Genomic DNA, 230,686 nt, shown 5'->3' with positions numbered 1-230,686 from the left:
GTACATCGTGGATATGACAGCCATCAACGTTAGCAACAAAATGCACCTTTACTGCGTCTACAGTATGTGGCTTAAGTGCCTCGGTCATAATTTTGGGGCCCAAGAAAGAACCACCAATACCAATAGCAACAATGTGCTTAATCGGCTTGCCCGTATAGCCTTTGTGCTCACCACTGTGAACTGACGCAGTGAACGCTTCTATTTTCTCAAGTGTAGCGCGCACTTCAGGCATAACATCTTTGCCATCCACCATTACCTTGCGGTCAGAGAAGTTACGTAAGGCGGTATGCAGCACAGCGCGACCTTCGGTAGAGTTGATTTGCTCGCCCGCAAACATTGCATCGCGAAGGCCCTCAACGTTACACGCACGTGCCAGGTCGAAAAGACCCTTTAATGCTTCTGAGGAAACGCGGTTTTTGGAATAGTCTAAAAAGATACCGCAGGCCTCTAGCTGCATGCTAGATGCGCGGTTTGGGTCGTTTTCAAACCAGTCACGCATATGAGCTTGCTTTACTGATTCCGCAAGCTCGTTTAGTTTCTCAAACTCTGGAAGTGACGTTAAAACACTCATTGTTTTACCTTTTCCTTAAGCGCTAAGTTTCTCGCGAAGCATTGTTTCAAGCTTATCTTGGTCTGCTGCGAAGTTGCGAATACCTTCAGAAAGCTTCTCAGTTGCCATAGCATCTTGGTTCATATCCCAACGGAACTGACTCTCGGTTAAGCGCGCACCAGGCGTTTTGGTTGCTCCATTGTCTTTAAGCTTCACTTCAAGCTCACCTGACTCGTTGGCTAGCTCTTCAAGCAGGGCAGGGCTAATCGTAAGGCGATCACAACCTGCTAATGCCTGAATTTCGCCGATGTTTCTGAAACTTGCGCCCATAACGACAGTCTTGTAACCGTGCTCTTTGTAGTAGTTGTAAATTTTCGTCACTGATACTACGCCAGGATCTTCCTCAGGTGCATATGACTCAGTGCCTGTGGCCTTTTTGTACCAGTCAAGAATACGACCCACGAAAGGAGAAATAAGGTAGACGCCAGCTTCAGCACACGCTTGTGCTTGAGCAAAGCTAAACAGTAGCGTTAGGTTGCACTGAATGCCTTTCTTTTCTAGCTCTTCAGCAGCTTGAATACCTTCCCACGTAGACGCAATTTTGATAAGAATGCGTGACTTGTCGATACCAGCGTCTTCGTAAAGCTGAACAAGGCGCTCGGCTTTTTCAATGGTTGCAGCTTTGTCGAATGAAAGGCGGGCATCTACTTCTGTCGAAATACGACCAGGGATAGTACCAGAGATTTCTTTACCAATAGCAACCGCAAGCTTGTCTGCCGCGTCGGTAAGCTGCTGGTCAGCGTCATTTGATTGAAGCTTTGCCCATGCAACCGCATCATCAATTAGGCTAGCATACTGCGGTAGGCTAGCTGCTTTTAACAGCAACGATGGGTTAGTAGTGGCATCTACTGGCTGGTATTTTTTAATCGCGTCGATATCGCCCGTGTCTGCAACTACAGTAGTAATATCACGTAATGAAGCTAGCTGATTGCTCATAGTTCTCTCTGTTCTTTATTTCAGTATTCTACATTTTGCTATTTAGAGCAGTGCACTCTAACAGCGTTGGATAGCTCGCTTTTGTAGCAAGCATTAATTGTTGGTTTCGCTAATGCGTTGTAGGGTCTAGCGGTTTGATTGGATCAAACATTCAAGGAATACACTATTTATACCAAACCCACTAAATATATGGAATGGGATTTGGGGAAGATTTGGATAAAATAGCCGCTAATCGGATTTCTCTGTTAAGCCAATTTGAGTCTTTCTTATGCCATTTTACGGTTTCTTGCGTATCAAGTGGTACAATGGCGTTGTAGTTGATTGAAGGAGTTGAAATGTTAGTTGTAGTGTCCCCAGCAAAAAATCTCGATTTTGAAAGCGAAATTCCGGTAAGTACATTTACGCAACCTAGTATGCTTGAAGACACCGAACGTCTAATGAAAGTATGCAGAACCTTGTCGCCGGCCGATTTATCATCGCTGATGAAGATAAGTGACAAGCTTGCCACGCTTAACGCTAATCGATTTGCTGAGTTTTCAACGCCGTTTACCAAAGACAATGCGCGTCAGGCTATGTATGCGTTTAACGGCGATGTTTACACTGGACTTGATGCCTACACCTTAGATAGCGAGACAGTGGAATATGCACAAGATCACTTGCGGATATTATCGGGACTTTACGGACTTTTACGCCCGCTGGATTTAATGCAAGCCTATCGACTTGAAATGGGAACTAAGCTGGCGAATTCAGAAGGAAAAGACCTATATGCATTTTGGGGCGAGCGCATTACTGACGTGCTTAATGAAGCACTTAGTGTACAGGGTGATAATGTCTTAATTAATCTCGCTTCCAATGAATATTTTAAAGCTGTTAAGAAAAAACAGCTAGATGGCATGGTTATTACACCGCATTTCAAAGATTACAAAAACGGTCAGTACAAAATCATTAGCTTTTTCGCTAAAAAAGCACGCGGCTTAATGGCGCGATACATTATGGAAAATCGTGTTGCTGATGTTGAAGGGCTAAAAGCTTTTGATGTCGACGGCTATCAATATAGCGAAGAACAAAGCTCATCGACTGAGTTGGTATTCTTGCGCAATCAAGAAGCATAGGCGCAACGGTAATTCACAGCATAGGAAAAGGTGGCGAACTTACTAGGTTCGCCACCTACGCTCGCTATGTTTTAAACCCTCTGTTCCCATAACGCTTGGCAAATCGCTCAATACTCAATCCGTTGCAGGCCATGTTTTCGATTTTTCCGTCAAATAGTTCTTTTTTCACTTTCTCATATGCTTCACTGGTCGTTTTCAATCAGTGCTAAGTAATCTGTTAAAGTCTTTCCTTTCTCATCGCGAAAACGCTCTGCGGTGACGCTAAATTGAGAAATTCGATCTAAACGAAAGTTTCTAAAGTCTTGGCGAACCTCACACCATCCAGCAAGCAACCAAATAGGGCTAAAAGAGATTAACGCCAGTGGTCTAATCGTGCGCTCAGTTTTTTGCTCTTTAAGATCTAAATAGCAAAACGTGACAAACTGCTTTCGGCGAATGCACTCTCTGACTTCGGTGAAGTTAACTTCCCATGGGATCTTATAGCGACTAGGCGCTGAAAACGTACTTATTTGAGTAAGCTCGTGGATCATCCTTTCAGTGAGCGTCGCTTGTATTTTTTGATAGGCACTTTGGGCTTTTTGCGCAAAGGCATCGTCTGTCCAATTACTTACCATCCCAATGCCTAGTGCAATTGCCTCAATTTCATCGGCATCGAACATAATGGGGGGCAAGTGATATTTTTTGTCAATGAGGTACCCCACACCCGCCTCACCTGAAATGGGAATGCCTGAGTCCACCAAGTCTTGAATATCACGGTAAATCGTGCGTTCACTTACTTCAAATAGGTCCGCGAGTGTTTGGGCGGTAGTCGCGTGATGCATTCGCCTTAGGTGATGCACAATTTCATTGAGTCGCTCTGCTTTTCGCATAACTCATATCCGTTTTGTCGTTAAACCTGATAATAAGAAAACACTACTGACACTTACTGTCAGTAGTCAATGAATATGATGAATTCGTGTTTAAAACAGCAAGGAGATAAAAATGATTGGCTATGTATTAGTAGGCACAAACAACTTGGCGCAGGCTGGCAGCTTTTACGATGCGCTATTAGGCACTATTGGCGCAGAGCGCTTTATGGAGGAAGAGAACTATTTTATCGCTTGGGCGCGTCAGCCGGGTGAAGTTTCTTTTGGGGTTACCATTCCTTTTAACAAGGAAACGGCAACCGTTGGCAATGGTAATATGGCTGCTATTGCCCTTGAAAACCCAGAACAGGTTAATGCGTTTTATGAAAAGGCGCTGGCCCTTGGTGGAACATGTGAGGGGGCACCGGGATTTCGACCAGAAAGCGCCGATAAAGGGTTTTATGCCGGATATTTTCGTGATCTTGACGGCAACAAGCTTAATGCATTTTGTATGGTTTAGCGTAAATCGTCACCTCAACAACTGGCAGAATTGATGAATAATCTGCCATACCAATATAGCAAAGGGTACACGCTCATCGAGTGAAGTACCCTTTTATTATTATAACTATATCACGCCTGATTTTGCTCTTAAGGTTTAAAAATTCTGTTGACTTTAAGGTGTTCTATATATAGAGCGTTCTTTATATGGAACGGTTTGTGTCAGAGCAACTTAGGACTTCCTACATTGAATCAATCGACGTTAAACACCCTAGGCAGGCATTTACAAAAGCTTAGACAAGAAAAAGGCATGTCTTTGTCTCAACTTGCTGCAGGGGCAGGCATTGCTAAGTCAAATTTATCAAGACTAGAGCAAGGAAACGGTAACCCAACACTGGACACAATTTGGCGTTTAGCCAAACAACTAGACGTACCCTTTGGCGAATTGGTTCAACCGTTGAGTACAAGTGTGGGTGAGAAAGGCGTAGAAGTGCGCTTGATAGAGCAGGGGAAAGGGACGCCCGACGTTGACGCTTATTGGATGTCTATTGCACCTAATACTGAGAGAGAGGCCGAAGCTCACGCCACAGGCACGCAAGAAACAATCGTACTGGTGAGTGGGGCATTAGAAGCAGGAAATACAGGGCGTACGCAGCACTTAAAGCCGGGTGACAGTGTAGTTTTCAATGCCGACTTACCCCATGTCTACAAAACACAAGATACATGGGCGACGTGCCTAATAACGATTGTGTATCACAAGGAGGAAAAAGAATGAATGCGCTGACACAGAAAGGAGGATGGCAGCAAGGCGTTTTAGATGGTCTTCCGCTGCTAGGAGGTTATATACCTGTCGCTATTTCTTTTGGTGTTATTGCGGTTCAAGCAGGCTTCTCAACCCTAGAAGCCACCCTGATCTCAGTGTTCATTTACGCTGGGGCTTCACAATTTTTACTCGTCGCTATGGTGGCATCGGGCTCGCCATTGTGGCTAGCTGTTTGTATGACATTGTTGGTCAATGTGCGTCACGTGGTCTATGCGCCTAATTTAGTGCCTTACTTACCACCAAGTCGAGCGTGGCCTTACTTAATGCACGGTTTAACCGACCAGATATTTGCACTCGCCCACACCCGTCTACCTACAATGAAAGACACAGAAAAAGTGGGATGGTTTAAAGGCGTTTCATTAGTAGCGTGGTTAAGTTGGATAGTGGGCACGACGGTTGGAGCAATTGCTGGCGATACACTAACACAAAAATGGCCCGTGCTAGATAGCGTGATGCCGTTTGCGCTACCGGCTTTATTTCTTGTATTACTGGCCCCTAAATTTTCAAATAAACGATGGGGAACTGCGCTGCTTGTGACTATTACCGTGGCGCTAGTTATCGCGCAAAGTACCTTTAAAAATGCTGCAATACCACTAGCCGCAATGGCTGGAGCACTCGCGTTCTATCTTCTTTCAACGTATGCCCAAAGGAACCACACTCATGCAAACTGATATCTGGGTGGCTATTGTTGTGGCGGCGATAGGCACATATGGGTTGCGTGTAGCACCTCTTATCTGGACGCAGCGGCATTTCAATAAACACAAGGCAAACAATACACAAGCGCATTTGCCAATATGGTTAAGTGTTTTGGGGCCGTTGATGATAGCTGCCATGCTAGGCGCATCGTTAATACCGAAAGTGCCCTCTGAAGCAAGTTGGGTCGCAACGGTCGTTGGTACGCTAGTAACCACATTAGTCTGGCGAAAGTTTAAAACGCTAGGTCTCCCTGTTTTTTGTGGTGTACTGGCATTTGGTTTAACCCTTGTATTGCTTACATGACACTTGTGGCAAGTCATGCCATGGAAAAACTCAGTAACATTTCGCGACTAGCACTTTTTACCTATTCAACTTACAGTTAACACTTATCTGTTCATACAAGGGCTGGGCATGTACACACTTTACGGTTATCCCAAGACACGTTCCGTGCGCGTCGCGTGGGCGTTGGAAGAACTCGGGCTTCCTTACGATTATCATCTGATAAACCTGCGACAAGGTGAACATTTCAGTGATAAATTCAAAGCCATTAATGCGGCATCGAAAATTCCGGTACTTGTTACCGATGAGGGCGCAATATCTGAATCTGCTGCAATCGTCACATTCTTGGCCGAGCGCCACGGTTTGCAAGAATTCATTCCTGAAAGTGGTAGCTTTGCTCGAGCAAAGTACGAAGAAATGTTGATGTTTCTAACTAATGAACTAGAGCAACCAATTTGGAATATCGCCAAACATACCTTTGCATTGCCTGCAGAAAAACGAATTGCTGACATGCGAGAAGTGGGGGAATGGGAATTTCAACGCGCATTATCGGTGTTTTCTAGCATGCTAGGCGACAATGAGTTCGTATGTGGCAATATGTTTACCATGGCAGATATTATTGCGGGTCATATTTTATCTTGGGCTAAAGGCAGCAAACTGGCAATACCTCAGGATAATGTAGCCGAGTATATCAAGCGTATTTTGGCCCGTCCCGCCTACGAAAAAGCATGGAAAAATGAAAACTCTCATTTGCCAACGTAGCGCGAATTATCGACACCACACAACGATTATAAAAAACGACAAAGAGCCTTTTAAAGCTCACAAACAAGGAAATACTATGAAAGCATTCAAAACCCTGCTGATAAGTGGCGCCGTAGCACTTGCTTTGGGGACAGTTTCAGTGACAGCCCATGAGCATAATGCGCCCAAGGCGCAAGCGACTGCCAAACAAGAACTAAAAACTGAACACGATAAATTGTTTGCGCTATTTGCAGCTGCTGATGAGCGTGACATTGAGCTAAACCCAATTATGGCGATTTTTCGTGGTGATATGCGCTACGCTGACAAGATAGGTGACTTCTTTACTGACTCGCATGCCTTGGCTGGTAGAACCGCTACACTATTGAATCTTTCTGAACTAAAGCACATTGACAGAAGTCAGCTAAGCGATGTCGATAAGCTAGCTTATGACGTTTTTAAGTATAACGAAGAACGTTCACTTCAAATGTCGAGTGACGAAATAGAAGCTTTAACTGAAGTGCGCCCGGTTAATCATTTCAGTGGTTTTCATACTTTCTACCCGACTTTTGCGAGTGGCAAAGGCGCAGCACCATTCAAAACTGTTGAAGATTACGAGAACAACCTCGCTAGACACGAAGAGTATATCGCAATTTCAGACCGCTCAATCGACAAGTTCCGCGAGGGGATGGAAAGTGGTGTTGTTGAAACCAAGCTGACGATAGACCGCGTGATAAAACAGCTGGATACGCAACTTGCGATACCACTTAAAGAGTCGCAATTCTGGGGACCAATTAACATGTTCCCTGAAAGCTTCTCTAGTGACGAAAAAGCACGCTTAACCGCTGAGTACGAAAAAGCGACGCAAGCTATCTATGATGCAACTGCACGCATGCGTGATTTCCTTCGAGATGAGTATCTGTCTGTCGCCCGTGAAACCATTGGGTTAAGTGACATGAAAGGTGGTGCTAAGTTGTACCAGCTGATGGTGGAAGACTCTACGACATTACCTATGACACCGGATGAGCTTCACAACTTGGGGCTTAAAGAAGTTAAGCGTATTAAAAACGATATGCTTGAAATAAAAGACGAAGTAGGTTTTGAAGGTACGTTGAATGAATTCTTTGACTACGTGCGCACTGATCCTAAGTTCAAACCTGAAAGTCGAGAAGCATTAACACAGAGCTACTATGATATTGGCAAAGAAGTTGACAAAAAAATCGACCAGTACTTTTCTTTACTGCCTAAATCAGAGTTAGAGATTAAACCCTACGACCCTGCTATTGAGCAATTTAGTGCAGGTGGTTCTTATCAGCCTGGTACACCTGATGGTTCGCGACCGGGGACCTTTTACTTCAATGCATACGATCTACCGAGTCGATTAACAACAGGTAACGTTACGCTGTATCTTCACGAGGGCGCACCGGGTCACCATTTCCAAGTTAGTCTTGCACAAGAAAACGAAGCGTTGCCTTCATTTATGCGTTTTAGCTTCTTACCCGCTTTTGGTGAGGGGTGGGCATTGTATTCGGAGACCTTAGGCTACGAAATGGGCTTCTTCGAGGATCCATGGAACCGTTACGGTACGCTTCAGGATGAGCAGCTTCGCGCAATGCGTCTTGTGGTTGACACCGGTATTCATGCCAAGGGGTGGACACGTGAGCAAGCCATTGACTTTATGCTTGAAAACTCAGGTATGACGCGCACCGAAGTGGTTGCTGAAGTAGAGCGTTATATTGCCATACCTTCACAGGCTCTGTCGTATAAAGTTGGGGCTCTCAAAATTCAAGAGCTCCGTGCTCGTGCTGAAAAGGCACTTGGAAGCAAATTTGATATTCGTGAATTCCATGCTCAAGTGTTAAATACTGGTGGTATTCCACTGGCTATTTTAGAGCAAAAAATTGACCGCTGGATTGCCAGCCAGAAAGGGTAAGGCAATTCACTGATACGCAAAAGGCCAGTCGATATGTTTATCACTGGCTTTTTTTATATTTGCGACCAGCCGCAGTGTTTTTGCACGAGGGCTCTATTACATTGAATCTAGAGCATGTGAGTATTTTTTTTTAAATTTCTAATAAGGAGAAAGGTTGTGGAATTGGGTATGTTTTCATTGAGCTTATCGGTAAGCAATATTGAAGAATCTAAAACATTCTATGAAGCTTTGGGATTTGCCGCTATGCCATCGTGTGGTTCGGTGGAAGAGAAATGGCTTATCATGAAAAATGGTCAAACAATGATTGGTCTTTTTGAAGGGATGTTTGAAGACAATATTCTAACGTTCAACCCCAGTGATGTGCGTGCTGTGCAAGACCACTTACTCGATAAGGGTATTTCTATTGATGTACCCGTAAAGGGGAACAGTGGTCCTGGTCATCTTGTGGTGAAAGACCCTGACGGCAACGCAATTATGTTTGACCAGTTTTAATGGTATGAACAGCCTGTGCTTGTGCAGACCTACTGATTCTATTGATTGTTAATATGTCATTCTGGTAACGTTGAGTGAGCGTGTTTTTCAAAAACACATTCGTTAAGTGGTAGGTTGCATGCGTATGGTTGTATGTGAGCCTTAGCAGGCTATTGCCATGAAGGAAGCTGCAATATGAGGGAACGATAGTGAAAATAAGTCAGTCGATGAAAAGGTCGGTAATAGGTGCCGCTGCCATTGCGTTGTTGTCAGCGTGCCAGAGTGCGCCAATGACCGCAAAAGTTGAACAACCGGAAATAGCAGGACCTCAATGGGAAAGTGCAACGTTTAGATATACACCTGTAACACAACCCAGCTCACTATTTTCGCTAAGCCAAGCGCAGCAACAGGAGTTTTTGTCGTACTACTATGCGCCTGAAAACCAAGACACTTCCCCTAACTTCAGACTGGCAGACTACCTTAATAAACTCGTTCAGCATTTTAATTATGTTGGTGAAACATTTACTGCTTCTGAGGCATTAAGTAAGCAATCGGGCAATTGTTTGTCGTTGGCAGTGCTTACAACAGCGTTAGCTAGACTTGTGGGTCTTGACGTATTCTATCAACAAGTTCATACCCCACCGCTTTATCGCAGAATCAATGGTGTACTAACAACCTCTACCCATGTTCGCAGCATAGTGCTTGAGCCCCAACACGAAAAACAAGATGGGGTGATTTTCTTTAGAAGTCGAGCGGTAATTGATTACTTCCCGTCAGCATCGAACGACCTTGGTGAATACATCACGGAAAATGCTTTTATTTCTATGTATTACCAAAATATGGCGGCTGAAGAAGTGGGAAACAAAAACGGTAGCTTGGCCTATAGCTATCTATCTGAGGCAATGAAACTTGACGATACAAACCCAGAAACAATAAATACACTTGCAGTGTTGTATCGAAAACATGGGCTATTTGAAAAAGCCAGAAGCCTCTATGAGTTTGTAATAGAAAACGATAATAAATCCATTCATACACTGACCAATTACGCGGTGTTGTTGGATAGTGTAGGCGACAAACAAGCACTCAATAATTTAGGTGAGTTGTATTTACGCGCTGATGATAGCAATCCTTACCGATGGTACGACTTAGGTAATGATGCATTAAAAAAGGGTAACTACGAGCGCGCAGAAGTATTTTTCAAACGTGCGATAAAAGAGGGGCCGTACTTAGCTGAGGGGTATCTAGGGTTGTCAAAGGCGCACTATTTTAACGGTAATATTGAACAAGCGCTGACAATGATGGAAAAAGCAGTGAGCTTTTCTTATCCATCCGACAATCGCGGGCTCTACGCTGCAAAGCTAGAAGCGTTGCAGCGTAGCCACGAGTAATACTATATTGCTGCGGCGAGTTCGGCGCCTTGTCGAATAGCGCGCTTGGCATCAAGTTCTGCAGCAACATCTGCACCACCAATGATATGCACCGTAAAGCCGGCGTCTTCAAGTGGTTTTTGCAGCGGTTTGAAGGGTTCTTGCCCTGCACATACAATAACATGATCAACGCCAAGCACTTTTGGTTGGTCGTTGATCAGAACATGCAATCCTTCATCATCCACTTTCTCATAGCTTACACCATTGATCATTTGAACATTGTGGTGCTTCAATGACTGACGGTGGATCCAGCCGGTTGTTTTTCCGAGTCCTTTACCCACTTTGGACGTTTTACGTTGTAACAGGTAAACCTCGCGTTCTGAAGGCTCAATGGCTTTTTCCTTAAGTGCACCAGGCGCGCTGTAGCTTTGGTCGATACCCCAGTGAGCAAGCCATTTTTCTTTATCCTTGGCAAGGTGCTCATGCTCTACCAAATATTCAGCAACATCGAAGCCTATACCGCCTGCGCCAATAATAGCGACTTTCTTACCGACAGTTTTATGGTCGCGAAGCACATCTAAATAGCCCATTACTTTAGGATGATCATGCCCTTCAATCGTCAATTTTCGAGGGTTAATTCCTGTTGCGAGTACAACTTCATCAAAGTTTTCTTGTTTCAGAGTTTCTACACTTACTTCAGTGTTCAAATGGATGTTCACGCCATTACGCGCAAGTTGATTTTGGAAGTATCGTAAAGTTTCATAGAATTCTTCTTTGCCTGGCACTTGTTTGGCGTAGTTAAACTGGCCACCAATTTCCGCTGCTTTGTCGAACAAATGAACGTCGTGCCCTCTGTCTGCGGCGTACATTGAAAAGGCAAGACCAGCAGGGCCAGCCCCTACAACAGCTAACTTCTTCTTGTTTGTCGCTGGCGCAAAGGTTAGTTCAGTTTCATAACATGCTTGTGGGTTCACCAAGCAACTCGCGCGCTTTTGCTCAAACGCATGGTCTAAACACGCTTGGTTGCATGCTATGCATGTGTTGATAAGCGCCGATTCATCACGCATGGCTTTGGCCACAAAATGTGCATCCGCCAAAAAAGGTCGCGCCATTGATACCATATCGGCGTGACCTTGCGCTAACACCGACTCAGCTACTTCTGGCGTATTTATGCGGTTGGTCGTAACAAGCGGTAATGAAACCTCTTTTTTCATACGCTCAGTAATCCAGGTAAATGCAGCGCGTGGTACCGAGGTAGAAATTGTCGGAACTCTTGCTTCATGCCAACCAATGCCTGTATTGATGAGTGTTGCGCCTGCTTTTTCTATTTCTTTTGCAAGATAAACTACTTCATCCCATTCGGCACCACCTTCGACTAGATCTAACATCGATAGACGATAAATAATAATGAAGTTAGTACCTACTTTTTCTCTAACACCTTTTACAATCTCTATAGCAAGTCGGGCTCTGTTCTCTAGGCTGCCACCCCACTCATCATTTCTATGGTTAGTTCTTTTGCAGAAAAACTGGTTAATCAGATAACCTTCTGAGCCCATAATTTCCACACCGTCGTAACCCGCTTCAAATGCTAAGCTCGCACACTTAATATAATCTTTTATCGTACTTCTTACGCCACGTGACGACAGCTCTCTAGGCTTAAACGGCGTGATGGGAGACTTCATTGGAGAGGCAGACACCGCAAGAGGATGATAACCATAACGACCGGAATGCAGAATTTGCATACAAATCTTACCGCCTTCGGCGTGCACAGCGTCGGTAATAACGCGGTGCTTTTTCGCATGGCCTTTACGGGTCATTCTGCCTGCAAAAGGGGCTACCCAACCTGAGATGTTTGGGCTGATACCTCCGGTAACAATTAGACCAACGCCACCTTTTGCACGCTCGGCATAAAATGCAGCTAGTTTGTCAAATCCGCCTTTTTCTTCTTCAAGGCCAAGGTGCATAGAACCCATTAGCGTTCTGTTGCGAAGCGTAGTAAAGCCTAAATCCAGTGGTTCAAGTAGGTGAGGGTAAGGTGATGTCATTATTATTAGCACTCATTTGTCAGTTTTACTTGATGCTAACACTAATTAAAAAAGTTGCCAGACCCACGAGATAGTCTGGCAACTGAAAAAGGGAGCCAGGGAACGGTCTCCCTTAACTGGCTCCGTTAGTAAGGTGCAACCTTACCAATGATAATTCTCTTACTGCGCTTAATTAGAGAATAGAATTTGTCAAAACCACGCTTTATTTCTTCTTTTGAGTAATGTTGCGCAAGTGATTTCATGAACTTGACGTCTTCAGCCGTTCTAGAAAACTCGAATTCTTCTCCCGGATTGTTGGTAGGGTAAATCACCATGAAACTATATTCGCCAGTTGTCATAGTATAAAGCGTAGGAACCGCCACGCCGGCTAGCTTAGAGCCTTCAATGAAGTACTTTGCAACTAATTCCTTAAACGTATCTTCTTGTCCAACCTCAACGTCGAAAAAGAACATCATTGAATAGTCAGTAATTTCACTTTTCTCGGGGGCAAGGTTGTCAAGGTACGCTTGCCATTCATCATCAGATACTTTGTTGTCTTTAGTATCTTCCTGAGAATATGAGAGGGTACTAAACGCGTTTAGAAGTAGCGTGATGCAAAATAAAGAAGTCAATTTTTTCATGATTTATTTTCCATATGTGAATTGTTGATGTGTGGAAAAAGTTACGGTGAATTAACAACTTAAAACTGAAAAAAACGTGAAAAAAAGTTGAATTTTGATATTTTTAGCCGTGATACATTGAAGGTGTAAGGGGAGGCTTGGCTCGTTTCGGGTTTTGTTCGAGTCAGCTAGCAAGATACCGCTCTAGAAATTAAAGCGGCACGAAAGCATACAGCTTACTATTTTTACACCCCTTTCTCAGACAATAAATCTTCCAGTAAGGGAAGCGGTAATGCGCCATTTTCTAATACTCGGTCATGGAAATGCTTTAGCGAAAATTTCTCGCCCAGTCTCGCTTTCAATTGCTCACGTAATGACAATATTTTGAGTTGCCCCATTTTGTACATTGGCCCAGAACCAGGTACAACGATAGCTCTATCCACTTCAATTTCGGCTTCGTTTTGACTTAGTGCAACTTCAGTCATCAGATAAGCAACTGCTTTTTCACGGGACCATCGCTTTATATGGATACCTGTATCTATAACCATTCTTGCGCTTCTTAATAGGTCGTAGTGAAGATAGGAAAGCACTTCTTCTGGCGTTTCATAAAAACCAAGCTCATAACCAAGCTGTTCGGCGTACATTGCCCATCCTTCCATATAGGAGCCGAATGGTGTTTGTGAAATGATATAGGGCAGCCCCGCAAGCTCGCTAGTTACAGAAGTTTGGTAATGGTGCCCCGGGATCCCCTCATGAAAGGTTAATACAGGCAAACTACTTTTAGGTAGCGCCCTCATATCACTTAAATTTACCAAAACTGAATTGTTGCTAAATCGGGCTAGAGAGTCATTTTCCTCAGTAAGCAGTGGGCTTCGAATAAACTGTAAATCGGGCACGTCAGGTTGAGAAAACAACTGTGGTAATGCCGCTCTCATTTTTTCGTTTTCAGCGTGCATTTGATCCAATAATGCCTGTCGTCCTTCTTGTGAGTCAGCAAAGTAGAGATCGTCATTTGATAAGAATGAATTCATAGCTTGAGCGAACGTCATTTGCTGGAAACCAAAATCTTTGGCGAGAATATCGAGCATTTGTTCTTGGAGACGGGCAACTTCACTTTCCCCAGTTGTATACACATCATCTGGCGTTGTGTCTAACGTAGTAAAAAACTGTAGGTATGCCTCGTAGGCTTTTTCTCCTTCTGGTAAACGCCAATAACCAACACCTTCTGGCGTTACCTCTAAAAGTGCCTCATACAACGTTATCATTTTGCTGTAGCTGGGATAAACGTAGTTGGAAATAGCCTCTTTTGCTTCTTGATAGAATGCTAGTTTTTCATCGTGCTCTAGCTCGTCTAGCGTAAGCATTTTTGTATTGAGCGTCGTTAACAGCGTGTTCTCTTCAACTGCAGGAGCAACAAATTTTGAAAGTTGCCCCAACACGTTTTCGATAACTATATACGGTGGGACTATGCCTAAGCTTTCTCTCAGACGCACACCCTTAATAACGTTGTCAAAATAACGAGCGCTATCTTTAAGCCGTGCTATATAGCTTTCTATATTACTCTTATTCTCAATAGGGTGATCATTGGTCATAAATTCGGGAAAACGGCTGTGTAACCCACCAAATGTATCAAGGGGATAATTGTGATACTGGTAAGGCTGAAGCGCTTGTAGGCGATCAAGTAAATGAATGACAGCGCCTTGCGTTATTTTTTCTTGACCTGTCAGATCGCGATATTGTGAAACTGTCGATTTAATAGAAGCAAGATCAGGGAGTTTTTCGATAATAGTTAATTTGTCACCGTTATCGAGGGTATAGTTGTGTTTATCAATCCCTAAATGATGCAATCCAAGAGACGTTTTCATTTGAGGGCTTGAAAGCATCAGTTTTAATACTTCTCTATCCACAAGCACCCTCATGGATAACGGCTTATCAGTATGCCATTGGTAAGTTACGAAAATACCCAACCCAACAACAGTCAACGCAAGTAGGCTAGATAACCACAGTATGACTTTTTTCATTTTTTCCTCAGTTTGAAAATGTATAGAAAGCTTGTGAAAGCTTATATAATTCAACACTCTAATAGTTGAAAAAAACTTGAAATATACTTGAATATTGACGTTGCGAGAGTCGTTCTATGAGGTGTCTAAAGCGCGTAATTTCAGAAAATCGAAAGTTTACGAAGAAGAATGATAGGAACAGGGATGTTCACACAGACATAGACTTTTTATACTTTTGTGTAGTTGCCTAACTTTCTCGCCGTTGCTACTTTAGTATTAATTAAACAAGACGCTACGCCTCAAGGATGAATGACCCAAATCGTCAATTTAGTATTGGTGGATTAACAATTGACCCCTTAGCCAATACGCTAAAATTTAACTCTCACATTGAAAAACTCTCACCAAAGGTTATGGAAGTATTCTGTGCCTTGTTTCAAGGCAATGGCAATGTAGTAACCAGAGAGCAGTTGCTGGACTCTGTGTGGGCTGATAGGTTTGGTGGTGATGAATCACTTTCTCGTGCCATCTCAGAGATTCGAAAGTCACTTTCTCGACTGCTGGATACAAACAAGAAGATAATAACAACCGTTCCTAAACGAGGTTATCGGCTTGAGTTATCACTATTGACAGAAATTTGTCAGGTACAAAGCGCTGCTGTAGAAGCACCTCCTGAATTACCGACCACACAATCTGTTCAAGCTCACAGTGTGAAAAAGCGTTCTCCGTTTGTTTATTTGCTCATGCTTGCAACTGTGTTGATAGCAATCGTTACAGTTTTTTTCAGTGGCCTTGAAGACAATTCTCAGAAGGAATATCGAGTACTTGTCATTCCTTTTGACGTGACAGACAGTGATAACAAAGATGAACGTACCTTAGCAAACGGTCTACTTGAGTTATCTCTCACGCATCTGTCACACGTTGATAATTTCAAAGTAGCGAGTCGAACGTCGAGTGCTTATTTTAAAACCAATAAACATAGCCTTAAAGAAATTCAAAGCTTGTTGCCCGTTGACCTTATTCTTGAGGGAGCTGTAAGACGCGATGGAAACAACCATAATGTAACCTATAGACTTGTTGAAGTAGATTCGGGGTTTACTCTTTTTTCTGACAGCAAAACAGTAGAGTCATTGAATATACAGGGGGCAGTTAATGACCTTGTCATGAATACCACTGCACATTTAGGAATTGAGCATAAGCTTATTGCGCCTAGTCCTCAATCTGAAGAAGCTTACCGACTTTATCTGTTAGCAATGGATATTCTTACCCAGAATTACAATCTTGAAGCCCTTCAACAGGCTCAGGACTATCTTATAAGGGCGAATGCTCAGTCGTCTGCTGATCCGCTAATTGTTGAGGCAATTACAAGTAATTATCTTGAGATGATGAACTTAACCTCAGGGGAAGAGCAAAAAAGCGTGATAAGTTCTGCTCAGGACTTTCTGAAGCAAAGTCGAGAGCTTGGCGTTTCGAGTAGCACATTATCTTTTTTTGAAGGTATGCTGTACATGCCGCTTATTAGTGATCCAACAAAAGGTGATATACAAAAAGCGTTAGCTCATTTTTCCGAGGCCAAAAGGTTGGGTGAGAAAAGTTTTAACTTTTACTTCAACTACACGTATTTGCTGACCATCCACCATCAATACAAAGAGGCCCTTGCCATTGCAAAAGAGGGGATTGCGACCCATCCTCTCTCCTATAGGCTTTACGGCGGACTTGCGTTTGTTAACTTACTGCTTGGTGATGAAAAAGCAGCGCATACAGTGTTTACAAAAATGCGTGAAATAGCGCCACAAGACCCCACAACAGCATGGATGGAAGCACTATCGGCCACAATGTCCGGGCAATATCAGCAAACATTAGATTGGACAAGTCAAACACGTGCAGACAGTCCGCCAATAAAAACGCTGATGCTTGATTTGAGTGTGCTAATAACCGCTGACAGAAAAGATTATTTAACGAATATATGGGCGTTATGCGAAGAAAGCTTGGTGTCGCTAGCGTTAACCGAAACTGATTGCTTTCACCTGTCGTTCGCTAAAGCTATTCACGAAAAAGATATTCCTGCATTGCTATCACATTTGAATGGCGTGGAAAATATCCATGTAAGCTCGCCCTATATTAGAGCAATGATTGGACAAGCGTTATATTTGTTGCCTGGCTATTTATTGAGTGATCACAGAGCGCTTTTTGGAGACCTTATTGCTGGTGAGTTAAATGGCGGGGGATTTTCAAATTTGGCGTCGCTAAACTTACTGACCGCAATCCACTTTGCACAATATGACAATGAAATACTTTCAATAGATGAGATAAATACGAAGATTGCCGCTCTTTTTAGCGAAAAAGAGATGCCAATTTCTTTTAACGCGGAGTATTTAGCGCTATTGGGTGAAGTTGACCGTGCTTTGACGTTGTTGCAGTCACTCGTTGATAGCGATGATGTCATACCCATTGGGCGATACTACGCCTATTTTGATAGTCCTGCTTTTCTATTGCTCAATGAAGATGAACGCTTTCTTGAGTTGAAAAAGCGATATCAACGCAAGCTTGATGTACTGAATCGTTCGCTAGAATGGCGACTCTAGTGAACGGTAACAGAGAAAAAATTCATATTAATTTCCTATTTTTTTCCAGATAAAAATTAGGGGGTATTTCATTCTTTTCCTCGAAGTATCGGTTTGATTGGCAACATTATGGCCAGTATTAAAAAGGAAAAGTTATGAAAAACGCGATCATTAAAACGACACTAGTAGGCGTGTTGTTAGCAGGAGCTTTTGAGGCTTCATCGGCTCCACTTTCAACATTGTATGTTGAAGATTATTATGAGTTGCTTAAAAAGCGTTATTACTCCGTTAGTGCGCCGCCGACTAACCCACTTTCTAAAACATACACACCTGAACCTGCACCTGTAAGACCTATATTGCCGGGCCCTATATCACCTAAAAAGCCTGTGGTACCTGAAACACCGCCTCCTGTACAAGAGCCGCCAAAGGTAGATTTTCCTCAAGGAGGACTTACGAATGCTTGGCCTTCTGCCTACAAAGGGACATGGGCTCTTAAAGCACAGCTCTATTCTCAAAACGCAGATGAACTCTTAATGATGCGAGTAATTGATGGCGAGCGGATTGATATCGTTTCTCAAGATGGCGTGATGCAAATTGGTTTACTGAGCAACGTAAACAAGGGTGTTTACACCATTAGTACCGTTTCAATGTGTCAATGCGCTAGCAGCAATGCAGCGTATACGGTGAACTCGTATTCTTTTGCCTTTAACCAATTTGATGAAATAGAGGGCGAGGTTACAGCGTACCACTATACTGCGGACGGAACATTAGTATCTGATGAGTCAGGTGACGTAACGGGAACGCTATTCAACTTTAACGATGGCAGGTAGTTTAGAATGCAGATAAGACATTAATGTCTTATCTGCATGTACTGACGTTAAAACCGATGTATCTACTCGTCAACATACATCTTTTGCTGAAACTTCAGCGTCTGTTTTGTCGTCCCTTTTTTCACATCAATGTTGAAACGAAATGTCTCTTGATCGCGAAATGGCAATACGGCTAAGTAATAAATTGCATCGCCTTCCTCTACCTTTTTAAAGGTTAATTGGCGAGTATTACCGAGTAGATTTTTAGCATTACCTGACACGTCGACACGTTGTGCCTCGCCAGTTACCTTGTCTAGCACTGAAATGTTTACCAGTGCATTAAACTTACTTCTTACGATACCGTAGCTAGAGGCAACTTCAGGCGTTAGAAAGGGTGTGCCCACGACGATATAATGTACATCCCATTCGCCAAGGGTTTCTTTTTGCTCAGCAAACGTATGGGGGCTTAACAGCGCCAGGATAGCGGCAAGAACGGTGAGTATTGTCGATTTTAGGTTATTCATTGGTCTTTACCTATACAACGAAGTTTCAGAAACCCTAATAAAAAGGAAACGTTTCTTGTAGAAGTAACTGCAAAAATTGCAGCGCAATAATGGCAATGAGCACCGATAAATCAAGGCCACCTAAGGGCGGAATGATGCGACGAATAGGGGCCAAAAACGGTTCGGTAAGTTGATGCAACACGTAGTCTACAGGAGAGCGCCCTTGCGAAACCCAACTTAGAATTGCGCGCAATAACAGTACCCAGAACATTAATGACAGCGTTTCTTTAATTACCCCAATGACTGAGAGAATGGCCACGCCCAGTGGATTTAAATTACCGCCAAATATCAGTCCAAGTGTGACGATTTTAAGCGCGCATACAACAACAGCTAACACGAAGGTAGCAGTATCGAAGCGACCAATAGAAGGGATAACACGGCGCAACGGCCCGACGATAGGGTGTGTTGCCTTTACGACAAACTGGCTTAGTGGGTTATAAAAGTCTGCCTGCACCATTTGTAACCATAGGCGCAAGATCACTACCATCAAATAAAGACTAAATAAGGTATCAATCAAAAATACCGTTGCGTTCATGTTTTTCTTTTCCTACAAACGTTATAGCTGTTTGGCCATTTCTTCAGCACGTGCTACAGCTGCACGCATCGACTTACTTACAATATCTTTAAGGCCTTCATTAATGAAGGTGTTTACGGCTTCAGCTGTAGTGCCGCCCTTAGACGTAACTTGGGCGCGAAGTTCGCTTAATTCAAGGTCTGGGTTGTTACAAACCATTTCGGCTGCACCTAACATAGCTTGTTGAACCATTAAGCGTGACTGTGCTTTATCAAAGCCCATATTCATCGCTTCTTCTTGCATGTTTTGCAGGAACAAGAAAAAATAAGCAGGGCTGCTTCCGGCAGCGGCGATAACGCCATTTATGCCATCTTCTTTTTCTACCCATACAGTTTCACCGACACTGTTCATCACATCGTCAACGTATTGTCTGTCCGACTCAGACACTGTGTCATCAGCGTACATACCTGACATCCCTTTACCTAATAGGCTAGGCGTGTTTGGCATTATGCGAACTACCGGGTGTTGGCCACCTAACATTTCTTGCAAGCGGGCGACGGGCAATCCTGCCGCTATGCTTAAGAATAATTTACCTGAAAGGTCATTATTTTCCTGTAACGCGGCACACATATCGCCCATTATTTGCGGCTTAACTGCAAGCACAATGGCATCAGCAAATTGGCATGCTTCATCATTGGACTGGGTGGTGTGAATGCCAAATTCGGCTTTTAAACCCTCTAATTTAGGTGTTGATGGGTTTGCTGCAAGAATATTTTCCTTTGCATAACCTGACTTAATTAGACCACTGATAATGCTGCGGCTCATGTTACCCGCGCCAATAAATGCTAATTTCTTCTGTTGCATGTAAATCCTCTGTGTTGATTTGCGTTCGCTAATGAGTGGTGTTTGCTCACTGGCGTGAGCGAGACTTATCCTTGAGGGTAATCTCGCTTGCCAAAAATAGCAGTACCAATACGTACCATTGTAGACCCGTGTTGTATTGCTTGAGTCATATCACTACTCATTCCTACGGACAGGGTATCAAAATTGCTCAGTGATGTATGGTAATGGTCGAAAATTTCCTTCAACTTAGCGAGAGTTTGCTGTTGTTGTATTTCACTTGGGTTAGCTTTGGGTATAGCCATCAAGCCACGAAGCTGAAGGTGTTCTTGGCTAGTAACAAAGCGAATTAATCCGTCGAGCTCATCAAGTGAAACACCGGACTTGCTCTGCTCATCGTCAATATTGACCTGAATACATACGTTAAGTGGTGGCAAGTGACTTGGACGCTGTTCATTTAAACGACGGGCAATTTTCTCTCTATCAACTGATTGCACCCAATGAAAATGCTCAGCCACGATTTTGGTTTTGTTCGACTGGATAGGGCCAATCATATGCCACTCAATATCAGGTAAGTGAGCAAGTTCCTGAGCTTTTTCAACACCTTCTTGAACGTAGTTTTCACCAAACATACGTTGTCCCGCATCATACGCTTCCATGATATCTGATACGGGTTTTGTTTTGCTAACCGCTAGTAATTTAATGGAATTTGGTGGACGATGTGCACTGGTAGCGGCTTTGTCTATTCCTTTTCGTGCGGAATTTAGTCTTTCTGCTATTGTTTGCATTATTCACCTTGTTTTGGAGAAGTGGTTGTGGATATTACCGAACTTTTGGCTTTCAGTGTTAAGAATAACGCCTCAGATTTACACTTATCAGCAGGCTTACCCCCAATCATTCGTGTCGATGGAGAGATGCGTAAACTGAATGTACCCGCCCTAGATCACAAACAGGTGCATGCGCTCGTTTATGAAATTATGAACGACATGCAGCGTAAAGAATACGAAGAAAACTTAGAAACCGATTTCTCGTTTGAAGTAAACGGCTTGTCGCGTTTTCGTGTTAACGCTTTTGTTCAAAACCGTGGTGCCGCTGCGGTTTTGCGTACCATCCCAAGTAAAGTGCTGACACTTGACGATTTAGGCGCTCCAGAAATTTTCAAAGAAATCATCAACCAGCCTACGGGAATTGTGCTGGTAACCGGCGCTACAGGTTCGGGTAAAAGTACCACGCTTGCTGCCATGGTTGACCATATCAATACGCATAAACGCGAACATATTTTAACCATTGAAGACCCAATCGAATTTGTGCACGACAACAAGCTGAGCTTGATTAATCAGCGTGAAGTACATCGCGACACTCATTCATTTAATAACGCACTTCGTTCAGCATTGCGTGAAGACCCTGATGTCATTCTCGTTGGTGAGCTACGTGATCTTGAAACTATTCGATTGGCTATTTCTGCCGCTGAAACGGGCCACTTGGTATTTGGTACACTTCACACCAACTCTGCACCCAAAACCATAGACCGTATTATCGATGTATTCCCAGCAGAGGAAAAAGCCATGGTTCGCTCTATGCTGTCTGAGTCATTGCGCGCGGTTATCTCGCAAACACTGCTGAAAAAAGTGGGTGGGGGACGCGTGGCGGCACACGAAATTATGGTGGGTATACCGGCTATACGTAACCTTATTCGTGAAGATAAAGTGCCTCAGATGTATTCTGTTATTCAAACTGGGCAAGCCCACGGTATGCAAACCATGGATCAATGCTTACAGCGTTTGGTCGCAATGGGTGTCATTACTAAGCAAGATGCTGCCGAAAAATCTATCGATAAAAAATCGATGAGTGGTCTATAAGGAGCGCCAATGCTAGATACCTTATTACAAAAAATGGTCGACTCGAACGCGTCCGATTTATTTATCACCGCAGGTTTTCCTGTCAGCGCAAAAATTAACGGCAAGCTAACGCCAATCACCGAAGGTGTGTCGTCTGAAGAGGCCTCATTAGCACTGGTTCATGAAGCCATGAGTGAAAAACAGCGTGACGAGTTTCACACGTCGAAAGAGTGTAACTTCGCTATCGTTAGAGAAGGTATTGGCCGTTTCCGCTGCTCTGCTTTTTGGCAACGTGATCAGGCGGGCATGGTGGTCCGTCGTATTGTGACTCAAATCCCAAAAGCAGACGATTTAGGTCTGCCAACTGTCCTGAAAGACATCATTATGGCCAAGCGGGGCTTGGTGCTTTTCGTGGGGGGCACGGGTACGGGTAAATCAACGTCACTCGCGGCACTCATTGGCCATAGAAATGAAAACTCTCACGGTCATATATTAACGATTGAAGACCCGATTGAATTTGTACACGAGCACAAAAATTGTGTTATCACTCAGCGAGAAGTAGGCATAGATACGCAGTCATTTGATGACGCGCTTAAAAGCTCATTACGTCAAGCTCCAGATGTCATCCTCATTGGTGAGATTCGCTCAATGGAGACTATGGAGTACGCCATGTCTTTTGCTGATACTGGACACTTGTGTGTGGCAACACTTCACGCGAATAATGCCAATCAGGCTATCGAGCGCATTATGCACCTTGCGCCAAAAGATCAGCACGACAAACTTCGTTTTGACTTAAGTCTGAATATTCGAGCAATTGTAGCGCAGCAGTTAGTGCCGACACCTGATGGAAAAGGTCGTGTGGCGGCCATTGAGATTTTACTTAACTCGCCATTGGTACGCGACTTAATACAGCGCAATGAAATCGGTGCGCTAAAAGAAGCGATGAAAAAAGGCAAAGAGCAGGGCATGCAGAGTTTTGATATGGCGCTATACGATTTGTATAAAGCGGGCAAAATTGACATGGACCAGGCGCTTCATCATGCCGACTCGCCGAACGATTTACGCCTAATGATTAAGCTTGATACGAAAGACGGTTCAAGCTTGGGCACATTGTCTAATGTCTCAATTGACATGGATGACTAAACTTCATCAATGGATAGGTTGTCGCGTCGTTGAAAAAACTATTTTCTTCACAAAATGCGTTTGAGATTCAGGCAGTGCGAAGTGAACTAGACGCGCTGTCTATCCCTTATTTAGTAAAAAATGAGTTTGCTGGTGGCGCACTAGGGGAACTGCCGTGGCAAGACGCTCAGCCTGAATTATGGTTGGTTGATGACAGTTGGTATGCCAGGGCCAGTAAAGTGATTGATGCCTTGTTTAACGAAACTTCATCTACTATTCCTCAATCTCCTCAAGACTGGGTGTGCACAATCTGTAGCGAGGAAAATGGCGGCGCGTTTGAGGTCTGCTGGCAATGCAATGAAGGGCGAAAGCCAGAGTAAGACATGTTACTCGTATTGGCTTTCGTTCCAACTTGCGAAAATCACGCAGGCTGACACGCTGTCTACCTTGTCTTTGGTGAGCTTCTTATAGCCACCTAGTTCAAACAACATGGCTTTAGCATCTGTAGTGGTGAGCCTTTCGTCGCATTCTTCTACTGCAACTCGAAAGCGCCCGTGCAAGCGGTTAGCGAATTTACGCGCACGCTGCGTCATCTCTTGCTCTGTACCATCCATATTTAGCGGTAAACCAACGACCACAACATGCGGTTGCCATTCGTCGTAAAGTTTTTGAATCAGATCCCAATCGGGAATGCCGTCGCGAGCTTTAAGGGCCGCGAGGGGCGCGGCAGTACCTGTAATTTCTTGTCCTACGGCAACCCCAATACTTTTGGTACCAAAGTCAAAGGCAAGAACGGTGCGACTACCCACCTCAGGCATGTCCTGCTCCCGGTGCCAGTTGCCATACATCTACACCAAGCTTATTAACGGTTGCTTGCCACTTTTTGTGCATGGGCGTGTGAAATAAGATTTCTTCGTCGGCTTCTATGGTTAACCACGCGTTTTCTTGCATTTCTTTTTCTAATTGCCCGGCAGTCCAACCAGCGTAACCTAGGGCAATTAACACTTCGTCAGGACCTTGGTCGTTTCCGATGGCGGTAAGAATATCTTTCGATGTTGTCACCATGATGCCAGGGGCTAGTTTCAAGCTAGAGGCCCACTCTTGTTGAGCTGAATGCAGTACAAAGCCTCTTTCTTGACTTACCGGCCCGCCAGCAAGGACAATTTGTTCTGCTTTTTCATCAGATACTGTCAATTCTTTATTCGTCTGCTCAAGCAATTGCTTAACATTCATTGTTGAGGGCTGATTGACCACAATACCCATTGCGCCATCGGCGTTATGCTCACACACATAGATGAGCGAACGAGAAAAATACGGGTCATCTAAGCTTGGCATGGCGACCAAGAAATGGTTTTGTAAGCTTTTTAATTCCGTCATACTACTTCTCTCGCTCAATGACTTCGACAATATCCAGTTAAAGTGTAGATTATTTGTTCGCCAAGCGCTTTTCGATAGCATCAAATAGCGCGCCCATGATGTCGACATCAAACGCAGCTTCTATCTCTCTTACGCAAGTCGGACTGGTAATATTGATTTCTGTAATCTTATTGCCGATAACATCTAGCCCAACGAACATTATGTTGTTTTCTTTAAGTTTCGGTGCAATGGCTTGAGCAAGTGCACGGTCTGATTCAGAAATAGGCTGTGGGCGACCTGTACCGCCGGCGGCCAAGTTGCCACGTGTTTCACCTTTAGTAGGCAAACGAGCAAGACAGTAGGGCATAACTTCACCGTCAACGATCAAAACACGTTTGTCACCCTCTTTAATTTCAGGAAGGTATTCCTGAACCATCATGTAACGTGTGCCTAACTTTGTGAGTGTTTCGATGATGACACCTAAGTTATTGCCATCTGGCTTAACGCGGAATATAGATGCGCCACCCATACCATCAAGTGGTTTACAAATTATATCCTGATGCTTGGCATGAAATTCACGCACAAGCGCTTGGTTATTGGTTACCAGTGTATTAGGGATATGTTCAGGGAAATACGAGGTGAATAGCTTTTCGTTATAATCGCGTAGCGCCTGAGGGTTGTTTACAACTAAGGCACCAGCATCTTGGGCTAATGAAAGTACTTGTGTTGCGTAAAGAAACTCACTGTCAAACGGTGGGTCTTTGCGCATCAATAGCACATCAATATCACCAAGGTGAACAGTTGCTTCATCTTCTATAGTGTAGAAGTCGGTCGCTTGGTCGGTAACGCTTACCGTTTTGGCAATACCCATGGGCTTACCATTGTCTAAGTACAAGTCCTTAAGTTCAAAGTAAACGACTTTTGCACCGCGGCGCTGTGCTTCAAGCATCATTGCAAAGCTAGTGTCTTTATGCGGTTTAATGCTCGCAATGGGGTCCATGATCACGCCGACGGTATAGTGCATAGTATTCTCACTTTGGATTAAATTGAACGGGCTTAGCTAATGGCAAAAATATTGAATTACCACATTATCCTATAAATTGGGCCATGGGTGATTTCTTCAAGCCTTCATATATAAGAGAAAATGGTAATTACTTATGTCAACTTGGGTACTAAAAGTCACCATGTTGAGCTTGTAATATACTAAGGCTCGTTATGGCTGCGGTTTCAGTGCGTAAGATACGCGGACCTAAACTGACTGATTGGTACCCACTTTCGTTTGCCATGTGTATTTCTGATTCCGACAATCCACCCTCTGGACCGATAAGAAGTCGATAACCTTGAGCATTATAAGGTTGTCTGGCTAAACTTTGCTGAGCACCCGGTGCTAACACGAGTCGAGTGGTGGCTGTCGAGCTGGCCAACCATTGATTAAGCGAAACAGGAGAGTGTAATGTGGGCAGCACATTACGGCCGCTTTGCTCACATGCGCCAACAATGATTTTTTGCCATTGTTGCAGCTTTTTTTCCCAGCGAGCTTCATCAAGTTTTACAGTGCATCGTTCTGTAATAATTGGTGTAATCTCTGTTACACCTAACTCTACGCTTTTTTGTAACACCGTATCCATTCTATCCCCTTTTGACACTCCCTGACCTAGGTGTAGATGTAACGGGGATTCCTTGGCTATGGAAAGACACGCGTCGGCTTCAACAATGACTTTCTTTCGCTGAATACTAATGATAGTGGCGCTGTATTCGTTACCGTCGCCATTGAAAAGCACAATAGGTCTATTGGGTTTGATGCGCAACACGGTTGCAATGTGATGGCCCGCATCATCAGTTAACGTGAATTCTTGTTCTAAAGGAATAGGAGAAGGGTAATAAACTCTTGGAATACGCATATCATTTCAGCACGATTTATATTGCGCTCTATGATACGTGTCAGACTGTATAGGTTGCAATGCTACTGACGATTTCGTGAAAAAAAATCGCGGAATCGTCAGCAGCATGTTTTCTTACAGTGTCTTGATAATGTCTTTCTTTACCTAAGTGGTGAATTACGCCACTGTGGGTGTCGACCGGTTTGCAGACGTCTTCAGCTTTTCGCTTGTGCGAGAAGAGGGCGCTACTGCACGGTCTTGAGCTCTTGCGTATTTGGTATGTTTACCTTTATCGGTGCGCAATGAATAAAGAAACAAGCACAAAACGACCGAAAATAATATTGTGAGAAGCAACATGCGTTAATCCTTTATTTTACATAGTTTGCTAAAGCTTGAATGGTGACATAAATGTCATTGATGCGAATATTTACGAATCAATTCCCTTTCGTCACATCGCGCTCTAGTGTAAAACGTTGTGGTTAAAAAATCATCAAAAAAATACTTTTAAATCTCTGCTACTTCCGAAAAAGAGCGAGTTTTAGTTTTTGAGAAAATCGCATTCCTCTTTAAACTTGTGCTTTAAATATACAGGTTTTGATTTGTAGTAACGTATGTCAGCTAATACGCTGTGATGTACTTTACGAAATCTGAGTGACAACTTGATGACACGCTACATTAAAAAGCGTAGTAACTCTTTTTAATGGGTTGTATTGAACCTTAGATTAATTTTTTGATAGTGCCTGGCAGAATTTTAGTAGACTTTAGAACGAATTTTCATCACAACATTACATACTGTATTGGTATGAAGAGAAATAGCTGATACCGTTATTACGATAAATAATAAATCACCACAAGGAATATACTATGGAAGACAAGCTCACGCTTTTTTCTGCAAGTGATGTTGAACGTTACATAAATGATTACGCTATACCGTGGGGTATTAACATCGCCATGGCAATTGCCATTTATGTGATCGGTAGAATTGTCGTTGGATTTTTGTTGTCTGTATTTAGACGGCTAATGGCCAAGTCAAAATATGACAACATGCTGGTAGACTTTTTAGAGTCTATTTTAAGCGCTATCTTGATGTTGTTCGTGATAGTCGCTTCGCTTGACCAACTTGGTGTAGATACGACATCACTAGTGGCAATATTAGGTGCGGCAGGTCTAGCAATAGGTTTGTCTCTTCAAGATTCACTGAAAAACTTTGCCGCGGGCGTGATGTTACTTGTCTTTAAACCGTTCAAAGCTGGCGATTTTGTTGAAGCAGCGGGAACCGCTGGCTCTATTGTAAAAATTGGTATTTTTACAACCACAATGAACACACCAGACAACAAAGAGATTATCGTACCAAACGGTAATATCTACAGCGGCAATATTACGAATTACTCAGCCAGAGAAACACGTCGCGTTGATATGGTTGTGGGTATTGGTTACGACGCCGACTTGCTTAAAGCTAAGCAAATACTTCAGGAGTTAGTTTCTGAAGATGAGCGCATTTTGGCTGAACCAGAGCCGAAAATTGCGGTTTCAGAACTTGCTGATAGTAGCGTTAACTTTGTAGTTCGACCGTGGGTAAACTCAGCTGATTTCTGGGGCGTAAAGTTTGATTTCACTGAGAAAGTAAAACTGCGTTTTGATGAAGAAGGTATTTCTATTCCATTCCCTCAAATGGATGTACATCTTCACAAAGCAGACAGCGAATAATCATCGCCATAGAGAATAAACGCCGCAATTGCGGCGTTTTTTGTTTTTTAATTACTTACAGCTTGGTCTACTGCGAGTAGCTTGGTAATTCGCATAGGCATTTGGCATGTTTGCCTGCAAGTTTTCAATGCGGGTCTGCGGTGCAGGGTGAGTCGACATAATTTCCATTGGTCTATTACCACCACTTGCGGCATCCATATTTTGCCACAGGTTAACCGATTGTCTCGGGTCGAAGCCTGACTTGGCCATAAGGTCTAAACCGATAACATCAGCCTCTGATTCATGTGTACGACTGTAAGGTAGTTGAACCCCCACTTGAACACCTAATCCAATGGCTGCCATAATGGGTCCAGACTGAGATACTTCATTTGCTTCAAGCACTTGGCCAACGGCCTGTGTGCCTACATTAATAAGCGTAGATTGACTCATACGCTCATTACCGTGTTGTGCAATAACATGCCCAACTTCATGACCGATAACGGCAGCCAGTTGGTGTTGATTTTCAGCCACGTTCAACAAGCCAGTGTAAACACCAATTTTTCCACCCGGCAGGGCAAAAGCATTAACCTGCTCGTCATCAAATACAACGACTTCCCATTGACCATCAAAAACAGAAGCCGGTACTTGTGCGGTAATTGCATTGGCGACACATTCTACGTATGAGTTTTGCACGCGCCTGCTCGAGACTTTAAGCTCTTCTTTCATGCTGGTGAACGCTTGATCACCCATCTGAGCTAGCTGACTTTCTGAATAAAGCAGAACTTGATTACGTCCTGTAGGTGAAGTTGCACAACCTGAAAGTGCCATTGTTGCTGCAACGATTGCCGTAGCGGCGAGTTTCATTTTCATAACTAATCCTTTTCAACCTACCTTTATAACGTTTTGGGAGCGCAAAATGTTCAAAATTAGTAGGGCAAATCAACATGTTCACTGTCGCTATAGTACACGTAAAATGATTGTGGTGAATAGATTGCCGTAGTGATTGACATAAAGATGACAATAAAATGCAATTTGAGCAGATTGAAAAGGCTTTTAAAAAACGGTTTTTCGATGCAGTGTCGTTAAGTTTTGGTTCATTTTACATGGCGTAATGTGATGGATGAAAACTATTTACCGGAACCGCTGCTATGTCGACTAACACTAGGCCACCCCTAAAAACTCGCTTACAGGCTACATCTTCGCTGCTTTTGATTACGTTACTTGGTTGCTTATCAGGATGCACAGTAACGGGAGAAGTTCCAAATAGTGAGCGAAACCAATTTGTCACAATGTTTTACGCTACAGTCGCCGACGTTACGCCAATTCGCTTCGAGTCTTATGCAGAGGAGGCCGCTGCTGTAGGTGCTGTAGAGGGAGCACTCTACAATTTTGGTGATGACGATATGCTATTTTCAGCGCTATTTGGTGCTGTGTTCAGTGGAATGGCAGTTTCCATCATGGAGGGTGACTTGAACGGTCTAGAAGTTGGCCTACAAGCTATTGATGGAGACTACGTTGTGGTTACTACCGAGCAGGATGACATTGAAGTGGGGGACTGCGTTAGTGTGAGAGTTGGGGGAGAAGTACAGCTTTACCATGTTCATCCCGATTACTGTAACCAGGCGTTTTAGATTTTAAATAGTTACATTGTGCGCTAAATGACAATTGTGTGACAGACTTTGCGTTGGCTTAACTTCTTCATTGAATGAGCCGAGGATGAATTGATTTCTACACTTTGCACTACGGGGCTCGCCGTAGCTTTTTATACGTTTTGCCAAATTAATATTTGTGTCATAAACTGGTCCTAATTTATACATAGAAGTTAAATGATTTTTCTGGTGTACTGGTGTTTTAGACAATGATACTCGTTAGTGCTGGTAATGTTGCTGGTATTGACAAGGCTTTTGTTCAAATACAGTAGACGTGCGACACAAATATAAAAAGGAAAGCAAATGGCAGTGCGTAATAAGTTTAAAGTAGGGTTACTCGCATTTTTAGTTTCAGCAGCACTTACAGGTTGTGGCCTAGACGGTGACGACGGTGCACAAGGCGAAACTGGCGCTCAAGGCCCGCAGGGTGAGCAAGGTGAAGCAGGTGCTGATGGTTCGGATGGTACAGACGCCTCTATCGGCATTTCAATGGATATCGTGGGCCGCGCATTTCTTGGTGCCCAAGGTGCAGCTGAAATTGTTCAATACCACGCAGCTACTAATACCATCTACGCTACAAACGGCGCCACCAACACAATCGCGGTGATTCCAGCAGCTAGCGTGTCGACGGCTGTAATGCAGGACCCTATCAATACTACAACACTCACACCGACGACCATTAGCTTACCTGCTGATATCAATGGTGTTGCGCTTGGTGGCCTAACGAGCATTGCAATTAGTGGCGACCTTATGGCGGTTGCAGTGCCTGCAAGCGTTAAGACTGACAACGGTTATGTTTTATTCTACGAAGGGCTTGATAGCTCAGCGCCTGTTTTCCTTGATTCGGTTGAAGTAGGTGCGCTACCTGATATGGTGACCTTTACACCGGACGGTGGCAGAGCCTTAGTGGCTAACGAAGGTGAACCTTCAGATGATTATACCGTTGACCCTGTAGGCTCAGTAACTGTTATTAACATTCTAGCAAGTGGCGAGCCTGAAGAGTCAGGAACTACGGTTGGGTTTACTGCATTTAATGGCATGGAAGCAGACCTAATGGCACAGGGAATGATGTTCCCGAACCCTGCTGGCCAAACGATAAATGGCACAACTATTACTGCATCTGTCGCACAAGATTTAGAGCCTGAATACATTACTGCGACCAACGATGTAGCTTATGTTAGCTTGCAAGAAAATAATGGCTTAGCAGTAATTGACCTTGAAGATTTGACGGTTCAGGTTGTTGGCTTGGGCACGAAATCATGGGCTGGATTGAATATTGATATTCAAGAAGATGATTCGGTAAGCTTTGGACAATACACGGGTTTGTACGGCGTGTATCAGCCTGACACTATTGCCAACTTCACATGGAAAGATGCAACGTTCATCGTTACGGCTAACGAAGGTGACGCTCGCGAATATTTCTTCGCTGCAGCTGATGCAGCGGCATGTACTGCTGCTGGTGGCGTAGATTTCGACGAAGACGATGGCTGTTTAGCATATACCGATGAAGTAAAAGTGGAAGACTTAACCGCTGAAGCCAATTCTGAGTTAGCTATGCTGCAAGCAACGGGTGAAGCGGACGGCCTGCGTGTAACTACTGCCATGGGCGATGCTGATGGTAATGGCGAATACGACGCTGCTTATGCTTACGGCGCACGTTCATTCACTATATGGGATCAGAACGGCTTAGTGGTTTATGATTCTGGCGACGACTTCGAGCGAATTACCGCATCAGTTCACGGTGCACAGTTCAATAACGGTGACGACGAAAACGCGGGCGATTCTCGCTCTGAGAACAAAGGGCCAGAGCCTGAAGCGCTAACAGTAGGCCAAGTTGGCGATCGCACCTATGCCTTTATTGGTACTGAGCGTATGGGTGGCATTTTCGTTTATGACGTGACAAATCCGTATGATGTACAGTTTACAGAATATGTGATTAACCGCGACCTAACAGATGGGCTAACTGCCGACAACGTTATCGGTGACTTGGCGCCAGAAAGCTTAGTGTTTGTAAGTGCTGATAATAGCCCAAGTGGTGTTCCGCTACTTGTTGTTGGTAACGAAGTAAGCGGTACAGTCACGGTTTGGCAAATCAACCAACTGTAGTTGCTAGTCACGTTGGTTTGAGCATGTACCAACGTTGATTTACAAAATACAAACGTAAAAAACGCCTCCAGCGGTCATCGTTCTGACTTCTGGGGGCGTTTTTGTTTGGATCTAATTGGTGCATCTGGTGCGTTGTAATGGTTACAGCGTGCAGTGTTTGAGGTAAGCTATCTAACAAGAGTCTCGAACACACAAGTTCGAAATAGTAAAGGCAACACTGCACAATGGCGTAGACCGTTTTTCCTTAGTGCTTTTGTGAAGGCGTGGTTGCCTCGGTAAATGATTAATAGAGAATGCTTATGTCTCAACAAGTAGTTATTAGTGGTGTGGGTGTTTGGCATCCTGAAGAAAGTATAACTAACGAAGAGTTAGTCGCGAGTTACAATGCTTACGTCGATGCTTTCAACGAAAAGAACAAACAGCAAATTGAAGCTGGCGAAGTCACTGCCATGCCTTATTCTAGTGCAGAATTTATTGAAAAAGCCTCTGGCATAAAAAGTCGATATATTTATCAAAAAGAGGGTGCACTAGATATCGAAAGAATGAAGCCAAAAATCGCACCTCGTGAAGATGGTGAACTGTCTCACCAAGCAGAAATTGCGGTTAAAGCAGCAAAGCTTGCATTGGCCTCTGCAAACGTTCAAGCGCAGGATGTGGATGCCGTCATTGTGTCATGTGCCTATACACAGCGCGCGTACCCCGCTATTGCGATAGAAGTACAAGAAGCGTTAAATATTGAAGGGTTTGGTTTTGATATGTTAGTGGCGTGTTCTGCCGCTACTTTTGGTATGCACCGTGCGTATGAAATGCTTAGTGCGGGTAACGCTAAACGTGTTCTAGTGATTAATCCTGAGTTAGTCTCGCCACAAATTAACTATGCGGACCGTGACAGTCACTTCATTTTCGGTGATGTTGCCACAGCAACGGTTCTAGAATTAGCCGATACAGCGCAAAGCGAGCATGTGTATGATGTGTTAAGCACTAAAGCGTTGACTAAGTTTTCAAACAATATCCGTTCAAACTTTGGCTATATGACACGCGCTGAAGATGTAGATCCTTATGGCCCGGATAAGCTTTTCCATCAAGCTGGACGTAAGGTTTTCAAAGAAGTGTGTCCACTTGCAGCAGCGCATATTGAAGCACATTTAGCGAGTCACAACATTACGCCTGAAGGTGTGAAGCGTTGGTGGTTACACCAAGCTAATATCAATATGAATACCCTCATTTGTAAGCGACTACTAGGCCGTGATGCAACGCGGGAAGAAGCGCCTATCGTACTTGATGAGTTTGCCAATACTGCATCGGCAGGCTCAGTGATCGCATTTGGTCAACATCACGAAGATTTAACATCAGGCGATATTGGTGTTCTATGTTCTTTCGGTGCAGGCTACTCAATAGGCTCTCTTGTCATCAAAAAACGATAGTACCTAGGTTGGCGAGGCTACGCCTCATGGAACATGCTACTTGGATGACACTGAGTAGCCCCCTTTACAATAATGACAACAAGGGTGGAGTTAACGGATGATTTCTGATGTAGGCTATGCGCTTAATAGCCTCGCTTATTTAGCATTATTGTTGCTGCTGTTAACGGTTAAAAAGCCGGGTGTAGCGAAGCATCTTCTGGTTTTGGCTTCAGCCGCAACATTTGTGTGGTCAACGAGTCTGATCACACTTTTGTTTGGGCCTATCTCACTCAGTGCGTTACTGAGTACCGATGTATTTAAACAGATTGCTTGGCTTCTCTTTCTTGCTGGCTGTATTCAGACAGACTTCAAAAGTTTTCTCGACGTTATAAAGCGGCCTGTCACGCTTATTATCATTGCACCTGCAATAGTGGCGCTTTTTGCACCGTATTTATTACCCATTAACCCGTCATGGAGCTTTCTAGCGTTAATCGTACTGTCTTTAGAAGTACTGCTATTGTTGGAAGTGGTTTATCGACAGGCGGGAAAAGAGCAGTGGGCGTTTAAACCACTGATCATTTATTTGGGGGCAACCAACCTTTTTGAGTTTGTCACCTACGCCAATGCCACCATGGTCAACCAAGTTGAAGTGGGCTATATCGCAGCTCGCGGATACATCTACTTCTTACTAATGCCATTGTTGGTTATTTCTATTCGCCGAATACACCATTGGGGAATAGACATATTCATCTCTAGAGATGTAGTGCTTCACAGTTCATTGTTGCTAGTAGCGGGTGGTTACCTGTTTGTTATGGCCATTGTGGGGTACGCGGTTAACTATTGGGGAGGAAGTTGGGGCGCAACAGTTCAGATCATTCTTGTTGTTATGTCTTTCGCTCTGCTCGCAACCGTATTCTTGTCAAACGGCTTTCGCACCAAAATTAAGGTGTTTATCACTAAACACTTCTTTGCAAATCAGTTCGACTATCGCGTTGAGTGGGTAAAGTTAACAAAATGGCTTACCCATGCTGGAGAGCATTCTTCAGATGTGTATTACGCAGGCCTGACAGGGATGCTTAACGCTATCCAGTATGAGTCCGGGCTGCTTTATAAAATGACGAATAGCGGCATTGAATGTATTGCGAAAGCCACAACAGACAACAAAGACGTTTCTAAGGACGCCGAAGTCATACTTAGCACATTGGCTGACTACACTAAACAAAACGGATGGGTTGTAGACACTGAAGCCTACTTGGTAAAGCCTTTTGATTATAACGGACTTAAACTCGACCGCGATGTGTTAAAAAACTGGGATTACCAGTTATTTGTGCCCTTTATGAAAGATGGCGGGCTTTGGGGCTTTGCGGTATTAGCGGCAGGCGATAAAGAAAAGGTTAGCCTTAATTGGGAAGTGAAAGACTATCTCAATGCAGTATCTGAGCAAGTGGGGACTTACATGCAGCACCACGAAGCAGCTCAAGTCGTCGCTGAAAACGCACAGTTTGCTGCCTTCAATCGTATGTCAGCGTTTGTATTACATGATTTAAAAAATGTGCTTGCTCAGGTTGACTTGATTCTCGCCAATGCCCAGCAACATAAACACAATCCAGAATTTATCGAAGATACGTTTGAAACCCTTGAGCATACGAAAGCGAGAATGGAAAAAATGCTCAAACAGTTAACCGACAAAAAAGCCATGGATGAAGGTGTTAATTCTGAGTTTCTACTTTCTGAAATAGCTAACGAGGTTGTCTCAAATCGCTGTTCTGGCCTAAGTCCTATTCCATCAGTGCATATTGCCGCTGAGCAATCCGTCATTGTAGATAGGGAAAAAGTAGCCAATGTGCTTTATCATTTAATAAGCAATGCGCAACAGGCCACACCTGATGATGGGGTTGTGGATGTTATTGTTAGCCTAGACAACGAAAACAATGCTCAACTTGTTATGATAGAAGACAGTGGCACTGGCATGGACAAACAGTTTATTGAAGAGCGCTTATTTAAGCCTTTTGATACCACAAAAGGCAACGCGGGAATGGGCATTGGTGCGTATGATGCAAAAACATATATTGAGTCTATTGGCGGTAAGCTTACGGTGTTAAGCGAGCCGGGGCGCGGAAGTTGTTTTACCCTCTACTTTCCGCTGATTTAAATAGTATGAGCTCGCGTTTAGCATTAGCGCTATACAATGGATGAAGTTAATTAATAGGACAATAAGAAGATGACTGATACCGTTTTGGTAGTTGACGATGATTTAGGTATTCAGAAGCAGTTAAAGTGGAGCCTGACCGATTACAACGTAGTTTTTGCTGATGATCATACTTCTGCTATAGCGCAGTTGCGTCGATTTGAACCTAAGGTTGTTACCCTGGACTTAGGTTTACCTCCTGACCCTGCTAATGCGTCTGAGGGATTGCGAATACTGCAAGATATTATATCGCTAGCACCTCGTACAAAAGTCATTGTGGTGACCGGAAATAACGATAAACAAAACGCGTTAAAAGCAATTGATTTTGGTGCCTACGATTTCTATCAAAAACCTATCGATTCTGACACCATAAAGCTGCTCGTAAATCGCGCATTGAATCTTGCGAAGCTTGAACATGAAAATAATATTCTTGCTCGTACCCGTACGGGCATGTCGCGCATTGTGGGAAATAGCGAAGCAATACAAAAAGTTGTACGTCGCGCTGAGAAAATTGCTAACACCGATATCAGTACGTTATTACAAGGTGAAAGTGGTACAGGTAAAGAAGTGTTTGCACGCAGTATTCACGAGCATAGCCCGAGAAAAGACAAACCTTTTGTGGCGATTAACTGTGCCTCGATACCTGAAAACTTGCTAGAGAGTGAGCTTTTTGGTTACGAGAAGGGCGCGTTTACCGGCGCAAACAAAACAACGTTGGGTAAAATTGAAACTGCGCAGGGCGGTACTCTTTTTCTTGATGAAATTGGTGATATGCCCATTGGGCTTCAAGCGAAAATGTTGCGATTCCTTCAAGAGCGCGTTATCGAACGCGTTGGTGGAAGAAACGAAATTCCTGTAGATATTCGTGTAATATGTGCGACTCACCGCGATTTACAAGCTATGGTCGCAGAAGAAACATTCAGGGAAGATTTGTATTACCGCGTGGGTGAAATGCCGATTATGATCCCACCGTTACGTGAGCGAGACCAAGATATCATCTTGCTTGCACGCACATTCCTAAATATCTATCGCGAAGAGTTTAAGGCAAAAGCTAAAAGCTTTTCTGAGTCAGCGGTGAATGCAATGCTCGCGCACAAGTGGCCAGGTAACATTCGCGAAATGCAAAATAAGCTTAAGTCTGCGGTAATTATGGCTGAGGGCAGTGTGATCCAACCTGATGACTTGGGTCTTATGCCCGTCGATGCACAAGATGACCCTGAGACGCTCAATTTGCGCGAAGTGCGTGAAATTGCAGAAAGTCGAGCGATTCGCAGGGCATATCAAAAGGCCGAGCAAAACATGTCTAAAACTGCAGAGTTACTGGGTGTAACAAGACCTACTTTGTATTCACTGATTGATAAATATCACATGGAAGATATTAAAAGCAGTGATTAAATCAACGCCTTTTGTTATTTAGCGTCACCCGTTGGCGCTAAATAACAAACTGGCGGTGGGGGGCCTGTAATACATCATGTCCGTTAAAGGCGACTTCCACACTGATATTCGCTTTTAAATCTTCAACAAACATCAGTTGCCCGCACACATTGCACACGTGATGAGTTTCACCACTGGCGACATGCAGCTTGGCTAGTGCTGAGGGAGCACAGTCGACTACAAGCCTATCTTTACTTACTTCGAGCTGCAACGCTTGGCAATCGGAGTGTGCGATGCTTTCTTTATCTGCATCATGTTCGTCAAGATGGTCAATTTCAAACTGAACCGCTTGGCAATGACAGCTACCTTTATACATTTTTACTACTCCTCAATGTGTTCTGGCCAAGTGATGCTAGCGACGTTGTTAAACGATGTGGCAATTCTTGAGCTCGAAAAATTGAATTTATGATCAAGTGGTGTCGGGTTTTCTCGCGGTTCTTCATAGGTTTCTATAACGCCAACCCAACCATCTCTACCTGACAGTTTGGTGGCATAGAGTGCGTAATCAATAACCGCAAAAGTGCGTTCCCAAGCGGCATCGAAACTATCCATTTTCTCTGGAGGAAGAATAGAGAAGCCAATGCTGCATGTAATATTAATAGGCGAGGGCCCATCAATATCAAACGGGGTATTCGCCACCATTTCACGGCAGCGCTCGGCGAGAATGGGCAATTCTTCGCGATTAGAATGGCGACAGACCACAAGGAACTCTTCACCGCCCCAACGAATTATTAGGTCTGTTTGACGAAACACTTCTTTTAGTGTGCGAGCAAACGCTGCCAGTACCTTATCGCCGGCAATATGACCATAGTCATCGTTAATCCGCTTGAAGTGATCAATGTCGATCAGTAAGCACAATAGATCTTGTTTTTTAGACTCTGATTCAGTGAGTTGGGTTGCTGAGAATTGGCTGCGCCTTATTTCTCCCGGTAACTGAGACTCTAAATAGTGACGATTATAAAGCCCCGTTAATGGGTCTCGAAGGCTCACCTCTTCAAGTGTTTTGTAGGCTCGTTCTAGCTCGTCATTTTTTTCTTGTAGGGTTAATGTTTGCTGACGGACTTCACGTCTTAAGAAAATGGTTTGTTGGCGCTGCTTGAAGCGACTCCATACTAGAAACATCATCAACAACCCTGCTAACGAAATGCTCCATATCAGCGTTGTTCTCAAATTTTCTCGTTCAGCTTGAGCCAGTGCTAACTGTTTAGACTCGGTAAGTTTCTCAAGCGTTCTTGATTGCCTTACGAGTTCTATCTCAGCTTGTAGGCCTTCTATGGCTGTTTTGTTCTGCGAGTCTAAAAGGGCTTCGCGCAACTGCTGAATAACTGACTGAATATCAAGGGCTTTCTTGAACTCGCCCATCGATACATAGGCACTTAGTTGCAAGGACAAAAAGCTGAGTTGCCCCCTAAGATCTTTGCTCTTTCTAGCGGTCACCGTGCCTGTTCGGGCATGAATTAGGGCGTTTTCGAAATTTTGTTCTTTTAGATAAGCTTGAGCTAAGGCTAGTCGGCCTTCTTTGACTAATTTTGCTTGTCCTGAAGAGTCAGCGAAACTCATGGCCTCTTGAAGTAGTCCTCGACCTTTGGCGATATCACCGACTTCAACAAGCGCTTGCCCCATTACAATTTTCGCTTCCGCTATAGCGCCAACATCATTAACGGCTAAAAGTAAGTCTAAACCACTCGCAATCGAGTTAACGGCGTCGTTGCTAAGGCCGCTTTTTAGTTGAAGAGCGCCAATTCTTGTCTTAGTAATGCCAAGAATACGTTTATCTTGCAACCCTTGGTTGGCAGTATCGTATGCATCTTGATAGTAGGTTTGCGCCATGGATGCTTGGTTTAGCAAGCTGTAAATATCACCTATCCGCAATAAACACACACTCGTTTGCGTTGTGTCGTTGGCCTCGCGAAAATATTGAAGCGCTTCTTTTAATGGCTCAAGTGCAGCTTCTACTTTCCCTTGTTCTTGTTGGATTATGCCTAGCTCTAAGTTGAGTTGTGCTTTAAGTGCGCTATTACGCTCTATTTGTGCAATAGACATAGCGCGGCGAATGTAAGATGTTGCAGATGTATAGTTTGAAAGCTGTCTTTCAGCAGTGGCAAGGTATAAGAGGCTTATTGCCATATTACCCAATTCACCTTGTAGGGTGTATTGGGCTAACGCTGCGTTGAATATGGCCTTTGAAACTTCAAAGCGAGAAGCCTTTTGCATAACCTTACCGAGGTCGAGAATATTTTGCGTTGGAAGGCTATTTTGTTGCAGAGCTTGCTCGAGTATAAGTAACGCTTTGCTATCCGCGTCATCATATCGCTTAGCAGCAATAAGGTTTTCAATCACTGCAGTTTGAGGAGGCGCGCCCTCGAGCGCTAGCGCTTGGGAAGGAATTAGCGATAACGAAGCAACTAAGAGCCCTATAAGTGCAAAACCAGCACTTATTCCTTTACTGCCCATCAGTTCCCATCTCCTTAATGGCGTTTTAGGTCACTAAGACCGCACTGTCGCAATGTTATCAAAGGTTACTCGCATGATAACGATTATCGTTTAATTGTGAAGAGAATTAGGAAGATTGCAGGTATTTTATTTTATACTTTAGTCTAGCGGTTTAGACGCTCTTGAATGATAGGTGAGGGCGCTAGCCCTCACCATAGCGCTATAAAGGAGGACAATGAAACCTCAACGGCGTTTATAGCTTTCTTGGATCCACTGTCTGATAAGTGCAGAGCGAGAGGAGCCTGTCTCATCAGATAGAACGGTTAGTTTATCAATGCACTCCGGCGTTAAAGTAAACGTAGCATGGCGCATGCCTTTGGCCTGCTTTGGCTTACGAAGCGGTACCACACGGTTATCTAACTCGCTTATTTGACTATTAGCGTTATCAGGAACTGCACTGATACTGTCATGCTTACCCTGCGCATAAAGAATGGCGTCGTCTATAAAGGCATCTACGCTACGAAGCGCTGGTTTAGCTAAAGGCTTCGACTTTTTGAGGTTGAGCAAACTCATACGCGTCCTCCTCTTTACCCGCCAGCAGCTCTTCAAATAACGTTCTTATTTCAGCAGCCGCTTTACCTTCCGGTTCGCTTTCAATCACAGATTTACCCGACTCTTCAGAGTCATCGTACATATTTCGGCTGAATGTGACAGCGTTAAGTACAGGAATACCAAACGAGCGACACACTTCTTTTGCTTCTAAAATGCGATTGGCTAAACTGGGTAGCGAAGGGCATTGGGTAATAACAAAAGCGGCGTTCATTTTGGGGTTAACCATCTTACAAGTAGATAGGATATCTTCCATGTGAGGCACTGTTTTGAGATCACGACGCTTAGGACGTAGTGGAATAAGTATGTGGTCGGCAACTGCCATTGAAGATCGCAATGCAAGATTGTCTTGACCACCGCAATCAATTACCACGTAATCATAATATTGGCGAAGGCTGAGCAGCTCATTTCGGATTTTACCGTAAAGCTGCACGCAATTTATTTCAGCTAGACGGGGGTCTGCTTTACGCTCTTGGATCCAATCAGATGTCGTTCGCTGAGGATCACAATCAACCATTAGCACCTTCGCACCTTTTTCTGTGCGTAAATACACGGCAATATTTTGTGCAAGGCAGCTTTTACCACTTCCACCTTTCTCACCACCAACCAAAATAATCATGGCGTAAACCCTCAACGTTACTATCTATACTGATACTACTGACACGATCAAGCGAAACAGATCGAGACGTAGTCTTGTTAATTAAAAATCATAGACAGAGGCGCTTGAGAATACAGCATCAAAATCAATATTAACGAATGTAAGCCAATACCTATTGATTTGTGTATAGGGACAATCTAGTCTTTGAAATTATCACCCTAACCGAACAAGAGGTTGTTATGTCAGAAGCGCGTTTTACTTCTAAAGAAGGTCAGAAAGTCCCTAGTGTTTCGTTTCCATGCCGTGATGACGAAAGCTGGGTTACCAAAACGACAGATGAAATATTCTCAGGCAGAAATGTCGTTGTTTTCTCGCTGCCAGGTGCATTTACACCGACGTGCTCATCTACTCATTTACCTCGTTATAACGCCTTAGCGAAAAAATTCGCAAAGCACGGTATCGACGAAATTGTGTGTGTATCGGTAAACGATACCTTTGTAATGAATGCATGGGCCGCTGATCAGGAAGCCAATAACATCACTGTTATACCTGATGGTAACGGTGAATTTACTGACGGTATGGGTATGTTAGTTGATAAGGCTGAACTTGGTTTTGGCAAGCGCAGCTGGCGTTATTCTATGCTTGTTAGAGATGGCGTGGTTGAAAAAATGTTTATCGAGCCAGATGTGCCAGGTGATCCTTTTGAGGTATCTGATGCAGACACAATGCTGGCCTATATTGCGCCTGAAGAAGAGTCTAAAGCACCTGTTTCTATTATCACCAAACCTGGATGTCCTTTCTGTGCTAAAGCGAAAACGCTTTTAGATGAAAAAGGGTATGAGTATGAAGAAATCGTGCTGGGTAAAGATGCCACGCTAACGAGCTTAACGGCAATTAGTGGTCGTGAAACGGTGCCGCAAGTCTTTATTGGTGGTAAGCATGTTGGTGGCTCTGACGACTTAGAAGCCTATTTTGCCTAGGCTGTTGCCTATCTTCTTAGCAACACCTTAGCTCGAAAATTTGCGGGAGCATGCTATTATGCTCCCGTTTTTTATTTCCGTTCGGAGAATAGTTAGTGACACGTAATTTTGCTGCACAATGCTTATTGGGTTTGGCCTCTGTTTTTATTGCTAGTTCAGTGTTTGCGCAAACGTCAGCGAGTTCGCAAACCAATGCGAGTTTTAAGGCGCTTTATGAAACCGAGTGGGGCAGCACCCAGCCATGCCGAGAAACTGCACTGAATAGATTTAGTGTATGTAGCAACGTGTTACGCAATGAAGGCAATGCACCGTTTATTTTAAATAACCCTACAAGCAACAAAGTTGCTGTACTTGTGCACGGCTTAAGTGATTCTCCGTTTTTTATGCGCGAGATAGCTGAGATTTTATTTAGCGAAGGTTTTAGTGTTGTTGTGCCATTGTTGCCGGGGCATGGAAAACGCGATGCCAATGATGACATGTCAGATTGGGATTTAGCCGAGCGTTGGCAGTCCCATGTCGACGACGTGATGAGTTTAGCTGACAGCATGGGAGATACCTTGCTGGTAGGTGGATTTTCTACGGGAGGCGCGTTGGCGGTAGAGCACTACTTAGATAATGGTCAAAATATTGATGGCTTAATGCTATTTTCAGGCGCGCTGGCATTGTCTGACAACGCTGAAGGCATGTCGCGCATTTGGGGCATTAAATTATTAGCCAAAATTATTGATGGCGATTACGAAACACATGGCCCAAATCCGTATAAGTATCCTAATGTAGCGGGCTTTGCAGGTCTTGAGTTAATGGACCTTATTAATACAATAAGAGACAAATTAGACGACGGGCAGCAAGTAGAAGTACCGCTATTTGCAGCGCATTCGCAAGCAGATGCGACCACGCCAATTCGCGGGGTTGAAAGTTTGATGGAGCTGAGCAAAGGGCCGAATTCATTCTTTGTTATTGATGAGTCCTATGCGCTGTGTCATGCAGATGTTGTGGTAAATGACACGTTATTACGTCAAATGCAATTCAATAAAACGATGGTCAACCAGCAAGAAGCGTGTGCAGTACCTCAAGCAAACCCGCTGTTTTCCACCATGGAATTGATGTTGCGACAGTACATAAAGCAGTTCACGAAATAGAGATGTATTTACTGTGTGCTTGCTTAGCGCTATGCTATTAGCATGAGTATGAATATGAGTCATTGCCGAAGTGGTGACAACGCAAGTCACGGTAACCTGCTAAGAAGACGCGGGTCGCATAAACTCGCGTTGATATTAGCTATGCTTTTGGCGCTGGTGTTGCAAGGTATGTCGCAAGTAAATGCCATGTCTTTTGTTCACAGTCATTCTCAAATGCAATCAGGCAGCGGACAAGCACCAGTTGTTAACATCGCTAAAAATATGTCATCAGAGATGACCAAAATAAAGTGTGCTCATCATCAAACTGACCAAAACCAAGTAGGGATGCAAGAGGCTGTAAAAGAGCCTATACAAGAGCCATCACTCATGATGGAATGCTGTGGTGATGACTGCAAATGCAGCACTGAGCAGTGTTTCAACACCACAGGACTAGCCCTAGTCCATCCGCTTATTCAACCGAGTGTTACTATTGCGCGTACCACCGCACAAGACCAGCTAAAAGGTCTTTGCTCTCGCATATCTTTTAAGCAATACCGCCCACCAAAATCACGCCTAACAGTCTAGATCTGCCTTGTTTTTGTTGTAAGGGGCTGCCCTTGAATGAAAGCAATGTTTATTGGGTTGTTAGAATATAAAGCGCAATTCTTAGAGTGCTAACGAAGCATTTAAGAAGCCGAATGCTCTTTCTACTTACCTTCTGACAATCACATTTAAAAAACGCAAGTCGTTTTAACCACTACGGCTTTTTTGAACAATAGTGATGACATTATGATGTATACCAATTCAATGCATTTGAGCAAAGCGTTGCGCTTGAAGGGCGTGCTTGTCGCTGTGCTGACCGCGACTTTCGTTTCGCAGTCTCAAGGCGTGTTGGCAGCGGCTTTGTCGCTAGAGCAAGCACAGCAGCTTGCTATTTCTGAAGATCCTAACCTTAAAGGCAATAGTTACAGGCAACAAGCCCTTAAAAGTGAACAATACGCATCGGCGTATTGGGCTAATCCGCAGCTTTCAACCTCGATACAAAACCTGCCTACAGACGGTTTTTCGCTTGACCAAGAGCCCATGACACAATTCAAAGTGGGTATTAAACAGCAGTTGCCACGAGGCGATGTTAATGCACTCAACTACCAAAAACTTGCGGTAATGTCTCGGCAAGTAGACACGCAGAGTGCCGCACGACTGGCATCACTGAAAAAAGCGGTTTCACTGATATGGTTGGATTGGTACTACGCTAATGAACGGCTCGCGTTACTTAAGCAAGAAGGTCAGTTACTCACGCAACTAATGGACGTTACCGAGTCTCGCTATAGTCAAGGGTTAGGTAAATCGCAGCAAAGCGATATTTTGCAGGTTCGACTGGCACAGTTAACGCTAGAAGACAAATATACTAAGGCGCATCAGGCACTGCTAGAGGCGCGTGCTGCGTTATCGGAATTCTACGGCGCACCTTTATCCTCGGATATGACGCCGGATAATCTGGCTTTAGGTGCATTGTTGTATGGCTATACGCTTGACTTGAGCGCCTTGTATCGTGTTGTCAGTGACAGTGAACCCTTTTCATTACTGCAACAGCACCCCGAAGCAAGAGGGTTGCAGTTGCAAAGTGATGTGCAAGCCAAGCAAGTTGACATTGCGCGGGAACAAACAAAACCACAATGGAGTGTTGATGCGAGTTATGGCTATCGTCAAGATGCCCAAAACGGCGCAAGTCGCGCGGACTTCGTTTCTCTTGGGGTGCAGGTAGATTTGCCGTACTTTACTAGACCAAAACAAGACGCCGATGTTGCCGCGGCTGTCTCTAGAGTCAATGCCCTAAAGACTGACTTTCGTTTGAAAGTGAATCAATTAGCGTCACAAGCGCAAATGCTTAAAGTGCGCTTGGCTTCTTTGTCAAAGCGCAAAGCACTTTATAAAAATGGGCTAACCAATGAAGTCGAAGGGCTTGCGCAGACGTTGCTCTCTGCCTATACCGCAGATACCGCCAACTTCAGCGAAGTGGTTCAAGCTCACCTTCGCCAAATTCAAGTTCAAGATTCATTACTTGCCATTCATGTTGAAGAGGCCAAAACGTTGGCGTCTTTGATTTATTTATACGCGCCGTCATTGGAAGCCTCAAACCACAACGCTATGGAGTTAAATCATGAATACTAAATCAACCGTTCGCGCGTTGTTTTTGGGCATACTAATAGGTGCAGGTCTTAGCGGTAGCATCTGGTTTACTTTTCTAAAACCTATGGATGAACATAGTAGTGAAGGCGAAGCAGCTAAAGATAGCGATGCGCCTTTGTATTGGGTTGCGCCAATGGATGATAGTTACCGCAGAGATAAGCCCGGCAAATCACCGATGGGAATGGATCTGGTTCCTGTTTACGCCGACGCTAACACTGACAGCGCTACTGAGCGTTCGCCAGGTGTTGTGATGATATCGCCTCAAGTACAGCAAAATATGGGGGTGAAAACTGCGCCAGTCCAGGTTGGACGGCTCGATTCAAGTGTGACTTCAGTGGGGACAGTGGTTTACGATGAAGATGAAATAACACACATTCACCCACGAGTTGAAGGCTGGATAGACACCCTACACATAAAGTCACAGGGCGATGTCGTAAAAGCGGGTCAGCCGTTATATACCTTGTATTCTCCTGAACTCGTGAACGCTCAAGAGGAGTATGTTCTTGCGCTTAAACGCAATGATCGAAGGTTAATTGAAGGCGCAGAACAACGCCTTAGCGCGTTGGCCTTGAATCGCTCTTTCATTGAAACGCTTAAAAAAACGCAACAAATATCGCAATCGGTTACTTTTAACGCACCCCAAAGCGGTGTGGTAGAGGCATTGGCTATTCGGGAAGGTTTCTTTGTTCAGCCAGGCACCACCATGATGAGTATCGCAAAGCTGGAAAGTGTGTGGGTGCTGGCGGATATACCTGAAATGTATGCAAACCTAGTGGGTATAGGCGATAGCGCAGAGATCAATTTAGATTATTTGCCGGGGCAAACCTATTACGGTGAAGTAGACTATATTTACCCGTCGCTGTCAGCAGTAACCCGCACATTGAAGGTGCGCATCGCACTATCAAACCCAGATTCTAGGTTGAAGCCAAATATGTTCGCGAATGTGTTGGTGAAACCTCAACATGAAAACGTTGGATTACTGGTGCCTAAAAGTGCAGTAATTCGAACCGCAGCCAATACGAGAGTTGTCCTTGCTGATGATAACGGCCAATTCAAGTCTATCGCCGTTAAGCTAGGGCAGCACGACTCGCAATTTTACACCGTGACGGAAGGGTTATTGCCTGGAGATAATGTAGTGATTTCTGCACAGTTTTTGATTGATGCAGAATCATCAAAAGACAGTGACTTTATGCGTATGCAAGCGCCAGAACATCAAGCGACGACAACAGGAGAAATAAAAGAAATTGTCGTAAATGATGAGTCAGTATCGTTTATGACTATAGCACGAGGACCCATTGAAAAATGGGGTAGAGGGCCTGCCACTATGTCCTTTGCGTTATCACCGCATATTGACCCAACTTCATTTAGTGAAGGAATGAAAGTCATCTTTACCTTTGTAACGGGTGAGGAATTTGTTGTTATAGATATGCGTCCTATAGAAAACGCCAATACGTCTACTCATCAGCACCATGCGGAAATGAACCATGATTGAATCAGTCATTAGATGGTCAGTCATCAACCGAGTCATGGTGTTGTTATGCGCAGTAATGTTGAGTATTGCAGGCGTATGGGCGGTCAAGCAAACGCCAGTTGATGCAATACCTGACCTTTCGGACGTTCAGGTCATCGTCAAAGTCAGCTATCCGGGGCAATCTCCTCAGGTGGTAGAAGATCAGGTAACGTTCCCTTTAACATCAGCATTAATGTCTGTACCGGGGGCAACTACTGTACGTGGTTATTCGTTCTTCGGTGATGCTTATATTTACGTCATCTTTGATGATGACACCGACATGTACTGGGCGAGAAGTCGCGTGCTCGAATACCTTAGTCAGGCCGCCCCGACTTTGCCTGAAGGCGTTACTCCACAACTTGGTCCTGACGCTACTGGGGTTGGTTGGGTCTATATCTACGCCCTTCAAAATGAAGCCAGTGCCAAAACTCCACTTGATTTAGGAGAGCTTCGTTCGCTGCAAGATTGGTTTTTGAAGTATGAGTTGCAGTCGGTAGAAGGGGTTTCTGAAGTGGCAACGGTTGGCGGTATGGTGAAGCAGTATCAGGTTATTGTGAGTCCTGAAAAACTGCGCGCTTTGAACATTATTCCTTCGGCAATAGAGCAAGCGCTTAAACGGGGAAACCGTGCAACGGGAGCATCGGTTATAGAAATGGCCGAGGCTGAGTACATGGTCACCGCGCAAAACTATATCGGACAAATAAGTGATATAGAAGCCATTCCAACAGGGGTGTTTGAAAATGGAGTGAGTATTAATATTGGCGACGTGGCTAATGTGGTTGAAGCGCCTTTGATGCGTCGTGGCATTGCAGAACTCAATGGTGAAGGAGAGACCGTCGGCGGCATCATTGTGATGCGCTATTCAGAGAATGCAAAAGCCACAATCGACGCAGTTAAAGCGAAACTGGCCAGTTTATCGGCGAGTTTGCCTGAAGGCGTAACGCTTGTGCCGGTTTACGACCGCTCAACGCTTATTGATAATGCGGTAGACACACTCTTTGACAAACTAATAGAAGAGTTAATTGTTGTAGGGTTAGTGTGCCTAGTCTTTTTGTTTCATGTTCGCTCATCGTTGGTGGCGATGATAAGTCTCCCGATTGGGATACTTAGTGCGTTCATTATCATGAAATTACAAGGGCTCAACGCTAATATTATGTCCCTTGGCGGTATTGCTATTGCCATCGGTGCCATGGTTGATGGGGCGATAGTCGTTGTCGAGAATTTACATAAGCACTTACATCAATATGCGTCTTATGAAGAAGCAAAAGGCACAAAATCAGGTTCGCTTTCTGCACAACAGCGCTGGAAAATCGTCATACAATCAACGTCAGAAGTGGGGCCTGCGTTATTCTTTTCACTGCTGATTATCACGGTCTCCTTCGTACCCGTTTTTGCACTAGAAGCGCAGGAGGGGAGGCTCTTTTCACCGTTGGCATATACTAAAACCTATGCCATGGCAGCAGCGGCTGCACTCGCAATCACACTCGTGCCAGTATTAGCTGGATATTTTGTGCGAGGCACCATTAAGTCAGAGCAACAAAACCCTATTAATCGCTTGTTGGTGGGGATGTATAAGCCTGCGCTCAACCTAGTTTTGCGCTTCCCGCGCAGTGCACTCGTGGGGGCGGTGCTGGTTTTACTTTCATCCCTGTGGCCATTAAGTCATCTGGGCAGCGAATTTATGCCCGAACTGGACGAAGGTGACTTAATGTATATGCCCACGACTTATCCTGGTGTATCCATCGGCAAAGCACGTGAGCTGCTTCAACAAACTGATAAGCTGATTGCTACCTTGCCTGAGGTTAAAAGTGTATTTGGTAAAGTAGGGCGAGCGGATACGGCCACAGACCCAGCACCGCTTACTATGATTGAAACGTTCATTCAGCTTAAGCCAAAATCACAATGGCGGGACGGTATGACCACACAAAAGCTGAAGGATGAACTCAATGCACTTGTACAGTTTCCGGGCCTAACGAATGCGTGGGTTATGCCAATTAAAACCCGAATTGATATGTTGGCGACAGGGATCAAAACCCCAGTTGGCATAAAGGTGGCTGGCCCTAAACTGGATGTAATCGAAGAAATAGGGCAACAAATAGAGCAACTATTACCTAATGTTGAGCACACCGCTTCGGTTTACGCAGAACGCGTAGTGGGCGGGCGCTATATTGATGTGCAAGTGCATCGCGATAAGGCCGCAATGTATGGGATGAGTATCGACGATGTGCACAATATTATTGGTAACACTATTGGCGGACGTGCTATTACACAGTCGGTTGAAGGACGCGAACGCTATCCAGTGAGCATGCGTTTTCCTCAACACTATCGCGATACCCCTGAAGCGTTGGCGGCATTACCTTTTTTCACACCAAGCGGTGTTCATACTACCTTAGGAAGTGTGGCAACAATTGACGTTACCAAAGGACCTGCGGGAATTAAGAGTGAAAATGCGCGATTAAATGGCTGGGTATTTATCGACATAAACGACAGTGATTTAGGTGGCTATGTTGAGCGTGCTAAAGCCTATTTGAACGACAACCTCGTTCTACCTGCAGGTTATTCGCTGTCGTGGGCGGGTCAGTTTGAATACTTGGCGCGAGCTAAAGCCAAGCTTTCTGTCGTAATCCCAATAACACTAGCGATTATTTGTCTATTACTTTACATGGCGTTTAATCGCCTAAAAGACGTATTGTTGATTTTAGCGACGCTACCGTTAGCGTTGGTAGGCAGTATTTGGCTACTTTATGGCTTGAATTTCAATTTGTCTGTGGCGGTGGGAGTTGGTTTTATCGCGTTGGCAGGGGTTGCTGTTGAAATAGGCGTGATCATGTTGGTTTATCTTAATCAGCATGTAACAGAAGTCTCTCGTGCTGATGAAGATGATGCGGGTGTTTCAGTTAATTCGCGAATACAAGCGGCTATTGTTCACGCTGCTACCATGCGTTTGCGCCCTGTATTAATGACATCGTTTTCCATCATTATTGGTTTGTTACCCGTGCTATACGCAACGGGTACGGGAAGTGAGGTCATGCAACGCATTGCAGCGCCCATGGTAGGCGGAATGCTCAGTGCGTTAGTGTTAACGTTGTTGGTTTTGCCCGCGGCGTACTATTTACTAGTACGCCAGCGAGATTAGTACGCCAGCGAGCGTAACGTCATATCAGCATTATAATTAGTGAGCAGCAGCGTAGTCTTCTACCTGCTGCCACACGCGTAATAAATTACCGCTGAGTATTTTTTCAATATCTTGGCGCTCATAACCTCTATCAAGCAATCCTTGAACAAGATTTGGAAAACTCGCCACATCCTTAAGACCGATAGGCAGTGAGTCGCCAACACCATCGTAGTCAGAGCCTATACCTACATGGTCAACGCCTACGAGTTTCACCACATGATCAATGTGGTCGAGTACTTCATCTAGCGTTGAATATGGATAGGGCACTTTCTTGCGGTAGTCTTCATCAAAAGTCGCGAGTTTAGGGCTGTCTTCACCCTCTTTTTCAATCAACGCTTTGCGCGCATTCGTTAGCCCAGTGCGCCATTGTCCGGCAGCTTTTGTCACAAAACTCGAGCCAAAGTTGATCATGATTACACCACCGTTTTTGCCAAGCGCTTTAATCATCTCATCATCCATGTTGCGCTCAAAGCCTGGTGTAAAGCGTCGCAATGATGAGTGAGAGGCAATAACGGGCGTCTTCGTTATCTCAATCACTTGATAAAAAGCATCGTCAGAAACGTGAGAGATATCCAACATGATTCCAATGTTATTCATCTCTGTGACGAGGGTTTTACCAAAGGGACTTAAACCTTTCCACTTGCGGCGCAGATCATACGACGAGTCGGAGATATGGTTAGCTTGGCTATGGGCAAGGGTAATGTAGCGAATACCACGCTCATAAAAGTCGTTTAGGTTTGCCAGGTCGCCTTGAATAGGAGATCCATTTTCCATACCCATAGGCAAAGAAATCAGCCCATTTTCAAATTGCATTTTCACCTGTGATGGGCTTTTCGCTATCGCGAATTTATCAGGTGCGCGGGCAACAATGGCTTCAACAGAGTCGATGAGTTCATGGGCAAGTTGTGTTGATTCAGGTGAATTATCTAAGCTCGCCGGTACGTATATGCTCATAAAGGGGGCATTTAGTCCGCCTTCAACTGCACGAGGGTAATCAAAGTCACCACCCTCAGTGGCTTTGGTTACATCAACCCATTTCTCTTTGACGCGATAGGGAACATCGATATGTCCATCAACAATTATCGTTTCTTTAGCAATGTTTTTTGCTTGTTGCGAGGCTGAATACGTTTTGGTTTCTTCAGAAAGCGTGACTGTGCTGAACAATACCGTGATGGCTAAAGCACATGTAGAAAGTGGGAAGCGCCCCTTCATAATTAAATTCCTTGTTTTATTGATTGCTTTGCAGATTTTCATCGCATGTGTCATGTGAAGGACAGTCGAAAGAGTAAATCATAATCACAAACGCCACAATGGGGAGGCGCGGGTTATGACACTGTAGCGAGTAAGCGCACTGTGCAGTGTCCCTCGCGAGTAAGTTTGGTCCCTTTTAAGTTAATTTGGTCTCCTTTAGGTAAGTTTGTCTATTTTTGCAGCACTTGTGCTCATTCACCTAAATTTTACATTGCAATAAAAATTTAAAACTTGTTATGGTGAAGACTGCGTGACTTCATTGCGTTAATGCGTAATACTCCTGAGCGCTCCGCCCAATATCGATATGAATGAATCGATGACAGACTCGACTCTGTGGGGCCAACGTAATTTTAAGTGGTACCCGCCCTCTTTTCATTATTAGCCGGGACCACAGCAAACAAGTATGAGAAATAAATATGGCTATGAATTTTGTACCGCTAGATAAAGAAAAGCATAAAGACCTAAAAATTGCGGTAACGTCTTCTTTCAGCTTCGCTAAGGGTACTCACCTTGCGGCAGCATCAATTCGTGAATTCGCTCAATTGGCATCTACAATGCCATTGGTGTTTATTGAAGACACCAAAGCGAAGCGTCACCACGTTGTGACCATGCTTGGTTTAGAGCAAGGTCAAAACTTGTTCCTAACAGGTGACAACTGGAAAGGTCCACACGTACCAATGAACATCCTTCGCTATCCGTTTGATGTTCGCCCTGACGGCGACAAGCTTGGTGTATTCATCGATGAAAACACAGAGCTAGCGTCTGATGAAGGTCAGCCACTATTTACCGCCGAAGGTGAAGCGTCTGAATTCTTGGCAAATCGTCAGAAATTCTTGTCAGACCTTGCAAACAGTGAAATGCTGACTCAGCGTTTTGTTGACAAAGTGGTTGAGCTGGACCTACTTGATCCAATTCAAATTCGTCTAACTTACCAAGACGGCAAGCAGCGCAATGTAACAGGCATGATGAGCATCAACGAGAAGAAGTTGCTTGAACTGCCTGACGACCAAGTACTAGAGCTACATAAAGCCGGTTTCCTTGGTGCACTTTATGCGGTAATGATGTCAATTGGCCAACTGAACCGTTTGGTTGAGTTGTCAAATGACACAGAAAACCCAATTCGCAGCATGCAGCTTTCTGCAGTGAATGCACAAGCTCAACAAGCTACTGGCGAAGAAGCGCCAAGCGCGTAAATTGCTCGCAAAATTGAATAGAAAAACCCGCGTAAAAGCGGGTTTTTTGTATCTGCTACTTCTGTTCAGATTTCGTCATTTTCCATTCAGAATTCGTTAAGTTTTAATTGTTTATCTTTGTTCCTGTTTCCAACACACTACTTTTTAGGACAAGACATGGATATCAAAACAAACTCATTTAAGACGGCGCTTACTGCACTTTCTATTGCTGCTGCCTCCATTTTCAGTGCTTCAACGTCTTTCGCTGCTACGCAAAATGAAGTACAAATTTTCGCAGCCGATTTTGAAGGTGTTGACGACAACCTGTATGGCGCGTCGTACACGCGATACTTAGGTACAGTAAAAGGAAATTCTGGCGCTTATTTGATTAACCCTTACTTACAACGCGTTTCAAGCGTATCGGGTAGTTATGCCAACGTTGACGGAATCGATTTTTTCTCTTTGGGCTCGACTTACTACTTAAACAAAGAGTGGATGATTGATATCAGTGGTACGCATAGCAGAAACGACATTGGCTCGGTAGATAACGACAATACCAATATTGATTTCCGTGTAGGCTTTAACCTCACGCGGGAATGGCAAATTGGTGCAGGGTTAAATTACACGCACTCAAGTATTGAAGGTCGCTTTGACGATGTAATTGTTGACGACAGTGAAAGCGACACCGCTGCACTGGCCTTTACTCGTTACACCACCGTTGGCAAATCTGGCACCGGCTGGGATTTAATGGCGCAGTATGTGGCAGGTGATGCCGACGTAATAGAAACCAGCGCGCGCTATTTCTTTAGCCCTCAGTTAAGTGTTGGCGGGGCTTATAGTTATGTAAACGCACCAAGTGGTTTCGATGACATTCAAACCGCAAGCGTTGAAGTTGATTACTGGTTCAATGAACAATTCTCAGTTAAGGCCAGTTATGAAACCGATGTAGACAGCGATGTAACCGCAGACGTTGCCTTACTCAGTGCTTCGTATCGTTTCTAAGTCTGTAACTCGATTCCTCTATAAAGGAGCATGTTTAACGTGCTCCTTTTCTTTTTTCACAAGGCTTAATTCTTTATCAGCCCTTTAAGCAACTTTTTTCGCGACTTTTCTACTGTCATTCGTCGATTAATTTCTAACGCATCAAGCTTTCTAGTCTCAACAGCGATTTTTTTTACACGCCTAATCATAGACTTCCTAAAACTACTGTTTATCCAAACAGTATAAAGCCAGTAAATACGCGGCTTACACGGCACTTTTCTACTTGACAGTGGGGATCATTGATACCTAAACTGTATCTCAGTGGGTAAATGTGGCGAATTGTGGATCAAATCATCATCACTTTGCAGATTAGTACTCAAATAATAAGAAAACCAAGAGCAAATAATAAAAGGCTAGGGGAATGTTCCGCGGCGCTAACGCAATCAATCTGGATACAAAAGGCAGACTGGCTATACCGACGAAGTATCGTCAGTCGCTGCTGGATGATTGTCAGGGACAACTAGTCTGCACAGTCGATACACAACAAAGTTGTTTGCTACTTTACCCACTTCCCGAATGGGAAGAGATTGAGCTTAAGCTCATTAAACTTTCAAGCATGATCCCAGCGGAGCGCAGAATGCAGCGCTTGCTACTTGGTCATGCATCAGAAGGTGAAATGGATAAAAGCGGACGTATTCTTATTCCTACTCCACTGCGCGCACACGCGAAACTATCAAAAGAAGTCATGTTGGTTGGTCAGTTAAACAAATTTGAGATTTGGGATGCCGAGGTATGGGCACAACAAATCGAGGTTGATATCGACACCGAACGCAAGGGCGAATTTGAACTTACCGAACGATTACAGGACTTCTCTCTATGACACAGCCAAGCGAATTTAAACATATTTCAGTACTGCTTGACGAATGTATTGACGCTTTGGCGATTAAACCTGATGGCATTTACGTAGACGCTACATTTGGACGCGGTGGTCATTCAGCGCACATCCTTGCTTCACTTGGTGAAAATGGTCAACTGATTGCGTTCGACCGCGATCCTCAGGCAATAATAGCCGCTGAGCGTTTTGCTGACGACGCACGCTTTCGAATTATCCATTCGCCTTTTGGTGATATGGCAGAAGAGATTGAAGCCTTGGGCCTGACAGGCAAAATTGATGGCGTGTTGATGGATTTAGGCGTGTCGTCACCACAATTAGATGATGCAGAGCGAGGCTTTAGTTTTCTTCGAGATGGGCCTTTGGACATGCGCATGGATACCTCTAAAGGACAGAGCGCTGCGCAGTGGTTGGCAAGTGCCGAAGAACAAGACATCGCGCAAGTGATCAAAGAGTTCGGGGAAGAGAAATTTGGTAAGCGTATCGCTCATGCTATTGTAAATACACGAGAAGAAACGCCCATCACACGTACCGCACAGCTAGCGAAAATTATTGATGAAGCTGTACCCGTAAAAGATAAATTTAAGCACCCTGCTACGCGTGCATTTCAAGGCATCCGTATATACATTAATGCAGAGCTTGAGCAGTTGCGTGTGGGTCTAAAGGCGGCAACTCAGGTTCTAGCGAAAGAAGGCCGTTTGGCCGTGATCTCGTTTCATTCCCTTGAAGATCGTTTAGTAAAACGTTTCATTAAAGAGCAAAGCAAAGGCAAAGCTGTACCGCATAATTTACCAATCACGCAGGCCGAAATTGACGCCGATAAAGTGTTAAAAGCGCTGGGCAAAGCAATCAAACCATCAGAGCAGGAGATTGCGAACAACGTTCGCTCTCGCAGTTCCGTATTGCGGGTGGCAGAAAAACTATGACCAAGCAGCGCGCTGATAAATCCAGCACGAACTTTAGCTTACTGCTGATTATTGTTTCAGATTTGACCCGCAACAAGTTGCGGGTTTTGTTGTATTTAATGGTTATTGTAAGTGGCATGGCCGTGATCTTAAGTAGCCATCACAATCGACAGCAAGTGATCGCACTAGAAGACTTGATGCAAGAGAAAGACGAGCTAGATGTAGAGTGGCGTAATCTTGTGTTAGAGCAGCGTGCTCTCACCGAACATAATCGCATTGAAACCTTGGTTGAAAAGCAGCTAGAAATGTATCGCCCGACTGCTGACGATGAAGTTGTAGTGAGGTTGAAATGAGTTTAACTGAATCGGCACAGTCGCTTAATAAGCCTCGCGCATCAAACCGCAGCGGTAATCGCACTAAGCAATCTGGCGCTAAACAAAATGTCACACCTAGCTTAGTGCACTGGCGTTTTATTGTGGTATTGGTGGTCATTATTGCCGTGTTTGGTGTGCTTGCCTCACGCGCTGCTTACATCCAAGTTATCGAACCCGATGAGCTTATTCAGCAAGGCGATAGTCGTACGTTACGTACCCGAAATATGCCCACTTACCGCGGACTTATTACCGACAGAAACGGCGTAGAGTTAGCGGTAAGCGTACCGGTACGCGCTATTTATGCCGACCCGAAAATTATTCACGACAACAACGGGTTTAGTGAGCAACGCCGCTGGGAAGCGCTTGCAGATGTGCTGCGTCAAGACGTTGACGAATTAAAAGAAAAAGTGGCTAATCCCAAGCGCCGCTTTGTGTACTTGCAACGACAAGTGTCGCCCGCAATGGCCGAGTATGTTGATAAGCTCGATATTCCTGGTATTTATCTTCGCAGAGAGAGCCGCCGCTATTACCCCACGGGGGAAGTGTCAGCGCAGCTAATCGGAGTGACCGATGTTGATGATACTGGCGTTGAGGGTCTTGAGCGCATGTATAACGAGTGGCTAACGGGGACGCCAGGCTCCCGTAAAATTCGTCGTGATGCTAAGGGACGCCAAGTCGAAATTCTAGAAATGAAATCTGGCGAAAAAGCAGGTGACCTTCAGCTATCTATCGATCAGCGTATTCAGGCGCTAGCGTATAAAGAAATTAAAGAAGCGATGATTTACTATCAATCAAGCTCGGCGTCAGCCATTGTGATTGATGTTAAAACTGGCGATGTATTGGCTATGGTGAATGCACCATCGTTTAATCCTAATGACAGAAGTGATATTTCGCCCCATCGCATGCGTAATCGCGTGATAACCGATGCCTTTGAGCCGGGTTCGTCGCTCAAACCTCTTGCAGTATTAACTGCATTGGAGTTCGGTGAAGTTGAGCCTGAAGACACTGTCGATACCTATCCTGGTTGGATGCGCTTAGGCGGTAGCCTAGTAAAAGATACCCGCAACTATGGTGAGTTGACGCTAGAAGAAATTATTCAGCATTCATCCAACATGGGAACATCAAAATTGGCGCTATCTGTGCCAAAGCAATTTCTACTTGATACCTATTACAACATGGGACTGATGAGCGACACCGGACTTAACATGGCCGGCGAGAGTAGTGGTATTTTCCACGAGCGCAGTCGCTGGTCCGAATTTGAGCTTGCAACCTTGTCTTTTGGCTATGGCATATCGGTGACCACCGCACAGCTGGGTAGACTTTATGCCACGTTAGCCAACGGTGGTATTAAAACACCGCTCAATATCATTAAATCACCTAAGCAACCGTCATGGCAGGCGCAAGCTGAGCGCGTGATAAGCGAAGAAAACGCCAAAGCGATTGTGCAAATGATGGAAAGTGTTACGCAACGAGGCGGTACCGCAACCAAAGCGGCGGTTCCAGGCTACCGAGTGGCAGGTAAAACAGGTACGAGTAGGAAAGCGGTTGCAGGTGGCTATGGTGAAGAGTACGTCAATATCTTTGCCGGTATTGCCCCCGTTTCTGATCCACGCCTAGTAACCATAGTTCTGATCAATGAACCTGGTGGCGACTTGTATCATGCAGGAGATACCGCTGCACCTGTGTTCTCATCCATTATGGGGGGCGCACTGCATATGCTTAATATAGCGCCCGATGACAAGCAAGTCACCTCAAGTAGCCTATTGAAAGGAGGTCAAAGTGGTAGTTAGTGCCTTTATTCAAAGTACACGTGCATTGCTCGCGAAATTTGGTATCGACGCACCTGATATTCGCATTGAAGGGCTAACGCTCGATAGCCGAGAAGTGAATACGCGCTTAGCGTTTATCGCAATAAAAGGGCACGAACTAGACGGCCGTGATTTCATCCCGCAAGCAATAAGTTTAGGGGCCCGTGTAATATTGGCGCAAACTGAAGACAGTAGTGCCCATGGACAAATGGAAATGCGTGACCATAGCGTCATTATCTATTTGCACGAACTACCTCAAATGCTCTCTGCACTTGCAGCGGCCTTTTATGATTATCCTGCACAAAAAATGACGACGGTAGCGGTAACCGGGACAAACGGAAAAACCTCTACAGTTCAATTGCTTACGCAGTTGAAGGATGCGCTTGGAACACGCAGTGCCAGTATTGGAACGCTTGGCAGCAGTGTGTTTGAAGGCAGTGAAACGCAATGGAAATCGACACCTGCGGCGAATACAACGCCAGATGCCATACGTATGCAGTACTTGTTGGCAGAGTTTGTGCAAAGTGAAGTCCGTCACACGGCCTTTGAAGCAAGCTCTCATGCACTGGTTCAGGGCCGTTTAGGTACGGTAAAAACAGATATAGCGGTGTTTACAAACCTCACGCGTGATCACCTTGATTATCACGGCACCATGGGCGAGTACGGTAGAGCTAAGCGTTTGCTTTTGCAACAACCCGGGTTGTACGCGGTAATACTCAATGCCAATGATGCCGAAAGTGCCAAATGGCATGCGCATGCCGACGATGCAATAACACGGGTATGGACGGGGATTGATGAGGGAAATAGTGAAATCAACGATACTCATAAACAACCTCAGCATCGCCATTGTTTCGCCACAAATGCCACCTATCATTCGTCAGGTTGCGATTTTGATTTGGTAACGTCATGGGGCAACGCAGCGATAACCTTGCCTCTATTCGGTAAATTCAACATCAGTAATGTGTTGAGCGCAATAGGTACATTACTCGCTGAAGGTGAGCGATTTGACGATGTGGTTAACGCGGTCAATGCCATTACGCCTGTACCAGGACGCATGGAAGTATTTGCCGTCAATAATGCCGCCAATATGGTTGTTGATTATGCGCACACCCCAGATGCATTAGAAAAAGTGCTACTGAGCGCCAAATTTCATACGAAAGGCAAAGTGTGGTGTGTATTTGGATGTGGCGGAGACAGAGATAAAGGTAAGCGACCGCTAATGGGGCAGGCTGCCGAGGCTGGCGCAGATGCAATAGTGATAACCACTGACAATAGTAGAAGTGAAGATCCGCAAGCTATTGCCGCTGACATTATCGCCGGGATTAACAATCGTGACTTGGCTGTGTCTATACCGGATAGGGAGCAAGCCATTCGTCATTGCCTGTCACATGCTGATGTTAACGACATCATCATTGTGGCTGGTAAAGGCCACGAAGACTACCAAATTATCGGTGACAAGAAGACTAATTATAATGAACGTGCAGTTGTGGCGCGACTGCAGCAGGAGTACAGCAAATGATAACAACTACGCTGTCATGGATAGCCGAGAAAGTGAATGGAACTCTTTTAGGTGCGTCTGAGGATATTGAAGTATCTGCAATTAGCACCGATACGCGAACGATAGAAAGCGGCGCAGTATATTTAGCGTTAAAAGGCCCTAACTTTAATGGCCATGATTTTATATCGCACGCACAAAACGCCGGCGCGAGTGCCGTGATTGCCAGCGAAGAGGTAAATACCACATTACCTGTTATTCGCGTTGAAGACACCAAGCAGGCATTAGGCATGCTAGGAGCAGCAGTGAAGGCACTGGTTGCACCAAAAACTATAGCGGTTACGGGTAGTAGCGGTAAAACGACAGTAAAAGAAATGTGCGCCTCAATTCTAGAGCGCCGCGGCAATGTGCTGGCGACAAAAGGCAATTTCAATAATGATATTGGGGTTCCACTAACGTTGTTGCGTTTAGAGCCTCACCACGAATTTGCGGTTATGGAGCTTGGCGCCAATCATTTAGGTGAAATCGCCTATACCACCAATTTAGTTAAGCCTGATGTCGCAACCATTGTAAATGCAGCAGCTTCGCACCTTGAAGGTTTTGGCAGCTTGTTGGGCGTGGCACGAGCAAAAAGCGAAATTTTTAAAGGCCTTGGCGACGATGGCGTAGCCATTGTTAATGTAGACAGTCAGTTCGCAGACTTTTGGTTGGGTAAACTAAAACACACCAAAACGCTTACATTCGCCCCAGATCAAAAGAATCCGGCAGATTTTCATGCTGAAGATATCACTATTGGTCTTGATGGCTGTGCGTCATTTCACCTTGTGTGCCCACAAGGTGAAATTGCTATTCAACTTACTATTCCTGGCATTCACAATGTGGGTAATGCGTTGTTATCTGCAGCGCTTACGCTTCAAGTAGGCGCTACGCTGGAAAACGTGCGCGATGGTCTGCTAGCAATGAAACAAGTCAGTGGGCGTTTAAACGTAAAACAGCTGACTGAGCAAGTTCGACTTCTCGATGATACTTATAATGCAAATGTAGCCTCGGTAAACGCGGCAATTGACACACTAAGTAGCTTTTCAGGCATTACAGTGTTGGTGCTTGGCGATATGAAAGAGCTAGGCGAAAAGGCGCGTTATTATCACGAACAAGTAGGAGAGTACGCCAAACAGAAAGGTATCGACTACCTCTACACTATGGGAGTACTAAGTCAGTCAGCAAGCGCTGTGTTCGATGAAAATGGCGGGCATTTTAGCGACGTAGAGAGTTTGTTGGCCGCAATGGAGAGTGATTTGTTAGTGCACCAGCGCGATATTTCAATTTTAGTTAAAGGTTCACGCAGCTCTAAAATGGAGCGCGTGGTAGAGGCGATCGAGGCCTCTACGCTGGGAAAGCTTGATAGCCGTCGGGAGCGTATTGCATGTTAATTTGGCTTGCCGATTGGCTGACTCAATTTGAATCTGGGTTTAACGTATTTTCATACCTTACTTTGCGCGCGATTTTAAGCACGTTGACCGCGCTGCTGATTGCTATTTTGATAGGCCCCAAAATGATCCGCTATCTGCAAACCATGCAGATAGGTCAAACCGTGCGCGATGATGGTCCTCAAAGCCATTTGTCCAAATCGGGAACGCCAACCATGGGCGGGCTACTAATACTCGCGGCTATTGTGGTGAGCGGGCTGTTGTGGGCTGACTTAACTAATCGCTATGTACTTGTTACGTTATTTGTTGTGGTGGCTTATGGGATTATCGGATTCGTAGATGATTACAGAAAAGTCATCCGCAAAGACTCGAAAGGCCTTATTGCTCGCTGGAAGTATTTTTGGCAGTCAGTTGTCGCACTTGGTGTCGCTTTTTTCCTGTACAGTAGCGCGACCTTAAGCGCGGAGACTTCGTTGTTAGTCCCGTTTTTTAAGGAAGTTTTCCCGCAGCTTGGGGCGTTCTTTATCATCATTACCTACTTTGCCATTGTAGGAACTAGCAACGCGGTAAATCTGACGGATGGATTAGACGGGTTGGCCATCGTGCCTACCATTTTAGTGGCGGGTGCATTTGCTATTTTCGCTTATGTTACAGGGAATGCGAATTTCGCCGCTTACCTCAACATTCCGCACATTCCACTTACTAGTGAGCTTGTTATTGTATGTACTGCAATGGTGGGGGCTGGCCTAGGGTTTCTATGGTTTAACACATACCCTGCTCAGGTATTTATGGGCGATGTAGGCTCACTTGCGCTTGGGGGAACCTTGGGTGTACTAGCAGTGTTGGTGCGCCAAGAACTGGTACTTATCATTATGGGTGGTGTTTTTGTAATGGAAACACTGTCGGTTATCTTGCAGGTGGGCTCATATAAGTTACGTGGTCAGCGTATTTTCAGAATGGCGCCTATTCATCATCACTATGAGTTAAAAGGATGGCCAGAACCGCGGGTAATCGTGCGTTTTTGGATCATATCCATCATTTTGGTGCTAGTTGGACTAGCAACGTTGAAACTGAGATAAGGTTATATGTCATATAACGTACGCGAGCATAGTTATGTAGTCGGTGGCCTAGGCGTTACAGGTCAGGCTTGCGTGCGCTTTTTACTGCAACATCAAGCTTCGGTAAAAGCGTTCGATACACGAGAGCAATTGTCATTGCCTGATGATTTAGCCCAGACACTGAAAGATAGCGTAACTACCGCTGAACTGACAAAAAGCTACTTTGACGGTGTCGATACCTTAGTACTGAGCCCTGGACTAGCCGTGGATATCGCGCAAGTACGCCTAGCAAAATCCTGTGGCGTAGAGGTTATAGGCGATGTGGAACTCTTTGCTCGCTTAAATCGCAACCTTCCATCACCGAAAAAAGTGATTGGCATAACTGGATCTAACGGTAAAACCACAGTGACACTACTGACCAATCATTTGCTAAATGCCTGTGGCGTTCGCAGTATTGAGGCGGGTAACGTGGGTCGTCCTGTGCTCGAGGCGCTAGAAAGTGACGCCGACGTCATTGTGATGGAGTTATCAAGCTTTCAACTTGAAACAACCTCATCACTGTTGCTCGAAACTGCGACCGTTTTAAATATTTCTGATGATCATCTCGACAGGCATGGCACGTTAGAGAATTACATTAATGCCAAGCACCGAATATTTGACAATGCAGCGTCAGCCGTAGTGTGGCGCGATGGCGAATTTGTTGCGCCGGATGAAGACGCCGAGCAATCTATGTCACATATTGTTGAGTATGGTTTAGGTGAGTCCGAAACAGGCTTTGCTGTTGCCAGCATCGAGGGCGTTGATACCTTAGTTTACAATTCAACTCCCCTGATTAGACTTGACGCCATACCCCTAGCGGGCACACACAATGTGCTTAATGTAATGGCTTCGCTTGCTATTTGCTGTGAGCTTGGCGTGCAGCCCCAAACGGCAATCGAGCATTTGGCAAGTTTCAAAAGTGCTCCCCATCGCTGTGTAGAAATAGCGAATGAAAACGAAGTCCGCTTCATCGATGATTCTAAGGCAACAAATATAGGTGCAACCGTTGCGGCACTTGAAGGATTAGGGGCATCGACACAAGGTCGTTTGATATTAATTGCCGGTGGCGATGCTAAAGGCGCAGACATGCAAAGTTTGGCGCCCTATCTTGAGAAGTATGTGGCTCACGTTTTTGCTATTGGTAAAGATGCGCCGCAAATAGCTGCGGTCTTCACGCGTACAAGTCAATGCCACTCGATGCAGGACGCAGTGCAAGGTGCCATTGCACTTGCTGAAAAAGGTGATGTGGTATTGTTATCGCCTGCTTGCGCCAGTATAGATATGTTCAAAAACTACATGCATCGCGGTGAAGCGTTTAAGCATGCAGTAGCATCAGCGCTGGCTGTTGATAATGAAGCGCAAAAGGTGGTGTCATGATGACGGCAACCACAAAACTTAGTGAATTATTCTCTGCGCGTCATGACGGAGCGGCACAGCCCAGTGCACCTTATGATGTAACGCTCATACTGATTGCATTAGCACTAATGAGCATCGGCGTTATTATTGTAACGTCCGCATCCATGCCAGTTGCTGACAGGCTACATGACAACCCGTTCTATTTTGCTATACGTCACGGTATTTACATTGTTGCTGCTGTGGTTGCTGCCATGGTGGTGTTACAGCTTCCCATGCAATTTTGGCGTATGACTAACCCGTACTTATTGCTTGCAGCCATAGGGCTTCTGGTCGCGGTTCTTCTTATTGGTAGAACCGTAAATGGTAGTACGCGTTGGTTAGCAATTGGTCCTATTACTGTGCAGGCTGCAGAGCCCGCCAAGCTTTTCTTTTTCGCTTATTTGGCGGGTTACCTTGTGCGTCGGTATGAAGAGGTGACCGAAAACCTAAAAGGGTTCATTAAGCCCCTTGTCGTGTTCTTTGTGCTTGCAATGTTACTTCTGTTACAGCCGGACTTAGGGACTGTTGTTGTGATGTTCGCCACCACAATCGGTCTTTTGTTTTTGGCGGGCGCAAGACTGTGGCAGTTCTTTGCTTTAGTGTTTGTGGGCGTGCTTGCAGTTGTAGCACTCATTGTTTTTGAGGAATATCGTCTTAAGCGTGTTACGTCTTTCTTAGATCCATGGGCCGACCCGTTTGGTGCGGGCTATCAGCTTACTCAATCTCTAATGGCTTACGGTCGAGGCAATTGGTTTGGCCAGGGACTTGGTAATAGTTTACAAAAGCTAGAGTTTTTACCTGAAGCTCACACTGACTTTGTAATGGCAATCCTTGCCGAAGAACTTGGCTTTGTAGGCGTTCTTGCTGTCCTAGGTTTAATACTTTGGATGGTGCTGCGAGCGTTGAATATTGGCAACAAAGCATTGGAAAAAGGCCGTGCTTTTGATGGATATCTGGCTTATAGCATCGGCATTTGGTTTAGCTTTCAGACAGCGGTAAACATTGGTGCGAGTGCAGGTATTCTTCCTACTAAAGGGCTGACCTTACCATTAGTAAGTTACGGTGGCTCATCGCTGATTGTGATGTCCGTCGCGGTGGCCATTTTATTGCGCATTGACTTCGAGCTGCGTGTCGATGGTGTACAAGCACTGGGACGCGGTGATAGTAAGGGTGAGCATAAAAAGACCAGCACTAAAAAACGCAGCAAGAAAACAAAATCAGTGACACCTGTTACTGACAACGAACACAGCTTCGATAGTGCAACAGTTGCCGAAAAGCCAGCCACAAAAGCGCCATCTCCTGAAGACGAGGGCAAAGCGGGCATTAAAGCGATATTGGCGCGTGTTGCTGAGGAGGCTGACAATGGCTAAGCGTTGTTTGATCATGGCGGGTGGCACTGGTGGACATGTTTTCCCCGGACTTGCGGTGGCAAACGCATTGCGTGATGAAGGCTGGGAAATTCATTGGCTTGGCACCGCAGAGCGAATGGAAGCTGATGTCGTACCTAAGCACGGTATTCCTATCCATTTTATTCCTGTTAGGGGACTGCGTGGAAAAGGCCTGTCTGCACGCATTAAAGGGGCCATCGCACTGGTTAAAAGTCTATTTTCGGCAAGACGTATTATCACGCGTATAGCGCCTGACATCGTGGTAGGTTTTGGAGGCTATGCGAGTGGTCCAGGCGGTGTTGCCGCTAAAACACTGGGCATACCCGTTATCATTCATGAGCAAAACGCTGCAGCGGGCATGACCAACAAATTGCTTAGTAAAATAGCCACTCGTGTACTACTTGGTTTTGATGATGCGAAAACACAATTTTCTGGCGCTATTAAAAAAGTGCACACAGTAGGTAATCCAGTTCGAGATGCTATTTTTTCGGTAAAAGCAAAAGTGGCTGAGAATAGAGTGAGTGAAGGAAACGGTTCGCTGAATATGCTTGTTGTTGGCGGTAGTTTAGGGGCGCAGATCTTAAACGAAACTGTGCCAGCAACGTGCGGCGCATTATCCGGTTTATCCATTATGCACCAATGCGGCAAAGGAAATAGCGAAAACGTTAAACAGGCCTATGAAAGCGCAGGCGCAGACATGACAAAAATCAAAGTGAGCGATTTTATTGATGATATGGCTGCGGCATACGAATGGGCTGATTTCGTAGTATGCAGGGCGGGTGCGTTAACCGTTAGTGAGGTTGCCGCAGTAGGCAGAGCAGCCATTTTCGTTCCTCTACCGCATGCAGTAGACGATCATCAAACAAAGAATGCGCAATCATTGGTCAAGCAAAATGCTGCTGTTTTGATTGCACAAAATGTATTAAAAGACAACTTAGGGCAAGCGGTGCGTCAGTGGCTTAAACATCCCGACGACTGCTTGAAAATGGGGGCATTGGCGCGTAAGTGTGCGAGTACCCATGCCACAGAACATGTAGTAAGCCACGTTAAAAGCGTGGTAGGAGTAGGGGACTAATGGTTTTTAAAACCCCATTTGAAAGCCCGCAAATGCGCAGGGTCAAAAATATATTTTTTATTGGTATCGGCGGTGCCGGTATGGGCGGTATCGCAGAGGTATTGCTAAATGAAGGTTATGCGATTGCAGGCTCTGATATTCAAGAAGGGCCTATGACGCAACGCTTAAGTGAACTGGGCGCTGACGTGAAAATTGGCCATCGTTCGGAAAACGTGGAAGGTATGGATGTTATTGTCGTGTCCAGTGCCATAAACGAGCAGAACCCAGAAATCATTGTTGCTCGTGAAAAGCGTATTCCAATTATACGCCGCGCTGAAATGCTCGCCGAACTCATGCGTTTTCGTCATGGCATTGCTGTGGCAGGAACCCATGGTAAAACAACCACTACAAGCTTGATTTCTACTATTTTTGCAGAAGCAGAATACGATCCTACGTTTGTGATTGGCGGGCTGCTTAACAGTGCTGGTACTAATGCAAGACTAGGTAAAAGCCGCTATCTCATAGCAGAAGCTGACGAGAGTGATGCGTCATTTCTCCATCTGCAGCCTATGGTGTCAGTAGTCACCAATATCGAAGCAGACCATATGGATACGTATGGCGGCGACTTTTCAAAGGTCAAAGACACGTTTGTCGACTTCCTATCTAACTTACCATTTTACGGTCAGGCAATTGTGTGTGGGGACGATGCAAATATTCAAGAGATTCGCCCGCGTATTGGTCGCAGTATTCTTACCTATGGTTTTGAAGCACATAACGATTACCGTGCAGAAAACATTCGTCTGTCTTTTGGTAAAGCAAATTTCACTGTTATTCGTCCAGAATTACCCGCGCTTGAAATCACATTAAACCTAACCGGTAATCACAATGTGTTAAACGCACTTGCCGCCATTGCAGTTGCAACTGATGAAGGTATCGAAGATGACGCCATTATTCGTGCACTCGCCAGTTTTGGTGGGATAGGTCGTCGTTTTGAGCAACTAGGTACGTTTACAACGAGCAAGGGTGAGGTGTGCTTAGTAGATGACTATGGGCACCATCCAACAGAAGTTAGAGCGACGATCGCTGCGGCAAGAGCGAATTGGCCAGACAAGCGCCTTGTTATGGTTTATCAACCTCACCGTTACACGCGAACCCGTGATTTGTACGAAGATTTTGTTGAAGTCCTGTCTAGTGTAGATGCGCTATTGCTGTTAGATGTTTACGCAGCAAGTGAGCAACCCATTGAAGGCGCTGACAGTAAATCTCTGTGCCGCTCTATACGTCAAAGAGGGCAAATAGAACCTGTTTATGTGGGCGGCAAAGACGCATTACCAGCGATATTGGCCAATATTATGCTCGATGGAGACATAGTGATGACCCAAGGGGCGGGGAATATTGGACAAATTGCCAAGCTACTTGCAAAGCACCAATTAGAGCCACAACAACTTGCTAAGGAGGGAGAATAAGATGTTTAAACCCTCAGTTAGTACTCACTCTCCATCGGAATATGGCAAAGTTGCTGTTCTGTTAGGTGGCGATTCAGCAGAACGCGAGGTCTCGCTTAATTCAGGTACGGCAGTACTAAACGCGCTGTTACGTCAAGGTGTGGACGCTTTTGCATTCGACCCTGCTGAGCGTCCTTTAACTGATTTACTTACACTCGATGTCGACCGAGCGCTTATTATGTTGCATGGTCGCGGCGGTGAAGATGGTTCCATGCAAGGGGCATTACAGCTACTTAAAATTCCTTATACAGGCAGTCGAGTGTTAGGTTCAGCATTGGCGATGGACAAAATTCACACGAAGCAAGTTTGGCAAAGTTTGGGCTTACCGACAGCAAAATATGAAATTGCTGATAAAAGGCACTTTGAAGCTGGTAAGTGCAGCGCTATAATGGATAAATTGGGGAATGAAGTCATGGTAAAACCGGCCCGAGAAGGGTCGAGTATTGGCATGGCACGAGTGACTAGCGCTAAACAACTCGAAACTGCTATTCAAGACGCCTTTAAATATGATAATCAAGTCTTGTTAGAGCAGTATATTGACGGCCCAGAGTTCACTGTTTCTGTATTACAGGGGCAGGCTTTGCCGTCTATTCGCATGTCTACTCCACATACATTCTACGATTATGCTGCTAAGTATCAGGATAATACTACGGAATATTACTGTCCCAGCGGTTTGTCCGAAGAACAAGAGGTGCAACTAGCAAAGCTTGCTGCACGTGCGTTTGATGCAGTGTCTGGCAGTGGTTGGGGGCGTGTTGATGTCATGCAAGACAACCAAAGGCAGTTTTATTTGCTCGAGGCAAATACAGTGCCGGGAATGACAGAAAAAAGTTTAGTCCCCAAAGCAGCTAAAGTAGCGGGGTTATCGTTTGATGAACTGGTTTTAAGTATTTTATCGACCAGCTTTGATGACAACCCAAAGACGGCGGTTTAACCGCCAGCTTAGAATGTATAAAGACGAATGACTGAACCAAATACTGAGCAAGGTGCCGCTAACTTAGCAGCACCTAAAAAGAGCAAAAGAGCCATGTGGAGCGGCGTCGCCTTCTTGGGCTTGGTGCTGGCAGGTTTAGTCTTTGGTGGCATGAAAGCTAACCAGTATTTGTACGATGAGCAACAAATGCCGGTGCAAGTGATCGATTTTTCTGGTGATTATCAGCATATCGACATTGCAAAGCTCGAGCGATTAATTCGTAAAGCGCAACCCGGAAGTTTTTTTGCGCTTGACGTTAACGAAGTATTTGAACTCGTTGAATCACAGTCTTGGGTTTACCGTGCTTCGGTTCGAAAAAAGTGGCCGAACACACTGAAAATTTATTTGGTTGAACAACAACCTGTTGCCAAGTGGAACGAAGATTTGTTGCTTAACCCCTACGGCGATACGTTTAACGATGAAGGGGTTGAGTTGCAATTACCTAGGTTATATGGCCCGGGCGGCAGCGAAAAAACGGCACTTGAAGGTTACAATGCCATGCATGCGTTGATAACAACAACGGATATGGCCATTGATGAGTTAAGCCTAAGCGAGCGATTTGCTTGGCAAGTGCAGTTAAAGAACGGTATAAAATTGAATTTGGGGCGCCAAGAGTTTATCGATAGATTACAACGCTTTATCGATGTTTATCCGCTGTTGGCGCAGCAAGAGAAGGCGGTGAAATACGTCGACCTTCGCTATGACACGGGTGTTGCCGTTGGTTGGAACGATGACAACACCACAGATGAAGAGAGTTAAGGAAACCATGTCAAAACCTGCTGAACGCAATTTGATTGTAGGACTAGATATCGGCACCAGCCAAGTGAAGGCTGTTGTGGGCGAACTGCTAGAAGATGATCAAATCAGTATCGTTGGCGTGGGCACCCATGCGTCAAAAGGCATGGACAAGGGCGGCGTTAACGATTTGAACTTGGTGGTTAAGTCGGTACAACGTGCAGTGAACGAGATGGAGTTAATGGCAGATTGCCGTGTGTCTTCAGTTTTCATGTCTATCTCGGGACGTCACGTAAAATGCCAAAATGAAAATGGCATGGTGCCAATTAATAACCAAGAAGTAACACAAGAAGATGTAGATAATGTGATTCATGCAGCGCGTAGTGTACCTATAGCTGCTGAGCGACGTTTACTACATGTTTTACCACAGGAATTTACTATTGACGTACAAGAGGGAATTAAAAACCCGATTGGCATGTCAGGCGTAAGAATGGAAGCGGATGCACACATTATTACGTGCGCAGATGATATGGCAAAAAATATGGTTAAGTGCGTTGAGCGTTGTGAGCTTAATGCCGATCAGCTTATTTTCTCAGCCCTAGCATCTAGCTATGCCGTGTTGACTGATGACGAGCGCGAGCTTGGTGTCTGCGTAGTCGACATTGGTGGCGGTACGATGGATATGGTGATTTACACTGATGGTGCAATTCGTCATACGGCCGTAATTCCTGTTGCAGGTAATCAAATTACCAGCGATATTGCTAAGATCTTTAGAACGCCTATCAGCAATGCTGAAGAAATTAAGGTGAATTACGCCTGTGCATTGAAAGATATGGTAAGTATGGAAGACAGCATTGAAGTGCCGAGTGTGGGCGGACGCCCTGCTCGAGTGATGTCTCGTCATACATTGGCTGAGGTCATTGAACCTCGTTACCAAGAGCTTTTTGAACTGGTACACGATGAAATTCGTGCCAGTGGTCTGGAAGAGCAAATTGCTGCGGGCCTCGTGCTCACAGGCGGCACTGCAAAAATGGAAGGTGCTGTAGAATTTGCTGAGGAACTTTTCCAGATGCCCGTGCGCGTGGGCAAACCCATCAACGTAAAAGGCTTGTCTGAATACGTTGATGATGCCGGCTTTGCAACAGTTGTAGGACTGCTGCAATATGGCAAAGTACAATCTGATAATAAGAAATCCAGTACGCAGAAACCCGGTGAAAGCTTATTTCAACGAGTGCAAAGCTGGTTTAAAGGTGAATTTTAATTTTATTTTGGGGGCGCTATAGCTACGGCATTAAGGCTGGCAGGACGCAATTAGCCTAAGGGAATGACCTGGCGTAGTGTTGAAAAGACGTACAACCGGAGAGTAAGTATGTTCGAATTAATGGATAGTCACGGCGAAGAAGCCGTAATCAAAGTCATCGGTGTCGGTGGCGGCGGCGGCAATGCAGTTGAGCACATGGTGTCTCAAAGCATTGAAGGCGTAGAATTTATCGCAGTTAACACCGATGCACAGGTGCTTCGCAGCTCAAGTGCAGACGTAACACTTCAAATTGGTTCAAGTGTTACAAAAGGGTTAGGTGCAGGTGCTGATCCGAATATTGGTCGTGAAGCAGCACAAGAAGACAGAGAAACCATTCGCCAGGCATTAGACGGCGCTGATATGGTTTTCATCACTGCCGGTATGGGCGGTGGTACGGGTACGGGCGCTGCGCCAGAAGTGGCAAAAATTGCACGCGAAATGGGTATTCTTACTGTAGCAGTAGTGACCAAACCGTTCCCATTTGAAGGTAAAAAGCGTACCTCTTTTGCAGAGCAGGGCATTGTTGAACTTGCGAACAACGTAGACTCGCTCATCACCATCCCTAATGAAAAGCTGCTTAAAGTGATGGGCCCAGGCACACCACTACTTCAAGCTTTCAGTGCAGCGAACGATGTACTACGCGGCGCTGTTCAGGGGATTGCAGAGCTTATTACACGTCCTGGTCTTATCAACGTTGACTTTGCTGACGTACGTACTGTTATGTCTGAAATGGGTAAAGCAATGATGGGTAGTGGCGCGGCAAGCGGTCCAGACCGTGCTGAAGAAGCAGCAGAATCAGCCATTGCAAGTCCATTACTTGAAGATATCGATTTGTCAGGTGCGCGCGGTATTCTCGTGAATATCACAGCAGGCCCAGACTTCGCTATTGACGAGTTTGAGACAGTAGGTAACGCGGTTAAAGCTTTTGCTTCTGAAAACGCAACGGTTGTAGTCGGTACGGTTATTGATATGGAAATGACTGACGAACTACGCGTAACAGTTGTGGCAACAGGTATTGGTGCAGAGCGTAAGCCTGATATCTCACTGGTGAGTTCTGAAGGTTCTCGTTTGACTCAAAGCGCCAAAGAGTACGGCAGCACGCAAACAAGCGAGCCGCGTTCTGCAGTGGGTGGCACTGAGGGCAACCAAGCGCTAAAAGCTGATGACAGTGCGCAACCTGACAACGACCTAGAGTATCTTGATATTCCAGCGTTCTTGCGTAAACAGGCAGACTAATTTAGCTGCCTGAAAAGGAAGGGAATTATTTTGCAGAAGTGTTGTCTTACACTATTGAGTGTAAATCAACACAATGTAATGTAACTGCGTGGAAGGTTGAAATAAGCCAAATTGATGCCATTTTGATGGCATATTGGGCAAATTTTGACATGTGAGTAATAACTCACTATAATTCGCGCCCGCTTTTTTAATAGGTAAAAGCTTAAGCAGATGATTAGACAACGTACAATCAAGCATCCAGTACAAGAGACTGGAATTGGGCTTCATAAAGGGGAAAAGGTCACAATGACTCTCCGACCTGCGCCTGCAAACACGGGAATCGTGTTTAGGCGTGTTGACCTTGAACCTCATGTTGATATCCCTTCGCGTGCAAACGCGGTGGGTAATACCATGCTGTGTACGTGTCTAAACAATGAAGACGGTGTAACAATCCAAACCGTTGAACACTTAGCGTCTGCGTTAGCAGGGCTGGGAATCGACAATATCATTGTTGAAGTAGACAGTAACGAGCTGCCAATTATGGACGGAAGTGCAAGCCCGTTCGTATTCTTACTTCAGTCTGCGGGTATTGAAGAGCTTAATGCACCGAAGCAATTTATCCGTATTAAAAAGCCAGTTCGTGTAGAAGATGGCGACAAGTGGGCTGAATTAGTGCCGTATGATGGCTTCCGCGTAGATTTCCAGATAGATTTTGATCATCCGGTGATCAGTCAGACGCGTCAGCATATGACAATGGATTTTGACTCTTGTTCATATGTTAACGAAGTAAGCCGTGCGCGTACGTTTGGGTTCATGAGCGACTTAGAATATATGAACGCGAACAACCTAGCATTAGGCGGTAGCATGGAAAACGCTGTCGCGCTTGATGAGTTCAGAGTGCTAAATCCTGAAGGCTTGCGCTACGACGATGAGTTTTTGAAGCATAAGATCTTAGACGCTATTGGTGATTTATACCTTGGCGGACATAGTTTGATCGGCGAGCTTCGCGCTTATAAAACAGGTCACGGTCTTAATAATAAGTTGTTGAATGCCGTGCTAGAACAAAAAGACTGTTGGGAATATGTGACGTACGATTCGCAAGAAACTGCGCCAATTCGTTACGCTCAGCCAGTACTCGCATAAAAAAATTGTGAAAAGCCGCCTACGGGCGGCTTTTTTTCGTATGGCAATTACTGAAATAAATGATACAGTAGCCGGATAATTATATAAATTTCACCCACGTGACACAAAAACAAACTCTAAATAGAAAGAGTTGAGAATAAAACACGGGCGTGAAACAGCATTTTTCTTCGTGGTATGAAATTAACGATTACATTAGCAGGCAAAAATAAACGCTACCGACACAGTATTAGTGTCCGTACGCTCGTGAGCGCAACCGTGCTCTCGTCTATTTTTATGTTAGTGTCGAGTCGTTCTACCGAATCGGTATCTGAAGATATCGCTCGCGTGCGTTTAGCGCAAACCGAAGTCAACGAAACACAAAAAGACGTTGAAGCGTTAAAACAACAAACCACAATCAAACTTCAAGCGTTGCTTTCTCACATCGCAGAGCTCTCTGCACAAACCCGTTTGTTAGACGAAAAGGGAAAGCAAATTGCAACAGAATTAGGTATGTCAGCGGCTGACCTGGACGCTTTCGTACCGGTATCGATACCGGATAACCTCCAAGATGATCCTTTACTTCACGAGATAGCCAAGCTCGAACAATCGCTCGATTTAAAGTCTCAGCAATTGTCTATGCTTGAAAGTCTGGTTAGGGGTCACCATATATACGAACAGAGCCAATTATCTGGTCGTCCGATAGAGTCGGGGTGGTTGTCTTCTTATTATGGTATGCGTGCCGATCCCTTTACCGGAAAGCCTGCAATGCACAAAGGCTTGGATTTCGCTGGTAAAGCAGGGGAGAACGTTGTAGCGACTGCCGCAGGCATTGTGACTTGGGCGGGTGATCGTTACGGCTACGGCCAATTAGTAGAGATTGATCACGGTGATGGTTTTGTGACCCGATACGGACACAACGATACCCTTACTGTTTCAATAGGTGATGTGGTTACCAAAGGGCAGCCTGTCGCAAAAATGGGCAATACTGGGCGCTCTACGGGTGTGCATGTCCACTACGAAGTAATAAGAAACGGAAAACAAGTCGATCCTCTACCGTACGTATACAAGAAGTAAGCAGGTAGCAGCCAGGTAACAGTGTGCGGTTTTTAAATAAAGACTGCGTGCGCAAACAAATAATTTTGAATATCGCAAAACATGATCAGCCGTGGTTGTGTTTTATTGGTTTAATTTAGCTGTGCACCGTGTGCGGCGTCTCGACAAGTAGTGGAATAATAAAGCTAATGTTTTCAAGCATCCTTCGAAAAGTATTCGGTAGTAGAAACGACCGATTATTAAAAAAATTACGCAAGAACGTAGATGCCATCAATGCACTGGAAGCAGAGTATGAAAAGCTTTCTGATGAGGCGCTAAAAGCGAAGACCGACGAGTTTAAAGCACGCCTAGAGAAAGGTGAGACGTTAGACGATATTTTGAACGACGCCTTTGCAACGGTGCGCGAAGCGAGTAAGCGTGTATATGGTATGCGCCACTTTGACGTGCAAATGCTAGGTGGTCAGGTACTTCACGAAGGTAAAATTTCGGAAATGCGCACCGGTGAGGGTAAAACGTTAACGGCAACGCTCCCCACTTACTTAAACGCGCTATCGGGCAAAGGTGTTCACGTAGTTACTGTGAACGATTATCTTGCGCGCCGAGATGCCGAGTGGAGTAACCAGTTATTCACTTTCCTGGGGATGCGTGTTGGCTGTAACGTACCTGGTATGTCACCTGAACAAAAACGTGATGCGTACCAAGCTGATGTAACGTACGGTACCAATAACGAATTTGGTTTTGACTATCTGCGCGATAACATGGCATTTAGTCCACAAGATCGCGTTCAGCGACCACTTAACTTTGCTGTAGTGGATGAAGTTGACTCTATCTTGATTGATGAGGCGCGTACGCCGCTAATTATCTCTGGTCAAGCCGAGGATAGTTCGGAGCTATACCGTCGAATTAATTTAGTTATTCCTAAATTGGTTCAGCAAGAAAAAGAAGACGAAGAAGGTCAAGAAGGTGATGGCGATTACACAATCGACCTAAAAGCCAAGCAAATTCACTTAACAGAACGTGGCCAAATTCACGTTGAAGAAATTCTTCACCAAGAAGGTATTTTACCTGAAGGCGAGTCTTTGTTTGCCGCCGGCAACATCTCATTGCTTCACCACATTAATGCGGCACTGCGCGCACATAAACTGTTCTCTAAAGATGTGGATTACATCGTTAAAGACGAGCAAATTGTTATTGTCGACGAGCACACTGGTCGTACGATGGAAGGCCGCCGTTGGTCTGAAGGTTTGCACCAAGCGGTAGAAGCGAAAGAAGGCGTTCGCATTCAAAATGAGAACCAGACCTTGGCGTCAATTACGTTCCAAAACTACTTCCGCTTGTACAACAAGCTAGCGGGTATGACAGGTACGGCAGATACAGAAGCGTTTGAGTTTAACCACATTTACGGTCTAGAAACTGTGGTTATTCCAACGAATAAGCCAATGCAGCGTAAAGATATGGCTGACCTTATCTACCTGACGGCAGAAGAAAAGTACGAAGCTATCGTTGAAGACATTAAAGCGTGTGTGAAGCGTGGGCAACCAACGCTTGTAGGTACTGTGTCGATTGAAAACTCAGAGCTTATTTCTCGCATTCTTAAGAAAGAAAAAATTCCGCACAAAGTACTTAATGCTAAGTTCCACGAACAGGAAGCGGACATTGTTGCGCAAGCTGGTAAGCCGGGTGCGGTAACTATTGCTACCAATATGGCCGGTCGTGGTACTGATATCGTACTTGGTGGTAATTGGCAGGCAGAGCTTGAAAAAATTGAAAACCCAACTGAAGCGCAAATTGAAAAAGTAAAAGCAGCATGGAAAGAAAGCCATGATGCAGTACTTGCTTCAGGTGGCTTACACATTATTGGTACTGAACGTCACGAATCTCGTCGTATCGATAACCAGTTACGTGGTCGTTCTGGCCGTCAAGGTGACCCTGGTTCAAGCCGCTTCTATTTATCGCTTGACGATGCACTAATGCGTATCTTTGCCTCTGAAAAAATGGGCAATATGATGAAGCGTTTGGGCATGGAGCGTGGTGAGGCGATTGAGCACCCATGGGTGACTCGTGCTATTGAAAATGCCCAGCGTAAAGTTGAAGGTCGTAACTTTGATATTCGTAAACAACTACTTGAGTACGATGATGTTGCAAACGACCAGCGTAAAGTTATTTACGAACAGCGTAATGAGCTACTCGATGAAGGCGATATCAGCGAAACCATCGCCGCTATTCGCGAAGATGTAATCTCAGGCGTTGTAGATGAGTATATTCCGCCTCAGTCACTAGAAGAAATGTGGGATGTTAAAGGGTTAGAAGAGCGCCTTAAGGCCGATTTTGCCACGGATCTCCCGCTACAATCATGGCTAGAAAACGACGACAAGCTATATGAAGAAAAGCTACGCGAACGTATTCTTGATGAGGTTGTTAATGCATACAAAGCCAAAGAGGCGGTTGTGGGTGCAGACGTGCTTCGTCAGTTTGAAAAAGCGGTTATGCTTCAAAACCTAGACAGCCACTGGAAAGAGCATTTGGCTGCGATGGACCACTTGCGTCAAGGTATTCACTTGCGTGGCTATGCACAGAAAAACCCTAAGCAAGAATACAAGCGCGAGTCGTTTGAGTTATTCTCTCAAATGCTTGAAGCTCTGAAGGTTGAAGTTATTACTATTTTGGCCCGAGTAAAAGTACAAGCGGAAGAAGATGTTCAAAAAGTGGAAGAGCAGCGTCGTCAAGCAGACGATGTGCCTAAGAACTTTGAGCATGAAGAAGCTACTGCAACACCAGAGCAGGCCAGCGATAAAGTTCGTACACAAGTTCGCGAAGGCGCTAAAGTGGGCCGTAACGACCCATGTCCGTGTGGCTCTGGCAAAAAGTACAAGCAGTGTCACGGTAAGCTGAAATAATGAAAGTGGTACATGTTGCCGTGGGTGTTATTGCTCGCGGCGATAATATTTTTATCACGCTTCGTCACGACCATCTTCATCAAGGTGGTAAATGGGAGTTCCCTGGTGGCAAAGTAGAGCAGGGCGAAAGTGTGCAAGAGGCACTCGCGCGCGAGCTACTCGAAGAAATAGGCATTCAAGTACTGAAAAGTGAGCCTGTTATTGTGATTAACCATGACTACGGCGATAAAGTCGTTAAGTTAGATGTACATCGGGTAACTGACTTCTCAGGTGAGCCGCATGGGAAAGAAGGCCAGTCTGCTCGATGGGTTGCCTTGGATGCGCTACAAGCACAAGACTTTCCAGCGGCCAATGTACCCATTATAAAAGCGCTACAAACGTAATATACCTTAAACAAAAACGGCCACTTATAGTGGCCGTTTTTTATTGGTAATAATGATACTGCCTACAATTTACAGGGTAATACGCTGTGCAGTTGCAAAGGCAACGTCTAACTTGAAGTACGCCGCTTCATTAATAAAGTGTGGGTAGGTTTCACTTTCGCCTTCCCACACAATGTCATGTCCATCAAACGTTCTAAACATCGGCATACCCGGCAGTAGTGGCTCGAAATCAGTATCCTGAAGCGCATGATGGATCATGGCCGTGCGTTGACCACTTTCATCTAACGGAAATGATATGTTTTCACCCAAGCGAAATACTTCACAGGCCGGTAATGTGTCACTAGAAATAGTACCTTGGTTGAAGGCAACACAGAACGCAAGAATCACTTCAGCCATAGTTTGAGTGAGTAAGTATACGTCTTCACGTAGCACACCCTGAGGCTGGCCGCCTACTTCTATCATTACCCCGCGTTTACCAGTAGTACATAGGTAGCCGTGCTCAAGGTAAGGCTTTTCATCTTCAAGCAAGATATTTGCTTCAGGCATATGTTGCTTCACATAGCGAGCTAGCTGTATATGAAAGTCATCGGCCTGCAGAATGATGAGCGTAGCGCCCATTTGACTTGTCGTGTTGTGAATGTCTACAACCAAGTCGGTCTTTGACTCACCCTTAGGACCAAATTTTTCATTCAGCACTTGCGCTAATTTTGCTTCTTTAGTCGACTTGTTCTCGCTCAGTGCCGCAAAGGTAAATTGTCTGTTTAAGTCTTCTTCAATAAAGCGGACATTAGCCTCTAGTGCCGCTTGATTAGCAATGTGAAGTGACACATTTAAGGCATCAAAGCGTGAGGGAAGTCCATGTTTTTGCCAGTTTTTAACTAACTGAATACCGCTGGTTTCGTTACCGTGGGTACCACCAACAAACGCGATTGATTGAATCATGGACTTTCCTTTGTGCTGCAGAAAACGACGAGCTAATCGCCATAAGAGAGATTAGCTTGATAGTACAACAGTCTACAACTGCCGAGAATACATTTATTGTACTTCATCGGCGTACTGTTTGCGGTATCGCTTGGTAAGTTTGGCACTGCGCAACTGATCGAGTATCAGCGAAATTATTGGGTTTGTATTTTGAGAAGGCCGTTTTCCGTTTCCAACACGGCGTAGTTGGCGCTTTACTTGTGCCATAGTCGCAAGGCCAGAAAGTGTTTTGTCTTTCCAATCTACAACCGGAATAACACCCAATGTATCTGGCGAAGCTCGCCATTGGTTAGGTAGATCAGGGGTTAATGCCAGTGCAGACGCAATACCAACCATATCTACACCACTTTGAATCACTTGCTGTGCTACTGCGAGTTTACGAATACCTCCTGTAGTCATAATGGGAATGGTCGTGGTACTTGCTATTTGCTCAGCAAAAGTTAAAAAATACGCTTCTCGCGCGAGTGTTCTATCATCAGCTGTTCTTCCTTGCATCGCTGGCGCCTCATAGCTTCCACCGGAAAGCTCAACAAGATCTACATTGTGCTGTGCCAGCATGCCAACAACGTCACGGGCATCATCTACGTCAAACCCGCCACGTTGAAAATCTGCTGAGTTTAACTTTACAGCCACATCAAAGTCTTTGCCGCATTGCTCGCGCACTTGCTGAACAATGGTGAGTAACAGACGAGCACGGTTTTCAAGACTGCCACCCCATTCATCTTTACGTTTGTTTGTCAGAGGAGACAAAAATTGCGCGAGTAAGTATCCGTGTGCTGCATGTATTTGAACGCCGTCATAACCCGCTTGTTTGGCCCGTGAGGCCGTAGTAACAAATCGACTCACCACATCATTAATTTCGGTTTCTGTCATAGCTTTTGGTTGACCGAATAGGTGAGAGTGCTTACCCATATTGAGTGGAATGTCAGAAGGAGAAAGTACCTTACCTCCCATTTTGGCAAAGACCTGTCGACCCGGATGGTTTATCTGCATCCACAAACGCGTATTATTGCGCTTGGCCTCCTTCGCTAACTGCTGAAATGGTGCTAGCGGTGTGTGAGCTTCAAGTGCAAGTCCTCCTGGGCCGGTCATCGCTAAATGATCGACCATCACGTTGCCGGTAATGATAAGGCCGACACCACCTTCAGCCCAGGCGCGATATAACCGAAAAAGTGCGTCGCCTGGCAATTGATTAGCCTGGGCCATATTTTCTTCCATAGCGGCCTTTGCGAGCCGATTTTTAATGGTTTGCCCATTGGGCAAGGTAAACGGGGTAAAAACATTTGATGACATGGTTTGCTCTCTCGTTACTGTGCATTGACGTTACTATAAGCTTTAAGTTAACTTTAAGGTCAAGGTTATTTTTTTAAGCGAATACCATGCGTATTGGACAACTAGCACAAGCCATTGATTTACCGACAAGTACTATTCGATTTTACGAACAAAAAGGGTTATTGCCTCCTGCAGCGCGCACCGCAAAGGGTTATCGACAATACGATACTCACGCAATTGAGCGATTAAAGATGATCAAGTTTGCCACCAGCCTAGGGTTTTCCCTAGACGATCTACCGGGACTATTTGCCAGTGGTGAAGGCTTGGACCACCAGCAAGTTATGGTGCACTTGCGCGAGCGAAAACAAGATATTGATGACCTTATGGCAAAGCTTGAACGTCAAAAGTCACAGATGGTGTATCTAATGCATCGCCTCGAGGAGTTGTGGAAAGCGGGCCATTGTATGACTGCCTGTGAACTTGATGGCTTACTTGAGGGACTTAATATGGACAATGTGCGAGAGGTCTAAAGCACGGCTGACTCTTGATGCGTTAATTGCAACCTCGTCAGAATAAAGACTCAGTACTATTGAACACAGTGGATCAATGCTTGAAAAAGTCTTCTTGTTGCTGTGCAAGCATCGCTTCAATTTCTTCTATATCGATGTGTTTTGGTGTGGCATCTTCGGCAGGCTTCCCAGCAATTTTTCTGTCTTCTGCTGCCCACTCACCTAAATCAATAAGCTGACATTTCTTGCTGCAAAAAGGACGGAACTCACTTTCTGGACCCCAAACAACAGCTTTAGTACAAATAGGGCATTTAACTTCCATTAGAAACTCCGTTGATAACAGTGGACGAGGACTTACGTGGTATATGGGTATTTTAGCAGGCTGCTAATTGAAACTGAACATGGTTCTCGACAGCACTTCCGCCATTTTGATTGGGAGTGAAAAGCATGAAACGCAGTGCATAGCGGTATTTATTACCGCTGAGCGTCGGATAATAGCCTTCATCCACACTACATCTAACACGAATGAGTTCATTCTTATCTTCAGCTGCGCCTTGATAGAAACCATTTTCGGCGGTGACAGCGACAAACTGCCCACGTTCCCGAATAAATGACAAGCTGACAGCAATAGCGTCGTTAAGGAGTGCTAATGTCTCCAGCCAATTGTTTATTTCCGACTGTCTTTGTTCAAGGGGTTGCTGTAGCCAAAAATGTAGATTAGGCAAATCAAAGCTACACGCGCCACCGGGTATCGCAAAGCGTTGTCGAATAGCACTAAGTAACTTATCTTCTTTTAGCGCACTGCCAAAACGGCGATCGCTTTTTAGCTTTTCACGTAACGTTAATACCGTTTTAAGTGCTTGTTCTAATGCAGTACTGTCGATTTTAGGGTGCTTCGACCAATACACGAGGTTTTTCTCGTGTGCTTCAAGGTCTTTGGTCAGATCTGAGCGTAAGTCCAAACGCTCAACAAGGTCGAGCAATTCGAAGAGTTGTTGAAAAAAAACAAGCTGCAAATGTGTATGCTCAGACTTAGCTGAGATTTTAAGTTGCCCAAGCAGCTGCTCAACACGTAAATAGTTACGTACCTTTTCCTTTAGTGGAAATTCGAAAACAGCGTTGCCCATGGATACCCTTAAAACACATATACTTAGAGCTAAAGCCTAATGCATGATTGCGTTTAAGCCAAGTTTACTTGGCCACCAAACTGTTGTTTTGACGTTATTTGGTCAAAAAAGTTTCAAAAAGCGAGTGGGGAGCCGAATTTTGTTGCCTCATACAGCCTTTATCTTCATCAGATGCTTTTTCGTTGCACGGCTACTTTGCAACGAAAACGACAAATATAGTTATTTCATAAAATCGTATCGTAACTAGATTGAAGCTGAACTTTGCTCTAGTAGCGCGCTATGCAGCGTCTCAACTTGTGCAGCAAGATGCGCTAGGCTAGCGCTATTATCAAGAACATAATCTGCTGCGGCTAGTCGGGTTTCGCGCGTGGCTTGTGAAGCCATAATGTTCTTTATTGTTTGCTCTGTGCTTTCATCCCGCTGTACAGCGCGTGCAAGTTGCATTTCTTCAGGGCAATCTACCACAACTACCTTGTTACACATTACGGTTAGATTATTTTCAACCAATAGTGGAACCGATAAAATGCAGTAGGGACTTTTGGATTCTGCGATGAGTGTCATCATTTGATTGCGGATGAGGGGATGAAGTAAACCGTTTAGCCAATGCTTTTCATCGTCATTGTGAAAAACGCGTTCGCGCAGTGCAGCGCGATTAAGGCTACCGTTTTCTAGCAGTACATCGTTGCCGAAATGTTCAACAATTTTAGCAAGACCCTCTGAGCCTATCGCAACCACATCCCGAGCAACTTCATCCGCATCAATAATATCGATATTGTGCTTTTGAAATAATGCAGTTGCAGCTGATTTTCCACTACCAATACCACCTGTAAGGCCCACTACAAATTTATCACTCATTCGCTTCACTCTTTCTCGCTAAAAGGGCAACGGCCTTATGGCCTACAACACCATATTTAAGTAAGCGGTAATGATATCGGTTTTATACAGTAAGGTTAACCATCCAGCTACCGCGAGGTAAGGGCCAAATGGAATGGCCAGAGACTTTCCTTGTTTCTGTACAATCATAATTACAATGCCAACCACCGCACCCACAAAAGACGAAAGCAAGATAATAACGGGCAAGCCTTGCCAGCCCGTAAAAGCCCCTAAAGCGGCTAATAATTTAAAGTCGCCATAGCCCATACCTTCTTTGCCGGTAACAAGTTTAAACAACCAATATACAGACCATAAACTAAGGTAGCCTGCAGCTGCACCAATGATTGCCTCTGTTGGAGTGACGAAAACGTTATGCGTACTGAGTATTAAACCCAACCAAAGCAGTGGAAGCGTGAGTTGATCGGGTAACAGCATTTTGTCTAAATCAATAAACAGTAACGATATAAGTGCATAGGTGAATAGGACCGCCCATAAGGCTTGTGGTGTGGGGCCAAAATGGTACGCAGCAAACGTGCATACCAAAGCCGTGAATAACTCAACTGCCGGATAACGTGGTGAAATTCCGGTTTTGCATTTCGAACACTTCCCTTTCAGGAAAAGGTAACTTATGACAGGAATGTTTTCCCAAGCGCGAATTTTATGTCCACACGACGGACATGTACTGTCTGGTTTTACAAGGTTAAAGGGAGCTTCTTGGCTATCTATTTGGGCCGTTGTGACTCGCTCGTCACCTTGTTCGGCAAAATAGTCATTGTATTCACGCTGCCAACTACGCTCCATCATGATTGGTAACCGGTAGATTACAACATTTAAAAAGCTGCCAACCATCAAGCTAACAATAAAGATAAGTGAATAGAAAAATAGTGGCGCTACCTGGTGTAATGTAACCAAGTGCTGAGCGAATGAAACATCCATGAGCAACGTGTTCTTTTTTTATTGTATTTAAAATGAGGAAGACGTAGTTATACCACGTCGCCCATTTGGAAAATAGGGAGATACATAGCAACGATCAAACCGCCGATAACCACACCTAATACCGCCATGATCATAGGCTCTAGTAAGCTGGTTAAGCCATCTACCATGTCATCGACTTCCGCTTCGTAAATAGTAGCAATTTTACTGAGCATTTCGTCGACTGCGCCTGACTCTTCACCAATAGCTATCATTTGTGTGACCATATCAGGGAATACTTGTGTTGCGCGCATAGCAACATGCATTGGCATACCACCAGCCACTTCCTTTCGCATGTATAAAATAGCCTCTCGATATACTGCATTACCTGAAGCGCCTGCAGCAGATTCTAACGCCCCAATAAGTGGAACACCTGCAGCAAAGGTTGTGGCTAGTGTACGAGTGAAGCGAGCTATACTGGCTTTTTTAAGTATTTCGCCCACTACCGGAATTTTAAGAATGTTTCTATCAACGCTGTCGCGCAATTTTTGGCTGCGCTTATAGGTTCGCATGAACATAAAACCGGCAGCACCTATTCCGATGGCTATAAAGATGCCGTAGTCTTGGACAAATCGCGAAATGCCTAGAACGAATTGTGTAAAAGCAGGTAACTCGGCACCAAAGCTACTAAAGATCTCTTCAAACTGAGGAACAACAAAAATCAGCAGTATGGTGGTAACGATGAAAGCCACGACCAATACCGCGATAGGGTAAAACATCGCTTTCTTAATTTTTGATTTTAACGCTTCTGCTTTTTCTTTATAAGTAGCTATTCTATCGTAGATAGTTTCAAGCGCACCGGACTGCTCACCGGTATACACCAAATCACAATACAAGTCGTCGAAGTAAAGCGGGTGTTTTCTAAGGGCTGAAGATAACGGGTTACCTGATTTTACTTCTTCCGTTATTTCGCCCAGTAACTTTCGCATGCTTTGCTTGGCATGACCTTGCGCTATCATCTCAAGTGATTGAATTAGGGTAACACCGGCGGCCAACATAGTGGCAATTTGGCGAGAAATTACGGATATGTCTGCGGGGGTTATTTTTTGACCACCACCACCAAACAAAGGCGTGGCGAGTTTTTTAACTTTGTTGGCAGAGATGCCCTGGCGGCGAAGCAGGTTCTTTGCTTCAGAAATCGAAACAGCGGATATTTCACCTTTGCGAGATTGACCGTGACGATCTTTACCTTGCCAAGTAAATGTAGTTGCTGCTTTTGCCATTGCGAATTCCGTCTATAAAGTGTCTCTTGAGAGCGAAAAAGCCCAGTATGATACTGGGCTTTTTACATTTATTTCTATATCAGACTATGCGATTAGCACAGTGTTGCTGGGTCGCATACTGCAGACCAGATGATACGGTTGTTATCGATGTTTGGAGTAAGCTCGTAGTCACCAGTACCTGTTAGACCAAGGTCACCGTGTTGAACAGCAGTGATAACACCGTTAGTTGTAGAAACACCTACCACGTCTACTGCTGCACCTGCCGCTGAAGCAGTGATATTAGCTGGGATACCGTTTGTGCCACCGTCACATGCAGTGATATCGTTTGTTGATGCGTAGCAGATTTCAACCGCTGTTTTCGCTGCTGCCGTTGCGTTAGTTACTTCTGTAAACTTCGCTTTTTGCGTGTAGTTTTGGTAAGCAGGAAGTGCGATTGCTGCAAGAATACCGATGATTGCAACAACAATCATTAGTTCGATTAGGGTGAAACCTTTTTGGTTTTTAGCGTTCATGGTCATCATGGTCTTATCTCCGGGACGTGTATAACACGTTAAGTTTAAATCTAATTCAAATTGACGTTTATACCCGAGTCGTTTTTGTACGCCCCTGGTACTTGATTCTCAGTATAGAATTTTTATTGCAGCTGACAAGTATTAGGGAATATACCTATGTGTTACTTTCTCAGTATGACACGTTCAATATGTCTTGTGCAGAGCGTATTTATTGAACTTTGGTATATAACTTAATAGCTTAGCAGCGTATGACTAACTATACAGTGGCAACAGATTAAGCGCAAAGCGCGCGCGTACCTAAGGTAGAATTACGGCTCGAATGTGTGAGTTCAAAAAACAAAAAAAGGCCCACAAAAAGGCCTTTAAATATAATTGATGGTTGCCTTTAAGCTTCGTGCGCGATTACGCCAAATGAATTCGCAACGACAAGTCGATAGCTTGAACGTGCTTGGTTAATGCGCCTGAAGAAATGTAATCTACCCCTAGCTGCGATAGTGACTTAAGTCGCTCATCGGTAATATTGCCAGAGACTTCTAGTTTACATTGGCCTTTATTAAGTGCTACTGCCTGTTGGATCTGTTCGTTGGTAAAATTATCAAGCATGACAATATCAGCGCCAGCCTTCATGGCTTGTTCAAGCTCGTTAAGATTTTCGACTTCAACTTCAACAGGTTTTCCTGGCATCATTGATTTGGCTCGTTCAACCGCTTTATCTATGCCGCCGCATGAGAAAATATGATTTTCTTTTATCAGAAATGCATCAAACAAACCTACACGGTGGTTTTGCCCACCACCACAACGCACGGCGTATTTTTGCGCGTAACGAAGCCCAGGTAACGTTTTGCGTGTGTCGAGAATTTTGGTGTTGCTATCAGCCAGTAAGTTCGCGTAAAACGCGGTAACAGTGGCAGTACCAGATAGGGTTTGTAAGAAATTAAGCGCAGTGCGCTCTGCGGTGAGAATAGCTTTTGCAGACCCTTCTAGCGTAAGCAGTACCGTGTCTGGTGCTACGCTGTCACCGTCTTCAACATGCCATTGCAGTGTCACTGTTTCGTCAATAAGTGCGAACGCTTGATTTACCCAAGCTACTCCACATACCACACACGACTCTCTGGTGATAACCGTCGCTTTCGCTTGAACGTTATCGTCTATAAGGTTCGCTGTTATATCGTTGGAGGCATTTAATTCACCGCCTAGGTCTTCGATAAGTGCCGATGATACTTGCTCTCGTATCGCTTGCATGTCTGGTGATGTCATCTTCATCGCTATCGTCTGTATTAAAGGGTACGCAATATTAACCAATCTCCGCGCTGAGTAAACTCTAATTGGCGAAGAACGCTCATTCCAAGCAAAATATGGTCATCCTGCATGCCGGGATTTAAGTTTGCATCAACATCGTGAAGTACAATATCGCCAATACGCAGGGTATCAATATTCGATTCCGCCACTTTTACCGTGCCGTTTGCTGTGGTGGCCAAACCTTCTCGTCCCGCGCGAAGTTGCAGTTTGTTCGCCAAGTGAGCTGGAACCGCAACATCAGTGGCACCAGTATCAACCAAAAAAATGACTTCTTCATTATTGATGTAGCCCGTAGTGACGTAATGTCCCTGACGGTTTTGTTTAAGTCTTACTTCGGTTTGTGAACCAATACGCTCAGATTGAGGCTCGCTATTTGGGTTTACTTGTTTTTCCAACAAATCTGAAAATACAAACACCAGCAAGCCAAAACCGCAGATCCAAGCCAATGCGACCATCCATTTACCTGCGCTTTGGACAGTGTCATTTTCATTACTCATGCTTTTTCCTTCTCAGTAACGCGTTTTCCTGTTTTTTTAAGTGATAGCATCCAATCCGAATGGCTTGCAATCAAACGCATCGCGATGTCACACTTTAACCTATGTAGATGATTACTCAATAAATCAATTATTATGGTGCTTTACAATCAAGCCACATTTACCCAATCGCCTCATTTCGATGAGCGGCCCTTTGATGCTATTTTGCAGCCTAACAATATCGATTTATTGGTTATCCACAATATATCGTTGCCTCCTTCTCAGTTTGGCACGAGTGGTATCAGAGATTTATTTACAGGTAACCTTGACCCCCAAGCGCACCCGTTTTACAAGGAAATTGCAGGTCTTCGCGTATCTGCCCATTGCGTAATTTACCGCACAGGAGAGATAGAGCAGTTTGTTCCTTTTGAGAAAAGAGCCTGGCATGCGGGTTTATCTTCTTTCCAAGGTCGCCAACGTTGTAACGACTTTTCAATTGGAATTGAACTTGAAGGAACTGACACGCTACCTTTTACCGACGCGCAATACGAATCACTTAAATCATTGAGCGAATTTATAATTAAGCGCTATCCTCGGATCACTTTAGGGCGTATTGTAGGTCATAATGATATTGCACCGGGTAGAAAAACTGATCCCGGCGAGGCTTTTGACTGGCCAAAATATCGAACCAGTTTACGACGCGTGCTTAAACAAGGACATGCCTAATATATGATGTTAATGAGTTTATTGTTGGTGTTAAGCCTAGAGAGACTTATCACTAAAGACAGTCACTGGCATATTGAGACTTATGCCACTAAGTATCGCCAGTTGTTAGTCAACAATAAATGGCTCACTGAAGACAGTTCGTCAGCGTACTTATATATGAGCATGTTGCTCCCGCCCATTATTCTTGGGTTGATTGAATACTGGCTATTAGGCGCGTTTCTAACCTTCATAGAGCAAAGCCTTATCTTATTTATTTGCGTAGGTTGCCCGGCACTGCGTGCAACGTATAAATGTTTTTTAAATGCGGCTGATAGAGGCGACCTGCAAGCGTGCAGTATGTACACTGATCAGCTAGGGCATTGTGGCACGCCAAACGAAAGTGACGGTACCGCCACAACCGAAGGTAAAAGCTTTGGGCAGCACCTGACATGGCTTAATTATCAGCACTATGCTGCGGTTATGTTGTGGTTTATTGCATTTGGCGCACCTGGTGCACTGTTTTATAGCTTAAGTCGCAGTACTACCGAAGCAATGTGCGGTGAAAATCACCCATTAAAGGAAAGCGCAGGGCGTTTGATGTTTGCGCTCGATTACATTCCTGTGCGAATTACGGCGTTCGGAATGTTAATGATGGGACATTTTTCACGGGCTTTGCCCGAGTGGCTCAAACATGCGTTGCAATTTGATATTTCGGCCTATGACGTACTGACTAAAATTTCCTCTAAAGCCGAAATGCTAACACCTGAAGAGCGAGAAGCGCAGGCTAAAAATGCAGCGGTTGAACCCAAAGTACTAGTAAAATTGGCTAAACGTAATGTTATTTTTCTTCTGGTAATTACTTCAGCGCTTACGCTAATTGGCAGTCTCGCATAACCACTATTATTAACATTTAATCACCTTATCTACTAGAGCTACGTTTGGTCTATAAATTATTTGTTTATAGATCAGACGCTTTCGTCTCAATATATACTGCATAGGCCTCATCAGACCAGTTGATGGGCGCTGATTTTTGTTAACAAATTCAATAATAAACCTTAACAGCAAGCAAAGTGCGCAAGCTTTGCTATGCTCTAGAGTATTTACCTCGAAATCGATCTGCCTTAAACTGTATAGGTAAAATGGTATTACCAATTTGATGAATGTTTAAATTTTCTCCGATTATTTTTTACATTCACAATGTTTATATCACCCAGTGTTTAAGAAGAAGGATAGATACTGCGCATGCGTCAGCAGCGAAAAAAACTCTCTGATGTAATTACCGAACAATTAGAGTCGATGATACTCGACGGTACGTTATTGGCTGGTCAAAAGCTGCCGCCAGAGAGAGAGCTTGCGCTTGAATTTGATGTGTCTCGTCCTTCTTTACGTGAAGCTATTGGTAATTTACAGGCGCGGGGTTTAGTTGAGCGAAAACAAGGCGGCGGTACGTTTGTTAATCGAAACCTAAATGCGGCAATGAAAGATCCGTTGATGGACTTGGTGAGTCAGCGTCCAGAAACACAGTTCGACTTGCTTGAGTTCCGTCACGCGCTTGAAGGTATGTCAGCGTATTACGCGGCATTGCGTGGCCAGCCCGAAGATTACAATGCGTTGAAACAAGCATTAAATGATTTGCCAACGCCCAAAGCCGATGAGAGTAAGCGTGCTCAAGCAGAAGCGCTGGGGCAGTTTTATATCATCATGGCACGCGCTTCTCACAACATGGTATTGCTGCATGTAATGAGCACTATGCAAAGTATGTTGGTTGACAATATTGAACGAAATTTAGACATGCTGGCCGCACACCCAGAAGCGGTGGAAGACATTGCCAAGCAGCGTCGCGAAATTGTAGATGCGATAGCCTCGCGTGACCCTGAAGCGGCACGACAAGCGTGTAATACGCATCTGGCGTTTATTGAAAAAACGCTATTGACAATAAATCAGCGCGATACACGTGTTCAACGTGCACTGCGCCGACTGGAAATTTAGTTAAATAACATTGTTGTTTAACTATTCATTCGCAGAGGCCGGTCGGGTTTTTACCTGTGCCACTGCAAAAGCAGGTGAGCCAGATAGGGTCACTGTGAGTACAACGTAATTTAGTTTTCCTTCTTTTAGCGTTCTTTTTAACAAGAACAAGGCTTAAGGAGGATTTTCTATATAAGCAAAAAATAGGATGGCACCATGACTGATATGATGCACCAAGATGTGGATCCACAAGAAACGAAAGAGTGGATTGACGCGCTTGAGTCGGTTTTAGAAGAGGAAGGCGTAGAACGCGCACATTACTTACTCGAAAAGCTTATTGATAAAGCTCGTCGCAGCGGCGCGCATTTGCCTTATGACGCTACTACTGCCTACATCAATACCATTCCTGCGGCGCAAGAGCCAAAAATGCCGGGCGATTTGACCATTGAAGCGCGTATCCGTGCGGCAATTCGTTGGAACGCATTGATGATTGTATTGCGTGCATCGAAAAAAGAACTAGAGCTTGGTGGCCATATTGGTAGCTTCGCGTCATCTGCAATGCTTTACGATGTGGGCTTTAACCATTTCTTCAAAGCGCCAAACGAAAATCAAGGCGGTGACTTTATTTTTGCTCAAGGTCACATTGCACCGGGTATCTACGCGCGCTCGTACATGGAAGGTAACTTAACTGAAGAACAGTTAAACAACTTCCGTCAGGAATGTGCAGGCGACGGTTTGTCTTCTTACCCGCACCCGCATTTGATGAAAGACTACTGGCAGTTCCCAACTGTATCGATGGGTCTTGGTCCACTTCAAGCAATTTACACAGCGCGATTCCTTAAATACCTAACTAACCGTGGTATTAAAGACTGTTCAGATCAGCGCGTTTACTGCTACATGGGTGACGGTGAGTGTGATGAGCCAGAAAGCTTGGGTGCAATTGGTCTTGCGTCTCGCGAAGGCCTGGACAATCTAACGTTTGTTATCAACTGTAACCTTCAGCGCCTAGACGGCCCGGTACGTGGTAACGGCAAAATAATCCAAGAACTTGAAGGTACATTCCGCGGCGCAGGCTGGGAAGTAGTGAAAGTGATTTGGGGTAGCTACTGGGATGAGCTTCTTGCGCGCGACAAATCTGGCAAGCTTATCCAGCTTATGGGTGAAACCGTAGACGGTGAATACCAAAACTGTAAAGCCAAAGGCGGCAAGTACACCCGTGAAAACTTCTTTAACAAGTACCCTGAAACGGCGGCACTTGTAGCGAATATGTCAGACGATGACATCTGGCGCTTGAACCGTGGTGGCCACGACCCTGTTAAAGTATTTGCAGCTTATCAAAAAGCCATTGATACAAAGGGTCGCCCAACGGTAATTCTTGCGAAGACAGTTAAAGGCTTTGGTCTTGGTGCTTCGGGTGAAGCGCAAAACGTAGCGCACAACGTTAAGAAAATGGACGTTGATTCAATTAAAGCGTTCCGCGACCGTTTCAATATTCCGGTAGCAGACGACAAGATTGCTGACCTACCTTACTTCAAGTTCGAAGAAGATAGCGAAGAAATGAAGTACCTTCGTGCCCGCCGTGAAGCGCTAGGTGGTTATCTACCTGCACGTCGTGAGCAAGCCGAAGAGCAGCTTGAAATTCCAGAGTTGAGTGCATTCGACGCTATCTTAAAAGGCTCTGGCGACCGTCAAGTTTCATCAACGATGACATTTGTACGTGTGCTTAACGCATTGTTGAAAGATAAGAAAATTGGTAAGCGCATTGTGCCAATCATTCCTGATGAAGCTCGTACATTCGGTATGGAAGGCTTGTTCCGTCAGGTAGGTATTTACGCCAATGAAGGCCAGAAATACGTACCTCAAGACGCAGACCAAGTCGCTTACTATCGCGAAGATAAGAAAGGTCAGGTACTGCAAGAAGGTATTAACGAACTAGGTGCAATGGCATCGTGGGTAGCGTCAGGTACGTCTTACTCAACGTGTAATGCTACCACTATCCCGTTCTACATTTACTACTCAATGTTTGGTTTCCAACGTGTTGGTGACCTTGCATGGGCAGCAGGTGATAGCCAAGCGCGTGGTTTCTTATTAGGCGCAACAGCAGGAAGAACTACGCTTAACGGTGAAGGTCTACAGCACCAAGACGGTCACTCACACGTTCAAGCGAACCTAATCCCTAACTGTATTACTTACGACCCAACGTACGGCTACGAAGTTGCAGTTATCGTTCAAGACGGTCTGCGTCGCATGTATGGTAACAACGAGAACATCTTCTATTACCTAACGTTGATGAACGAGAACTACCAGCACCCTGAAATGCCTGAAGGTGATGATGTTGCTGAGCAAATCATCAAAGGTATTTATAAACTTGAGCGTGTTGAAAACGATAAGTCTAAGCTTAACGTACAACTAATGGGCTCTGGTACTATCTTGAACGAAGTACGTAAAGCAGCACAAATCCTTTGTGACGATTACAACGTATCTTCTGACGTGTACTCAGTGACCTCGTTCAACGAGCTAGCTCGTGAAGGTCAAGACGTAGCGCGCTGGAACATGCTTAACCCAGAAGCTGAGCAAAAAGTACCTTACATTGGTCAGGTTATTACCAAAGACGCAGGTCCTGCGATTTCAGCCACTGACTATGTTAAGAACTACTCTGACCAAGTACGCGCGTTCATTGACACTGAATATCGCTGTCTAGGTACAGACGGTTTCGGTCGCAGCGACAGCCGTGAAAACTTGCGTACTCACTTTGAAGTTAATGCGTCATACATCGTGGTTGCATCACTTTACGAATTGGCTCAACGCGGTGACGTTGAGAAGAAAGTGGTAGCAGAAGCCATTAAGCGTTTTGATATTAACGCTGAAAAACTTAACCCACTTTACGCGTAAGCCAGATAAGGTATTTAACATATGTCAGATATTCAAAAGATTATCGTACCCGATGTAGGTGGCGACGAAGTTGAAGTTATCGAGCTATGTGTTGCCGTAGGCGACAACATTGAGGCAGATGAAGGCGTTGTTACTGTTGAAAGTGACAAAGCGTCAATGGACATCCCTGCACCGTTTGAAGGTGAGATTGTAAGCTTGTCTGTATCAGTAGGCGATAAAATCAAAGAAGGCGATGTAATTGGTGAAATGAAAGTTGCCAATGGCGATAGCACTGCTGAAGAATCTTCAGACGACGCGTCACAAGATGCGCCTAAGCAAGAAGAAGCACCAAAAGAAGAAAGCAAGTCAGAAGCAGCGCCAGCTGCATCTGGCAGCAGCGAAGTTATTGAAGTTGCCGTACCTGATATCGGTTCTGACGACGAAGTTGACGTTATCGACGTATTGGTTTCAGTAGGCGATACCATCGAAAAAGAAGATGGTCTTATTACCCTTGAAACTGATAAAGCAACAATGGATGTACCTTCAACACACGCAGGTACAGTGAAAGAAGTGTTCATCAGCACTGGCGATAAAGTGAAAGAAGGCACGGTTGTGATCAAGCTTGAAGTTGCAGGCTCTGGTTCATCGTCAGCTGAGTCTTCAGAAGCAAGCGCTCCAGCACAACAAGAAAGTACTGAGCAAGCGTCAGCACCTGCAGCAGCGTCAGCGAGCGAAACCATTGAAGTAGCGGTACCTGATATCGGTGAAGATGGTGAAGTAGACGTTATCGACGTGCTGGTATCGGTAGGCGATACCGTTGAAAAAGAAGACGGTCTAATTACGCTTGAAACTGATAAAGCGACAATGGATGTACCTTCAACGCATGCGGGTACTATCAAAGAAGTATTTATTAAAACCGGTGACAAAGTTAAGCAAGGCACCTTGGTTGTTAAGCTTGAGACCAGCGGTGGTTCGTCTTCAAGTGCAGCTGAAAAGCCTGCTGAAGCGCCTAAGCAAGAAGCACCTAAGAAAGAAGAGACTAAACAAGAGTCACAGCAAGACGCTTCTCAAGGCCGTTCTCCTGTGCCTCCAGCGCCAGCACCGAAAGGTAATGGTAAAGCACATGCGTCGCCTTCGGTTCGCCGTATTGCACGTGAGTTTGGTGTAGATCTAACGTTAGTAAACGGTTCAGGTCCTAAGAACCGTATCTTGAAAGAAGACGTTCAAGCCTATGTGAAAGCTGAGCTTGCTAAGCCTCGTACGTCTCAAGCTTCTGGCAGTGCGTCAGTTGGCGACAATGTGCTTCAAATTGTGCCAGTGAAACCAGTTGATCACAGTAAATTTGGTGAAATTGAAGAACAGCCGTTATCGCGTATTCAGAAGATTTCTGGTCCGTTCCTACACCGTAACTGGGCGACTATTCCGCACGTTACACAGTTCGACGAAGCCGATATCACAGAAGTTGAAGACTTCCGCAAAGAGCAAAACGCTTACCACGCGAAAATTAAGTCTGGTCTTAAGATCACGCCACTTGTATTCGTCATGAAAGCCGTTGCTAAAGCGCTTGAAAAATACGAAGTATTTAATTCTTCATTGTCTGATGACGGTGAAAGCTTGATCATCAAGAAGTTCATCAATATTGGTATCGCGGTAGAAACACCAGGTGGCTTAGTTGTTCCGGTTATTCGCGACGTGAATAAGAAAGGTATTGAGCAGCTATCACGTGAGCTTATCGAGACCTCTCAGAAAGCGCGAGAAGGTAAGCTTAAAGCGGCAGACATGCAAGGTGGTACTTTTACCATCTCTAGCCTAGGCGGTATTGGTGGTACGGCATTTACACCTATTGTAAATGCGCCAGAAGTCGCCATATTAGGTGTATCGAAGTCTGAGATGAAGCCAAAGTGGAATGGTAAAGAATTCGAGCCGCGTTTGATGGTGCCGCTGAGCCTGTCATACGACCACCGAGTAATCGATGGTGCAGTAGGTGCGAGATTCTCTACTGAGGTTGCTGCAAACCTTACTGATTTGCGCAGAATCATACTTTAAATAAAAGGTCGAAAAAGTTTACAATATCAGTAACATTTTCGACGATTTTATAAGCCCATTTGGTGGCATTTAGGTTATGCTATTGCACAAAAGTAATAGCATGACCCTACAAGAACAGGATTGAGGTTCACAATGAGCGAAATTAAAACGCAATTGGTGGTACTGGGCGGCGGCCCTGGCGGTTATTCAGCAGCATTCCGTGCGGCTGACTTAGGTATTGAAACAGTTATCGTTGACTCTCGTGACACACTTGGTGGCGTTTGTCTTAATGTTGGCTGTATCCCTTCAAAAGCCCTTCTTCACGTTGCGAAAGTGATGAAAGAAGCGAAGCACCTTGCAAGCCATGGTGTAACGTTTGGCGAGCCAACCATCGATTTAGACAAAATCCGCGATTACAAAGACAGCGTAGTTAAGCAATTAACTAACGGTCTTGGCGGTATGTCTAAAATGCGTAAAACCAAGCACGTACAAGGCTTTGGTAAATTCACAGGCGCAAACACCCTTGAAGTAAAAAATGGCGACGACGTTACAACCATTACGTTTGAAAAAGCGATTATTGCAGCGGGTTCTGAGCCAGTAAGCCTACCGTTCATCCCAGAAGACGAGCGTGTAATCGACTCAACTGGCGCACTGGAAATGAAAGACATTCCAGAGAAAATGCTAGTACTAGGCGGTGGTATCATCGGTCTAGAAATGGGTACAGTATACGAAGCGCTTGGCTCAAACATCGACGTAGTTGAATTCTTAGACCAGCTTATTCCAGCAGCTGACAAAGACATCATGAAAGTATTCATGAAGGACTACAAAGAAAAATTCAACATCATGCTAGAAACGAAAGTTACTGCAGTTGAAGCAAAAGATGACGGTCTATACGTAACATTTGAAGGCAAGAACGCACCTGCTGAGCCAGTACGTTATGACAAAGTACTTGTTGCTGTTGGTCGTAAGCCTAACGGTAAATTAGTGGGCGCAGAAGCTGCAGGCGTTAATGTTGACGATCGCGGCTTCATTAATGTTGATAAGCAAATGCGTACTAACGTTGACCACATCTTCGCAATCGGTGACCTTGTAGGTCAGCCTATGCTTGCGCACAAAGCGGTTCATGAAGGTCACGTTGCAGCAGAAGTTATTGCTGGACAGAAGCACTACTTCGACCCACGCGCAATTCCTTCAGTTGCGTACACTGAGCCAGAAGTAGCTTGGGTTGGTTTAACTGAGAAAGAAGCGAAAGAGCAGGGCGTAAGCTACGAAACAGCGGTATTCCCATGGGCAGCCTCTGGTCGTGCAATTGCATCTGATGCAACTAACGGTATGACCAAGATGATCTTCGACAAAGACACGGGTCGCGTTATCGGTGGTGCAATGGTAGGTACCAACGCGGGTGAAATGCTTGGTGAGATTGGCCTAGCCATTGAAATGGGAGCGGATGCAGAAGATGTAGCATTAACTATCCACGCTCACCCCACGCTGAACGAATCTATCGGTCTTGCGTCTGAAATCTTCGAAGGAAGCATCACAGACTTGCCAAATCCGAAAGCGAAGAAAAAGAAGTAAACGTCTTTTTCGCTAATTAATTAAAACCCGCTCAACGAGCGGGTTTTTTGTATCTTGCACTTTTACAGCTCTGTGCTTTTCCTTTCATTCGCTTAAGTTCTAACATAAAAAATTCCTTATTTGTTGGTTTTTTATACTAAAGGGTGATTTACGTTATTGAACGATTAATTAAAATACGCGCCTCTTAAGTTATCCCATTTTATACTCAACATACATAAAAGGTTTTAATGCAAAGTACTCCACCATCTCGTTTGTCATCTCCGGCTTCATTTTCTAAACACGGTGAATATGCCATTGAACTCAACGGCTGCGTTATAAAGGCAGAATTGAAAGGTATTGCAACGCAAAAAATGCTGCAGCAATATCACGACGATGTTCTCATGCTGACAGGGAATCTTGATGGTGCGCAATGGGGCTTCATCGGCTCAATTTTTGGGACCGGTGTATTAACACCCGAAGCGGAAGAGTGGCTTGTAGTGTCTATAAAGCGCCGTATGGAGCTTGGCATGCATGCAAGTGTGGTTATTGCAGATAGGGCAAAAGTGCCAGCCTTAGTGGTTAGGCAGTTTGAGCGGGTATTCCAGCAAGCGGGAATAAAGTACTTGTTCTGTAGTAGTGAGCAGGAAGGGCTAGATTGGCTTTCTTCGCTGGGATGTAAAACCAACTAACCCTGCTACTTGTTCTGTTATTGCGTGTTTAAGCAATCACTTTTTCTTCAATTTTTTGGTTGGCTGCAACTTCTTCAGTGTCAAACTCCTGCGTTTTAAGATGCGCTGGCGTGAACTCATTGCAGTCCATATTGCGCTGTTCCATAAAGCGCTTAACGGTTTTTTCGCAATACGCTTTACGGCAACATTGAGACAGCAACATTTCATGACGCTGAACCCGTTCGCGTATAAATTTAACTACCAAACCTCGAAGCCATTGTAATCCTGCATCTTGGTCTTGACGCTTGTGCCACATAACAGACAGTGGCGAACTTACAATTTCAATTGGCGTTTCAAAAACCGCAAGTTCACCAGAAAATATCTCTCGCTCCATTACAAGCGATGGTGCAACACAAATGAGGTTACTTTCTTTTAGCAGAGGCGTTGCGTTGTAAAACTGATTAACCGACATAGCTACGCGGCGTTTTAACCCTAAGTTAGCCAATACTTGATCGGTAGGGCCTGTCACATCGCCTGTCACAGAAACCAATAGATGATCAGCGGCCACAAACTCTTCTAATGTAAGCTGGCTTTTCGCCAACGGGTGATCAGGGCGCATAACCACAACCCAGCTGGGATCAAGTACATGTTCAGCGCGTATAACTGAATCAGGCTCTTGGTATTTGGAAAACGTTAGCTCAGCTTCTGCGTCTTTGAGTATTTTGTCCGTTTCCATATCGTAATTAGGAATAGCGTGAATGTTGATACCTGGTGCTTCGTTTTCGATAACTTGGCGAAGAGGTCCCCACACCATAGAAACAATACTGTCTGTCGCGGCAATTCTGAACGTACGCTTGGCCGTTGCAGGGTTAAAGTCTGTCGGGTTTACCGCAACTTCAAGTTCACCCAACGGGCCTTGAATTTGGCTCCATAAGTTTTTGGCAAATGAAGTGGGTTGAATACCGCGTCCGTCCTTAACAAATAATTCGTCTTTCCATGCGGTTCGCATACGTGACAGGGCATTTGATACTGCCGGCTGAGTCATTGACAGCCTATCTGCGGCGCGGGTAATTGCACCTTCTGTCATTATCGCATCGAATATCATTAGTAAGTTTAAGTCATGTGGACGCATAATCGTCTCCGGTCTTTAGACGCTTCTTGCGATAATCATTTAGCCAAAAAGGAGGAAGCGCTGCGTAAACGCGCCGTAAACCCATCCTTGGGGGCTCCACTACCGCATCCCTGCGGTAGAGGGTTTACTCCGCGCTTCCACCTCTTTGTCTCTCGATTATCGCAAAAAGCGTCAATTGTTTTTTATGTACCCAAAGGTACAAGTGAACTACTTCGCATTGACAACGTGTGTCATCTCGCTTCGTATCTACAGGCCTTGTTATTTCGCCTGAAGTAAGGTGAAGCTACTCCGCGCTTCCACCTCTTTGTCTCTCGACTATCGCAAAAAGCGTCAATTGTTTTTTATGTACCCAAAGGTACAAGTAAATTACTTCGCACTGACTACGAGTGTCATCTCGCTTTGTATCTACAGGCCAAAAAGTTCAGCCTTAATTTTGGTGAAGCGTACTTCGGTACACACATTTACTTTTCAGTTTTCGAAAAATATATCGATGTCATAGCAATGACATAGTTTCGTTATAGGTTATAGCTAAATGCATTTATTTTCCAAATGAATGCGATGAGTGACAGTGTTACACTGCGCTGCTGTAGCCCGCTAATTTCCTAAGTTCTCGCTTTCTAAGCAGTTATTTGCGTAATAAAGGTGAAACCTCCTTTTTTACGTTTAAATTTTGTCCGCTAGATTCTCAATATATAACATTGTGTGATGTGTTGCATATAAAAAGATAATTATTTTTATTGTTTGGCGTGGTCCATAATGCATCTCATCAAACTTTAGTCGAACTTAAGAGAGAATCTTGCAATGAAAACTTTTACCCGTTTATTGGCTGTTTTAAGCCTTACTGCGCTAGTCGCTGCATGCGGTGGTGACGAGCAGGATCCTAGTCAATCTATGCAGGCAAATGCTGGCGTACCTGTGGATGTAGCAGCGGTTGTCACGCAACGTCTTACCGAATGGGACAACTTCACTGGTCGCTTGGAATCGCCACAAATTGTAGCGCTTCGTCCTCGTGTTTCAGGTTACATCGATTTTGTCGCATTTAAAGAAGGCGAATATGTTGAGCAAGGGCAAACACTGTTCCTTATTGATAATCGCACGTTTAAAGCAGAAGTCGCTCGCTTGACTGCACAGCTTGAAGAATCGAAAAGTCGACTAGAGCTAGCTGAGCAGAACTATAAACGCGCCTACAAACTGCGTAAGACACAAGCTGTGTCTGAAGAGGTACTTGATGCGCGTTTAGCAGAGAAAAACCAAGCGCTAGCGAGCCTTAATCAAACTCAAGCCGCTCTTGAAGTAGCGCGCTTAAACCGAGGTTTTGCGCGCGTTGAAGCACCTATTTCAGGTCGCATTTCTCGCGCCAATATTACTGAAGGTAACTTTGTAACGGCGGGTCAAACTGAACTTACTCGTATCGTGTCAACAGACCGTTTATACGCTTACTTTGACATCGACGAGCAAACGTACCTTAATTATGTATCAAGCAGCAATGCAACGTCTGTGAACGACAAGCCTGTTGCACTGCGTTTAGCCAATGAGTCTGACTACCAGCATTGGGGCCAAATTGATTTTATCGATAACCAAGTGAATGGCAGCACAGGTACATTGCGAGTTCGCGCGGTGTTCAATAACGAAGAGGGTCGCTTGATCCCTGGTTTGTTTGCCCACCTTAAACTCGCTGGAAGTACAGACGAGCAGGGCATTCTTATCAAAGAAAAAGCTATTGGTACCGACTTGAATAACAAGTATGTGCTTGTGGTAAATGAAGAAAACAAAGTGGAATACCGTGCGGTTACGTTGGGTGACAAAGTTGGCAGCATGCGCATTATTAAAAGTGGGCTTGCGGCTAGCGACACCATAGTTGTAGACGGATTACAACGCGTACGTCCAGGGGCGCCAGTGTCGGCGAACGAAGTACCTATGGGTGACCAAGATGCATTAGCGAGCTTGCAGGATTGGCAGTCTCAGGTAGATAACGTAACAGAAGTAACCAACATGGCGCATTACGAGGACGTACTGTCTGGTGGTTCAGTGGCATCTGGCACTGTAACAGTAGGTCTTAAGTAATGAACATCTCGCAATTCTTTATTAGCCGCCCGATTTTTGCGGGCGTGCTATCACTACTCATTTTTATTGGCGGTGCCATTGCAGTATGGCAACTGCCCATTACAGAATATCCAGAAGTTGTTCCGCCAACAGTAGTGGTAACAGCCAACTATCCGGGCGCAAACCCAGAAGTAATAGCCGAAACCGTCGCGACACCACTTGAGCAAGAAATTAACGGCGTTGAAAACATGTTGTACATGTCTTCACAAGCAACCAGCGATGGCCGAATGACATTAACCATCACGTTTGCTATCGGTACAGATCCAGATGAAGCGACAACGCTGGTCCAAAACCGTGTGAATCGTGCTACTCCACGTTTGCCACAAGAAGTGCAGCGTTTAGGTGTGGTTACTGAAAAGTCATCGCCTGACCTTACCATGGTGGTTCACTTAACATCGCCAGATAATCGCTACGACATGCTTTATCTGTCTAACTATGCCGATCAGTTTGTAAAAGACGAGCTGGCCCGTATCGACGGGGTAGGGCAAGTACGCCTGTTTGGCGCAGGCGAGTTCAGCATGCGTGTGTGGCTAGACCCTAACAAACTTGCTGCTTTGCAAATGAACCCTGGCGATGTAGTAGCGGCAATTGCGGATCAAAACCAGCAAGCAGCTGCGGGCAGCCTTGGTGCACAGCCAACGGGGACTAGCGAATTTCAGCTTTTAATTAACGTACGCGGTCGCCTTAAAGACGAATCGGAATTTGAAAACATCATCGTTAAAACCGGTGATAATGGCGAAATTACACGTCTTAAAGATGTGGCTCGTATTGAGCTAGGTTCAGAGTTTTATGCGCTTCGCTCATTGATTAACAATAACCCAGCAGCGGCTTTACCTATTTTCCAAGCGCCAGGTTCAAATGCTATTCAAATTTCAGACGATGTGCGTTCGCGTATGGCTGAGTTATCACAGCTATTCCCAGAAGGCCTAGAATACGAAATTGCTTACGATCCTACCGTGTTTGTGCGTGGCTCAATTGAAGCAGTAATTAGCACATTGCTTGAAGCGGTATTACTTGTTGTTCTTGTGGTAGTACTTTTCCTTCAAACATGGCGTGCATCCATAATTCCATTGGTTGCAGTACCAATTTCGTTGGTGGGTACCTTTGCGTTTATGCAGTTGATGGGCTTCTCACTTAACGCCCTGTCATTGTTTGGCTTGGTACTTGCCATTGGTATTGTTGTTGATGACGCCATCGTGGTTGTTGAGAACGTCGAGCGTAATATTTCAGAAGGCAAAACACCGTTTGATGCCACGGTACAGGCAATGAAAGAGGTAACTGGGCCTATTATTGCGACAACTCTTGTACTTGCAGCGGTGTTTGTACCGACCGCCTTTATGAGTGGTTTAACAGGGCAGTTCTATAAGCAGTTTGCACTGACTATCACTATTTCAACGGTAATCTCAGCAATTAACTCTTTAACGCTAAGCCCAGCCTTGTCTGCACTATTGCTGAAGCCTCACGGTCAAGCTAACGACTGGCTTACCCGAGTAATGGATAAAGTGTTTGGTCGTTTCATATTCGCGCCTTTTAACCGTTTCTTCGACCGAGGTTCTAAGAAGTACACTGGTGCTGTGGGCGGTCTTATCCGTAAAAGCAGCGTCATTATGGTGCTTTATGCTGGGTTACTTGGCCTAACTTATTTCCAGTTCGCCAATACACCTACTGGCTATGTACCGCCACAAGACAAGCAGTACTTGGTCGCGTTTGCTCAGCTACCTAATGCCGCCAGCTTAGATAGAACCGAAGAAGTTATTCGCGAGATGTCACGTATTGCCATGGAACACCCTGGCGTTGAAGATGCCATTGCATTTCCGGGGCTAAACATTAACGGCTTTACCAATAGTCCAAGCTCAGGTGTTTTATTCGCTACCTTGACCGACTTTGACAAGCGTAAAAGTCCTGAATTATCGGGTGGCGCCATTGCAGCTCAGCTAAACCAAAACTTTGGTTCTATTAAAGGTGCGTTTGTGGCTATATTCCCACCACCACCAGTAATGGGGTTAGGGACAATTGGCGGTTTCCGCTTGCAGGTGGAAGACAGAGGCAATCTTGGATTTGAAGAGCTAGAGCGTGTCACTCAAGAAGTGATTGGCAAAGCATGGGCACATCCTGCGCTTACCGATGCTTTCACCAGCTTTACGGTTGCTGTACCTCAGCTTGACGTAGATGTAGACCGTGAAAAAGCCGTAAGCCAAGGTGTGAATATCGATACCTTGTTCACCACTATGCAGGCTTACTTGGGCTCACTGTATGTTAATGATTTCAATTTGTTTGGTCGCACGTACCAAGTGAATGTGCAGGCCGATGCGCAGTATCGTCAAGATATTGAAGATATTACGCAATTCAAAATTAGAAATGCACAAGGTGAAATGATTCCCCTAGGTTCATTTTTGAATATCGAGCACAGCGCAGGTCCAGACCGTGTTATGCACTATAACGGCTATATCACGGCAGAAATCAATGGTGCGCCAGCGCCGGGTTACTCATCTGACCAAGCAAAAGCCGCTATTGAAGAAATTTTGGCTGAAACACTGCCATTGGGCATGACATACGAGTGGACTGAATTAACGTACCAGCAAATTCTTGCAGGTAATGCATCAGCCTTCGTATTCCCACTCGTAGTGTTGTTGGTGTTCCTTGTACTTGCAGCACAATATGAAAGCTTGCGTCTGCCATTGGCTATCATTTTGATTGTACCAATGACATTGCTGAGCGCGTTAATAGGTGTGCAAGTTTACGGTGGTGATAACAACATCTTCACTCAAATTGGATTGATTGTACTGGTCGGCCTTGCCACTAAGAACGCCATTCTTATTGTCGAGTTTGCTAAAGAGCTGCAAGACAAGGGTATGGATGCGCTCTCTGCTATTAAAGAAGCGAGCCGTTTACGTTTACGTCCTATTTTGATGACTTCAATTGCATTCATTATGGGCGTACTGCCAATGGTTATCTCTACAGGCGCAGGCGCTGAAATGCGTCAGGCGATGGGGGTAGCAGTATTCTCAGGCATGATAGGTGTAACCTTCTTCGGGCTAATCCTAACCCCAGTCTTTTACTATTTGCTAAAGCGCAACGGTTAACTCTCCCGTCTACCCAAGCGTTGCCCTCTTAAGGGGCTCTTTAGGCCACTCATTTGAGTGGCCTTTTTTTTGCCTTAATTCGCCTCAACTAGCCTTATTTACACAATAAAAAGGGTGCTATTGTTGATTAAACTTGGATAAGTATTAAATGTATTAGGGAGTTAATCGTGAAAGTAGGTGCAGCAAGTATTATTGCAATAGGAATGATTGTCGCGTTAAGCGTACTTGGTCTTCAGGTATCAGGCGCGATGAATGATATGCAGACGTGGGACAGAGTCGTCACTGTCAAAGGCCTTTCTGAAAGAGAATACATTGCCGATCAGGTAATTTGGCCCATTCAGTTTGTTGATGCGGGTAATGACCTGCCTGCACTGTACGATCAAATTGAAAAGAACAGTGCCAAGGTATCACAGTTTTTACAAACCAAGGGAGTCTCAAGCGAAAGCATCACCATTGGGAAGCCGGAAATTACCGACAAGCTAGCCCAACAATACGGCGGTTCTGACAGAGCGCCTTTTCGTTACAGTGCTATTCAGACTGTGACAGTATTTTCTGAAGATGTGGAAAAAGTCAGACTGTTGATGCAACAAATTGGTGAATTGATCAAAACGGGGATTGTGTTGTCTGATCAAAGTTATCGCGCCCAACCAGACTATGTATTTACGCGCTTAAACGAAGTTAAACCGGAAATGATTGAAGAGGCAACACTCAATGCACGAGAGGTCGCTGAGAAATTTGCAAAAGACTCGCAAAGTACGTTAGGAAAAATCAAGCGGGCTAATCAAGGGCGGTTTACCATCAGTAGCCGAGATAGCCATCACCCTCATATCAAAAAGGTAAGAGTAGTCTCCACCATCGACTATACGCTCATCGATTAGCGCTAGGCGTGCTATGCTATTAAAAAACAACATGCAAACAGTGCCTTTATTTAGGTGCTGTTTATTGTTGTTTGACGGGCATTGCAATGAAGCTATCACTCAGTGGAAGCTTAATAACCCTGTATTTCGCGTATCGATAAATGAGTGTATCGCATGTCAGAACAATCACCACAGTCTAAGCAGCTGGAATTTTTTGAAATTCCCAGTCCCTGTATTGGTGTATGTGAGTCTGGGCCGAGAGGGTTTTGTAAAGGTTGCTTTCGAAGTCGAGACGAGCGCCTGTATTGGCTTAAGGTGGACGATGCTACCAAACGCCAAATAATCAGTGCGTGCGCTAGACGAAAACGTGCGGTACTTGCAAGGGCGAGAAAACAAGGTGAATCAAGTTCAACTGATGAACTAGCCCAGTATAATTTATTCGGTGATCTATAAATACGTAATACGTGTTTAAGGGTAGGGTCAACCAACTGATAGATGTATAATGTCATTGTATTGGCAAGTAACCTAAGTGAGAGTAATTAGATGTCGATAGAAAAGTACGTTGCATTTGCGGCGAAATCTTTTGCGCTACCTGATATATGCGTGCGATTACGCGCAGTACTAGATGACCCGCGCTCTACGGCGGATGATTTAGGAAACCTTATTAGTGTTGATCCTTCATTAACTGCTAAAGTGTTGCGCCTTGCTAACAGTTCACTTTTTCGTTTTCCCTCTCAGATAGAATCCGTTTCAAAAGCAATCAACGTGATTGGCGGTGAGGCGCTCTACAATATTGTTGTTGCAGAAACTGCAGGTACTGCATTTAAACACTTCGAAACCAAATACGTTAATATTGATAAACATTGGTACTCTTCGGTGTATTGCGGCATGGTGGCAAAGAGCCTTGCCATGCGACTGAATATTCGTGGTGCAGATCGCTTTTTTGTTATGGGTATGCTGCAAAACTTAAGTGAGTTAGTGGTGGCAAAACGTGCTCCAAAGCGCTATGTCGCTTACTTAGACAGTAAAAGCAGTGGATTACCAGATGAAGGGCAACGTGCGCATTTTGGTTTTACGTTTGCACACTGCAGCGGTATCATATTGCAAAATTGGAACTTACCCCTTGGTCTTTCTCAGCCCGTTACGCACATGAACGACGGTGATCATCAAGCCTCTGATATCGATGTTGGTGTCCTTGCGCTGGCAAATAAAATTACAATTAGCCAGCTAGAACAAGAAATGTACGGTGATATTGAACTTTTTACTTCAGAGATAGCCAATACAGTAAGTCTAGATATGGAACTGGTTAGAATATCTGCAGAGTACGCGGAAATTGAAACTGCAAAAGTGGTATCTCTAATTCAGTGAGCAAATAAAATCAGAATTATAATGCTAGCGTCAAACCGCTAGCATGCTCTTCCAACGGATGGACGTAAGCAAGCGCCAACATAGGCGTAATATAAAACGAAGCTCGACGTGTATCTCAATATGTTTAATAAAAAATTTATACCGCGCTTAGTAGTGTGTTTAGTTAGTTTTTGCCCCGTTTTTTCACTTCAGGCCAAAGATCTTATCCAAACGCTTTATCACGCTGACTTTACCCCAGATACTGACGATGAAATTCCGCGTTTTTCTTTGGACGGCGAGTTAGGGATCCTGCTTAACTCTGGTAATACGTCTGCAGCGAGTATAAAAGCCGCAGTTAATGCTGACCATGAAACTCAGCAATGGAGTAGCCTTTATTTCGCTGAGCTGCTTTACAAAGAGTCGGGCACAGCAACAACAGACCGAGAAGTGAGCGCCCAGCGGTTTTATACCAGTGCCCAATTTGACTACAAGCTGGTAGCAAACGGGCGACGTTTGTTTATGTACGGCGACTATGAAGACGACAAGTTTACCGGTTACGACCACCGTGCATCCCTGGCCGCGGGGTGGTCGCAGCGCCTGTGGCGTAATGAAGATAGTGAGTTTCGTTACAGTATTGGCCCAGGCTACACATTTATACAAGCTGAGGAAGACAATGATAACTTGGTGAACGACGGTATCATTGTGCGTGCGTCAGCAGAATATCGTTATCGCTGGAGTAGCGGAGCGAAGCTTCGTCAGTTTGTGAGTACCGAAGCGGGTGAAGAGAATACCAAATCGCGCTCAGAAACCTCGCTCTCTGCCAACGTATTTGGCTCGTTGGCCATGAAGCTTTCCTTTATTCTTAACCATGAGACAGACACCGCTGAAGACGTAGAACCACTCAGTACGGAAACGTCAGTGGCCTTGGTATATCAGTTCTTTTAGTCAATTAGTGTAAATTCGTCTGATTGCTCGCAGTTTTTATGGCGATGTCATTGACGGATAGAATGAGAAATGTACACTTCGCAGCAATGTTTATCAGGCCGCGCTTGGCGCGACCTTTATACTCTTAATACAAAAATTCGCGTTACACCGCCTTGCAGTTCAAAAGGTTTCGTGTGTAACAAATGGAACGATAATCAATAGGATTGTTCAATGAAAAAGCACGCGCTTGCATCTTTAATCGCACTTTCACTTTCTTCAACCGCTTTTGCTCAAGACGATGAAGTAAAACCATTCACAATGGAAGGTGAGTTAGGTTTTATCTCAACAACGGGTAACACTGATACTACGTCTATCAATGCAGGTATTACCGCAAGTCAGGAGCTTGAAAACTGGAGCAATGACTATGCTATTGAAGGTTTGTACCGCCAAGAAACGGTAGAAGGTGATGATGGCGAAGACGAAGATGTAACATCAGCGCAGAAGTTCTTTGCATCTGCTCAGGGTAACTACAAATTGGAAAACCCTGACAATCGATTATTCGTGTTCGCGTCATACGAAGATGACCGTTTTAGTAACTTTAATTACCAGTCAACAATTGCAGCGGGTTGGAACCAAAAAGTGCTTCAAACTAAAAAGCACACACTAGAGTACTCAATCGGTCCGGGTTATTCATTTGTAGAAACTCAGGAAGATGAAAGCCAGAACAGCGTCATCGTTCGTGCTTCAACTATTTACTCATGGAAAATTTCAGATACGGCGAAGTTCACACAAACAGCCAGTACCGAAGTGGGTGAAGAGAACACGAAGTCACGTGCTGAATCAGCGCTTACTGCGACAATTAGCGGTAACCTTTCAATGCGCTTATCTTTCAAGCTAGATCACAACTCGCAAGTCGCAGAAGGTGTCGAGAAGCTTGATACTGAAACAGCGGTTAGCTTGGTGTACAATTTCTTCTAAGCCAATAGTGGCTAATTGTTAAATATAAAAAACGCTGCATTTGCAGCGTTTTTTGTTTAAAACGTGGTGCCCAACAATTAATGAAGAATACGGGTTTTTATTGTACCTTCAATTTGTTGCAATTCGGCCAATGCCTCATAGCCACGGTCTTCTTTTACATCAACTACCACGTAACCAATTTCAGCATTGGTTTGTAGGTATTGCGCTTCTATATTGATACCTTTTTGCGCAAATGCTTGGTTAATTTGCGTTAAAATACCAGGCTGGTTTTTGTGAACATGCAATAGGCGCGAACGTCCAGTGTGCTCTGGCAACGATACTTCAGGGAAGTTAACCGCAGATAACGTAGAGCCGTTGTCACTGTATTTGGCCAGTTTACCCGCTACTTCAATGCCGATATTCTCTTGCGCTTCTTGTGTGCTACCACCCACGTGCGGCGTTAGAATTACATTATCGAATTTACGCAAAGGAGACTGAAATTCTTCGGTATTCGACTTAGGCTCAACAGGGAATACGTCGATAGCGGCCCCGTTTAAATGGCCACTCTCAAGCGCATTTGCCAGCGCATCAATATCTACAACCGTACCGCGAGATGCATTAATCAATATGCTGCCAGGCTTCATTTGCGCCAGTTGTTCTGCCCCAATCATATTCTGTGTTGATGGTGTTTCTGGTACGTGAAGAGAAACCACATCTGACGTGTTAAGAAGCTTTTCGAGCGACTTAACTTGGGCTGAATTGCCCAGTACCAGTTTATCTTCAATATCAAAAAACTGAACGCGCATACCCAAATGTTCGGCAAGTATGCTCAATTGCGTACCAATGTGACCATACCCAATAATACCCAGTGTTTTACCGCGTGCTTCATAAGAACCAACCGCTGTTTTTTCCCACTCGCCACGGTGCGCTTTTGCATTTTTGCTGGGCACTTGACGCAATAGAAGAATAATTTGGCCAAGTACTAATTCTGCTACAGAGCGGGTATTTGAGAACGGCGCGTTAAATACGGGAATACCTCGGCGCTGCGTTGCTTCAAGGTCAACTTGGTTTGTACCAATACAAAAGCAACCAATGGCTACTAGCTTTTGAGCTGCTTCAACGACTTTCTCTGTAATTTGGGTACGCGAGCGAATACCAACAAAGTGGGCGTCTTTGATTTTCTCAATTAGCTCATCTTCTGGAAGCGAGGTTTTAAGAAACTCAATGTTGCTATAACCATTACTTTTAAGGGTTTCCAATGCACTTTGGTGAACGCCTTCTAGCAATAAAATTCGGATTTTATCCTTCTCTAATGAAACTTTGCTCATGAACTCGCTATCTCTCGCTGATGTAATGTGGGCAATAACTACTTTTTTGTAGGGTTGCTACCAGTATGTATTCACCACTAGGGCCGCTTTATACGTTGAGTGGTCTTAACTCACTTCATTATGATAGGCGTCTTCGGTCATCTTCAAGGCCATCTAGACGTCTAAACGAAAGCTATCAGAAAATAGCCAAAGATAAAAGTAGTAATTGTGCTAACACTGCACCCAGCGTGTGCGCGCAGTGTCTGCAAAAAGGCTATTTATATGTATCAACACCCGTATCGGTAGCAGAAAGGACAATGTCTGCGCCACGAAGCGCGAATATACCGTTCGTTACTACACCTGGAATATTATTGATTTTTTGTTCAAGCTCTCGTGGGTTTAAAATTTCAAGATTGTGAACATCAAGAATTACATTGCCATTGTCGGTGACCACGCCTTGTCGATATTCGGGATCACCACCAAGTTTCACTAACTCTCTTGCAACGAATGAACGTGCCATCGGAATAACTTCAACAGGCAGTGGGAATTTACCCAAAACAGGCACACGTTTACTCTCGTCAACAATACACACAAACGTTGTGGCTGCACCAGCAACAATTTTTTCACGGGTTAATGCTGCGCCACCACCTTTTATCATATGCTTGTGCTCAGTCACTTCGTCAGCACCGTCGATATACACAGAAAGGTCACTTACTTCGTTAAGTTCGAAAACTTCAATGCCCAGTGCTTTCAAGCGCTCGGTAGATGCTTCAGAGCTTGATACTGCGCCTTCTATTTGGTGTTTTATTTTGCCGAGTTCTTCAATAAAAAAGTTAACTGTTGAGCCTGTACCAACACCAACAATACTGTCTGGTTTTACATAGGCAATAGCCGCCTTTGCCACGGCCTGTTTTTTTGCATTCTGATCCATAGGGTTACTCTCTGGGTATTTTTGCTTGCAGTGTAACCGATAAAATAACGTGAACCCACCTAAACGAGTGGATATTTTGACAAGAACTTAAAAAATGAAAAACGCAGCAAAAGAAGTTTTGCTGCGTTGGGGGAAAGGTCAATATGCCCTTGTGCTTACGCCTTAGCTTCTGGCAGTCTTAATTGCATTTGTTGAGGCACTAGCTTTAATACCCAGCGACGGCAGCTATGCCAATATGCTGAAAGCAGAAGCAGTGAAGTACCAATGCACAGACCTGTGATAGCAAAGCTTGAAGACACCATGCCAAAGTCTTCCATAAGTGCTGAGAAGGTGTAAACCACATAGGTCAGGGCCGAAACCATAATGGCACGACGGTCAACGGCGATAGATATGATGGCAAGTAGCACGTACAGAGCCAAAACAATAAGCGAGATAAACAGATCGCCGCTACCTTCAAGCACGCCTAGACTTTGAAATATAGGGTGTACAATCATTGGCGCCGAAATAAGGTGCAGCCAAAATGCAACGTCTGAAGCGCGAGTTTGTCTTGCTGTGTCTTTGCTGTCCCAATACATAGCTAGGCCGAAGATCACTAATCCAAACGCCAAAATGAAGTGGTTAATGTATAGCAATGTTGCTGGGAACATATAAACAACGGTAGCAACAATACCAGCCGTTAGTGTTGCCGCTCCAGCCGCTACGGTAATGGGCACTCTAAAACGCATCCAATGGGCTATTGCACCAAAGGTAGTTAACAACCCTGAGCCTATGAACGCAATTTCTTTAACTTCAGGTCGAAATAGAATAGGAATGGCAAACAACCCAAGTAGGAATGAAAGCAGTAATGCAATTGCAGGTAGTGCCATACGACGTTTATTCACGAAGTATTCGGCAAGTATCCAAGAGCCAACAGCCAGAGCGATACCACCAAGAGGAGGTGTTACCGCAAATCCTAACCAAGCGAGCGACGCAAGTAAAAGTGCACTGGCTATCACGACAAATATATCGTTAAAACCATTTATCAAGCGGAAGTTTTCTTCATCAACAGCATGGCTATTGCGGGTGTTGTTGATGAACTGTCGAAACTGCGTTACATCCGTTTGACTAAATATGTTCTGCTTTACCGCCAGTGTGAGGTCTTCGTCTGTATACATATCCTGTTCCTTATTCTTCTATGCGGATGGTATTGTCATTAACCATTAAAGCAATTTAAACGCCAAGGTAAAAAAATCATATAAATCAATCTTATACTGGTATTTTGGTTGCGTTTTTTTTAAATTGACCACAAAGAAATGACATAACTGACGAATAGATAGCCAACCTGACCATATCATTCAGCAAGCACTAATTCGCTTGCATAAGAACCAGAACGCTAAAAATTGGGCGGCCGGCTGTTGTTAAACGTCATTTACGAGAGTGCTAGTACAATGAATCTAGTGAGGGAGTACCTTAAAAATGAAGTATTCTTGTAGGCGTTACAATTGCATCTAGCGGGATATCCCAAGGGGCGATAGGCAGTGCTGAAACTTCTTGGATATCGTGAGCTACACCAATAAGTGTTGGTTTTGTGTTTGCCAATTTTGTAAAAGCGAGTGTTCTATCATAGTAACCGCCACCCATACCCAACCGATTGCCCGCAGTGTCAAATCCAACAAGTGGCATCAAGATGAAATTTATGTTTTTTGCAGGTACTACGTCGTAGCAAGCGAGTTGGGGTTCTTTAATACGGTACTTATTTTCAATCATTTTGGTTTGCGCACTGTAACGCAAAAACAGCAGGTGTCCTTTGCATACAGGGTGCAAAACGGGCAAACAAAACGTGATATTGGGAAGCTCTCGCCAGCAATGACTGACAAAGGCTTGTAAATCAACTTCGCCATCGTTTTGAAGATACACAGCAACGTTGCAGTGTTGGTCACGAGGAAAAAGAAGCAATAATTGTGAAACCATAGCCTTCGCCGCACGCCTTTGTGCATCAGTTGCTATGGCCTTTCTTGCGGTGCGAAGCGTTTTCCTTAATGCTGCCCGTGCGTTCATATCGGTGAGCTGTACAGAATCAACCATTGATGTTTTTAACTCAAACTACGGTTATTGATCTCGGCAAAGAAAGGTATTTAGCATGCTTACCAGTTCTTTGCTGTCTATTGGCTTAGTCAGGACTGCATCTAGCCCTTTCTTATGCAAAGCATCGGCTTCTGTGATTACATCTGCGGTAAGTGCTACAACAGGCAGTTCCGGCTTTATCGCCTTAATTTGGGCGGTGGCTTCATCACCTTGTATACCGGGTAGATTCAAATCCATAAGCACGAGATCAACAGGGTTGGATTTGACATATTCCACACCTTCCTCGCCAGTACTCACCAAGGCGACAGGGGTTCCCAGTTTTTCGAACAAAGTCTCGATAACAATTTGGTTTATTTCGTGATCTTCCACCACAAGTACATTAACAGTTTTATCGAACATGGCTTGCGCCACAAAGCTTTGAGGCTGGTCCTCAACAAACTGATTCGCGCTAATTTCATCAGCCGGAAGCGTAATACTTACCCTAGTGCCTTCATTGAGTTTGCTGCTTACTTTGATACTACCATCCATCAATTCAACGAGGCGCTTTGAAATATTTAAACCAAGCCCTGTGCCTTTAATTTGATAGGCATTGTCCATGCGTTCATACGCAGTAAAAAGTCGCTCTTGGTCTTCTTCACTCATGCCAATACCTTGGTCGAAAACAGTGAAAATAAGACAACTATTTTTGTACTTAACCTGTGCCTTAACCGCTTTATCTCTGGGCGTATATTTTATGGCATTTGACAATATATTAAGGGCAACTTGGCCAAGCTTGGTATCGTCAAAGAAAAGTGAATCTGGAACCGACTTATCAATGTTAGTGGTAAATGTGATATTACTGTCTTGTGCACGAATAGTAGTAAGCGAAAACAAATGGGTGAAAAAATCTTTGGTGTTTACCGCTCTTGGCATAACACGCATTTTTCCTGCTTCTATTTGCTTAATGTCCAGTACCGAGTTAACAATTTCAAGCAAGCGTTCACCGCTTTTGGTGACATGAGAAAGCGGGCCGCTAAAACTCATTGGTAATTCTAGCTTTTTGGCTTCTACTTCAAGCAAATGACTAAACGTGTTTATGGCATTAAGCGGCGTTCGAATCTCGTGACTTACATAAGACAGAAAATCTGATTTAAATTGACTAGTGCGTTCCAGCTCTCGATTTTTACGTTTTAGTTCAAGATGGGCCACCACTGACTTACTCAAGGTAAGCAACGATGCGCGCTGTTCATCGCTGAGTTCTCGCGGCTTTTGGTCAATAGCGCATAGGGTGCCGATAGCATGACCTGACGGCGTGACTAAGGGAGCGCCAGCATAAAACCGAATGTCGGGCGCGCCGGTTACCAGTGGGTTGTCGTGAAAGCGTGGATCTTGTGTAGCATCGGGAACTTCAAATATTTCCCTTTGTAAAATGGCGTGAGAGCAAAACGCTATTTCGCGTGACGTTTCTTGTGCATCAAGACCTACTCTTGATTTGAACCATTGCCGATTGGGATCGACAAGGCTAATGAGTGCAATTGGTGTTTCGCAAATTTGCGATGCCAATGCCGTCAGATCGTCGAATAGCTGCTCAGCCTCGGTATCGAGTACGTCGTAACTCAATAGTTCGGCTAATCGTTCGTTTTCATTTTCAGGTATTGGCGCAGCTATCATAACGTTCTTTATTCAACCTTGAAGACAATAAAAAAGGGAGCTGATCCAACAGCTCCCTTTAACATTATCACACTGTGTTTAAAGTGCGTAAGTATCTATAAACAATTGTTCAAGTTTCGCGTGGTCGACCTTAGTCGCCACCTTAATGGTGTTCGCTTCATTCCACAATGGGCTTGGTGTTGTGCCTTTAGGCGCGACAACCGTTTGGCCTCTATCAAGCGTACCAGTACCAACGCGAACATGGCCTTCAGTAAGCTCAAATAGCTCAGGATGACGAAGATGCGCGATGGGGAACGCATCGTGGAAGAAACATACGCGGTCTTCGCGGTTTTGCGAGTAAAAGTCCATATAGAACTGCGCACTTTCTTGAACGAAGCTACCAAGGGTTGGGTTCTTTTCTGCAAGTACGTCTACGAACGTTGGCGCAAATGGAACATCGTTAGTCACGTCTAGACCGAACATGGTCAAGTCCCAATCGGCTGCAAACACAATTTCAGCGGCGTTTGCGTCGTTCCATATATTCGCTTCAGCAACAGGTGTAACGTTGCCTCGAACAAAGGCTGCGCCGCCCATAATGCTTACACCTTTAACCAGCTTTGGCAGTTCAGGCTCTAGGCGTAGTGCTAACGCCAAGTTGCCTAGTGGACCAATAGCTACTATGGTGATTTCACCTGGGTATTTACGTGCCATGTCCACAATAAATTGCGCAGAGCTGCGTGGATCTAGTTCAGTTTTTGGTGCATCAGGCTTAATGTGACCGAAACCATAGTCGCCATGTACAAAGTGCGCGTAGGTTGATTCTGGGCCTACCCATGGCATGCCAACCCCTTTAGTTACGGGAATATCTTTCCCCGCCAACTCGCAAAGGGTCAGCGCGTTTTGTGCTGCCATATCAACAGGAACGTTACCGAAAACGGTCGTTAAACCAAGAACTTCAATATCTGGAGATTGAAAAGCGAAAAAAATCGCCATTGCATCATCAATACCCGGATCTGTATCTAAAATGATTTTATGTGCCATCAATTTATTCTCAAATGCGTGTTGCTAGTTAGCGTGTTTCGCCAAGAAACGATCTACTTCTTTTTGCGTAGGGATACTCTGTGCTGCACCTTCGCGGGTTACCGCGATAGCTGAAGCGGCACATCCACGACGAAGTGCTTGCTTGGCATCGGTATGGTTGCTGTATGCTGATAAGAAATACCCAATAAAGGTATCGCCAGCCGCTGTTGTGTCTACCGCATCAACAGAGAATGCTTTTACTTCAACATCTTCGTTTTTGCGCAGCATCATTACGCCAGCTTTACCTAATGTAATAATGACTTCACAGTGTGACCATTGTGACTTAAACACAGACACAATATCTTCAAGGGATTCTTTTTCAGTAATTGCGGCTGCTTCGGTTTCATTGACAATCAGCAAATCAACACACTTAAGAGGAAGTTGTTTAACCGAATCACTCATTGGAGCAGGGTTGAAAGCAACTTTTAAGTGTTTCTCTTTCGCTTGGCGAAGCACTTCTTCAATGCTACTGGTTTCGTTTTGCGTCAGTACCCAATCAGATGGCTTCGCATCATCAAGTGCTTGCATTACTGTTTTGGCAGTAATGGTCTGGTTGGCACCACCGAAAAGTACAATGGCGTTTTCGCCGCTTGGAGTCACTTGAATTATAGCGTGTCCAGAAGGCGTTTCAGAGCATTTAACACCGCGACAATCAACACCTTTTTTAATTAGCGCTTGTTTGAATGCTGCGTCGTTTTCGTGAATGCTGCCCACGTGGCGTACGTCAGCACCGGCTTGTGCTAACGCGATAGATTGGTTTGCACCCTTACCACCTAACAATGTTTGGTAGTGGGTAGAGGCCAGCGTTTCACCAGGTTGCACGAAGTGTTCTACCTGATAGACGTGGTCGATATTGATAGAGCCAAAATTTATAATTGCCATTTCTTCTTCCGTCGAAAGAGGGCGCTTCCCAGAATGCCGCTGTCCATGTTTCGCCCGTGAACCGAAAAGTTCAGGGCGGAAGCATCACAACTGCCGTAGGCTTCTCGATACGAGTCGAGCCTGCACAATAGCAATCGTTTCAACTTCCTTGGTTTAAAGCATCGGCTAGGGACATGAATGAACTAGCAAACATCCCAGGAAACATTGTTGTTGTATTAAACGCAACAGGGTATATCAAACGAGTTGTTCAGTGAAGCGGATCACTTAACAAGCCTACTACTTATTTTTGCGTTATTGATTATTACTGTTGAAAAGAAACTTTCATTTTCTTGACCAGTTGGTCAGCAATTATACACGCATATTTGATAAGCTCAATATTCAAGCCTACGCCCAAATAATGATTATTACCTGTTGAGAGTGGAATTCCTTATCCTTGGTGAGTTTCAAGACACCTTTAATAGTGGAAAATACATATTACCTAGCGTCGAACTCGTCTGAGATCTTAGATGAATAAGTAGTATGTTGCCAGTGAAGAAGTGCCAAAAAGCGAAATTGTGGGTTCGTTCGCTTAGTGAGTAACCAACGTTATCAACGTAGTGAATTTTTCGAGGCTCAAACTGTTTATTCTGTGTACGTATTGAGTCCGCCGCACAACCAAATAGTTGCAAAACTAGGTTTTACATATTGAATTTTGCTAGTATTAATACCACAAACGAGAGTCAGGCTGCGCGCATTTGAAGATATTTATTTTTGTGTGCAGCGACGTATTCTCAACACCGAATTACAAAAAGAGATTTCTTTGTGGAAAAACAGCTCGATTACGACAGTGTAAGCAACAAGTTATCACAACACGGCATTATAGTTGATGGTGCAGAAGTGCATGGTATTTTGTGTGGCATGCTATGTGGCGGTATGTCTTTAACTGACCAAAAGTGGCTAGAGGCACTTAGCGAAACTATCAATCAAGGTGATGCGTTTTCTGATCAGGCATCACACTTACTCACCGCCCTTTTCAATCAAACATGCCAGCAACTACTTGAGCCAGAATTTGCGCTTAGCCTTCTGCTTCCAGACGATCAAGCTCCTATCAATGATAGAGGTGCAGCATTAATCAATTGGGTGCAAGGCTTTATGCTGGGCTTTGGCTTACACCAGCAAGATTTAATGCAGTGCTCTGATGATGTAAAAGAAGCATTAGAAGACTTTGCTGATATTGCGCGCATGGAAGAACCTATGGACGCCGATGAGGAGTCTGAAAAAGCGCTGTTTGAAGTGGTCGAGTACGTAAAGATTTCTGCTATTTTGTGCTACAGCGAACTCGGGCAGTCACTATTAGACGATCAGCAAGATTCACCATCGGTGCATTAACCATTAGCGTGGCTGAAGGCTTCACACATACGATCTAGGGACTAGGGTTTATGATTAGTGCGCAAGAGTTCATTGCTCGCCAAGACCGGTTGTTGGCGCAGTGTCAACCAAATAGTGTCTGCATAGTACCAGCAGCCACTATGGTCACACGTAGTCGTGACACAGAATATCTCTTCAGGCAAAACAGTGATTTCTGGTATTTGACTGGATTTGAAGAACCTAACGCGTGGCTTATTTTGTCGAACCATCCTCGATATGGCGAACGTTATCGAGCTATGGTGGTGCAAGCAAAAGACAAGCATGCTGAGATTTGGCACGGCAAACGCTTAGGTGCTGAAGCTGCACTTTCTCGGTTCAGTTTAGATGAAGCATTTGAGTTACAAGAGCTTGAAGAGGCCCTACTTGAGTCAATGCAAGGTCAACAAAATGTGTACTTTGCTTTGGGGCAAAGTAGTGCCTATGACAAACTTTTCAGTGAGGCCATGAACACGCTTCGCGATGCACCTAAAGAGTCACTTGCGCCTTTAACTATTCACGACCCTCGGCCTATTTTGCACGAAATGCGCTTGTTTAAATCGGCGTGTGAAGTGGCAATGATGAAAGCCGCTGGAGAAATTACTGCTCGCGCTCACAAGCGAGCAATGCAGTTCGCTGCACCAGGGTGCTATGAGTACCAACTCGAAGCTGAAATTCATCACGAGTTTGCCATGGCAGGGGCGCGTTCACCTGCATATAGCACCATTGTAGGCAGCGGCAAAAATGCCTGTATTTTGCATTACACACAAAATAATGCCCAAGTTAATGATGGCGACTTGATCTTGATCGATGCAGGGGCCGAATATCAAGGGTACGCTTCAGACATTACGCGAACGTTTCCAGCAAACGGTATTTTTTCCCAAGCTCAACGAGACATTTACAATGTGGTGCTTAAGGCGCAGCAAAGTGTATTAGATATGCTAGGGCCCGGCATGACGTTATCTGATGCCATGCAGCACAGCGTAGAGGTGATTACCGAGGGTTTGGTTGCCTTAGGTATTTGTAAGGGAAGTGTGGCACAAAACCTTGAAGAGGAAACGTGGCGTCAGTATTACATGCATGGCTTAGGGCATTTCATTGGGCTAGATGTACATGATGTGGGCAACTATAAAATTGATGGTGAAGACAGGCCCCTTAAACCTGGCATGGTCATTACCGTTGAACCAGGTATTTATATAAGCGAAGACAGCGATGTACCCGCGCAATATAAAGGAATAGGGATCCGCATTGAAGATGATGTAGTGATCACTGCCTCTGGTGTTGAAATACTTACCGCTGATGTTCCAAAAGAAATCGATGAAATAGAAGCCCTTATGAAAAAATAAGCGGTGTGGTGGTAAGCGACTTTTAAACGCACTGCTCATACTAGTTGCAGTGCGTGACAACCAAGTGAATGTTAAGAGAGTATAAACGGGTGAAATCGGTAGATGTGGTAATTGTAGGAGGCGGTATTGTGGGTACCGTTTTGGCAAAAGGTATCGCCGAGCAAGCCGGTTTGCAGGTTACATTAATCGACGCATCTCATCCCACAATAAATAGCAGCGCAAGCAGTACATTTAACCCGTTTACCGATACTCGCGTCATTGCATTGGCAAGGCGTACTGTCAACGAGCTGGCCCAATTAGGTATTGAAGTAGACCGTCTTGCGAAAACGCTTCATGGGCAGGTTCCACCAGACATAAAACATATAGAAGTCACTGACAAAGGGCATATTGGCCTTGTCGACCTCAGCTGTGACACATTCAATATTGACGCATTCGGGCAAGTGGTATCATTAAGTGCGCTAACGCATCTTGCCTCAGAGGCGGGTAGCAGCTATAACACCATTGCCCCGGCGAAGGTGACAACAGTTGAGCGGCATCAAGCCTTTGCCCAAGTGACGCTAGACAATGGCGATGTGATTCACACTAAGCTATTGGTGCTTGCCGATGGTGGTCGTTCCACGCTTTCACAACAAGTAGGTATTTCAAAAACTGTCACAGACTATCAGCAAACCGCTATCGTGTTTAATGTACATACTCAGTTGCCACATAACCATAAGGCATATGAGCGATTTACCGAGTCAGGCCCGCTTGCTTTCTTACCTTTTGACAGTGAAATTAATCAAACGAAAGCCTCTGGCAATGGGTTTTCCGTGGTGTGGACGGTAGATACTGAAAATGCCAATAATCTAATGGCAATGGATGACACTGACTTTATTGACGCATTGCAATCGGCGTTTGGCTATCGTCAAGGTCGCATATTGCGTGTCAGCCAAAGGTCGTGCTATCCGCTAGCGTTGGTTAAAGCTGAAAACGTTGCAACACATCGCACAGTAGTCGTCGGCAATGCGGCGCAAGCGTTGCACCCAATAGCAGGTCAGGGATTTAACCTAGGTTTACGCGACATTGTTGCGCTAATAGAGGTGTTGAAAACGTCATCAACAAAAAGCGAAACGTCAGAATTTGACGCCGGAGCGTTTGCAATAACCCATGCATATGCCAAGTCGAGAACCGCCGACAGAGATGCCACCGTATTATTAACCGATACCTTGGTGCGCACGTTTTCAAACCACCATTTTCCTTTGGTAGTGGGGCGAAACATGGCATTGTTAACACTTGGTGTTTTGCCCAATGCCAAAAACGCATTTGTGAGACAAACCACAGGCTATGGCCATTACAAAAATAAAATCAGTGGTACAAACAACAACGTAGACGCGCAGCGTTAAAAGAGAGTAAAGAAAATCATGCAGCATGTTGATATTGCCATTGTTGGCGGTGGTATTGTTGGCCTAACACTGGCCGCAGCACTTAAAAATTGCGAACTACAGGTTGCGGTGATCGACAAGGCAGCGTGTTTTCAGCCATTAGATGACAAACCCAGTGCGAGGGTAAGTGCGATTAATCAAGCCAACATTTCTGCACTTAAGCGCACTGGTGTGTGGCCTTACGTTCAGCAGGATCGTGCGAGTGCTTACACTGACATGCATGTGTGGGACAAAGACAGCTTTGGTGACATTCGCTTTTCTTGCGATGAAATGGGCAGCGACGCGCTGGGTGTTATTATGGAAAACCAAGCGCTAGTTAACGGGCTTTCAGAAGCCGTGGCACAGCAATCTAATGTTCAAATGCTGACAACGGGTATTGAAAGAATTCTCACGGGCCCAAATCAAACTATGTTGATGTTGGATAACAATGATGCATTGAGCTGCCGCTTACTGGTTGGCGCTGATGGCGCGAATTCATTTGTGCGCAAACAAGCAGGCTTGCCCATTACCTTTAAAGATTATGAGCATACCGCTATTGTTGCGAATATTCGCACGCAAGAGCCACATAACCATGTGGCGCGGCAAGCCTTTACGCCAACGGGGCCGCTGGCATTGTTACCTATGTCAGACCCGCACGTTTGTTCTATTGTTTGGTCACAAAGTCCAGATGCAGCGTCGTCTTTATTGGCCTTAAGTGATGACGGGTTTTGTCATGCATTAAGTGCAGCTAGCAACACTGTGTTAGGAACCGTATCTCTTGAGACGCAACGCGCAGCGTTTCCGTTAACTATGCGATATGCCCGAGACTGGGCAAAGGACGGAGTAGTGTTAGTTGGCGATGCGGCACATACCATTCATCCATTGGCGGGGCAGGGGGCTAATTTAGGGATGCAAGACGCCTTAGCATTAGCTGAACTACTTATTAGTTTAGCCGCAGAAGGAAAAGACATTGGTCTTCACAAACACCTTCGCCCCTACGAACGTAGCCGCAAGACAGAGGCTATGAAAATGATAGCGGCAATGGATGGCTTTAAGTTCTTATTTGATGGCGACGACCCACTTAAAAAACTTATTCGGGGTGTGGGGCTTTCTGTCACAAACAAATTAGACACGGTTAAAAATGTTTTTGTCAGTCATGCGATGGGATTGTAACTATAACAATAGTTTATTGAACGTTTTTGGCATTGAGATAGCAATAAGTAAAGGATACCCTGCGGTATCCTTTTCTTTTTTGTACGAGCATCATGTTACTCAAAGCTAACCTTCGCATATTCTTACTTACTGTTGCTTCAGCACTTGTCTCAAGCGCCAATGCTAATGAACTTAATATTGATTTAGAGACGTACCGCACCCATGCAAAAACGTTAGCCAGCGATGAATTTGAAGGCCGCGGCCCTTTGTCAAAAGGTGAAGAAAAAACGGTAGCTTATTTAACAAAAACCTTTGAACAACTTGGCCTCAAACCTGCTTTTGGTGATAGCTATACGCAAGCGGTGCCCCTCGCTAAAATAACACCTACACACATGTCTTCCCTTAAAATGGGCAATTTGGAATTTAGTGCGGGCACTGAGTTTACAGCGCGTACTCAGCGCATTGCAGATAGCTATGCACTAAACAACAGCGATGTGATATTTGTTGGCTATGGCATTTATGCACCGGAGTACAATTGGAATGATTATGCGGGTCTTGATGTAAAAGGCAAAACGGTGGTTATGTTGGTGAACGATCCTGGTTTTGCCTCTAAAGATCCTGCTTTGTTCCAAGGTAATGCCATGACGTACTACGGACGTTGGACATACAAATATGAAGAGGCGGCAAGGCAAGGTGCAGAGGCAGTTTTCATTGTACATGAAACCATGCCTGCCGGTTACGGTTGGGGAGTGGTAGAAAACTCTAATTCGAATACCAAATTTGCCCTTGTTGATGACAACAACAACGCTTCGCAAGTTGGCGTTATGGGGTGGTTACATTTAAACGCAGCACGCGCGCTATTTGAAAGTGCAGGCCTTAGTTATTCTGAGTTAAAAGCCGAAGCGTCTAAGCCTGGTTTCACAGCAATACCTCTTAATTCCAAAGCCACGTTGAGCTTTGACAACCAAATAGCCCACGCCGAGTCACAAAACGTTGCTGGTATTTTACCGGGTGGTGAAGCAAGTGATGAGTGGGTAATGTTGCACGCCCATTGGGATCATTTAGGCAAAGTAGAGAAGAATGGCACAACCACCATTTACAACGGTGCAGTGGATAATGCATCTGGGGTAGCAGGTGTTCTTACTTTAGCGCAAAGCTTTGTTGAAAAATCTAAGCAAGAAGGCACAAAACGCACGTTAATGTTTAGCGCGTTTACAGCCGAAGAGACAGGGTTATTAGGTGCTGATTACTTTGCGAATAACTCGCCGATTGATACTGCCAATATGGTCGCGTTTTTAAATATTGATGGAATGAACGTAAACGATGAGGTCGATTACATCCTTCAATATGGAGAAGGGTATTTATCGATAGAAGACGACCTTAAACAAGCCGCACAGCTACAAGGACGTAAAGTGAAAATGGATCCGCGACCACAAAACGGACTGTTTTTTCGCTCTGATCATTTCGCGCTTGCCAAGCAAGGTGTACCGTCTATCTTATTCATGAGCTTAGGTGACACGGACCCTAGCTTTATCGCAAAGCGTTATCACAAAGCGGATGACGATTACTTACCCACCTGGACTCTCGGTGGTGTAGCACAAGACATGGCCCTAATAAGCTCAATGATGATTAAATATGCCAATAGCAATGAATGGCCATACTGGAAACGTGAGTCGGACTTTAAAGCCAAGCGTGAAAAGGCCTTAAAGCAAGCTAAGCGTGTAACGACAGCGGTGAAGTGATGGCATGGGTGTGGTTTACATTGGGCGCCGTTGTTCTACAAACGGTGCGCAACGCCCTGCAAAGCAAGATCAGCAGCCATGTAAATACGTCAGGCGTCACGCTATCTCGCTTTTTGTTGGCGCCTCCTATCGCGCTGGGTTATTTGTTTTTACTAAACACTTCTTCACCTCAGCCGCTACCCCACTTTTCAATCTCTTTTTTAGGTGTTGTGCTTTGCGCATCATTGTTTCAAATAGCCGCCACGTCATTAATGGTGGTACTGTTTAAACAAAAGAACTTCGCCATTGGAGCTGGCCTTGCGAAAAGCGAAGCTTTGGTTGCGGGCGTGGTTGGCATGTTGTTTTTTGGCAGCTATTTAACCTTGTTGGGATGGGCGGGTATTGTCATCGGTGGTGTTGCTGTTTTTGTATTAAGCAGTGGCAAAGGGCTTAAAGGAATAAGCACCAAAACCATGTTTATAGGTTTATTGTGCGGCACCTGCTTTGCCTTAACGTCATTATTGGTTCGCGAGGCCAGTCACATGCTCGACATGCCTTTTGTACACGCGGCAGCTTGGGTATTGCTGTGGGTTTTGTGCATTCAAGCGCTAAGCTTAAGTGCATTTATAAGTTCAAGAAAACCCTTTGTCTTTAAACAGCTATGGCAGGCTAAAACGTCGGTGCTCGCAATCAGCACGGTAAGCTGTTTGGGGTCGATATGTTGGTTTACTGCTATGGCACTTCAGCATGTTGCATTAGTGAAAACGTTAGGGCAGCTTGAAGTATTGCTTACGCTTTTACTGTCACACTTTTGGTTGAAAAATGCAGTAACAAGAAGAGAAGTTGCAGGGCTTCTGTTGATTGGCGTCGCAGCTATTATGGTAATGTGGGCGTAGAGCAAACGTAAAGATGCTACTGCATTACGACAGAAACAAGAAAAGATAAAACAACATAGAGGGAATGGTGGGATGGATAAACGACACTTTTTAAAGCTTGCAGGGGCCGCGACGGCGTTAATGCCGATGGCTGCAATGGCACGTACAAGTAATGTAGATACAACAACACAACCTGATTTCAATTCCTTGAACAATATTATCGGCGATAGTGCGCCAATCTCGGTAGAAGAGCGCCGCACTCGAATAGACAAAGCGCAGTCGTTAATGAAGGAACACAATATCGCCGCTATTTTGCTTGAGCCTGGCGCGGCCATGGACTACTTCTCGGGTGTTCAATGGTGGCGAAGTGAGCGACTTACCGCTGTTGTTATTCCGCAAAAAGGTGACATTGCCGTTGTTACTCCCTTTTTCGAAAAGCCAAGTGTAATGGAGTCGCTAAAAGTGGGTGACGATGTACGCGTCTGGCAGGAACACGAGAGTCCTTTTGATGTTGTTGCAGACATACTAAAGTCGCGCGGTATCACCTCAGGTAATATTGGTTTTGAAAACAGCGTGCGTTACTTTGTGGTAACCGGGATGTCAAAAGCCATGCCTGCAATGAATATTGTGCCTGCCGAGCCAGTGACACTGGGCTGCAGAATGTACAAAACCTCGTCTGAACTGGCTTTAATGCACAAAGCAAATGAAGTGACATTGCGCGCCTACGCGTTTGTATTTGAGAACTTGCAGGAGGGCATGAGCCAGCAAGACGTGAAAGCACTAATGAATAGTGCTCAGCAACGTTTAGGCGGCAGCAATACGTGGTGCTTGGCGTTATTTAATGATGCCAGCGCGTACCCTCATGGAACCAATGCAAAACAGGTAATCAAAGAAGGCTCGGTGGTGCTACTAGATAGCGGATGCAGTGTGCACGGTTATCAAAGCGATATCAGCCGCACTCTAGTATTTGGTAAAGCCTCGCAAAAAATTGAAGATGTATGGAACACCGTACGCGAAGGGCAGAATGTTGCGTTTGCAGCAGCGAAAGTGGGCGAACCTGCAGGTAAGGTCGACGATGCTGTACGCGGTTTTTATGCCAGGAAAGGTTACGACAAAGACTACGCGCTACCGGGGCTAAGCCATAGAACGGGCCACGGCATTGGCATGGAAGGCCATGAGAGTGTTAACTTTGTCAGGGGCGAAAATACACCCCTTAACAAAGGAATGTGTTTCTCCAACGAACCGGGGTTGTACATACCTGGGGAGTTTGGTGTGCGCTTAGAAGACTGCTTGTATATGACAGATAGCGGACCACGTTATTTCACTGAGCCACCACAAACCTTAACGAAGCCACTGGGTAAGCTGATTAGTTTGAAGGCATAGTAACGCCTACCGGTTATTAAAAATAACGCCCAAACAAAAAGGCAGCGCATCTAACTATTAGACCGCTGCCTTTTTACTATTTGAATACTACGACTTCGTTTGATGTTCTGAGTCGTAGTGTTGACGAATAAATACAGGTTGTTTATTTAATCGCTCTATGCGTTTTTTCTCTTCCTTGAAAAAGTACATTAACGCAAGAACCACAGCAACAGTAAAAATTACAGTTACAATCATCTTTTGCTCTCCACGAACGCTTTTTCAATATAAATTACAAGACTTGATACGCATAGAATAACAAAAAGTATCTGTTGCTTTAGTTACGTGTTTGTAACTTTTAGGCCGCGCTATTCTTTAACCGAACCTTAAAAAACTCGGCAAGGGTTTTACTAATAACTGGGTGCTGTGTGTCTTGGTTAAATAAACAGATATTAACTTTACCAAGTTTTGGAAGGTGAGGGTGGTTAAGTGGCGTCAAATGAGCGGGTAAACTCGATTTGGCAAGGGCGGTAACGCCAAGGCCTTGCTGTATAGCCGCTACCAGGCCACCTAAATCAGCATTGGTGTAGGTGATTTTCCACGCAAAGGTTTGCTGCTTTAATTGTTCAATTACTCGACTTCGGTACATACAGCCATCAGGTGCTAATACCAGCGGAATAGTGTTTCCAACCAAAGGGTGGGCATTATCGCCTACCCACACGACATCATCTTCTAATACCACTTCGCCTTCGGTCTCTTCTTCTGGGTTTACCAGCGCCAGAATAAGATCGAAATGATCGCGCTGACTAGGATGAAGCAAATCCCGACTTAACGCGGACGTGACTTCAAGGGAAACATCTGGGTAGCGTTTTGAAAACTCGCCAATTAATCCAGGCAGTAATGTTGAAGCAAACTCATTGGGAATACCTAAGCGCAATCGACCGCTTAAGGGCGCTGGCGTAAGACTGCGAAAAATATTGTCATTAAGTTCTAATATTTCTTTGGCTTTTGGGTACAACCAATTGCCATCAGCACTTGGCACATGGCGCTGCCCAACTTTGGTAAACAGTTTTCTGTCGAGTTGAGTTTCTAGCTTCTTTATTTGCAAACTAATGGCAGGCTGAGAGCGGCCAAGAAAGTCACCCGCTTTGGCGTAACCACCAAGTTCAATAACGCTGACAAAAGTGCGTAAGGTGTCGAGTGAAAGCTGCTTCATATTGATTAGACTTATTAATGAACGGGCTTGTGTTTATTATATTTGTAAATGTATGGCGGTGAAAGTGCTACGCTTTTTAAATGTGGGCACGCTTAGCGTTTTAACCCTCACTCACTCTCGCGTTATTAATAGACTGCGCCATTATATTCAGCGCTTGCGTGTTATCTAGCGTGCGTGCCGTGCCATTCGTCGTTGATGAAAAACGCTGCATGCCGGCAAAAATGCAGTACCACGACGGACGCAAGTACACTAACTTATTGTCAACTTCATTAAGCGCCTGCTCGAAGTCAGCACCTTTATCCCATGCACCTAGCAAATAGGCGAGGGTGTCGGGTACAACCAATTCAGACTGGCAGGCTTTCCAATAAGGAGTGTCTGTGCGGGTGGTTAAATAGTAATGGGCTGCAATGTAGTCGCGAATGCCATCAAACATGCGGTTCATTTCGGTATTGTAATGCGATATGCGTTGTGCGCTTTCGCTTTGCCAGCAATCAACAAAGTGATGCAACGCATATTGCACAAGCATAAGGGCAGTCGCTTCAAGTGGCTCTATAAAGCCCTGTGACAATCCAATACATAAGCAGTTGCCTTGCCAGTGCTCGCTAAGTCTTCCCACTTGCATGGTTAAATGGCGTGCGTCTTGTTGCGGGCTTACAGCATTTAAATCATGTTGGGCTAACTGTTGTCGAAGTTCATCCTCAGCCTGCGAGGCAGTGCAAAACGCGCTGCTATATACATAGCCATTACCCGTACGGTTGGTCAGAGGAATATGCCATTGCCAACCGTGTTTTAATGCAATGGAACGGGTTTGAAGTGCTTTGGTTGGCTTTGCAAGTGCGGCGCTGGGTATAGCCACTGCTGCGTCGTTAAATAACGTGTCGGCATAACTTGAAAAAGGGCGAGCGAGTGCTTGCTTACCTAGTAGCCCTCTAAAACCAGAACAGTCTACAAATAACTCTGCGTTAAGTATTTCACCATCGCTCAGCACAATGTGATTGATACGTTGCCCGGTAGTAGCCACGCTTTGAACCGTTCCAATTTTATGACTCACCCCTTTTTGCTTGGCGTACTTTTTCAAAAAGTCACCTAACAGACCTGCATCAAAGTGATAGGCATAATCAAGATTGGCAGACGATGAAATGGCTTGTGGTGATATTCCTTCGTTAACCATATGGGCAGCGGTAAAATAGTGTGACGGGTTCACATCCTCGGCATGTCCGTGGCGTCTTCTATTCACTGCATTGAAATACATATCGGCAGTAGATATGTCTAGCGCGGAAAAAAACGGGTGAAAATAGCTATCGCCTGCTGATGTCCACTTTTCAAAGCTTATCCCCATTTTATAAGTGGCATTACAGTGTTGCATCCATGCACTTTCAGTTACGCCCAAATAGTCAAAGAAAAAACGCAAATAGGGGGTAGAGCCTTCGCCTACGCCCACTGTACTGATATCGGCCGACTCAAGAAGCGTTATTTGCGGCGCAGGCGCCTTCGCATTGGCTTGGTTTAATTCAATAGCTCGAGCTAGGTAACACGCGCTCATCCAACCGGCGGTGCCGCCCCCAACAATAACAATATCTTGAGGTAAGGCTTTCATCAGACTTTCTCTGTTGACGCTCGAACCACTAGCTCGGGTACAAACGTATGATTTAAATTATCAGCCGTTGATTTGGTTTTTCTTGCGCGTAAAAATTGAATAAGCGATGCTGCCGCATGCTGCGCAATTTCGTTAGTTGGCTGCGAGGCGGTGGTGAGTGGGGGAAATGTTTGGCGTGAGAACGGGCTGTTCTCGAATCCGGCAATGGCCAAGTCGTTTGGCACATCCACGCCTTTCATTCGCGCACCAAAAAGCGTTCCCGCGGCAATCTCATCGTTACACGCAAACACAGCGGAAGGGTGGGGAGACATGCCAAGCAGTGTTTCTGCGCTTTTCACTCCGGTTTCAAACGAGTACGTACCTTTAATAATTAACGACTCGTCTAACGCTAGGCCCGCTTCTTCAAGTGCGGCCTTGTAGCCATTTAAACGCTCGGTGGTCGATTTGTGAATTTCTTCACCAGCAATAAAGGCGATATGTTTATGACCTTGTTGGATCAGGTGGCGCGTAATGTCGTAGGCGGCTTTAAAGTCGTTTACCAGTACGTAAGGAAGGTGAGAGCTTAAGGTGCCATCTCCCGATAGAATGCGTACATAGCTTATGTTATTGGCGTCTAATTCGCTGAGTACCGCAGGCATTTCAGATAATGGTGGCGATAAGATAAGCCCGGCAAGTTGCGCCGTATCTACCATTTCCACTAACTCCTTGGCGATGTTACTTGAGCTTGCATCACAAGGGTGAATCAGTAGCTCAAAGTTATTCTTGCGGCATACATCCAATATACCTTTTTGCATATCGATGATGTAGTAAGCGTTGGGGTTGTCGTATACGTAACCCAACACTGACGCGCCTTTACTTGCAAGGTCGCGAGCCGCTTTGTTCGGTGTGTATTTTAATGCGGCTATGGCGTCTTCTACGCGCTTCAATGTATCGGGTTTTACCGTCCCCTCTTTGTTTATAACTCGAGAAACGGTCTTAATAGAGACACCCGCCATTTCGGCAACACTTTTGATGGTAGCAGCCAAATTCATTCTCTCTTCAAAAAATTGGTTTAATTTTCAACAATTAAGAACTAAATATTATCTTTTTGTTAAAAAAATATTTGCAGCTTCACAATCTGTCATGTAACTTAACATTCAATGACAGCGTTGTCATCTAAAAACTGTACCTTATAACAACGCCTGTCATTTTATTATTTTAATAAATGACAGCGTTGTCATTTTGGCTGAGAAAAGGTTAATACAATGTCCAAAAACCAACAAAACAAACTAACAAGAAGTGTTCGCCTCGCCATAGCTATGGGCGCACTGACAAGTATTTCGGTACCTGTTGCTGTAGCGCAAGAAGCGGGTGAAACTGAAGTCATTGAAGTCACAGGGATCCGTGGTAGCCAAAAGGCCAACATCAACGCTAAGCGTTTCTCTAACGCGATTGTTGATGCGATCACCGCAGAAGACATTGGCAAGTTCCCAGACAAAAACGTAGCGGAAACGCTAGCACGTGTACCGGGCATCACCATTGACCGCGACTTTGGTGAAGGTCAGGGCGTAACGATTCGTGGTGTTCAGCCAGACCAAAACTTGACCTTGGTAAATGGTCAAGCCGTTGGTACAGGTCAGTGGTTTGTACTTTCAGATGCAACGCGTAACTTTAACTTCGAGATTTTGGCATCAGAAATGATTGCGGGCCTTGAAGTATACAAATCATCACAAGCTGATATTGATGAAGGTGCGCTTGGTGGTACGGTTATTCTTAAAACTCGTAAGCCATTCGATTTAGATGCGCATTCAGGTCAAGTGTCAGTTGAAGGGCAGTATGGTGATATTGCCGACCAATTAGACCCTACACTGTCAGGTCTTTACAGCTGGAAGAACGACGATGAAACCTTCGGTATTCTTTTCTCTGGTTCATATCAGGAACGTACCGTAGAGCGTGAAACTAACGAAGACTTTGGTTGGTTTGGTCCAAGTATTGCCCGTATCGACCCACTTATTGAAGCGCCTGCCGGTGCTGATAGAAAAGGTGCGTTACCTTGGGGTATGGGTTCAGCTTTATTTAAACAAGATCGTGAGCGTGTTGGTTTTGATGTTACCGCACAATGGGCACCAACTGACGACTTCGATATGTCAGTACACTATCTATCATCTACGTTAAAAGCAGACAACGTAAACTCTAACCTTATTGGTATTCCATTTCGCGGTATCGCTTATATGGGGACCGACACTAACACAGGTACCGTTAGTGCAGACAACGTGGTTGAATCACTTAATGTAGTGGGTGTTGACCAGCGCCCAGTATGGGCTCGTACGTTGGCATACGACAATATCTTCCGCGACGGCTCTGAAATGTCGACTGAAATCATCGACGTTGAAGGTCACTACCTAATGGGCGATGGTAAATTACACTTCCAGCTAGGTACAACCACAGGTGAAGGTGAAAACCGTGACTTCTTTACAGAGTTTTGGGCAGACGCAAGCGATCCGCGCGTTGCATTCGACTTTTACAATCCAGGTGGTGATGCGCCATACATCGACTTTACTACTTCAAGCCCGTGGTTAGCGAACCCGACTGACGAAATGTGGTTAGGTGGTATCTTTGATCAGCTTAACGCGACAGAAGATAAAGAAAACTACATTCAGTTTGATTACGAACACAGTGTCGATTGGGGCGCAGTTACCGAAGTGAAAACGGGTATCAAACGCCGTGACAGAAGCTTCTCGCAATCACGCTACAGAACAGATTTGGCTAACCTAGCACCAACGGGTGAAGGCAGCCTTGGCCCAGCATCAGCATTTTGGAGTGGCGACATGATCAATGTATCGCACTCAAATACTAATGGCGTTGGTGCAAGCTACTTCTTCCCAGACAAAGACAGCATGTACAACGCGCTATACAGCGTTGCGGAGTGTGCGGGCGATGCCACGACACTGTGCCGTCGCACTGACCAGTTCCTAGACGAGTCTTCATTTGAAATTGAAGAAGACATTACTGCTGCTTACGTTATGGCGAAATTCAGCGGTGATGGCTTCAGAGGTAATGTGGGTCTACGCTATGTGGAAACTGACTCTACCTCAAACGGTTTTGACCTAAATACCGGCGAAGCGGTTGCCTTTGATGGCGGTTATAACGAATGGCTACCTAGCATTAACTTGTCTTACGACCTAACAGACGATGTATTGCTACGTATGGCGGCGTCTCGTGTGCTAACACGTCCTGCTCCATTCCAGCTAGCACCTGCGGTTAACTTAACTCCTGAGACAAGCTCTGGCTCGGCAGGTAACCCTCAGCTTAACCCGCTAACGGCAAACCAGTTTGAAGTGGGTGCCGAATGGTACTTCAGCGAGTCTTCTGTTGCGGCAATTACCGTATTTAAGAAAGACATTAACGACTTCATCTTTACTAAAACTGTATCGCGTGAAATTGACGGTCAACAAATTAACCAGTTGAGAACACCTGAAAACGGCGGCTCTACGTCAATTGACGGCATCGAAATGCAAATTCAACACGTGTTCGATAACGGTTTTGGTGGCTATGCTAACTACACCTATACAGATGTAGCCGATGCCAAAGTAGATGAAGCGGTACCAGTAACTGATGCTGACGGTAACATTGTAGGGGCAACTATTGCGTCACGGTTAGTGAGTTTCCCGAACACGTCAAAAGACTCGTTCAACATTGGTGTGTTCTATGAAACAGACGTGTACAGCGCACGCCTTAACTATAACTACCGTTCAGAGTACTTCATTGCACAAGCCGAGATTGGCGATCAGTACCGCGACGAGCAATCACAGCTTGACGCGCAGCTAAGCTGGAATGTAACTGACACCATCACGCTTAAAGCAGAAGCACTTAACTTAACCAATGAAATTTGGGAGAACTACTACGTTCGCAGCAGCGATGGCAAACGCCTAGGCGGTACGCAAAGCGCTAACGGTCGTCGCTTCTTCATCGGCGCAAGCATGCGATTTTAAGGCAGGGGTGTAAAAATAGTTTGTGTGTTCGCTATTTTTACGTTGCAAAAGGGTAGGGCACAAGCTCTACCCTTGTTTTTAAACGTACGGCGTTTTAGTACCAGCACAGTAAATATCATAAATCAGTAAAGGATGTGTTACGTGAGATGTATTTTGGGATTATCAATGTTGTTAATGGCGTGCTCGCCAGTCGCATCAACGCAGGCTAACATTGAACAGCCACAGTTAGACGAACTTGGCCAGCACCTTAATGTTCAGTACAGCGTGCTCAGTAATATTGATGACACTGCGTGTCGTGTGCATATTCCCAAAGGTGATTGCTTCTCATCACAAATGACGCTGCAAAGCGCAAAAAGTACTATTCCAGCAACCACATCATTATTCTTTAGCCATATTGCGCCAATTCGCGGCTTCGATACCGACAGCGCTATTACTATTGAACATATCAATGGCGATTTACATCGCCTAACCTTTAACGAATCTATAGCGGCTGATACAAAAGTGACAGTGACCTTGTCAGCCCCTTTCTGGCATGCCTCTCGCAGTGACGCCATGCCAAATTACTATTTAACCTATCCATCGCTTCAACCTGTTATTGTGGCATCTACCACACGGGTAAAAGAGCCTGGTACCCATTTGTTAGTTAACCAGCATACTGATGCGTGGCAAAACGAAGCGCAATATAAGCGCACGGCCTCTGATGCTATGCCGTTAATGGACAGTGCTTTTTTAGCAGAGCAGCCAACATACACCACAAAATCAACCGAGTGGGATAACCGCGTTATTCCTCAAGTTGCAGAGCGCCAAGACACGGGTGAAACCATTGCAGTAACAGGCATTCGTGTAAAAGGCATTAGTGTAAAAGACGACGTTGTTAATGCTTTGTCACCTGCATTAGCGCAGGCGGCTTTTTTTGGATTGTCACAGCAAGATAACGGCATACCCGTCAATATCAGCTTCACGCCTAATACACTTGTTGAGGGCGAATATTCACTGGTTGTGAGAGATAGCGGTGTAGATATCAAGGCCAAAGATGCGGTAGGTGCTAACTATGCGCTACTCACTTTAGCGCAGCTTTATAACAAAAGCCGTCAAACGCTGCCGATTACTTCAATTCATGACAAACCCCGCTTTGCTTTTCGTGGTATGCATTTAGATATTGCGCGCCATTTTCCGGGTAAAGCGGCCATTGCGTCGGTACTTACGCAAATGTTCACGTACAAACTGAACAAGCTTCATCTTCATTTAAGTGACGATGAGGGCTGGCGATTGGCTATTGATGCATTGCCGGAACTCACTGACATTGGCGCATATCGCTGTCATGACTTGTCGGAACAAACCTGTTTGTTACCACAGCTTGGCAGTGGCCCGTTTAAAAGTGCGCAAGGGAATGGTTTTTTAACGCAGCAAGATTACATCGACATTCTTCAAATGGCGCATCAGCGTGGTATTGAAGTGATCCCATCACTTGATATGCCAGGGCATGCTCGCGCTGCTATTGTGTCTATGAATGCGCGCTATCAGCGATTAATGAAAGCCGGAAACAGCGCCGAAGCAAACAAGTATATGTTGGTCGACAATCAAGACACAACGCGCTATGAAAGCGTTCAATTTTATCGCGATAACACGATAAACCCTTGTCTTGATAGCACATACACCTTTATCGATACCATAATGGGCGCGGTAAAAGCGTTGCACGACAAAGCAAATGTGCCGCTAGAATACTTCCATGTGGGCGCCGATGAAACCGCAGGCGCGTGGGTTGAATCCCCCGTGTGCAAAGCAAAAGGGCAACAGGCTGATACTATTCTTCCCACCTTTGTTACACGTGTTCAAGACATTGCTAAAAAGCATAACATTGCCATTGGTGGTTGGAGTGATGGCATGGAAAAAGCGGCGAAAACCTTGGATAACACTAAGGCATACACCAATGTGTGGCATCTGTTAGCGGCAGGTGGAGAAAATACCGTATCACACTTTGCCGACGCGAATATTCCAGTAGTGCTGTCGTTCCCCGATGTGCTCTATTTTGATTTTCCTTATCAAAGTAACCCACTTGAGCCAGGTTATTACTGGGGCTCACGGGCTACCAGTACGCATAAAGTCTTCTCGCTGATGCCTGAGCACTTGCCATTGCACAGCCAAGAGTGGACGACACGCATGGGCGAAAATTACACCAGTAATGACAGGGTAAACACCTCGTCGGTAGTGGGTATTCAAGGCCAGTTATGGAGCGAAGTAACGGTTAACCAAGACGCAGTAGAGTACATGGTGTTCCCGCGGTTATTGGCGCTTGCTGAACGCGCTTGGTATGAAGCGCCGTGGCAAGAAAAGGCACCAGTATTGGCGAAAGACGGTAGCTTACAGCAAAACCGTGATCAGAATTTCCACGCATTTGAACATGCTTTGCTTACGCAACATGCGCCCGCTTTAGTGCAACAAAATATCAATGTGCGCGTGCCAATGCCTGCGGCAAAAATAGCCGATGGCATGCTAACCATGCAGGTAAAAGCTGGGCTGATTGGTGAATATCAAATTGCAGACGGTGACTGGATTGAGTACATCAAGCCCGTTTCGATAGAAAATGCAGATAACGTAAAAGTACGCGCAAGACTTCAAGGTACACAAAAAACGAGCCGACAAGCACTGTTGTAAGTGCTTGTTTTTAATGGCTAAAAATGACAGCGTTGTCATCATTAATTGTGTGTCTTACCTATTTAATAAAAACGAGAAGTGTAAATGAGTTCTGATTTATTTTTTATTGGCATTGACGGTGGCGGCACCAAATGTCGAGCAAGATTAGAAGACAGCAAGGGCACATTGCTAGGCGAGGGCGTAAGTGGTCCCGCGAATATCATGCGCGACAGTGAGTTGGCAAAGGCATCTATGTTAGACGCTATCTCGCTTGCCATAGCATCAGCTAATACGAATTGTGACAGTAACAATGCCATTGGTTTGTCACAGTGTGTGGTAGGTGCAGGCCTTGCCGGTGCAAATATTGCCAGTGCCAAGCAAGTATTTGAAACATGGGCACATCCATTTCATTCTCTTCATGTGCTAAGCGATTTACACGCGGCGTGTCTGGGCGCTCACGATGGAGAAAGTGGTGCGGCGATCATTATCGGCACAGGGTCTTCGGGCACAGTGTGGCATAACCACGCATTTCACGATGTAGGTGGTCACGGTTTTCCTATTGGCGATAAAGCCAGTGGCGCATGGCTTGGGTTAAAAGCCGTAAAACATACACTGTTGTGTTTAGACGAACTTGCCCCTATAGACGCACTGGCTACTCAAATTTGTAGTGCGCTTAATACCAGCGACATCAATGACATTGTAAGCCAATGTGCCACGTTTAATACCCATCACTATGCGGCATTGGTTGAGCAAATGCTGCCGTTGCTTTACACCAAAGATGAGACTGTAAGTGCGTTATTTGAAGAAGGCGCAGCGTATATTGAGAGCATGGCGCAAAGACTATTAGCGCAACATGACTATCCTCTTGCCATGATTGGCGGTCTTAGCAACGTGTATTCCACATATTTTTCCGATTCCATTAAAGCCCGTTTAGTGGCGTGTAAGGCAACACCGCAACAAGGTGCTATCCATTACGCCAAAGCGGCTTGTTTTCAATTAAAAGGTGAGTAATGAATTTATCAATAATGGCAAAAGAAGCCCGTGAAGTGCCTACGGTTATCGCAAAACAACTCGATAAAAACGACGGTGCCATTCGCGAACTAGCCGCAACACTTAATAAGCTTAATCCACACCTTATTTATATTATTGGCCGAGGTTCTTCTGATCATGCCGGGGTATTTGGCAAGTATTTGTTTGAAACCGAAATGGGGATCCCGGTTTGTAGTGCAGCGTTGTCTATAGCGGGTATTTTTGGCAAGCAGCTTAACTTAAACGGGGCGGTGGCGTTTGTAATTTCACAGTCGGGAAGAAGCCCCGATATATTGAAACAAACAGAATCGGCGAAAAAAGGCGGTGCTTTCACAGTGGCCTTTGTTAACGATGAAACGTCACCTTTAGCTGAGCTTGCCGATGCCGTTATTCCCTTATCAGCCGGCGAAGAAAAAGCGGTAGCGGCCACAAAAAGTTTCATTGCTACTTTGTCTGCACTTCTTCATTTGTGCGCGCGTTGGCGTGAAAACGATGCACTGTTTGAGTCGTTAGCTGCATTGCCCGAGTCACTTCAAAAGGTGATTGAATCGCCCAACCAACTTACTGCCAATTATCTTGAAAATACACGCAATACCATAGTGTTGGGACGCGGTTTTGGCTACGCAGTAGGTCGCGAAGTAGCACTTAAACTAAAAGAAGTGTTAGGCATTCATGCCGAGGCGTTTAGTAGCGCGGAGTTTATTCACGGCCCTGTGACATTGGTAGAGAAAAAACTAAAGTTGATAGCACTTAATATTCTGGATGAAAGTGCGCCTTTTCACGCAGATATGGTAGGAGATGTAAGAGCACGCGGCGGCGAGTGTCTTGACCTAGGTTTTACCACAGGAACTAGCGTTAGTGATGTACACCCTCGGGTTTCTGCATTGTTGCTTATGCAGCGTTTCTATTTAGACATTGAGCAAATTGCCATTGAGTGGGGCTTAAACCCTGATACACCACCAGGATTAAACAAGGTAACCAAAACCCAATGATCACCCATCTTCTTGTCGAAAAGGTGTTAGTGGACGGCGCTTGGTTACCCAACCAAGTGCTAAGTATTGAAAACGGCATCTTTAAAAATATCGCGAGCTACCCCTATGTGAGCGACGAGGTAAAAGCGGGTATTTCACAGCATATCAAAGGCGCAGTTTTACCCGGGTACATTGATACGCAGGTAAACGGTGGAGGTGGGGTAATGTTTAATCATGCCCCTACTTATGAAAGCTTAAAAGTGATGGCGGCGGCGCACCTTCAATTTGGTACTACAACGCTATTCCCTACGTTAATAACTGACGATATAGACACCATTGAGCAAGCCGCCGATGCGATTAGCCAAGCAATAGCAGACAACCATGCGTCTATTGCAGGGGTGCACTTTGAAGGGCCGCATTTGTCTATTGAAAAGAAAGGCGTGCATTTACCCCGTTATATTCGCAAGCTAACTGAACGTGAAATGGCAACCTATACTCGCAAAGATTTGGGGCAAGTACTTGTGACTGTGGCGCCAGAAAACGTATCGTGCGATGTTATTCGCGAGCTAGTGAGTCATGGCGTTATAGTGGCGCTAGGGCACTCCAACGCGCCATTTGATGTGGTAGAAAAAGCCATTGAAGCGGGGGCATCTGGATTTACCCATTTATTTAACGCTATGTCACCTTTAACGTCGCGTGAGCCGGGTATGGTGGGAGCAGCAATGCTTCACAACAGTACCTGCGGCATTATTGTTGATCATCAGCACGTTCACCCTAAAACCGTGGAACTGGCCTTTAAAACCAAAGGGCCTAGTGAGCTTATGCTTGTGACAGATGCAATGGCGCATGTGGGGGCAAGCGACAAACGCATTGCGTTTTTTGATACCCATATAACACGTACGGGCGATAAGTTAACCACACCTGATGGCACGTTAGCGGGCAGCTGCCTAGATATGCATGGTGCACTGACTAATAGTGTAAACGACATTAATATTGCGCTAGAAGATGCCAGTATGATGGCAAGCACAACCCCTGCGGTATTTACCAAAATACATGATAGGGTAGGTGATATTGCCATAGGAAAGGCCGCTAACTTTGTTGTAGTCGATAGCGCAAATACGCTTCGCCAAGTGTATCTGCAAGGTACAAAGCAATTTGCTTATTCTGCAGGCCACAGCTGCTGCGATAACAATTGCGATAAAAGCGATGACATAGCGCAGCTAAGTGGATTTGGCGCATCAAGCGACTCTAGAGAATAATTAAAAATAAGAGACTTTTGACATGACAACACAAGCTCAATCAAATGTACCCGACACACAAGGCATAAGCCGATTTATACCCATTTTAAGTATTGGTTTATTGTTCTTTATTTTTGGGTTTATTACCTGGCTTAATGGCGCACTTATCCCTTTTTTACAGATGGTATGTGAGCTAACCGAAATACAGGCCCTACTTATTGCATTTTGTTTTTATATTGCCTACGTGGTTATGGCCTTGCCCATGGCCAAGATACTAGAAAAAACCGGCTATCAAAAAGGCATGAGTTTAGGTCTAGGCATTATTGCGGTTGGCTGCTTACTATTTGTGCCAGCCGCACTGACCGCCGTTTTTCCAATCTTTCTTTTGGCACAGTTTGTTGTAGGTAGCGGATTAACCATTCTGCAAACGGCATCGAACCCTTTTATTGTGCGCTTAGGTAACGAAGAAAGTGCAGCCGCGCGTATTGCGTTTATGGGGTTACTGAACAAAGCGGCAGGTGTGCTTGCGCCAATTGTATTTACTAGCTTGGTATTAAGCGGCTTGCCCGATGTTAATCAAGAGTCGCTTGACGCAATGCCTGCAGACACGCGAGCATTACTTATAAACGACATGTCGGTTTCGCTCATTCAGCCATACATCGGTATGGCCATAGCGCTTGGGCTATTGGCATTGGTGTTTATGCGAATCGCGTTGCCGTCTATTGAAAGTGACGATGATGCGCAAAGCGCAGGTGGCAATAGCCACGTTGCAACCACGCCATCGCAGAGCAAACAAATTTTGCAATTCCCGCACTTGGTATTGGGGGCGATAAGTTTGTTTTTCTATGTGGGCGTTGAAGTAGTGGCAGGTGACACCATAGGCTTGTATGGCTCGTCAATTGGCGTAGAGAACGCCACTACACTAACCTCGTTCACCATGGTTGCCATGGTAATTGGTTACGCCATTGGTTTGGTATGTATTCCGCGTTTTATCTCTCAACAAACAGCTTTGTTAAGTTCGGCGTTACTAGGCTTAGTGCTTACGGTTTGCATACTGCTTAGTTCAAATACCGATACCGGTATTTCAAACGCATTGTGGGGCTGGCTTGGAGTGCAAGCTTTACCAAATACCGTTACCTTCATTGCGCTATTAGGTTTAGCAAATGCAATGGTGTGGCCGGCTATTTGGCCGTTAGCACTAAATAATTTGGGCAAGTACACCGCGCAAGGGTCGGCGTTACTCATCATGGGGATAGCAGGTGGTGCCATTTTGCCTATGGTGTACGGCATTGCCAGCGAAGCTATTGGCGGACAAACAGCGTATATCATTATGTTACCGTGCTATTGCTTTATTGCTTACTACGCGCTGTGGGGGTGCAAAAAGCAAAACTGGTGAGCCTAAACAGCCAAATCAATTTGTTGAAATGTGCCGGTACGCCCATCCTCAAACAGGAAAAAACTATTGGCACGTACCACAGCTTGCAGCTGATTGTTGGCGTCTTTTACTTTAAAAGGCGCCGCGATATTGCCTAAATACAGCGCGCCTATACCCAGTGCGCTAAGCGGCGTAATGACATCACTACCCGAAGTATCTTTTTGATAAAACGCTAGGTTAGAAAACACCGGATCGCCTGCATCAATAAAGTGATTGTTGTCACTGTCATACTTGGCAAGCTCGTTAAAACCATTACCGGTGCGCGCACCAAATAGCTCGCTACCATCATCAATCTTTCCATTCATATTGATATCAATGGCCAAAAAACCTGATGTTCCCGTTGCAAAGTGCACGTTGTCTGTCTTTCCGTCGGCATCAATATCAAACGCTACTTTGTTGTGTGTAAGGTCAAGGCCCGAATGCGTTGAGTGGCCCAAATTAAGCACCAATGGATCGGTAAGTTCTACTTCACCCACTTTCAGCTCAAAGCGGTTATGAATGTAATACTGACGTTCTGAGTAATGCGACAACGCAATGTTGATGGTATCACCCGCGCTGGTAAGTAATTGCCCGTTTGCACTAAAGTGCCCTGATTCGTGTTCTAAATAGCTTTCCTCATACTGGTATATTAGGTCTGCGGTAGTCGATTGGCGCGCCTGCGCATTACCTTGATTATCATTCTGTGTACCGGGTGCATTATCAAGGTTTGAGGGGCTTGTAAGCGTAATTTTGTGCCCGGCTAATTGCTCTACCAACATCTTCAGTTGAGCCGTTTTAACATCCAAGTGTTGCGTTTCACTATCGGCAGGGGCATCTAACGTGTTTTGCGAAAGCTCATCAGAGGTGGTGTTTCCAGAGGGGACGCTATCTGTATTCGCAGGAGGCCGAGTGGCAAGCGATTCTTTTACCGAGACAGTTTCGCTGTAACTATGCTTATAGCCAAGCGTTATCTGACTTTGTGCAATTATCATTGTGTTGGCCCTATCTTTAGATTAATTCAAGGTACAACTCTGCTCAACTGTGTTATCGGCTTCAGCTAAAGAATCTTTATGGTTAGGTGAAAATAATTTCTTAACCGTTATCGGTGTTACTATTTGGAATAGCAACGAGAAAAGGCTCACGTTTTTCAAAGCTGGCACCGCGGTTGCAGCTTTCGTTATTCGTAAATTTATACAGTTAAATATGGGGAGTGTACTGTTGAAATATGTGGTTGTTGTTATGGCGTTACTGGTCAGTAGCGTATGTTTGGGAAAGCAGAGCCAATTTAAATCTGTGTCGGTTACCTCTGCAAGTGCACCAAAATCGCCCATCATGATCCAAGGGCCTATGCCCATTGAAGCAGAATTCTTCGCCAGTTTACTCACCGACGTTCGCATAGAAAAAGCAGGGAATGCCACGTTTTATATTGGTAGGTTGAACGACTATCCAGTGGTGGTAGCCAAAACGGGGAAGGGGCTAGAAAATACCGCTGCGGCAACGGCTATTGGTATTGAGCGTTATCGCCCCATAGCCATCATCAATCAAGGCACATCGGGCGGGCATGATCCCAAGTTAAACGTGGGTGATATAGTGCTAGGCAAACGCGCGGTAAATGCGAGTAACTTTAAAACGGCGCGTTTAGCGCAAGGACAAGGCTCAGACCCTATGCAATGGGTGCCTATGGATATTATGGCTTCAGAAGGAAGTGCCGGAGAGGGCGACAGTGCTGCGGATGCCGAGAAGGTGCGCTACTACCTAGGCAACAAAGAATTACTGGGCATTGCACAGTCGGTAAAACAAAAGTATACACGCGGAAAAGTGGTAGAAGGCACCATTGGCAGCGGTAACTTTTGGAACAATGAGTTAGACCGTATCGCTTGGCTTAATGAGCACCTTGGCACTAGTGTAGAAGAAATGGAAACATCGGCCGCAGCACAAATTGCATTGGCTTACGACGTACCTTTTCTGGGCATTCGCGTGTTATCAAACAACATCACCAATGGTGGGCATTACGACCCAACCACTTCGGTGGATTGCCAGCAGTTCGTTAAAGAGGTAGTTGAGAAGTTTATTGCGAATAAAGGTAAAACAGTTGGGCACTAAAGACGATTAGCGTGCTATTTGAGACCTTTGGTACAAACAAAATATGTGAACGCAATTAAAGTTAATCATGTTCAGGCTTATTGTTTGGGCATCTCCTGTTTTGCGCAATTCTTGTGTGTTGCGCCCTTTTTCGGCAGTGGAAGGATCTTCTGCCGACTTTATTCTCTTTTGAGCAAATTCATAGACAGGCGCTAGTTACACTAGCGCCTTTTTTGTGCCGTTAATAAGGGTTTAGGGGAGAGTAGAAGTTGTTATTGTTGCCATTTATAGAAATATCTATGGCGCTACCACTATGGCTGAACGTGCTTAAGTTTATAGTGTTTCCAGGGCTTAACCGAATGCGCTGTACGTTACTATACTGCACGGGCGAGCCACAAGTGAGCAATTGGCGCTGTGTTGACGCGGTTTCTCTAAATACATAAACATTGCCAGAGCCGTTAACAACGCCACTATTATTGCTGGTAACGAAAAGGGATGTGTTTTCATCAGCCGCAATAGCAAAATGATCTGTTGAGTGCTGTGCCAAAGAAACAACAGTTCTGCCCATGCGATCGCGCTCAGCAAAGTGCGTATCGGTTAGCGCGTTGTTTAGCATTGGTATAGACAATATACCGTTGCTAAAATTCAATGTCTCATGGCAGTAGTCGGTAACGACTTCCTCTGAAATTGCCCCAAGAATACCGTCTGGATCGTACACGCTGTCGGCCATTAGTGCCATGCCAGCCGATGTGCCGCCAATAACACCGCCTTTATCGAACACATGTTGCAGTGCGCTTTGCACTTTTGTACCGCTCCATTGATTCAAATAGTCAGACTGATCGCCGCCAGCAACAAACACAAATTCTGCGCTGCGGATAACCCAGTCCACGTAGTCTTCGTTGGCTTTGTTGCGAGTATCAACAATAAGCGTTATCACCGAGTCGGCCGCCATTAGGCCTTGCAAATAACTGTTGTAGCCGTCGCTGCCTGACGTTCTAAGCACTACCACATCGGCGTTACTGCCAACGTGACCAACAACGCGGTTACTGAATGCGCTATCCACGTCTGAGCCGCCACCCATTAACAACACCGCACCATCACTTTGCGTTAAATTAGTGCAGCTGTCGCTTTCACTGCCGGTCACGTAGCTTGTTAGGTTATTAGGCTTAGATGGGCGAATACCATAGCCGCAGTCGGCGCCTCCGCCACCGTTATCACCACCGTCGCCAGTATTAGGGAAAGATACATTTAAGTCATACCAACCACGCCCAGAGTAGCGAGTTAGTTTCAAAAAGTAGGTTTCTGCCGAGCTTGCTTCATAGCGGCCTGTCTCAGGTGCACTTCCGGTTTCACCAGTGGCAACTGCGCCGCCAGAGGTTTTGTATAGTGCCCAATCGAAGTCGTCTCGCGAATTGTGGTTAAGGCTTATGTCAATACTGCCAGCTTGTGCTACATCGAATACAAACCAATCGATGTCGCCTCGGCTAAGATTTCCTTCTACGGTTGTACCGCTGCAAATGCCAGTATTCGCCTGCGATTCAGTATCGTTAGATTCTGATTCACTGGTAATACATGCATGCGTGTTTGTTGTTAAAAAAAGAGCTGTTGCTAGTGTCGCCACCATGTTCATTATTATTTTTTTCATTAGAAAGTTCCTGAATACCAAATATATACAACCAGCGCTGAGCACTGGAAAAAATTAAACGCAGGTTATTCAGTTTTGACTATTCGTCGAACCACTCACTTAGGTGGTAGTCTGTAGAACATGAATGCAGGCCACTAGGAGTATAAATACAAATGCGCTGTGTCATTGCTTTCTCCTGATTGTGTGGAACTGATTTTGTGAGAGTGAAGTGTTGCTAATAAAATGTTAACAACAGCTTAAAAATACACCAATGAGGTGAATAGTCAAATCGCAAGATCAATAGGCAGTCTGTCGACTTCAATGAAATGTACGTGAAACCTTGGTCATATATATTAAAAATAAAATTAAGATATTTGATTTCCTGATGTTCAGGCAGTAATACATTTGCTTTTTAAATGTATTGATAAATATTTCCAATTTGTTGCACAAACGTTAGCTCACTATACTCAGTGTCGTTTTCTACCTTTCAATTAAAAAGAGTAAGTGGAATGTCTAATACCACCGCCCTACACGCAAAGCACCTAGAAGCGGGTGCGAAAATGGTCGATTTCTTCGGCTGGGATATGCCAATTAACTATGGTTCACAAATTGAAGAGCATCACGCTGTGCGTCAAGACGCAGGTATGTTTGATGTATCTCACATGACCATTGTTGATGTAAAAGGTGCACAAGCGAAAGCGTATCTTCAGTACCTGCTAGCTAATGACGTTGCTAAGTTGAAAGACAAAGGCAAAGCGCTATACAGCGGCATGCTGAATGAAGAAGGCGGTGTTGTAGACGACCTTATTGTTTATCACTTCGACGAAACTAACTATCGCTTGGTAGTTAACTCAGCAACGCGCGAAAAAGACATGAACTGGTTAATGAGCAAAGCAGAAGGCTTTGACGTAACCATTACCGAGCGCCCTGAGTTTGCCATGATTGCGGTACAAGGCCCTAACGCTAAAGAAAAAGCGGCAACGCTATTTAGTGCAGCGCAAAAAGAAGCGGTTGCAGGCATGAAGCCATTTTTTGGCGTACAAGCAGAAGACTTGTTCATCGCTACCACTGGCTACACAGGTGAAGCAGGCTACGAAATTATGGTGCCAGCTGAGCAAGCAGAAAGCTTCTGGCAAGCACTACTAGATGCAGGCGTTAAGCCATGTGGCCTAGGTGCACGTGACACGCTACGCCTTGAAGCGGGTATGAATTTATATGGCCAAGATATGGATGAAACCGTATCGCCACTAGCCGCTAACATGGGCTGGACAATTACTTGGGAACCGGCAGAGCGTGACTTCGTAGGGCGTAAAGCACTAGAAGCACAGCGTGAAGCGGGTACCGACAAGCTAGTAGGCTTGGTAATGACTGAAAAAGGCGTGCTACGACATGGTCTTAAAGTGAAAACTGAAAGCGGCGAAGGTGTTATCACCTCAGGTACGTTCTCTCCAACATTGGGCCACTCAATTGCCATGGCGCGAGTACCAAGTGATGTTGGTGAGACAGTTGAAGTGGAAATGCGCAAAAAGTGGGTTACAGTAAATGTGGTTAAGCCCTCCTTTGTACGCAATGGAAAAAGTGTTTTATAAGTTAACAGAGAATAACAGGAACGATTATGAGCAACATCCCAACTGATTTACGCTACGCCGCTACGCACGAATGGGTTCGCCCTGAAGGTGACGGTGTTTTCACTGTAGGTATTTCTGAGCACGCACAAGGCCTACTTGGCGACATGGTTTTCGTTGAATTGCCAGATGTTGGCGACGCCGTTAGCACTGGTGACGACATTTGTGTTGCTGAATCGGTAAAAGCAGCATCTGACGTATACGCGCCAATTTCAGGTGAAATCGTTGCAGTAAACGAAGACCTAGAAGACTCGCCAGAGCTAGTAAACTCTGACCCATACGGCGACGGCTGGTTATTCAAAATCAAAGCTGACGATGCGGCTGAAGTAGAAGGTCTACTTGACGCAGAAGGCTACGAAAACAGCATTGACGAAGAGTAATTCGTTACGCAGTTTTACAGATTCACAGTTTCAAAAAGGGGCCTAGATTTAGCGCCCCTTTTTAACTTAAAGATTTAACGCGCCCTTTGCGGCAACCATTACGAGTGCTTAACAACGTTATGTCGAATACTTCCCCTACATTGGCTCAACTAGAGCAAAAAGATACATTTATCCGCCGTCACATTGGCCCGGGTAAAGGTGAAATTGAAGAAATGCTGTCTGCCATTGGTGCAAGCTCATTAGACGATTTAATCGAGCAAACTGTACCGGCAGGTATTGCGCTACCAGAGCCACTAAAATGCGGTGAAGGTGCGACAGAAGTTGAAGCATTAAGTGAATTAAAAGCGGTTGCGCAAAAGAACAAAATTAACCGTTCTTTCATTGGTATGGGTTACTACGACACACACGTACCAAACGTAATTCTGCGCAACGTGCTAGAAAACCCAGGTTGGTACACAGCATACACGCCTTACCAGCCAGAAATTGCACAAGGCCGTTTAGAAGCCATTCTTAACTTCCAACAAGTTACTATCGACCTTACTGGCCTTGAGCTAGCGTCTGCTTCACTACTAGACGAAGCGACAGCCGCGGCAGAGGCGATGGGCCTTGCCAAGCGTGTATCTAAAAACAAAAAATCGAACGCTTTCTTTATTGCTAACGACGTACACCCACAAACTATTGACGTGGTTGAAACTCGCGCGGAAATGTTCGGCTTTGAAATCATCAAAGGTGCAGCAGAAGAAGCGGCAGAGCACGACGTATTTGGTGCGCTACTTCAATACCCAACTACCACAGGTGAAGTAAAAGACATCAGCGACATCATTGCTGCGGTACAAGCGAAAAAAGGTATTGTGGCAGTAGCGGCAGACCTAATGAGCTTAGTTATGCTTAAGTCGCCAGGCGAGCTAGGCGCAGACGTTGCACTTGGTAGTGCACAGCGCTTTGGTGTACCAATGGGCTACGGTGGTCCGCACGCGGCATTCTTTGCAACACGCGACAGCTATAAGCGTTCACTACCTGGCCGTATCATTGGTGTTAGTAAAGACACCCGTGGCCGCCAAGCACTGCGTATGGCGCTACAAACGCGTGAACAGCACATTCGCCGTGAAAAAGCGAACTCGAACATTTGTACAGCGCAGGTACTACTTGCCAACATGGCAAGCTTCTACGCGGTGTACCACGGTCCACAAGGCCTTAAAACCATTGCTGAGCGCATTCACCGTTTTGCTGACATTCTTGCTACTGGCCTAACACAAAAAGGTGCAGAAAAAGGCGTAGCCCTTAAGCACAGCACGTACTTCGACACGCTAACCGTAATGGTAAACAATAAAGAAGACGTACTAGCAAAAGCATATGCAAAAGGCATGAACCTGCGTGCCGACTTAGAAGGCGCGGTAGGTGTAGCACTAGATGAAACCACAACGCGTGAAGACATTGTTGCGCTATTCGACGTTATTCTAGGTGACGATCACGGATTAACAGTAGAAGGCCTAGACGCTGAAGTGACTACGCAGGAAGTGAAATCTATTCCTGAAGCGCTAGTACGTACAAGCGATATTCTTACGCACGAAGTATTTAACCAGTATCACTCAGAAACAGAGATGCTGCGTTACATCAAGAGCCTTGAAAACAAAGACTTGGCGCTTAACCACTCAATGATTTCATTGGGTTCGTGCACCATGAAGCTAAACGCGACTGCTGAAATGATCCCAGTAACATGGGCTGAATTTGGCCAGCTTCACCCGTTTGCACCACTAGATCAAGCAACAGGCTATCAAGAAATGATTGCCGAGCTAGCCAAGTGGCTAATTAACGTAACGGGCTACGACGCACTTTCAATGCAGCCTAACTCGGGTGCACAGGGTGAATACGCAGGCCTACTAGCTATTCAGCGTTATCACGAAAGCTGCGGCGAAGGTCACAGAAACGTGTGCCTAATTCCAAGCTCTGCACACGGTACTAACCCAGCATCTGCGCAAATGGTTAGCCTAAAAGTTGTGGTTGTTGCCTGTGATTCAAACGGTAATGTAGACCTTAACGACCTTCGTAAGAAGGCTGAAGAAGTGGGTGAGAACCTGTCTTGTGCCATGATTACATACCCGTCTACCCACGGTGTATACGAAGAAACCGTACGCGAGATTTGTGACATTGTTCACGAGTACGGCGGTCAGGTTTACATGGACGGCGCGAACATGAATGCGCAGGTGGGCATTACGTCACCTGGCTTTATTGGTTCAGACGTATCGCACCTTAACTTACACAAAACCTTCTGTATTCCACACGGTGGTGGCGGCCCAGGTATGGGACCAATTGGTGTTAAGTCGCACCTTGCACCATTCCTACCAAACCATACAGTGGTAGACGTAGCGACAGCAGGTAAAGACTGTGGTGCGGTTTCGGCAGCGCCATGGGGTAGTGCATCTATTCTGCCAATCAGCTACATGTACATTAAGATGATGGGTAGTGAAGGCCTACGCCGTGCAACCGAAGTAGCTATTCTTAACGCTAACTACGTAGCGAAGAAGCTAGAAGGGCACTACAAGGTACTTTACAAAGGTAACAACGGCCGCGTTGCGCACGAATGTATTGTTGACCTGCGCCCGCTTAAAGAAGCTAGCGGTGTTACCGAAGTAGACATTGCTAAGCGCCTAAACGACTACGGTTTCCACGCGCCAACTATGAGCTTCCCAGTAGCGGGTACGCTTATGATTGAGCCAACAGAGTCGGAAGCAAAGTACGAGCTAGACCGTTTCATTAATGCCATGATTAGCATTCGCCAAGAAGTGGCAAAAGTAGAAAGCGGTGAGTGGGATGCCACTGACAATCCACTACACAACGCACCACACACGCTAGCAGACATCTGTGACAGCGACTGGAACCGCAGCTACGACCGCATGCTAGCAGCGTACCCAGCACCAGAAGTACACAGAAACAAATTCTGGCCAACGGTTAACCGTATTGATGACGTATTCGGTGACCGTAACCTAATTTGTTCTTGCCCTAGCATTGAGAGCTATTCTGAGGAATAGGGTGTTGTCGATCTCGAATAAAGATTGCAACTATCGGAATTAAGTTTGCAACTCAAATAAAGTTTGCAACCGATAGTTGAATCTTGAGGTCAGTAAAAATTGAAAAAGCGAACCAGTTGGTTCGCTTTTTTGTTTTCTTACAGCCTTATTTAGGAGGAAGTACTTTTCGGTTATTTGCCAATCGAAAGCCTTCAGGTACGGGCTTAAATTTATCGTTATTTTCGGGCCAGCGTTTAGCTCTGCTTTGAAAAGCCCGAAGAGCTGTGATATCTATCGTAGCAGCTACCACGAAATCATTATCACCACCTCTTAAACGCGCGATATCACGCAGAAACCCCTCTTTTGCTGGTGAACGAACTCGACTGTCACCATATTTGCGATTGTTAACTAAAATTGTATAAGCATGAACATCTAGAGCCGCAGATTCGATTAGAGACGCGAAGGTATCAAGATCTCTATTCCAACTAAGCACCATCAATGCATCAACGGCCCCTTGGAAGCGAACTCGTGCTTTACTGTTCTGTAACTCTGAACAAACCATAACACCAAAATTAAAGCCGTCATGTATATATACAGGTTTTGGTGATTTCCCTAATGAGTCCCATTGCTTTCCAAACTTACTAGTAAGCTCTTTGTCCTCACCAACAGCTGGCTCAAGTTTAGGTTGTCTAATTTTTACAAAGGTAGGATAACCGAGACGGTTATCCGACAAAATCATTGAGGCCTCACTGTATATCTTATTAGCTCCAACGTGTTGGTACTCTGTTCCTGCAATAATGCTTATCCCTGCGCTACTTAATCTAGCAGCAATACTGTTAAGCCATCTCAGTGGAATTGATAGTTCAGGAAAAAGTACGTAATCAGGTTTTGGTTTTAATTTCAGAACATCGTTGACCAATTTAGAAATTTTTTGATAACGCTTTCGACTTAAATTTGGCTTGTTGCATGCTGTCGATGCCCAGTCGTTGTCCTCAGTGCGAAGATTAGTTAGCGCTACGATCACCTTGTCTTTGCTGCCCGTACCTACATTAATGAATTTCTTTCGGCGTGTTGAAGGCTTTTCATCAGCATCTTGCTCAGCAGCAAGTAGGGTTGGCTTTATCCATACACCACGCAGTACTTGCGTGTATTTTGCCCATGTAACAGAGGGCCCAAATACTGGAGGTTTTCCGGATGCAGAGGGTAAACCGACACATTCAGGGGCTAGCTCAGATATTTCCAGTGGAGATAATGGTCTGGTTGGGAAAAGGTACGGCAGGAAGCTATCGTTTTTCTTTTGCCCTTTTGTGACGTTGCCTAGTCTCGTTTTTCGGGTAGAGTTTATAAACTGCTCGAATATAGGTACTTCAATGAGCCCAGAATCACCGAGCAAATCCAGAATTTGTTTTTCTTTTTTTGCATTTCGCTTACCTACTAACTGCTCAGCGGAACGACTATTTATGATGTACTTATATGCTTCTTTTGCAAGGTCTGCTGATGCGACTAAAGGCGCTTTGTTTTCAAATTCTGCCACATCAAAACTAAGCTCTAGTAGTGCTTCGAAACTACTCAGTGTTTCGACAATTTGTTTTAAGAATAAGTTAGCTAGACGCTTTTTCTTGCTCGAACGTTCCCCAAGGAATAGTTTACTTGGATCATGGTAGCGTGTAGCGGCATCAATAAATAACCAGGTTAAGGTGCCTTTTATGTAGCCCCAAAGGTCTTTCAAGACTTTAGCGTCACATCCATTGATTCGAACTTTCTGTCCTCTGCCTACCTCTTTGGCGAGTATATCTATTGCTTGATAGGACTTCACTGCGATTTGTTCAGCTTGTTCCCATTCATTCATGCTGATTGCAAATCCAAGCAATCTAGGTAAGTAATTAAAATGAGCAAATAGATTGTCTGCTCGCAAGATATGATTATGAGCAAATTGGTAAAACTCTTCCCTTTGCTCTTTCCATTGATTCGGCGGTAAATCCCGAGCTAGGGTTTCTACGTGACGCAATTGTAGTGACCAACCCAAACGACGGATCGTTAATCCATCGGCTCTTCTTAAAGTATCTGCATTTTCACCCACACTTCCAGCAGCTGAGAGTACTTTAGCTGCGGTTGAATGTTCCAATTGGTCGGGCGAGGGCATGAGGCGATGCTCACTAGATAATTCGTATATTTCCTTTTCGATACTATCCAACAGGTCTAAGCCAGCACGGCCTTGCAGGATAAATAATTTTTGTTTGTCTGACTGAAGCGATATTGTGGAGTTACCTTGTACGTCATCGCCTTGATTAATTTCCCATACTTTATTGTTTTTGGGACTTTGTGCAATGCACTTTTCACCCATTCGCTCTTGTAATAAAAGCATAAAGTCTTGGCTATTTGAGATTTTCCCCGTATCGCGCAACACAAGGAACATATCATCAACGTAACGACCATAGTGAATAGGTGAGAGCTTTTCGACAATAAGCCGGTCCCACTTGTGCAATAAAGCATTCGAAATAACTCTGCTACATGTCAGGCCGATGACTAACCCTCCGCTAATTTTTGCTCTTTGACCACCAACGGATTTACCAAATTTGGTGGCGCCGCTGGCCCACGCATTAAGAAATAGTGATAGCTGCTTAGTGAAGGATTTTTCTTCATCAGATAAGTTCAAATCTAGAGCTTCTATAAGTGCTGAAGCGGAGGTAACTAGAGGGTCGATAAAATGGTAGTAGCTTTTCAAATCCAGAGATACAGCGATTATATCTCGGTCTTTTTCCAACTCTTCCCTTATTGTTTTTAAGCCATCATTACGCCATTTTTGGTAAGGTTGAAAATATGGTACAAAAGAGCCTACAGAGCTGACATGAAATGGTTTTTCATTATTTTCTGTAAACAGTTCATCATTACGAATTCTTTTGAGTCTGGCGCCGTAGCAGCTATCGTCTAGTTTGGCGTCAAACTTGTGACCAATCATATTGATCCACAATGCAGAAATAACGTGGGTATTTACAGGAAAGTCGCCGACAATTCTAAATTCAGGTACTACATTGTAATTTTTAAACAGGCTTTCAACCGCTCTATCAGGTTTTGAGAAATGAACGTGGCCATTGTCGCCTGAATCTGATTTTCTTTCAGTGGATAGCTTCTTGGGCAGTAAACGAAAGTCCCCAAGTAATTCTACATTTTCAGCAAAACCAGCATCGGCTTGCAATTGACCTAACAGAGCTTTTAGGTTGGTGAGTAGATCTTGCTCGTATTCAGCGAATTTAATTGCTGTTGGAAAGGTGTTTTCGAAGAAACAGTCGGCTTTTGCTTTTCGGTAGGCAACAAGAAGATCTTCTATTGTAAGGGAATCCCATCCCGAAAACTCTGCTTTGTAAGACATAAAAATTCTTCCTTGATTATTATTTTATAGCTTGTACTGAATTTGCTAGGCGTTTTTCCTTACCAAAGGGGGTGGTGTAAAAGCGCTGTTCTATGCCATAAACCAACAATTTCAAGTCTTCATCCGTTGAGATTTCAAACTTTTGATTCTGTTGATCAAATTTAAGTCTTTGCTCGCAGTATCCATCTATGTACTCAAGCATATTGGTTTTATCACCGGCTGACATTCCTTCAAGCGTTTTCATGGCAAGACCAATACGCTTTCGATTTGGCTTTGATACTTTTTCGATGCTGTAATTGTTGCTCAGTTCTATAAATGACTCATCTAAGAACTGTTCAACTTCTTCTTTAGTCGCTTCTTTGTACAGTTCATCTATGCCTTTAAATATACTTGAAATCGTTGCCAAGCTTTTGAATATTAAAGTATCCGCTGCTTTGAAATACACGGCATCAGGTAACACATTAATTACTAAGCGCGTTTGACTTTTTTCAAGCTCAGCCGTTTCACCAAACACCAGTGTTTTGCGCTTAACAAAAAGGCTAGGGGTTATTTTTTGAAAATAAAAGTCGTCGCCCTGAACAGCAAATAAATAAGCAATTTTAGAAAAATTAGCTTTAGTTAAATCATGGTAATCTTTTGAATCGAACTTTTTCTTCAATAGTTCTAAACCGTAGGCTTGGTTGCTAAAGCCTTCAATTTTGAACCACGAGTCTTCATCGAGGTTATGGTCAGGGTCGTATGGAACACAGGCGTTCAAATCGACTTTGACTGTATCAAATAGAGATTGATCCGAAACTAATTTAAAAGTGCGTTTTTTTGCTCTTGTTTTTATGTGTGCCAGTATATGGTCCATCATTACTCTCGCTCGATAAAAGTATAATTATTAATTCGATAAGCCAACGGTATTTGAATGTCATCAGGTTTTTTGTAGCGCGCTTTGCTAATCAGAAAAATGGCTGTGCCGTTTTTAGTCGTGATGTTGTAAAACTCATAACCAAACAACAAAAACAGTGGATTAAAGTAGAGTGCCTGCGAAAGAAAGGTGAATACGAACAACACCCCATACACAAACCACAGGGTTTCCCAGTTGCCTATGCTCAGCGCCACAAAAAAGTAGCCCAAGTAACTGGGTAGAAAGCTGTTATTTGCATGTTCAATACTAGCGACTTCACCCTCTTTAAATTCGTCTTTACCCAAGTATTGACTCAGCCAAATACTCAAACCCGTCGATAAGATGGGTATGGCCAAATAAAACAAATACGAGGCTGCGTTCGGAAGTTTAACTGTCCAACTGAAACAATCTAGTCCACCGAATAATTGACTAATCGTGATGCCTTTTTGCACCAAATAGATAATCACCAGTAGCGATGTAGCATTAGCTGTGAGTAAGACCCGAAACGCAGTATTAATCATTTTACTGTTACCTGGCCGTTCATTAACATGGGGAGAAGCCAGTCGCGTAAAGCCTTAAGATCTCGGCTTTGCTCCTTCAGCAATTCAATTTTTTTCACACTACCCATAACTGCGCCAGCATACTGTTCACGAATTATTTGCGGTGGATAAATAATATTAATCTTGGAAATTTGCGGTACTGTTAACTGTTGTTGAACCGACCCTGAGTTTTCGAACCCTATTCGTTTGACTGCCTCATCTAAAAATTTAATGTCTTCGCTATGATACGGTGTCAATACAAGTAATCGAATTATTGGGACGAATGGTTTCGTTCTCAATACAGCATAACCAATTGTTCCACGCGCAGAGACTGTAATGCTCGGAAATTCAATTGTGGCTTTGCTTGTGTAGCCATAAAGACCATCTTCAGTGATTCCATTTGAAAATATAGGGACTTGGTTATCATCTGTTTGTGTTTCAGAATATCCTGTCGGCTTATCTCCGCCGGCTTTAATATGAGAAATGTCACCTAGATTTTTTACTTCCCATCCCTCCGGTATTTCCCGTTTTAGGATTGGGTTGTATACCATTTTGCCACCGGAGGTCTTGTAGGAGTTGCCATTGGCATCGGGGAAGTCGAACTGTACAAACCAATAGTCGTATAGGGTTTTGGCCATGGCCTCCAGCTCGGCGTTGATGCGGTTATTGAGTTCGATTTTTTTATCGATGACACTTAATACATTGGCGATTTTTGATTGTTCATCACCTGTAATATCGCGAAAGTGGATTCCTGTGAGAATTGGCATCGTCAAAAATTTAGTCTGAGAGCCTTGTGACTTTTCCCGTAATCTCTTTAATTCGAGTTTTAGTGCGTAATAAACATAATCAATATTGAAGCCTTCTTTGGCGGTTAGAATATAAGTGCGCTGGTAAGCATTGAATTTCCCCTTATACCGACTTACATGAAAGTTCCCCCGGGCATTGTTACCAGCTACAAGCACAACATCATCATCATATGCAAAGTGATCTATCTGATCAGGGAATTCAGCGCAAGTAAAAAATGGATATTCTCCACCTGGAATCGCTTGATTGGCATCTAGTTTCCCAGTTGATATGTTACAAGCTAGACCTATTGTTTTATCCATTAAACTTTAACCCCGCCAACTGTTTTTTGATCTCCGCTTCTAATTCACGAGACTGGGAAAACATGTTATCCAAGTTATTGGTAAAGTCCTGCATTTTCTCTGCAAACTGCTCCGGGGTAATATTTACATATTCGATTTTGACATCAAAATACTGGCCTGCACTTAACGAGTAATTTTTGGCTTGAATGTCGTCATAACGCACAGCGACAGAAAAATCATCTACTGTCTCTTTGGCGTTAAAGACATCAATAATTTGTTGTTCTTCATCGGAGGTTAATACGGTTTTTTGGTTTTTGCCGTCTTTGACTTTTTCGCCCAAGTTGGAAGCATCTACCAGTACCACATCGCCATCGTTGCTGGCGTCGATAAACAGGATGGATACGTTAGTGCCTGTGGTGGCAAAAATATTCGATGGCATGGAAACAACGCCCGCCAGCATTTTGTTTTTCACCAAATGTTCACGAATTTTTTTATCAATACCCGATTGCGCAGTAATAAAGCCGGTTGGTACTACAACAGCCGCTTTACCATTAGGTTTAAGCGAAGCAATGATATGTTGTAAAAACAGCGAGTAAATTGCCATTTTATCTTTGGCTTTAGCTGGTGTTTTAGGAATACCAGCAAAAAAGCGTTCTTTGTTCTCTTTGCTGTCTAGCTCATCTCTAAAGTCGCTGAAATCGAGTTTAAATGGCGGGTTTGAGACGATGTAGTCAAAGCGTTTTAACTCTTTACCGTCTTTGTGATAAGGGTGCCAAACGGTATTACCCTGGATCACATTCGGGATTGAGTGCACCAAATTATTTAAGATCAGGTTTAAACGCAGCAGGTTTGATGATTTTTGTGAAATATCTTGCGTGTAAATGCTACAGCGATTTTCACCAATGGCGTGCGCAACGTTCATTAACAAAGTGCCAGACCCTGCCGATGGGTCGTAACAACTGACATTACGTACTGTGCCGCGCTGTTCTTTGGGTACTAAGATTTCCGCCATAATGCGTGCTACTGCATGAGGGGTAAAATACTCAGCGTATTTACCGCCAGAATTGCTGTTGTAGTCTTTGATCAGGTATTCAAAGATGGTGGCGTAGAAGTCGAATTTTTGAGTGAAAATACGCTCAAAACTGAACTCCACTAATTTATTGATAATGGCGCGGCAGAAGGCATCGCGTTTTGAGTCGTCAGCAATGTATTGGCTGATGCGGTCAAACAGCACCACTTTTGCGCCTCCATCGGTTTTTACTGCAAACACATCGTTATTGGTTATAGCAATGTCGATGAGGGTATCGTCAAACAGCTTGGCAAAGTCAGGGGCATTTTGCTGGCTAAATAGGTAGCTAATAAAGTGCTGCGGTTTCAACCGTGCGGTGTCGCCGCCCATTTGCAGTTGAAGCATGTCGAGGTCATCTTCCGACATAGCCGCGAGGACTTCTTCCCACTTGTCCGCCTTGGCAATGTTGTCGTCGAGCTTTTTCGCTTCAAAGGCGAACTTGTCGTTTAAAAACTTATACAAAAACGTTTGGGTAATGATTTTAAATTCGTTACCGTCATTTCCTAAACCATAGTTGGCACAGATGCTTTTTAAGCTATCAATCAGGGTTTTAGTTTTTTGCTGAAATTCTAATTCAACCATTGTAATTGTGTTTCCTAATTAGTGTTACCGGCACTACCAAATTTGGCTGCCGGTATTAAATTCTTTTAAATATTCCGCGACGACGAGGTGGTTGATATAACGAGATGCGTCTGCGTTAAGTTTGATATTTTGTTCTTTCATAAAGCGCGCTATTACCAGCGGCATCATTTGACGCTCGAAGTAACTTTCATTGTCGAGCACTTGGCTATTGTTGAGGACTTGCTCATCGGCATCTTGTTTCACGCCAACTAAAGCCTCAAATATTTTTCGCTCACTGTCTGAAATATCCCCACGTTCTTGCAAGCGCTTATGAATACGAGTGTATTTGGCATCACCTAGATACTTTTGTCGCAGCTGGTTGTTTTGGCGATTGAGTTCTTTCACACGGTCGTGAATTTTATTGAGCGCGTCAATGTTTGCAACCATTTCGTCCTGGGTGACTTCGCTGAGGTTTTTCTTCTTAAACAAGCGCTCTAGTTCTTCTTTCAAGCTAATAAACTGTGGATCTTGCTGATCAAAGTTGCTGGCTAGTGCTTCACGGGTTTGGCGCAAGGTACTTTTCAACTTGTCGGCCAGGACCAGTTCTTCTTCGCCGATTTTTACAAACTTGAAGATCACGTCTTCTAAAGCGCGGTTGAGCAGGTTGCTGGTGTCTTGGCCGCTCTCCAAATCGTTTTTGAGGTTTAGTAGGTCTAAATGGTTACTGGTTTCGCGGTAAAGCACATTAAGCTTGGCAAAATCCAGTTCATCCAGAAAGTCATACTCACCTTGCAGGCGAATGAGGTTATACAAGCTGCGAGCATCAGCTAAGGCTTTCTTTAGCGCCAGTACCGTATCTCGGTCTTGTATTTGGCTGATTTGGTTGCAGAACTCTTCCATGTTCTCTGTATCAAAGCGGAACAAAATATCTTTGATATGCTCGATTTCTTGTTTGATCTCTTCCTGAGATTTAAACAGGTCTGAATAGTGCTCCATCTCATCGCCAAGTTCCGACTGTAATTCGTCGAAATAGGCCTTGTTAGTGGCATCAAATTCTTTACGAATATCGGCAAAATCCACCACATAACCATAGCGAAAATCTTTGTATGTACGGTTTACACGCGTGAGGGCTTGAAGCAAGTTGTGTTTGCGAATAACTCGGCCAAGGTAGAGCTTTTTCAGGCGCTTGGCATCAAAGCCCGTGAGTAGCATGTTGTACACAAACAAAAAGTCGATTTTGCCGGCTTTGAAATCTTCTACCCAGTTTTTACGTTCTTCTTTTGTGCCGATGTCGTGCAGGATCAGGGCGGCGTTTTTTACTTTTTGGGCTTGTTTAGCTGATTCGGTATAAGCTGTTGGAGCAGGTTCAGTGACTTCGAGTACTTGGCTATTTGAGTCACCTACTTTTTGTGGAAGAATAGGCGTTTCGGCATAAATCTCATTGAATATTTCAAACATCTGCTTCGCTTGGTCTGAACTATCGCAGATCACCATCCCGCCAATGCTAGTATCATTCAATGCACCACGACTTTTTTCAAAGTCGTTCACTATGTAAGTGAGCATAGGTTCAACAAAATTTGGGTGGGCGTATATCAGCTTACGATCAACATCGCCCATTTTCACTTCGGCTTCTTCAAGGGCTTTTTGCAAATCGATTTTGTATTGGGTGCTGATCTCTTCACGGATTAAGCGCAAAGTGTAACCGTCGGCAATGGACGCGTTGTAGTAGTACTTATGAATGTAGTCACCAAACAAAGCGCGTGAGTTGTAGTCATCGCCCAATAGCGGGGTGCCCGTTAAGCCAATTTTGATGGCGTTGCTGTCAGACTGGCTCAAGTTGGCTAAAAAACTGCCTTTGGGGTTATAGCTGCGGTGAACTTCGTCTAAAAAGTACACGCGCTGTATCGCTACGTTGTAGTCTTGAGTGCTAACTACATCAGGGTCATCTTTAAACTTTTGAATATTTACTACGGTGATTTCTGGCTTGCCAGAATGATTATGGAGCACTTGTGTGGCTTTGATATCACGCGTAAAGGCATCCCGCGAGTTTATGGTGTGAACGGTTAAACCACGGGCGGTAAATTCATGCTGCGCTTGTTGCAGTAAGTCTAAGCGGTCAACAATAAAATAAAATTTAGGGATGATTTGCTGTTTTTGGAAATAGTCGGTTAAAAAGCGCACGTTGTAATAAGTAAGGGCGGTTTTACCACTACCTTGAGTGTGCCAAATAATACCTTTTCTAATGCCTTTGCTGAGCTTATTTTCAATAGCTTTGGTAGCAAACAGCTGCGGATAGCGCATGATATGTTTTTGTAATCCGTCAGTTTCCAACACATAGGTTAAGGCATAACGTAAAATAAAGGCTAAGCGCTCACGGGATAACAACGAAGTACATATGCGATTGGTCGGTCGTTCTGGTTGCTTGTTGGTTTGAAATTCTGGGTTACTACGGATTACTTCCAGATTGTTGTCTTTTAAGACTTTTAGCTCGTCATCATCCGACACTGACTTTAGCAGGGCGGTTAAATTTAAGATTTCTTCTTCGCGGAAATAGTTAAAGACTGGTTTGTGATAAGAACTACTAGCGTAAAAAGCACCTTGAACTGGTTCTGGGTCGCCATCATCGTACTCCATGTTATTAGAGAAAATCATAAACTGGGTGATGTTGGCAAAACGTTTAAATTTAGGGTTTTGAAAGCGTTTATTGATGCGGTCCCGCTCTGCCAAAATACCTTCGCGGTTATTCGGCTTTTTCACCTCGATAAACACAAGCGGCATACCATTGATGAGCAGCGTGATATCTGGGCGGAACTCTTCATCGCCATTCTGGCACGTTAGCTCGGTGACAACATGGAAGGTGTTGTTATTAAAGTTTTCAAAGTCAATCAACTTGGTATTTGAACGCTCAGACAGGCGCTCAAAGAAAGCTCGACCTAGGTCTTCATTATCAAGGAGTAGTTTTACATCTTCTAATAGTCGACCAGATTCAGCTTCTTCAATACCTGGGTTAATTTTGCTGATAGCGGTTTTAAATAATTCAGGGAAGATATTGGTATCTAGATCCCAGCTTTGTCCTTTAAGTGATAAGTACTGGTAGCCTAGACGCATTAAATGCAAAATAGCTGGAATCTTAACGCGAGAATCTTCATTAAATTTCATAACATTCCTTATTTTTGTTTTTGTTCTTCAATCCACTTTTCCAAATCTATGCGCTTAAAACGCCAACTTCCACCCACCTTAAAACCAGGCAATTTTCCTTCACTTGCAAGTCGATATGCCGTCTTTTCATTTAGCTTTAGGTAGGTGGCGACCTCTTGAATGGTCAAAATATCATCGGCCATGTTTAATCTCTGTATGTGAACAAATTGATAGTATGAGAAAATTGAGGAATTGGCAATTGATCGCAAGCGATCTTGATTGTCTTTTTTGCTGCTTTTATGAGCGATAAAAAATATCTTAAAAAAATTTTCAGCCAATTTTGGCTATGTCTTAAAAATAGCGGTTTAGAGAAGTCTGGTCGATTCAAGAAGGTGAAGCTTTGCTGATTGGAGATGCCGTTTCTGTGCCCTCTCTTATAAAAGTAGGTAAGTGTGACTTACCGCCGTCTTCAACAGATATTAAATATTTAGATGAATGGCGTGATGAGTGGAAAGATGTTGCCTTTCAAGAGCTAATAAAGACGTGGGGCGTGTAACGCAACAAACAAAAGGGTTTGAAATTCTGGCTGATTGCAATGGTACAGCATAATGCTTTCAGCCTCTCGCAATTGGCTAGGTACTAAAGTGAGCTGATATGTGTTCTCTCAACCCTTAACTTGAAATTTATCTATCGTTAAATGTTCAATATTGGACTTTCGAAATCAAATTTAGGTTCAATAGTTGCCAGTATGTGTTTTTGAGATTCCTTAGTGCACTACGGTAAATATGGACAAACCAAAACACGACCAAGTTTCTAAGTTTACATGGTAAAACTCTTTTTCTTGCTATGCGATAACACAAATATCTATAAAATTGCACAGTTGCAACCTGCTAAGCGACCATTTTTTGAAGGTTAAACTTCCTTTAGAACTTACATCTGTTTGTGGTTTATTACAGATTTTTGCGTAGAAAATCTAGTTAATAAACCTTTGAGTAAGCTTGAAGGGCTAGACGAATTGTCAGCTCCGAAAATATTAGCATCACCGAAAACAATAAAAGAATTTTTAGCTCTTGAAACAGCTACATTTAGCATATTGCTTCCGCGATCGTAGAATTTACTACCGCTACCATCATTTGAAGCATAAACGGAAGAAAACAAAACCACATCACATTCAGCGCCTTGAAAAACGTGAACCGTCCCCACTTTTATGCCTACAAGTCCGTGCTTATTAAGCGCTTGGCGAATAATTTTTTCCTGCATTTTGAAGGGAGTAATGATTGCAACAGCTTTTTCAAGTTTGTTATCACATGCTAGGGCCTGCTTATTTTCAATGATCCACTTACAGATAAACTCAGCTTCTATCAAGTTAATGCGGCTGGTTCCGAGGCGTTGAGAAAAGCTTACATGATTTACAAACCCCATCGATGGAAAAAGTTGTTCTTTTGAGCTTTCACCACGCAAGGGCTCCAAATGCCCTTTATAGACTAGTTTATTACAATAATGAACAATTGAATCGTAACAGCGCCTATGCTCGGTTAAGAACAAGCCTTTTTCGAGGTCCTCAAACTGACAGTAATGCGACTGTCGTTGGGCAACTTTCATTAAATTACCACTACTTGCAATCATCTCGCTGTCAAGCCAAAACGATTCATAGTCAAGTTGCTTATTAATCAAATTAGTTAACGTCAAATTTGCTTTGTCTACCCCTTTGGAAAGACTCCATACAGGTTCTATTTGATTGACATCTCCCACTAGTAAAGCTTTTTTGGCAACTAAGAAACTTGCCGCTGCGACATGAGGAAGTGCTTGACCGGCTTCATCAACAATCAATAGGTCAACACTATCAACCATAGGTGTACTTTTCCAGCCGTCCCCATCCTTTTCAGAAACTTCAAAAAAGTTAGGAAGCATGTTGAATGTCGCGACAAAGCAGGGGGTTAATTTTGCGTAGCGTCGATAAGCTTGGATTCTCTCAGCTGGTGTTCTAGGCTGACTATTCATTCGAGAAGCATCATTAATCCAACGAGCTTCCCAATAGTGAGTAGCCAACTTAAACGCTCTAAAACGCAATTGAGTGTCAATTCTATTGACTAAGTCGCCATAAGTTATTGTTTCTATTTTCTGATCTAAAGACACATTGCTTAATAAGTCAGTTAGCAACAGTGAGTCCTTTTCGAGTTGCTCTTGGAATGATAGTGCCGTAATGTATTCGTTTTCAAGTTCTGCTAGATCAGTCGAAAGTGCTATGCTTTTAGTGCTGATCGTATGGCGAATAATATTATCTGTGATTAAACCAGCGTCTAAAGTATTGATGGACAGAAAAAGTTTACGGGCTAGGATTTCATTGTTTAAACTCCATTGCCTTTTGACTGCTGGGATAAATGAAAAAAGTTTTGCAAACCAAGGTCGTTTTTGCCACTGAAGCAAAAATTCTGTGATAAGAGATTCATTGTTTGCAATGGCACATTCTAGCTTTCGTTTTTCACTAGATAACTTTTCGATTTGAGAATATAGATTCTCTTTTGAGCCATATCGCTTTTCGCAGATATTCAATTGCTGTTTTGTATTTAAAAACTGTTTTTGAATATTTTGCTGCATTTGAGTGCACTGACATAGCGCTTTGTAAAGTGAATCTTCAGCTTGCTTAACATCGTCAACCTTGTTGTCGATGCTCCATGTATTAAAAGACATTAAGAAATGTTTTTTCATCTCTTCGATGGGCACATCACTTTCCATCGCCTGCATGATGCCCGCCCCTTTTTTAGTAACATAAGAATACGGGTTTTCTTTATTAGCCTTATTGTCTCCACAGGCATAAAGGCCATAGGCATTGATATTTGGTAACCAACGTCCTTTCAATGCCTCCTCAACATTAGTCTCTTCAATCTTACTAAAACTATCTAGAATATTCGTTACAGCCTGATTACTACTTGAAGTTGCAACGACAATCGGGGGTTCTTTTCTTAGTATAGCAGCACGTACCCATGAATCTGCTACGACTGATCTCAGCAGCGTCGTTTTGCCGGTGCCGGGCGGCCCGTTAACAGCTAGCAAGTCTCCTTCATCCATCCTTGCTACGTAATGAAGAGCATTGCGCTGTTTTTCCGCTAAAGGAAATTCAGCAGTCATTTGCCCAACATGGTTTTTACATTCTTCGATATCAAGTGTTAGATCTCTATATGGCTTTTCTGCGGCAGAGTGAATCGAAAATACTTTTTTGAATAATTGATTCAATTCCGTACCACGCAAAATCGCATCATATATTTTCAGTATATGAAAGCCTGCGACAATAGGCGGCTCAAGTAAAACTAAACTAATATCCTGACGAATTTGATATTCGTCGAGCAACTCATAATCTTGTAATGTAGGTGACAATTCATCTTTTTTATTAATGATTTTATCGGCCAACAAACTCGCAATCATTCGATCACAATAGTCCGTTAATTCAGTCCAGTTCGCTGCGTTGAATGGGTTTTGATCAATAAACTCATCCATAGTACTCACTTTTCCGAATGGGATTTGATCTGATTGATTAGGAGCTAAGCATTCTCTAGGAACGTAAGGCGGTTTGTCACTGGGTTGTAATTCACCAGTTCTATTTAAGCGAAGTTGTGCGACTATTGGAGCAATTATGGGGCTTGGTTGACCTACAGATTTTCCTGCTGAGACTTTTATCAAATCGACCCTTGGCATCAGAACGATCTCAATTTGCTTTGTTGTCTTATCTACTTTAAGTATCTTAAAAATGGCCTGAGTTATTTCGGAATCTAATTCCCCCGACTGCCAAACGTTCGACGCAATAGCAAAAGGTGCATCTCTTTTAACTATGCTATGCTTGCGTGGTTTTATTGCATCTAGCAGTGACTGGGTGTTTGGTGACAGACGTTCACTATCGATTATAGACCGCCTAAAATACTGAGCGAGATTAATAAAATGTTTATTAGTTGTCATTACGATTCCCTGTAGTGTATTACTAATGTGGTATTTTTTACTTCTACAAGATTGGCCGAATACTGTAGCTGTTAGGCGCTATCTCTGTGCACGATACCCAATACTTACTGAATCCTAATCCCCCGAATATCTCCATCCATCACAAGCGCCTCGACCAACCCATTTTCTTCATCCATTTCAAAACGAATACTACTGCCATTCTTCGCAAAAAATAGGCCTTCACCTTCATGAAAATACTCTTCATTTTCAACATAAGGTATGGCGTTAAGCATAAAACCGTTGGCTGTTTTTTCTAACACCACATCAACAATAACTGGTTTGGTTACCGCATAGGTGCCGATGTATTGGCTTAGTTCGTCTTGGCTAATGGGCACTAGTGTTTTAATTTCAGCTTCTGAGTAGCCAACGTCCAACGCTTCTTTTAAGCGTATTTCTAGTTCAGTGATTAACTGCCTACCGTTGTTGCCATTTGTCATAATGGCGTAGCCATTGCCCGAACCTAGCTCAATGTATAGCTGCGACATAAATCCAGCATCTGCGCCGCCGTGGCCAAAGCCTAAAATCTCACCGTTGTCATCCATATTGATGAAAAAGCCTATTCCTACATTGGGTGGCTCAATACTTGGCGTATTGTTGGTTAACATTTCTTGTGCGGTAGCTTGCGATATCCAGTCTGTGGTTTGCCCCAAATACGCACTGCGTACACTACTTGCTAACTTCAACATGTCTGATGGCGTACTCCACATGCCAGCTGCAGCTAGTGTGGCGTAGGTATGCGCACCACCTTTAATTGGCGAACCGTCACCGTCGTAAGGGGTAGCCATATTGTTGGATAGGTTTGTCGTTATGGGTTGTTCGTATCCTGAACGTGTCATGCCTAAAGGTTTGAATAAAAGCCGTTGCGACATAGTCGGCAAAGGTTCGTTAGCTAAGTCTTGCAAGGCAAGCTGCGCCAGCGTGGTGCCGCCACCTGAATAGCGCATCTGCGTGCCTGGCTTAATATCAACTATTACTTCGCTGGTGTTTGCAGGCTCGCTTCCTTCTAACACTTGCTGCAAAGTTGGCACTGGCTCACCAGCGGCGTAACCGGGGAAGCCGTGCACTGTAGTGCCTGCTGTATGGCTTAACAGCCGGCGTAACGACACCGCCTCTTGGCCTGTCCATTCGTGTTCGGGCAATTGCCAGCTGGTAAGCAAGTTATTTATGTCGGTATCTAAATCAATGGGGTTATCTTGGCGATACTTCATCAATACTGCTGCAAATGCGGGCTTAGAAATACTGCCTGCTTGGAATACTGTTTCTTCATCAACCGCCAATTCGGTTGTTACGTCTTTAACACCGCTTTGCATAGTCCAAGCTAGCTGTCCATTTCGCATAAATGCGACGGACACCCCTGGCACCTTGTAATGCGCCAGTCGTTGTTCTAACGACTGAAAATTAACCGCTTGCCCTTCAATGCGAATACGCCCTGCTAGCCCCGTCTTTAAAAGGTTGGCTTCTTGTGTTTCTTCGACAGGTGAGGGGGAGGCCGTTAAGGTTTCAGGTTCCGCGCAGCCTAAAAGTGATGCTAGGCAAATGGAAAGTGTTATAGCGGTAAGTGTTTTGGCTGATTTCATTATAGGTATTCCGTTACGCGTTTTCATTCCAAAGTAGTCACAGAGTACGTTGCTGGCATTACTGCGTCAATTAATCTGCTACGCGACAAAAATTGCAGCGCAAGCATATACATGTAATCACTTTACTTAACTCGCTTAGTTCGCAATTTTTAAAACATTTATTGCGTTGTGTTCATTGTTTCATTATGATGCGCGCGTTCAATTAATCATCAACTAACTGTAAAGGAGTAAATATCATGACAATTACATCATTTCCTTTGCAGGTCTTGTCCGTTAAGTAGCAGGAAGCTATCCAACTATATTTAGCTTTCTTGTAAAGCTGCGCCCCGGTCACATACCCGTTTAAAAAGACCTGCCAATTCATCCTTCGTTATAAATCCTTATTTTCTAAATAAAGAGAAAGGAATTGGTACTATGGGCAAATCCGTCCAAAAAATTACTGAAAACGTTAGCCTTATTGCGTCTGCACAAACGTGGATTGAAGGGTTAGCAATACAACAATTAATTAAAACGTCAGAACTTGTCGGTATGCAGCGCGTTGCTGGTATGCCTGATTTGCACCCTGGAAGAGGCTATCCCATTGGGGCAGCATTTTTCACGACAAACAAAATTTACCCTGCTTTGGTAGGTAACGATATTGGCTGCGGTATGTCGCTTTGGCAAACAACAGCGAAAGTATCCAAGGTCAATTTGGATAAAATGGCTAAGCGATTTAGCCACGTTGAATTGCCACTAGACGAAAGCTGGGCAGATACGGTTAATGTTAGAAAACGTGAAAAAGGTATAGCTATCAATGCGTATGATCATGCGTTAGGTACTATTGGTGGTGGCAATCACTTTGCCGAGTTTCAGGCAATTGAAGAAGTGTATGACCACGCCGCGCTAGATGAGTTAGGGCTTAACAAAACGCACTTGCAGCTTTTGGTGCACTCGGGCTCTAGAGGGTTAGGGCAGTCGATTTTGGTTAATCATGTCACTACGCATAATCACAATGGTTTGAATGTTAGCGATACGGGTAATGATAGCGATGACTTTACCGATTACATGGCCAAACACGATGAGGCTGTGCGTTGGGCTGAACTAAATCGCGAGCTTATAGCGATGCGCTTTCTAGCGGCTATTCGAGCAAAAGGAACATGCACGCTAGATGTAAATCATAACCTTGTTTCACCCAAAGAAATTGATGGCATACAAGGCTACTTACACCGTAAAGGGGCAACGCCGAGTGACCAAGGCTACGTGATGATCCCGGGCTCACGCGGTGACTACAGTTACCTTGTAAAACCACTTACGAGTGCCAATGCAAACATGGCGGTTAGCCTGTATTCGCTTGCTCACGGTGCGGGTCGAAAATGGAAACGTGGTGAGTGTCACGGCAGGCTTGGGCACAAATACAAACGCGATGATTTGTATCGCACGCCGTTAGGGAGTCGTGTAATTTGTGGCAACAAAGAGTTGTTGTACGATGAAGCACCTCAAGCCTACAAAAAATGCGAAACCGTTATTAGCGATATGGTTGATGCAGGGTTAATAGAGGTTGTCGCAAAGCTACGCCCCGTTTTGACCTTTAAAACCAATGGAGATTGTGCATCATGATCTTATTGCAATTATCTTCAGGGCAAGGGCCTATTGAGTGCTGTAAAGCTATTGGTTTAGCAACAAAGCTAATTACCAAAGAATGCAATGCAAATAAAGTTAGCTGTAGTGTGATTGAAGCTGTGGAAGCCAATGCGCCAGGTTGTTTTAAGTCGGTACTGTTAAAGCTAGATGCTGCGGAAACGCATACTGCTAAACAATTAGCCCTTGCGTGGCAAGGGCCAATGTTGTGGGTGTGTGAAAGTCGTTTTAGACCAAAGCACAAACGCAAGAACTGGTTTTTCAGTGGGCAGGTGTTTGAAGTTAACGAAACGGAAATGACCGACCACATCACCTATCAGGCGTGTCGTGCATCGGGTGCTGGTGGTCAGCACGTAAATACAACCGATTCGGCGATAAGGGCTACCCACACTGAATCTGGTATTTCAGTACGTGTTGAAAGTGAGCGCAGCCAACACGCAAACAAAAAGCTAGCGAAAGCGTTGTTGTTTCAGAAGCTTGAAATGCAGAAACAATCACAAATGAGCTTGCAAGAAAAAGTGCGTAGGCAGCAACACTGGGAACTTGAAAGGGGAAACCCTGTAAGAACCTTTAAAGGAGAAAAGTTTGCCCTAGTGACTGCATAAAGTCGCTAGGGCAACGCCTGTTCATCAGGTTTAGCTAACGCCCAATAGAAATTGTCCAACATGATTCGTCGTCGTGATGTTGCTTTGCGCTTACATTGATATCAACAAACTGTTTTATAACGCTTATGTTCGTAGTGGTGTGAGGCGTTGGCTTGGTGGTGGTAAAACTACCGCCACCTGCTAGCACCATAGGAATAAGTAGCTGGTCAGCCAGCTGCTCTTCTATGGCCGCGTTTGAGCGAACAAAATTTTTTACACGGCCAGCGCAACGTTTTGCTACGCGTTCTGCCGATACTCCAAATTCACCCACCACTTCAAAAACGCTTGTGTGTGTATTGCTGGAAAGGCGCAATTGAAAGCTATTACCAGGGCCGCGCGAGTCAACATTAGTTACTAAGCTTGCGGCATCATGCCAGTTTAATATAGCTTTGGCAGTTTTCACTTCTCGCTCGCCTATGGAAAGTGGAAGCTGGCTTACCAAGGCATGTAGCTGACAGTTTTTCTGGTTTGCAGCAAATTGTCTGGCAGCCTCATTCAACCTTAATTGGCTTAAACTTACGGATGGAGCAATATCTATTTCCCACTTGCCTCCGCCAGCAGGGTAGAAGCCGAGCGATGAGCGCTTAACCTTGCAATAAATGCCCATGTGTTGCAAAAGCGGTAAATAAGAATGCTCCAAGAAGCACAACGATGGCGACATTCCGTTATGAGTACCGCCCTCAAAGGTCACTCGTGAAGCTCCATTGGCCAGCGCCAAAACAGGCAAAATGGTTTGGCATACCAACACTGTGCTACCTGCAGTGCCAATAGCAAAACGATACGCTCCAGGTTGCACCACACCGGGAGTAAAGCGTATATGCTGAGCACCTAGTTCAACACCCTCTGTAGTTGCGTTACATATTGCTTGTGCAGCCATCACAGCTGTTAAATGCTGTCGCAATAAGCCAGGTTTTTTGCGGTTGGCCCGAATGTTAACAATTTCAATTGGCCGCTTTGTGATGATCGATAGGGTCAGCGCTGTCCGTAGCACTTGTCCGCCTCCTTCACCTTGTGCGCCATCAATTACTAAGTACGTCATTGTTTATCCCTTAACGCATACTACTTGCTTTAGGGTGTACACCACCTCGACCAAATCTTTTTGAGCTTCCATCACCTTATCTATGTCTTTGTAAGCATGCGGAATTTCATCAATTACCGATTCATCCTTACGACACTCTACACCTTGTGTGGCTTCAATTTGGTCTTTTATGTTGTATACCTTCTTTGCCTGAGTTCTAGACATTACACGGCCTGCGCCATGACTACAGCTGTTAAAGCTTTCTGGGTTGCCAAGCCCTCGTACAATGAACGAACGCGCTCCCATACTTCCCGGGATGATGCCCATCTCACCCTTCTCGGCGCGCACTGCACCTTTACGGGTAACAAAGCAGTCTTTTCCAAAATGTCGCTCTCGCGAGATGTAATTGTGGTGGCAATTCACCGCAAGCTCAGCAGTTGAAAATGGCGTTGGAATTTGTTTTCTTAATGCTGCAATGGCATTAATCATCATAATTTCGCGGTTCTTGGCTGCATAGTCCTGTGCCCATTCTACTGCTTCAACGTAATCATCAAAGTATTCACTGCCTTCTTCAAGATACGCCAAGTCTTTGTCTGGCAAGTTGATTTGGTGGCGCTCCATTTCCTTTTTAGCCAGCTCAATAAAATAGGTACCAATGCGATTACCCACGCCGCGACTACCTGAATGCAGCATTATCCAAACGGCATTGTTTTCATCTAAGCACAGCTCAAGAAAGTGGTTTCCAGTGCCCATGGTGCCTAAATGATTTACGTGATTACTCTTTTTGATCGCAGGGTGCTTTTCACAAATACGCTCAAATCTTGCTTCAAGCTTCTTCCATTCTGCCGCCACAACATCGGGTATATTATGCCAAGCCCCTTTGTCTCTGGAACCTCTGGCTCTCGCACTTCTTCCATGAGGAACAGCCGCTTCAAAAGCGCTTCTTATACCAGATAGGTTGTCCGGAAGTTGGCTGGCAGATAATGTAGTTTTGGTCGCCACCATTCCACAGCCAATGTCCACACCTACAGCAGCAGGAATAACAGCGTCTACAGACGGAATAACACTTCCAATTGTAGCGCCTTTACCCATATGTACATCTGGCATCACGGCTATATGAGAGTGAACTAGTGACATTCCAGCAATGTTGTTCAACTGCTCTTTAGCTTTGTCTTCAAAAGGAACGCCATTTGTCCATGCTTTTATGGTTGCTTTTCCTTTGCTTTCAATAACGTTGTAGTTACTACACATTATTTACTCCTTAATTTTTTATTAGTTGTTTGTTAGTTGTAGTGGTGCGTCAACAGCGGGCTGCAACATCTTGTTCGCTGCAGCCCTTTCCGTTTCCTATTTTTCATGCTCGTTTGCTACGCTATTTTCACTACGCCATTCATCAGGCCTTCTAGGCCGCCATACACCGTCAGGTTGCCAATTTTATCTGACACCTTTTCAAGCGCTTCTAGCTCTTTCAACCGCATCAAAGTAGGGTTGTTTTCCATCACTTTGGCTGTATTGTGCAAGCTTCTGGTAGCTGAGGTTTCTTCTCGTCTCTTAATAACATTAGCTTCTGCGGCTTTCTGTGCTTCTACCACCTGATTCAGGATGGCTTTCATTTCGCCGGGCAAAATAATGTCCTTCACACCTACATTTATTAGCGATATACCTATTTCTTTCAGTTGTTCCGATACCAACTCTTTTACCGTTTCGTTAACGTACAACTTATCTAACAGGATATCGTCTAACGATTTAGTTCCGACGGCTTCTCTAAGTGCCAGCTGCAAGGTTTTGTAGACATAGTCATCAACCTTATCAACGCTTCGCGCTGCTAGCTCTGGGTTCTGCACTCTAATGCTTGCACTCAGGTTTATTCTAAGGCTCACTCTGTCTTTACTCAGAATTTCCTGTCCGGAGATTTCGAGCATCTGAGTCTTGCAATCAAATGCCTTAACCTCAATGGTGTGATTGAATTGCCAAAAAGCGTGTTGGCCAGGCTCCAATCTTTGGATGAACTTCCCATTCACATACAACAGGCCAACGTGCTCTTTTGCTACGGCTACGTCAGCAATTGGCTTCGCTGCAACTGTGCGATTGCTTCTTATCAATCTTGAAGCGCTGTTTGCGCCTGCCCGATTAATTAGGAATAAGAGCTTTTCGTCGACGGCGAGGTTGTCGTCTATCGAAATCGTTTCCAGTCTTAATTCGCCAGCATCTTTCCAGAGGTATATATGCTCACCCGGCGCAACGATGCCTTGCAGCAAATCATTTACGTACAGTAATCCGGCCTCGCTGCTTGCTAATTTCCAATGCAAGATATGCTCGCGCAAAGTTTCCCTGTTTCGAAAGAGCCTATCTGCGTTCTTTTCAGAGAAATACAGTTCATCGATGTCGAAAGTGATAAATTCAAGTTCATTTTTAAAGTCCCACATTTTGTACTTTCCTGGCAGCAGGACACTAGTCAGCTGTTGATTCTTGAACATTAATATTCTTTGATTCTCAGCGACGGTTACTGTTTTTCTCATTAGATTATTCTTCAACATCACTAATTTCCTTTTATTCTTTTCTCCACTTTGGCAAACGTCTTGTAGCTAAGTGGTGTTAGTAAGGGTTAACTGCTTTACTGACAAAGACGTTAGAGTATGAATAGCAGGGAGCATCCAGCTTGCTGCGAGTCGTTTCTCATTAGCGTTCGTCAGTCATTGGCAAAAACGGCTTACTAACGTGTTTTACAATGTGTTTATAGGGTGGGACTTGAACCCACAACAATCGAATTAAATGTTCGATGCTCTACCAATTTGAGCTACCTGTATTTAAGGAAGGATTCGAACCTTCGCCAACGGTTTAACGCCGTTGCTCTATCCAGCTGAGCTACTTAAATAGTATTAAGATGGGAGTCGAACCCATGACCGACGAGTGTCTATTCGCTGCTCTTCCAACTGAGCTACTTAATACGCTGTTTGATTAGGTATGCGCAGTCACAGAGTTCAACGCACCAGTGTGAATTTTTGAATCACAACCGCTTAATCAGACTCTTTCTGTACTTCAATCAATGTGCCAATCTCTGCTTCAAAAGTTATTTTTTATTTAAGTTTCTGTTTTTGTTTGTTTATTTATTCTATTTTGATTGTTTTGAGGTGCTTTTTTAACTTGACCAAAATTAGATTTTGTATTTATATGGATAGTGATTTATCTATTTGGATATTCGGTTGTGAAGAGTACTGTCGTAGTAAGCCTGATTGGCACTCAGTTGGATTATGTTGGAAAGCGAGTTGATCGCTGGGATAAATGGCGCCCCAATGTCAGTTTGTGCAGTCAGGAAGATTTGGTAGTAAACCAACTTCACATGCTACATGATAATCATAGTACTAAGTTGGCCAGTGACGTAGCGAGCGACATAGCAGGTGTTTCGCCCGAAACAGATGTTGTGCTGCATAATGTGAACTTTGCCAATCCGTGGGACTTTGAAGAGGTTTATTCGAAACTTTACGATTGGTGCCAGCAGCATACTTTTGACACTGAAGAAAACGACTATCTTTTTCATATAACAACGGGTACGCACGTTGTACAGATTTGCAGCTTTTTGCTGACGGAGAGCGGGCATTTCCCTGGAAGGTTGATACAAACGTCGCCGGATAAAAAAAATAGCAATAGGGCCATCGGCAAAATTCAGATTATCGACTTGGATTTATCTAAGTACGACCAACTCGCCACTCGTTTTGACCGAGAACACCTAGAAGGGAAGGCGTTTCTTAAAGGGGGAATTCAAACCAAAAACGAAGCATTTAACCGCTTAATTACGCAAGTTGAAACGGTCGCTATTCGCTCCAGCGATCCAATGTTGCTAACTGGGCCAACAGGTGCAGGAAAGAGTCAGCTTGCCACACGCGTTTATAAACTGAAGAAAAAGCGGGGTATGCTGAAAGGGGATTTCGTTTCTGTAAACTGTGCAACGCTCAAAGGTGAGAATGCTATGGCCGCGCTCTTTGGTCACACAAAAGGCGCATTCACTGGTGCACAAAAAGAGCGCAGTGGCTATTTGGTTACAGCAAACCAAGGCATGCTATTTCTCGATGAGATTGGTGAACTGGGCTTAGAAGAACAGGCCATGTTACTTCACGCTATAGAGAATAAAACGTTTCATCCGGTAGGGAGCGATCAAACGGTTAGCAGTGATTTTCAGCTAATTGCTGGTACCAATAAAAACCTTAAAGCAGAAGTTGAGAACGGTAAGTTTAGAGAGGATTTATTAGCCAGAATTAACCTGTGGACCTACGAACTACCAGCACTAAAAGACCGGAAGGAAGATATACCTGCAAATATCGACTATGAAGTTAGTTTGTATGAACAGAAAACCGGGCAGCGCATACAGTTTAACAAAGAGGCTAGGGAAACCTTCGAACAGTTCGCTGCATCAGCAAGAGCCATTTGGTCTGGTAACTTTCGCGATTTGAGCTCAGCAATTACGCGGCTTTGCACGTTGGCCAACTCATCACGAATTTCAGTTGATGACGTGAACGAAGAAATTGCCCGTCTAAACAGTGCGTGGCAGTCGTCTGATAACACTTCTTCAGAAAACATATTGCAAAAGTACTTTTCGAAAGCTGAAATTGAGCAACTTGATAGCTTCGACGCGCATCAGCTTAGCTATGTTCTTCAGGTTTGCAGCAAGCACCCAACCATGGCGTCAGCAGGTAGAGAGCTGTTTGACGTAAGCCGGACTAAAAAAGTGCAGGCTAACGACTCAACGCGCCTGCAGAAGTATCTTCACAAGTTTGGTTTGAGTTGGTCGCAGATAATGGGAGTGTAAATTCTTACTGACTTTTGAATACGGAAGTTGAGGGAGGCAAGCCGCAAGCAAAACTTCTCTTCAGTCATAAGATTTAGCGTAGCCAGTAGATGGACTCTATGGGCTACAGCTTTTATTTATCGTGGATTTGGAAAGATATTGATGTGCTCCTTCCAAATAAAATGAGAATGACGTTTTATAGGAAAGTCAAGTTTGACAAAAAGGATGTGGCTGTCTATTTTCATTAGTGTAGTAAATTCCAATGGCAAATAGCAGTACATTGTTCTATAGGGAAGGACCCCATGCACAAATACTCACTGCTCCTAATTCTGACGTTGTTTCTAAATGGATGTGTTTTTAATCGTAATTTTTCACAAAAGCAGCTTGAGTATTTAGATAATTTTAGGCCGAATGCAGAATTAACAACCGAGCCCGAAGACCATTTACAGCATATAAAAGTTAGCTATTTTGGCACCAGTACTTTGCTATTAGACGATGGCGCCACCCAAATTCTCATAGACGGATTTTTTTCTCGCCCTGGGCTACTAAGACTTATAACGCTCGGATTTGACCCCAACTCAGCTGCTTCAAGAAAACGTTTGCTTGACGCTGTTGAGACTTACAGTCTGAGCAACTTGTCTGCCGTTGTTACTGCGCACTCTCACCATGACCACGCAATGGATGCCCCACTGATTGCTAGCATTACTGGAGCAGACCTTATTGGGGATGTGTCAACCTGCCGGCTAGCGTATGGCTTGAATGATACTCAAAAAAGGTGCTATGAACTTTTTAATCAAAGAACAGAAACTGGACTACTTCCCCCATACGGTAATTTTACAATCTCGCTGATAAAAGCTGCTCATACTGAACTACCTCCATCAATCAGAAAGTTGGTTGGTCTTAACCAAAGTGTGAGTGAAGATGTTGATTATCCTGCAAGGTTATGGGATTACGCTGAAGGTGAGTCATATTCAATTCTAATTGAACATCCAGTTGGTTCTATAATTGTCCAAGCAAGCACCAGCTTGGCAGCGGACGAGCTTCAACAAATAGATGCAGATTGGTTATTTATGTCTGTTGCCAGATTAACATCCTTAGAAGACAAGAGACAAATTTTCGAAAGCCTCGTTAAGGGGACTAATGCAAAAAACATTGTCCCCATCCATTGGGATGATTTCACTAGACAAGTAGATAATAAGCTATACCCACAGAAATACTTTATGGGAAAATCTTTTGCTGAAATCAAGCTCTTTATGCAACTGAATCATGAACTCGACTCAGGCGCCAATGCATATGTGATGGATCACGGTGATTATATATTTTTAAGGTACTGAAATAGTAGTGAAATAACACTTTTTAAAGGAAAAGTAGAATGGCTAAAAAAATAATCTTTATTCATGGTCGAGCTATAAAACCTAAAAAAGATGAACTTGAAAAGCTTTGGCATGCCGCTGTTACACATGGACTAGAGAGAGATTTTGGTCCCGAAGCAGCTCAGAGGTTTGAGGGAGTAGCAAAGGAGTTTGTCTATTATTACCACCATTGGAACACAATTTCTCAAAAGGGCTATGAAGAGCCGCAGAGTCGTTGGGCCGCCCTAGAGCATTTGAAATCATTTGGAAAAAGTGACTTCAACAAGAATAATTATAAAGAAATAGCCCGACTTGGTTCTCTTAAAGAAGCTTTGGCGGATACGTTTTCTGCCACTCTTGGTGTTCTCGGTGTTGCTGAGCCATTAATAAGCTTAGTAGCACCTGATATGGAGCACTACTTTAACGGTGATTCATACTACGGCAGTGACGCAAGATACGAGCTAACCAAAGTACTGAAGAGAGCATTTGATGATGGCGATGATGTTATGTTGGTTTCTCACAGCTTGGGAACAATGATTAGCTTTGATAATCTCTGGAAGTTTTCTCATTACAGTGAATATAGGAACAAATATGGCAAAAACAAAAGAATTGAGTTGTTTGTTACTATGGGATCGCCTCTTGGAGACGAAAACATTAAGAAGCGGTTAAAGGGGGCAAAGAACGAAAATGAACATAAATATCCGACGAATATTAAAAGGTGGGTTAATTTCTCGGCTGAAGACGATTACATTTCACATGACAGTAAAATTGACAATGATTATAAAGGAATGAAGGAGCTTGGATTACTTCCAAATGGTATTGAGGATGTTTTCATTTACAATTTGAATCTAAGAAATAATAAATCAAATCCACACGGCTCTTCTGGATATCTTATACATCCTAAATTTGCAGAATTAATGAACGATTGGTTGCTGGAGGAGTAGAAGCTGTCACTATGTGTCTTTTCTCCTTATTACTAAGAGTTATTAAGTAACAATCTATATTATGGCTGGCGAATGTTGCTTGTTATTTCTATAAATTAAACTCGTATAAATTTCGCCGGTTCTTTTGCGTTTCTTGAATGTTCAAGAAACGTTTACTAACTTAATAATTTACCACTCCATCTAGACTGTTAAAGTAACCTACGGATTGCGTTTGAAGCTACTTACTTTTAGATAGTTTTTAACAAGGAAATGAAATGCATAGCGAGATCTTCTCTTTAATCCGCGCAACAGGCAAAACTACAGCAGAGATATCTTCTGAAAACGGCCAACAGGAAGGGTGGCTCTTTGAGGTTCTTAGCGGGAAGAGAAATTGTACATCGGTAGAGCTAGAAAAGTTGGCAACAACTTTAAAAGTGAGTCGAGAGTACTTAAACTTTTTAATAAGTAATACTAAATCATCTAAATCATCTGATATATCAAAAATTAAATGGTTAGTACTAGATAAAGTAGTGATTGGATTCTTTGTTCTGTCGATAGCTTTAGGTACTCAATGGCAGTACGAAAAATATGCTACTCAACGAGACAAAGCTGTCGCTGCGTCTAATCTAAGATCTGAATATTTGAAGAAAAATTTTTCTATGTTTCAATCTAGTTTTGTGTCGCTACTTGCTACCAGTGATGCGATTCTTGATACCAAAGTTGGGAATTATGACAATAGCCGAAACAGAAGTAAGTTAGCTGAGATAATACAATATGAGACAGAAGTAAAGTTATACGTAGAACTATTGATGCTGAATGAAGAGCTAACTAAAACTGGGACAGAACTGCTAAAGGACGTTGCGATCATGACTAGTAGATTGAAGAGTTTAAAACCAAATAATGAGACTCGTGAAGCTAGAGATTCTCTCGGTAATAAGTTAGGAGTTTTTAGTCAACATGTTCAGGAAAGGTTAATTCTACTTGTAAGAGAAGAGGTAAATGATGTTGCTTAGCAAAATTATATCTTCTAGCCTTGCCGTAGTTGTGACGTTCACATGCTTTAAAGGTCTATCGGAAGAGGATAAGCCCTACTATACAAGAAATCACACATGGGCTTTGGGGACTGAAATTAAAGAAACTCAAGACCGAAATATTTATCCTAGAAATGCCTTTTTACCTAGTAGATATTTACTTTACATTGATGATAGAAATAAAACACATACTATATCGGGCGACGTTTTTGTTCGAGCCATTACACAAGATGGCGTAAGCGTATATGTTCTAGATAAGCATGTATCCAAATATCCATTTGCAGAATCAGTGGGCTCTCATGAAATTGTTTTTAACTCAGCATATGAACTATGCAATATAAAACCGTGCGATACTCCGAAAGAGGGGAATATTTTTCCGGTCTCTAGGGGAGATGCTTTTAATATTATAGGCAGCGAAGCTGGCTATATAGAAATTGCAGGTATACAAGAAGAGCCAGTGAGAGGATACGTAACTTCCTCTAGATTAGATGAGTTGAGAGATCATGGGTTGGTAACTCGTACGGACCATAGACATCCTCGATATAAAATAAAGAAAACGAAAATACACACTATCAGTGTTACATGTGGAAAAGTACTCGAGGGAACTTTACAGATAGATCACGATAAACTTGATGACGTTCAGTTTGTCGCAGAATCATTCGATTTGGGAAACATAGATTATGATGATAAACAACTTGTGATAGCTGATGGTCAAGACTATGGCGGTGATGGGCAATCAATAGACTTCTTTCTTTACTCTGTTTTAGACACTGCTTCGCAAGAAACATTTAATGTTGCAGCTGTCTATAAAACTAAATGTGAGAAAGAAGATTTTCAAAAGCCCAAAAATCTCTTTTATGAAAATGTTACGTTTAAGAGTAGCCGCCGTGATCTACCTGTAAAATTGGATATCAAGGAATTTGGTACTCGTGAAGACTTAAGGGAAGAAACAGGAGCACCTTATTTGATAAGTATAAACGAGTATTCTCACTTTGAGGCAGTAATGAAAAAGCTAAGCAAAAAAATAGGTGACCGCACCTTAGCAGGATTTGCTCTTAGTGAAATAAATGTTAGTTGTAGGTTTTCTGAACGGCAGAAGAGGTTAGGCAAATGCAGAAGTTACTCATACTAATTTTACTATGCTGGGGTGAGTGTAAGCTAATTTAAGAAAGGTAAATGTTAGCGACTAGGATAAATCGTGTCATGGTATAGATTGATACGAGGCTGTCTCGGAGAACGCTATAGAGAAAGCTACATTTTAGGTCGTAACAAAAATTTGTTATCAGACATCTAATAGGACAATGAGATGATATAAGGATATTGCAGATAATTTATTCCTGTTCCGCTTTATACAGTTTTGGAAATAACTCGACTATGTAATGCGTTTTAGGTAAACCAATACGATAAGCTTTTTCAGGAATGATACTAGTAGATGAGTCAAGGTATTTATGCTTTTGTAGACTTCTCCTAATTTCTTAAAAGCTTCAAAAAATAAACATCCTTTGATATAGAGCTTCACATTTATGGCTCTCCATTCGAGTTATCAAATACATTGTGAGGTTTCAATTTGTCGGCTTTACTCTACTTTTGCTTCAACGAAACTATTTTTTATTGCTGTTATATTCAGTTGGTGCATTTGTAATATTTGTTCAATGACAGCAACGGCCTCGAAGGGTAATCTTTCTATTGTATTTTCATTGCTCTGCTGCTCCTCGCTTAAATGTTGCTTCCTTTCTTTTAGCTCCAATAGCTGTTGTTCTTTTTCGCTGTTGTTGACAATAAATGAGTCCAGTTCTTCCGTTTGGCTTAAAATATCACTCTTATATTGGATGATACTCTCGCTGATTTGATTGTAATTGCCCAACGTTTGTAGAGTCTTTGGATCTTCCTTAGCTAAGAGACTTTGTATCTCTTTAAGTTCAATTTGCTTTTGTCTTAATTCGCTTTGGCTTACAGCAATTGAGTTTTCACGTTCTTGCTTTTGAGTTGAGTATTCTTCAAATTCTTTGATTTTGGATTCGAGCAACTCATCAACTTCTCGGACTTGCTTCGAGAGTGTGAGTTTACGATTGTCAGCTGCTTTTATAAGCGCTGCATATTTATGATAAGTTGCTGTAATTCTGGATCTTACTTCTGACTCAAGATTCTCAGAAAGACCGCTGGAGCCGCTATTCGAAGCGTTGCCGAATAAAAGGCCCTGTGCTTCCTCTGTACTGTTTTTAATACCGGCTAAATTGATTAATATGTCTTCCCCGCCTGATACACCTTTGGCTAGTTTTGCCGCACTATTTAGTAGGTTTGTTCCGATTTTTTGATAGTTATTGAGCATATCACTAGGATCATTGTCGTAGCTTTTCAAATTCCAGTTGCCGATATCATCTTTTACAAAAACCATACTTGTTTTGCCATCTCCGCGAGCAAAAGCTGTGTTCACCATTGACCAATTATTATCGTTAATAAGGCGTTCAATCATGCGAGTCCTGCTTTTGGTTGGCCATTTCTTGTCTTTTCTAGGAGTCGCATCGAGCCATTCAAAGAGATTTAGATAATCTGTTGCTTCTGAGTCGCGAAGATAAAAACTAGTGGGCATAAGTTCATAAGCGCTCTCACCTTTCTGTTGACGAGCAATAGCATCGGCACGAGCAGTAATCTCACTACCAAGTTCAGCCGCAATAATTGCGGCTCTCGCTATTTCTATACGTGCTCGCCTTGAGTTAGGTAACACTGCTACTTGTGTGGTTGCCCAATGCTCCGCACCTTGTGAAAGTAATTGTCCCAAGTTTGCCATCTTTGTGAGGCATTCTTGGGCTTTGGGGGTGTTATTGGTGTCTGTATCTAATAAATATCTACGACACTGAAGCATGGATTTGCTAGTGTCAAAATTCAAAGACTTGTGCATATACGCTAGAACATTTAAGAGGTTGTGTTTTACATCAAACAACTGAGGACATACTTGATGAACGGCATCCTCATTTTTCGTAGGTATGACAAAACTATCGTGATAGTCGAGAAAATCTAGGTTAAAAAGGTCATGAATGTCTTGATCATATGGTGGTTCACTATCGAGTTCTAATATAGAAAGACGTCTATTTTTTTTGCGGGGCAATATCGTGGCAAGCATTTTAGTGAAGTCTTCGTTATATTGTGCATAGAGAACTTTATCAGGTGAGGCACTATCCGATGTGATTTCGCTCGATGTACGTTTTTTTAGTTCCGACAAACTTTGCAGAATGTCAGGGGTAATTAGCTGACTATCCTCAAAAGTCGAAGGAGAGCACTGTTTTAGAAGGTCTCCATTTATACCCGCTGCGCTGGTGCCAAAACACCCTAATCGACATTCGCTAAGGTGAATTGCTCTTATCATATTTTCTGTTACATGTGAGCTAAGGTTAAGCGTACCTATCAATTCTGCTTTCTGTATGTCCAATGTTTTACTTAATGGGCCGTCGTACACTTCAACTTCAATTCGCATCGAACTTTCAGCCTTGGCTTCAAATACAAAAATGTACGTGATACTAAGAAGTGATAGTAATAAAAACATTGCCCTTTTTACTAAAGTTAATCTACGCATCACTCGCCCTCCTCACATTTAAACGATGTGTCAGAAACATCTGCAGCGTTGGAATTTAGCTGGGCTACCACCGACCTGCTGAGTTCACAAAGCTCCGTGTATTTTGCTTTTTTAGAAGCGCTAAGTATCTTCGCCTTATTCAAGTTCAATGTGTTAATTGCTTTGCCTAAACGTAATTCAGCGTGCATTATTGGCAAAATATTACTCTCGCTTTCATTATTGGTTTGCGCATTAAGAACTTGCTTAGAAAGTGCTTTTAAAGTTTGAGTGATAGGTTTGTTATCAGCGGACATAGCAATTGTAAGACGTTCGTCCTGATTAAATGTGCGCCAGCCCTCCGGACCGAGAATTTGAAAACCACGTCTTTGGTTAATGTCACAATCAATTGGTTTATCACCTATAAGTGTTGAAGCTAGTTGTGAATCACTCTCGCTATTGCTTAATATCGGCAAACCTGTAGCAAGTGCAAGCTTTTTAGCCATCGCTGACTTTAGGGTAGTAAGTATTTCAGAAAGCTGGCTGGTTGGTTCGAAGTAGGCGTTTGATACAGCATTACCTATTGCGAGCTTCGTGAATTCAGCCAGTGCAGTTCTGATGGATGATTCATTTGCAAGTGCCAAGATGCCACTCAGACTTGAGTCGCTTTCAAATTCAATAGATTCTTGTTTGGGTAAATTGTCCGTAAGTAATAAAAACTGTGTTTGTGTAGCAAATAAGTCGTTTATATATTTCGTAAGCTTTGTTTTTATTTCGATTTTGAGCTCTGCGTCTAACATCTTGTAGGTGAGTTGGTCAGGCTGTTCCGGATTGTTTATTAATTGGGTTTTACTTTTAAAATGCGAAAAGATTTCCGTTGTCCCGGTTGTTATCCCTTTTAGTTCAAAGTCCTTTACCTCCTCGATAAACAATTCGGAAAGCTTGTCAGCAATTTTAATCTGTGTCCCGTTAGAGTCTAATATTGCAGTAGAAATATTACTGGCACTTTTTGATTGGCTGTAAACCAAAGCTAGTTTTTTTATAAGCTCATTCTTGTTAGTACCAGTAAAGTCAATTTGCTTTCCTTCGAGTTGGCCAATGAGCATGTTCCACTTAGTTTGGCTATTATCTTGATCGCTAAATAGGTCGTCTGGCAAGTTTGGTGTTACATGCTCTTCGATTTTCTTAACTAATTTCGCTTTAATTAAATCTTTCAACCAAGTTAAACCTAATGAGTATAAGGCGGGATTTAATTTTTCTTTGTTTTCTTTTTTCAAGTTTTCAAGCGAAACTTCAATCGCTGTTTTTAAACTGTTTTGGACGCTTGTATTGATCTTCTCTAACTCTGCTCCGTGAGCTTCAAACTGGTCATCAATGACTGACGATAGACCGTCTTTTGCTATAACATTCCCCTCACTGAGAATAGTGTTATGCAGTTTTGAACTAAGCGCATTTTTTGTCTCAACAAAACCCTGATGTTCGCCCGCTAGCTTTAAATACTCAGATTTGAGCTTAGTGTAATCAGCCCATGCTTGCTCTCTGGCAGCTTCATTCTGAGTCTCGTTTTCCGAGACAAAGCGATGACGGCCAATGTTCTCATCGAAAACTACATTTGCTCCGAGTGGATCTAATTCCCAGCTTTTTAAAATACCCGATTCGAACTTAATATCGTTCGCCCAAGTGTTAGCTTTTCCAGTCATTTTAAATCTGTATAAGCCACCTGATGAAGGATATTTACCATTGTTATTATTTTGACCATTTTGTGAACAGTAGTCGAACACACGAAAGTAGTAGGTCGTTTGGAAAGCGACATTTTTGTCTTGATATCTCGGATCAGCGCCAGTACGAACATGATGCTCAGGTGAAATGCTGCAACCTACTAATATTGTTGCTAATAAAGTGGTCAATAAAGAAGATGACTTTCTTATATGTGTTGTCATTGAACTCACTCCCTTGAAACTCTTGATTAATACAGTCCTAATGCCTTTCTCAGTGCAATTAGGTTTATGTTTTTTGATGTTGAGCTAATAACTGTTTCTGTCCAATATGATGTATGAGTAAACCCATTCTTAATTTCTCTGTAGTCTAGCTTGATCTCTTCAATAGGGGTTCTGCAAATATCTCGAGGAGGCGTCATTAAAGCGGAATTGTTGTCGATGTGTATGTAACTAAAGTTTCGACTAACTGGACCTGAAATAAAATCACCCTTGTAAAAGTTTTCGTGGGGCATATAAATATTTGTCCATTTCACATGAGCAAAAACAGCGCCGTGGTGCAAAAATTCTCCTTGGTTATCACTGTAGTACCACTTGCCTTTTTCAGTCACAGGGGGGGAAGTCGGGGTTTCGCGGTCTAACTTGCGCTTTATAAAGTCTTCATTGTTGCGAAACATCAATATATCCGCATAGGTAAGTGGACTACCTAAAGTGACAAAATCTGAGATTAGCCAGTTGTTATCTGGAGAATTTGCCTTAAGCTCATTAAATAAGTCTCGCTGTAGTTGCCAGTAGTGCGTCTGTGATTCTTTGCTAAATTCTTGTTTTTCTACTTTCTGGCTTAGTTGCTCAATTAAATCTTTTGCGTGTTCGCTCAAAGGTGTTGGAACACTACCTTTTTCATCGCTTGTCTTGAACTTATTTGCTCGCGCCCAGAGATGGGTTAGCAGATCATACGCTACAATCGAGCCTAGACTATGGCCTACTAAAATAACACGGTCGTAATCACCAGTTCGATGAATCCGCTCAATCAGCTCAACTCCACCTTTGCGAATATCCTGGCGAACTTTTATATTAATTGGCTTTGCCTGAACATAACGAGCGACATCACCGAAATAGTTGGTAAAAAATTTTTTCGCAAGCCCTAACAGGAATATCCATATGGCACTAAGTGCAGTTGTTAGAAAGGTGGGGAGCCAAGATTCAAAATCAGAGATAGTACACCAAGCAATAGCCACTAATATTCCCATAGCGAAAAGCGACCAAAGCAAGTAATAAAGCTTCAGCAAGGATGTTGAGTGCTCACGATAACTGGAGGGATGTCGAAACATTAATGCTACTAACCAGCCAGTAAAATGCTCCCACTTTGTTCCAACAGTGTGATGCGCCCAATAGTATTCGTAAAAGTCAACTCGTTGCGTATGCTTGTTGTTCTCTTTGTTAATTGGTGTATTGGTTGTAATTCTACGTTGTTCGAATGAAGTGCTAACTGAGCTAGGCTTGTTCCAAAAATGAGGCTCCTCAAGGAAAGGGTCGAGCTTCCAAATGTTACTTACGAATGAACGGATACTTTCCATGGGACGCTGTTCGCCCATACCATGAACCAAAACTACAGCTTGTTTTTTTGTTCTATTGAATGTGGCTAAACGTTGCATCAACAGTCCTTTGCGCCGCAACCGAGCAGCGTAGTATTTCAGCTTACTTTAACGACAATATTTCACCGTTTAGATGTTAATGGATATCAGGCTTTTAGCCTTTAAAGTGATAATTTTTGTTTAATTTTTAGACTGTACAATATATCGCCATTTTTTGCCAATAGAAACAATATTTCCTAGATTTTGATCTCAATTGTTGCCACGTTCCACGACTAAAAAAACGAAGTCATTAGTTCAAATAGCCGAATTCGAAAAGATTTTGATAGTTCGATAAACTCAACTAGCGCTAACAGATGAAAAATAGCCAATTTTCCCCAATGGTTGATAAGAATCTGAGTAGCTAATGGCTATACTAGTCCAAACATCAGCTACCAATGCTTACTCGCAAATTACTACCAATTAACCTTTTTCCACCACTACAACTCCAAATATCCCCGCAAACGCTTCTTGATATAGAAATTATATAAACCCACACGTAATACCCAGCTCATGCCCATTTGCTTGGCAAGGCCATAGTATCTATCTTTCACTCTTTCATATACACGCTCTCGAGCGGCTTTTGCTGCGTTTCTTGGTGTTACATTACCCAGTTTGGTGTCGTTAAGAATATCTTCTAGCGCCTTCTTTTGAGTCTTGTAAAAGGCGCTGTCTACATTAAGTGGTAGGTGGTCTTTGGCTTTTTGGGCGTTTTGGCGGCTTTCGAGTATGTGCAAAATGACATTGGTCGCGTTAAGTCTGCCTCTCATGTAATCGTGGTGACGAAACCGCTCTTCAAAGAAGCCCATGAACGACATTACTTTTTCGCTGGCCAAATCTTCTGGTTTGGCAGTAATGGTATACACGTTCATAATGTCAAAGTCGTTTAATCCTGCCGACTTTTCTAGCAGTGCAATACTGTAAATCCACGCGTCTTTTTCTTCTTGCGTCGCATTGTCATAGTCTGCAAAGTCTTCTTTGTACTGAAGCGTTAAGCGCGCTATGGCATCATTAAGTTGCTCGTCGTTATCAGTAGTATCTTTGTATATTTCTTGGCATAGCTCTTTTGATGTTTGTGCTAATCGCTTTACCGCCGTTTTGGTAGAGGACGTTACAATATCTACTATTTGTTTGGCCCGTTCATCCAGTAACTCAACCTTGTGATTTATCTTGTCGGTCATCAACCAGTCTTGAAAACGACTTTGGGCAAAAATTCCTTTTGCGGCACTGCTAGCAACGCTCATCATGTTGAAATCAGGTGACTCGGCATCAAGCGTTAAATCCATTGTGGACGCTTTTGCACTAGGTGAGATGTAAAAATAAAAACGCTTAGCGTAATCCAGCGGGTCGTTGTCGTTAGACTTTGCGAGCTCTCTTGCCATACCTAACGGATAGTTATTAAATGCACCGCCATCAATATAGGTAAACTTGCCATCGGGCTTAACTGATGAGAAATCCTCTGCACCACGCCCTTGATAATCGGGCTCTTCAAACCGTCTAAACAGCGCAACCGGTGAAAAAGCAAACGGAAATGCACCGCACGCACGTGATGTGTCGGCTATGGTTTGCCAGGTGTTTTGATTATCGTCGTTCTCGCCAAGTGTTATGGTCAATCTGTCTTGATGACGGGTTTCAACAAATTTGCCACCAGTAAGCCCGTCGTGGGTAGCGGTAAAAATGTCTCTGGCGTAGTCCACACCGTTTAAGTTAGACAATGCCAGGCCAAGCTTTATGGTATCGGCGCTTGCCGGATGAGGAGCTTTAGTAGGTGTGGCGGCACTTTCGTAGCGACCTAAAATCAAGTTGCGCGCTATTGAATCAACAAAGCCTGAAGAAAGAATAGAGGTGTTTTCATTGTCGTTATCATGCGCTGTAAGCAAGCCATCGATGTGTACCTTTTTTACCCATGCCAAATAGCCAACGTTAGTGAGTGGCTCGGTTAGCGAATAGCTTTCGTATAGCAGCTTTTGGGCCGTTAGCGCTGCGGTCATGCCGCCCGCACTTGCGCCTGTCATTACATCAATTTTAATGTGCTGGTCGGAAGGATTAGATTCGTTGTGCAGTTTTATGGCGTTGATTATTTCATACATGGTGCCAGCTTCGTAAGAACCTAGCGAGACGGCACCTGAAATGGCGATTGCTACTTTGTATGTCATGACAAATTCCTTATGATCATCACAGAACACACTTCGTCCAGACTGCTGATAGCTTATGGTCGTGGTGTATAAGTCACCGCTTTTTTTATTAGTGTACCAGTTACTCACCGTTAAACTAGTCAGAATTAGCTTGTTAAGCAGGCTTCCTGTTCGTCCACCCTTTTAAATAGGTCACACAATTTCACCTATCGCAATACATTACTTATTGAAATAATCGTTCGGTCAAATGTAGAGTACGATTACAGGCAGTAAATTACGGTTGAAGTAGATGTAGGTAACGAATGTTTTCAATTCATGTAGTGCGCACCATTAATAAGCCCATTGCCGAGGTGTTTGCCATTTTAAGTGACCATGCTAATTACGCTCAGTTTAAAGGTGTAGATAAGTCGACACTGCTTATTGAAGGCAAACATGAGAAAAATGGCTTAGGTGCGGTGCGCGAAATTGTTGCCGGTGGGGCCAATTTACATGAAGAGATTGTGGCTTTCGATCCGCCCTACAAACTGGGATACAAAGTTATTAAATCTAAGCCGCTGCCGTACGATCACGAGTTAGGCGAAATCACGCTTGAAGAAAGAGGTGATAAAACCCATGTCACCTGGCGCTCAGTAGGGCATATCTCTATTTTTCTGTTAGGTAGCCTCTATTTTGATAAGCAAGTGCAGAATGTGGGAAGTCGCGCCTTCGGAAGTATTCTTAAGCATATCGACGCTATGAGCTAATTTTCTATGGGCCAAAACTCTATGAACTAGCTAGCCCCAATTTGGGCTTCTATTCTTACTTTCATCTTAGCAATTTCATTATAAAGCACGTTTAATTGCTCACTAAAACCCTTAGTGGTTTTGTGTTCATTTTGCACTATGGTTAGTTCAACAGCACTGGTTAGCTCGGCCAATGCAAAGGCGCCAATATACCTAAGCGCAGTAATGTAAATGTGGGCAACACGTGAAATTGTGGCGTAGTCGTTTTCATCAATTGCTTTGCGCAGTGAATCAAGCTCGCCTTGTAACCCAATAAAGTCTTTAAGTAACTCGTTATACAGCAGCTCGTTACCTCGAAGCTTACGCATAGCTCTTGGCTTATCAATAACTGAAAGGGTGCTTTGCTTGAAAGAAATGGCAGACTGAACCGCATTGTCACTAGCGTTATCAGGTGCTTGGCGCACTGTGTTAACCTTCATCGCCTTGCTCAAGACATCGAAAAACGTCTTCGGCTCAATAGGCTTGTTGATGTGTTCATTCATACCTGCATTGTAGCTTTTTTCGATGTCTTGCTGCATTGCATGTGCGGTCATCGCAATTACTGGCAGCGATAAGTTGAGCTCTTTTCGTATTACTTGAGTTGCCGCTAATCCATCCATAACTGGCATTTGAATATCCATCAATACCGCGTCGTAGGTTGAATCTTCGCGAAGAATATTAACCGCTTCTAAGCCATTACTTGCCACTTTCACATTCGCATTAGTATCGGCAAGCAGCCCTAACGTTACTTTTTGGTTTAGTGCGTTATCTTCGGCAAACAGAATCTTTTTGTTGCTAAAATCAGGTATCGCAAATTCATCTGTGGCGAGAGTGCGCGCAGGCATGTTTAAGCAAAGTTCTTGTAATCTGTCTATGAGCTCACTAGTACCTAGCGGTTTTTTGATAAAGGTATGGATCCCAAGTTGTCTTGCCTGTTCGCGCATTCGAGGCGAATCAAACGCCGACAACATAATCACTTTGGGTATTTTGTTTGAGAGCTCCTGCTTCATTATTGCAGCCACTTCTAAGCCGTCGATATCGGGCATCTTCCAATCTAAAATCATTACATCATAGGGGGCGTTTTGCGACACCGCCTCACGCAACATGGCAATGGCTTCTTGCCCACCAGTTGCTGTATCTGATTGTATATTGGCACTCGATAACGCCTCGGTAATGGCGCGTCTAGACAAACTAACGTCATCGGCAATTAGTACTTTAAGAGCAGATAGTTGCTTAGAGGGTGATACTAGTTGTTTGGCGGGGTCACGCTTAACCTGTACGGTGAAGTAAAAGCTTGAACCTTTACCCAGCTGACTTTCTACCCAAATTTCCCCGTCCATCAATGCGGCAAGTTGTTGGCATATTGCAAGCCCTAATCCGGTGCCACCATAGCGACGAGAAATCGATTCATCGCCTTGATTAAACGGTTTAAACAGCTTGGCTTTTTGTTGGCTGCTTAATCCAATACCCGTGTCTTTCACTTCAAACTCTAGCTGAATATCATCGTCTGCCTGCTTACACCTTACACTCACCGATATGAGACCCTCTTCGGTAAACTTGAGCGCATTGCTGACCAAGTTGCTCAGTATCTGCTGAATGCGCAATGGATCGCCAATCAGGTGTAAAGGCACATCTCTGGCAATATATTGGATTAGCTCAATATGGTGTTCATTTGCGCGCCCCAAATGCAGTCGTATGGTTTGATTCACCAAGGTATCTAAGTTGAATTGCGTCGACTCAATTGTCAGTTTTCCTGCTTCAATCTTGGAAAAGTCTAGAATGTCGTTAATCACGCCAAGCAAGGTATGCGACGCTGATTCTATTTGAATAAGGTTAGTTTGCTGTTCTTCATTTTCAGCAGCACGCTGAGAAAGCTTAGTTAGGCCTATAATTGCATTTAGCGGTGTGCGTATTTCGTGGCTCATGCGGGCAAGAAAGTCAGACTTAGCTTCAGTGGCTTTTTGTAAATCAAGAGTAACGGTATTGAGCGCTTTTCTTTGGTGTCGCGTGCGTAACCATAGGCCAATGACTAACAGCAAGAAAAAGAACACAATAGCAATGAAGTAAAGTTGATAGGTGTTCTGCTTTTGCTGAATAAGATTGCGCTGTTCTTTTAATAAGTTGTCTTTTTCCAGCAGTTTTATTGTTTCTTCTTTTTCTGAGATTGCTAAGCGAATTCGATTAAGCGCTAGTGAGCGAGATTGCTGTTCATTAAAGCTTTGCTCATACACTTGCCTGTATTGCTCGGCATAATCTAATGCCGCACGATAGTCACTGTTCGATTTAGAAAGTGAAATAAGCTGTTCAAGCGCACCTAGCAATAGTGACTTATCGTTTTGGATAGCATCTGAATTTAGCCCAGCATTTAGCTCAGCTATCGCCAGTTCTATTTCACCGCGTCGTTCATAGATTTCTGCAAGCTGAAGAATATAGGCGCCTTCGTTGTAACGAAAAGCCACCTTGCGGTCAGCCTCGGCGGCTTCGTTAAGCTTTTTAAGCGCTTCGCTTAGGTTGTTCTGTGCAATGTGCAAGTCAGCCATGGCACTGTAAACAATACCGATAAAAGGGTACTGAATGTCACTGAGTAACTCTTCTGCCAATAGCAGGCTAACTTGTGCCTCTTTGTACATGCCCATTTTACTTTGCGCATACCCTTGAAAAAAGTAGGCCACGCCTTCGTCTTTTTGACTGTATAAGCGCTGTGCCGTTTGTTGGTACTTTTTGGCAAAGGCAAGTATTTGCTCGTAATCCTTTAACGACGAGTACACATTGCCCATTGAACTATACACAAACAAAACGCGGTCGCTCTGCATTTCGTTATACAGCGCGAGTGCTCGATTAAAGGCCTCAATAGAACTGGCGTGTTCGCCAGAAAAGTCGAGTATTAGCCCTTCTAATCGGTACGACTCGGCGAAGGCAAGCGTATTGTCGCTTGATTCAGCAAGTTCGCGGGCCTGAAGTATTACTTCATATGCGCTTATGTAGTCTTGCTTTAAAATGAATTGGTACGATCGTAAATTTAAGAAACGCGCTTTTTCATAGTCATCTGAGTTTGAAGCAAAAAAGTTGTCGAGGGTTTGAAATGTTTCGTCAACGGTAGGGTCGCCTTTTTGTATACGTTCTTTAAGCCCATCAATTAAGCTAGTGGCGACGTATGCGTTACCCTGCTGCGTTTGGTAGGCAAACGCAGGCACCATCACCCAAAATAGGGTGATGGTTGCAATGAGAAACAGGTAACGCATACTTGCTTACAACGAGTTTGTTAATAATGAACTACGCGTGGCGCTTTGTTTTCATCGGTAAAACGCTTCTCTATTTCTTCCCAGTTTTTGTCTTTAAACAATTGTACGTCCTCTTCAGACAAGCCGTATTTAGTTGCGGTCGCCACAGGATCTTTTTTATAGGCTTCTAGTAGCTCGCTGTTGGTGTCTAACTCAACTAAAAAATCTTCTAGTGTTTTGGCCATATCAATTTCCTTCAGTAATGGAGGTTGGGTTTCTGAAACTTACTACTTGTTGCTCTGTTAAACCAAGCTTGGACAATCTATCTTGGCGATAGGCTGGCAAGCCTAGCGATGGGATCACTAAGGTGGAAACTAAAGTCGTTTCGGCATTAATCAAATTGCTAAGCGTCACTTTTTGAATTACGGGCTCGCTGATTGGAAGAGTAGGGGCTTCGTAAATAATGAGTTCGTGATCGTCTGGGTAATGTTCAAGCAGTATTTCAGTTAATAGCGCAAGACCAGGACGATTATGTGTAGCGTCAAGTACGCTTAATGAGGCTTCACCCACCAATCCAATTTGCCAAATAATTTGGGTCATGTGCGGGTCGATACGATAATCGCGAAATAGAAATTGTGTGGCCTCGTAAGACTGGCAGCCAAATTTTGAAGGGTCTATGCCCAAATCTGCAATAAGGCAGTCTTCTGCAGACACACCAGGCAGCATAGTTGCGCTGTAGCCTAACTCACGTACTTGATTGATGGCATCGTGTGAAGGAGTGACGAACACACCAGCGTGACCGTAAAAGGCTGCACATACTTTTTGTCCATCAATTACCGCTTGTACGATGCGGTCAGTCATTTGTTTGTAGGTAAGTGCGCGAGACTTACCTTCTTCGTAAAGGTCGTCTAGTGAAATGCTGTTTGCATTGAGCTTTCTAACAGCATGCTCGCCCACTTTGTTCATGATGCCCATAAACACAATGTCGGCATTTTCTATGTGGCTTTTGGTTGCTAATGTCATTTGGCCGGCTACACTAATGCCGGTGCCGACAATGACAAGCTCTCCTTTTTTGGCGTTTTCCATGATGTCCTTTTCAATTATCTAAGCCGCACAACATCGAAGTTTCACTATAAATTAGTTTGTGCCTATTTACTATTGTGTTTTCTACAATGCCGTGGGTTGTGTGACAACCTTAATATCGCGTTTCTGGTTTTGTTTTATAAATCATGGCTACCCATATATATTCGCAATATAAATAACACTGATAGTGGCGGCATGTTAGGTTATAGCTACACTTAGCGACTAACTATTATGGCGAATGAATCACTATGACTACATCTAAACAGTTATTTACGCATATCTCATCTGAAGGTGAACTTACGGTTTCTTTAAAAGAGGTTGAGGTACCACAACCTAAGCCACACGAAGTCATTGTTCGTATGGAAGCATCTCCAATCAATCCTTCTGACATGTGGCCAATGTTTGGGCCGGCTAGCTTAGACAAAGCAACATTTGACGAAAGTAAGAATGCACTCGTTGCCCCCGTACATAAGCCACTGCTCGCACGTATCAAGTCGAGACTTGATCAAACCTTACCCATCGGCAATGAAGGGGCTGGAACGGTAGTCGCAGCGGGTGATAGCCCAGAAGCGCAAGCGTTAATGGGTAAAACCGTGTCAATTTTGACAGGTGCTGCGTACACCGAGCACGCATGCGTGCCTGTGCAAGCGTGTTTACCTCACTTAGATGGCACTACGGCACAACAGGCTGCGTCATCATTTGTTAACCCGTTAACTGCTTTAGGTATGGTAGAAACCATGCGTATGGAAGGGCACAAGGCGTTAGTGCATACCGCAGCGGCTTCGAACCTAGGGCAAATGCTTAACAAGATTTGTTTAGAGCAAGGTGTTGAGCTGGTCAACATTGTGAGAAGTCAGCAGCAAGTCGACATTCTAAAAGCTATTGGCGCTAAAATTGTACTTGACTCTTCAAGCGAGAATTTCAAAGCAGAACTTTATCAAGCAATTGATAGCACGGGCGCTACGCTTGCCTTCGATGCTATCGGCGGCGGCGAATTGGTAAGCGATATTCTTACTATGATGGAAGCGTCGGGCAGTAAAGATGCGAAAGGGTTTAATACCTATGGCTCTGACAGCAACAAGCAAGTCTATATCTACGGTGGTCTAGACTTCTCACCCACTATTTTAAATCGTGCTTATGGCATGACATGGGGAATAGGCGGTTGGTTGCTTATGCGCTTCCTTGGCAAGCTTGATAAAAAGCGTGTGGGCGAGTTGTATCAAAAAGTGGCAATGGAAATTAACACCACCTTTGCGTCGTCTTATTCAAAAGAGCTTTCACTTGAAGAAGCGTTACAGCCAGAAAATGTGGCTTTGTATAATGCTAAGAAAACAGGTGAGAAGTACCTGATTGTACCTAATAAAGGCTAACTGAACGAAAGACATTGCCTGTAATTCTTGTAATTACAGGCAATGCGTTACTATCGATGTTTAGTTATTGCGCTTAAACGGTGGGCGTGTACCACGTTTTTGCGTATTAGGTTGTTCATCTAATACTTCTAGCTGCGCCACATCATATACGGGCATCATTTTTGTTGTGCGGCGATAAGGCGGTTTGCCGCGCATAATCACTTCTTTTACTTCAACGTATTCAATGGCTTCTTGGCCCACAGATTCAAGCTGTGCCACATCATTAACCGATAAGCTAACTACGCGGCGCTTAAATGGTGGTTTGCCCGAGTAGTCTACAACTTGTACGTCGACTGTTTCGGCGTTTGCCGACGGTGTTGCTTGTACTGAAAGTGCTGTGATACTTAATGTTGTAGCAGTAAATAGCGATCCTAGTAAATAGCGTAATTTCATGTCCTGTCCTCGTATTAACACTCCTAACTTTCTACATTGTATGAACGAATAAGCGCTAAACAATGATGATTGGCGATAGTTAATAGCTATCAGTAAATTTTGTAAACATTGATTTACTAATCACAGACAACATAGCGTCTAACCCTTACTTATACGTTTAGTTGTACGTAAAAGGTGCAACGTTAATGTGTTTTTGCACAAAGGTTGTGCAGAGAAAGGTGAAAGGCGTGAGAAGACGTCGTTAAATCAACCAATTACTGTTTTGGTCTTTATCTTGCTGTTCATGTGAACCATTGCCAATATTGGGGCCTGCCAGTGAAGCGTTTTTTTTCGGTTTTGTTATTCTCATTATGCGCTTTAACGGCACCCGTCTTAGCCATTGAACACAACGTTCCGTTGTCACAAAGCTCAGGAGGCACACTCTACTTAGAAGCAACATTGGAGTCGAAATTCAAAACGTCTTTTTTGCTGGATACCGGTTCTAGCTTAGTTACGCTTAACCAAGCGACCTTTGATGCCTTAACCCGAGATCAAAAACTCACCGCCACGCGCACCTCTGCCGCCAGGATGGCCAATGGCAAAATATTAACGGTTTCTCAGTATCAACTAAACTCGGTGCGCATCGGCGATACGTGTGAAGTAGGCCCAGTTGAGGTAGCGGTTTTGCCCAAAGGGAATAACATTCTTGGAATTAATACGCTATTGCGTGTTGCGCCATTAACTATTACGTCGAACTCAGTGGTATTGTCGGGCTGTGAGTAGCGCGGTAGTCCTTTACCGCGTTCCCATTACAATTCATTGTACTGCCCAGCAGGCTTTATCTCGATTTTGTAGTCTTTTGCTTTACCTATGCTTGTTTCAAATACGCCGTTTCGTAAATCAAATGATGTAATGCCCACTTTGTTAATCATCAAGAGTCTTTGGCTACCTTTAACCAAGTAGCTAAAGATTGGCCAACTTGATATCGATGTGGCGCCTTTGTTGAAGGTATTAAGCCACTTTGAATATTCGGTTTTACCGTCTGTCAGCGCGCATTTGTTTTTATGGCAATCAGTACTGCCAATGAAAAAATCGTCGCCATATTTCACGCGAAAATTAATGGCTGAATAATCTATTGCCTTGGCTTTGTCCAAATATAGGCTTGCAAGAGCGAAAGCCAGTTTGTCAATTGATGATACCCAACTGCTGTTGGATAAAAATGCAATACTTAAACTATGTTCGGGATAAATGACTAGTATTGAACGCGCACCTGGTGTTGCCCCTGCGTGATGATATACTTTTCGATCATGCATATCGTTGCCAATGCGCCAACCAAATCCAACGTCAAAATCTCGATATGTCACGTTTGTACCATTTTTTGTTTTTGCGGGTGTAAACAGTAGGCTTTCAAGAAGACTATTACGATATGTTTTTTCGAGTACTCTGTAGCCAAATTGGGCGAGATCGTCAGATGTGGCTAGCATGCCAGCACCCAGAATACTGTATGACTTTTCGCCACGTTTGATAACTCTTGAGCCATTAGACGTTATCTCATAAAGGCTTGATGTATTAGGTGCTAGATGCCTAACGTCTTCTGCTACAGGTGTCGCCGCACCAGTCCAGCGCTGATTAAATTGCTCTAGGGCAAGAGGTAGTGGTGTTGAAACCACTTTTTCGAGTATAGCTCCGGCCAATGTGAAACCGTGCGTTGAATAATGGTATTCGTAGCCTGGTCGCGTCAATAAGTCTCTTTCTTTCAGTGTTTCAAGAGCCTGAATAGCGCTTGTATAATGTTTGTCATATATATCGTAATCCTTTGTCTGATAGTGTGGCATACCAGACGTGTGCGACATCAATTCACGCAGCGTTATGTCGTGATATTTGGTGTTGAGTTCGGGGTAGAAATCACCAATGCTGGTATCCGCAGACAATTTACCTTGAGTTACCAGCTCGCCCAACATGGTTGCACCGACAATCTTAGACACACTCGCTAGTCGAAATAGAGTATTTCGGTTAACTGGGGTCTGTGATTGAAAGTCAGCATAGCCACTCGTGGCTGAACCAACTAAAACGCCTTCGTGCACTACCGAAACTGAAAATCCGGGAACGCCAGTTACCTCTCTTAAGCTGTCGAGAATAGTGTTAAGTTGGTCTTGGTACTCTTGGTTTATTTGTGGTTTTAACGTACCAAGTTGTGGCGCTGCAGTGGCCGATGCTAACAATATGGTTGAGGCTAAGATAAATGGTTTTATTGTCATAATGTGCTCCTTTTTTGCCATTGAGCACTGACGGACAATAATTGGCGAGTTATCTTTGGTTATGTTTAGTTATTTTGCGTTATCTCGGGTTAGCAAGCGCACGTAATTCAACCCATATAGGGTCGTTGGCGAAATCTCTCTGTTGCTTATTTAAGTACAGTTTTTGCGATGAAACTAATGCTTTGATACCACTCTTGTGAGACTCAAACAGTTCTCTGACATCAGACTCTGAACCATCTTGTATAGTATCTGAACGTAATATTGTGGCAGTAGCGGGCTCAATGATACTTAGCGTTATTAAGCTTTGTTCCCCCATTTCGATTGTTTCAAAAAAACTAACTAATGCAATGCGGTCTTTTCTTGCTTGAAGAGACAGTGGAATTTCCTCTTGTTGATTAGATTTTACCAACTGCAAGGTTTTGCCATCGTTTGATTGACTAAGCATGTTGTTCCAACGCGCATACGCTGCTTTAGCGTTTTTTGTCATGTCACTTGGAGTAACATTACTCCATAGTGCTATTCGGTTGTTAGCTATCACCTTATTGCCAGAGTGGCCCACTTCTCGAAATCCAATCAATGCTGCTATTAGAATGATCAGGAATACAAAGAATAGCAGCAACGGCGTCGAACGAAAGCGCAGAAAATATTTGGTCTCAACATTACCAGAGAAGAGTGGTTCAGTTGATAATGGTGACGTGTCAGCCTCAGTGATCTTTTCTATTATCAAGCGATACCCTTCACCGCGTACCGCTTGAATGACAATGCCTGATACAAAGGCATCATTGAGGGCTTTTCGCAAAACAAATACTCTTTGTTTTAGTGTTTCTGGGCTAACATTTTGCTTTTCCCATACAGTGTCTAATAACGTTTTTACTGAGACAATTTCGCCATTAGCATCAGACAGTACGCGTAACAATTTGAAGCTTAGCGGGTTCAACGTTGCAGAAACACCGTTGTGCGACACAACAAAATGAATGTCGTCAAATTCTAGTTTACTTGATGCATTCATATTCTTATTGGTGTTTCCGTTTTTCTTAACGCTATTACTGAGGAGCTTGTGTAGTGAAAATCAGATGTTTGCATTTGTCTTTAAACACAACGCCTTTCTTTAACAGCGCCGCACTTAGGCGTTTTTGCCATTTCTTTTCTTCATCTGCAGCAGCTATCAATGCGCTTTCATCTTCAAACTGAAAGCGAAGTAGTAACGACCCCGGAAACTGATGATACTGCACGTCGAACCAGCACTGCACCATGCCGTCGAGCTCTTCGCGACCTTGTGCTTCTAACGTATCTGCTACATCGAAAATGAGGGCTTGTTGTTTTAGTTGAACGGCTGAAAGCTTTTTCATTACAGGTGTTTCTCAATGGCAATTTCTACGCTTTCTGTCACCTCTGCACCTTCAATGGTTAGCCACATTTGACCATCTTGAATGGTGACTTGAATTTGCATCGAACGCTGAACCGCATTTGCAAGTGTTGTCGATAGTGCTTCTGGAAGTGTAAAAACAGATAGGTTTTTTCTTGTCTGCAATTTGCTTTGCTCTTTTTTCCACCACGCATCAAAACTGTTATCTGCGTAAGAGTAAATCATCATTTGCTGACTTTGATTGCAGCCTTTTTTGATACGCTGTTCAGAAGGCTGGCCTAGTTCAATCCAAAGCTCAATTTCGTCACTGAAACTCTTTTGCCAGAGGTCGGGCACATCATCATCGGATAACCCTTTTGTGAATTGAAGTCTTTCGTGTGCATTGACGATAAATGCAATTATACGCAGCATCATGCGCTCGTCGTTTTCTGATGGGTGACGCGCAATAGTAAGGTTATGATCATTATAGTAATTGCGGTCCATATCAGTAATTGATATGTCTGCTTTAAATATGGTCGCTTTAAGTGCCATGAGGGTCTCGAATATGTACCAAAGTAAAGTGGTTGCGGTTAGTCGTCTCTATTAAATGCTTCTAGCAGCTCAATTTCAAAGTATAGGTTACTGTTAGGTGGAATTTTTCCCACCTGTCTTTCACCGTAGGCAAGCTCTGCGGGAACCCATAACTTACGCTTTCCACCCACTTTCATGCCTTGTATACCCAAAAACCAACCTTGGATAACTTTATTTTTCGATAATACGGTTTGAAATGGACGACCTTTCGCATAGGAAGAATCAAACTCGCTTCCATCTTCTAATAAACCGCGATAGTGCGCAGTAATCAGCGCGCCCTTTTTAACTTCGTTGCCTTCGCCAATCACAGTGTCTTCTATTTTGAGTGTGTCTGTCATGTTCTGCAGTTCTTCTTTATTTCTGACGGCGAATAGTAGTGTATTTCTGTGGCTAGGGAAAACACAAATTCATGCAGTACCTCAATATAGCGCGTTCACCCTAGCGATGTTTCTATACAGCGTTGAACAGGTTAACTATTCTTGGGCTCCACATCATCATAACGGCGGCGATTACACCAATAAGCGTGATGAGTGTGCCAAAGGCGGTGGCAAAAGTGCATACCCATGTTTTCAATTCGCTTTGCTGTTTTTGAGCCCAAAACACCATTTCAGCAAATAGCATGGGTAACAAATAGCATGCAAAAGACAAAAATATATCCATAGGTCCGTCTATATTTGGAGTATTGCCATTAGGCCCTTGGTTCACCAGGTACCATCCCATCAGGTAGAGCCTGAATGTCCAAACGCCATTCACCAGAAAGAAGGTATGTATAGCTGCACGCTGATGTAGGTCAAACCGTTTTTGCACAGCAAAGCGCCACGCTAGTAGCGCTCCAACCACAATAAGCAGTCCATTTAGAGTAATGCCCAACGATGCGGCAGTGTTAGTTTGCCACCCTTTTGACCATTGCAAATATAAACCAGTAAGTGCCCCAGTTAACCCGAATAGCAAAAATAGTCTGCCATTGATACGGTGAAAACGTGGGTATGCGCTTCGAAGTTTGGGAATTAACTGCAGTATTCCAAACGCTGACAAGTAAATAGCTGGCAGTACATGCAGGAAAAAAATTATCAAAACGTGCCCAGTTGCCTCTTTTAAGTTGGGGGAGGGGCTAAAGTCGGTTACCGCTAAATCATAAAGCGCGGTTAAGGTGTAAATAGTCAGTATGTAAAAAGCGAAGGCCCATTGACCGCAAAGGGCTACCACAAACCAGCTTTTTATACTTAAATTTAGCGCCTTTTTGGCATTGGGTAAGGCCCAAGCAGTTTTTTCTGCAATTGATTCACTCATCGTTATTCCTTATCTATAAACGGTAAGTGAAGTGTGCTGTTTAAAAAAGACGAGTTCTCGCCGATTTCGAAATTCGGCCTACGAAAAAACGTTAAATTGACTTTGCATGGAATAATTGTTGTCGATATTGATTGGGGGTAACACCGGTTGCGGCTTTAAATGCACGGGTAAATGGCCCTACAGAAGCGAAGCCGCTCTCAAGGCCCACCACCAACACAGTCCATTTTTTCTTGTCTTCATCGGCCAGTAATACTTGTGCATGCTTGATGCGAAGTGCATTTACATATTGGTTAAAGTTGCGTGCTGCCAAGTTATAACGAAGTGCATTACTAACTCGGTATTCTGGTACTCCAAGCTTTTGCGCAATATCTGCTATTTTTAAGTTTGGTTGTAAGAATAAAGCTTCATCTGTGAATAGCGAGCTGACTTGCTTGGCTAACACACTTTCATCAGCTACGCATGTGGGCTCGACCTGAGACTTTGCTTGTTGATTATGGGGTGTTACAAGCTGAGATAACGAATCACTTAAACTATTTGTCTCAGGATCGCGTTTTGAAGTAGACATACTATTGCTCACCGCTTTACGGCAACGCGCTAGCCACAATAATTGAAGTTGTGTGCTCAGCACCACAATCAGAATTATACTTGCAACAGCTAAGTCTTTAGCTTCTGGCGAATCAACGAGTATCCCTTGTAGCACTTTACTGCTAGCGACAGCGCCCCCAAATGTTGTGAGAAACAACAGGCGTTGTGCTTTTTCCGTTTTATTGACCTTTGAAAAGCCTCGTAAGCCTTCCCAAAATGACAGTACTAATATGGCCGAAGATAGCAAGGTGGTTAACTCTTTCAAAATGTAGCTGAATACGGCGAGGTTATCTGAGCTTATTAAGCCACTATTGCTAGCATACAAGTAGCCTTGGTTAACCATGATCAAAAGCGCGATAGCGCCAGCGAACAGCAAGTGTGGTAACGCGATGGCATTATTTTTTCTGAATAAAGTGCGAGACAACAGCCAGTAACCATTACAGGTAACGCATGCTGCCATGCCAATTAGGTATTGATAGGGTCCAATGACATTACCAGATAAATTTTTAGCGAGGGACATCGCTACAGAGCCACAAAAAACTGCAAAAAGAATATGACTAGCGCACTTACGTTTGACCAACAGTTGAGCAATCATTAATCCCAAACACGTAAGTAGAACGGCAAGTTGTAAGTATTGTAATTCCATAGCGATCGCTTCGAAAACCTATGGTTTCAGTGTAGCGGGAGCAACATAAGTCAGCAATGTTAAAGATGTTTCAAAAAATGACGATTGCTGAATGCCTATATCAAAGGTTAAACGCCCTGCAATGCGCTTTGAACGCTGGGTAAATTTAATGCTTTTTAAACGCGATACAATTTTCGACGGGCTAAATTGTAATCTGCGGAGTTTTAATATGAAGAAGTTGTTGAGCGGTTTTATGCTGGGTATGGGGCTGCAATTTTCTGCAAATGTTCATGCCACTATTGATGTATCAGCGGTTGAAACACTAAACACTATTAATGTAACTGAAATGACGGCTTCAGAGTTTGAAGCGCAATTTATTGCAAAAGATGCAGGCGGATTGGCAGTGCTTAGTGGGCGCTTTCAATCACCAGAAGCACTTATGCACTATTACACCACACTGACAAAAGAAGACATTGCACGCTATACACAATGTGCATCTTCGCTAGCAGAGCTCACGCCCGCGTTTTCTGATTTTAAGAAACAGCTAACCAAGTTAACGGGGGTTCCTCTTGAAGATGTTAAGGCGTTTGGTGTTGTTGGTGCGGGTAACACCGCTGCAACCGCTTCACCACATGCAGTGGTACTTGGGCTTGAAATGATTTGTGATAAACAAAGTGCGGGCGACATCTCACTTACCTTTAAGAATTATTTGGCACACGAACTTGTGCATGTAACGCAATATCGCCTTACTAAGCGAACAGATTTTCGTTTTAATTTGCTAGAGATGGCGCTTTTGGAAGGTAGTGCCGATTATGTGGCGACTCTGCTATTGGAAGAGACTTTTGTGTTGGATGATAAGCGAGCCGCATTTGGCGAAGCAAATAAAGCGGCGCTAATGAATACGTTCATTAAAAGTATGGATACCTTTAATTATGCGCCTTGGCTTTATACATTGTCTCCCACGTTACCATCAGTTGGCGAAATACCTTTAGACATGGGGTATTGGGTAGGGTTTCAATTGGCAACTGATTATGTAGCAAATGGTGGCGAGATATCACAATTACTGGCACTTGACGACGCTCACGTTATTTTTGATCGCGCGTTTCAGCAAAGTTCGAACGATTAGCATAAAATTGCATACGCTGTGCAAAAAATGAACGTGCTGGTGTGGCTATAGTGTTTTTACTGTAACCAAATAGGTGAAAACACATGCATCACAACACACATTCATTTCTCGTTATTGGCGCGTCTGGTAAAACAGGTTCTCGTGTGTATAACACGTTAAAAGATAATGGCTTTAACGTGAAGGGAGCCAGTCGAAATGGCGAAGTTCATTTCGATTGGCAAGCGCCTGAAACGTGGGCAGCTTCATTGCGCGATGTTGATGCCGTTTACCTTACTTACTATCCTGACTTAGCTGTTCCCCAAGCACCCGACGATATTGCAAAGTTTTGTGCGCTTGCCAAGATAAAAGGCGTTAAGCACATCACGCTTTTGTCAGGAAGAGGCGAACCCGCTGCGCAAGTGTGTGAAGAAATAGTGCAGCAATCGGGATTGAGCAATACCATTGTAAGAGCCAGTTGGTTTAATCAGAATTTCAGCGAGGGTATGTTTAACGCTTATATTAAAGCGGGCACTATTGCGTTACCCGTTGGCAGCGTTACCGAGCCATTTGTAGATGTGGACGACATTTGTGAAGTCGTTGTCGCCTCACTGACTGATGATAAGCACAATGGTGAGCTATACGAAGTAACGGGCCCACAATTGCTTAGCTTTGAGCAACTCGCGCATACCTTTTCTTCTGTGCTCAATCGGCCCATTCACTTTCAACAAATCTCGCTCACCGATTTTGTACAGGGTTTAAAGTCGCATCAGGTCGACCCGAGTGCCATTGAGATGCTGTCTTATCTATTTACAGAGGTGCTAGATGGTCGAAACGAATTTATTGCTGATGGTGTTCAGCGTGCATTAGGTCGCCCAGCAAAGTGTTTCAGTGATTTTGTGGCCGACAATATAGCGTATTTTGGTGATCATCATGATTGATACGTTTGAAGCGGTTACTTTGTTGTCGATAGTTGAAGCACTGCTTCAACTATCGATGATCATTATGGTGGGGTTGTATTTTATTTTCAGCAATACCGTAATGCGCGTACTTGCCACGCATCACAATGGTGCTGAGGTAATGAATGGTATTAACGCCGTTATTTTGAATCCCTTGTTTCTGTTTTTGTTTTCCGTGTCTGGCGCGGCAGGTGTTTATTTCTTTTGGTTTCATACCGGATTTCAAGCGCTATCGGGCTTGGTATTCTTTATCGGTACTACAGTTGTGACAATGCTGTTTAATGTGCCGCTTAACAACAAGCTAAAAGATGCTGGTAGCGAACATGTCGCTAGCGTTTGGGCTGAGTATTTAACGCGATGGGTTAAGTGGAATCACGTTAGAACGATTTCAGGTGTGATATCTGGGTTTTTATTGTCGCTTTAATGCTATGCTAAATTGCAAGGTATAGCAGATGAATTGGGTGGTACATATTTATGGGGTTTGACTACAAAGCTCGTGTTGAGACGCCCATTCGCGACGAACCTATTGGTAAGTTATTGGATAGCTTACGGATGGAAAGCGCCTTTTTCACGCAGTCGACACTAACAGTGCCGTGGGCATTAAGCATGCCGCCCATGCACAACTGTATGATGTTTCATATGGTCGTAAAGGGTAGTGCGGTATTTCACATTGGCACAACTAGCGTAGTATTAAATGAAGGCGACTTTATCTTATTCCCTAAAGGTGAGGGGCACCGGCTTAACGATGGTACGTGCACTTTCTTTACGCCTTTAAGTGAATTGCCTATAAAAGCCGTAACCGAGCGTTTTGAAACGTTAAGTTTTGGCGGTGGCGGGCAGTCAACAGACATGGTGTGTGGCGTGTTGCTTTTCCAACATCCCTTGGCGATTAAACTGCTTGGTGTGCTTCCCTCTTTCATTCTTATTCGTAGAGAACTGCTAGAAGAAAAGCAGTCTCCTACCAGTGTGGTCACTAATATCAGTCAACTGCTTGAGGCAGAAACAAGTGGCGTTGGCATTGGTGCAGAGGCGGTAATTGCGCGTCTAGCAGACATATTGGTTATTACGGCCATGCGGCAACATTTAAGTCAGTTAGATGCGGAGCAGATGGGTTGGTTAGGAGCGCTTGAGGATGATCGTATTGGCCAAGCCCTAACATTAATCCACGATAGCCCAGACTATCATTGGTCGCTTGAAGAACTTGCTCAAAAAGTGGGGATGTCGAGAACCAGTTTTGCTCAGCAATTTAAGCGGCTGGTGGGTAATACACCCATGGAATACCTTACAGAATGGCGAATGTCCTTAGCCTATTCTAAGCTGCAGCTATCAAAAGATTCTATGCTTGCCATTGCATTGGATATTGGTTATCAATCTGAAGCCGCATTTTCGCGGGCTTTTAAAAAAATTATTGGTAAAAGCCCTAATGCGGTGCGCAAGGCATATCAAGCCGACGCACTTTAGGCAACGTCAGCTTCGGTTTGAGACGCTTGCTTGTCTACCCATTTAAAAATCTGGCTGACCGTTTTAGCATCACCGAGTATTTTAGTATGCCCGGTATTCTGCATAGGAAGTAAATGTGCGTTGTCATTAGCGTCAAACAGCTTCTTAGCATCAGAAAACGGTACTTGCTTATCGGCTACGTCATGCACCAATAAGCTGGGTATATTTGAACGACCAAGCAACTGATGAACTTCAAGCGCTTCAAATCCAAGCCCTACGTAGTTTTCAACGTCTTCATGAAATAAGGGTTTGGCCCGTCCTCTTAGAGACAACGCACTTGCGAAACGACTGATTACATCAAGAAAGGAAGCTGGACTCGAAATGAGTACTAAAGATTTTGCTATGTTAACAGTGCTTGATACGCAGCCTAACGCACCGGCTCCCATAGAGTGGCCTATGGCGATATCAAAGTTTTTGCCAAGCCAAACGGAAGCTTCTGTTACTGCTTCAATAAAAAAGCCGGGATGAGACATAGTGTACCGGCTTGGCCCATGCGCCCTAGGGTGTATACCATAGATGGTATACTCTCGTTCTCTAAGCGCATCAAAGATACGAGTAAACTGTGTTAAATCGCCATTCCACCCATGAATAAGAAGCGCTGTCTTATTACTATTTCCTTTCCATATTGATAAATGCGCATTGCTCGACTTAAGTAAAATCTTTTCTGGCGCAACAGGTAGGCATGATGGTGGTGACGAAGGTTTTCTCACGGTGAATAGAAGCTTTAATGCTTGCGACGAAGCAATTTTAGGAAGCATAGTGCTTACGCTTGCATAGTATGCTTTGTAGCCAGCAAATATCAGTTTTTTCACGGTGAGTTCTCCAGTTAAAGTCTAGAGATTACACGTTTACACTGTCACGAAATTATCAATCCGTTCAATAAAGTATGCAAAGCGTACATACTTTTTTTGTGCTTATCGGGTTAGAGCGTGTCTGACTTTTTACTGTTTAAACAACCAAAGCACCGCGTTTTCAAACTCGCCCACCCATAAGGCTTCGTTGTGCTCACCGTCTTCTACAACATGTGAAAAGAGGTTTTGCTGGCTGACTTGCTTATCTTCAAGCGCTTCAGTCATGCGAATAGCATAGGGCACCATAGACTCTCCCTCTTTGCCACCGACAGAAATATAGAAGCGGCTATTTTGTGGAATGTCGGTACGTTCAGTAAAGCGAAAAACCTCTTCGCTAAACCAATAGGAGGGTGAAAAAATACCCGCTTTGCCAAATGCGTCGGGGTGCTTGATGATGGCATAGTGAGTCATAAGACCACCCATTGAACTGCCAATCATGGCCGTATTTTCGGCATCGTCTAATGTACGATATTGCTGGTCGATGTATGGTTTCACTACGTCAGTGATAAAAGCGAGGTACGCTTCTCCTTCTGCAATGCCAAAGTCGTCATGAGGCCAGGGTGAAAGCTCATTCATTCTATGCTCGCTACCGTTATCGATACCTACAACAATGATATTGAGGCCATAAGACGCTGAAAGTTTGTTTAAGGTTTCATCAACTTGCCACTCACCTGCATAGGAAGTTTTCTCGTCAAAAAGGTTTTGCCCGTCATGCATGTAAATAACGGGGAAGTGCGTTTGTTCTTGTTCAGTCTGGTTATAGACAGGTGGCAAGTAAATGCGTACCTTCCTATCTCGAGCTAGGCCGGGGATCGTAAACGATTTTTCGATAATATCAGCACTCAAACTATGATGGGTATTCTCACTAGTGGAGCTTTCATGGGCTGTCGCTTGACGCTCAGAACACGAAATTAACGACAAAGCGACTAAGCAATAAAATGTGTTTTTTAACCAGTGCTGCGGTTTGCCTACAAATGTTAACGTCATGATTGGGATACTCGACTAGTGATGTAAAAGGGTGCTAAGCATTGATAACCTAGCACATCACATTTTTGTGTGTAACTAAACTCTTTAAATGTAAGCAAATACACATTAAGGGTGAGCGAGTTTTTAATAGCAGGCTTAGTGTTAACTGGGCGCTTCGAGTCGTTCCATTAATTCGCTGAATTTCGTTCTGCCAACGGGAACGCTGGCTCCTGATTTTAAGTGAGCAATATACTTTGCTCCGGACTTTTGAGAAATGCTTTCTAATTCGTTGAGCGAAATAGCATAAGAGCGATGCACTCGAATAAAGGTGTCGGGTAAAACCTGCATTAATTTATCAAGGTGCTTGTCGTGCAAAATAACATGATTATCTTTCGTGGTTATTTCACTGTAGTGCCCAGCTGCTTGTACAAATTGAATGTTATCGATTTCAAGAAAATGTACCATGTCTTGTTTTTTGTATGACAGGGTTTTGCATTGACCTTTTACATTAGCATCGGCAAAGCGTTGTAGCGCTTTATCTATTCGCTCTTGCGTAAAAGGCTTACCGACGAAATCAAGTACACCTAATTCAAACGCTTCTAACGCACGGTCAGTGTTGGCTGACACTACAATAGTATGGAAAGGCTGAACGAGTTGCTCGTGGAGTAGTAAGAATCCATCTTTGCCATGTAAATTAAGATCAAGAAACATTACATCAACAGGCTGACTGACAAGACTGTCCTGAGCGTCTTCCAAATTACTAAAGTGTTTAATCGCCGCTTTCCCCTGAGTACTTTCAGTAATAAACCGCCGAAGCCTTTTGGCTACCATTGGCTCGTCTTCTACCAATACGATATTCACTTCGAGTCCTCATGTTTGTTAGCTTTTTCAAAAGCGGGAAAGGTGAGAGTCACTACCCAAAAGTCAGCCTCTTGATGCTCTTCAAATGACCACAAATCGCCATACGCTTCTTGTAGTCTCGCTTTTACATACTTGTTGCCTACACCTGTATGTAATCCATTGATATTATTGTCTGACTCGCTCAAATCAATTGAGTTAGCGCCCGCGCTACGCATCGACTTGAAGATGATGCTCGTCACTTTCGCGTTTTCTCTATCGGTATTCCCCTCTAAATAGAATGAGTAAGCTTGGGAATCGTAGCGGTTGTGGCTAAAGGCATTCTCGATAAGGGTTAGTAAGATCCCTGGGGGAAGACGTTGCTGAAGATTAATATTACGTTTTATCAACTCAAATTTGGCATCAAAGCGATAGCCCATTATTTTTAAATGACTTTCGCAAAGCGCGATTTCTTGTTCAAAAGTAACGAGGGACTGATTGCTAAGCTGCGCCATTTGACGAAATTCTTGCGCCAATGCTTGAATAAAAGCGACAGCATCATGGGGAGACGTATCTACCCATTCTTCTATTGCCGTAAGCGTATTAAGAATGAAGTGGGGTTGTAGCTGCTTTTTAACCAGCTCAAGCTCTAATCGTTGGGTAGTGAGTTTGGACTGAGCGAACGCTCTTTGACGCTCACTTTGCGTTTGATTTAGCACCATAAGCATAAGCAATGCTAAACCGATAAACGATACGAAAAAGTATTGGTCCATAAAAGAAAAGCGGCTTAATACTACAGGGGAAATAAACACCATTAACCCCGTAGTCATTAGCCAGGCGTGCTGTTTACGCGCAATTAAGCTAACTATACAAACGGCAATACTGCAAACAAGCCCTGTACCAAACAACACAAAACTTCGATAGTCATAGCCATCTACAAATAGCATTATCAAGGTGTAGAGCAACGCAAGTGCGCACAGCGAGTAGGTTGCAACCCGTTTTGTGTAGCGGAAAAAGGCAACAAAGAACATCGGCAATAATACGCTGATGGCCAAGGTTAACCATAAGACCACTTCCATTCTCACTACGTGCCATGGGTAGGGGTATCCGAACAAACCTCGCCACGACTCAGCGACAATTAATAAAATAAGCGTGAAACTTAAGCTTCCAAACCATAAATAAGTAGCGTTATTAAGTGATGAGAAATAAACAACAAACGAGTAAAGCGCGACCAACAACAAGGCACTTAGCATCATAATTGGCAGTCGGGTACGTTCCTCATTTATGTTTATCAAATTGCTATAGGCATCTGCAAATACCCAAACGCCACTGTGGGTAAGACTGTCTGGCCTAAACTGGCTACTAAATCTAAGCATTACAGTATTTGACCCCTGCATTATCAGATGAGGTGGAAGCAAAAATACGCTATCGATATTTCCGGGGACCTCGGGGGCATCTGCTACGGCAGGTATGCCATTGTTGCCAATAAATTCACCATTGAAATAGACCGAGTACGCGCCAAGCACTGAAATAAAGAGCCCTTTCGCTGTTTTAACCTTGTTGCTGTTAGTTAGAACTGCCCCATTGGGTAGCGGTGTATCCTCATTGAGTGGCAATGTGAACTTAAGCCAAATCGCTTCATCAGGTAGCGTCAAACTGGTTATATCTTGGTCTTGCCAATTTGCCTCTTGTGGTGGAAGTGAAGTTTGCGAGGAGTGTAATAGCGCAAAAGATGTAGGCATAACTAACGTCTGTAACGGTGGCTTGTGCATAAGAACTAGACCCCAAATAATCGCGGCCATCAGCATCAAATAAAACCAATTTACAATTCGCACAGACGGAACTACCTACTTGTTGTTAAGAGGTATTACCTTACACAGTTTTGTTGTGGCATTGAACCTTTCTCAATGCTGTTCAGGTTGTGTAGATGCCGTTCAGGTTTTTGTCGATATAAAACGGGTTCTTTCTGATTAAAGTGTGTACATCTTTATGAGGAGAGAATGATATGACACCCATGAAAACCCTACTTTCTGGCGCTACTTTATTTGCACTAGCGGTACTTAGCGGTTCACCCTATAGCAGCGCACTGGCGGCAGAAACAAAACCGACCTCGCAAGCACAAATTAGCATTACGCAAGCGGAACTCGACACGTTGTTGAAAGATCATAAACTTTCAGGAGTGAGTCTTGCTGTTATCGATAACTATGAAGTTGTGCTTACGGCTTCAAGTGGTGAAAAGCGTTTTGGTTCGGGTCAAAAGATTGATGATGAAACGGCGTTTTCAACCGCGTCTATTTCAAAACCGGTAACCGCGCTGTTAGTCGCCATGTTAGAAGAGCAGGGCAAGTTATCTCTCGACGATTCAGTGTCAAAATACTTAAAGCGCTGGAAGCTTAACCCAGCCGATTTCCCTAATCCAGACGCGATAACATTTCGCCGCTTACTAAGTCATACCGCAGGTACAACGCAAGGCGGATTTGTTGACTATTATGAAGGCGACGATGTACCTACTGCTATTGATAGTCTAAACGGTGTGAAAGTGCCGCGCTACGACAAACCCATCAGTTTGATGTTCGAACCAGGCACTAGTTGGGCGTACAGTGGTGGAGGCTATGTGATAGTGCAAATTGCGCTAGAGGATCTTACCGGCATGTCATTGCCAGAACTGGCCCAAACCATGTTATTTGAGCCACTTAATATGTCGCGTACCACTATGTATCAACCCAATCACGATGCGTTCTTATCAAACGTGGCAAGTGTACATAATGATGACCTAACCGTTATTGGTGCAGGCCTACCGATTTGCCCACAAATCGCGCCATCAGGTATGTGGAGTACGCCAACCGATATGGCCAAGCTTTTAATTGAAATGCAAAACGCGCTAGCGGGAAAACAAACTCAGGTTATTTCAGACGACGTAGCAAGAACCACCACCCACATAGAAACGTTAGACGTTGCCGGCGGGTGGGGACTTGGCTGGATGCGAACCGAAGCAAAAGCTAATCAAGACTGGTTTTCACATGGTGGCTCTAACACGGGTACTGGCGGTCACATAATGGGCACAATGGATGGCGGCCGAGGTATTGCAATATTCGGCAACGGCGGTAACCCCGCGCGTATTCCTGTTATTGAAATATTGTCTGCCGATATCATGGCGCAATTGGGTTGGAATACATCAATTGCTAATGCTTCGCAACAGGCTGACCAGAGCACGCTTAAAGCGATAGAAGGTACTTATAATTTGGGCTTTGGACAAACCTTAACGGTAAAGCAGCAAGCAAATCAATTGGTGTATGAAGGTGGGCTAAAGCTTTGGTCAGCAGATACTAGTGGCGTATTAGTGCACGTTGGTGAAGGAAAATTCGCCACAGACGGCTATGCTAATCTGTTAAGTCTAGATGTGTCTAATAATAAAAAGCGTTTAATGGTCAGTCGGAAAGGCAGCGACAAAGTTTCTTACTTCCCAGAAGTTGAGCCTAAACCTTAAGGGTAAGCGCTTGGTTTGATTGCAAGCGTAATCCTTAACAAAACACACTAAAAAGCCGAGTGTTTACTCGGCTTTTTTAATTCGCTTTCTGCTATTTATCACGCTTTTTAAAAAACTGTCTATGCTTATTTAAACGCTACCTTAAAAGCAAGGCCATGAGAGACCCCAAAGGGCTAATACGTCTGCGAAAGGGAAAACTTCGATGACAGCATTTTACAGCATGTTGATGACCGCTAACGCCGTGTGTGCTATTAGCATTTTGCTGTCTGGTATCGACAAGCAGAGGCCCTATTTTGTTGCACTGGCCATTCTTAATGTAATCCTGTTTTTCTTCCATTGGTTTTCCCTGTCACTGCACACTGCTACCAATGCAGAAGACGCTATCCTTATCAGCAAATTTCACTTAGCGTGCATCATTATAGGTCATCCATTACTTATTCTCGTGCTCGGGCTCTGGACGCATTTTAAGTACATCAATGCGCTCTTTTACGCATTTTGTGTACTGTCATTGCCTATATTGCTTATCAATTTGTTTTCTGACTACTCCATTCGCTATGGAGATAATGTACAGCTTGTGTATTACCAGACCGTTTTTGGTGACACCGCAACACTGTTAAAAGGCGCGGGAGGGGCGTACTTTAAGCTCATTCATTTAAGCTACGGGTTGTCGTCGCTTTTTATGATGTACTGCGTCATTCGTTTTTATAAGCAAAACCAAACCTATCTCTTTGGGGCTTTAGTTTTGACTATCGCGCTGCAATTTGCTTCGAGCGTTATCGGATTTCACATAGACCAACAAACGTTAAATTGGGTATACGTGGGAGGCGTACCTTCCACGGTACTGTCTTTATTGGTTTTGGGCATGATAAGCCGCGGCTTTAAAGAAAAGTCAGATGAATTGATGAAAGAAGTTGAAGAAAAAAGCGCGCAACAGCACGTGTTTTCAGAGCTTGCACAGATTTCTAATGAAGATGGTCAGCATGCCTTTTATGAAGAAAGTGTAGAGTTGTTGGCGCGTTTTTCTCGTGCAGACTATGTGTTATTCGGTCTGGTAGAGCCTCACGATAAACAAAATATCGCAACCAAAGTAGTGTTCAAAGACGGCAAGCGCATAGACAACTTTGTGTACGAACGAAAAGGGACACCGTGTGAAAATGTGCTCACCATCCAGTCTTGTATTCATAAAGCACATGTTGCCGATGATTATCCTGATGATGCGATGCTTCGCGAAGAGGGAATAGAGGCTTATATTGGTTACCCCATTGTTGGCAATAATCAAAGCAATGTAGGTGTGCTGGTGCTGCTCTATAAAAACGTACTGAAAAATGAAAGCACCATTAAAACGGTTACCGACGTTTTTGCAACCCGGATAAGTGCAGAACTTAGACGGCAAGTACTCCAAGATGAATTAAGGGCAACAGCCTATGTGGATTACCTCACGCGCTTGCCAAATCGGATTAAACTTCTGCGATTCATTAACACTATTCGAGCTGAGCAACACCTACACAAAAACCAAGCATTACTCATGCTTTTTGATGTCGATCACTTTGGCGAGGTGAATCGGAAATACGGTTATGATGTGGGCGATCGCGTGCTTAAAATTGTTGGCGAACGGTTACAGAGTTACGCCAATGAAGGCGTGTTTATTTCACGCTGCGGGGGGGATGAGTTTGGGGTGGTGATCCCTGATGTTCACGCTGATATCACCAGTTTAACTAATGTTCATTGGACCGCCATTCAAGCCATAGTCAACAAAACGTGTGCAATAGGTAATCGTAAAATTAATATCAATTGCACAATGGGAGCGGTCATTTTCCCTTCGCAGACCGATGTAAGCTTTGACGTTATAGGCGCTGCAGAACAAGCCTTGATGAAGGCGAAGGAGCACGGACGTGGGCGATTTGCTTTCTTCGATCCTTCATTTCTTTCAAACCTTGAGTTCACTCGCGAAGTTGAAGCCGATCTTGTCGCGGCATTGCACAACGAAGACGGTTTAGACGTTTACTATCAGCCAAAGGTTGATAGAGATGGCGCTATTGTTGGTGCTGAAGCACTGGTACGTTGGTTCAGTCACAAACGTGGTTTTGTATCGCCTGCTGACTTTATACCAATAGCCGAAGAAACGGGGGTTATTCACCTATTAGGGCAGTGGGTATTAGCGCGTGTTTTAGATGACATAACAAAGTGGCAGAGCAACGGGCTCAAGTTAGTTCCCATTGCAATTAATGCCACGGCTTCACAGTTTGAAGACTCAGAATTTATTCAACATCTGATGACCTCGATTGAAGCGCATTCACTTCCTCCTCATTTAATTGAGTTAGAGCTTACAGAGTCTGGCTTGCTTACCGAGCGCAAGAAGGCCATTTCAACATTAAATGCTCTTAGAAGTTTTGGTATTACTGTCGCATTAGATGATTTTGGCACTGGCTATTCGTCACTTTCGTACTTAAGCGAATTGCCTTTAGACGTGCTTAAAATCGACAAATCATTTGTAGACGGTCTCCACGATGAGCGCAACCGCGAATTGGTGAAATCGATAATAGCAATTAGCAAAACTATGGAACTTACCAATGTTGCTGAGGGAACAGAGACCTTAGAGCAAGTTGAACTTATGGCGTCTTACGGTTGCAAACTATTTCAGGGTTACTATTTTAGCAAGCCACTATCGAAGGCAGACTTTGAAACCTGGCTCACTCCCCAAAATAGTTAACGCAGGTCATCAGGTGTGTTATCGGCAACCACTGCGTTGCGTTCGCCCATCGGTTTGTCTTCGCCGACTGTACTATCTGCAGTAGTTTGAAGCTCCATAGCCGCATTTAGCTCGGCACCTATCAACACGATATAGGCACTTAAATACAACCACATCAGCAGAATAATGAGCCCGCCTACCGAACCATAGGTTTTGTCATACGAGGCAAATTCATTAAGGTAGAAAGAAAATGCACTTGATGCTAGCACCCATAGCAACGTGGCCACACACGAGCCTGGCGTTATCCAGCGCCAGCGGGCAGGTCGTCGATGGGGGGCGTAGCGGTATAAAAGTGACAAGCTCAGATTGAATAGCAGCAATAGCAATGGCCAAGTTATCCATCTCGCGTCTTCTTTATCGAGGCTGTAATGGGTTAGCGCACTGATAAGTTCAGGTAAAAGCGATACACTAAAAAGTGCAATAAGCAGCATACATATCATGCCAAGCGTACAAACAACGCGTGCAATTAGTCCGTGAAAAAAGCTTCTTCCTTCAGGCTCAATATAAGTGATGTTGCATGCTTTGATTAAGGCGTTGCCTCCTTTGCTACTGCTCCACAGTGATAACAGCAGTGTAAAAACAAAGCCCCAACCCAGTGTCGCGCTTGATTTTTGTGTAAGGGAAGTTAACTGTTCTTCAATAATGTAGCGGCTTTTTGAAGGCACTAGGTCAACTAAAAGCACCATGTGCTCTTGTAATTCTTGTTGCGACACCACCAAACCATAGAGCGAAATTGTGGCGGCCAATAATGGAAATATAGCAAGTAGAAAATAGAAAGCGGTGCCCGCAGCAATAAGTGGAACATTGTGGTCTTGTATATTGCCAAATACTCGCTTGGCGATACGCCACCAACTGCTTATAGAGAGATCAAATAATGATTTGGCACTTTTGAAATTGTCCTTGTTCACAAAATCGCATCCTTTAAATAACTGTTTACTCTTACGAAGCCCGTGAACATATGGGTTACTCGCTACGCCAAAAGCGCACTAAAGTGTCTGTAATAGCTTCACACATCGCGCTTTATTCCATCAATTTCATGAAGTCTGTCAAATTCGTCAAATAAAGTATTCCGTTTCAAAAAGCCCGCCTACTCTTAGTGCTAATGACTTGTGCCTTGCTGCGCTCGTAACCTTTCGCGCAGTGAATTGCAGCAATAACACCATTTCAAAGCCAAAGAAGCAGAAATACAACAGGAGTACATAATGTCTAATGAGTTTGCCGGAAAGACAGCGATCATCTCTGGAGCAGCAGGTGGGATAGGCTTGGCATTGGCAGAAGCCTTTGCCGAACAGGGGATGAATATTGTAATGGGCGATATTGATACGCAAGCGTTACAAATATCTGCCGATGAACTGCGTGCCAAGGGCTTCAATATTTTAACTTGTGCACTTGATGTCACAGACTATGCGCAGTGGCAGGATATTGTGACAAGTGCCAAAGCACAGTTCGGTAAGGTGCACATGGTAGTTAACAATGCAGGTGTGGGAGGAACGCCGGGAAAAATAGAAGACTCAGAGCACGAAACATGGCGCTGGGTAATGGACGTAAACGTAATGGGTGTGCTTTATGGCGCGCAAGCATGCGTACCCGCTATTAAAGAGCATGGCGAAGGCGGCTGGGTGCTTAATGTTGCCTCTATGGCAGGTATGATGGGGATGCCATACGCAGGCGCTTACTGCGCTTCAAAAGCGGCAGTGGTATCGATGTCTGAAAGCTGGGTTGCGGAACTACAGCCGCACAATATCCATGTGTCGGTATTGTGCCCAGCTTTCGTTAAAACGCGCATTCACGAATCTTATCGCAATCGTCAACAGAAATACGCTGTAGCCTCTGACAAGCGAATTGATAAGGATAAGCTAAAAGCGGGAGCACAGGCTGCTACACGAGCCGTCGAATCGGGTATTCCAGCTACAATGCTTGCACAGCGAGTATTAGAAGCATTGCGTTCGAATCAAACTTACATTTACACGCACCCTAATTATCGCAAAGTAACCAGCGCCCGTTTTAAAGCCATTGATCATGCATTCGTTGATGCAAAAGACAGTGACGTGGTTGGGCATCTAATTAATGATGACATCGTGACGTTTTAACTTGTGTTGTTGGTGAATGGGCACGACCGAGTATGCAGACATCCATATTAGTTTACATTCGTTAAACTACATTTTTGGGTGGTTGGTCGTGTGGTTAATTGAAAGTTAACCAAAATATTAGTAATGCTATAAAGTTACAAAATAGAATTCCCATAACATGAAACACACTGGATAATAATAATGAACAAGCTCCTAAAAGCGGCAGTAGCGGTGTCAATGGCACTTTCTATGCCCGTAATGGCAGATAAATCAGACAAGGAAGCAGTTTTCAACAGCGCGACTTTTGAAGCGATGGAACTGAGAAACATTGGCCCAGCATACATGTCTGGTCGTATTGCCGACATTGCTGTCGACCAAAATAACCCATCAACTTGGTATACTGCTGTAGGTTCTGGTGGCGTGTGGAAAACCACAAACGCTGGCACCACATGGAAGCCAATTTTTGACAAACAGGCTGTGTATTCAATTGGTGATGTAACGATAGCGCCAAGCAATTCAAACATTGTTTGGGTTGGTACTGGCGAAAACAATGGTGGTCGTCACATTAGCTTTGGCGACGGTGTTTATAAGTCTACAGATGGTGGCCAGACATGGAAAAATATGGGGCTGAAAAAGTCTGAACACATTTCTGATATTATTATCCACCCAACAAATCCCGATATTGTATGGGTTTCTGCGCAAGGTCCACTTTGGACAGGAGGCGGCGAACGCGGTCTTTATAAAACCACTGATGGTGGTGAGACGTGGAAGCAGGTTCTGAAAGGCGCCGATGAGTGGACTGGCGTAACGTCGCTACTTATTGACCCTCGTAATCCAGATAAGCTATATGCTGCCACGTGGGCGCGTCAGCGCACCATTGCTGCTTACGTAGGTACCAATGAAGGGGCAGGTATTCACACATCAGATGATGGTGGTGAAACATGGACTGAGCTAAAAACTGGCTTACCAAGTGGCAACATGGGTAAAATTGGTATGGCAATATCACCAATGAATCCTGACGTGCTATATGCCACTATTGAAACCGACAATCGCAAAGGCGGTTTCTACCGTTCATCAGATCAAGGCGCAAGTTGGAGTAAGATGTCTGACGAAGTAGGGGGCGGTACGGGTCCTCACTACTATCAGGAGATATTTGCTGATCAGCATCAATTTGACCGCGTTTACATTGTCAGCAACTACAGTAAAGTGTCTGATGACGGCGGCAAAACATGGACGCCAATTAATACTAAACGCAAACACGTAGACGATCACGCCATGGCGTTCCATCCAACCGATCCTGATTTTGTGTTGATGGGATCTGATGGTGGTATCTACATGTCTCACGACAGAATGGCCAACTGGCGATTTATGGCAAACCTGCCATTAACGCAATTTTATAAAGTTGCGCCAGACGACAGCAAACCCTTCTATACCGTTTATGCTGGCGCGCAAGACAACTCGACACAAGGTGGTCCATCTCGTACCAACCGAGAAGAAGGTATTAAGAACAAAGATTGGTTCTTAACTTTAGGCGGAGACGGACACCAGCCAGCGGTGGAGCCAGGCAACCCAGATATAATGTACTCGCAGTGGCAACAAGGTAATCTGGTTAGAATTGATACAACCAATAAAGATGGTGTGTATATTAAGCCACAACCACTACCAGGGGACCCGGCAGAACGCTTTAACTGGGATGCGCCAATTAACGTATCAGCACACGATCCGAAGCGTATCTATTTTGCTTCTCAGCGTGTGTGGCGAAGCGATGATCGCGGAGACAGCTGGACGCCTATCTCTAAAGACCTAACGCAGAATAAAAATCGTATGCACATGCCGATGATGGGCAGAACCTGGTCGGTAGAAGCAGGATGGGACTTGTATGCAATGAGTGAGTTCCACACTATTGCTAACTTTGCAGAGAGCCCAGTAGATGAAAATATCCTGTGGGTAGGTACTGATGACGGCATTATTCAAGTGACCACTGATGGCGGTAAAAACTGGAAGAAGATTGAACTAGACGATATTCGCGGTATTCCTGCCACGGCTTATGTCAACGATATTCGAGCGGATCTGTTTGATCCAAACACTGTTTACGTCGCCTTGGATAATCACAAGTATGGCGATTACAAACCGTATCTTATTAAGTCGACCAATTTAGGTAAAAAGTGGACGTCACTTGCCGATGATTTACCTGAGAAGCATCTTGTTTGGCGTATTGTCCAAGACCATGTAAACAAAGACTTGATGTTTATCGGTACTGAGTTTGGCATCTTCTTTACCGTTGATGGTGGTAAAGATTGGGTTGAACTTGATGGTGGCATGCCAACGATTTCAACTCGTGATGTAAAGATTCAACGTCGTGAGAATGATTTAGTTGCCGGTACATTTGGCCGTGGTATATATATTCTGGATGACTACGCACCATTGCGTCAGCTTACCAAGCAATCGATGGAGCAAGATGCGTTACTCTTTGCACCAAGTCGCCCGGTTAAGTGGTTCCAGTTAGATACTAACCATACTGACTCTGACGGTGATGATCGCTTTGTTGCTGAAAATCCGGAGCACGGAGCAACACTGACTTACTATCTGAAAGATAGCTTGCTAACCGCCAAGGATAAACGTCAGGAAGCTGAGAAAAAACTGCTTGATGACAAAAAGTATCCTAAATATCCAAGTTGGGAAACAGTAGAAGCCGAGCTTGAAGAAGCGAAGCCTGCGGTTTATCTAGAGATTCGTGATGCCAATGGTGATGTGGTGAATCGTGTTGAAGGAAGCACTAAGAAAGGTCTTCACCGTGTAACGTGGGAAATGGACTATGCGCTCACAACACCGCTTACCGATAAAGAAGGTCGAAATGGTGGCTTTATGGCGATGCCTGGTACTTATACCGCGGCCTTGTTTAAGCGCGAGGGCGCTGAAATAACGCAGTTGGCAGTGCCAGTTGAGTTTGTTTTAGAGTCGATTTACCCAGGTGCTTTAGAAGGTCCTTCTGCTCAAGACATTAAGACATTCCAAGCGTCGTTAGAAAGTGCACAGAAACGCGCAATGTCGTCAACGGCTGTGCTTAAACAGCTTGAGGGCACTATGGAGCTACTACGTGTTGCCATTGACCGTACACCGAGCGATGTGTCTGCACTTGAAGCGAAGTATGCGTCTATACAACGCGAAATTCACGATGTGAATAACGTACTGTTTGGACTTGAGTCTCGTGATCGCAAGGGGGCAAAACCTGCAAATGTGATGAGTCGCTTAGGCTATGCACGTTCGGCGCTTTGGTCATCGTATGGTCCAACACAGCAGCATAAAGATCAGTTAGGTTATGCGGCTGACGGTCTAGCAGACGTTACGGCTCGTATTAAAACGCTTCAAGAAAGCGCGGTACCAGCACTGCAACAATCTGTTGTCGACCAAGGAGGTCCTTGGACTACAGGTTTAACTGTTATTGCTAAGTAAGTAAGCCTTTGATAAAAAACGGCAGACAGTGTTCTGCCGTTTTTTGTTTTCACTCCATTGCGTTATTTGCGAAGGCAAATACGTTTTAATTGTAAGAATTTAGATTGTTTAAACTCACCTTTGCACTGGGCAGTGTGTTGGTGTCTGCTCAACTTTTAGCAGTACCAGAAGCCAACATTGAAAGATACACGGTTACTACTGAACGTTCGTTTTATGACGACACGCTCGCGCGGATTTTTCCTCAATATCGCTACAATCAGCGCGATATTGGCAGCCCTTTGCACATTAACGATATCTTATTGCAATCACCCTCGGTCAGCTTAAACGGGCAGGGTGGACAATTACAAAACATCAATATTCGAGGCTTTTCAAGATGGCGCGTTCAGTCGCTTGTCGATGGTGTTCCCGTTGTTAGCGACCGCCGTGCAGGCGCAAGTATTGGTTTTGTTCCCCCATCATTAATTGACAATGTGTCTGTTGTACCCGGCGCAACCTCTACCTATCTTGGTTCAGGAGCAATAGGTGGAGCGGTCAATTTGCACTTTAATAGTGTTGTTGAGCCAACTATTCAAATAGGCGTTAGCGACAACCAAAATAGGCGTGAAATTAGCTATGCTGACGTTGTTGATGACACCGACTGGCATATTGCTTATCGGCATGCAGGCAATGGCGAAGATGCGAATAGTCGAGAATTGTTAGATGGGTTTGAACAAACATCATTTTTTATTCGTCATCGTTCACAAGACAGTGATGTAGAGGAAGCATGGACACTTTATTCACACAATCGAGATATTGGAAAGTCGAGTAGCGATTTTCCTACGGATCGGATAACGGTTTATCCAAGTAATACACATTGGCTTGGGAAGCTTCGTTTTAATATAAAAAGTCAAAGTGATGATAGTGAAAATGGACTAGAGGCAAGTGTGTGGTGGCACCGCAACACACTTGAAACTAACACACTACGACCTGAAAAAAGGATTAATACAAGTGACAATGAAGCACTGGACTTTGGGGCGAGTGTAGGCAAACGCCTAATGGTAAGTGAATGGTTCACGCACTGGCAGTTACAAGTAAATGGCCGAGAAGGCGTAATTACTGATGAGAGTGAGTTTTCGCTTCCATCGGCATCGCTGGAATATGCTATCCGAACCTTGGATGCAAGCGAGCTTACCGTTGCAGGCGTATTAGATGCCAGTCGCTCATTTAACAGTGTGTCAGTTGCTGCGGGCGGTCGGGTCGACTGGCAGCGACAGTCAACAGATATTGCCGATGTTGTTGATGCTAAGGCTGTAACTAACGCTAATGTCAGCGGGTTTATAGGCACAAGCTATGCAGTGTCGTCACGATGGACAACAAGTATTTACTTGTCGAGTGCCTTTAGAAATCCGTCACTGACCGAGCGCTTTTTTAGCGGGGAAACACCGCGTGGTACTGTACTTGGAGATAGTCAGCTGGATAGCGAAAGCGCCACCAATACGCAGGCTACAGTATTTTATGCAGATGATCAGATTAGTGGTTCATTAGCACTGTTTTATCAGGACGTTGATAATTATATCGAGAGAAAAACGGTTCGCGATAATGCGGGGAATGACACCGAGATTTTGCAATATTCCAATCTCGATAGTGCCGTGATCAAAGGGGCAAACTATCAAATTAAGTGGAATGACTTAAATGACCAATGGGGCGTTCAACTGACTGGGGCCTTCACACATGGCAAGGACAACCATGGCGCGACAGTTGCCGATATCCCCCCGCACAATCATCGTCTAACCCTTCATTACGATGCAAAGCAGTGGCGGTGGTTTAGTTCCGTAATTTATCGAGCCAGTAAGCGAGAGATTGGCGATGGTGAGCGTGAACTCGAACGCGTGGTTACGTTAGATATAGGCGCGGCATTGCAACTTACACCACGGATAACAGTTAATGCTGACGTTCAAAACCTAACCAATCAGCTTTTCTATAGTAGTGCCGACGACAAAGCGGCATATGCCCAGGGGCGAACGATACAATTGAGTGCCACTTTCTTACTGTGAACGGTATAAACGTTTTTTGTATTTGCTCTTTAGTGTGGTGTATAGCATGACTAAACCGGAAAGCCATAATACAAATAATAAAATGGCGACCGGAAGAAACACCCAGAGTTTCGCCCCTTCAAAAAACCAGCTGCCATCATGTATGGCTTCTATTGTGTCGGTGCGTCTGTAGGCGACATGAAGCACGTCGGCAGTGGTTGCATCTATCTGCACTTCCCAGTGGTTCTTACCCCGTATCTTAATGATGCCTTTGCTGGGTCTTACATCAAGGCGGTCAATGTCATCCCATGTTGTTATGTTAACACTGGGAACCTGTTGAACTGCATTTAACACGCTTTCGAAACTAACGGATGGCGCAGCGTTGTGCACTTTTTGAGTAGGAGGTTGAAGCCAGTCAAACTCCTTCTTTACCTGCAGTAGTAACCCGCTACCAATAACAATAACAACGGGAATAGAGATCACCAGAGAAAACCATAAATGTAGGTTTCGGCTGATTCTTCGAAGGGATGATGACATGTAATTACTACCTCAAGCGATTAAAGCGCGCGGTGCTATTGTGGGCGCGCTTGTGCTGCACTATAAGGCAAATGACTTTTTGAGTAAAAATAGAAAACGGTCAAGTGCTATAAAATATCGTCTGTTTGATACATTGCCATATTTAATGAATAACAGGGTGTGCAAAGTGCAGTCGTGTATCACAGGTAAGTGAGGTGACTGATTCTTTTACTGTCATTGCACCTAAGTATTGCCATTTTGCTGATTTAATGCCTTGCGCATTATTGGGGGCAGCGTAAATATCCCACTGTATACGATGGTTGGAGTAATGCGCTAAAGCCAACTCGTCGCGAAAATCTGACTTATCGACAAATGCTGTATCTGTGCTGGCAACAAGCTTTAACCAGTGCGGCCCATTGAGTGGTAAAGGTGTATTAGTAGTAAGGTCGCTTTGGGGGATACGAGCAATATGAGAAACAGGTCGAAATCGTGCATTAGCTTTTTCTTGGCTAAACAGTTTATCTGCTGTTTCTAGATCACTTTCTACCCTATACGCCGTGAGCAACTGACTAAAAGGTGGCAGCTCGCCAAGACTTGGTTCGTTGGTCATGGGCAAACTAAGTACGTGTTGGGTTTGGGTGCCCCCTAGAGAATGCATAACAAAGAGGTTGTACGTAAGAGGTTTTGTCGCGTCTTCACCCTTTAATTCTGGGAATAATTTAATTGCCATTCCAAAGGCTCTTTTATCAACTTGCTTGGTGCCACTTAAGCTCACTGATGCACGCACGATAACCGGAACATCAGTGCCTTTTGAATAAAGACCAGTGTACGACGAGTTTTCACTTATATGCCAATTGCCGGCAAAGCAAATGCCGTTTGCTTGCAATAGTTTTTGTTTACCTTCAAGTTCAACGAAATCAGCAGTACTGGATAACGTGCGTTTGGCATGCTTGAGTAGAAGATTTTCGCCATTATTGTCGAAGTGTTTACGTGACACTTGGTATTGCGGCAGAAATGGATACGGGTCTGAAAATACGGCCTGCTTCACGTGCTTATAATAGTCTTGGTTGACGTTGTCATCATTGTTCGAGCTATATGAAATAAATGGCAATGCAATTAACCCAACTGCAAAAAAACGCCATATTGTGAAAGTATTTTTCATAGCAAAAGGTCTTTTTGGATATTACGTAGCTTCAAAAGGCGCTTAGTTATGGCGTGTTCACCAGTGAGAACAAGACAGCAACAGCTGGCCAATACCAAACAGCGTATGGGTGATCATTTCACGCCGAATCAGCTTCTCGGACGAACTCATACCATTGGGTGTGTAGCCGTAGAAATTACGCAAAAATGTAATCTAGATTGCACCTTATGCTATTTGTCTGAGCATTCGCAAGCAGTTCGTGATATTCCACTTCAAGAGGTTTATCAGCGATTAGATAGTATATTGCTGCACTATGGGGCCGGCACTAGCGTACAAATTACAGGGGGCGATCCCACGCTAAGAAAGCACAGTGAACTCGTCGATATCGTGGCCTATGCCACTCAGTTAGGACTGCATACCGCGCTATTTACAAACGGCATAGCGGCGTCGAGAGCATTACTTACCCAGCTTGCCAACGTTGGCCTCAATGATGTTGCTTTTCACGTTGACACCTCACAAGAGCGTGAAGGGTATAGTAGCGAGAAGTCATTAAACGCCATTAGAGAAGAGTATATTGCCCGCGCGCAAGGGCTTGGTCTTATGGTGATCTTCAATACAACGGTGCATAACAGCAATTTTCATGAACTGCCCATGCTGGTGGATTTTTTTGTTCGCAACGCCAGTGTAGTTAGCTTTGCGTCATTTCAGCTTCAAGCCGAAACCGGGCGGGGGGAGTGGGGAGCAAGAAGTGATGTAGTTGACCCTATGACGGTGAAAGGCGCTATTGAAAAGGCGGTAAACAAAACGTTGCCATGGGAAAAAGTGCGCATAGGGCATAGTGACTGTCATAGCTATATGCCAACGTTAGTGACCAATAATTCGGTTTTTTCTGTTGTTGACGATGCGAATCTATTTGCTCAATTCATCGAAGCGTTTAAGCATATTCAAATTACCCGCCAGCATGGAAAAGGGCGTATTGCATTGGCTTATGCAAAAGCGCTTCTTATGCAGCCACGTTGGATAGCGAAACTTGTCAAAGCCGTATTCCAAAAACTCTTTGAAATGCGCGCAAGCTTAGTAAAAGGTCGCGGGCGAATTCATAAGTTGTCTTTTTTTGTTCAAAATTTCATGGATGCCAATGCCTTAGTGCAAGAGCGAATTGATGCGTGCTCTTTTATGGTGATGACCGCAGATGGCCCAGTGTCTATGTGCCAGCATAATGCAAACAGAGACGACTACATTTTAAAGCCGCTTTCTTATACCAATGCTCGTGGGCAAGTAAAACGTTACGAGCCATTGAGTGAGCGCTACAAAAACGAACGTTATCAACGCGATAACATTATTCCAATTCGCAATCTTTCTGATAGAGAGCAGAACGACGAGCAAAATGGCGACCAAAACGGCGAGCAAAAAGAAAGAGCAGCGAGTTCAAATCAACTAACCGGGAACAAGATATCATGATACCGACAAAGACCAGCGTAACGCGACAACCAAGGTTATTTCACTGTAACCCATTTTTACTACTGCTCCTGTCGTTGTTTTTTGTTTATCTTGTACCCGCGGCAAGCTATAGCGAAGCCGCGCAGGTAGTGACGAGTGCAAATTCAGGAAATGATAGCGAACAGCCCTTTGAAGTGCGTTATCAACGCGCTATGAAGCACTGGCGCTATGTGTTAGCAACGTACGTCGATGAACAGGGGCGGACAAATTTTCATGCCCTAGCGAAGGATATTGAGCCACTTGAATACGTGGTGTCAGTCATTGAAGTTGTCAGCCCAAGTGCCACTCCTCAACTCTTTCCTAGTAAAGAAGACGTATTGGCGTTTTATATCAATACGTACAACGTGCTTGCAATGTACGGTGTTATTGAAAGAGGGATCCCAGATGGTTTCACGAACTTCTTTTCAAGAGCGAGCTTTTTTAAACTTCGCGATGTCGTTATTGGAGGGGAAGTAACAAATCTGTACGACTTCGAGAATGACGTTATTCGGCCGCTTGATGAGCCAAGAGTACATTTTGCGCTAAATTGTATGGTAAAAGATTGCCCCAGACTGCCTCAAGAGCCTTTCTATGCGCACAACCTTGATAGCGTGCTCGAATCGTTAACCACCGCGTTCTTTGCTAATCCGAAGCATTTCTATTTAGACAGTAAGCACAAACGCGCATACGTGTCAGAAATACTCGACTTTTATACAGAGGATTTTGTTGAGTCAGGTAAGTCGCGAGACCTGCCTCAGTATATTAATCGGTACCTAGAATCTGAGATACCGAGTCATTACAAAGTGCGCTTTATTGACTACGATTGGCGTATAAATTCAACCGATACGGTAGGCGTATCGAAGTGAGGCGATGTGATATATAATTAAGGGCTCAACTTCCCCTCATTTTTATATTTCATAGGCTAGACATGATCCACAACGATGTTTTACGTCGCTTGCGTTACGCACTTGCAATTAACGATACTGCTGCCATCAGTATATTCAAACTTGTCGACTACGACATGGATATTGATTACCTACATGCCATTATGAAAAAAGAGGGTGAGGAAGGTTACTTACCTTGTCGCGATAAAATTATCTCGTTGTTTTTAGATGGCTTGATCATAAAAAACCGAGGAAAACAGGAAGGCAGTACGCCGCAAGTTTTAGACGCCGGTGAGCGCTTAAGCAATAACGACATTCTCAGGAAAATCCGTATTGCTATGAGCTACAAAGATGACGATATGATTGTTGTGCTAAAAAACGCTAACTTTCGTATCAGTAAAGGCGAGTTATCTGCATTCTTTAGAAAGCCCGATCACAGAAATTTTAAACCTGCTGGAGATCAGGTTGTCCGCAACTTATTGCAAGGTATGGTGAAAAAGTACCGTCCTGACGCTACACGTAGCGCAAATAGAAAACCTAGCGATAAGACCAACGACAAAAGTAAAACGGTAGCAAAGGATAAAGATGGTCAGAAGAGCAACTCGGTTTGGGGAAAAGTCGCTAAACCGTCACGTTGATATTTAATTAAAATTGTTTGATTTGCTCGTAGCGTGCGAATGTGAACAACGAAAAGGACAGATTAAATGAGCCGACATTTTGATAGTGCTGAAGGATTATGCGAGGAAAAAGACAATGCCACCCATGGTTATGTTTTTAATCAAACCATGTTGCGTATTGCTGACCCTAAGCGTTCGTTAGATTTTTATACGCGAGTAATGGGCATGACGCTCATCAAGCGTTTAGATTTCGAAGAAATGCAGTTTAGTTTGTATTTCTTAGCTGCGGGTGAGGACTTTTCTGACATTAGTGAAGACGACAATACCCGCATGCAACAAACGTTTGGACGCCCTGCAATGTTGGAGTTGACTCACAATTGGGGGGATACACCCGAAACGGTGCAATATCACAATGGCAATAGCGAACCTAAAGGGTTTGGTCATATCGGCTTTCATGTACCGGATGCAGAAGCAGCATGTGCGCGATTTTCATCGCTTGGCGTAGAGTTTCAAAAAGGTCTTAACGATGGCGCCATGAAAGGTATAGCGTTTATTAAAGATCCAGACGGTTATTGGATTGAAATTTTCAATGCGTCCAACGTGGCCGACACCTGCGCACCACATCTAAAGAAGTAAATTCGAAAAAACACTAAAAGGAGCACCAGCTCCTTTTAGTATTTTCTCTTCTACCATTCAACGTTTTACACGCGATTTTACAACCATTGGCTATAGCATTCGTGGTCTACATTGAAGGCACTTTTACACCAGCTTAAGGGGCCAGCTTAAAATCAAGTTGTACTAATAAACCCCTTTGTTTCATTGCTTTCCCGTTTTTTATAGCGGGCTTGTATTGCCATTGCTTAAATGCGGCAATGGCATTTTTTTCAAAAATCCCTTTAGGTGACGACTTCACTATTTTGATATTGTCTGTACTGCCTGTTTCAGTAATATCAAACTTTAGTACCACAAAACCTTCCAGGTTTTCCTTAATAGCCTTATCAGGGTAAATGGGCTCAATGCGCTTAGTGGGATAGGCTTCATTTATTTTCGCACTGGCTTTTTTCATTTCAGCCTGAGGGGCATTCGCTAATACGGTGTTTGCGGTAAACAAGGTCGCAATAGTCAATGCGACTACGGCTACTATCTTACTGCCGCTGGCAGGTTGTTTTATTGCATGTAAGCGTTTCATCATAGTACTTTTTTCTCCAAAAGTAGGGTACAGGGTTATTGTTGTGGAGCACTCCTGTGCGCATTGCACGAGTGCTTTGGCGTAGTTAATTTTTTCTTTTTCAGTTTTGCTTTGTAATACACTGTGATCACAGGCGAGTTCTTGATTTATACGAAATGACTTAAGTGCAATCCATGATAATGGGTTAAACCAAAATACGGCCGCAAGTACCAATGCCAGTGTGTTCCAAAGATGATCACAGTGCTGTCGATGCACATTTTCATGCTCTAGTATTAAAGCCTGCTGAGCCGGTGTGAATGCAGATTTAAACCAATAGGGTAGCAACACTTTAGGGGCAAAAAGTCCAAACAGCATAGGTGTAGCAGCTTTGCTTGAATAGTAAGCTTCGGTGTTAATGGCCTTTCTCTTGCTAATTGAGCGCCACGTTGTGACGTGATGCACAAGAACATAGGCCGCAATTGTGCTTGCCCCAACTGCCCACACACTAAATAAAATATTGATATCTTGATTTACGATATCAGGCCTTACCCCAACCACATAACGGCTAAATGCTGCTGACTCTATTGCTACCATGTCGACAGGAAGGTTGTTAGCAATAAGTAACAAAGGCACAAGAAGCCATAACTTGTAAGTCAACAATGTTCCTAAACGCGCTGTTAAGTGGCGTTCTGTTAACACCAACATGGCAAGTGAGATACACAGCACACCCTGCTGTGCGATAAGCCAATCAATCATTGTCTTTTTCCCATTTCTCAATTAGTGCTTTCAGTTCGCTTACATCTTGTTTGGTTAGCTCATTTTGATTGGCAAAACCCGCTACCATAGGCGCAATCTTTCCTTTAAATAAGCGACTGACAAAACTGCTGGTTTCTTTTTTGGTGTAATCTTCGCGAGCGATGAGAGGGTAATAAAGGTATTGGCGCTGTTGCTTTTCAAAGCTAACCACTTCTTTTTTAACGAGTCTTCCCAGTAGTGTCTTTACTGTTTTCTCGTGCCAGTCTTTGCGCTTGTTCAAGCGTTCTACAACTTGATTTGATGTTGCAGGGCTGTCATCCCAAAGTACATCAAGCACTTCAAACTCAGCGTTGGAGATATCGCTTTTTTGCGTGTTACTCGTCATTGTTACTCACCACTATATATGATTACAACTGTAGTCTTAAGATTAAGATTACATCTGTAATTATATTTTGCAAGTAATTTGTTGTTTATTTAATAAACAAGTGTGGGGAGGGGCAGAAGTAAGGTCTAGAGCACAGTAAAATTTAAGTCGTTTTCTTCAATAAATTCGCCAAGAATGCGCGCTTGTTGATTACCTCGTGGCACCATTACATAGCACTTAGGTAGCGGGGTAACTTCGCGTAATTCGTACCACAGATCATCAAGGACATCGTTGCCATGTTTTAGGAAGGTTTCACCCCAGGAGGTTGTGTAGAGCACACTTACATGTTCAACAGATGCTTTTTGACGTAGGGTTGGAAAGTTCACCATAGCTAAACAAGCGGTTATGCGCTCGGGGGCGAGTAAGTCCTCTCTTGGCAGTGCAGAGACTTTTACCGGAGGGAAGTATGCGCACAGATGCTTTAATAAGTCGTTGAGGTCGAGCTCACTAATCTCGCCATAGTTATAATCGAGGTATACCTTGCTGTTGGTATCAATTATTTTACTGGATACACACCACACCATCAGTGCTAATGCATTTGACGCTTGAGTAATGCGCTGTGCGTCATCCATGATACCCGATTTACTAAGTAAGTCACCCGCGTAGGCTGTCCAAACCTCGGTACCATTTTTCTGTTGCTTCATGGCAATGGTGATTTTTTCGCAGTAAAGGCTTTCGTCAAAGGCGCGTCGCAAAAACTCTATTTTGTGCTGTTTCTTGCCATAGAAGGTACTAAGGCGTCTGCCTAGCACTGTCATATCTTTTTCATCCATGGCTTGTTTGTATTCGCCAAGTTGTTTAGAAATACGGCGATAGCACTTCAACAAAAAGCGATGAATACGAGCGCTAAGTTGCACGCGCTCGCTAAACGACCATTCGTGTTGGTTGTCTAACAAGTAAAGCTGTTTTCTGCTCCAACCCCATCGCTTAGCATAAGACGCCATAATTTTGCGCTTAAAGTTGGGCTTTTCGTTTTCAGCGATTGTTTCGCTTAAGCGGCATGCGCATTTCAAATACAAGCATTGCTGCAAAATCAAGATGTCTTCGGGTTGGCCGTGGGATTTATAGTGTTCAATGAGCTCATCAAACATAAATGCATAAGGGTCGATATCAGCAACTTGTCCGGGCGCTTCACTGCCATGGTGTACGTGCTTCTTCAACACATTACACAATGGCTGTCCGTGCTCAATATTTGCTAGATAAACTTCTAATTTGGCCATCTTGAGCAGCGACTTAAATGGCGAGTCCATTGCTTTACCCAATTGCCATATTGCTGCTCCGAACAACTCGCTAGCGTCTAGTCGCTCTACGTTGCCCAAATCCATGAACCAATCAACATCGGGGGAACCGCCTTTCTCTAAACTGCTGTAGAGTGCTTGGTATTGCTTGTCGTTGGTTTTCTCTGGCGTTAGCCACCAAAAAGGCGCTTTTCCGGCAACCACAATATTGGTGCTGTAAAATTCAGCCTTCAAAAATAACGCTTGCGCTGAGCCTGCGCTCTCGCCATCGGCTACACCAAAATCGTTTTGTTTCACTTTGCCGATTTCAGACAGGAAAAAGTGAACCTCGATATTAAATTGCTGTTCTGCCCACGCTTCAATTGCCGATAGTTTTTGCTGCAATAAATCGAGCGCTTCGGGTGAGAATTGGCTGCCGTCTACACAAACCCAATAATCAAAATCCGATTCATCGGTTTGTGCAATAGTGCCTATACTTCCCATTAATACGAGCGAAGCTATAGCGCGCTGCCTTGGCCAGATTTGTTTTATATCGGCAAACAGGTTTTGCTGCTGTGGGAAGCAGCGCATGAGCGCATTTTCCACATCGGGTCGAAACGAGTAATTGTTAATACCGAAGGGGACTGCTTCACCCTTAGCGTTTGGGGCGACGTAGCCAGGCAGTTGTTCGTGGTTTACATGCACTAAGAACGGCAGTACGTGAAATAGTGGGCGATGTTCTAAAGGAAGAAGTGTCAAGGCACGCTCAATGCGCGCTTTGTTGTATCTCAAAACGCGTAATAAGCGAATAGTTAAGTTCTGTTGAACAGAAAGCGGCTGAGGCGCTGTCATTGCACTTTTTCTAACATCTTCATGTTGCCAAGCATAGCGCTATTTCTTGTCGAATTCCTTAATTTTCAGTGATAACTGATAAGATTTACCTAATGGGTTTGGCTGTACATCGAATTCCGCTCATTCGGTAAGTATCTTAGGTGCGCTTCTCTTCATACTTCTCGATGAGTGATTCGGTTCGCTTATCGCTTTCAAACACAAAACCATCCCTGTTGAAAGAGAGCGAGTTTTCGCTTGTCACTACTTTTCTGGCATCGGTTAAAAATTGTTGTATGGCATTTTCTGCATCGCCATTTTCTTGAAGTGACTTGGCGTACTCAGTCGCTTTTGACCACTCACTGAAGGAAGACAATTTGGCGGTTTGCGAAATCAAAGACGACAGGCGAGTATCTTTTTCCAAATAGCGCTCAAGTTTCTCAGAATTGATACCTTGCAATGCGAGATTATCGCTTTCTATATTTATAGTCTCGTTGTCGTCAAGACCCAGCGACCGGGCTAGATTACTTAACTCTGTGGCAAGTTTTTGCCTGTTAAAGTTCAGATAGTTTGCAATGGCATTGCCGTCTAAGGGAGCTTCGCCCTTTTCGATACTTTCCAATAGCTGCGCCGTTTTGTCAGTGCCCAATTGAGCGTGGAAATCGTTGAAGGAGCCTTGTAGTTCATCGGCTTTTTTAGCCTTCTCTACCACAGCCTGTAAAGCGTTGGTATTCCCCGCTGAGTCGTTCATATAGTCGACAAGAGACGGTCTTGAAGCGGTATTTAAGCGAGATAAATTTTGGTAAGTGGCGTCCATTTAGGCGTTCTGTGTTAACGGCGCAATAGCGCTGTAAGTTCAACATGTCATTACAGCAGCAAATATTGCGCCACAGATATTTTTCGCGCGTCATCCCTCTAAATCTATCTTTTATATTTATCGTCTAGTGGGATATTGTTCCAACAGTTGCTCGACAAGTTCATCGAGTTTAGCCTGTACGCTGATACTGTCTTTTGACTCAAGTTCAACACTGCCGGATGCACTGTAGATAAACTTGCCCTCCTTAACGATGTCAATTTCCAGACCTTGATAAAACGACACTTGCTCACCCACGGGAATACTAAATATGCTGCCAAGTGAAATTCCACCGGAGCGACCATAGCTACCCGTTCCCAATCCTAGATTGAGGGTTGTTCCATCATCTTTTGTAGCTGTAGAGGGAAGATAACCAACGCTTATATCTGCGTCATCCTCTGTAGCAGGAGTAAGCCCTTTTAACACAAGATGCTGAGTAATTTTATTTTCTAAATGATTTTGAAGTACTTGGTTTACCGCGTTAAGTGGCGGTTTAACGAAAAAGGTTTCTATATCGGCAAAGTTTTGTTGTTCGTCTACATTAACTTGAGGTTTATTAGACGCACAGGCTACGGTAAGCAGTGCCGTAATTACTATGAACAGAATGCGTAAAGTCATTGTGTATTTTATCCTTAAGCTGGTGCAGGCATTACTTTATCAGTTTACTTAAACGCCCATTTGCGTCTAATGGTTTGCAGAGTAAATCAAATAAATTATTGGTGATAGGTTTGTTTATTGCGATCTTTGCACTAGGTTTAGGGGAGAACGCGGTTAATTGGTATTACATATAGTGGAGGTGTCTAGCGTGCGAATGGCTGCGGTAATGCTTCTTCTTATCTGCGCACTTTTCTTTTCAAGGTTGCCACAGGCACAAGAGAATGGATTCACAATTACATGGGCCATTAATGACGCCCCTCCTTTTCACATTATCGAGGGTGAATACGAAAATTCAGGTATGTGCGATGTGCTCATTGATGCACTTAGTGCGCAAATGCCAGAGGTAGCGCATGAGACTATTCTGATGCCTCAGAATCGAATTAGAATGCTATCGAAGCAAAAGCAAAATTTGTGTTTTCCGTGCCTTATAAAAAGAGAAGATAGTGAGGTATGGCTTTACACTGATGAGACGGTTGTTCATGCGCCTTTAGGAATTATCGGGCTACCTGATGTCCTCGCGCCGTATTTAAGGGCGGATGGTAGAATATCATTGTCAGATCTTGCCAACGCGTTAACGCTTAGAATGGGAAAGCCGCTAGCGCGACGTTATCCTGATGTGCTGCAGCAATATGTCGATAAAGTCAGTAACACAAGCCATTTTGCCGAACTTACTGGTGAGAACGCTACAGTACGAGTACTTGAACAAATTGCACTGGGAAGAATAGATTACACCCTTGAGTACCCCTCTATTTTGAAATTTCATAACTTAACACAGGGCGAGAAAGCGTTGGTGTACTATGAAACGACTGAGCTATCCAGCAAGGGAATATCGGGTGCAATAGGATGTACAAACAATGCGTGGGGCGAAGAGGCAGTTTCCAGAATAAACAAGGCGTTACCCGTTATTTTGAGTAGTCCCATCTATCAAAAGCAAGAACAGTTTTGGCACGCAAATGTTGTCGTGCCAGATAAGAGCGCTACACGTTAACTGCTTCAATTCCTAAAGACCCTAAGCCATTATGCTCGCAAACGCTATAATGTCGTCAAAATTGGTGTCGCGCGCTAACGTGCCAAATGTTAATCCGCAGGCGTTACTTAAACGCGCATTACAAAACGCTTGTGCTAGCGGGTTGGTGTCATCACTCAGCAACACAGCGCCTTGTAACGCTAATGCTGCCTGTTCGGTAATATGTCGGCTTCGCAATTCCATATCGCCAGTGGCTGAAAAAGCGTCATACAGCTTTGCAAAATGTAAATCAAAGTATTTGTTCTTTCCTACTTGTTGCTTTAATTCATTAAATAGGGCGTTTTTCGCATTAGGCTCTTTAGCAATGGTGCGTAGCACATCTAAGCACTGCACGTTGCCGCTACCTTCCCAAATCGAATTAAGTGGTGCTTGGCGGTAATATCGAGGCAAAGGGTTTTCTTCAACGTAGCCAATGCCGCCCAAGCACTCCTGAGCCTCGTTTACAAAGGCAGGAGTACGCTTACAAATCCAGTATTTTCCAATAGCAGTCGCAATTCGTGCAAACGCGGCTTCTTGTTCATTATTCGGCGCGTCATCTACTGCTTTAGCGACACGCATAGTAAGTGCGGTAGCAGCTGCGCACTCTAAACTAAGATCTGCTAATACATTGCGCATTAAAGGTTGATTAATAAGCGTATTGCCGAAGGCGTCTCTATGGCTAACATGGTGCATTGCTTGTACCAGCGACTGACGCATGAGTGCTGAAGAGCCAATCATACAATCTAGTCGTGTTAGCGACACCATATCGATGATAACGGGAACACCGCGCCCTTCTTGTCCAACCAAATATGCTGTGGCGTCCTGAAATTCAACTTCAGAAGAGGCATTACTCCAGTCACCAAGTTTGTCTTTCAAGCGCTGAATTCTAACGTTATTTAATGTGCCATTTTCCAGTCGCCGAGGTAACAAGAAGCAACTTAATCCACGTTCAGCTTGTGCCAGAATTAAGTGTCCATCACACATAGGAGCGGAAAAGAAAAACTTATGACCGACAACGCGATAACTGCCATCATCTTGTTTTGTCGCCGTAGTGGTGTTGCGACGCACATCTGAACCACCTTGTTTTTCCGTCATCCCCATACCTAGGGTGATTCCCGCTTTATCTTTTGCGGGAAGCTCTCGATTATCATAGGTGCCATAGATGAGCTTTTCTAGCCAGTATTCAGGAAGTTCTTTTGCATGGCGCAATGCAGGTACCGCAGCATGGGTCATTGTGAGTGGGCATGACGTACCCGCCTCAGCTTGATAATGCATGTACATAAGTGCCGCGCGCACAATATGTGAGCCAGCTTGACCTTCATTGCGCCAAGAATAATTGTGCGCGCCATTCTCCATGGCAGATTGCAAAAGCGCATGATAGCTCGGGTGAAAATCTACGTTATCTATTCGCCTGCCGTAGCGATCAAAAGGTGAGAATACAGGTTTGTTTTTATTCGCCAATTCTCCATGTTCCATTAATGACTCACCTGTTACGGCGCCATAGGTGGACAGCGGTGACAGCATAGACGATTTCTCATTAGGCAGAAAAAGACAAGTGAAATGCTGTAGCAGACCGTCTTTTTCCCAAAGACTATAGGGAGGCATTACCTGAGGTTGGTTGTCAACGGTGTGGGTTTCAAAACGGTTTTGTTCAGTCATAACATGTTCACTTAGTGCAAGGCGATATAGAAACATTACATATAATATTTTATTTAATCAAACAAAGTAATGTTGAGATTGGTAGAAGGTTATTAGAAAGTGTTTGATAGGACGTATCAGCTGCTCGTGTATTATGGTAGCGATAGTGCAAACTCAGGTAAGTGCCACACGCACAATAAGCAAAAATCACATGTAGGTGAATTCGACAAAAACATGACTACAGATAAAGTGAAAAAGCCGGTAGCGCGTAAATTGCTCCTTAAACTGCTGGGCTCAAGAGACGATATTCAAATGAATGCAGCAACTGCTGTAAGAGTAGGGGCATTGTTTGGTATTTCGGAAAATAATGTTCGCGTTACTCTTAACCGTTTGCACAGTGCTAATTTACTGTCGCTGGTGGAAAGAGGCTACTATCAATTAGGGCAAAAGGGTAAGCAGTTTGCGGGTGAAATAAACCAGTGGCGAAACGCAGAATCGCTGTTGACCTCGTGGCACAACGATTGGATTGTTGTTCAAACGTCGATGTTGGCTAAAAGTGATAAAAAGCAGCAACGTCACAATACACGCGCCTTAAAGCTTTTTGGCATGCAGAGATTGGTCAATGACATGTACGTCAGACCAAACAATATGAAAGCGAGTGTAAATGAAATCAGGCAGAAGCTACTTACAGTAGGTTTATCGAAAGAGGCCCTCGTATTTAGCGCTTGTGACTTTGAGCAACGTATTCAGCAGAAAGCGTGTAAATTGTGGCATGGCGAACGCTTGGAAAAGCACTACCGGGAAGGTATCGACGAATTGCAACAATCCCTTGATAGCCTTTCAACGATGCCCCTTGAAGATGCACTCATTGCTTCTTACGAAGTGGGAGATAACGCAATTCATGACTTGGTTTTTGACCCATTACTACCCGCTCCTCTCGTGAACGCAAGTCTTCGAGAGCAATACCGCGCATTGGTGAAGCACTACGATGACGTAGGTAGTCAAATTTGGTATCAATTCTTGCATGGTTAAGTGCATAAGAGCTAGGTGCATGACAATTAAGCTGGCGTAAATGTAGGGAAGTAAACGGTATTTATGAGTAAAAACAGACCGCTATTTAAGCACATACGTAATCACTCTGCTTTGTTCAGTGAACTGTGTCACTACAGAAATGAAGCAGTACAACATCTTGGCTTTCAAGACTACGAATTTCACAAAACACCAAAGTTTATTACCGAAGATGGTGCGCGACTGACCATTGAGCCTGAACGCAGTATCGTGTTACCTAGTGTCAATACTCTTGCGGGTCTCAAAAGCAAGCTTGTACAGGCCATTGAAACACTGCACATGGTTGAAAATAGTGAGATTGGTTATCGCTACCCTACGGCGGCACTAGCGGGCTTAGATGCACCATTTATAAAACGGATGCGCTCTGAATATTTTCACCGAGTAGACGAAGATAGAAGTATCTGTCGGCCGGTAAATTTATCTTACGGGATCAAAAGTCGAGGTAAAGCCGATAACCGCTTGGAGTATGAAGTCTGGATGCCTGATGAAGCACCAGATCAAAATCCGCTCCCATTACTTATTGATTTATACGGTGAGGACCTCCCTAATGATGTGCGACATTTTGTCGAGAAGCCGTCTAAAGTCCATGGCTGGATGGGGGTGAAAAGAGCTGCATTTGAAGCGCTGTATACCCACAAAGAATGTGGTGACCTAATAATATGTGTGGCAATGAGTGTCGATGCTTACAATATTGGTGCTAAGCCAGATTTGTCATATTCCCCCGAAGCTGAAAGCTCAATTGCCATTAACAACGCAGAATTCGAGTGGGAAGTAGAAGGGTACTATGCGCCGCGCGATTGGCAGTTTGACCACGACGCTGTATGGCATGCCATCAACCATACATTAGAGGCAATTAATGCGCCGCTAGAAGACCTTTATACAAGCGATATTATTCCTAGCACTGAAAGCAAAACCGAGCGAATCCTCTCGACGCTAGCGTCACTGGGGGTTACTCAAAACGAAATTGATGCATTGAACCTGCAGCCTTGGGAGTTCATGTTGA

190 protein-coding genes, 1 tRNA gene, 1 other RNA gene and 1 pseudogene (2 of these 193 only partly in view) are annotated in these 230,686 nt (G+C 44.2%); 106 read left to right on the top strand and 87 right to left on the bottom strand.

Features of this window, described 5'->3' with window-relative positions:
• Window positions 1-571: the 5' end (the start) of a glucose-6-phosphate isomerase gene (gene pgi, locus JN178_RS15345; RefSeq protein ID WP_202262290.1), read on the bottom strand. The gene continues 1,079 nt to the left of window position 1, outside the view; only the first 571 of its 1,650 coding nucleotides appear in the window; it begins with the start codon at window positions 569-571; the stop codon falls past the left edge of the window.
• A 15-nt stretch (window positions 572-586) separates the two neighbouring features.
• The gene (tal, locus tag JN178_RS15340; protein ID WP_159626714.1) at window positions 587-1,546 is read right to left on the bottom strand and encodes a transaldolase; all 960 of its coding nucleotides are present in this window, start codon (window positions 1,544-1,546) and stop codon (window positions 587-589) included.
• Window positions 1,547-1,881: 335 nt separating this feature from the next.
• Here tal and yaaA point away from each other — a divergent pair, with 335 nt between their 5' ends.
• Window positions 1,882-2,658 carry a peroxide stress protein YaaA gene (yaaA, locus tag JN178_RS15335; protein ID WP_202262289.1) on the top strand — a complete coding sequence of 259 codons (777 nt, stop codon included), beginning with the start codon at window positions 1,882-1,884 and terminating at the stop codon, window positions 2,656-2,658.
• A 182-nt stretch (window positions 2,659-2,840) separates the two neighbouring features.
• On the opposite strand, the gene JN178_RS15330 is transcribed toward yaaA, so the two are convergent.
• Window positions 2,841-3,527: a helix-turn-helix transcriptional regulator gene (locus tag JN178_RS15330; protein WP_202262288.1), complete on the bottom strand. Its 687-nt coding sequence runs from the start codon at window positions 3,525-3,527 to the stop codon at window positions 2,841-2,843.
• A gap of 112 nt (window positions 3,528-3,639) precedes the next feature.
• On the opposite strand from JN178_RS15330, the gene JN178_RS15325 reads away from it, so the two are divergent.
• The 8 genes from JN178_RS15325 (at window position 3,640) to JN178_RS15290 (ending at window position 10,329) form a co-directional block, all read left to right on the top strand.
• Complete coding sequence (locus tag JN178_RS15325) at window positions 3,640-4,023, top strand: VOC family protein (protein WP_202262287.1); 384 nt, start codon at window positions 3,640-3,642, stop codon at window positions 4,021-4,023.
• 288 nt (window positions 4,024-4,311) lie between these two features.
• Complete coding sequence (locus tag JN178_RS15320; protein WP_232369589.1) at window positions 4,312-4,776, top strand: helix-turn-helix domain-containing protein; 465 nt, start codon at window positions 4,312-4,314, stop codon at window positions 4,774-4,776.
• Complete coding sequence (locus JN178_RS15315) at window positions 4,773-5,495, top strand: AzlC family ABC transporter permease (RefSeq protein WP_202262285.1); 723 nt, start codon at window positions 4,773-4,775, stop codon at window positions 5,493-5,495. Before JN178_RS15320 ends, JN178_RS15315 begins: the two co-directional genes overlap by 4 nt.
• Window positions 5,485-5,823 carry an AzlD domain-containing protein gene (locus JN178_RS15310; RefSeq protein WP_202262284.1) on the top strand — a complete coding sequence of 113 codons (339 nt, stop codon included), beginning with the start codon at window positions 5,485-5,487 and terminating at the stop codon, window positions 5,821-5,823. Before JN178_RS15315 ends, JN178_RS15310 begins: the two co-directional genes overlap by 11 nt.
• A gap of 108 nt (window positions 5,824-5,931) precedes the next feature.
• A complete protein-coding gene (locus JN178_RS15305) occupies window positions 5,932-6,561 on the top strand; it encodes a glutathione S-transferase family protein (protein ID WP_202262283.1) in 630 nt (209 codons plus the stop codon).
• A gap of 76 nt (window positions 6,562-6,637) precedes the next feature.
• A complete protein-coding gene (locus tag JN178_RS15300; protein WP_202262282.1) occupies window positions 6,638-8,470 on the top strand; it encodes a DUF885 domain-containing protein in 1,833 nt (610 codons plus the stop codon).
• A gap of 156 nt (window positions 8,471-8,626) precedes the next feature.
• Window positions 8,627-8,962, top strand: a complete 336-nt coding sequence (locus JN178_RS15295) for a VOC family protein (RefSeq protein ID WP_159577851.1) — start codon at window positions 8,627-8,629, stop codon at window positions 8,960-8,962.
• Between the two features lie 188 nt (window positions 8,963-9,150).
• Window positions 9,151-10,329, top strand: coding sequence for a tetratricopeptide repeat protein (locus JN178_RS15290; protein WP_232369588.1), 1,179 nt, complete (start codon window positions 9,151-9,153; stop codon window positions 10,327-10,329).
• Between the two features lie 2 nt (window positions 10,330-10,331).
• Here the strand turns inward: JN178_RS15290 and JN178_RS15285 are convergent, their stop codons facing one another.
• The 3 genes from JN178_RS15285 to JN178_RS15275 form a co-directional block, all read right to left on the bottom strand.
• The gene (locus JN178_RS15285; protein WP_202262281.1) at window positions 10,332-12,353 is read right to left on the bottom strand and encodes an NADPH-dependent 2,4-dienoyl-CoA reductase; all 2,022 of its coding nucleotides are present in this window, start codon (window positions 12,351-12,353) and stop codon (window positions 10,332-10,334) included.
• Between the two features lie 125 nt (window positions 12,354-12,478).
• Window positions 12,479-12,973, bottom strand: coding sequence for a hypothetical protein (locus tag JN178_RS15280; protein ID WP_202262280.1), 495 nt, complete (start codon window positions 12,971-12,973; stop codon window positions 12,479-12,481).
• Window positions 12,974-13,197: 224 nt separating this feature from the next.
• Window positions 13,198-14,973, bottom strand: a complete 1,776-nt coding sequence (locus JN178_RS15275) for a DUF885 domain-containing protein (protein ID WP_202262279.1) — start codon at window positions 14,971-14,973, stop codon at window positions 13,198-13,200.
• A 284-nt stretch (window positions 14,974-15,257) separates the two neighbouring features.
• Here JN178_RS15275 and JN178_RS15270 point away from each other — a divergent pair, with 284 nt between their 5' ends.
• Window positions 15,258-17,534: a winged helix-turn-helix domain-containing protein gene (locus tag JN178_RS15270; protein ID WP_202262278.1), complete on the top strand. Its 2,277-nt coding sequence runs from the start codon at window positions 15,258-15,260 to the stop codon at window positions 17,532-17,534.
• 134 nt (window positions 17,535-17,668) lie between these two features.
• Window positions 17,669-18,343, top strand: a complete 675-nt coding sequence (locus JN178_RS15265) for a hypothetical protein (RefSeq protein ID WP_202262277.1) — start codon at window positions 17,669-17,671, stop codon at window positions 18,341-18,343.
• Between the two features lie 62 nt (window positions 18,344-18,405).
• On the opposite strand, the gene JN178_RS15260 is transcribed toward JN178_RS15265, so the two are convergent.
• The 4 genes from JN178_RS15260 to JN178_RS15245 form a co-directional block, all read right to left on the bottom strand.
• A complete protein-coding gene (locus tag JN178_RS15260; RefSeq protein WP_202262276.1) occupies window positions 18,406-18,846 on the bottom strand; it encodes a DUF4426 domain-containing protein in 441 nt (146 codons plus the stop codon).
• Window positions 18,847-18,880: 34 nt separating this feature from the next.
• Complete coding sequence (locus JN178_RS15255) at window positions 18,881-19,420, bottom strand: YggT family protein (RefSeq protein ID WP_202262275.1); 540 nt, start codon at window positions 19,418-19,420, stop codon at window positions 18,881-18,883.
• 21 nt (window positions 19,421-19,441) lie between these two features.
• Complete coding sequence (gene proC / locus JN178_RS15250) at window positions 19,442-20,263, bottom strand: pyrroline-5-carboxylate reductase (RefSeq protein ID WP_159626753.1); 822 nt, start codon at window positions 20,261-20,263, stop codon at window positions 19,442-19,444.
• Between the two features lie 65 nt (window positions 20,264-20,328).
• A complete protein-coding gene (locus JN178_RS15245) occupies window positions 20,329-21,027 on the bottom strand; it encodes a YggS family pyridoxal phosphate-dependent enzyme (protein ID WP_202262274.1) in 699 nt (232 codons plus the stop codon).
• Between the two features lie 27 nt (window positions 21,028-21,054).
• On the opposite strand from JN178_RS15245, the gene JN178_RS15240 reads away from it, so the two are divergent.
• From JN178_RS15240 to JN178_RS15230, 3 genes are read left to right on the top strand one after another with little or no spacing between them, the layout of a single operon-like run.
• Entirely contained in the window at window positions 21,055-22,098 is a 1,044-nt protein-coding gene (locus tag JN178_RS15240; protein WP_159626757.1) for a type IV pilus twitching motility protein PilT, read from the top strand.
• Between the two features lie 9 nt (window positions 22,099-22,107).
• The gene (locus JN178_RS15235; protein ID WP_202262273.1) at window positions 22,108-23,220 is read left to right on the top strand and encodes a PilT/PilU family type 4a pilus ATPase; all 1,113 of its coding nucleotides are present in this window, start codon (window positions 22,108-22,110) and stop codon (window positions 23,218-23,220) included.
• A gap of 29 nt (window positions 23,221-23,249) precedes the next feature.
• Window positions 23,250-23,579 carry a putative signal transducing protein gene (locus JN178_RS15230; protein WP_202262272.1) on the top strand — a complete coding sequence of 110 codons (330 nt, stop codon included), beginning with the start codon at window positions 23,250-23,252 and terminating at the stop codon, window positions 23,577-23,579.
• A gap of 6 nt (window positions 23,580-23,585) precedes the next feature.
• On the opposite strand, the gene ruvX is transcribed toward JN178_RS15230, so the two are convergent.
• The 4 genes from ruvX to JN178_RS15210 all read right to left on the bottom strand — a co-directional run bounded on the left by ruvX (window position 23,586) and on the right by JN178_RS15210 (window position 26,456).
• A complete protein-coding gene (gene ruvX / locus JN178_RS15225) occupies window positions 23,586-24,017 on the bottom strand; it encodes a Holliday junction resolvase RuvX (protein ID WP_159626762.1) in 432 nt (143 codons plus the stop codon).
• Complete coding sequence (locus JN178_RS15220) at window positions 24,010-24,576, bottom strand: YqgE/AlgH family protein (protein WP_202262271.1); 567 nt, start codon at window positions 24,574-24,576, stop codon at window positions 24,010-24,012. Before JN178_RS15220 ends, ruvX begins: the two co-directional genes overlap by 8 nt.
• 49 nt (window positions 24,577-24,625) lie before the next feature.
• Entirely contained in the window at window positions 24,626-25,579 is a 954-nt protein-coding gene (gshB, locus tag JN178_RS15215; RefSeq protein WP_202262270.1) for a glutathione synthase, read from the bottom strand.
• Window positions 25,580-25,727: 148 nt separating this feature from the next.
• Window positions 25,728-26,456, bottom strand: coding sequence for a 16S rRNA (uracil(1498)-N(3))-methyltransferase (locus tag JN178_RS15210; protein WP_202262269.1), 729 nt, complete (start codon window positions 26,454-26,456; stop codon window positions 25,728-25,730).
• A gap of 843 nt (window positions 26,457-27,299) precedes the next feature.
• Here JN178_RS15210 and JN178_RS15205 point away from each other — a divergent pair.
• Window positions 27,300-28,142 carry a mechanosensitive ion channel family protein gene (locus JN178_RS15205; RefSeq protein ID WP_202262268.1) on the top strand — a complete coding sequence of 281 codons (843 nt, stop codon included), beginning with the start codon at window positions 27,300-27,302 and terminating at the stop codon, window positions 28,140-28,142.
• Window positions 28,143-28,193: 51 nt separating this feature from the next.
• Here the strand turns inward: JN178_RS15205 and JN178_RS15200 are convergent, their stop codons facing one another.
• Window positions 28,194-28,991 carry a M48 family metallopeptidase gene (locus JN178_RS15200; protein WP_202262267.1) on the bottom strand — a complete coding sequence of 266 codons (798 nt, stop codon included), beginning with the start codon at window positions 28,989-28,991 and terminating at the stop codon, window positions 28,194-28,196.
• 278 nt (window positions 28,992-29,269) lie between these two features.
• Between JN178_RS15200 and JN178_RS15195 the strand changes: the two genes are divergently transcribed.
• The 5 genes from JN178_RS15195 to prsR all read left to right on the top strand — a co-directional run bounded on the left by JN178_RS15195 (window position 29,270) and on the right by prsR (window position 36,862).
• Window positions 29,270-29,752, top strand: a complete 483-nt coding sequence (locus JN178_RS15195; RefSeq protein WP_159626776.1) for a hypothetical protein — start codon at window positions 29,270-29,272, stop codon at window positions 29,750-29,752.
• A gap of 321 nt (window positions 29,753-30,073) precedes the next feature.
• A complete protein-coding gene (locus tag JN178_RS15190) occupies window positions 30,074-31,876 on the top strand; it encodes a choice-of-anchor I family protein (RefSeq protein WP_202262266.1) in 1,803 nt (600 codons plus the stop codon).
• 299 nt (window positions 31,877-32,175) lie between these two features.
• Window positions 32,176-33,300, top strand: a complete 1,125-nt coding sequence (locus tag JN178_RS15185; protein WP_202262265.1) for a beta-ketoacyl-ACP synthase III — start codon at window positions 32,176-32,178, stop codon at window positions 33,298-33,300.
• A gap of 97 nt (window positions 33,301-33,397) precedes the next feature.
• Complete coding sequence (prsK, locus tag JN178_RS15180) at window positions 33,398-35,431, top strand: XrtA/PEP-CTERM system histidine kinase PrsK (protein ID WP_202262264.1); 2,034 nt, start codon at window positions 33,398-33,400, stop codon at window positions 35,429-35,431.
• Window positions 35,432-35,500: 69 nt separating this feature from the next.
• On the top strand, window positions 35,501-36,862 hold the full coding sequence (gene prsR / locus JN178_RS15175; protein ID WP_159626784.1) for a PEP-CTERM-box response regulator transcription factor: 1,362 nt from the start codon (window positions 35,501-35,503) through the stop codon (window positions 36,860-36,862).
• A 37-nt stretch (window positions 36,863-36,899) separates the two neighbouring features.
• Here the strand turns inward: prsR and JN178_RS15170 are convergent, their stop codons facing one another.
• From JN178_RS15170 to JN178_RS15155, 4 genes are all read right to left on the bottom strand, one after another.
• Window positions 36,900-37,217 (bottom strand): ADP-ribosylglycohydrolase, encoded by a 318-nt coding sequence (locus tag JN178_RS15170; protein WP_202262263.1) that lies wholly within the window; start codon window positions 37,215-37,217, stop codon window positions 36,900-36,902.
• A 5-nt stretch (window positions 37,218-37,222) separates the two neighbouring features.
• Window positions 37,223-39,355 carry a tetratricopeptide repeat-containing diguanylate cyclase gene (locus tag JN178_RS15165; RefSeq protein WP_202262262.1) on the bottom strand — a complete coding sequence of 711 codons (2,133 nt, stop codon included), beginning with the start codon at window positions 39,353-39,355 and terminating at the stop codon, window positions 37,223-37,225.
• A gap of 222 nt (window positions 39,356-39,577) precedes the next feature.
• Window positions 39,578-39,907: a ribbon-helix-helix protein, CopG family gene (locus JN178_RS15160; RefSeq protein WP_202262261.1), complete on the bottom strand. Its 330-nt coding sequence runs from the start codon at window positions 39,905-39,907 to the stop codon at window positions 39,578-39,580.
• Window positions 39,867-40,562 (bottom strand): AAA family ATPase, encoded by a 696-nt coding sequence (locus tag JN178_RS15155; protein WP_159626792.1) that lies wholly within the window; start codon window positions 40,560-40,562, stop codon window positions 39,867-39,869. The genes JN178_RS15160 and JN178_RS15155 overlap by 41 nt, the downstream gene beginning before the upstream one ends.
• 218 nt (window positions 40,563-40,780) lie before the next feature.
• Here JN178_RS15155 and JN178_RS15150 point away from each other — a divergent pair, with 218 nt between their 5' ends.
• From JN178_RS15150 to JN178_RS15125, 6 genes are all read left to right on the top strand, one after another.
• Window positions 40,781-41,521 carry a glutathione peroxidase gene (locus tag JN178_RS15150; RefSeq protein ID WP_202262260.1) on the top strand — a complete coding sequence of 247 codons (741 nt, stop codon included), beginning with the start codon at window positions 40,781-40,783 and terminating at the stop codon, window positions 41,519-41,521.
• A 146-nt stretch (window positions 41,522-41,667) separates the two neighbouring features.
• Window positions 41,668-42,660 (top strand): alpha/beta hydrolase, encoded by a 993-nt coding sequence (locus tag JN178_RS15145; protein ID WP_232369774.1) that lies wholly within the window; start codon window positions 41,668-41,670, stop codon window positions 42,658-42,660.
• A gap of 42 nt (window positions 42,661-42,702) precedes the next feature.
• On the top strand, window positions 42,703-43,224 hold the full coding sequence (locus JN178_RS15140; protein ID WP_202262258.1) for a hypothetical protein: 522 nt from the start codon (window positions 42,703-42,705) through the stop codon (window positions 43,222-43,224).
• Window positions 43,225-43,428: 204 nt separating this feature from the next.
• Window positions 43,429-44,811, top strand: a complete 1,383-nt coding sequence (locus tag JN178_RS15135; protein ID WP_202262257.1) for a TolC family protein — start codon at window positions 43,429-43,431, stop codon at window positions 44,809-44,811.
• A complete protein-coding gene (locus JN178_RS15130) occupies window positions 44,801-46,321 on the top strand; it encodes an efflux RND transporter periplasmic adaptor subunit (RefSeq protein ID WP_202262256.1) in 1,521 nt (506 codons plus the stop codon). Before JN178_RS15135 ends, JN178_RS15130 begins: the two co-directional genes overlap by 11 nt.
• Window positions 46,314-49,475, top strand: coding sequence for an efflux RND transporter permease subunit (locus JN178_RS15125; protein WP_202262255.1), 3,162 nt, complete (start codon window positions 46,314-46,316; stop codon window positions 49,473-49,475). The genes JN178_RS15130 and JN178_RS15125 overlap by 8 nt, the downstream gene beginning before the upstream one ends.
• Before the next feature lie 36 nt (window positions 49,476-49,511).
• Here the strand turns inward: JN178_RS15125 and JN178_RS15120 are convergent, their stop codons facing one another.
• Complete coding sequence (locus JN178_RS15120; RefSeq protein ID WP_202262254.1) at window positions 49,512-50,726, bottom strand: dipeptidase; 1,215 nt, start codon at window positions 50,724-50,726, stop codon at window positions 49,512-49,514.
• Window positions 50,727-51,181: 455 nt separating this feature from the next.
• Between JN178_RS15120 and JN178_RS15115 the strand changes: the two genes are divergently transcribed.
• The 21 genes from JN178_RS15115 to mutT all read left to right on the top strand — a co-directional run bounded on the left by JN178_RS15115 (window position 51,182) and on the right by mutT (window position 75,936).
• Window positions 51,182-51,958, top strand: a complete 777-nt coding sequence (locus tag JN178_RS15115; protein WP_159626807.1) for a SapC family protein — start codon at window positions 51,182-51,184, stop codon at window positions 51,956-51,958.
• 156 nt (window positions 51,959-52,114) lie between these two features.
• The gene (locus tag JN178_RS15110) at window positions 52,115-52,939 is read left to right on the top strand and encodes a putative porin (protein WP_202262253.1); all 825 of its coding nucleotides are present in this window, start codon (window positions 52,115-52,117) and stop codon (window positions 52,937-52,939) included.
• Window positions 52,940-53,339: 400 nt separating this feature from the next.
• Complete coding sequence (gene mraZ / locus JN178_RS15105) at window positions 53,340-53,798, top strand: division/cell wall cluster transcriptional repressor MraZ (RefSeq protein WP_159626811.1); 459 nt, start codon at window positions 53,340-53,342, stop codon at window positions 53,796-53,798.
• Window positions 53,795-54,736 (top strand): 16S rRNA (cytosine(1402)-N(4))-methyltransferase RsmH, encoded by a 942-nt coding sequence (rsmH, locus tag JN178_RS15100; protein ID WP_202262252.1) that lies wholly within the window; start codon window positions 53,795-53,797, stop codon window positions 54,734-54,736. The genes mraZ and rsmH overlap by 4 nt, the downstream gene beginning before the upstream one ends.
• Window positions 54,733-55,068 (top strand): cell division protein FtsL, encoded by a 336-nt coding sequence (gene ftsL / locus JN178_RS15095; RefSeq protein ID WP_159626815.1) that lies wholly within the window; start codon window positions 54,733-54,735, stop codon window positions 55,066-55,068. Before rsmH ends, ftsL begins: the two co-directional genes overlap by 4 nt.
• Window positions 55,065-56,879: a penicillin-binding transpeptidase domain-containing protein gene (locus JN178_RS15090; RefSeq protein WP_202262251.1), complete on the top strand. Its 1,815-nt coding sequence runs from the start codon at window positions 55,065-55,067 to the stop codon at window positions 56,877-56,879. Before ftsL ends, JN178_RS15090 begins: the two co-directional genes overlap by 4 nt.
• Complete coding sequence (locus tag JN178_RS15085) at window positions 56,869-58,416, top strand: UDP-N-acetylmuramoyl-L-alanyl-D-glutamate--2,6-diaminopimelate ligase (RefSeq protein ID WP_202262250.1); 1,548 nt, start codon at window positions 56,869-56,871, stop codon at window positions 58,414-58,416. Before JN178_RS15090 ends, JN178_RS15085 begins: the two co-directional genes overlap by 11 nt.
• On the top strand, window positions 58,413-59,822 hold the full coding sequence (locus JN178_RS15080) for a UDP-N-acetylmuramoyl-tripeptide--D-alanyl-D-alanine ligase (protein WP_159626820.1): 1,410 nt from the start codon (window positions 58,413-58,415) through the stop codon (window positions 59,820-59,822). Before JN178_RS15085 ends, JN178_RS15080 begins: the two co-directional genes overlap by 4 nt.
• Window positions 59,816-60,898: a phospho-N-acetylmuramoyl-pentapeptide-transferase gene (gene mraY, locus JN178_RS15075; RefSeq protein WP_202262249.1), complete on the top strand. Its 1,083-nt coding sequence runs from the start codon at window positions 59,816-59,818 to the stop codon at window positions 60,896-60,898. Before JN178_RS15080 ends, mraY begins: the two co-directional genes overlap by 7 nt.
• A 6-nt stretch (window positions 60,899-60,904) precedes the next feature.
• Window positions 60,905-62,293: a UDP-N-acetylmuramoyl-L-alanine--D-glutamate ligase gene (gene murD / locus JN178_RS15070; protein ID WP_202262248.1), complete on the top strand. Its 1,389-nt coding sequence runs from the start codon at window positions 60,905-60,907 to the stop codon at window positions 62,291-62,293.
• Window positions 62,290-63,681, top strand: a complete 1,392-nt coding sequence (ftsW, locus tag JN178_RS15065) for a cell division protein FtsW (RefSeq protein WP_202262247.1) — start codon at window positions 62,290-62,292, stop codon at window positions 63,679-63,681. Before murD ends, ftsW begins: the two co-directional genes overlap by 4 nt.
• Window positions 63,674-64,774 carry an undecaprenyldiphospho-muramoylpentapeptide beta-N-acetylglucosaminyltransferase gene (murG, locus tag JN178_RS15060; protein WP_202262246.1) on the top strand — a complete coding sequence of 367 codons (1,101 nt, stop codon included), beginning with the start codon at window positions 63,674-63,676 and terminating at the stop codon, window positions 64,772-64,774. Before ftsW ends, murG begins: the two co-directional genes overlap by 8 nt.
• A complete protein-coding gene (gene murC, locus JN178_RS15055) occupies window positions 64,774-66,219 on the top strand; it encodes a UDP-N-acetylmuramate--L-alanine ligase (RefSeq protein ID WP_202262245.1) in 1,446 nt (481 codons plus the stop codon). Before murG ends, murC begins: the two co-directional genes overlap by 1 nt.
• Before the next feature lies 1 nt (window position 66,220).
• Window positions 66,221-67,192 carry a D-alanine--D-alanine ligase gene (locus JN178_RS15050; protein WP_159626832.1) on the top strand — a complete coding sequence of 324 codons (972 nt, stop codon included), beginning with the start codon at window positions 66,221-66,223 and terminating at the stop codon, window positions 67,190-67,192.
• A 27-nt stretch (window positions 67,193-67,219) separates the two neighbouring features.
• Window positions 67,220-67,990, top strand: a complete 771-nt coding sequence (locus JN178_RS15045) for a cell division protein FtsQ/DivIB (protein WP_202262244.1) — start codon at window positions 67,220-67,222, stop codon at window positions 67,988-67,990.
• Window positions 67,991-67,997: 7 nt separating this feature from the next.
• Window positions 67,998-69,227: a cell division protein FtsA gene (gene ftsA / locus JN178_RS15040; protein ID WP_159626834.1), complete on the top strand. Its 1,230-nt coding sequence runs from the start codon at window positions 67,998-68,000 to the stop codon at window positions 69,225-69,227.
• Window positions 69,228-69,335: 108 nt separating this feature from the next.
• Window positions 69,336-70,502: a cell division protein FtsZ gene (gene ftsZ, locus JN178_RS15035; protein ID WP_202262243.1), complete on the top strand. Its 1,167-nt coding sequence runs from the start codon at window positions 69,336-69,338 to the stop codon at window positions 70,500-70,502.
• A 210-nt stretch (window positions 70,503-70,712) separates the two neighbouring features.
• Window positions 70,713-71,624 carry a UDP-3-O-acyl-N-acetylglucosamine deacetylase gene (gene lpxC / locus JN178_RS15030; RefSeq protein ID WP_202262242.1) on the top strand — a complete coding sequence of 304 codons (912 nt, stop codon included), beginning with the start codon at window positions 70,713-70,715 and terminating at the stop codon, window positions 71,622-71,624.
• 174 nt (window positions 71,625-71,798) lie between these two features.
• A complete protein-coding gene (locus JN178_RS15025) occupies window positions 71,799-72,677 on the top strand; it encodes a M23 family metallopeptidase (protein WP_159626837.1) in 879 nt (292 codons plus the stop codon).
• A 167-nt stretch (window positions 72,678-72,844) separates the two neighbouring features.
• Complete coding sequence (secA, locus tag JN178_RS15020; protein ID WP_202262241.1) at window positions 72,845-75,553, top strand: preprotein translocase subunit SecA; 2,709 nt, start codon at window positions 72,845-72,847, stop codon at window positions 75,551-75,553.
• Window positions 75,553-75,936, top strand: coding sequence for an 8-oxo-dGTP diphosphatase MutT (mutT, locus tag JN178_RS15015; protein WP_202262240.1), 384 nt, complete (start codon window positions 75,553-75,555; stop codon window positions 75,934-75,936). The genes secA and mutT overlap by 1 nt, the downstream gene beginning before the upstream one ends.
• A gap of 69 nt (window positions 75,937-76,005) precedes the next feature.
• On the opposite strand, the gene JN178_RS15010 is transcribed toward mutT, so the two are convergent.
• Both JN178_RS15010 and JN178_RS15005 read right to left on the bottom strand, forming a co-directional pair.
• A complete protein-coding gene (locus tag JN178_RS15010; RefSeq protein WP_159626840.1) occupies window positions 76,006-76,878 on the bottom strand; it encodes an aspartoacylase in 873 nt (290 codons plus the stop codon).
• Window positions 76,879-76,971: 93 nt separating this feature from the next.
• On the bottom strand, window positions 76,972-78,210 hold the full coding sequence (locus JN178_RS15005) for an NADH:flavin oxidoreductase/NADH oxidase family protein (protein ID WP_202262239.1): 1,239 nt from the start codon (window positions 78,208-78,210) through the stop codon (window positions 76,972-76,974).
• Window positions 78,211-78,296: 86 nt separating this feature from the next.
• On the opposite strand from JN178_RS15005, the gene JN178_RS15000 reads away from it, so the two are divergent.
• Window positions 78,297-78,719 (top strand): MerR family transcriptional regulator, encoded by a 423-nt coding sequence (locus tag JN178_RS15000; RefSeq protein ID WP_202262238.1) that lies wholly within the window; start codon window positions 78,297-78,299, stop codon window positions 78,717-78,719.
• A gap of 73 nt (window positions 78,720-78,792) precedes the next feature.
• On the opposite strand, the gene yacG is transcribed toward JN178_RS15000, so the two are convergent.
• From yacG to JN178_RS14960, 8 genes are all read right to left on the bottom strand, one after another.
• Complete coding sequence (gene yacG, locus JN178_RS14995) at window positions 78,793-79,020, bottom strand: DNA gyrase inhibitor YacG (protein ID WP_159626843.1); 228 nt, start codon at window positions 79,018-79,020, stop codon at window positions 78,793-78,795.
• A gap of 52 nt (window positions 79,021-79,072) precedes the next feature.
• Window positions 79,073-79,825 (bottom strand): cell division protein ZapD, encoded by a 753-nt coding sequence (gene zapD / locus JN178_RS14990; RefSeq protein WP_202262237.1) that lies wholly within the window; start codon window positions 79,823-79,825, stop codon window positions 79,073-79,075.
• A gap of 243 nt (window positions 79,826-80,068) precedes the next feature.
• On the bottom strand, window positions 80,069-80,680 hold the full coding sequence (gene coaE / locus JN178_RS14985) for a dephospho-CoA kinase (RefSeq protein ID WP_202262236.1): 612 nt from the start codon (window positions 80,678-80,680) through the stop codon (window positions 80,069-80,071).
• A 42-nt stretch (window positions 80,681-80,722) separates the two neighbouring features.
• Window positions 80,723-81,634 (bottom strand): prepilin peptidase, encoded by a 912-nt coding sequence (locus JN178_RS14980; protein WP_202262235.1) that lies wholly within the window; start codon window positions 81,632-81,634, stop codon window positions 80,723-80,725.
• Between the two features lie 47 nt (window positions 81,635-81,681).
• Window positions 81,682-82,893 carry a type II secretion system F family protein gene (locus JN178_RS14975; RefSeq protein ID WP_202262234.1) on the bottom strand — a complete coding sequence of 404 codons (1,212 nt, stop codon included), beginning with the start codon at window positions 82,891-82,893 and terminating at the stop codon, window positions 81,682-81,684.
• Window positions 82,894-82,985: 92 nt separating this feature from the next.
• Window positions 82,986-83,414, bottom strand: coding sequence for a pilin (locus JN178_RS14970; protein WP_269752164.1), 429 nt, complete (start codon window positions 83,412-83,414; stop codon window positions 82,986-82,988).
• Between the two features lie 393 nt (window positions 83,415-83,807).
• The gene (nadC, locus tag JN178_RS14965; protein WP_202266089.1) at window positions 83,808-84,662 is read right to left on the bottom strand and encodes a carboxylating nicotinate-nucleotide diphosphorylase; all 855 of its coding nucleotides are present in this window, start codon (window positions 84,660-84,662) and stop codon (window positions 83,808-83,810) included.
• Window positions 84,663-84,682: 20 nt separating this feature from the next.
• The gene (locus JN178_RS14960) at window positions 84,683-85,201 is read right to left on the bottom strand and encodes a retropepsin-like aspartic protease family protein (RefSeq protein ID WP_202262233.1); all 519 of its coding nucleotides are present in this window, start codon (window positions 85,199-85,201) and stop codon (window positions 84,683-84,685) included.
• A gap of 132 nt (window positions 85,202-85,333) precedes the next feature.
• Here JN178_RS14960 and ampD point away from each other — a divergent pair, with 132 nt between their 5' ends.
• From ampD to JN178_RS20175, 7 genes are all read left to right on the top strand, one after another.
• Entirely contained in the window at window positions 85,334-85,903 is a 570-nt protein-coding gene (gene ampD, locus JN178_RS14955; RefSeq protein ID WP_202262232.1) for a 1,6-anhydro-N-acetylmuramyl-L-alanine amidase AmpD, read from the top strand.
• 3 nt (window positions 85,904-85,906) lie between these two features.
• Window positions 85,907-86,776: a beta-lactamase regulator AmpE gene (ampE, locus tag JN178_RS14950; protein ID WP_202262231.1), complete on the top strand. Its 870-nt coding sequence runs from the start codon at window positions 85,907-85,909 to the stop codon at window positions 86,774-86,776.
• 348 nt (window positions 86,777-87,124) lie between these two features.
• Window positions 87,125-87,871, top strand: coding sequence for a GntR family transcriptional regulator (locus JN178_RS14945; RefSeq protein ID WP_159626852.1), 747 nt, complete (start codon window positions 87,125-87,127; stop codon window positions 87,869-87,871).
• A gap of 195 nt (window positions 87,872-88,066) precedes the next feature.
• On the top strand, window positions 88,067-90,742 hold the full coding sequence (gene aceE / locus JN178_RS14940; RefSeq protein ID WP_202262230.1) for a pyruvate dehydrogenase (acetyl-transferring), homodimeric type: 2,676 nt from the start codon (window positions 88,067-88,069) through the stop codon (window positions 90,740-90,742).
• Window positions 90,743-90,763: 21 nt separating this feature from the next.
• Entirely contained in the window at window positions 90,764-92,767 is a 2,004-nt protein-coding gene (gene aceF / locus JN178_RS14935) for a pyruvate dehydrogenase complex dihydrolipoyllysine-residue acetyltransferase (protein ID WP_202262229.1), read from the top strand.
• A gap of 132 nt (window positions 92,768-92,899) precedes the next feature.
• Complete coding sequence (gene lpdA / locus JN178_RS14930; protein ID WP_159626855.1) at window positions 92,900-94,321, top strand: dihydrolipoyl dehydrogenase; 1,422 nt, start codon at window positions 92,900-92,902, stop codon at window positions 94,319-94,321.
• 227 nt (window positions 94,322-94,548) lie between these two features.
• Window positions 94,549-94,989 carry a hypothetical protein gene (locus JN178_RS20175; protein ID WP_232369587.1) on the top strand — a complete coding sequence of 147 codons (441 nt, stop codon included), beginning with the start codon at window positions 94,549-94,551 and terminating at the stop codon, window positions 94,987-94,989.
• Between the two features lie 28 nt (window positions 94,990-95,017).
• Here the strand turns inward: JN178_RS20175 and JN178_RS14920 are convergent, their stop codons facing one another.
• The gene (locus JN178_RS14920; RefSeq protein WP_232369586.1) at window positions 95,018-96,100 is read right to left on the bottom strand and encodes a LysR family transcriptional regulator; all 1,083 of its coding nucleotides are present in this window, start codon (window positions 96,098-96,100) and stop codon (window positions 95,018-95,020) included.
• Between the two features lie 801 nt (window positions 96,101-96,901).
• Between JN178_RS14920 and JN178_RS14915 the strand changes: the two genes are divergently transcribed.
• The 7 genes from JN178_RS14915 to JN178_RS14885 all read left to right on the top strand — a co-directional run bounded on the left by JN178_RS14915 (window position 96,902) and on the right by JN178_RS14885 (window position 105,392).
• On the top strand, window positions 96,902-98,164 hold the full coding sequence (locus JN178_RS14915) for an efflux RND transporter periplasmic adaptor subunit (RefSeq protein ID WP_202262228.1): 1,263 nt from the start codon (window positions 96,902-96,904) through the stop codon (window positions 98,162-98,164).
• Window positions 98,164-101,286, top strand: a complete 3,123-nt coding sequence (locus JN178_RS14910) for an efflux RND transporter permease subunit (RefSeq protein ID WP_202262227.1) — start codon at window positions 98,164-98,166, stop codon at window positions 101,284-101,286. The genes JN178_RS14915 and JN178_RS14910 overlap by 1 nt, the downstream gene beginning before the upstream one ends.
• A gap of 167 nt (window positions 101,287-101,453) precedes the next feature.
• Window positions 101,454-102,164 (top strand): SIMPL domain-containing protein, encoded by a 711-nt coding sequence (locus JN178_RS14905; RefSeq protein ID WP_202262226.1) that lies wholly within the window; start codon window positions 101,454-101,456, stop codon window positions 102,162-102,164.
• Window positions 102,165-102,317: 153 nt separating this feature from the next.
• On the top strand, window positions 102,318-102,596 hold the full coding sequence (locus tag JN178_RS14900) for a DUF1289 domain-containing protein (protein ID WP_202262225.1): 279 nt from the start codon (window positions 102,318-102,320) through the stop codon (window positions 102,594-102,596).
• A gap of 90 nt (window positions 102,597-102,686) precedes the next feature.
• Entirely contained in the window at window positions 102,687-103,511 is an 825-nt protein-coding gene (locus JN178_RS14895) for an HDOD domain-containing protein (RefSeq protein WP_202262224.1), read from the top strand.
• A gap of 120 nt (window positions 103,512-103,631) precedes the next feature.
• Window positions 103,632-104,435 carry a DUF481 domain-containing protein gene (locus JN178_RS14890; protein ID WP_159626869.1) on the top strand — a complete coding sequence of 268 codons (804 nt, stop codon included), beginning with the start codon at window positions 103,632-103,634 and terminating at the stop codon, window positions 104,433-104,435.
• 210 nt (window positions 104,436-104,645) lie between these two features.
• On the top strand, window positions 104,646-105,392 hold the full coding sequence (locus tag JN178_RS14885; RefSeq protein ID WP_202262223.1) for a DUF481 domain-containing protein: 747 nt from the start codon (window positions 104,646-104,648) through the stop codon (window positions 105,390-105,392).
• Between the two features lie 77 nt (window positions 105,393-105,469).
• Here the strand turns inward: JN178_RS14885 and serA are convergent, their stop codons facing one another.
• The 8 genes from serA to ssrS all read right to left on the bottom strand — a co-directional run bounded on the left by serA (window position 105,470) and on the right by ssrS (window position 113,468).
• Window positions 105,470-106,699 (bottom strand): phosphoglycerate dehydrogenase, encoded by a 1,230-nt coding sequence (gene serA / locus JN178_RS14880; RefSeq protein WP_202262222.1) that lies wholly within the window; start codon window positions 106,697-106,699, stop codon window positions 105,470-105,472.
• 253 nt (window positions 106,700-106,952) lie between these two features.
• Window positions 106,953-107,609, bottom strand: coding sequence for a ribose-5-phosphate isomerase RpiA (rpiA, locus tag JN178_RS14875; RefSeq protein ID WP_202262221.1), 657 nt, complete (start codon window positions 107,607-107,609; stop codon window positions 106,953-106,955).
• Between the two features lie 155 nt (window positions 107,610-107,764).
• Window positions 107,765-108,763 carry a hypothetical protein gene (locus JN178_RS14870; protein ID WP_159626873.1) on the bottom strand — a complete coding sequence of 333 codons (999 nt, stop codon included), beginning with the start codon at window positions 108,761-108,763 and terminating at the stop codon, window positions 107,765-107,767.
• A 295-nt stretch (window positions 108,764-109,058) separates the two neighbouring features.
• Window positions 109,059-109,673 (bottom strand): 5-formyltetrahydrofolate cyclo-ligase, encoded by a 615-nt coding sequence (locus JN178_RS14865; protein WP_232369585.1) that lies wholly within the window; start codon window positions 109,671-109,673, stop codon window positions 109,059-109,061.
• A gap of 24 nt (window positions 109,674-109,697) precedes the next feature.
• Window positions 109,698-111,323, bottom strand: a complete 1,626-nt coding sequence (locus tag JN178_RS14860; protein ID WP_202262220.1) for an ATP-binding protein — start codon at window positions 111,321-111,323, stop codon at window positions 109,698-109,700.
• A gap of 78 nt (window positions 111,324-111,401) precedes the next feature.
• Window positions 111,402-112,343, bottom strand: coding sequence for a nucleoside hydrolase (locus tag JN178_RS14855; RefSeq protein ID WP_159626875.1), 942 nt, complete (start codon window positions 112,341-112,343; stop codon window positions 111,402-111,404).
• Between the two features lie 24 nt (window positions 112,344-112,367).
• Entirely contained in the window at window positions 112,368-113,264 is an 897-nt protein-coding gene (locus tag JN178_RS14850; RefSeq protein ID WP_202262219.1) for a ribokinase, read from the bottom strand.
• A 21-nt stretch (window positions 113,265-113,285) separates the two neighbouring features.
• A non-coding RNA gene (gene ssrS / locus JN178_RS14845) (6S RNA) lies at window positions 113,286-113,468 on the bottom strand.
• A gap of 597 nt (window positions 113,469-114,065) precedes the next feature.
• Here ssrS and JN178_RS14840 point away from each other — a divergent pair.
• From JN178_RS14840 to JN178_RS14810, 7 genes are all read left to right on the top strand, one after another.
• The gene (locus JN178_RS14840) at window positions 114,066-114,632 is read left to right on the top strand and encodes a UPF0149 family protein (RefSeq protein WP_202262218.1); all 567 of its coding nucleotides are present in this window, start codon (window positions 114,066-114,068) and stop codon (window positions 114,630-114,632) included.
• Between the two features lie 50 nt (window positions 114,633-114,682).
• A complete protein-coding gene (gene pepP, locus JN178_RS14835) occupies window positions 114,683-115,993 on the top strand; it encodes a Xaa-Pro aminopeptidase (RefSeq protein ID WP_202262217.1) in 1,311 nt (436 codons plus the stop codon).
• 89 nt (window positions 115,994-116,082) lie between these two features.
• On the top strand, window positions 116,083-117,375 hold the full coding sequence (gene ubiH, locus JN178_RS14830) for a 2-octaprenyl-6-methoxyphenyl hydroxylase (protein ID WP_232369584.1): 1,293 nt from the start codon (window positions 116,083-116,085) through the stop codon (window positions 117,373-117,375).
• 18 nt (window positions 117,376-117,393) lie between these two features.
• Window positions 117,394-118,566, top strand: coding sequence for an FAD-dependent monooxygenase (locus JN178_RS14825; protein ID WP_202262215.1), 1,173 nt, complete (start codon window positions 117,394-117,396; stop codon window positions 118,564-118,566).
• 92 nt (window positions 118,567-118,658) lie between these two features.
• Window positions 118,659-120,287 (top strand): M28 family metallopeptidase, encoded by a 1,629-nt coding sequence (locus tag JN178_RS14820; RefSeq protein ID WP_202262214.1) that lies wholly within the window; start codon window positions 118,659-118,661, stop codon window positions 120,285-120,287.
• Window positions 120,287-121,162: an EamA family transporter gene (locus JN178_RS14815; protein ID WP_202262213.1), complete on the top strand. Its 876-nt coding sequence runs from the start codon at window positions 120,287-120,289 to the stop codon at window positions 121,160-121,162. The genes JN178_RS14820 and JN178_RS14815 overlap by 1 nt, the downstream gene beginning before the upstream one ends.
• 72 nt (window positions 121,163-121,234) lie before the next feature.
• Window positions 121,235-122,524 (top strand): M24 family metallopeptidase, encoded by a 1,290-nt coding sequence (locus JN178_RS14810; RefSeq protein ID WP_202262212.1) that lies wholly within the window; start codon window positions 121,235-121,237, stop codon window positions 122,522-122,524.
• A gap of 87 nt (window positions 122,525-122,611) precedes the next feature.
• On the opposite strand, the gene JN178_RS14805 is transcribed toward JN178_RS14810, so the two are convergent.
• From JN178_RS14805 to JN178_RS14790, 4 genes are all read right to left on the bottom strand, one after another.
• Window positions 122,612-122,758 carry a hypothetical protein gene (locus tag JN178_RS14805; protein WP_202262211.1) on the bottom strand — a complete coding sequence of 49 codons (147 nt, stop codon included), beginning with the start codon at window positions 122,756-122,758 and terminating at the stop codon, window positions 122,612-122,614.
• A gap of 100 nt (window positions 122,759-122,858) precedes the next feature.
• Complete coding sequence (locus JN178_RS14800; RefSeq protein WP_202262210.1) at window positions 122,859-123,716, bottom strand: LysR family transcriptional regulator; 858 nt, start codon at window positions 123,714-123,716, stop codon at window positions 122,859-122,861.
• A gap of 100 nt (window positions 123,717-123,816) precedes the next feature.
• Window positions 123,817-125,313, bottom strand: coding sequence for a tryptophan halogenase family protein (locus JN178_RS14795; RefSeq protein WP_202262209.1), 1,497 nt, complete (start codon window positions 125,311-125,313; stop codon window positions 123,817-123,819).
• Window positions 125,313-126,338: a LacI family DNA-binding transcriptional regulator gene (locus tag JN178_RS14790; protein ID WP_159626934.1), complete on the bottom strand. Its 1,026-nt coding sequence runs from the start codon at window positions 126,336-126,338 to the stop codon at window positions 125,313-125,315. The genes JN178_RS14795 and JN178_RS14790 overlap by 1 nt, the downstream gene beginning before the upstream one ends.
• Before the next feature lie 219 nt (window positions 126,339-126,557).
• On the opposite strand from JN178_RS14790, the gene JN178_RS14785 reads away from it, so the two are divergent.
• From JN178_RS14785 to JN178_RS14760, 6 genes are all read left to right on the top strand, one after another.
• Window positions 126,558-129,284 carry a TonB-dependent receptor gene (locus JN178_RS14785; RefSeq protein ID WP_202262208.1) on the top strand — a complete coding sequence of 909 codons (2,727 nt, stop codon included), beginning with the start codon at window positions 126,558-126,560 and terminating at the stop codon, window positions 129,282-129,284.
• 141 nt (window positions 129,285-129,425) lie between these two features.
• A complete protein-coding gene (locus JN178_RS14780) occupies window positions 129,426-131,939 on the top strand; it encodes a family 20 glycosylhydrolase (RefSeq protein WP_232369583.1) in 2,514 nt (837 codons plus the stop codon).
• An 84-nt stretch (window positions 131,940-132,023) separates the two neighbouring features.
• Window positions 132,024-132,929: a BadF/BadG/BcrA/BcrD ATPase family protein gene (locus JN178_RS14775; protein ID WP_202262206.1), complete on the top strand. Its 906-nt coding sequence runs from the start codon at window positions 132,024-132,026 to the stop codon at window positions 132,927-132,929.
• The gene (nagB-II, locus tag JN178_RS14770) at window positions 132,929-133,939 is read left to right on the top strand and encodes a glucosamine-6-phosphate deaminase NagB-II (RefSeq protein ID WP_202262205.1); all 1,011 of its coding nucleotides are present in this window, start codon (window positions 132,929-132,931) and stop codon (window positions 133,937-133,939) included. The genes JN178_RS14775 and nagB-II overlap by 1 nt, the downstream gene beginning before the upstream one ends.
• On the top strand, window positions 133,936-135,177 hold the full coding sequence (gene nagA / locus JN178_RS14765) for an N-acetylglucosamine-6-phosphate deacetylase (protein WP_202262204.1): 1,242 nt from the start codon (window positions 133,936-133,938) through the stop codon (window positions 135,175-135,177). Before nagB-II ends, nagA begins: the two co-directional genes overlap by 4 nt.
• A 22-nt stretch (window positions 135,178-135,199) precedes the next feature.
• Window positions 135,200-136,552: a sugar MFS transporter gene (locus JN178_RS14760; RefSeq protein WP_202262203.1), complete on the top strand. Its 1,353-nt coding sequence runs from the start codon at window positions 135,200-135,202 to the stop codon at window positions 136,550-136,552.
• A gap of 2 nt (window positions 136,553-136,554) precedes the next feature.
• Here JN178_RS14760 and JN178_RS14755 read toward each other — a convergent pair whose 3' ends face one another.
• Window positions 136,555-137,562, bottom strand: a complete 1,008-nt coding sequence (locus JN178_RS14755; protein WP_202262202.1) for a hypothetical protein — start codon at window positions 137,560-137,562, stop codon at window positions 136,555-136,557.
• A 49-nt stretch (window positions 137,563-137,611) separates the two neighbouring features.
• Between JN178_RS14755 and JN178_RS14750 the strand changes: the two genes are divergently transcribed.
• Complete coding sequence (locus JN178_RS14750; protein WP_232369582.1) at window positions 137,612-138,673, top strand: 5'-methylthioadenosine/S-adenosylhomocysteine nucleosidase; 1,062 nt, start codon at window positions 137,612-137,614, stop codon at window positions 138,671-138,673.
• Between the two features lie 220 nt (window positions 138,674-138,893).
• On the opposite strand, the gene JN178_RS14745 is transcribed toward JN178_RS14750, so the two are convergent.
• Entirely contained in the window at window positions 138,894-140,297 is a 1,404-nt protein-coding gene (locus JN178_RS14745; protein WP_232369581.1) for a cyanophycinase, read from the bottom strand.
• A 488-nt stretch (window positions 140,298-140,785) separates the two neighbouring features.
• On the opposite strand from JN178_RS14745, the gene gcvT reads away from it, so the two are divergent.
• From gcvT to gcvP, 3 genes are all read left to right on the top strand, one after another.
• Window positions 140,786-141,865: a glycine cleavage system aminomethyltransferase GcvT gene (gene gcvT / locus JN178_RS14740; RefSeq protein ID WP_202262201.1), complete on the top strand. Its 1,080-nt coding sequence runs from the start codon at window positions 140,786-140,788 to the stop codon at window positions 141,863-141,865.
• A gap of 26 nt (window positions 141,866-141,891) precedes the next feature.
• Window positions 141,892-142,281, top strand: a complete 390-nt coding sequence (gene gcvH / locus JN178_RS14735; protein WP_159626895.1) for a glycine cleavage system protein GcvH — start codon at window positions 141,892-141,894, stop codon at window positions 142,279-142,281.
• Between the two features lie 119 nt (window positions 142,282-142,400).
• Window positions 142,401-145,310, top strand: a complete 2,910-nt coding sequence (gene gcvP / locus JN178_RS14730) for an aminomethyl-transferring glycine dehydrogenase (protein WP_202262200.1) — start codon at window positions 142,401-142,403, stop codon at window positions 145,308-145,310.
• 145 nt (window positions 145,311-145,455) lie between these two features.
• Here gcvP and JN178_RS14725 read toward each other — a convergent pair whose 3' ends face one another.
• From JN178_RS14725 to mads1, 7 genes are all read right to left on the bottom strand, one after another.
• Window positions 145,456-148,659, bottom strand: coding sequence for a hypothetical protein (locus JN178_RS14725; protein WP_202262199.1), 3,204 nt, complete (start codon window positions 148,657-148,659; stop codon window positions 145,456-145,458).
• Window positions 148,660-148,678: 19 nt separating this feature from the next.
• A complete protein-coding gene (locus JN178_RS14720) occupies window positions 148,679-149,317 on the bottom strand; it encodes an ATP F0F1 synthase synthase (RefSeq protein ID WP_232369580.1) in 639 nt (212 codons plus the stop codon).
• Window positions 149,318-149,514: 197 nt separating this feature from the next.
• On the bottom strand, window positions 149,515-150,072 hold the full coding sequence (locus tag JN178_RS14715) for a hypothetical protein (protein WP_202262198.1): 558 nt from the start codon (window positions 150,070-150,072) through the stop codon (window positions 149,515-149,517).
• Window positions 150,069-151,196 carry a restriction endonuclease subunit S gene (locus JN178_RS14710; RefSeq protein ID WP_202262197.1) on the bottom strand — a complete coding sequence of 376 codons (1,128 nt, stop codon included), beginning with the start codon at window positions 151,194-151,196 and terminating at the stop codon, window positions 150,069-150,071. Before JN178_RS14710 ends, JN178_RS14715 begins: the two co-directional genes overlap by 4 nt.
• Complete coding sequence (locus JN178_RS14705; RefSeq protein WP_202262196.1) at window positions 151,189-152,826, bottom strand: HsdM family class I SAM-dependent methyltransferase; 1,638 nt, start codon at window positions 152,824-152,826, stop codon at window positions 151,189-151,191. Before JN178_RS14705 ends, JN178_RS14710 begins: the two co-directional genes overlap by 8 nt.
• Window positions 152,827-152,859: 33 nt before the next feature.
• A complete protein-coding gene (locus JN178_RS14700) occupies window positions 152,860-155,964 on the bottom strand; it encodes a type I restriction endonuclease subunit R (RefSeq protein ID WP_202262195.1) in 3,105 nt (1,034 codons plus the stop codon).
• 8 nt (window positions 155,965-155,972) lie between these two features.
• Window positions 155,973-156,146: a methylation-associated defense system helix-turn-helix domain-containing protein MAD1 gene (gene mads1 / locus JN178_RS14695; RefSeq protein ID WP_167658078.1), complete on the bottom strand. Its 174-nt coding sequence runs from the start codon at window positions 156,144-156,146 to the stop codon at window positions 155,973-155,975.
• Between the two features lie 197 nt (window positions 156,147-156,343).
• Between mads1 and JN178_RS14690 the strand changes: the two genes are divergently transcribed.
• Window positions 156,344-156,499 carry a hypothetical protein gene (locus tag JN178_RS14690; protein ID WP_202262194.1) on the top strand — a complete coding sequence of 52 codons (156 nt, stop codon included), beginning with the start codon at window positions 156,344-156,346 and terminating at the stop codon, window positions 156,497-156,499.
• Between the two features lie 374 nt (window positions 156,500-156,873).
• Here the strand turns inward: JN178_RS14690 and JN178_RS14685 are convergent, their stop codons facing one another.
• Together JN178_RS14685 and JN178_RS14680 are read right to left on the bottom strand one after the other, a co-directional pair.
• Window positions 156,874-159,894: an AAA domain-containing protein gene (locus JN178_RS14685; RefSeq protein ID WP_202262193.1), complete on the bottom strand. Its 3,021-nt coding sequence runs from the start codon at window positions 159,892-159,894 to the stop codon at window positions 156,874-156,876.
• 104 nt (window positions 159,895-159,998) lie between these two features.
• Entirely contained in the window at window positions 159,999-161,510 is a 1,512-nt protein-coding gene (locus JN178_RS14680) for a serine hydrolase domain-containing protein (RefSeq protein ID WP_202262192.1), read from the bottom strand.
• A gap of 414 nt (window positions 161,511-161,924) precedes the next feature.
• Here JN178_RS14680 and JN178_RS14675 point away from each other — a divergent pair, with 414 nt between their 5' ends.
• The gene (locus tag JN178_RS14675) at window positions 161,925-163,106 is read left to right on the top strand and encodes an RNA ligase RtcB family protein (protein ID WP_202262191.1); all 1,182 of its coding nucleotides are present in this window, start codon (window positions 161,925-161,927) and stop codon (window positions 163,104-163,106) included.
• Window positions 163,103-163,732 carry a peptide chain release factor H gene (gene prfH / locus JN178_RS14670; protein WP_202262190.1) on the top strand — a complete coding sequence of 210 codons (630 nt, stop codon included), beginning with the start codon at window positions 163,103-163,105 and terminating at the stop codon, window positions 163,730-163,732. The genes JN178_RS14675 and prfH overlap by 4 nt, the downstream gene beginning before the upstream one ends.
• A 34-nt stretch (window positions 163,733-163,766) precedes the next feature.
• Here prfH and rtcA read toward each other — a convergent pair whose 3' ends face one another.
• The 5 genes and pseudogenes from rtcA to JN178_RS14645 form a co-directional block, all read right to left on the bottom strand.
• Window positions 163,767-164,810 carry an RNA 3'-terminal phosphate cyclase gene (gene rtcA, locus JN178_RS14665; RefSeq protein WP_202262189.1) on the bottom strand — a complete coding sequence of 348 codons (1,044 nt, stop codon included), beginning with the start codon at window positions 164,808-164,810 and terminating at the stop codon, window positions 163,767-163,769.
• A gap of 3 nt (window positions 164,811-164,813) precedes the next feature.
• Window positions 164,814-166,040: an RtcB family protein gene (locus JN178_RS14660; RefSeq protein ID WP_202262188.1), complete on the bottom strand. Its 1,227-nt coding sequence runs from the start codon at window positions 166,038-166,040 to the stop codon at window positions 164,814-164,816.
• Between the two features lie 116 nt (window positions 166,041-166,156).
• Window positions 166,157-167,266, bottom strand: coding sequence for a slipin family protein (locus JN178_RS14655; protein ID WP_232369579.1), 1,110 nt, complete (start codon window positions 167,264-167,266; stop codon window positions 166,157-166,159).
• A gap of 259 nt (window positions 167,267-167,525) precedes the next feature.
• Window positions 167,526-167,598 (bottom strand) — tRNA-Lys (locus tag JN178_RS14650).
• Between the two features lie 67 nt (window positions 167,599-167,665).
• Window positions 167,666-167,737, bottom strand: a pseudogene (locus tag JN178_RS14645).
• 257 nt (window positions 167,738-167,994) lie between these two features.
• Here JN178_RS14645 and rtcR point away from each other — a divergent pair.
• The 5 genes from rtcR (at window position 167,995) to JN178_RS14620 (ending at window position 174,010) form a co-directional block, all read left to right on the top strand.
• A complete protein-coding gene (rtcR, locus tag JN178_RS14640; protein ID WP_202262186.1) occupies window positions 167,995-169,593 on the top strand; it encodes an RNA repair transcriptional activator RtcR in 1,599 nt (532 codons plus the stop codon).
• 281 nt (window positions 169,594-169,874) lie between these two features.
• The gene (locus JN178_RS14635; protein WP_202262185.1) at window positions 169,875-170,906 is read left to right on the top strand and encodes an MBL fold metallo-hydrolase; all 1,032 of its coding nucleotides are present in this window, start codon (window positions 169,875-169,877) and stop codon (window positions 170,904-170,906) included.
• A 38-nt stretch (window positions 170,907-170,944) separates the two neighbouring features.
• On the top strand, window positions 170,945-171,868 hold the full coding sequence (locus tag JN178_RS14630; protein ID WP_202262184.1) for a hypothetical protein: 924 nt from the start codon (window positions 170,945-170,947) through the stop codon (window positions 171,866-171,868).
• A gap of 254 nt (window positions 171,869-172,122) precedes the next feature.
• On the top strand, window positions 172,123-172,860 hold the full coding sequence (locus JN178_RS14625; RefSeq protein ID WP_202262183.1) for a hypothetical protein: 738 nt from the start codon (window positions 172,123-172,125) through the stop codon (window positions 172,858-172,860).
• Window positions 172,847-174,010: a hypothetical protein gene (locus JN178_RS14620; RefSeq protein ID WP_202262182.1), complete on the top strand. Its 1,164-nt coding sequence runs from the start codon at window positions 172,847-172,849 to the stop codon at window positions 174,008-174,010. The genes JN178_RS14625 and JN178_RS14620 overlap by 14 nt, the downstream gene beginning before the upstream one ends.
• A gap of 444 nt (window positions 174,011-174,454) precedes the next feature.
• Here the strand turns inward: JN178_RS14620 and JN178_RS14615 are convergent, their stop codons facing one another.
• From JN178_RS14615 to JN178_RS14600, 4 genes are all read right to left on the bottom strand, one after another.
• Window positions 174,455-176,449: a hypothetical protein gene (locus JN178_RS14615; protein ID WP_202262181.1), complete on the bottom strand. Its 1,995-nt coding sequence runs from the start codon at window positions 176,447-176,449 to the stop codon at window positions 174,455-174,457.
• Window positions 176,449-178,365, bottom strand: a complete 1,917-nt coding sequence (locus tag JN178_RS14610; RefSeq protein WP_202262180.1) for a hypothetical protein — start codon at window positions 178,363-178,365, stop codon at window positions 176,449-176,451. The genes JN178_RS14615 and JN178_RS14610 overlap by 1 nt, the downstream gene beginning before the upstream one ends.
• Window positions 178,366-178,391: 26 nt before the next feature.
• Window positions 178,392-179,795 carry a hypothetical protein gene (locus JN178_RS14605; protein WP_202262179.1) on the bottom strand — a complete coding sequence of 468 codons (1,404 nt, stop codon included), beginning with the start codon at window positions 179,793-179,795 and terminating at the stop codon, window positions 178,392-178,394.
• Between the two features lie 416 nt (window positions 179,796-180,211).
• Entirely contained in the window at window positions 180,212-181,927 is a 1,716-nt protein-coding gene (locus JN178_RS14600; protein ID WP_202262178.1) for a patatin-like phospholipase family protein, read from the bottom strand.
• A gap of 281 nt (window positions 181,928-182,208) precedes the next feature.
• Between JN178_RS14600 and JN178_RS14595 the strand changes: the two genes are divergently transcribed.
• Window positions 182,209-182,649: an SRPBCC family protein gene (locus JN178_RS14595; RefSeq protein ID WP_202262177.1), complete on the top strand. Its 441-nt coding sequence runs from the start codon at window positions 182,209-182,211 to the stop codon at window positions 182,647-182,649.
• Window positions 182,650-182,675: 26 nt separating this feature from the next.
• Here the strand turns inward: JN178_RS14595 and JN178_RS14590 are convergent, their stop codons facing one another.
• Genes JN178_RS14590 through JN178_RS14580 form a run of 3 tightly spaced genes read right to left on the bottom strand, consistent with a single transcriptional unit; the run spans window position 182,676 to window position 186,974 of the window.
• Window positions 182,676-185,909, bottom strand: coding sequence for a tetratricopeptide repeat-containing hybrid sensor histidine kinase/response regulator (locus JN178_RS14590; RefSeq protein WP_232369578.1), 3,234 nt, complete (start codon window positions 185,907-185,909; stop codon window positions 182,676-182,678).
• A 20-nt stretch (window positions 185,910-185,929) separates the two neighbouring features.
• Window positions 185,930-186,133 carry a hypothetical protein gene (locus JN178_RS14585; RefSeq protein ID WP_202262176.1) on the bottom strand — a complete coding sequence of 68 codons (204 nt, stop codon included), beginning with the start codon at window positions 186,131-186,133 and terminating at the stop codon, window positions 185,930-185,932.
• 1 nt (window position 186,134) lies between these two features.
• Window positions 186,135-186,974, bottom strand: a complete 840-nt coding sequence (locus tag JN178_RS14580; RefSeq protein ID WP_202262175.1) for an SAM-dependent methyltransferase — start codon at window positions 186,972-186,974, stop codon at window positions 186,135-186,137.
• Between the two features lie 245 nt (window positions 186,975-187,219).
• Here JN178_RS14580 and JN178_RS14575 point away from each other — a divergent pair, with 245 nt between their 5' ends.
• Window positions 187,220-188,341 (top strand): zinc-binding dehydrogenase, encoded by a 1,122-nt coding sequence (locus JN178_RS14575; protein WP_159626914.1) that lies wholly within the window; start codon window positions 187,220-187,222, stop codon window positions 188,339-188,341.
• A gap of 60 nt (window positions 188,342-188,401) precedes the next feature.
• On the opposite strand, the gene JN178_RS14570 is transcribed toward JN178_RS14575, so the two are convergent.
• Window positions 188,402-188,773, bottom strand: a complete 372-nt coding sequence (locus tag JN178_RS14570; RefSeq protein WP_202262174.1) for a hypothetical protein — start codon at window positions 188,771-188,773, stop codon at window positions 188,402-188,404.
• A 315-nt stretch (window positions 188,774-189,088) separates the two neighbouring features.
• Between JN178_RS14570 and JN178_RS14565 the strand changes: the two genes are divergently transcribed.
• A complete protein-coding gene (locus JN178_RS14565; protein WP_232369577.1) occupies window positions 189,089-189,535 on the top strand; it encodes a retropepsin-like aspartic protease family protein in 447 nt (148 codons plus the stop codon).
• A gap of 26 nt (window positions 189,536-189,561) precedes the next feature.
• On the opposite strand, the gene JN178_RS14560 is transcribed toward JN178_RS14565, so the two are convergent.
• The 7 genes from JN178_RS14560 to JN178_RS14530 form a co-directional block, all read right to left on the bottom strand.
• Window positions 189,562-191,010, bottom strand: a complete 1,449-nt coding sequence (locus JN178_RS14560; RefSeq protein WP_202262173.1) for a serine hydrolase domain-containing protein — start codon at window positions 191,008-191,010, stop codon at window positions 189,562-189,564.
• Between the two features lie 79 nt (window positions 191,011-191,089).
• The gene (locus JN178_RS14555; protein WP_202262172.1) at window positions 191,090-192,019 is read right to left on the bottom strand and encodes a winged helix-turn-helix domain-containing protein; all 930 of its coding nucleotides are present in this window, start codon (window positions 192,017-192,019) and stop codon (window positions 191,090-191,092) included.
• A 34-nt stretch (window positions 192,020-192,053) separates the two neighbouring features.
• Entirely contained in the window at window positions 192,054-192,359 is a 306-nt protein-coding gene (locus tag JN178_RS14550; protein ID WP_202262171.1) for a hypothetical protein, read from the bottom strand.
• Window positions 192,359-192,907: a YaeQ family protein gene (locus tag JN178_RS14545; protein WP_202262170.1), complete on the bottom strand. Its 549-nt coding sequence runs from the start codon at window positions 192,905-192,907 to the stop codon at window positions 192,359-192,361. The genes JN178_RS14550 and JN178_RS14545 overlap by 1 nt, the downstream gene beginning before the upstream one ends.
• Window positions 192,908-192,945: 38 nt before the next feature.
• Window positions 192,946-193,284, bottom strand: a complete 339-nt coding sequence (locus JN178_RS14540; protein ID WP_159626918.1) for an FKBP-type peptidyl-prolyl cis-trans isomerase — start codon at window positions 193,282-193,284, stop codon at window positions 192,946-192,948.
• A gap of 112 nt (window positions 193,285-193,396) precedes the next feature.
• Window positions 193,397-194,236, bottom strand: coding sequence for a DUF2306 domain-containing protein (locus tag JN178_RS14535; RefSeq protein ID WP_202262169.1), 840 nt, complete (start codon window positions 194,234-194,236; stop codon window positions 193,397-193,399).
• Between the two features lie 91 nt (window positions 194,237-194,327).
• Window positions 194,328-195,467: a helix-turn-helix domain-containing protein gene (locus JN178_RS14530; RefSeq protein WP_202262168.1), complete on the bottom strand. Its 1,140-nt coding sequence runs from the start codon at window positions 195,465-195,467 to the stop codon at window positions 194,328-194,330.
• A gap of 208 nt (window positions 195,468-195,675) precedes the next feature.
• Here JN178_RS14530 and JN178_RS14525 point away from each other — a divergent pair, with 208 nt between their 5' ends.
• From JN178_RS14525 to JN178_RS14510, 4 genes are all read left to right on the top strand, one after another.
• A complete protein-coding gene (locus tag JN178_RS14525) occupies window positions 195,676-196,572 on the top strand; it encodes a DUF2268 domain-containing putative Zn-dependent protease (protein ID WP_202262167.1) in 897 nt (298 codons plus the stop codon).
• An 83-nt stretch (window positions 196,573-196,655) separates the two neighbouring features.
• On the top strand, window positions 196,656-197,489 hold the full coding sequence (locus JN178_RS14520; protein WP_202262166.1) for an NmrA family NAD(P)-binding protein: 834 nt from the start codon (window positions 196,656-196,658) through the stop codon (window positions 197,487-197,489).
• Entirely contained in the window at window positions 197,482-197,931 is a 450-nt protein-coding gene (locus JN178_RS14515; protein ID WP_202262165.1) for an anthrone oxygenase family protein, read from the top strand. Before JN178_RS14520 ends, JN178_RS14515 begins: the two co-directional genes overlap by 8 nt.
• A gap of 50 nt (window positions 197,932-197,981) precedes the next feature.
• On the top strand, window positions 197,982-198,968 hold the full coding sequence (locus JN178_RS14510; RefSeq protein WP_202262164.1) for an AraC family transcriptional regulator: 987 nt from the start codon (window positions 197,982-197,984) through the stop codon (window positions 198,966-198,968).
• Here the strand turns inward: JN178_RS14510 and JN178_RS14505 are convergent.
• The 4 genes from JN178_RS14505 to JN178_RS14490 all read right to left on the bottom strand — a co-directional run bounded on the left by JN178_RS14505 (window position 198,965) and on the right by JN178_RS14490 (window position 203,403).
• On the bottom strand, window positions 198,965-199,819 hold the full coding sequence (locus JN178_RS14505; RefSeq protein WP_202262163.1) for an alpha/beta hydrolase: 855 nt from the start codon (window positions 199,817-199,819) through the stop codon (window positions 198,965-198,967). The genes JN178_RS14510 and JN178_RS14505 overlap by 4 nt on opposite strands.
• Window positions 199,820-199,948: 129 nt before the next feature.
• Window positions 199,949-200,845, bottom strand: coding sequence for an alpha/beta hydrolase (locus JN178_RS14500; RefSeq protein WP_202262162.1), 897 nt, complete (start codon window positions 200,843-200,845; stop codon window positions 199,949-199,951).
• Window positions 200,846-200,986: 141 nt separating this feature from the next.
• The gene (locus JN178_RS14495; protein WP_202262161.1) at window positions 200,987-201,685 is read right to left on the bottom strand and encodes a LytR/AlgR family response regulator transcription factor; all 699 of its coding nucleotides are present in this window, start codon (window positions 201,683-201,685) and stop codon (window positions 200,987-200,989) included.
• On the bottom strand, window positions 201,682-203,403 hold the full coding sequence (locus JN178_RS14490; RefSeq protein ID WP_232369576.1) for a sensor histidine kinase: 1,722 nt from the start codon (window positions 203,401-203,403) through the stop codon (window positions 201,682-201,684). The genes JN178_RS14495 and JN178_RS14490 overlap by 4 nt, the downstream gene beginning before the upstream one ends.
• A 263-nt stretch (window positions 203,404-203,666) precedes the next feature.
• Between JN178_RS14490 and JN178_RS14485 the strand changes: the two genes are divergently transcribed.
• Both JN178_RS14485 and JN178_RS14480 read left to right on the top strand, forming a co-directional pair.
• Window positions 203,667-205,148: a serine hydrolase domain-containing protein gene (locus JN178_RS14485; RefSeq protein WP_232369575.1), complete on the top strand. Its 1,482-nt coding sequence runs from the start codon at window positions 203,667-203,669 to the stop codon at window positions 205,146-205,148.
• Between the two features lie 202 nt (window positions 205,149-205,350).
• Window positions 205,351-207,858, top strand: a complete 2,508-nt coding sequence (locus tag JN178_RS14480; protein WP_202262160.1) for a sensor domain-containing phosphodiesterase — start codon at window positions 205,351-205,353, stop codon at window positions 207,856-207,858.
• Here JN178_RS14480 and JN178_RS14475 read toward each other — a convergent pair.
• The gene (locus tag JN178_RS14475; protein WP_202262159.1) at window positions 207,855-208,805 is read right to left on the bottom strand and encodes a YihY/virulence factor BrkB family protein; all 951 of its coding nucleotides are present in this window, start codon (window positions 208,803-208,805) and stop codon (window positions 207,855-207,857) included. The two genes, JN178_RS14480 and JN178_RS14475, sit on opposite strands and share 4 nt — an antisense overlap.
• 294 nt (window positions 208,806-209,099) lie before the next feature.
• Between JN178_RS14475 and JN178_RS14470 the strand changes: the two genes are divergently transcribed.
• The 3 genes from JN178_RS14470 to JN178_RS14460 all read left to right on the top strand — a co-directional run bounded on the left by JN178_RS14470 (window position 209,100) and on the right by JN178_RS14460 (window position 215,452).
• Window positions 209,100-209,987 (top strand): SDR family NAD(P)-dependent oxidoreductase, encoded by an 888-nt coding sequence (locus JN178_RS14470; protein ID WP_202262158.1) that lies wholly within the window; start codon window positions 209,100-209,102, stop codon window positions 209,985-209,987.
• A 180-nt stretch (window positions 209,988-210,167) separates the two neighbouring features.
• Window positions 210,168-213,419: a VPS10 domain-containing protein gene (locus JN178_RS14465; protein WP_202262157.1), complete on the top strand. Its 3,252-nt coding sequence runs from the start codon at window positions 210,168-210,170 to the stop codon at window positions 213,417-213,419.
• A gap of 104 nt (window positions 213,420-213,523) precedes the next feature.
• Window positions 213,524-215,452, top strand: a complete 1,929-nt coding sequence (locus tag JN178_RS14460) for a TonB-dependent receptor domain-containing protein (RefSeq protein WP_202262156.1) — start codon at window positions 213,524-213,526, stop codon at window positions 215,450-215,452.
• Here the strand turns inward: JN178_RS14460 and JN178_RS14455 are convergent.
• Window positions 215,444-215,968, bottom strand: a complete 525-nt coding sequence (locus JN178_RS14455; RefSeq protein ID WP_202262155.1) for a PepSY domain-containing protein — start codon at window positions 215,966-215,968, stop codon at window positions 215,444-215,446. The genes JN178_RS14460 and JN178_RS14455 overlap by 9 nt on opposite strands.
• A gap of 142 nt (window positions 215,969-216,110) precedes the next feature.
• Window positions 216,111-217,109, bottom strand: coding sequence for a hypothetical protein (locus JN178_RS14450; protein WP_202262154.1), 999 nt, complete (start codon window positions 217,107-217,109; stop codon window positions 216,111-216,113).
• Window positions 217,110-217,157: 48 nt separating this feature from the next.
• Between JN178_RS14450 and JN178_RS14445 the strand changes: the two genes are divergently transcribed.
• The 4 genes from JN178_RS14445 (at window position 217,158) to gloA (ending at window position 220,704) form a co-directional block, all read left to right on the top strand.
• Window positions 217,158-218,549 (top strand): radical SAM protein, encoded by a 1,392-nt coding sequence (locus JN178_RS14445; RefSeq protein ID WP_202262153.1) that lies wholly within the window; start codon window positions 217,158-217,160, stop codon window positions 218,547-218,549.
• The gene (locus JN178_RS14440) at window positions 218,546-219,433 is read left to right on the top strand and encodes a DUF547 domain-containing protein (protein ID WP_202262152.1); all 888 of its coding nucleotides are present in this window, start codon (window positions 218,546-218,548) and stop codon (window positions 219,431-219,433) included. The genes JN178_RS14445 and JN178_RS14440 overlap by 4 nt, the downstream gene beginning before the upstream one ends.
• Before the next feature lie 62 nt (window positions 219,434-219,495).
• Complete coding sequence (locus JN178_RS14435) at window positions 219,496-220,089, top strand: DUF1456 family protein (protein ID WP_202262151.1); 594 nt, start codon at window positions 219,496-219,498, stop codon at window positions 220,087-220,089.
• Between the two features lie 66 nt (window positions 220,090-220,155).
• A complete protein-coding gene (gloA, locus tag JN178_RS14430) occupies window positions 220,156-220,704 on the top strand; it encodes a lactoylglutathione lyase (protein WP_202262150.1) in 549 nt (182 codons plus the stop codon).
• Window positions 220,705-220,837: 133 nt separating this feature from the next.
• Here gloA and JN178_RS14425 read toward each other — a convergent pair whose 3' ends face one another.
• From JN178_RS14425 to JN178_RS14405, 5 genes are all read right to left on the bottom strand, one after another.
• Complete coding sequence (locus tag JN178_RS14425; protein WP_202262149.1) at window positions 220,838-221,992, bottom strand: M56 family metallopeptidase; 1,155 nt, start codon at window positions 221,990-221,992, stop codon at window positions 220,838-220,840.
• Window positions 221,985-222,377, bottom strand: coding sequence for a BlaI/MecI/CopY family transcriptional regulator (locus JN178_RS14420; RefSeq protein ID WP_202262148.1), 393 nt, complete (start codon window positions 222,375-222,377; stop codon window positions 221,985-221,987). Before JN178_RS14420 ends, JN178_RS14425 begins: the two co-directional genes overlap by 8 nt.
• 125 nt (window positions 222,378-222,502) lie before the next feature.
• Entirely contained in the window at window positions 222,503-224,485 is a 1,983-nt protein-coding gene (locus JN178_RS14415) for a class I adenylate cyclase (protein WP_202262147.1), read from the bottom strand.
• 136 nt (window positions 224,486-224,621) lie between these two features.
• On the bottom strand, window positions 224,622-225,278 hold the full coding sequence (locus JN178_RS14410) for a hypothetical protein (RefSeq protein ID WP_202262146.1): 657 nt from the start codon (window positions 225,276-225,278) through the stop codon (window positions 224,622-224,624).
• Window positions 225,279-225,395: 117 nt separating this feature from the next.
• Entirely contained in the window at window positions 225,396-225,932 is a 537-nt protein-coding gene (locus tag JN178_RS14405) for a DUF4136 domain-containing protein (protein ID WP_202262145.1), read from the bottom strand.
• 193 nt (window positions 225,933-226,125) lie between these two features.
• On the opposite strand from JN178_RS14405, the gene JN178_RS14400 reads away from it, so the two are divergent.
• The gene (locus JN178_RS14400) at window positions 226,126-226,959 is read left to right on the top strand and encodes a hypothetical protein (protein ID WP_202262144.1); all 834 of its coding nucleotides are present in this window, start codon (window positions 226,126-226,128) and stop codon (window positions 226,957-226,959) included.
• Window positions 226,960-226,980: 21 nt separating this feature from the next.
• Here JN178_RS14400 and JN178_RS14395 read toward each other — a convergent pair whose 3' ends face one another.
• The gene (locus JN178_RS14395; RefSeq protein WP_202262143.1) at window positions 226,981-228,636 is read right to left on the bottom strand and encodes an acyl-CoA dehydrogenase family protein; all 1,656 of its coding nucleotides are present in this window, start codon (window positions 228,634-228,636) and stop codon (window positions 226,981-226,983) included.
• A gap of 99 nt (window positions 228,637-228,735) precedes the next feature.
• Here JN178_RS14395 and JN178_RS14390 point away from each other — a divergent pair, with 99 nt between their 5' ends.
• Together JN178_RS14390 and JN178_RS14385 are read left to right on the top strand one after the other, a co-directional pair.
• Complete coding sequence (locus tag JN178_RS14390) at window positions 228,736-229,647, top strand: PaaX family transcriptional regulator (protein ID WP_332460849.1); 912 nt, start codon at window positions 228,736-228,738, stop codon at window positions 229,645-229,647.
• Window positions 229,648-229,710: 63 nt separating this feature from the next.
• Window positions 229,711-230,686: the 5' portion of a hypothetical protein gene (locus tag JN178_RS14385; protein ID WP_202262142.1), read on the top strand. It continues 134 nt past the right edge of the window; the window shows 976 of its 1,110 coding nt (coding positions 1-976); it begins with the start codon at window positions 229,711-229,713; the stop codon falls past the right edge of the window.

This window comes from Alteromonas sp. KC3 (assembly GCF_016756315.1).
Classification (GTDB): domain Bacteria; phylum Pseudomonadota; class Gammaproteobacteria; order Enterobacterales; family Alteromonadaceae; genus Alteromonas.
Note: the sequence above shows the minus strand (reverse complement) of the source record. Positions and strands in the feature narration are given on the sequence as shown.

What these genes read in the sequence shown, in the direction of transcription:
- JN178_RS14800 (WP_202262210.1), bottom strand. Translation starts at nt 123,716, where the DNA reads ATGAAGCAGCTTTCACTCGACACCTTACGCACTTTTGTCAGCGTTATT.
- JN178_RS14960 (WP_202262233.1), bottom strand. Translation starts at nt 85,201, where the DNA reads ATGAGTAATGAAAATGACACTGTCCAAAGCGCAGGTAAATGGATGGTC.
- JN178_RS14570 (WP_202262174.1), bottom strand. Translation starts at nt 188,773, where the DNA reads ATGAAATTACGCTATTTACTAGGATCGCTATTTACTGCTACAACATTA.
- secA (WP_202262241.1), top strand. Translation starts at nt 72,845, where the DNA reads ATGTTTTCAAGCATCCTTCGAAAAGTATTCGGTAGTAGAAACGACCGA.
- prfH (WP_202262190.1), top strand. Translation starts at nt 163,103, where the DNA reads ATGATCTTATTGCAATTATCTTCAGGGCAAGGGCCTATTGAGTGCTGT.
- JN178_RS15315 (WP_202262285.1), top strand. Translation starts at nt 4,773, where the DNA reads ATGAATGCGCTGACACAGAAAGGAGGATGGCAGCAAGGCGTTTTAGAT.
- JN178_RS15220 (WP_202262271.1), bottom strand. Translation starts at nt 24,576, where the DNA reads ATGACGGAATTAAAAAGCTTACAAAACCATTTCTTGGTCGCCATGCCA.
- JN178_RS14850 (WP_202262219.1), bottom strand. Translation starts at nt 113,264, where the DNA reads ATGGCAATTATAAATTTTGGCTCTATCAATATCGACCACGTCTATCAG.
- JN178_RS15300 (WP_202262282.1), top strand. Translation starts at nt 6,638, where the DNA reads ATGAAAGCATTCAAAACCCTGCTGATAAGTGGCGCCGTAGCACTTGCT.
- JN178_RS14560 (WP_202262173.1), bottom strand. Translation starts at nt 191,010, where the DNA reads ATGACAATAAAACCATTTATCTTAGCCTCAACCATATTGTTAGCATCG.
- tal (WP_159626714.1), bottom strand. Translation starts at nt 1,546, where the DNA reads ATGAGCAATCAGCTAGCTTCATTACGTGATATTACTACTGTAGTTGCA.
- JN178_RS15155 (WP_159626792.1), bottom strand. Translation starts at nt 40,562, where the DNA reads ATGATTATTTTGGTTGGTGGTGAGAAAGGTGGAAGTGGTAAAAGCTGC.
- JN178_RS14920 (WP_232369586.1), bottom strand. Translation starts at nt 96,100, where the DNA reads ATGCGTCCACATGACTTAAACTTACTAATGATATTCGATGCGATAATG.
- JN178_RS15135 (WP_202262257.1), top strand. Translation starts at nt 43,429, where the DNA reads ATGATGTATACCAATTCAATGCATTTGAGCAAAGCGTTGCGCTTGAAG.
- yaaA (WP_202262289.1), top strand. Translation starts at nt 1,882, where the DNA reads ATGTTAGTTGTAGTGTCCCCAGCAAAAAATCTCGATTTTGAAAGCGAA.
- pepP (WP_202262217.1), top strand. Translation starts at nt 114,683, where the DNA reads ATGATTAGTGCGCAAGAGTTCATTGCTCGCCAAGACCGGTTGTTGGCG.
- JN178_RS14600 (WP_202262178.1), bottom strand. Translation starts at nt 181,927, where the DNA reads ATGACATACAAAGTAGCAATCGCCATTTCAGGTGCCGTCTCGCTAGGT.
- JN178_RS14480 (WP_202262160.1), top strand. Translation starts at nt 205,351, where the DNA reads ATGACAGCATTTTACAGCATGTTGATGACCGCTAACGCCGTGTGTGCT.
- JN178_RS14425 (WP_202262149.1), bottom strand. Translation starts at nt 221,992, where the DNA reads ATGATTGATTGGCTTATCGCACAGCAGGGTGTGCTGTGTATCTCACTT.
- JN178_RS15150 (WP_202262260.1), top strand. Translation starts at nt 40,781, where the DNA reads ATGTCAGAAGCGCGTTTTACTTCTAAAGAAGGTCAGAAAGTCCCTAGT.
- gshB (WP_202262270.1), bottom strand. Translation starts at nt 25,579, where the DNA reads ATGCACTATACCGTCGGCGTGATCATGGACCCCATTGCGAGCATTAAA.
- JN178_RS14865 (WP_232369585.1), bottom strand. Translation starts at nt 109,673, where the DNA reads ATGGTTGATTCTGTACAGCTCACCGATATGAACGCACGGGCAGCATTA.
- JN178_RS14900 (WP_202262225.1), top strand. Translation starts at nt 102,318, where the DNA reads ATGTCAGAACAATCACCACAGTCTAAGCAGCTGGAATTTTTTGAAATT.
- JN178_RS14405 (WP_202262145.1), bottom strand. Translation starts at nt 225,932, where the DNA reads ATGACTTTACGCATTCTGTTCATAGTAATTACGGCACTGCTTACCGTA.
- JN178_RS14975 (WP_202262234.1), bottom strand. Translation starts at nt 82,893, where the DNA reads ATGGCAAAAGCAGCAACTACATTTACTTGGCAAGGTAAAGATCGTCAC.
- JN178_RS14715 (WP_202262198.1), bottom strand. Translation starts at nt 150,072, where the DNA reads ATGATTAATACTGCGTTTCGGGTCTTACTCACAGCTAATGCTACATCG.
- JN178_RS20175 (WP_232369587.1), top strand. Translation starts at nt 94,549, where the DNA reads ATGCAAAGTACTCCACCATCTCGTTTGTCATCTCCGGCTTCATTTTCT.
- JN178_RS15185 (WP_202262265.1), top strand. Translation starts at nt 32,176, where the DNA reads ATGTCTCAACAAGTAGTTATTAGTGGTGTGGGTGTTTGGCATCCTGAA.
- JN178_RS14445 (WP_202262153.1), top strand. Translation starts at nt 217,158, where the DNA reads ATGGCGTGTTCACCAGTGAGAACAAGACAGCAACAGCTGGCCAATACC.
- mraZ (WP_159626811.1), top strand. Translation starts at nt 53,340, where the DNA reads ATGTTCCGCGGCGCTAACGCAATCAATCTGGATACAAAAGGCAGACTG.
- JN178_RS14590 (WP_232369578.1), bottom strand. Translation starts at nt 185,909, where the DNA reads ATGCGTTACCTGTTTCTCATTGCAACCATCACCCTATTTTGGGTGATG.
- JN178_RS14970 (WP_269752164.1), bottom strand. Translation starts at nt 83,414, where the DNA reads ATGATGACCATGAACGCTAAAAACCAAAAAGGTTTCACCCTAATCGAA.
- JN178_RS14795 (WP_202262209.1), bottom strand. Translation starts at nt 125,313, where the DNA reads ATGAAAGCCTTACCTCAAGATATTGTTATTGTTGGGGGCGGCACCGCC.
- JN178_RS15080 (WP_159626820.1), top strand. Translation starts at nt 58,413, where the DNA reads ATGATAACAACTACGCTGTCATGGATAGCCGAGAAAGTGAATGGAACT.
- JN178_RS15090 (WP_202262251.1), top strand. Translation starts at nt 55,065, where the DNA reads ATGAGTTTAACTGAATCGGCACAGTCGCTTAATAAGCCTCGCGCATCA.
- JN178_RS14815 (WP_202262213.1), top strand. Translation starts at nt 120,287, where the DNA reads ATGGCATGGGTGTGGTTTACATTGGGCGCCGTTGTTCTACAAACGGTG.
- JN178_RS15010 (WP_159626840.1), bottom strand. Translation starts at nt 76,878, where the DNA reads ATGATTCAATCAATCGCGTTTGTTGGTGGTACCCACGGTAACGAAACC.
- rpiA (WP_202262221.1), bottom strand. Translation starts at nt 107,609, where the DNA reads ATGGATCAGAATGCAAAAAAACAGGCCGTGGCAAAGGCGGCTATTGCC.
- rsmH (WP_202262252.1), top strand. Translation starts at nt 53,795, where the DNA reads ATGACACAGCCAAGCGAATTTAAACATATTTCAGTACTGCTTGACGAA.
- JN178_RS14510 (WP_202262164.1), top strand. Translation starts at nt 197,982, where the DNA reads ATGGGGTTTGACTACAAAGCTCGTGTTGAGACGCCCATTCGCGACGAA.
- prsR (WP_159626784.1), top strand. Translation starts at nt 35,501, where the DNA reads ATGACTGATACCGTTTTGGTAGTTGACGATGATTTAGGTATTCAGAAG.
- JN178_RS14605 (WP_202262179.1), bottom strand. Translation starts at nt 179,795, where the DNA reads ATGCAACGTTTAGCCACATTCAATAGAACAAAAAAACAAGCTGTAGTT.
- murC (WP_202262245.1), top strand. Translation starts at nt 64,774, where the DNA reads ATGGTTTTTAAAACCCCATTTGAAAGCCCGCAAATGCGCAGGGTCAAA.
- JN178_RS15320 (WP_232369589.1), top strand. Translation starts at nt 4,312, where the DNA reads ATGTCTTTGTCTCAACTTGCTGCAGGGGCAGGCATTGCTAAGTCAAAT.
- JN178_RS14680 (WP_202262192.1), bottom strand. Translation starts at nt 161,510, where the DNA reads ATGAAATCAGCCAAAACACTTACCGCTATAACACTTTCCATTTGCCTA.
- JN178_RS14455 (WP_202262155.1), bottom strand. Translation starts at nt 215,968, where the DNA reads ATGTCATCATCCCTTCGAAGAATCAGCCGAAACCTACATTTATGGTTT.
- JN178_RS14980 (WP_202262235.1), bottom strand. Translation starts at nt 81,634, where the DNA reads ATGGATGTTTCATTCGCTCAGCACTTGGTTACATTACACCAGGTAGCG.
- JN178_RS14585 (WP_202262176.1), bottom strand. Translation starts at nt 186,133, where the DNA reads ATGGCCAAAACACTAGAAGATTTTTTAGTTGAGTTAGACACCAACAGC.
- nagA (WP_202262204.1), top strand. Translation starts at nt 133,936, where the DNA reads ATGATCACCCATCTTCTTGTCGAAAAGGTGTTAGTGGACGGCGCTTGG.
- JN178_RS14915 (WP_202262228.1), top strand. Translation starts at nt 96,902, where the DNA reads ATGAAAACTTTTACCCGTTTATTGGCTGTTTTAAGCCTTACTGCGCTA.
- JN178_RS15125 (WP_202262255.1), top strand. Translation starts at nt 46,314, where the DNA reads ATGATTGAATCAGTCATTAGATGGTCAGTCATCAACCGAGTCATGGTG.
- zapD (WP_202262237.1), bottom strand. Translation starts at nt 79,825, where the DNA reads ATGGGCAACGCTGTTTTCGAATTTCCACTAAAGGAAAAGGTACGTAAC.
- JN178_RS14440 (WP_202262152.1), top strand. Translation starts at nt 218,546, where the DNA reads ATGATACCGACAAAGACCAGCGTAACGCGACAACCAAGGTTATTTCAC.
- serA (WP_202262222.1), bottom strand. Translation starts at nt 106,699, where the DNA reads ATGAGCAAAGTTTCATTAGAGAAGGATAAAATCCGAATTTTATTGCTA.
- JN178_RS14410 (WP_202262146.1), bottom strand. Translation starts at nt 225,278, where the DNA reads ATGGACGCCACTTACCAAAATTTATCTCGCTTAAATACCGCTTCAAGA.
- JN178_RS15270 (WP_202262278.1), top strand. Translation starts at nt 15,258, where the DNA reads ATGAATGACCCAAATCGTCAATTTAGTATTGGTGGATTAACAATTGAC.
- JN178_RS14435 (WP_202262151.1), top strand. Translation starts at nt 219,496, where the DNA reads ATGATCCACAACGATGTTTTACGTCGCTTGCGTTACGCACTTGCAATT.
- JN178_RS14705 (WP_202262196.1), bottom strand. Translation starts at nt 152,826, where the DNA reads ATGGTTGAATTAGAATTTCAGCAAAAAACTAAAACCCTGATTGATAGC.
- JN178_RS14855 (WP_159626875.1), bottom strand. Translation starts at nt 112,343, where the DNA reads ATGGCACATAAAATCATTTTAGATACAGATCCGGGTATTGATGATGCA.
- JN178_RS14775 (WP_202262206.1), top strand. Translation starts at nt 132,024, where the DNA reads ATGAGTTCTGATTTATTTTTTATTGGCATTGACGGTGGCGGCACCAAA.
- JN178_RS15190 (WP_202262266.1), top strand. Translation starts at nt 30,074, where the DNA reads ATGGCAGTGCGTAATAAGTTTAAAGTAGGGTTACTCGCATTTTTAGTT.
- JN178_RS15195 (WP_159626776.1), top strand. Translation starts at nt 29,270, where the DNA reads ATGTCGACTAACACTAGGCCACCCCTAAAAACTCGCTTACAGGCTACA.
- JN178_RS14820 (WP_202262214.1), top strand. Translation starts at nt 118,659, where the DNA reads ATGTTACTCAAAGCTAACCTTCGCATATTCTTACTTACTGTTGCTTCA.
- ftsZ (WP_202262243.1), top strand. Translation starts at nt 69,336, where the DNA reads ATGTTCGAATTAATGGATAGTCACGGCGAAGAAGCCGTAATCAAAGTC.
- JN178_RS15165 (WP_202262262.1), bottom strand. Translation starts at nt 39,355, where the DNA reads ATGGGCAGTAAAGGAATAAGTGCTGGTTTTGCACTTATAGGGCTCTTA.
- JN178_RS14620 (WP_202262182.1), top strand. Translation starts at nt 172,847, where the DNA reads ATGATGTTGCTTAGCAAAATTATATCTTCTAGCCTTGCCGTAGTTGTG.
- JN178_RS15245 (WP_202262274.1), bottom strand. Translation starts at nt 21,027, where the DNA reads ATGCAAACAATAGCAGAAAGACTAAATTCCGCACGAAAAGGAATAGAC.
- JN178_RS14910 (WP_202262227.1), top strand. Translation starts at nt 98,164, where the DNA reads ATGAACATCTCGCAATTCTTTATTAGCCGCCCGATTTTTGCGGGCGTG.
- lpdA (WP_159626855.1), top strand. Translation starts at nt 92,900, where the DNA reads ATGAGCGAAATTAAAACGCAATTGGTGGTACTGGGCGGCGGCCCTGGC.
- JN178_RS14825 (WP_202262215.1), top strand. Translation starts at nt 117,394, where the DNA reads ATGCAGCATGTTGATATTGCCATTGTTGGCGGTGGTATTGTTGGCCTA.
- JN178_RS15275 (WP_202262279.1), bottom strand. Translation starts at nt 14,973, where the DNA reads ATGAAAAAAGTCATACTGTGGTTATCTAGCCTACTTGCGTTGACTGTT.
- JN178_RS14895 (WP_202262224.1), top strand. Translation starts at nt 102,687, where the DNA reads ATGTCGATAGAAAAGTACGTTGCATTTGCGGCGAAATCTTTTGCGCTA.
- prsK (WP_202262264.1), top strand. Translation starts at nt 33,398, where the DNA reads ATGATTTCTGATGTAGGCTATGCGCTTAATAGCCTCGCTTATTTAGCA.
- yacG (WP_159626843.1), bottom strand. Translation starts at nt 79,020, where the DNA reads ATGGAAGTTAAATGCCCTATTTGTACTAAAGCTGTTGTTTGGGGTCCA.
- JN178_RS15205 (WP_202262268.1), top strand. Translation starts at nt 27,300, where the DNA reads ATGGAAGACAAGCTCACGCTTTTTTCTGCAAGTGATGTTGAACGTTAC.
- JN178_RS14870 (WP_159626873.1), bottom strand. Translation starts at nt 108,763, where the DNA reads ATGTATACAGACGAAGACCTCACACTGGCGGTAAAGCAGAACATATTT.
- JN178_RS14945 (WP_159626852.1), top strand. Translation starts at nt 87,125, where the DNA reads ATGCGTCAGCAGCGAAAAAAACTCTCTGATGTAATTACCGAACAATTA.
- JN178_RS14810 (WP_202262212.1), top strand. Translation starts at nt 121,235, where the DNA reads ATGGATAAACGACACTTTTTAAAGCTTGCAGGGGCCGCGACGGCGTTA.
- aceE (WP_202262230.1), top strand. Translation starts at nt 88,067, where the DNA reads ATGACTGATATGATGCACCAAGATGTGGATCCACAAGAAACGAAAGAG.
- JN178_RS14675 (WP_202262191.1), top strand. Translation starts at nt 161,925, where the DNA reads ATGGGCAAATCCGTCCAAAAAATTACTGAAAACGTTAGCCTTATTGCG.
- JN178_RS15025 (WP_159626837.1), top strand. Translation starts at nt 71,799, where the DNA reads ATGAAATTAACGATTACATTAGCAGGCAAAAATAAACGCTACCGACAC.
- proC (WP_159626753.1), bottom strand. Translation starts at nt 20,263, where the DNA reads ATGCAACAGAAGAAATTAGCATTTATTGGCGCGGGTAACATGAGCCGC.
- JN178_RS14470 (WP_202262158.1), top strand. Translation starts at nt 209,100, where the DNA reads ATGTCTAATGAGTTTGCCGGAAAGACAGCGATCATCTCTGGAGCAGCA.
- aceF (WP_202262229.1), top strand. Translation starts at nt 90,764, where the DNA reads ATGTCAGATATTCAAAAGATTATCGTACCCGATGTAGGTGGCGACGAA.
- gcvH (WP_159626895.1), top strand. Translation starts at nt 141,892, where the DNA reads ATGAGCAACATCCCAACTGATTTACGCTACGCCGCTACGCACGAATGG.
- JN178_RS14490 (WP_232369576.1), bottom strand. Translation starts at nt 203,403, where the DNA reads ATGCCTACATCTTTTGCGCTATTACACTCCTCGCAAACTTCACTTCCA.
- JN178_RS14785 (WP_202262208.1), top strand. Translation starts at nt 126,558, where the DNA reads ATGTCCAAAAACCAACAAAACAAACTAACAAGAAGTGTTCGCCTCGCC.
- JN178_RS14450 (WP_202262154.1), bottom strand. Translation starts at nt 217,109, where the DNA reads ATGAAAAATACTTTCACAATATGGCGTTTTTTTGCAGTTGGGTTAATT.
- mutT (WP_202262240.1), top strand. Translation starts at nt 75,553, where the DNA reads ATGAAAGTGGTACATGTTGCCGTGGGTGTTATTGCTCGCGGCGATAAT.
- JN178_RS14400 (WP_202262144.1), top strand. Translation starts at nt 226,126, where the DNA reads ATGGCTGCGGTAATGCTTCTTCTTATCTGCGCACTTTTCTTTTCAAGG.
- lpxC (WP_202262242.1), top strand. Translation starts at nt 70,713, where the DNA reads ATGATTAGACAACGTACAATCAAGCATCCAGTACAAGAGACTGGAATT.
- JN178_RS14745 (WP_232369581.1), bottom strand. Translation starts at nt 140,297, where the DNA reads ATGAAAAAAATAATAATGAACATGGTGGCGACACTAGCAACAGCTCTT.
- JN178_RS15235 (WP_202262273.1), top strand. Translation starts at nt 22,108, where the DNA reads ATGCTAGATACCTTATTACAAAAAATGGTCGACTCGAACGCGTCCGAT.
- JN178_RS15280 (WP_202262280.1), bottom strand. Translation starts at nt 12,973, where the DNA reads ATGAAAAAATTGACTTCTTTATTTTGCATCACGCTACTTCTAAACGCG.
- JN178_RS14610 (WP_202262180.1), bottom strand. Translation starts at nt 178,365, where the DNA reads ATGACAACACATATAAGAAAGTCATCTTCTTTATTGACCACTTTATTA.
- JN178_RS14710 (WP_202262197.1), bottom strand. Translation starts at nt 151,196, where the DNA reads ATGGATAAAACAATAGGTCTAGCTTGTAACATATCAACTGGGAAACTA.
- gcvP (WP_202262200.1), top strand. Translation starts at nt 142,401, where the DNA reads ATGTCGAATACTTCCCCTACATTGGCTCAACTAGAGCAAAAAGATACA.
- JN178_RS14575 (WP_159626914.1), top strand. Translation starts at nt 187,220, where the DNA reads ATGACTACATCTAAACAGTTATTTACGCATATCTCATCTGAAGGTGAA.
- nadC (WP_202266089.1), bottom strand. Translation starts at nt 84,662, where the DNA reads ATGACATCACCAGACATGCAAGCGATACGAGAGCAAGTATCATCGGCA.
- JN178_RS15115 (WP_159626807.1), top strand. Translation starts at nt 51,182, where the DNA reads ATGGCTATGAATTTTGTACCGCTAGATAAAGAAAAGCATAAAGACCTA.
- JN178_RS14580 (WP_202262175.1), bottom strand. Translation starts at nt 186,974, where the DNA reads ATGGAAAACGCCAAAAAAGGAGAGCTTGTCATTGTCGGCACCGGCATT.
- JN178_RS14540 (WP_159626918.1), bottom strand. Translation starts at nt 193,284, where the DNA reads ATGACAGACACACTCAAAATAGAAGACACTGTGATTGGCGAAGGCAAC.
- JN178_RS15255 (WP_202262275.1), bottom strand. Translation starts at nt 19,420, where the DNA reads ATGAACGCAACGGTATTTTTGATTGATACCTTATTTAGTCTTTATTTG.
- JN178_RS15005 (WP_202262239.1), bottom strand. Translation starts at nt 78,210, where the DNA reads ATGTCATCAAATGTTTTTACCCCGTTTACCTTGCCCAATGGGCAAACC.
- JN178_RS15260 (WP_202262276.1), bottom strand. Translation starts at nt 18,846, where the DNA reads ATGAATAACCTAAAATCGACAATACTCACCGTTCTTGCCGCTATCCTG.
- murD (WP_202262248.1), top strand. Translation starts at nt 60,905, where the DNA reads ATGTCATATAACGTACGCGAGCATAGTTATGTAGTCGGTGGCCTAGGC.
- JN178_RS15000 (WP_202262238.1), top strand. Translation starts at nt 78,297, where the DNA reads ATGCGTATTGGACAACTAGCACAAGCCATTGATTTACCGACAAGTACT.
- JN178_RS14485 (WP_232369575.1), top strand. Translation starts at nt 203,667, where the DNA reads ATGACACCCATGAAAACCCTACTTTCTGGCGCTACTTTATTTGCACTA.
- nagB-II (WP_202262205.1), top strand. Translation starts at nt 132,929, where the DNA reads ATGAATTTATCAATAATGGCAAAAGAAGCCCGTGAAGTGCCTACGGTT.
- JN178_RS14465 (WP_202262157.1), top strand. Translation starts at nt 210,168, where the DNA reads ATGAACAAGCTCCTAAAAGCGGCAGTAGCGGTGTCAATGGCACTTTCT.
- JN178_RS14525 (WP_202262167.1), top strand. Translation starts at nt 195,676, where the DNA reads ATGAAGAAGTTGTTGAGCGGTTTTATGCTGGGTATGGGGCTGCAATTT.
- JN178_RS14630 (WP_202262184.1), top strand. Translation starts at nt 170,945, where the DNA reads ATGGCTAAAAAAATAATCTTTATTCATGGTCGAGCTATAAAACCTAAA.
- gcvT (WP_202262201.1), top strand. Translation starts at nt 140,786, where the DNA reads ATGTCTAATACCACCGCCCTACACGCAAAGCACCTAGAAGCGGGTGCG.
- JN178_RS15140 (WP_202262258.1), top strand. Translation starts at nt 42,703, where the DNA reads ATGAGTATGAATATGAGTCATTGCCGAAGTGGTGACAACGCAAGTCAC.
- JN178_RS14545 (WP_202262170.1), bottom strand. Translation starts at nt 192,907, where the DNA reads ATGGCACTTAAAGCGACCATATTTAAAGCAGACATATCAATTACTGAT.
- JN178_RS14755 (WP_202262202.1), bottom strand. Translation starts at nt 137,562, where the DNA reads ATGATAATTGCACAAAGTCAGATAACGCTTGGCTATAAGCATAGTTAC.
- JN178_RS14885 (WP_202262223.1), top strand. Translation starts at nt 104,646, where the DNA reads ATGAAAAAGCACGCGCTTGCATCTTTAATCGCACTTTCACTTTCTTCA.
- JN178_RS14500 (WP_202262162.1), bottom strand. Translation starts at nt 200,845, where the DNA reads ATGACGTTAACATTTGTAGGCAAACCGCAGCACTGGTTAAAAAACACA.
- JN178_RS15160 (WP_202262261.1), bottom strand. Translation starts at nt 39,907, where the DNA reads ATGAGTTTGCTCAACCTCAAAAAGTCGAAGCCTTTAGCTAAACCAGCG.
- JN178_RS14415 (WP_202262147.1), bottom strand. Translation starts at nt 224,485, where the DNA reads ATGACAGCGCCTCAGCCGCTTTCTGTTCAACAGAACTTAACTATTCGC.
- JN178_RS15330 (WP_202262288.1), bottom strand. Translation starts at nt 3,527, where the DNA reads ATGCGAAAAGCAGAGCGACTCAATGAAATTGTGCATCACCTAAGGCGA.
- JN178_RS15045 (WP_202262244.1), top strand. Translation starts at nt 67,220, where the DNA reads ATGACTGAACCAAATACTGAGCAAGGTGCCGCTAACTTAGCAGCACCT.
- JN178_RS15265 (WP_202262277.1), top strand. Translation starts at nt 17,669, where the DNA reads ATGAAAAACGCGATCATTAAAACGACACTAGTAGGCGTGTTGTTAGCA.
- JN178_RS15120 (WP_202262254.1), bottom strand. Translation starts at nt 50,726, where the DNA reads ATGAAGGGGCGCTTCCCACTTTCTACATGTGCTTTAGCCATCACGGTA.
- JN178_RS14700 (WP_202262195.1), bottom strand. Translation starts at nt 155,964, where the DNA reads ATGAAATTTAATGAAGATTCTCGCGTTAAGATTCCAGCTATTTTGCAT.
- ftsA (WP_159626834.1), top strand. Translation starts at nt 67,998, where the DNA reads ATGTCAAAACCTGCTGAACGCAATTTGATTGTAGGACTAGATATCGGC.
- JN178_RS14805 (WP_202262211.1), bottom strand. Translation starts at nt 122,758, where the DNA reads ATGATTGTAACTGTAATTTTTACTGTTGCTGTGGTTCTTGCGTTAATG.
- JN178_RS14890 (WP_159626869.1), top strand. Translation starts at nt 103,632, where the DNA reads ATGTTTAATAAAAAATTTATACCGCGCTTAGTAGTGTGTTTAGTTAGT.
- JN178_RS15325 (WP_202262287.1), top strand. Translation starts at nt 3,640, where the DNA reads ATGATTGGCTATGTATTAGTAGGCACAAACAACTTGGCGCAGGCTGGC.
- mraY (WP_202262249.1), top strand. Translation starts at nt 59,816, where the DNA reads ATGTTAATTTGGCTTGCCGATTGGCTGACTCAATTTGAATCTGGGTTT.
- ftsL (WP_159626815.1), top strand. Translation starts at nt 54,733, where the DNA reads ATGACCAAGCAGCGCGCTGATAAATCCAGCACGAACTTTAGCTTACTG.
- JN178_RS15200 (WP_202262267.1), bottom strand. Translation starts at nt 28,991, where the DNA reads ATGAAAATGAAACTCGCCGCTACGGCAATCGTTGCAGCAACAATGGCA.
- JN178_RS14860 (WP_202262220.1), bottom strand. Translation starts at nt 111,323, where the DNA reads ATGATAGCTGCGCCAATACCTGAAAATGAAAACGAACGATTAGCCGAA.
- ampE (WP_202262231.1), top strand. Translation starts at nt 85,907, where the DNA reads ATGATGTTAATGAGTTTATTGTTGGTGTTAAGCCTAGAGAGACTTATC.
- JN178_RS15310 (WP_202262284.1), top strand. Translation starts at nt 5,485, where the DNA reads ATGCAAACTGATATCTGGGTGGCTATTGTTGTGGCGGCGATAGGCACA.
- JN178_RS15130 (WP_202262256.1), top strand. Translation starts at nt 44,801, where the DNA reads ATGAATACTAAATCAACCGTTCGCGCGTTGTTTTTGGGCATACTAATA.
- JN178_RS14520 (WP_202262166.1), top strand. Translation starts at nt 196,656, where the DNA reads ATGCATCACAACACACATTCATTTCTCGTTATTGGCGCGTCTGGTAAA.
- JN178_RS15210 (WP_202262269.1), bottom strand. Translation starts at nt 26,456, where the DNA reads ATGCGTATTCCAAGAGTTTATTACCCTTCTCCTATTCCTTTAGAACAA.
- JN178_RS15305 (WP_202262283.1), top strand. Translation starts at nt 5,932, where the DNA reads ATGTACACACTTTACGGTTATCCCAAGACACGTTCCGTGCGCGTCGCG.
- JN178_RS14725 (WP_202262199.1), bottom strand. Translation starts at nt 148,659, where the DNA reads ATGTCTTACAAAGCAGAGTTTTCGGGATGGGATTCCCTTACAATAGAA.
- JN178_RS14615 (WP_202262181.1), bottom strand. Translation starts at nt 176,449, where the DNA reads ATGCGTAGATTAACTTTAGTAAAAAGGGCAATGTTTTTATTACTATCA.
- JN178_RS14660 (WP_202262188.1), bottom strand. Translation starts at nt 166,040, where the DNA reads ATGTGTAGTAACTACAACGTTATTGAAAGCAAAGGAAAAGCAACCATA.
- ampD (WP_202262232.1), top strand. Translation starts at nt 85,334, where the DNA reads ATGGTGCTTTACAATCAAGCCACATTTACCCAATCGCCTCATTTCGAT.
- JN178_RS14655 (WP_232369579.1), bottom strand. Translation starts at nt 167,266, where the DNA reads ATGTTCAAGAATCAACAGCTGACTAGTGTCCTGCTGCCAGGAAAGTAC.
- JN178_RS14535 (WP_202262169.1), bottom strand. Translation starts at nt 194,236, where the DNA reads ATGAGTGAATCAATTGCAGAAAAAACTGCTTGGGCCTTACCCAATGCC.
- JN178_RS14685 (WP_202262193.1), bottom strand. Translation starts at nt 159,894, where the DNA reads ATGACAACTAATAAACATTTTATTAATCTCGCTCAGTATTTTAGGCGG.
- ruvX (WP_159626762.1), bottom strand. Translation starts at nt 24,017, where the DNA reads ATGCCTGAGGTGGGTAGTCGCACCGTTCTTGCCTTTGACTTTGGTACC.
- JN178_RS14550 (WP_202262171.1), bottom strand. Translation starts at nt 192,359, where the DNA reads ATGAAAAAGCTTTCAGCCGTTCAACTAAAACAACAAGCCCTCATTTTC.
- JN178_RS14515 (WP_202262165.1), top strand. Translation starts at nt 197,482, where the DNA reads ATGATTGATACGTTTGAAGCGGTTACTTTGTTGTCGATAGTTGAAGCA.
- JN178_RS15170 (WP_202262263.1), bottom strand. Translation starts at nt 37,217, where the DNA reads ATGTATAAAGGTAGCTGTCATTGCCAAGCGGTTCAGTTTGAAATTGAC.
- JN178_RS14530 (WP_202262168.1), bottom strand. Translation starts at nt 195,467, where the DNA reads ATGGAATTACAATACTTACAACTTGCCGTTCTACTTACGTGTTTGGGA.
- coaE (WP_202262236.1), bottom strand. Translation starts at nt 80,680, where the DNA reads ATGAGTGATAAATTTGTAGTGGGCCTTACAGGTGGTATTGGTAGTGGA.
- rtcA (WP_202262189.1), bottom strand. Translation starts at nt 164,810, where the DNA reads ATGACGTACTTAGTAATTGATGGCGCACAAGGTGAAGGAGGCGGACAA.
- JN178_RS14595 (WP_202262177.1), top strand. Translation starts at nt 182,209, where the DNA reads ATGTTTTCAATTCATGTAGTGCGCACCATTAATAAGCCCATTGCCGAG.
- JN178_RS14760 (WP_202262203.1), top strand. Translation starts at nt 135,200, where the DNA reads ATGACAACACAAGCTCAATCAAATGTACCCGACACACAAGGCATAAGC.
- JN178_RS15050 (WP_159626832.1), top strand. Translation starts at nt 66,221, where the DNA reads ATGTTTAAACCCTCAGTTAGTACTCACTCTCCATCGGAATATGGCAAA.
- JN178_RS15110 (WP_202262253.1), top strand. Translation starts at nt 52,115, where the DNA reads ATGGATATCAAAACAAACTCATTTAAGACGGCGCTTACTGCACTTTCT.
- JN178_RS14625 (WP_202262183.1), top strand. Translation starts at nt 172,123, where the DNA reads ATGCATAGCGAGATCTTCTCTTTAATCCGCGCAACAGGCAAAACTACA.
- mads1 (WP_167658078.1), bottom strand. Translation starts at nt 156,146, where the DNA reads ATGGCCGATGATATTTTGACCATTCAAGAGGTCGCCACCTACCTAAAG.
- JN178_RS15285 (WP_202262281.1), bottom strand. Translation starts at nt 12,353, where the DNA reads ATGACATCACCTTACCCTCACCTACTTGAACCACTGGATTTAGGCTTT.
- JN178_RS14555 (WP_202262172.1), bottom strand. Translation starts at nt 192,019, where the DNA reads ATGAATGCATCAAGTAAACTAGAATTTGACGACATTCATTTTGTTGTG.
- ftsW (WP_202262247.1), top strand. Translation starts at nt 62,290, where the DNA reads ATGATGACGGCAACCACAAAACTTAGTGAATTATTCTCTGCGCGTCAT.
- JN178_RS14420 (WP_202262148.1), bottom strand. Translation starts at nt 222,377, where the DNA reads ATGACGAGTAACACGCAAAAAAGCGATATCTCCAACGCTGAGTTTGAA.
- murG (WP_202262246.1), top strand. Translation starts at nt 63,674, where the DNA reads ATGGCTAAGCGTTGTTTGATCATGGCGGGTGGCACTGGTGGACATGTT.
- JN178_RS14395 (WP_202262143.1), bottom strand. Translation starts at nt 228,636, where the DNA reads ATGACTGAACAAAACCGTTTTGAAACCCACACCGTTGACAACCAACCT.
- gloA (WP_202262150.1), top strand. Translation starts at nt 220,156, where the DNA reads ATGAGCCGACATTTTGATAGTGCTGAAGGATTATGCGAGGAAAAAGAC.
- JN178_RS14635 (WP_202262185.1), top strand. Translation starts at nt 169,875, where the DNA reads ATGCACAAATACTCACTGCTCCTAATTCTGACGTTGTTTCTAAATGGA.